The 229811-nt window shown below is 56.9% G+C and carries 219 protein-coding genes, 4 tRNA genes, 1 other RNA gene and 1 pseudogene (2 of these 225 only partly in view); 110 read left to right on the top strand and 115 right to left on the bottom strand.

Going from position 1 to position 229811, the window contains the following annotated elements:
• From frr to RUA4292_RS12665, 6 genes are all read right to left on the bottom strand, one after another.
• A protein-coding gene (gene frr, locus RUA4292_RS12690) for a ribosome recycling factor (RefSeq protein ID WP_058277890.1) crosses the window boundary here: on the bottom strand, nt 1-64 show its 5' portion. 500 nt of this gene lie to the left of the window's left edge; 64 of the gene's 564 nt are visible here — the first part of the coding sequence; the start codon lies at nt 62-64; its stop codon lies beyond the left edge, outside the window.
• A 185-nt stretch (nt 65-249) separates the two neighbouring features.
• Nucleotides 250-1245 (bottom strand): acryloyl-CoA reductase, encoded by a 996-nt coding sequence (acuI, locus tag RUA4292_RS12685; RefSeq protein ID WP_058277889.1) that lies wholly within the window; start codon nt 1243-1245, stop codon nt 250-252.
• 58 nt (nt 1246-1303) lie between these two features.
• Nucleotides 1304-2407, bottom strand: coding sequence for a dimethylsulfoniopropionate demethylase (locus tag RUA4292_RS12680; RefSeq protein ID WP_058277888.1), 1104 nt, complete (start codon nt 2405-2407; stop codon nt 1304-1306).
• Entirely contained in the window at nt 2408-2914 is a 507-nt protein-coding gene (locus RUA4292_RS12675) for a DinB family protein (RefSeq protein WP_058277887.1), read from the bottom strand. It abuts the gene before it with no gap.
• Entirely contained in the window at nt 2914-3618 is a 705-nt protein-coding gene (locus RUA4292_RS12670) for a DUF1326 domain-containing protein (RefSeq protein ID WP_058277886.1), read from the bottom strand. The genes RUA4292_RS12675 and RUA4292_RS12670 overlap by 1 nt, the downstream gene beginning before the upstream one ends.
• A 4-nt stretch (nt 3619-3622) precedes the next feature.
• Nucleotides 3623-4414, bottom strand: coding sequence for a DUF2182 domain-containing protein (locus tag RUA4292_RS12665; protein ID WP_058277885.1), 792 nt, complete (start codon nt 4412-4414; stop codon nt 3623-3625).
• Nucleotides 4415-4500: 86 nt separating this feature from the next.
• Here RUA4292_RS12665 and RUA4292_RS12660 point away from each other — a divergent pair, with 86 nt between their 5' ends.
• From RUA4292_RS12660 to RUA4292_RS12635, 7 genes are all read left to right on the top strand, one after another.
• Nucleotides 4501-5232, top strand: a complete 732-nt coding sequence (locus RUA4292_RS12660) for a FadR/GntR family transcriptional regulator (RefSeq protein WP_058277884.1) — start codon at nt 4501-4503, stop codon at nt 5230-5232.
• A gap of 10 nt (nt 5233-5242) precedes the next feature.
• The gene (locus RUA4292_RS12655) at nt 5243-5605 is read left to right on the top strand and encodes a DUF4345 family protein (protein ID WP_058277883.1); all 363 of its coding nucleotides are present in this window, start codon (nt 5243-5245) and stop codon (nt 5603-5605) included.
• A gap of 36 nt (nt 5606-5641) precedes the next feature.
• Nucleotides 5642-5987, top strand: a transfer-messenger RNA (tmRNA) gene (gene ssrA, locus RUA4292_RS24045).
• Between the two features lie 99 nt (nt 5988-6086).
• Nucleotides 6087-6518 (top strand): ester cyclase, encoded by a 432-nt coding sequence (locus RUA4292_RS12650; protein WP_058277882.1) that lies wholly within the window; start codon nt 6087-6089, stop codon nt 6516-6518.
• Between the two features lie 126 nt (nt 6519-6644).
• Nucleotides 6645-7460 carry a chromate resistance protein ChrB domain-containing protein gene (locus RUA4292_RS12645; RefSeq protein WP_058277881.1) on the top strand — a complete coding sequence of 272 codons (816 nt, stop codon included), beginning with the start codon at nt 6645-6647 and terminating at the stop codon, nt 7458-7460.
• Nucleotides 7457-8710, top strand: a complete 1254-nt coding sequence (gene chrA / locus RUA4292_RS12640) for a chromate efflux transporter (protein WP_058277880.1) — start codon at nt 7457-7459, stop codon at nt 8708-8710. The genes RUA4292_RS12645 and chrA overlap by 4 nt, the downstream gene beginning before the upstream one ends.
• A gap of 76 nt (nt 8711-8786) precedes the next feature.
• Nucleotides 8787-9248 carry an SspB family protein gene (locus tag RUA4292_RS12635; RefSeq protein ID WP_058277879.1) on the top strand — a complete coding sequence of 154 codons (462 nt, stop codon included), beginning with the start codon at nt 8787-8789 and terminating at the stop codon, nt 9246-9248.
• Between the two features lie 33 nt (nt 9249-9281).
• On the opposite strand, the gene RUA4292_RS12630 is transcribed toward RUA4292_RS12635, so the two are convergent.
• On the bottom strand, nt 9282-9869 hold the full coding sequence (locus tag RUA4292_RS12630; protein ID WP_058277878.1) for a hypothetical protein: 588 nt from the start codon (nt 9867-9869) through the stop codon (nt 9282-9284).
• 183 nt (nt 9870-10052) lie between these two features.
• Between RUA4292_RS12630 and fumC the strand changes: the two genes are divergently transcribed.
• From fumC to RUA4292_RS12605, 5 genes are all read left to right on the top strand, one after another.
• The gene (gene fumC, locus RUA4292_RS12625; RefSeq protein WP_058277877.1) at nt 10053-11444 is read left to right on the top strand and encodes a class II fumarate hydratase; all 1392 of its coding nucleotides are present in this window, start codon (nt 10053-10055) and stop codon (nt 11442-11444) included.
• Nucleotides 11441-11965 carry a gamma subclass chorismate mutase AroQ gene (aroQ, locus tag RUA4292_RS12620; protein ID WP_058277876.1) on the top strand — a complete coding sequence of 175 codons (525 nt, stop codon included), beginning with the start codon at nt 11441-11443 and terminating at the stop codon, nt 11963-11965. The genes fumC and aroQ overlap by 4 nt, the downstream gene beginning before the upstream one ends.
• Complete coding sequence (locus RUA4292_RS12615) at nt 11962-12138, top strand: DUF4169 family protein (protein ID WP_058277875.1); 177 nt, start codon at nt 11962-11964, stop codon at nt 12136-12138. Before aroQ ends, RUA4292_RS12615 begins: the two co-directional genes overlap by 4 nt.
• Nucleotides 12135-12353: a ribbon-helix-helix domain-containing protein gene (locus RUA4292_RS12610; RefSeq protein WP_058277874.1), complete on the top strand. Its 219-nt coding sequence runs from the start codon at nt 12135-12137 to the stop codon at nt 12351-12353. The genes RUA4292_RS12615 and RUA4292_RS12610 overlap by 4 nt, the downstream gene beginning before the upstream one ends.
• Nucleotides 12354-12416: 63 nt before the next feature.
• Nucleotides 12417-13019: a DNA-3-methyladenine glycosylase I gene (locus tag RUA4292_RS12605; protein ID WP_058277873.1), complete on the top strand. Its 603-nt coding sequence runs from the start codon at nt 12417-12419 to the stop codon at nt 13017-13019.
• 3 nt (nt 13020-13022) lie between these two features.
• Here the strand turns inward: RUA4292_RS12605 and RUA4292_RS12600 are convergent, their stop codons facing one another.
• The 4 genes from RUA4292_RS12600 to RUA4292_RS12585 form a co-directional block, all read right to left on the bottom strand.
• Nucleotides 13023-13904: a fructose bisphosphate aldolase gene (locus RUA4292_RS12600; RefSeq protein WP_058277872.1), complete on the bottom strand. Its 882-nt coding sequence runs from the start codon at nt 13902-13904 to the stop codon at nt 13023-13025.
• 72 nt (nt 13905-13976) lie between these two features.
• Nucleotides 13977-15326 (bottom strand): cytochrome P450, encoded by a 1350-nt coding sequence (locus RUA4292_RS12595; protein WP_058277871.1) that lies wholly within the window; start codon nt 15324-15326, stop codon nt 13977-13979.
• Complete coding sequence (locus RUA4292_RS12590) at nt 15323-16537, bottom strand: hypothetical protein (RefSeq protein ID WP_058277870.1); 1215 nt, start codon at nt 16535-16537, stop codon at nt 15323-15325. The genes RUA4292_RS12595 and RUA4292_RS12590 overlap by 4 nt, the downstream gene beginning before the upstream one ends.
• 63 nt (nt 16538-16600) lie before the next feature.
• Nucleotides 16601-17353 (bottom strand): cytochrome c biogenesis CcdA family protein, encoded by a 753-nt coding sequence (locus tag RUA4292_RS12585; protein ID WP_058277869.1) that lies wholly within the window; start codon nt 17351-17353, stop codon nt 16601-16603.
• Between the two features lie 105 nt (nt 17354-17458).
• On the opposite strand from RUA4292_RS12585, the gene RUA4292_RS12580 reads away from it, so the two are divergent.
• Complete coding sequence (locus RUA4292_RS12580) at nt 17459-17692, top strand: sulfurtransferase TusA family protein (protein ID WP_058278189.1); 234 nt, start codon at nt 17459-17461, stop codon at nt 17690-17692.
• Between the two features lie 45 nt (nt 17693-17737).
• Here the strand turns inward: RUA4292_RS12580 and RUA4292_RS12575 are convergent, their stop codons facing one another.
• The 7 genes from RUA4292_RS12575 to purC all read right to left on the bottom strand — a co-directional run bounded on the left by RUA4292_RS12575 (nt 17738) and on the right by purC (nt 26840).
• The gene (locus RUA4292_RS12575; RefSeq protein WP_058278188.1) at nt 17738-20566 is read right to left on the bottom strand and encodes an Rne/Rng family ribonuclease; all 2829 of its coding nucleotides are present in this window, start codon (nt 20564-20566) and stop codon (nt 17738-17740) included.
• 508 nt (nt 20567-21074) lie between these two features.
• The gene (locus RUA4292_RS12570) at nt 21075-22409 is read right to left on the bottom strand and encodes a sigma-54-dependent transcriptional regulator (protein WP_058277868.1); all 1335 of its coding nucleotides are present in this window, start codon (nt 22407-22409) and stop codon (nt 21075-21077) included.
• A 12-nt stretch (nt 22410-22421) separates the two neighbouring features.
• The gene (locus RUA4292_RS12565) at nt 22422-24200 is read right to left on the bottom strand and encodes a sensor histidine kinase (protein WP_058277867.1); all 1779 of its coding nucleotides are present in this window, start codon (nt 24198-24200) and stop codon (nt 22422-22424) included.
• A gap of 36 nt (nt 24201-24236) precedes the next feature.
• A complete protein-coding gene (gene purQ / locus RUA4292_RS12560; protein ID WP_058277866.1) occupies nt 24237-24905 on the bottom strand; it encodes a phosphoribosylformylglycinamidine synthase subunit PurQ in 669 nt (222 codons plus the stop codon).
• 23 nt (nt 24906-24928) lie between these two features.
• Nucleotides 24929-25159 (bottom strand): phosphoribosylformylglycinamidine synthase subunit PurS, encoded by a 231-nt coding sequence (purS, locus tag RUA4292_RS12555; RefSeq protein WP_058277865.1) that lies wholly within the window; start codon nt 25157-25159, stop codon nt 24929-24931.
• Nucleotides 25160-25277: 118 nt separating this feature from the next.
• Entirely contained in the window at nt 25278-25946 is a 669-nt protein-coding gene (locus RUA4292_RS12550) for a MarC family protein (protein ID WP_058277864.1), read from the bottom strand.
• A gap of 138 nt (nt 25947-26084) precedes the next feature.
• The gene (purC, locus tag RUA4292_RS12545; protein ID WP_058271542.1) at nt 26085-26840 is read right to left on the bottom strand and encodes a phosphoribosylaminoimidazolesuccinocarboxamide synthase; all 756 of its coding nucleotides are present in this window, start codon (nt 26838-26840) and stop codon (nt 26085-26087) included.
• A 187-nt stretch (nt 26841-27027) separates the two neighbouring features.
• Between purC and RUA4292_RS12540 the strand changes: the two genes are divergently transcribed.
• Entirely contained in the window at nt 27028-27345 is a 318-nt protein-coding gene (locus tag RUA4292_RS12540) for a DUF1476 domain-containing protein (protein ID WP_058277863.1), read from the top strand.
• Nucleotides 27346-27461: 116 nt separating this feature from the next.
• Nucleotides 27462-28478 carry a betaine--homocysteine S-methyltransferase gene (bmt, locus tag RUA4292_RS12535; RefSeq protein WP_058271540.1) on the top strand — a complete coding sequence of 339 codons (1017 nt, stop codon included), beginning with the start codon at nt 27462-27464 and terminating at the stop codon, nt 28476-28478.
• Between the two features lie 5 nt (nt 28479-28483).
• Here the strand turns inward: bmt and RUA4292_RS12530 are convergent, their stop codons facing one another.
• From RUA4292_RS12530 to RUA4292_RS12485, 10 genes are all read right to left on the bottom strand, one after another.
• Entirely contained in the window at nt 28484-29260 is a 777-nt protein-coding gene (locus RUA4292_RS12530; protein WP_058277862.1) for an enoyl-CoA hydratase-related protein, read from the bottom strand.
• A 75-nt stretch (nt 29261-29335) separates the two neighbouring features.
• Nucleotides 29336-29791: a cytochrome c-type biogenesis protein gene (locus RUA4292_RS12525; RefSeq protein ID WP_058271538.1), complete on the bottom strand. Its 456-nt coding sequence runs from the start codon at nt 29789-29791 to the stop codon at nt 29336-29338.
• The gene (locus tag RUA4292_RS12520) at nt 29788-31752 is read right to left on the bottom strand and encodes a heme lyase CcmF/NrfE family subunit (RefSeq protein ID WP_058277861.1); all 1965 of its coding nucleotides are present in this window, start codon (nt 31750-31752) and stop codon (nt 29788-29790) included. Before RUA4292_RS12520 ends, RUA4292_RS12525 begins: the two co-directional genes overlap by 4 nt.
• A 74-nt stretch (nt 31753-31826) precedes the next feature.
• Nucleotides 31827-32405, bottom strand: coding sequence for a holin family protein (locus RUA4292_RS12515; protein WP_058277860.1), 579 nt, complete (start codon nt 32403-32405; stop codon nt 31827-31829).
• Entirely contained in the window at nt 32396-33007 is a 612-nt protein-coding gene (locus RUA4292_RS12510) for a holin-associated N-acetylmuramidase (RefSeq protein WP_058277859.1), read from the bottom strand. Before RUA4292_RS12510 ends, RUA4292_RS12515 begins: the two co-directional genes overlap by 10 nt.
• A 124-nt stretch (nt 33008-33131) precedes the next feature.
• Nucleotides 33132-33578, bottom strand: coding sequence for a cytochrome c maturation protein CcmE (gene ccmE, locus RUA4292_RS12505; RefSeq protein ID WP_058277858.1), 447 nt, complete (start codon nt 33576-33578; stop codon nt 33132-33134).
• A 7-nt stretch (nt 33579-33585) separates the two neighbouring features.
• A complete protein-coding gene (argC, locus tag RUA4292_RS12500) occupies nt 33586-34614 on the bottom strand; it encodes an N-acetyl-gamma-glutamyl-phosphate reductase (protein ID WP_058277857.1) in 1029 nt (342 codons plus the stop codon).
• Nucleotides 34615-34708: 94 nt separating this feature from the next.
• Nucleotides 34709-35518 (bottom strand): glutamate racemase, encoded by an 810-nt coding sequence (locus tag RUA4292_RS12495; protein WP_058277856.1) that lies wholly within the window; start codon nt 35516-35518, stop codon nt 34709-34711.
• A gap of 8 nt (nt 35519-35526) precedes the next feature.
• Nucleotides 35527-36405 (bottom strand): lysophospholipid acyltransferase family protein, encoded by an 879-nt coding sequence (locus tag RUA4292_RS12490; protein ID WP_058277855.1) that lies wholly within the window; start codon nt 36403-36405, stop codon nt 35527-35529.
• Between the two features lie 80 nt (nt 36406-36485).
• Nucleotides 36486-39905: an indolepyruvate ferredoxin oxidoreductase family protein gene (locus RUA4292_RS12485; protein ID WP_058277854.1), complete on the bottom strand. Its 3420-nt coding sequence runs from the start codon at nt 39903-39905 to the stop codon at nt 36486-36488.
• Nucleotides 39906-40076: 171 nt separating this feature from the next.
• Between RUA4292_RS12485 and RUA4292_RS12480 the strand changes: the two genes are divergently transcribed.
• The 6 genes from RUA4292_RS12480 to grxD all read left to right on the top strand — a co-directional run bounded on the left by RUA4292_RS12480 (nt 40077) and on the right by grxD (nt 47099).
• Nucleotides 40077-40982, top strand: a complete 906-nt coding sequence (locus tag RUA4292_RS12480; RefSeq protein ID WP_058271530.1) for a LysR family transcriptional regulator — start codon at nt 40077-40079, stop codon at nt 40980-40982.
• 276 nt (nt 40983-41258) lie between these two features.
• Nucleotides 41259-43508, top strand: coding sequence for a mechanosensitive ion channel family protein (locus RUA4292_RS12475; protein WP_058277853.1), 2250 nt, complete (start codon nt 41259-41261; stop codon nt 43506-43508).
• Between the two features lie 189 nt (nt 43509-43697).
• Nucleotides 43698-45857: a phosphoribosylformylglycinamidine synthase subunit PurL gene (purL, locus tag RUA4292_RS12470; RefSeq protein ID WP_058277852.1), complete on the top strand. Its 2160-nt coding sequence runs from the start codon at nt 43698-43700 to the stop codon at nt 45855-45857.
• A gap of 136 nt (nt 45858-45993) precedes the next feature.
• Nucleotides 45994-46230 carry a BolA family protein gene (locus RUA4292_RS12465; protein WP_058277851.1) on the top strand — a complete coding sequence of 79 codons (237 nt, stop codon included), beginning with the start codon at nt 45994-45996 and terminating at the stop codon, nt 46228-46230.
• Between the two features lie 229 nt (nt 46231-46459).
• Nucleotides 46460-46750, top strand: a complete 291-nt coding sequence (locus RUA4292_RS12455) for a stage II sporulation protein M (protein ID WP_058277849.1) — start codon at nt 46460-46462, stop codon at nt 46748-46750.
• Nucleotides 46737-47099: a Grx4 family monothiol glutaredoxin gene (grxD, locus tag RUA4292_RS12450; RefSeq protein WP_058277848.1), complete on the top strand. Its 363-nt coding sequence runs from the start codon at nt 46737-46739 to the stop codon at nt 47097-47099. The genes RUA4292_RS12455 and grxD overlap by 14 nt, the downstream gene beginning before the upstream one ends.
• Here grxD and RUA4292_RS12445 read toward each other — a convergent pair whose 3' ends face one another.
• Genes RUA4292_RS12445 through RUA4292_RS12435 form a run of 3 tightly spaced genes read right to left on the bottom strand, consistent with a single transcriptional unit; the run spans nt 47100 to nt 48639 of the window.
• The gene (locus RUA4292_RS12445; protein ID WP_058277847.1) at nt 47100-47450 is read right to left on the bottom strand and encodes an MliC family protein; all 351 of its coding nucleotides are present in this window, start codon (nt 47448-47450) and stop codon (nt 47100-47102) included.
• The gene (locus RUA4292_RS12440; RefSeq protein WP_058277846.1) at nt 47447-47842 is read right to left on the bottom strand and encodes a cell division protein ZapA; all 396 of its coding nucleotides are present in this window, start codon (nt 47840-47842) and stop codon (nt 47447-47449) included. Before RUA4292_RS12440 ends, RUA4292_RS12445 begins: the two co-directional genes overlap by 4 nt.
• Entirely contained in the window at nt 47842-48639 is a 798-nt protein-coding gene (locus RUA4292_RS12435) for a coiled-coil domain-containing protein (protein ID WP_058277845.1), read from the bottom strand. The genes RUA4292_RS12440 and RUA4292_RS12435 overlap by 1 nt, the downstream gene beginning before the upstream one ends.
• Before the next feature lie 234 nt (nt 48640-48873).
• On the opposite strand from RUA4292_RS12435, the gene tkt reads away from it, so the two are divergent.
• A complete protein-coding gene (tkt, locus tag RUA4292_RS12430) occupies nt 48874-50898 on the top strand; it encodes a transketolase (protein WP_058277844.1) in 2025 nt (674 codons plus the stop codon).
• Between the two features lie 218 nt (nt 50899-51116).
• Here the strand turns inward: tkt and RUA4292_RS12425 are convergent, their stop codons facing one another.
• From RUA4292_RS12425 to RUA4292_RS12415, 3 genes are read right to left on the bottom strand one after another with little or no spacing between them, the layout of a single operon-like run.
• Nucleotides 51117-51962: a hypothetical protein gene (locus RUA4292_RS12425; protein WP_199520008.1), complete on the bottom strand. Its 846-nt coding sequence runs from the start codon at nt 51960-51962 to the stop codon at nt 51117-51119.
• A gap of 4 nt (nt 51963-51966) precedes the next feature.
• The gene (locus tag RUA4292_RS12420) at nt 51967-52689 is read right to left on the bottom strand and encodes a SpoIIAA family protein (RefSeq protein WP_058277843.1); all 723 of its coding nucleotides are present in this window, start codon (nt 52687-52689) and stop codon (nt 51967-51969) included.
• A complete protein-coding gene (locus RUA4292_RS12415) occupies nt 52686-53126 on the bottom strand; it encodes a hypothetical protein (protein ID WP_145974947.1) in 441 nt (146 codons plus the stop codon). The genes RUA4292_RS12420 and RUA4292_RS12415 overlap by 4 nt, the downstream gene beginning before the upstream one ends.
• Nucleotides 53127-53827: 701 nt before the next feature.
• On the opposite strand from RUA4292_RS12415, the gene RUA4292_RS12410 reads away from it, so the two are divergent.
• Nucleotides 53828-54028, top strand: coding sequence for a hypothetical protein (locus RUA4292_RS12410; RefSeq protein WP_058277841.1), 201 nt, complete (start codon nt 53828-53830; stop codon nt 54026-54028).
• 69 nt (nt 54029-54097) lie between these two features.
• On the opposite strand, the gene RUA4292_RS12405 is transcribed toward RUA4292_RS12410, so the two are convergent.
• Nucleotides 54098-55069 carry a DUF808 domain-containing protein gene (locus RUA4292_RS12405; RefSeq protein ID WP_058277840.1) on the bottom strand — a complete coding sequence of 324 codons (972 nt, stop codon included), beginning with the start codon at nt 55067-55069 and terminating at the stop codon, nt 54098-54100.
• Nucleotides 55070-55250: 181 nt separating this feature from the next.
• On the opposite strand from RUA4292_RS12405, the gene gap (RUA4292_RS12400) reads away from it, so the two are divergent.
• From gap (RUA4292_RS12400) to gap (RUA4292_RS12390), 3 genes are all read left to right on the top strand, one after another.
• Nucleotides 55251-56252 (top strand): type I glyceraldehyde-3-phosphate dehydrogenase, encoded by a 1002-nt coding sequence (gap, locus tag RUA4292_RS12400; protein WP_058277839.1) that lies wholly within the window; start codon nt 55251-55253, stop codon nt 56250-56252.
• A gap of 71 nt (nt 56253-56323) precedes the next feature.
• Entirely contained in the window at nt 56324-56467 is a 144-nt protein-coding gene (locus tag RUA4292_RS24970) for a hypothetical protein (protein ID WP_058277838.1), read from the top strand.
• 82 nt (nt 56468-56549) lie between these two features.
• On the top strand, nt 56550-57554 hold the full coding sequence (gene gap / locus RUA4292_RS12390) for a type I glyceraldehyde-3-phosphate dehydrogenase (protein WP_058277837.1): 1005 nt from the start codon (nt 56550-56552) through the stop codon (nt 57552-57554).
• On the opposite strand, the gene coaD is transcribed toward gap (RUA4292_RS12390), so the two are convergent.
• The 3 genes from coaD to RUA4292_RS12375 form a co-directional block, all read right to left on the bottom strand.
• Nucleotides 57546-58037: a pantetheine-phosphate adenylyltransferase gene (gene coaD, locus RUA4292_RS12385; protein ID WP_058277836.1), complete on the bottom strand. Its 492-nt coding sequence runs from the start codon at nt 58035-58037 to the stop codon at nt 57546-57548. The genes gap (RUA4292_RS12390) and coaD overlap by 9 nt on opposite strands.
• An 85-nt stretch (nt 58038-58122) precedes the next feature.
• A complete protein-coding gene (locus RUA4292_RS12380; RefSeq protein WP_058271514.1) occupies nt 58123-58560 on the bottom strand; it encodes a CBS domain-containing protein in 438 nt (145 codons plus the stop codon).
• Between the two features lie 60 nt (nt 58561-58620).
• Nucleotides 58621-59523, bottom strand: a complete 903-nt coding sequence (locus tag RUA4292_RS12375) for a LysR family transcriptional regulator (protein ID WP_058278186.1) — start codon at nt 59521-59523, stop codon at nt 58621-58623.
• A gap of 104 nt (nt 59524-59627) precedes the next feature.
• On the opposite strand from RUA4292_RS12375, the gene RUA4292_RS12370 reads away from it, so the two are divergent.
• Nucleotides 59628-61127: a CoA-acylating methylmalonate-semialdehyde dehydrogenase gene (locus tag RUA4292_RS12370; protein ID WP_058271513.1), complete on the top strand. Its 1500-nt coding sequence runs from the start codon at nt 59628-59630 to the stop codon at nt 61125-61127.
• 477 nt (nt 61128-61604) lie between these two features.
• Nucleotides 61605-62132 carry a L,D-transpeptidase gene (locus RUA4292_RS12365; protein WP_370737419.1) on the top strand — a complete coding sequence of 176 codons (528 nt, stop codon included), beginning with the start codon at nt 61605-61607 and terminating at the stop codon, nt 62130-62132.
• A gap of 52 nt (nt 62133-62184) precedes the next feature.
• Here RUA4292_RS12365 and RUA4292_RS12360 read toward each other — a convergent pair whose 3' ends face one another.
• Complete coding sequence (locus RUA4292_RS12360) at nt 62185-62661, bottom strand: fasciclin domain-containing protein (protein ID WP_058278185.1); 477 nt, start codon at nt 62659-62661, stop codon at nt 62185-62187.
• A 71-nt stretch (nt 62662-62732) separates the two neighbouring features.
• The gene (locus RUA4292_RS12355; RefSeq protein WP_058277834.1) at nt 62733-63584 is read right to left on the bottom strand and encodes a class I SAM-dependent methyltransferase; all 852 of its coding nucleotides are present in this window, start codon (nt 63582-63584) and stop codon (nt 62733-62735) included.
• 139 nt (nt 63585-63723) lie between these two features.
• On the opposite strand from RUA4292_RS12355, the gene RUA4292_RS12350 reads away from it, so the two are divergent.
• The 5 genes from RUA4292_RS12350 (at nt 63724) to RUA4292_RS12330 (ending at nt 68453) form a co-directional block, all read left to right on the top strand.
• Nucleotides 63724-64839, top strand: coding sequence for a carboxylate-amine ligase (locus RUA4292_RS12350; RefSeq protein WP_058278184.1), 1116 nt, complete (start codon nt 63724-63726; stop codon nt 64837-64839).
• 117 nt (nt 64840-64956) lie between these two features.
• Nucleotides 64957-66099 (top strand): acyl-CoA dehydrogenase family protein, encoded by a 1143-nt coding sequence (locus RUA4292_RS12345; protein WP_058277833.1) that lies wholly within the window; start codon nt 64957-64959, stop codon nt 66097-66099.
• A 7-nt stretch (nt 66100-66106) separates the two neighbouring features.
• Nucleotides 66107-67147 carry an enoyl-CoA hydratase/isomerase family protein gene (locus tag RUA4292_RS12340; protein ID WP_058277832.1) on the top strand — a complete coding sequence of 347 codons (1041 nt, stop codon included), beginning with the start codon at nt 66107-66109 and terminating at the stop codon, nt 67145-67147.
• A gap of 3 nt (nt 67148-67150) precedes the next feature.
• Complete coding sequence (gene mmsB / locus RUA4292_RS12335) at nt 67151-68023, top strand: 3-hydroxyisobutyrate dehydrogenase (RefSeq protein WP_058277831.1); 873 nt, start codon at nt 67151-67153, stop codon at nt 68021-68023.
• 160 nt (nt 68024-68183) lie between these two features.
• Nucleotides 68184-68453, top strand: coding sequence for an excinuclease ABC subunit A (locus RUA4292_RS12330; protein WP_233493428.1), 270 nt, complete (start codon nt 68184-68186; stop codon nt 68451-68453).
• Between the two features lie 9 nt (nt 68454-68462).
• Here the strand turns inward: RUA4292_RS12330 and uvrA are convergent, their stop codons facing one another.
• From uvrA to RUA4292_RS12315, 3 genes are all read right to left on the bottom strand, one after another.
• Nucleotides 68463-71321: an excinuclease ABC subunit UvrA gene (gene uvrA, locus RUA4292_RS12325; RefSeq protein WP_058277830.1), complete on the bottom strand. Its 2859-nt coding sequence runs from the start codon at nt 71319-71321 to the stop codon at nt 68463-68465.
• Nucleotides 71322-71497: 176 nt separating this feature from the next.
• Nucleotides 71498-71574: transfer RNA gene (locus tag RUA4292_RS12320), tRNA-Asp, on the bottom strand.
• A gap of 46 nt (nt 71575-71620) precedes the next feature.
• Nucleotides 71621-71697 (bottom strand) — tRNA-Asp (locus tag RUA4292_RS12315).
• Between the two features lie 211 nt (nt 71698-71908).
• On the opposite strand from RUA4292_RS12315, the gene RUA4292_RS12310 reads away from it, so the two are divergent.
• Both RUA4292_RS12310 and RUA4292_RS12305 read left to right on the top strand, forming a co-directional pair.
• Nucleotides 71909-71983 (top strand) — tRNA-Val (locus RUA4292_RS12310).
• Between the two features lie 127 nt (nt 71984-72110).
• Complete coding sequence (locus RUA4292_RS12305) at nt 72111-73697, top strand: APC family permease (protein ID WP_058277829.1); 1587 nt, start codon at nt 72111-72113, stop codon at nt 73695-73697.
• Nucleotides 73698-73749: 52 nt separating this feature from the next.
• On the opposite strand, the gene lon is transcribed toward RUA4292_RS12305, so the two are convergent.
• The 3 genes from lon to RUA4292_RS12290 form a co-directional block, all read right to left on the bottom strand.
• Nucleotides 73750-76158 (bottom strand): endopeptidase La, encoded by a 2409-nt coding sequence (gene lon / locus RUA4292_RS12300; RefSeq protein WP_058277828.1) that lies wholly within the window; start codon nt 76156-76158, stop codon nt 73750-73752.
• 211 nt (nt 76159-76369) lie between these two features.
• A complete protein-coding gene (gene tgt, locus RUA4292_RS12295; protein WP_058277827.1) occupies nt 76370-77500 on the bottom strand; it encodes a tRNA guanosine(34) transglycosylase Tgt in 1131 nt (376 codons plus the stop codon).
• A gap of 64 nt (nt 77501-77564) precedes the next feature.
• Nucleotides 77565-78476 (bottom strand): nucleoside hydrolase, encoded by a 912-nt coding sequence (locus RUA4292_RS12290; RefSeq protein ID WP_058277826.1) that lies wholly within the window; start codon nt 78474-78476, stop codon nt 77565-77567.
• A 177-nt stretch (nt 78477-78653) separates the two neighbouring features.
• On the opposite strand from RUA4292_RS12290, the gene RUA4292_RS12285 reads away from it, so the two are divergent.
• The 3 genes from RUA4292_RS12285 (at nt 78654) to RUA4292_RS12275 (ending at nt 80283) form a co-directional block, all read left to right on the top strand.
• Nucleotides 78654-79544 carry an SPFH domain-containing protein gene (locus RUA4292_RS12285; protein WP_058277825.1) on the top strand — a complete coding sequence of 297 codons (891 nt, stop codon included), beginning with the start codon at nt 78654-78656 and terminating at the stop codon, nt 79542-79544.
• Nucleotides 79544-79822: an NfeD family protein gene (locus RUA4292_RS12280; protein ID WP_058277824.1), complete on the top strand. Its 279-nt coding sequence runs from the start codon at nt 79544-79546 to the stop codon at nt 79820-79822. The genes RUA4292_RS12285 and RUA4292_RS12280 overlap by 1 nt, the downstream gene beginning before the upstream one ends.
• 98 nt (nt 79823-79920) lie before the next feature.
• Complete coding sequence (locus RUA4292_RS12275) at nt 79921-80283, top strand: SUF system Fe-S cluster assembly protein (protein ID WP_058271500.1); 363 nt, start codon at nt 79921-79923, stop codon at nt 80281-80283.
• Between the two features lie 98 nt (nt 80284-80381).
• Here RUA4292_RS12275 and RUA4292_RS12270 read toward each other — a convergent pair whose 3' ends face one another.
• Nucleotides 80382-80717 (bottom strand): hypothetical protein, encoded by a 336-nt coding sequence (locus RUA4292_RS12270; protein WP_145974946.1) that lies wholly within the window; start codon nt 80715-80717, stop codon nt 80382-80384.
• 199 nt (nt 80718-80916) lie between these two features.
• Between RUA4292_RS12270 and RUA4292_RS12265 the strand changes: the two genes are divergently transcribed.
• Complete coding sequence (locus RUA4292_RS12265) at nt 80917-81282, top strand: HesB/IscA family protein (RefSeq protein WP_058277823.1); 366 nt, start codon at nt 80917-80919, stop codon at nt 81280-81282.
• Here the strand turns inward: RUA4292_RS12265 and RUA4292_RS12260 are convergent.
• Nucleotides 81279-82190, bottom strand: a complete 912-nt coding sequence (locus tag RUA4292_RS12260) for an isopenicillin N synthase family dioxygenase (protein WP_058277822.1) — start codon at nt 82188-82190, stop codon at nt 81279-81281. The two genes, RUA4292_RS12265 and RUA4292_RS12260, sit on opposite strands and share 4 nt — an antisense overlap.
• A 121-nt stretch (nt 82191-82311) precedes the next feature.
• Between RUA4292_RS12260 and tpiA the strand changes: the two genes are divergently transcribed.
• Nucleotides 82312-83061 carry a triose-phosphate isomerase gene (gene tpiA / locus RUA4292_RS12255; RefSeq protein WP_058278181.1) on the top strand — a complete coding sequence of 250 codons (750 nt, stop codon included), beginning with the start codon at nt 82312-82314 and terminating at the stop codon, nt 83059-83061.
• 2 nt (nt 83062-83063) lie between these two features.
• Here tpiA and RUA4292_RS12250 read toward each other — a convergent pair whose 3' ends face one another.
• From RUA4292_RS12250 to RUA4292_RS12225, 6 genes are all read right to left on the bottom strand, one after another.
• A complete protein-coding gene (locus tag RUA4292_RS12250) occupies nt 83064-83375 on the bottom strand; it encodes a DMT family transporter (protein WP_058277821.1) in 312 nt (103 codons plus the stop codon).
• A 327-nt stretch (nt 83376-83702) separates the two neighbouring features.
• The gene (locus RUA4292_RS12245) at nt 83703-85079 is read right to left on the bottom strand and encodes a TRAP transporter large permease (RefSeq protein ID WP_058277820.1); all 1377 of its coding nucleotides are present in this window, start codon (nt 85077-85079) and stop codon (nt 83703-83705) included.
• On the bottom strand, nt 85079-85756 hold the full coding sequence (locus RUA4292_RS12240) for a TRAP transporter small permease (RefSeq protein ID WP_058277819.1): 678 nt from the start codon (nt 85754-85756) through the stop codon (nt 85079-85081). The genes RUA4292_RS12245 and RUA4292_RS12240 overlap by 1 nt, the downstream gene beginning before the upstream one ends.
• A 115-nt stretch (nt 85757-85871) precedes the next feature.
• Nucleotides 85872-86873, bottom strand: coding sequence for a DctP family TRAP transporter solute-binding subunit (locus RUA4292_RS12235; RefSeq protein ID WP_058277818.1), 1002 nt, complete (start codon nt 86871-86873; stop codon nt 85872-85874).
• Nucleotides 86874-87244: 371 nt separating this feature from the next.
• Nucleotides 87245-88474 carry a sigma-54-dependent transcriptional regulator gene (locus tag RUA4292_RS12230; protein WP_058277817.1) on the bottom strand — a complete coding sequence of 410 codons (1230 nt, stop codon included), beginning with the start codon at nt 88472-88474 and terminating at the stop codon, nt 87245-87247.
• Nucleotides 88471-90204, bottom strand: coding sequence for a sensor histidine kinase (locus RUA4292_RS12225; RefSeq protein ID WP_058277816.1), 1734 nt, complete (start codon nt 90202-90204; stop codon nt 88471-88473). The genes RUA4292_RS12230 and RUA4292_RS12225 overlap by 4 nt, the downstream gene beginning before the upstream one ends.
• 47 nt (nt 90205-90251) lie before the next feature.
• Here RUA4292_RS12225 and RUA4292_RS12220 point away from each other — a divergent pair, with 47 nt between their 5' ends.
• Nucleotides 90252-91433, top strand: a complete 1182-nt coding sequence (locus RUA4292_RS12220; protein ID WP_058278180.1) for a cytochrome P450 — start codon at nt 90252-90254, stop codon at nt 91431-91433.
• Here the strand turns inward: RUA4292_RS12220 and RUA4292_RS12215 are convergent.
• A complete protein-coding gene (locus tag RUA4292_RS12215) occupies nt 91430-91909 on the bottom strand; it encodes an Lrp/AsnC family transcriptional regulator (RefSeq protein WP_058271489.1) in 480 nt (159 codons plus the stop codon). The two genes, RUA4292_RS12220 and RUA4292_RS12215, sit on opposite strands and share 4 nt — an antisense overlap.
• 143 nt (nt 91910-92052) lie before the next feature.
• On the opposite strand from RUA4292_RS12215, the gene cobA reads away from it, so the two are divergent.
• The 7 genes from cobA to infC all read left to right on the top strand — a co-directional run bounded on the left by cobA (nt 92053) and on the right by infC (nt 97681).
• Complete coding sequence (cobA, locus tag RUA4292_RS12210) at nt 92053-92829, top strand: uroporphyrinogen-III C-methyltransferase (protein ID WP_058277815.1); 777 nt, start codon at nt 92053-92055, stop codon at nt 92827-92829.
• Nucleotides 92829-93143 (top strand): DUF2849 domain-containing protein, encoded by a 315-nt coding sequence (locus tag RUA4292_RS12205; RefSeq protein WP_058277814.1) that lies wholly within the window; start codon nt 92829-92831, stop codon nt 93141-93143. Before cobA ends, RUA4292_RS12205 begins: the two co-directional genes overlap by 1 nt.
• Before the next feature lie 68 nt (nt 93144-93211).
• Entirely contained in the window at nt 93212-94876 is a 1665-nt protein-coding gene (locus RUA4292_RS12200; RefSeq protein WP_058277813.1) for a nitrite/sulfite reductase, read from the top strand.
• Nucleotides 94866-95627, top strand: coding sequence for a phosphoadenylyl-sulfate reductase (locus RUA4292_RS12195; RefSeq protein ID WP_058277812.1), 762 nt, complete (start codon nt 94866-94868; stop codon nt 95625-95627). Before RUA4292_RS12200 ends, RUA4292_RS12195 begins: the two co-directional genes overlap by 11 nt.
• Nucleotides 95624-96031, top strand: coding sequence for a DUF934 domain-containing protein (locus RUA4292_RS12190; RefSeq protein WP_058277811.1), 408 nt, complete (start codon nt 95624-95626; stop codon nt 96029-96031). The genes RUA4292_RS12195 and RUA4292_RS12190 overlap by 4 nt, the downstream gene beginning before the upstream one ends.
• Before the next feature lie 107 nt (nt 96032-96138).
• A complete protein-coding gene (locus RUA4292_RS12185; RefSeq protein ID WP_058278179.1) occupies nt 96139-96972 on the top strand; it encodes a ferredoxin--NADP reductase in 834 nt (277 codons plus the stop codon).
• A gap of 127 nt (nt 96973-97099) precedes the next feature.
• Nucleotides 97100-97681: a translation initiation factor IF-3 gene (gene infC / locus RUA4292_RS12180; protein WP_199520007.1), complete on the top strand. Its 582-nt coding sequence runs from the start codon at nt 97100-97102 to the stop codon at nt 97679-97681.
• 88 nt (nt 97682-97769) lie between these two features.
• On the opposite strand, the gene RUA4292_RS12175 is transcribed toward infC, so the two are convergent.
• Together RUA4292_RS12175 and RUA4292_RS12170 are read right to left on the bottom strand one after the other, a co-directional pair.
• Nucleotides 97770-99092: an aspartate aminotransferase family protein gene (locus RUA4292_RS12175; RefSeq protein WP_058277810.1), complete on the bottom strand. Its 1323-nt coding sequence runs from the start codon at nt 99090-99092 to the stop codon at nt 97770-97772.
• Nucleotides 99089-99859 carry a beta-keto acid cleavage family enzyme gene (locus RUA4292_RS12170; protein ID WP_058277809.1) on the bottom strand — a complete coding sequence of 257 codons (771 nt, stop codon included), beginning with the start codon at nt 99857-99859 and terminating at the stop codon, nt 99089-99091. The genes RUA4292_RS12175 and RUA4292_RS12170 overlap by 4 nt, the downstream gene beginning before the upstream one ends.
• Nucleotides 99860-99948: 89 nt before the next feature.
• Between RUA4292_RS12170 and RUA4292_RS12165 the strand changes: the two genes are divergently transcribed.
• Complete coding sequence (locus RUA4292_RS12165) at nt 99949-100848, top strand: MurR/RpiR family transcriptional regulator (protein ID WP_058277808.1); 900 nt, start codon at nt 99949-99951, stop codon at nt 100846-100848.
• Nucleotides 100849-100896: 48 nt separating this feature from the next.
• Here RUA4292_RS12165 and RUA4292_RS12160 read toward each other — a convergent pair whose 3' ends face one another.
• The 5 genes from RUA4292_RS12160 to RUA4292_RS12140 form a co-directional block, all read right to left on the bottom strand.
• On the bottom strand, nt 100897-101688 hold the full coding sequence (locus RUA4292_RS12160) for an FAD binding domain-containing protein (protein ID WP_058278177.1): 792 nt from the start codon (nt 101686-101688) through the stop codon (nt 100897-100899).
• A 94-nt stretch (nt 101689-101782) separates the two neighbouring features.
• On the bottom strand, nt 101783-104143 hold the full coding sequence (locus RUA4292_RS12155; protein ID WP_058277807.1) for a xanthine dehydrogenase family protein molybdopterin-binding subunit: 2361 nt from the start codon (nt 104141-104143) through the stop codon (nt 101783-101785).
• A 79-nt stretch (nt 104144-104222) separates the two neighbouring features.
• Nucleotides 104223-104708, bottom strand: a complete 486-nt coding sequence (locus RUA4292_RS12150) for a (2Fe-2S)-binding protein (protein WP_058277806.1) — start codon at nt 104706-104708, stop codon at nt 104223-104225.
• Between the two features lie 153 nt (nt 104709-104861).
• Nucleotides 104862-105863 (bottom strand): molybdopterin-binding protein, encoded by a 1002-nt coding sequence (locus RUA4292_RS12145; RefSeq protein ID WP_058277805.1) that lies wholly within the window; start codon nt 105861-105863, stop codon nt 104862-104864.
• Nucleotides 105860-106828, bottom strand: a complete 969-nt coding sequence (locus RUA4292_RS12140) for an XdhC family protein (RefSeq protein ID WP_058277804.1) — start codon at nt 106826-106828, stop codon at nt 105860-105862. The genes RUA4292_RS12145 and RUA4292_RS12140 overlap by 4 nt, the downstream gene beginning before the upstream one ends.
• Nucleotides 106829-107070: 242 nt before the next feature.
• Between RUA4292_RS12140 and RUA4292_RS12135 the strand changes: the two genes are divergently transcribed.
• Nucleotides 107071-107571, top strand: coding sequence for a hypothetical protein (locus RUA4292_RS12135; protein WP_082637106.1), 501 nt, complete (start codon nt 107071-107073; stop codon nt 107569-107571).
• Between the two features lie 3 nt (nt 107572-107574).
• Here the strand turns inward: RUA4292_RS12135 and RUA4292_RS12130 are convergent, their stop codons facing one another.
• Together RUA4292_RS12130 and RUA4292_RS12125 are read right to left on the bottom strand one after the other, a co-directional pair.
• Nucleotides 107575-108831, bottom strand: a complete 1257-nt coding sequence (locus tag RUA4292_RS12130) for a vWA domain-containing protein (protein WP_058277802.1) — start codon at nt 108829-108831, stop codon at nt 107575-107577.
• On the bottom strand, nt 108831-109739 hold the full coding sequence (locus RUA4292_RS12125) for an AAA family ATPase (RefSeq protein ID WP_058277801.1): 909 nt from the start codon (nt 109737-109739) through the stop codon (nt 108831-108833). Before RUA4292_RS12125 ends, RUA4292_RS12130 begins: the two co-directional genes overlap by 1 nt.
• 154 nt (nt 109740-109893) lie before the next feature.
• Between RUA4292_RS12125 and pyrC the strand changes: the two genes are divergently transcribed.
• On the top strand, nt 109894-110931 hold the full coding sequence (gene pyrC, locus RUA4292_RS12120; protein ID WP_058277800.1) for a dihydroorotase: 1038 nt from the start codon (nt 109894-109896) through the stop codon (nt 110929-110931).
• Here the strand turns inward: pyrC and RUA4292_RS12115 are convergent.
• A complete protein-coding gene (locus tag RUA4292_RS12115) occupies nt 110928-112223 on the bottom strand; it encodes an MmgE/PrpD family protein (protein WP_058277799.1) in 1296 nt (431 codons plus the stop codon). The genes pyrC and RUA4292_RS12115 overlap by 4 nt on opposite strands.
• 37 nt (nt 112224-112260) lie before the next feature.
• The gene (locus tag RUA4292_RS12110) at nt 112261-112707 is read right to left on the bottom strand and encodes a type II toxin-antitoxin system RatA family toxin (RefSeq protein WP_058277798.1); all 447 of its coding nucleotides are present in this window, start codon (nt 112705-112707) and stop codon (nt 112261-112263) included.
• Nucleotides 112708-112778: 71 nt separating this feature from the next.
• Here RUA4292_RS12110 and hpt point away from each other — a divergent pair, with 71 nt between their 5' ends.
• Nucleotides 112779-113321: a hypoxanthine phosphoribosyltransferase gene (gene hpt, locus RUA4292_RS12105; RefSeq protein ID WP_058271886.1), complete on the top strand. Its 543-nt coding sequence runs from the start codon at nt 112779-112781 to the stop codon at nt 113319-113321.
• 17 nt (nt 113322-113338) lie between these two features.
• On the opposite strand, the gene RUA4292_RS12100 is transcribed toward hpt, so the two are convergent.
• Both RUA4292_RS12100 and lipA read right to left on the bottom strand, forming a co-directional pair.
• Nucleotides 113339-114493, bottom strand: a complete 1155-nt coding sequence (locus tag RUA4292_RS12100) for an amidohydrolase (protein WP_058277797.1) — start codon at nt 114491-114493, stop codon at nt 113339-113341.
• On the bottom strand, nt 114490-115440 hold the full coding sequence (gene lipA / locus RUA4292_RS12095; RefSeq protein ID WP_058277796.1) for a lipoyl synthase: 951 nt from the start codon (nt 115438-115440) through the stop codon (nt 114490-114492). The genes RUA4292_RS12100 and lipA overlap by 4 nt, the downstream gene beginning before the upstream one ends.
• A gap of 263 nt (nt 115441-115703) precedes the next feature.
• Here lipA and RUA4292_RS12090 point away from each other — a divergent pair, with 263 nt between their 5' ends.
• Nucleotides 115704-116252, top strand: a complete 549-nt coding sequence (locus RUA4292_RS12090) for a peroxiredoxin (RefSeq protein WP_058277795.1) — start codon at nt 115704-115706, stop codon at nt 116250-116252.
• A 47-nt stretch (nt 116253-116299) separates the two neighbouring features.
• On the opposite strand, the gene RUA4292_RS12085 is transcribed toward RUA4292_RS12090, so the two are convergent.
• On the bottom strand, nt 116300-117223 hold the full coding sequence (locus tag RUA4292_RS12085; RefSeq protein WP_058277794.1) for a hydrogen peroxide-inducible genes activator: 924 nt from the start codon (nt 117221-117223) through the stop codon (nt 116300-116302).
• Nucleotides 117224-117275: 52 nt separating this feature from the next.
• Nucleotides 117276-118394, bottom strand: a pseudogene (locus RUA4292_RS12080) (DUF6456 domain-containing protein).
• Nucleotides 118395-118634: 240 nt separating this feature from the next.
• Here RUA4292_RS12080 and RUA4292_RS12075 point away from each other — a divergent pair.
• On the top strand, nt 118635-118934 hold the full coding sequence (locus RUA4292_RS12075; RefSeq protein ID WP_058277793.1) for a DUF6477 family protein: 300 nt from the start codon (nt 118635-118637) through the stop codon (nt 118932-118934).
• Here the strand turns inward: RUA4292_RS12075 and RUA4292_RS12070 are convergent, their stop codons facing one another.
• Both RUA4292_RS12070 and RUA4292_RS12065 read right to left on the bottom strand, forming a co-directional pair.
• Nucleotides 118935-120479: a trimethylamine methyltransferase family protein gene (locus tag RUA4292_RS12070; RefSeq protein ID WP_058277792.1), complete on the bottom strand. Its 1545-nt coding sequence runs from the start codon at nt 120477-120479 to the stop codon at nt 118935-118937.
• Nucleotides 120480-120612: 133 nt separating this feature from the next.
• The gene (locus RUA4292_RS12065) at nt 120613-121053 is read right to left on the bottom strand and encodes a GNAT family N-acetyltransferase (RefSeq protein WP_058277791.1); all 441 of its coding nucleotides are present in this window, start codon (nt 121051-121053) and stop codon (nt 120613-120615) included.
• Nucleotides 121054-121144: 91 nt separating this feature from the next.
• Between RUA4292_RS12065 and guaA the strand changes: the two genes are divergently transcribed.
• From guaA to RUA4292_RS12010, 11 genes are all read left to right on the top strand, one after another.
• Nucleotides 121145-122704 (top strand): glutamine-hydrolyzing GMP synthase, encoded by a 1560-nt coding sequence (gene guaA, locus RUA4292_RS12060; RefSeq protein ID WP_058277790.1) that lies wholly within the window; start codon nt 121145-121147, stop codon nt 122702-122704.
• A gap of 66 nt (nt 122705-122770) precedes the next feature.
• Entirely contained in the window at nt 122771-123481 is a 711-nt protein-coding gene (locus tag RUA4292_RS12055) for a hypothetical protein (RefSeq protein ID WP_058277789.1), read from the top strand.
• A gap of 45 nt (nt 123482-123526) precedes the next feature.
• Entirely contained in the window at nt 123527-124222 is a 696-nt protein-coding gene (locus RUA4292_RS12050; RefSeq protein ID WP_158507024.1) for an FkbM family methyltransferase, read from the top strand.
• Between the two features lie 92 nt (nt 124223-124314).
• Nucleotides 124315-125220 carry a DMT family transporter gene (locus RUA4292_RS12045; protein ID WP_058277788.1) on the top strand — a complete coding sequence of 302 codons (906 nt, stop codon included), beginning with the start codon at nt 124315-124317 and terminating at the stop codon, nt 125218-125220.
• A 121-nt stretch (nt 125221-125341) separates the two neighbouring features.
• Complete coding sequence (locus RUA4292_RS12040; RefSeq protein ID WP_058277787.1) at nt 125342-126469, top strand: OmpP1/FadL family transporter; 1128 nt, start codon at nt 125342-125344, stop codon at nt 126467-126469.
• A 104-nt stretch (nt 126470-126573) separates the two neighbouring features.
• A complete protein-coding gene (locus tag RUA4292_RS12035; protein WP_058277786.1) occupies nt 126574-127470 on the top strand; it encodes a DMT family transporter in 897 nt (298 codons plus the stop codon).
• A 49-nt stretch (nt 127471-127519) separates the two neighbouring features.
• The gene (locus RUA4292_RS12030) at nt 127520-128392 is read left to right on the top strand and encodes a hypothetical protein (protein ID WP_058277785.1); all 873 of its coding nucleotides are present in this window, start codon (nt 127520-127522) and stop codon (nt 128390-128392) included.
• 39 nt (nt 128393-128431) lie between these two features.
• Nucleotides 128432-129349, top strand: a complete 918-nt coding sequence (metA, locus tag RUA4292_RS12025) for a homoserine O-acetyltransferase MetA (RefSeq protein ID WP_058271457.1) — start codon at nt 128432-128434, stop codon at nt 129347-129349.
• Nucleotides 129339-130292, top strand: a complete 954-nt coding sequence (locus RUA4292_RS12020; RefSeq protein ID WP_233493426.1) for an alpha/beta fold hydrolase — start codon at nt 129339-129341, stop codon at nt 130290-130292. The genes metA and RUA4292_RS12020 overlap by 11 nt, the downstream gene beginning before the upstream one ends.
• Before the next feature lie 49 nt (nt 130293-130341).
• Complete coding sequence (gene ppk2 / locus RUA4292_RS12015) at nt 130342-131211, top strand: polyphosphate kinase 2 (protein WP_058277783.1); 870 nt, start codon at nt 130342-130344, stop codon at nt 131209-131211.
• Between the two features lie 103 nt (nt 131212-131314).
• On the top strand, nt 131315-131929 hold the full coding sequence (locus tag RUA4292_RS12010; RefSeq protein ID WP_058271885.1) for a TetR/AcrR family transcriptional regulator: 615 nt from the start codon (nt 131315-131317) through the stop codon (nt 131927-131929).
• A gap of 8 nt (nt 131930-131937) precedes the next feature.
• Here the strand turns inward: RUA4292_RS12010 and RUA4292_RS12005 are convergent, their stop codons facing one another.
• From RUA4292_RS12005 to RUA4292_RS11995, 3 genes are all read right to left on the bottom strand, one after another.
• Nucleotides 131938-132996 (bottom strand): adenylate/guanylate cyclase domain-containing protein, encoded by a 1059-nt coding sequence (locus RUA4292_RS12005; RefSeq protein WP_058271454.1) that lies wholly within the window; start codon nt 132994-132996, stop codon nt 131938-131940.
• Complete coding sequence (locus RUA4292_RS12000) at nt 132993-133361, bottom strand: group I truncated hemoglobin (protein WP_058277782.1); 369 nt, start codon at nt 133359-133361, stop codon at nt 132993-132995. Before RUA4292_RS12000 ends, RUA4292_RS12005 begins: the two co-directional genes overlap by 4 nt.
• 126 nt (nt 133362-133487) lie before the next feature.
• Nucleotides 133488-134330, bottom strand: a complete 843-nt coding sequence (locus tag RUA4292_RS11995; protein ID WP_158507022.1) for a glycosyltransferase family 25 protein — start codon at nt 134328-134330, stop codon at nt 133488-133490.
• A gap of 150 nt (nt 134331-134480) precedes the next feature.
• Between RUA4292_RS11995 and speB the strand changes: the two genes are divergently transcribed.
• Nucleotides 134481-135455 (top strand): agmatinase, encoded by a 975-nt coding sequence (gene speB / locus RUA4292_RS11990; protein WP_058277780.1) that lies wholly within the window; start codon nt 134481-134483, stop codon nt 135453-135455.
• A 21-nt stretch (nt 135456-135476) separates the two neighbouring features.
• On the opposite strand, the gene RUA4292_RS11985 is transcribed toward speB, so the two are convergent.
• The 7 genes from RUA4292_RS11985 to RUA4292_RS11955 form a co-directional block, all read right to left on the bottom strand.
• On the bottom strand, nt 135477-136697 hold the full coding sequence (locus tag RUA4292_RS11985; RefSeq protein WP_058277779.1) for an aminopeptidase P family protein: 1221 nt from the start codon (nt 136695-136697) through the stop codon (nt 135477-135479).
• 161 nt (nt 136698-136858) lie between these two features.
• On the bottom strand, nt 136859-138070 hold the full coding sequence (locus RUA4292_RS11980; RefSeq protein ID WP_058277778.1) for an ABC transporter permease: 1212 nt from the start codon (nt 138068-138070) through the stop codon (nt 136859-136861).
• 5 nt (nt 138071-138075) lie between these two features.
• Nucleotides 138076-139347: an ABC transporter permease gene (locus RUA4292_RS11975; protein ID WP_058277777.1), complete on the bottom strand. Its 1272-nt coding sequence runs from the start codon at nt 139345-139347 to the stop codon at nt 138076-138078.
• A 66-nt stretch (nt 139348-139413) separates the two neighbouring features.
• Entirely contained in the window at nt 139414-140505 is a 1092-nt protein-coding gene (locus RUA4292_RS11970; protein WP_058277776.1) for an extracellular solute-binding protein, read from the bottom strand.
• Nucleotides 140506-140616: 111 nt separating this feature from the next.
• Nucleotides 140617-141708, bottom strand: a complete 1092-nt coding sequence (locus tag RUA4292_RS11965; protein ID WP_058277775.1) for an ABC transporter ATP-binding protein — start codon at nt 141706-141708, stop codon at nt 140617-140619.
• 149 nt (nt 141709-141857) lie between these two features.
• Nucleotides 141858-142565 (bottom strand): maleate cis-trans isomerase family protein, encoded by a 708-nt coding sequence (locus RUA4292_RS11960; RefSeq protein WP_058277774.1) that lies wholly within the window; start codon nt 142563-142565, stop codon nt 141858-141860.
• Complete coding sequence (locus RUA4292_RS11955) at nt 142562-143707, bottom strand: M24 family metallopeptidase (RefSeq protein ID WP_058277773.1); 1146 nt, start codon at nt 143705-143707, stop codon at nt 142562-142564. Before RUA4292_RS11955 ends, RUA4292_RS11960 begins: the two co-directional genes overlap by 4 nt.
• Before the next feature lie 195 nt (nt 143708-143902).
• Here RUA4292_RS11955 and RUA4292_RS11950 point away from each other — a divergent pair, with 195 nt between their 5' ends.
• Both RUA4292_RS11950 and argE read left to right on the top strand, forming a co-directional pair.
• On the top strand, nt 143903-145087 hold the full coding sequence (locus tag RUA4292_RS11950) for a M24 family metallopeptidase (protein ID WP_058277772.1): 1185 nt from the start codon (nt 143903-143905) through the stop codon (nt 145085-145087).
• The gene (argE, locus tag RUA4292_RS11945) at nt 145084-146241 is read left to right on the top strand and encodes an acetylornithine deacetylase (protein WP_058277771.1); all 1158 of its coding nucleotides are present in this window, start codon (nt 145084-145086) and stop codon (nt 146239-146241) included. Before RUA4292_RS11950 ends, argE begins: the two co-directional genes overlap by 4 nt.
• Here argE and RUA4292_RS11940 read toward each other — a convergent pair.
• From RUA4292_RS11940 to RUA4292_RS11915, 6 genes are read right to left on the bottom strand one after another with little or no spacing between them, the layout of a single operon-like run.
• Entirely contained in the window at nt 146238-147104 is an 867-nt protein-coding gene (locus RUA4292_RS11940; protein ID WP_199520006.1) for an urea carboxylase-associated family protein, read from the bottom strand. The two genes, argE and RUA4292_RS11940, sit on opposite strands and share 4 nt — an antisense overlap.
• Before the next feature lie 43 nt (nt 147105-147147).
• Nucleotides 147148-148626, bottom strand: a complete 1479-nt coding sequence (locus tag RUA4292_RS11935) for an aldehyde dehydrogenase (protein WP_058277770.1) — start codon at nt 148624-148626, stop codon at nt 147148-147150.
• An 8-nt stretch (nt 148627-148634) separates the two neighbouring features.
• Entirely contained in the window at nt 148635-149669 is a 1035-nt protein-coding gene (locus RUA4292_RS11930) for an LLM class flavin-dependent oxidoreductase (protein WP_058277769.1), read from the bottom strand.
• Nucleotides 149669-150589, bottom strand: a complete 921-nt coding sequence (locus RUA4292_RS11925; protein ID WP_058277768.1) for a flavin reductase family protein — start codon at nt 150587-150589, stop codon at nt 149669-149671. The genes RUA4292_RS11930 and RUA4292_RS11925 overlap by 1 nt, the downstream gene beginning before the upstream one ends.
• Nucleotides 150586-151365: an alpha/beta fold hydrolase gene (locus tag RUA4292_RS11920; RefSeq protein WP_058277767.1), complete on the bottom strand. Its 780-nt coding sequence runs from the start codon at nt 151363-151365 to the stop codon at nt 150586-150588. Before RUA4292_RS11920 ends, RUA4292_RS11925 begins: the two co-directional genes overlap by 4 nt.
• Nucleotides 151337-151936 carry an amino acid synthesis family protein gene (locus tag RUA4292_RS11915; RefSeq protein WP_058271883.1) on the bottom strand — a complete coding sequence of 200 codons (600 nt, stop codon included), beginning with the start codon at nt 151934-151936 and terminating at the stop codon, nt 151337-151339. Before RUA4292_RS11915 ends, RUA4292_RS11920 begins: the two co-directional genes overlap by 29 nt.
• A gap of 107 nt (nt 151937-152043) precedes the next feature.
• On the opposite strand from RUA4292_RS11915, the gene RUA4292_RS11910 reads away from it, so the two are divergent.
• The 5 genes from RUA4292_RS11910 (at nt 152044) to RUA4292_RS11890 (ending at nt 158031) form a co-directional block, all read left to right on the top strand.
• Nucleotides 152044-152907, top strand: coding sequence for a LysR family transcriptional regulator (locus RUA4292_RS11910; RefSeq protein ID WP_082637083.1), 864 nt, complete (start codon nt 152044-152046; stop codon nt 152905-152907).
• 77 nt (nt 152908-152984) lie between these two features.
• Nucleotides 152985-154235, top strand: coding sequence for a sarcosine oxidase subunit beta family protein (locus tag RUA4292_RS11905; protein WP_058277766.1), 1251 nt, complete (start codon nt 152985-152987; stop codon nt 154233-154235).
• Nucleotides 154236-154248: 13 nt separating this feature from the next.
• On the top strand, nt 154249-154536 hold the full coding sequence (locus tag RUA4292_RS11900; RefSeq protein ID WP_058277765.1) for a sarcosine oxidase subunit delta: 288 nt from the start codon (nt 154249-154251) through the stop codon (nt 154534-154536).
• Nucleotides 154533-157478, top strand: a complete 2946-nt coding sequence (locus tag RUA4292_RS11895) for a sarcosine oxidase subunit alpha family protein (protein ID WP_058277764.1) — start codon at nt 154533-154535, stop codon at nt 157476-157478. The genes RUA4292_RS11900 and RUA4292_RS11895 overlap by 4 nt, the downstream gene beginning before the upstream one ends.
• Complete coding sequence (locus tag RUA4292_RS11890) at nt 157471-158031, top strand: sarcosine oxidase subunit gamma (protein WP_058277763.1); 561 nt, start codon at nt 157471-157473, stop codon at nt 158029-158031. Before RUA4292_RS11895 ends, RUA4292_RS11890 begins: the two co-directional genes overlap by 8 nt.
• A 7-nt stretch (nt 158032-158038) precedes the next feature.
• Here RUA4292_RS11890 and RUA4292_RS11885 read toward each other — a convergent pair whose 3' ends face one another.
• From RUA4292_RS11885 to RUA4292_RS11875, 3 genes are read right to left on the bottom strand one after another with little or no spacing between them, the layout of a single operon-like run.
• Nucleotides 158039-159043 (bottom strand): GlxA family transcriptional regulator, encoded by a 1005-nt coding sequence (locus RUA4292_RS11885; RefSeq protein WP_058277762.1) that lies wholly within the window; start codon nt 159041-159043, stop codon nt 158039-158041.
• A 43-nt stretch (nt 159044-159086) separates the two neighbouring features.
• Nucleotides 159087-159341 carry a hypothetical protein gene (locus RUA4292_RS11880; protein WP_058277761.1) on the bottom strand — a complete coding sequence of 85 codons (255 nt, stop codon included), beginning with the start codon at nt 159339-159341 and terminating at the stop codon, nt 159087-159089.
• Nucleotides 159342-159344: 3 nt separating this feature from the next.
• On the bottom strand, nt 159345-159686 hold the full coding sequence (locus RUA4292_RS11875; protein ID WP_058277760.1) for a hypothetical protein: 342 nt from the start codon (nt 159684-159686) through the stop codon (nt 159345-159347).
• Nucleotides 159687-159792: 106 nt separating this feature from the next.
• On the opposite strand from RUA4292_RS11875, the gene RUA4292_RS11870 reads away from it, so the two are divergent.
• Nucleotides 159793-160671, top strand: coding sequence for a LysR family transcriptional regulator (locus RUA4292_RS11870; protein ID WP_199520010.1), 879 nt, complete (start codon nt 159793-159795; stop codon nt 160669-160671).
• Nucleotides 160672-160800: 129 nt separating this feature from the next.
• Here RUA4292_RS11870 and RUA4292_RS11865 read toward each other — a convergent pair whose 3' ends face one another.
• The gene (locus tag RUA4292_RS11865; RefSeq protein ID WP_058278174.1) at nt 160801-161478 is read right to left on the bottom strand and encodes a GntR family transcriptional regulator; all 678 of its coding nucleotides are present in this window, start codon (nt 161476-161478) and stop codon (nt 160801-160803) included.
• A gap of 110 nt (nt 161479-161588) precedes the next feature.
• Here RUA4292_RS11865 and RUA4292_RS24040 point away from each other — a divergent pair, with 110 nt between their 5' ends.
• On the top strand, nt 161589-162080 hold the full coding sequence (locus tag RUA4292_RS24040; protein WP_082637105.1) for an AbrB family transcriptional regulator: 492 nt from the start codon (nt 161589-161591) through the stop codon (nt 162078-162080).
• On the opposite strand, the gene RUA4292_RS11855 is transcribed toward RUA4292_RS24040, so the two are convergent.
• From RUA4292_RS11855 to pyrH, 10 genes are all read right to left on the bottom strand, one after another.
• Complete coding sequence (locus RUA4292_RS11855) at nt 162011-162943, bottom strand: IS5 family transposase (protein WP_058277757.1); 933 nt, start codon at nt 162941-162943, stop codon at nt 162011-162013. The two genes, RUA4292_RS24040 and RUA4292_RS11855, sit on opposite strands and share 70 nt — an antisense overlap.
• Nucleotides 162944-164025: 1082 nt before the next feature.
• Nucleotides 164026-164115 (bottom strand) — tRNA-Ser (locus tag RUA4292_RS11845).
• 90 nt (nt 164116-164205) lie between these two features.
• Complete coding sequence (locus RUA4292_RS11840; RefSeq protein ID WP_058277755.1) at nt 164206-166635, bottom strand: DUF3772 domain-containing protein; 2430 nt, start codon at nt 166633-166635, stop codon at nt 164206-164208.
• Nucleotides 166635-167669 carry a cysteine synthase A gene (locus RUA4292_RS11835; RefSeq protein WP_058277754.1) on the bottom strand — a complete coding sequence of 345 codons (1035 nt, stop codon included), beginning with the start codon at nt 167667-167669 and terminating at the stop codon, nt 166635-166637. Before RUA4292_RS11835 ends, RUA4292_RS11840 begins: the two co-directional genes overlap by 1 nt.
• Nucleotides 167670-167738: 69 nt before the next feature.
• Nucleotides 167739-168854, bottom strand: a complete 1116-nt coding sequence (locus RUA4292_RS11830; protein ID WP_058277753.1) for an NUDIX domain-containing protein — start codon at nt 168852-168854, stop codon at nt 167739-167741.
• Nucleotides 168855-168886: 32 nt separating this feature from the next.
• Nucleotides 168887-169327, bottom strand: a complete 441-nt coding sequence (locus tag RUA4292_RS11825) for a TrgA family protein (RefSeq protein WP_058273774.1) — start codon at nt 169325-169327, stop codon at nt 168887-168889.
• Between the two features lie 16 nt (nt 169328-169343).
• Nucleotides 169344-170552 (bottom strand): SAM-dependent methyltransferase, encoded by a 1209-nt coding sequence (locus tag RUA4292_RS11820; RefSeq protein WP_058277752.1) that lies wholly within the window; start codon nt 170550-170552, stop codon nt 169344-169346.
• 69 nt (nt 170553-170621) lie between these two features.
• A complete protein-coding gene (locus tag RUA4292_RS11815; RefSeq protein ID WP_058277751.1) occupies nt 170622-172046 on the bottom strand; it encodes a cryptochrome/photolyase family protein in 1425 nt (474 codons plus the stop codon).
• Between the two features lie 54 nt (nt 172047-172100).
• Nucleotides 172101-173327 (bottom strand): aminotransferase class V-fold PLP-dependent enzyme, encoded by a 1227-nt coding sequence (locus tag RUA4292_RS11810; RefSeq protein WP_058278173.1) that lies wholly within the window; start codon nt 173325-173327, stop codon nt 172101-172103.
• 251 nt (nt 173328-173578) lie between these two features.
• Nucleotides 173579-174331 (bottom strand): UMP kinase, encoded by a 753-nt coding sequence (gene pyrH, locus RUA4292_RS11805; protein WP_058277750.1) that lies wholly within the window; start codon nt 174329-174331, stop codon nt 173579-173581.
• 94 nt (nt 174332-174425) lie between these two features.
• On the opposite strand from pyrH, the gene miaA reads away from it, so the two are divergent.
• From miaA to RUA4292_RS11780, 5 genes are all read left to right on the top strand, one after another.
• The gene (gene miaA / locus RUA4292_RS11800) at nt 174426-175322 is read left to right on the top strand and encodes a tRNA (adenosine(37)-N6)-dimethylallyltransferase MiaA (RefSeq protein WP_058277749.1); all 897 of its coding nucleotides are present in this window, start codon (nt 174426-174428) and stop codon (nt 175320-175322) included.
• Nucleotides 175323-175649: 327 nt separating this feature from the next.
• Nucleotides 175650-177320: an ABC transporter substrate-binding protein gene (locus RUA4292_RS11795; RefSeq protein ID WP_058277748.1), complete on the top strand. Its 1671-nt coding sequence runs from the start codon at nt 175650-175652 to the stop codon at nt 177318-177320.
• Nucleotides 177321-177455: 135 nt separating this feature from the next.
• A complete protein-coding gene (locus RUA4292_RS11790) occupies nt 177456-178502 on the top strand; it encodes an ABC transporter permease (protein WP_058274233.1) in 1047 nt (348 codons plus the stop codon).
• A gap of 12 nt (nt 178503-178514) precedes the next feature.
• The gene (locus RUA4292_RS11785; protein ID WP_058277747.1) at nt 178515-179978 is read left to right on the top strand and encodes an ABC transporter permease; all 1464 of its coding nucleotides are present in this window, start codon (nt 178515-178517) and stop codon (nt 179976-179978) included.
• Nucleotides 179979-180069: 91 nt separating this feature from the next.
• Nucleotides 180070-182157, top strand: a complete 2088-nt coding sequence (locus tag RUA4292_RS11780; protein WP_058277746.1) for a dipeptide ABC transporter ATP-binding protein — start codon at nt 180070-180072, stop codon at nt 182155-182157.
• A gap of 62 nt (nt 182158-182219) precedes the next feature.
• On the opposite strand, the gene RUA4292_RS11775 is transcribed toward RUA4292_RS11780, so the two are convergent.
• The gene (locus tag RUA4292_RS11775; RefSeq protein WP_058277745.1) at nt 182220-182798 is read right to left on the bottom strand and encodes a lytic transglycosylase domain-containing protein; all 579 of its coding nucleotides are present in this window, start codon (nt 182796-182798) and stop codon (nt 182220-182222) included.
• 207 nt (nt 182799-183005) lie between these two features.
• Between RUA4292_RS11775 and ssb the strand changes: the two genes are divergently transcribed.
• Both ssb and RUA4292_RS11765 read left to right on the top strand, forming a co-directional pair.
• Nucleotides 183006-183518, top strand: coding sequence for a single-stranded DNA-binding protein (ssb, locus tag RUA4292_RS11770; protein WP_058277744.1), 513 nt, complete (start codon nt 183006-183008; stop codon nt 183516-183518).
• Nucleotides 183519-183536: 18 nt separating this feature from the next.
• Nucleotides 183537-184607, top strand: coding sequence for a site-2 protease family protein (locus tag RUA4292_RS11765; protein ID WP_058277743.1), 1071 nt, complete (start codon nt 183537-183539; stop codon nt 184605-184607).
• On the opposite strand, the gene aroB is transcribed toward RUA4292_RS11765, so the two are convergent.
• Both aroB and RUA4292_RS11755 read right to left on the bottom strand, forming a co-directional pair.
• Entirely contained in the window at nt 184608-185720 is a 1113-nt protein-coding gene (gene aroB / locus RUA4292_RS11760) for a 3-dehydroquinate synthase (protein ID WP_058277742.1), read from the bottom strand.
• Nucleotides 185721-186308, bottom strand: coding sequence for a shikimate kinase (locus RUA4292_RS11755; protein ID WP_058277741.1), 588 nt, complete (start codon nt 186306-186308; stop codon nt 185721-185723).
• 79 nt (nt 186309-186387) lie between these two features.
• Between RUA4292_RS11755 and RUA4292_RS24965 the strand changes: the two genes are divergently transcribed.
• The 9 genes from RUA4292_RS24965 to RUA4292_RS11715 all read left to right on the top strand — a co-directional run bounded on the left by RUA4292_RS24965 (nt 186388) and on the right by RUA4292_RS11715 (nt 198057).
• Nucleotides 186388-186537 carry a hypothetical protein gene (locus tag RUA4292_RS24965; protein ID WP_170557697.1) on the top strand — a complete coding sequence of 50 codons (150 nt, stop codon included), beginning with the start codon at nt 186388-186390 and terminating at the stop codon, nt 186535-186537.
• On the top strand, nt 186527-188050 hold the full coding sequence (locus tag RUA4292_RS11750) for a hypothetical protein (protein WP_058277740.1): 1524 nt from the start codon (nt 186527-186529) through the stop codon (nt 188048-188050). The genes RUA4292_RS24965 and RUA4292_RS11750 overlap by 11 nt, the downstream gene beginning before the upstream one ends.
• A gap of 2 nt (nt 188051-188052) precedes the next feature.
• On the top strand, nt 188053-189006 hold the full coding sequence (locus tag RUA4292_RS11745) for a site-specific tyrosine recombinase XerD (protein WP_058277739.1): 954 nt from the start codon (nt 188053-188055) through the stop codon (nt 189004-189006).
• A 63-nt stretch (nt 189007-189069) separates the two neighbouring features.
• Nucleotides 189070-190380 (top strand): HlyC/CorC family transporter, encoded by a 1311-nt coding sequence (locus RUA4292_RS11740; RefSeq protein WP_058277738.1) that lies wholly within the window; start codon nt 189070-189072, stop codon nt 190378-190380.
• Between the two features lie 203 nt (nt 190381-190583).
• Nucleotides 190584-193001: a GcvT family protein gene (locus RUA4292_RS11735; protein WP_058277737.1), complete on the top strand. Its 2418-nt coding sequence runs from the start codon at nt 190584-190586 to the stop codon at nt 192999-193001.
• 31 nt (nt 193002-193032) lie between these two features.
• Nucleotides 193033-193632 (top strand): nucleotidyltransferase family protein, encoded by a 600-nt coding sequence (locus tag RUA4292_RS11730; RefSeq protein WP_058277736.1) that lies wholly within the window; start codon nt 193033-193035, stop codon nt 193630-193632.
• A 757-nt stretch (nt 193633-194389) separates the two neighbouring features.
• Nucleotides 194390-195832, top strand: coding sequence for a Do family serine endopeptidase (locus tag RUA4292_RS11725; RefSeq protein ID WP_058277735.1), 1443 nt, complete (start codon nt 194390-194392; stop codon nt 195830-195832).
• A gap of 181 nt (nt 195833-196013) precedes the next feature.
• Nucleotides 196014-196694: a response regulator transcription factor gene (locus tag RUA4292_RS11720; RefSeq protein ID WP_058273791.1), complete on the top strand. Its 681-nt coding sequence runs from the start codon at nt 196014-196016 to the stop codon at nt 196692-196694.
• On the top strand, nt 196687-198057 hold the full coding sequence (locus RUA4292_RS11715; RefSeq protein WP_058277734.1) for a sensor histidine kinase: 1371 nt from the start codon (nt 196687-196689) through the stop codon (nt 198055-198057). Before RUA4292_RS11720 ends, RUA4292_RS11715 begins: the two co-directional genes overlap by 8 nt.
• Here RUA4292_RS11715 and RUA4292_RS11710 read toward each other — a convergent pair.
• The 3 genes from RUA4292_RS11710 to RUA4292_RS11700 are packed head-to-tail and all read right to left on the bottom strand — an operon-like array spanning nt 198054 to nt 200791.
• A complete protein-coding gene (locus RUA4292_RS11710) occupies nt 198054-198521 on the bottom strand; it encodes a CYTH domain-containing protein (protein ID WP_058277733.1) in 468 nt (155 codons plus the stop codon). The genes RUA4292_RS11715 and RUA4292_RS11710 overlap by 4 nt on opposite strands.
• Entirely contained in the window at nt 198518-199273 is a 756-nt protein-coding gene (locus RUA4292_RS11705; protein WP_058277732.1) for a ParA family protein, read from the bottom strand. The genes RUA4292_RS11710 and RUA4292_RS11705 overlap by 4 nt, the downstream gene beginning before the upstream one ends.
• Nucleotides 199274-199276: 3 nt before the next feature.
• Complete coding sequence (locus RUA4292_RS11700; RefSeq protein ID WP_058277731.1) at nt 199277-200791, bottom strand: CHAD domain-containing protein; 1515 nt, start codon at nt 200789-200791, stop codon at nt 199277-199279.
• Nucleotides 200792-200953: 162 nt separating this feature from the next.
• Between RUA4292_RS11700 and RUA4292_RS11695 the strand changes: the two genes are divergently transcribed.
• Nucleotides 200954-201301: a TfoX/Sxy family protein gene (locus tag RUA4292_RS11695; RefSeq protein WP_058277730.1), complete on the top strand. Its 348-nt coding sequence runs from the start codon at nt 200954-200956 to the stop codon at nt 201299-201301.
• A 57-nt stretch (nt 201302-201358) separates the two neighbouring features.
• Here RUA4292_RS11695 and ndk read toward each other — a convergent pair whose 3' ends face one another.
• Both ndk and RUA4292_RS11685 read right to left on the bottom strand, forming a co-directional pair.
• Nucleotides 201359-201781 (bottom strand): nucleoside-diphosphate kinase, encoded by a 423-nt coding sequence (gene ndk / locus RUA4292_RS11690; protein WP_058273797.1) that lies wholly within the window; start codon nt 201779-201781, stop codon nt 201359-201361.
• A gap of 114 nt (nt 201782-201895) precedes the next feature.
• Nucleotides 201896-203098 (bottom strand): multidrug effflux MFS transporter, encoded by a 1203-nt coding sequence (locus RUA4292_RS11685; protein WP_199520005.1) that lies wholly within the window; start codon nt 203096-203098, stop codon nt 201896-201898.
• 108 nt (nt 203099-203206) lie between these two features.
• Between RUA4292_RS11685 and RUA4292_RS11680 the strand changes: the two genes are divergently transcribed.
• The 8 genes from RUA4292_RS11680 to RUA4292_RS11645 all read left to right on the top strand — a co-directional run bounded on the left by RUA4292_RS11680 (nt 203207) and on the right by RUA4292_RS11645 (nt 210542).
• Nucleotides 203207-205057 (top strand): ABC-F family ATP-binding cassette domain-containing protein, encoded by a 1851-nt coding sequence (locus RUA4292_RS11680; RefSeq protein WP_058277728.1) that lies wholly within the window; start codon nt 203207-203209, stop codon nt 205055-205057.
• Nucleotides 205054-205446, top strand: coding sequence for an ACT domain-containing protein (locus RUA4292_RS11675; protein WP_058277727.1), 393 nt, complete (start codon nt 205054-205056; stop codon nt 205444-205446). Before RUA4292_RS11680 ends, RUA4292_RS11675 begins: the two co-directional genes overlap by 4 nt.
• Complete coding sequence (locus tag RUA4292_RS11670) at nt 205443-206066, top strand: MarC family protein (RefSeq protein WP_058273801.1); 624 nt, start codon at nt 205443-205445, stop codon at nt 206064-206066. Before RUA4292_RS11675 ends, RUA4292_RS11670 begins: the two co-directional genes overlap by 4 nt.
• A 39-nt stretch (nt 206067-206105) precedes the next feature.
• Complete coding sequence (locus RUA4292_RS11665; protein WP_058277726.1) at nt 206106-206687, top strand: retropepsin-like aspartic protease family protein; 582 nt, start codon at nt 206106-206108, stop codon at nt 206685-206687.
• Nucleotides 206688-206747: 60 nt separating this feature from the next.
• Entirely contained in the window at nt 206748-207368 is a 621-nt protein-coding gene (locus RUA4292_RS11660) for an ImuA family protein (RefSeq protein WP_058277725.1), read from the top strand.
• Between the two features lie 62 nt (nt 207369-207430).
• Nucleotides 207431-208645, top strand: coding sequence for an MFS transporter (locus RUA4292_RS11655; protein WP_058277724.1), 1215 nt, complete (start codon nt 207431-207433; stop codon nt 208643-208645).
• Nucleotides 208642-209238 (top strand): YceI family protein, encoded by a 597-nt coding sequence (locus RUA4292_RS11650; RefSeq protein WP_058277723.1) that lies wholly within the window; start codon nt 208642-208644, stop codon nt 209236-209238. Before RUA4292_RS11655 ends, RUA4292_RS11650 begins: the two co-directional genes overlap by 4 nt.
• An 80-nt stretch (nt 209239-209318) precedes the next feature.
• Complete coding sequence (locus tag RUA4292_RS11645; RefSeq protein ID WP_058277722.1) at nt 209319-210542, top strand: MFS transporter; 1224 nt, start codon at nt 209319-209321, stop codon at nt 210540-210542.
• 32 nt (nt 210543-210574) lie between these two features.
• Here RUA4292_RS11645 and RUA4292_RS11640 read toward each other — a convergent pair whose 3' ends face one another.
• Nucleotides 210575-212245, bottom strand: coding sequence for a flotillin family protein (locus RUA4292_RS11640; protein WP_058277721.1), 1671 nt, complete (start codon nt 212243-212245; stop codon nt 210575-210577).
• 34 nt (nt 212246-212279) lie between these two features.
• Nucleotides 212280-212996: an OB-fold-containig protein gene (locus RUA4292_RS11635; RefSeq protein ID WP_058278172.1), complete on the bottom strand. Its 717-nt coding sequence runs from the start codon at nt 212994-212996 to the stop codon at nt 212280-212282.
• Between the two features lie 256 nt (nt 212997-213252).
• Between RUA4292_RS11635 and metG the strand changes: the two genes are divergently transcribed.
• The 3 genes from metG (at nt 213253) to RUA4292_RS11620 (ending at nt 219582) form a co-directional block, all read left to right on the top strand.
• Nucleotides 213253-214998 carry a methionine--tRNA ligase gene (gene metG, locus RUA4292_RS11630; protein WP_058277720.1) on the top strand — a complete coding sequence of 582 codons (1746 nt, stop codon included), beginning with the start codon at nt 213253-213255 and terminating at the stop codon, nt 214996-214998.
• A 276-nt stretch (nt 214999-215274) separates the two neighbouring features.
• Nucleotides 215275-216441 (top strand): efflux RND transporter periplasmic adaptor subunit, encoded by a 1167-nt coding sequence (locus RUA4292_RS11625; RefSeq protein ID WP_058277719.1) that lies wholly within the window; start codon nt 215275-215277, stop codon nt 216439-216441.
• A 3-nt stretch (nt 216442-216444) separates the two neighbouring features.
• Nucleotides 216445-219582, top strand: a complete 3138-nt coding sequence (locus RUA4292_RS11620; protein ID WP_058277718.1) for an efflux RND transporter permease subunit — start codon at nt 216445-216447, stop codon at nt 219580-219582.
• A 48-nt stretch (nt 219583-219630) separates the two neighbouring features.
• Here RUA4292_RS11620 and glpD read toward each other — a convergent pair whose 3' ends face one another.
• The gene (gene glpD, locus RUA4292_RS11615; protein WP_058278171.1) at nt 219631-221223 is read right to left on the bottom strand and encodes a glycerol-3-phosphate dehydrogenase; all 1593 of its coding nucleotides are present in this window, start codon (nt 221221-221223) and stop codon (nt 219631-219633) included.
• A gap of 193 nt (nt 221224-221416) precedes the next feature.
• Between glpD and RUA4292_RS11610 the strand changes: the two genes are divergently transcribed.
• From RUA4292_RS11610 to RUA4292_RS11590, 6 genes are all read left to right on the top strand, one after another.
• Nucleotides 221417-222178 carry a DeoR/GlpR family DNA-binding transcription regulator gene (locus RUA4292_RS11610; protein ID WP_058277717.1) on the top strand — a complete coding sequence of 254 codons (762 nt, stop codon included), beginning with the start codon at nt 221417-221419 and terminating at the stop codon, nt 222176-222178.
• Nucleotides 222179-222293: 115 nt separating this feature from the next.
• Nucleotides 222294-222449, top strand: a complete 156-nt coding sequence (locus RUA4292_RS24960) for a DUF5993 family protein (protein WP_199520004.1) — start codon at nt 222294-222296, stop codon at nt 222447-222449.
• 6 nt (nt 222450-222455) lie between these two features.
• Complete coding sequence (locus RUA4292_RS11605) at nt 222456-223025, top strand: disulfide bond formation protein B (protein WP_058277716.1); 570 nt, start codon at nt 222456-222458, stop codon at nt 223023-223025.
• Between the two features lie 34 nt (nt 223026-223059).
• Nucleotides 223060-223422: a DUF3302 domain-containing protein gene (locus RUA4292_RS11600; protein WP_058277715.1), complete on the top strand. Its 363-nt coding sequence runs from the start codon at nt 223060-223062 to the stop codon at nt 223420-223422.
• Nucleotides 223423-223443: 21 nt separating this feature from the next.
• Nucleotides 223444-224589, top strand: coding sequence for an HlyD family secretion protein (locus RUA4292_RS11595; protein WP_058277714.1), 1146 nt, complete (start codon nt 223444-223446; stop codon nt 224587-224589).
• Between the two features lie 11 nt (nt 224590-224600).
• Nucleotides 224601-226163, top strand: a complete 1563-nt coding sequence (locus tag RUA4292_RS11590; RefSeq protein ID WP_058278170.1) for an efflux transporter outer membrane subunit — start codon at nt 224601-224603, stop codon at nt 226161-226163.
• 7 nt (nt 226164-226170) lie between these two features.
• On the opposite strand, the gene mprF is transcribed toward RUA4292_RS11590, so the two are convergent.
• A complete protein-coding gene (gene mprF / locus RUA4292_RS11585; protein WP_058277713.1) occupies nt 226171-228780 on the bottom strand; it encodes a bifunctional lysylphosphatidylglycerol flippase/synthetase MprF in 2610 nt (869 codons plus the stop codon).
• 98 nt (nt 228781-228878) lie between these two features.
• Nucleotides 228879-229307: an Lrp/AsnC family transcriptional regulator gene (locus RUA4292_RS11580; RefSeq protein ID WP_058277712.1), complete on the bottom strand. Its 429-nt coding sequence runs from the start codon at nt 229305-229307 to the stop codon at nt 228879-228881.
• An 86-nt stretch (nt 229308-229393) separates the two neighbouring features.
• Between RUA4292_RS11580 and rocF the strand changes: the two genes are divergently transcribed.
• Nucleotides 229394-229811: the start of an arginase gene (gene rocF / locus RUA4292_RS11575; RefSeq protein ID WP_058277711.1), read on the top strand. Its footprint extends 503 nt past the window's final position; the window shows 418 of its 921 coding nt (coding positions 1-418); the start codon lies at nt 229394-229396; the stop codon falls past the right edge of the window.

Here is a 229811-nt window from a genome sequence, read left to right as displayed (position 1 = left end):
TGCCCATGGCGCCATCCATACGGCGCTTCAGATCGTCGGTGTCTAGTTCAAAATCGTCAGACATGCTGCTCACTCCCCGTCTTCAGGTGATGTTTGCATGGCTCATAGTCCATCGCAATTGGGATGTATAGCAATGATGATCCGGAATTGAGCCAATGACCAGAGGTGTTTCTGGCATTTTCGGGTTCTTTCAATGGCAACTGAACCGGCCAACACCGATGTCAGCCGGTTCGACCAAGTGCATAGGAATCAGGCATTTACATCGACAACAACACGGCCTTTGACCTGACCCTTTAGGATATCCACACCCAATTGAGGCAGATCGCTCAGCGTCGCGGGATGAACCATTGCCTCCAGCTTGTCCATTGGCAGGTCGGTTGCGACGCGTTGCCATGCGCGAACCCGGTTGTCATAGGGCTGCATCACACTGTCGATGCCCAACAGGTTGACACCGCGCAACAGGAACGGAATGACGCTTGCGGGCAGCCCTGCCCCTCCGGCCAGACCAACGGCTGCGACTGAGGCACCATATTTCATCTGACCCAGCACACGGGCCAACATTTCGCCCCCCACCGCGTCAATGCACCCGGCCCAGGACTCGCTTTCCAACGGGCGTTTCACGGTTTCATTGAGATCCTCGCGTGGGACAATCGTGGTGGCGCCGAGTGATTTTAGATATTCACCCGCCTCTGGCCGGCCTGTCACGGCAGCCACCTCATAGCCCAAATTGGCCAGAATGGCGGTCGCAACCGAACCAACACCACCAGCGGCCCCGGTAACAAGCACTGGACCATGTCCCGGCTGCATGCCTTGATCCTCAAGCGCCATAACCGCCAACATCGCTGTGAAACCGGCCGTGCCCACAGCCATTGCCTGACGTGTGTCCAAACCTTCGGGCAAGGGAACCAACCAGTCAGCCAGAGCGTTGGCTTTCTGGGAATACCCGCCCCAATGCGCTTCGCCTACGCGCCAGCCAGTAAGAACGATCTTGTCGCCCGGCTTATAACGATCGTCCGAGGACGCCTCGACCGTACCGCTGTAATCAACGCCGGGCACGTGCGGATAGCTGCGCACCAGCCCGCCGCCCTTCGGCGACATACAAAGGCCGTCCTTGTAGTTCACGGTTGAATACTCAACAGCGATTGTCACTTCGCCATGGGGCAGATCCCCAACGGAAAGCTGTTTGACCGAAGCGCTTGCCAGTCCGCTGTCTTCGTCCTTATCCATTACCAACGCATTGAACATTTCAACTTTCCTTTCTTTTCAACCAGTCACCAGCCTTTGCTGAACTGATTATTCCCATTCATATCCAGAATTTGTCTCGCACGGTTGCGCCACGCATTCCGTCCGGTGTTTCAATTTCGATCCGTGTGCCGGGTTCCCAATGGCTCAGCTTGACCATACCGATTGCCACATTGGTGTCGAAATCCGGGGACCAAGCGGCCGACGTAATCTGGCCAATCCGCTTGCCTGCAGCCACTACCGGCCAAGGGCGGTCGCTTGGTGGCACGGCGTCTCCTTCGATTGCGATCGGACGGATTTGCTGAACCGGACCCTCCTTGGCCACGCGCAGCAGAGCGTCTCGGCCAATACAACCGATTGCCGTATGGGTGTTACAGAATTTGCCCAAACCGCATTCATGCGGCGTGTTGTCGTCGGTCATGTCGTTGCCGTATGACAGTAACCCACCCTCAATCCGTTCGATTAGATTGGGACAGCCCGCGCGGACGTGTAGGTCTTCACCCGCTGCGAAAAGGGCGTTCCACAAGGGCATACCGATGTCCGAACCCTCGACATAGATTTCGAAACCACCTTGTTTGGAGTAACCAGACCGTGCGATTGCGAGTTCACGTCCCTGGAACTCGAACTTGTCGAATTTAAAGAAACGAATGTCACGCACCCGGTCGCCAAAAACACGGGCCAGCAGGTCATCCGCCTTCGGCCCTTGTATCGCCAGCGGAGACACATCGGGTTCGTCGACCAGCACATCCAGACGGTATCCGTTGGCAATGCCCTTGACCCAAAGCAGCAAGTCACTGTCGGCAATCGAAATCCACCACCGATCTTCCGAAAGCTTCACCGCCACAGGATCATTCAGCATTCCGCCTGTTTCATCGACAATGGGAATGTAAAAGCACTGACCGGGCAACATCCGCCGCAGATCCCGTGGCGTCAGCATCTGCATCAGCCGCGCGGCGTCCGGCCCACGCAGTTCGACCTGCCGTTCGCAGGAAACATCCCAAACCTGCACATGGGTTTTCAGATGCCGGTAGTCCGCTTCGACGGATTCAAAAACAGTGGGCAATAACATACGGTTATAAACCGTATATCCTTTAACTCCAGCAGCTTCGACACCATCAGAAAAAGGTGTTCGGCGCAGGCGACGCGAGAGTGAGATCTGAGCCACTTAAGCCTCCTCAGGCAGAAAAACCAGATCGCTCACCGGTGCAGCAGAACCTGTTTCGGTCAGCATTTGATGCAGCTGGCCCCGGTGATGTGTTTGGTGGTTGAAGAAATGAATGACGCATTGCGCATACGGTTTCGTGACATCGGCTTCTTTGGCGGCTGAGAACCATGTGAACGGGCCGCGCAGGTCTTCGTTATTCAAGGACGCGGCCCATTGGGTTGTCCGCTGGTCAATCTGATCGCGTAGCGGCAACCATTCTGCCAGATCGATGCACAGTGACGGGCTTTCCGGGATACCGCCGCCAGGACCCTGCCCTTTGTCAAACCGCGACATCCATATCCAGTCCCCCCAAAGCAGATGATTTGCCGTGCCCAGGATCGAACCAAAAAACGCTCCGCGTTCGCGGGTCAGTTTCTCATTCGAAAGCGCGGCAAGAAACCCCTTCAACTGGCTGTTTTGCCAGTGATTATATCGGGCCATCTCCTGCGCATAGGCCGCGGTGATCATCACTTTGGCCCGTGCCAGTCGATTGGGCAGATTTCGGCGGACTTGCCGCCAAAGTCCCAAACACGACCGTAATCACGCACCTTGGATTTGGTACCGCGGGCAACGATGATATCCGGACCCATCCAATATTTTGAGTTTGACACCATGACAGGGTGGTCCGGATCTTTGCCGCCCAGCATCTCAATTTCACCCTGTATCTTGCGGCCGATCGCGATGCGGCGCTTGGTGCCGTCGCGCTCAATCTGAACCGGCGCGCGCTCGGCCCCGATAATCTCGCTGACCAGCATGGTAAACAAACCGGTGGTCCCGCCCGCTTGACCGCTGAAGATTTGCAACAGCCCGTTGTAGGCCTTGCCGCTGGCACGCTCATCGACATAAGCGGCCACTTTCCACTGTCCTTCACCCATTCGGCCCGGAATATCGACCAGCAGCCCGACATTCAGACCGGACAGGTCTTCGCCTTCATAGTGACCCTCATCAACGATAATACCCATCCACGCGTGGCAATGTCCTTCGGTCGGAGGGTGCGCGCCCAAAGAAACCACGCAGGGGCAGAATACATCGCACGAGCAGTTCAGGATCAATTCGCCTTTGATTGCCCAATCTGTCGGGCTCATCTCGCGCCGCTTGGGGTTGGGCATACGGCTATCAATGCGCTGACTGATCGGCAGCTTGTCGGCCTCGGGTTTTCTGTTCTTAGCCATAGGCTTATCCTCCGTAGCTTATTGGATAGACGAGCAGAACAAGACCGCCCGCAATCAATGCAAATCCCATCGGTCGGGTCACTGCGTGCCCAATCTGGGGTAGTTTCTCCAAAACCATGAATAGGGTCGCGAGACCCATCCACAACAGGCTCATGACACCGCCAACAAAACCAAGCGCCATGAAGCCCCAGCAGCAGCCCACACAGAATGCGCCCAGTCCCAGCCCCATGCGCAATCCGCCAGTGAACCCGGTTTTCCAGTGCCCCAGGAAATAGGTCATGGGGGCGTGGCAGACGCCGTGACAGACCTCTTTCGCGCGGGTGAACTGAAATGCGCCGACGGCGATCATCAAGCCGCCCGCGAAATATCCGGATTTGCCGATGCCCAGCATGTCTACTACCCCACCAAACAACAGCGCCAACTGAACACCGGTGATCAAAGCTGCAAAGCCAACCCAGACGACCAGATACCCGGACAGAACACCCAACCAACCTGCGCGCGAGCCATTGGCGCTGCGGATCAGATCGTCATAGCTGCGTAACGTCGGCACGAGCGTCGGCAGCATCATCGCCGCCATCATGATAGCCCACATCCAGAACAGCGGGCCAAACTCGGCCATGGGCATATACATGTCCATGCGCGGGTCCATGGCCGCCATGGCCTGACCCATTGGGCCGGGGCGACCGATCCAATCCAGATCCATGTCGCGGCTCATGGTGAACATGACCCACCACGCGGACAGGATCAGGGCATAAAACCCCAGCCAAAATGCAGTGCGTAGAACTGTGCGACTCACGCGCTCCTCCCGACTCAATCCTTGCTTTTCAAATGTCAGACTTTTAAATGTCAGACAAATAAAAATTCACCGACGGTCCCCGGAATATGAAAATCGACCCAAAAAAACCTGCTGATCTGTCTGCGCAGATCGCTCAGGCCATTCGTGACGCAATCATCTCGGGCGAATTGATCGTGGATGAACGTTTGCCCTCCGAGGCGGAATTGTCCGAGCAATTCAAGGTATCTCGCCCAACCGTGCGGGAGGCATTGAAGCGTCTTGCGGCGCAATCCCTGATCCGCACGCAACGCGGTGCAAGCGGTGGTGCATTTGTGAACCGGTTAAGTTTCGAGGGCGCGTATTCCCAACAGATCACGACCTCGACCCTGTTGCTATCGATGAATGCAGTCAGTTTCGACACTGCCTGCGAAGCGCGCTTCGCGCTCGAACGCGCCTGCGCCGCCTTGTCCGCACAGCGCCGTACAGCGGATCAGTTGGCTACCATGCGGGCCGAAGTTCACCGCCAATCCCAACCCGGCCTGACGGATGAGGCATTCTGCGCCTCGGACGTGGCGTTTCACCGGGCGCTGGTGGATGGTGCAGGCAATCCCGTACTTTCTTATCAACTGGCCGGAGCGGTCGAAGCGATGCAGCCGCTGATGAACATGATCACTTTCACGGCGCGGTCCCGGGAAGCAATTATTGCCTTCCACAATCAAATCGCCAATGCCCTGGAAGATCGCGACTCGACCAAAGTGGACACGACGCTAGTTGAGCTTGAGAGCTACACAAGGCAATTGGCACAAGACGTGGCGCAGCAGCGACGTAATCCGGCGTAAGGAAAATGAAATGACCACCGCTTTGAACGTGATTGCAGCTCTCATGACCATTGGGTTCGGCCTATTCGGGTTTCTGGCGCCCAGCTTTACCTTGGGCGCGCTGGATTTGAGCACCACCAACAGCAACATGGGGCTGAGCGAGATGCGTGCCTCGGTCGGCGGGCTTTTCGTCGTCACTGGCGTGGCTGTTTTGTTCCTCAACAACCCGATGGCCTACGCCATGCTGGGGGTTGTCTACGCGGGCGCGGCATTGGGCCGGTTTGTTTCAGTCTTTCTGGACAACCCACCGTTGGTCAAGGCGGCTACTTTTGGTGGAATCGAACTGGTTCTTGCACTTTGGCTGATACTGGCAAACATCAATAGGGCCGCCTAACCCACTGTAATTATTTCCAACGTCCGGTACGATTCCCGGTTTGCATCCGGCTGCTGGCTCACCTATATAGGTTATGTCCTTCGGGACTATGGACATAAACGCGCTCGTAATAAGCGGATCGGACCCGGGGGCGGTACCCGGCGGCTCCACCAACATCCTTCATTTGGGGATCATGGGGCCGAAATAGGATCGACGAACGTCTAAAGGGGTTAGCTTTGTCTCGGCGGGGTGCCACCGTATCGGCCCGAAAAGTACAATTGCAAATGACAATCGTGCTCCGGTTGCAGTTGCTGCGTAAGCAGTAGCAAGACCGAAACTTAAGCCCTTGCGCCTAGCCGCGTAAGGCGGGGTTCGCAGGTACCTGGCAACAGAAACCTGCACTTTCCGCTTAAAGTCTGAGTTTTTCGCTGAGCATGTTCATGTTCAGAGTTTTTTCACTATTTGGTCTCATGCTTACCCCAGCAGAATAAGGAGAGCTGGGATGTCGCACGCAGATCTACTCAGAGAGTGGTATTCCGAGGTTTGGGAAAACGGCAATACCGACACGATTGACCAATATTTCGCCCCCGAAGCCATGGCTGAAGGGCTTATTCCGGAAATGCAGGTCGGTGCGGATGATTTCCGGGATCTGGTCATGGCCTTTCGCCATATCCTTGGGGACATTCAGGTCGATATGCCCAAAATCATCGAAAACGGCGATTGGGTATCCGCCATCATTCACCTGCGCACAACGCGCGCCGATAATGGTGCCCCGCTTCAAGCCACGGGCAGCGTCATGGGGCGGATTAAAAACGGGCGCATGGTTGAAGCGTATAACCAGTTCGATTTCATCTCACTCTTCGAACAGCTCGGCCAGTTCCCGCAGGACACATTGCCTGTGTGTATGACCAGTCAAAGGCTGGATTGGGCTTGACCATATAAGCAATCTTGACCCCCTCAGCGCTTACGCGGTAGCAAGTGCCATGGGGTAAGATTGCGAACACCCCGTGAGGCGTCAGCCCAAGTTTCGCATGTATCCGACAAAACCAGGAGACATGCTGTGCCCGCACCAAACTCGATCACCCCAAAGCAATTGTTAAGACTGATCGGCACGCCGCAATCCCCCATATTGATCGACATCTGTATAGATGCGGATTTTGAGGCTGACCCCTATCTTATCCCAGGCTCTATACGCCATCCTGCGAAGGATATCGAAGGGCTGGTCAACCTGATCGGTGACCGACCTGCAGTCGTGATTTGCCAGAAGGGCAAGAAGCTCAGCCAGGCCGTCGTTTCTTTGTTGCGGGGCGAAGGTCTGCAGGCCGAGTATCTGGAGGGCGGCATGTTTGCGTGGCGAGACATGCCGGACGCACCGCGTGTGCCTGCGAAAGCGTTTTCGATGCTGCAGTCCAAGGGATCCCTTTGGGTAACTCGACACCGACCAAAGATCGATCGCATCGCCTGCCCTTGGCTGATCCGGCGGTTTGTGGACTCAAATGCCCGGTTTCTGTTTGTTGCCCCGTCGGAAGTCGACGCCACCGCTGCAATATTTGACGCGACCCCTTTTGACATCGAAGGCGCTCATTGGAGCCACCGGCAAGACAAATGCACCTTCGACACCATGCTGGACGAATTCGCGCTACACACGCCCGCGCTGGATCGGCTTGCAACGATCGTTAGGGCCGCAGACACCAATCGCCATGACCTTGCACCAGAAGCTGCCGGGTTGCTTGCGGTCTCTGTCGGGTTGTCCTGGCAATACCGTGACGATCACGAAAACCTTGCTGCAGGAATGCACTTGTACGATGCGCTGTATCGCTGGGCGCGCGACGGGTTTGAAGAACAACACGACTGGCCAATGGACCGCAAATCATGACCCCGACCCTATCGGAGCTGGTCCGTATCTTTGGTCGCATCGGGCTTTTGTCCTTTGGGGGGCCTGCGGCGCAAATCTCACTGATGCATCAGGAATTGGTGGAAAAACGTCCGTGGCTGGACGAGCAATCGTATCTGCGGGCGCTGTCTCTTTGCATGCTGTTGCCCGGCCCCGAGGCCATGCAACTTGCCACATATGCCGGCTGGCGGCTGCGGGGCGTGACCGGAGGGTTGATCGCCGGCGGCCTGTTCGTCATCCCTGGCGCACTGATCATCGCTGTATTGGTTGGGCTTTACGCAGCTTTCGGGGACCTGCCACTGGTTCAGGCCGCTTTTCTTGGGGTGAAGGCAACGGTAATCATCATTGTCCTTCAGGCGCTTAGAAACCTGTCGCGCAAAGCCCTGACCGATGTGGAGCACCGGGCAATAGCCGGATTGGGCTTTGTCGCAATCTTTGCCTTTAACCTGCCTTTTCCCTTGATCATTCTGGCTGCTGCGCTTTGGGGGTATCTGAGTATCAAGGGTGAGGCCAACAACGCCCAAACGCCCCCCGCCCCAAGTGCGACGCGCCCGCTGCGCACCGGTGCAATCTGGCTGACCCTATGGCTTGGCCCATTGGTGTTGCTGAGCGTTACTGGTCAGAAATTGCTGAGCGATCTCGGGTGGTTTTTCGCCCGCCTGGCTGTTGTTACGTTCGGCGGCGCCTATGCGGTTCTGGCGTATATGACCCAAACCGTCGTGGACAAATATCATTGGATCAGCACGGATCAGATGATTGATGCGCTGGGGCTGGCGGAGACGACACCCGGTCCTCTGATCCTGGTCACACAGTTTGTGGCCATGCTGACAGGGCAGATCTCAGGCGGGATCCCTTTAGCACTTGCCGCAGGTGCGGTGGCCCTTTGGGCCACGTTTGTTCCGTGTTTCCTGTGGATCTTCCTTGCCGCACCTTATCTGGACCAACTGGCCGCCCGTCCACGGCTGTCCGCAGCCCTGCACGGGATAACAGCGGCGGTTGTCGGCGTGATTCTCAACCTTTCCGTGTGGTTTGCTCTTAACGTTCTTTTCGGAACAATCCCGGAATTGGCATGGGGACCCCTAACTATCCCATGGCCCGAACTTGCAACACTGAACCTAAAAGCGCTGATATTAACGTTCATGGCCGGGGTGTTGATATTTAAGCTAAAATTCGGCATGGGAATGACCTTGGCCCTGATGGCCATGGCCGGAGTTGGATTTCATTTTCTTTGAACAATCCACCAACTCCCGGTCTTTCGTTTCCGAACGAATCCCCTATGCTTGAGATAACCACTTTTGAGGAAGAAACATGTCGCAGGACATTGACTATGGAACCCTGATGCACACCGCCATGCGCGGCCTCATTCAGAAGGTTCTGACCAACGTTTCTGAAAACGGTCTGCCTGGGGTGCATCATTTCTTTATCACGTTCGACACACGGCAGGACGGTGTTGAACTGGCCGACTGGCTACGCGAACGCTACCCCGAAGAAATGACAGTCGTCATGCAGCACTGGTTCGAAAACCTTGATGTCGGCGACAACGGTTTCGCGATCACGCTGAATTTCGGTGACGCACCAGAACCGCTTTATATTCCGTATAATGCGATCAAAACCTTCGTGGATCCGTCGGTTGAATTCGGACTGCGTTTCGAGAGTCCGGAAGACGAAGATGAGGTTGCGACCCATATCGTCGAAGAATCGATTGAGGTTGAGGAAACTCCGGTCCAGCAAGACGCGGATGTCGTTTCACTGGACAGCTTCAGAAAGTAGGCTCAGACTTACAAACCCCGCCTCTCGCGGGGTTTACTGTTTTTCGAGGAACGTATCGACCGAGCGGGATTTAATCCCGTTACGGAACCGCGAAAAAGACAGGTTAAGCCCACCGTCGGCCAGTGTGCGATCAAACTGCTGCAGTTCATAGCCACCGTTTTCATCAATGAACAACGAGAACACCGTCAGAGTCTCGCCCTCGATCCGGCCCCAGACGAACGGTTCACCCTGCATCGGGTCCAGGGGCACCTCGTGACCAAACACATTGCGCTTCATCGCCGCTGAATAAACGTCTGACCTGTCAGATTGCTTGAAATCGATTGAGAAGGATTGATCTTTGACCCGGCCATCCGGCTTATAGGTCGTGGTCTTCCAACTGACGTTGAACCCTTCTTTCGTTTCATGGATCGAAACGCTCATATCGCGTGGGGTTTCGGTGCCATCATCATCAATTAAATTGGCTGAACCGACGTAATCCCCGATAAAGGGCGTGATGTCCCCGGCCTGGGCCTGAAGATTGGCAAAGACAAGCCAGAATACGGCACCCACCGCGAATGCGATAAGCCGCAGCGGATTAACCCGGTTAAATTGCAGCACCTGACCCTCCAGCGTTTTGATCATGCTATTCTACCCCAGTCACAGGCGCACACAATGGTCCTAGTACCTGTGCATCAAAGAAAAATGCCCCACCCCAACGCCTATACCTTTGGTCGGCTTATGCTTATGGTGCGCGCAACTGGCCGATTGCGCGATGACGCCGTCACGGGTAAACGGCATACGATTGCATACTAGACGGAGTGACCGATGTCCCAGACCCGCACCGAATCCGACAGCTTTGGCCCGTTGGAAGTTCCCGCCGACAAATATTGGGGTGCACAGACTCAACGCTCGATCATGAATTTTCCGATCGGCTGGGAAAAGCAACCCGTTGCTATCGTACGGGCGCTGGGCGTTATAAAAAAGGCCTGCGCGATGGAGAATAAGGCCATCGGCAAGCTGGATGCTGAGATCGCCGATGCCGTCATTCAGGCCGCAAGCGAGGTGATTGAAGGCAAGTTCGATGACAACTTCCCTCTGGTCGTTTGGCAAACCGGTTCTGGCACTCAGTCGAACATGAACTCGAATGAGGTCATCGCAAACCGCGCGATTGAGATCATGGGTGGTGTGATCGGTTCAAAAGAACCGGTGCACCCCAACGACCACTGCAACATGGGGCAGTCGTCGAACGACACTTTCCCGACAGCAATGCATATTGCCACAGCGATGAGCGTACGCGACGTGCTCATGCCCGGGCTCGAAAAATTTGCGTCGGCACTGGAAGCCAAAGCGAAAGAATTCGCGGGCATCATCAAAATCGGTCGCACACACACTCAGGATGCGACCCCTTTGACGCTGGAACAGGAGTTTGGCGGCTATGCGCACCAGATCCGCCAAGGGATCGCTCGCGTCGAGGCTGCAATGCCCGGCATCTATGAACTGGCGCAAGGCGGCACCGCCGTCGGCACCGGTCTGAACACGCATGATGGCTGGGATGAGGCCGTCGCAAAGAACATGGCTGACATCACCGGCCTGCCCTTCGTTACCGCGCCCAACAAATTCGAAGCGCTTGCCGCCCATGATGCTATGGTCTTCCTGTCGGGCGCGCTGGCGACTATTGCTGGCTCTTGCTACAAAATCGCCAACGACATCCGGTTCCTGGGCTCTGGCCCGCGGTCTGGCTTGGGTGAGTTGATCCTGCCGGAGAATGAGCCAGGTTCGTCGATCATGCCCGGCAAGGTGAACCCAACACAGGCCGAAGCGCTGACTCAGGTGGCAGCGCATGTAATAGGCAACGATGCGGCGATGAAGTTCGCTGGCTCACAGGGTCATTTCCAGTTGAACGTCTACAATCCAATGATGTCGTACAATCTGCTGCAATCCATTCAGCTGCTGGGTGATGCCACCGACAGCTTTACCGAGCGTATGCTGCTGGGCATCAAGGCCAATGAACCACGCATCGATAAGCTGATGAAGGAATCCCTGATGCTGGTCACGGCGCTGGCCCCGACCATCGGTTACGACAACGCCACTACTGTCGCCAAAACGGCGCATAAGAACGGCACGACCCTCAAGGAAGAGGCCATTGCGCTGGGCTTTGTTGATGAGGAGACATTCGATGCGGTCGTGCGGCCCGAGCACATGATCGGCCCCAAGTGATCGGGTGGCGTCAGCCTGCCTGCCTGTGCCTGCTTATTGCGGGCACAGCGACCTCAGCTCAGGCTGACCTGTTCGACCTGATCGACTCTCGGCTGGAATGGATGCAGGACGTTGCTGCGTTCAAACACGCCAATGACCGCCCGGTCGAAGACCTTGAGCGTGAAAAAGTCGTGATTGACAAAACCTTGGAACAAGCAGCGCTTGCGGGCGTTGACCCGGACAGCGCTCAGCTGTTTTTTGAAGCGCAGATCGAAGCCGCGAAAGAGATTCAATCCTGTTGGATTGAACGGTGGACCGAAGACCAAACCTCTGTTCCCGAAAGCTATGCGGATCTGACGACCGAGGTGCGCCCCGCTCTGTTGGATTTGGGCGGGCAAATCCTTGACACATTGTCGGATCAACCACCGGTCTCAACTGCGTCGCAGGCTGATTTTCTGGACACCGTGAATGTCGAGTGCCTTTCAGATGACAGCCGTGCGGAATTGTTCGATAGTCTGACCAAAGTGAAACATGCGCAATGACGGAACCGGTCAATCTGAACAAATTTCGAAAAGAAAAAGCGCGGACCGAAAACAAGGCCCGCGCTGATCAAAATGCCGTTGCCTTTGGCCGCACCAAGGCCGAAAAGGATCTGGCAAAAAAGCAGCAACACAAGCTGAACCAAGACCACGAAGGCCGTAAGTTGGACAAATGAGCGGACGCCCGGTCAAACGATCCCTGACGCTGAAAGGCCATCGGACATCCGTATCGCTGGAAGATGAATTCTGGCAGGCGTTCCGAACCATTGCCAAGGAAAAAAACCTACCGATCAACGCTCTGGCGGCCGAAATTGATGTCGAGCGTGACCCGGACATCGGACTTGCATCGGCCATAAGGGTTTTCATTCTACACTGGTATCAATCCAAGTAGATCAGTCTTGCTCTGACATCCTGAAACCGCTTACAGTAAAAGGAACAAAAGGAGTACGAAACGGTGGTTGATACAGTTCTAGGTCCAGACGGAAAACCACGCTGTGCGTGGTGTCAGGCCGCGCCCGAATTCTTTGACTACCACGATCAGGAATGGGGGTATCCGGTTGGCAATGACCAGCGTCTGTTCGAAAAGCTATGCCTCGAAAGCTTTCAATCCGGTCTAAGCTGGCGCACGATTTTGTCCAAGCGCGAGAACTTTCGGAAAGCTTTCAAAGCTTTTGATATCAACGCAGTAGCCGCGTTTGATGATGCAGATACAAAGCGCTTGCTACAAGATGCAGGAATTGTGCGACATCGTGGAAAGATCGAGGCCGTGATTAACAACGCACGCCGCGCGCAAGAGTTAATCGCTGCCGAAGGGTCTCTGGCCGCATATGTGTGGCGATACGAGGCAGATACACCGCCTGCCCCGCAAACCGCTTCAACGTCGCCGGAATCTGTGGCGATGTCGAAAGACCTGAAGAAACGGGGCTGGAAGTTTGTCGGGCCGACGACCGTGTTTGCCTTTATGCAGGCAATGGGGCTGGTGAATGATCACGCCGAAGGTTGCGTCATGCGTGAAAAAGCGGCGCAGTTGCGCCACGAATTCACCAAACCCCAATAGTGTTTAGATTGACGCACGGAAAATCTTGTCGATGTTTCCGCCCAAGGCCGCGTTGAACTCGGCATCTGATTGCTTTTTTGACAATCCTTCGGTCAACGCGCGCGAGAAGGACGCGATCATCTTACCATTCTGGCCTAGCAGATCGCAGGCCTGTTCCGTCGAATAACCGCCCGACAGCGCAACCACGCGCAGAACACGCGGATGATCGGCCAATTCGTCATAGAGGTTAGCTTGGTTAGGGATCGTCAGCTTGAGCATGATGTCCTGTCCGTCAGCCAACTGATCAAGGTTTTTCAGGATTTCAGCCTTCAGGATGTCTTCGGCTTCGGCTTTGGTGGCGGAGTTGATGTTCACCTCAGGCTCAACAATCGGAACCATTCCGGAAGCCACGACTTCACGCGCAACGTCGAACTGCTGTGCAACAACCGCCGCGATGCCTTCGGCGTTTGCCTCATGAATGACCGAGCGCTCCTTGGTTCCGAAAACACCATCGGCTTTGGCCAATGTTGCGGCCAGACCTGGAATGGGTTTCATCATCTGAACGCCATTCGCTTCGTCTTCCAAACCTTTGTCAATCTTGAGGAAAGGTACAATGCCTTTCACTGACCACAAATAGTCGGCGACCTTCTGACCATCAATTTGCTCGCCCAGAGTGCGTTCGAACAGGATCGCGCCGATCACTTTGTCCTTGGTGAAATCATCCGCCAGAATGATCCGCGCGCGCATTTTCTGGATTTCACCGAACATCTCTTCGTCCGAGCTGTATTCAGATGCAGCCACGCCATAAAGCGCCAGCGCCTTGGGGGTCGAGCCACCGCTTTGATCCAATGCTGCGATGAATCCTGCGCCGTCGGACATTTGTGTGCGCTGTTCTGATGATGACATAAGACTTTCCCGTTCAATATGATTCCGCGATTTCAAACCGCATACAGCAAGGCGTGATAGGATGGTAGTTTGTTAGCGCTCAACCAAGCGCAACCAAATTCCGTCTTTCGATCGGACGGTCAAATGCGCGACCGGAACCGGCGTTTGTCCCGCGACCAACTCGAACCGGAAGTGTCGCAACAGCATGGATAACAGAAGCGGCCCCTCGATCATGGTGAACCCGGCACCGGGACATACGCGGGACCCTGTCGAGAATGGAATGTACGCGTTGCGCTGACAGGTCTTTCCATTCTCAGTTCCCCACCGGGTCGGATCAAATTCGTCGGGACGTTCCCAGAGCCTTTCCTGCCGATGCAGATGCCACGGGCTGATCACGATTTGCGACCCTTCGGAGACATCCCTGTCCCGGAAACGTTCAGGGCAAGCCGCCTCGCGTACCATCATCGGCACAGGCGGATAAAGCCGCAGCGCTTCGCGGAACACATCCCGGCTAAGCTTTAGCCGCGACATTACAGAAAACTCGGGCGTGTCGAGCGCCACAGCTTCCTCGGCCAGCCTGTCCTGCCATTCGGGATATATGGCCATCAGGTACAGCGTCCAGGCCAGAGCGGACGCGCTGGTTTCATGCCCGGCAAGAAAGAAGATCGCCACCTGATCAACCATTTCCTGCGTGTCAAACCCACGCCCGGTTTCGGGATCACGCGTGGTCATGATCTTGGTTGCCAGATCATCCGGAGCGCCACCACGAGCGATCAGTTCAGCCCGATCCGCCGTAAGTCGCTGGATTAGCGCCCTGATATCCTTGGCATTCTTCTTGGTGCGTCTTGAGTGCAATCGCGGCAACCATTTCGGCAGAGGGACAAAAGCCGCAATGTTCAGAATGGGTTGTTCACGCTGATAGCTGCGAAACTTGTCAAAAATCTGCGCGGCGATTTCGTGTTCGATGGGCACCGAAAACAAGGTGCGAAAAATGACATCCGCCGCGATATGGCTGGTGACCTCTTCAAACTCAACGACACCACCTGACTGCGGACGCAACCGATCCACCGCTGCTTGACCAGCTGCATGCATCGCCGGAAAGGTATCTTTCAATCGGCCGCCTTCGAACGCGGGGTCAATGATCCTGCGCTGACTCTTCCAGGTGTCCCCATTGGTCAGGAAGACAGAGTCCCCCAGCAACGGACGCAGCCCCTCACTTATGCGGTTAGATTTAGGAAAGTCATAAGGGCGTTTTTTCAGAACTGTGTCGATCAATTCTGGCTGATTTACCAAGTATGATCGAAAGAACGGCGTGCGAAATTCGGCCATCCAGGCGCGGTACAGCCTATGGGGTTGAGCTGACAGAATGTCCTTGCGAAACAACCTCAGATACCGCCAAAGCGATACTTTATCAGGGCGCGAAGTTGGCTTGGGCGGCGTCATGCCTTCACCGAGATGTATTTTGAGACCGGCTTATCCATCCGCGATTTCGACGGTGCCCGCCCCTCAAACCTCTGCCCTAAGGTTTGAGGCCCGGCAGTGATACGAAAATAGTCATACCGATCGGGCTTGTCGAAGGCGCAGAGATACTGGAAATGCAAACGGAAGAATTTCCATCTCATGTTCTTCCAGCGTTCGGGGGACAGGGTCTGTGTAAAGGCTGCAGACAGAACCAGAGGCCATTTCTTTTCCGCAGTGGCGACACCGCTGACGGAAACCGGATCGCACAGCGCAAAAGAACAGCCATCGCCGGGGGCCGAGACGTCGACCCAGGTCAGGCCTTCCTGCGTGGACAAGAATTGCAAATCCGCCCTCAAACCCTGCGCCTCGGGTAGAAATGACACCATGGGCACGACCTGCCCCAATGTCAGGAACGAAAACGCGGGGCCGTTATCACGTTGACTGTTGTCGCGGATAACATCGGCCAGAACGCTGACACCCAGATGGGCCCCTGAACTATGCCCGACGACCAGCACCTCGTCTGCGTCTGAATTCAGCGCCTCTTGGATCAACGCACCGAATGCACGCAGGCGATTGCGTAATTCAACAGGCGTCGCCCCTTTGAGTTTTGCGGAATAGGCGTAATCATGCATCAGGTAATAGGCAAAAAGCTGGCCGTCTTGCTGGCGAAACCAGCGCATCAGAATGTAAGCGGCCCCAACTGCAAGGATGACGCCCAGCCAGCCGATAAACAGCATCAAAACCCATGTCATGGCCCCGGCTAGCAAGATCGCCAACAGCAGTTGAGCCACCAACATTCCTACCGGGTACAGTGCGGCAACCACAGGCCCCTTGCGCAGCTGCATCAGACGCCAAAGCGTTCCGGAGGACATATAGATCCATGCGGTCTGCACCAATTGCAGATAGGTCGCCGGGATCGAATTGGACATGCTGTCACGCACCAGATCCGACCAGACCAAAACACTCACATCGGCCTGAACTTCATAATCATCCTGCCGGGAAGTGACGTGCCATCCATATGGGCCATCGTCTGACTTGGCGGACACCGAAATCTCATAACCGGATATCTCCGCCTGCAGCGAGCCTTCGGTACGATAAAGCTCACGATACCGCCACGGCGGTATCGGGTCATAGCCGGGAATATAGAATACCCGGCGTTTACGCACCCGAGGATGATTATTCTGACTGCTCATGGCCTTACCTTCTGCAGCGCAGGTTAACGCAGCCTGAGCGTCAAGGTAAGTCAGATCAACAGATCATCCGAAATTTGCCAGTGCCGGGAATGTCTCTAACAGCCACCAGCTGAACTCCGTGAACAAACCAGTAATCAGCATTATGCCCACGAACAGCAACAAGCCCCCCATCACCCTTTCGATCGTGCCCATGTATGGCTTGATCCGATTCATCACCGACATCGACCGGTTCAGGAACATCGCGGCCAGAAGGAATGGAATACCGAGGCCCGCCGCATAGACGCCCAGCAACAGTGTTCCCCTTGCGACCGAGGCCTCAGACGCGGCCAGCGACAGAATTGCCCCCAGCTGTGGCCCAATGCAGGGTGTCCAGCCAAATGCAAAGGCCAGACCAAGGATATAAGCGCCAAACACTGATCCACCGGAATCACCGGTCTCAATCCGGGCCTCGCGGTCCAGAAACGGGATGCGGAAGACGTTCAGAAAATGCAAGCCAAAGACAATGACCACAGCGCCAGAGATCTTTGCGAATAACACCTGGTTCTGCAGGACAAACACCCCGAAGGCAGAAGCGGTGAAACCCAGCAACAAAAACACCGTAGACAGGCCCAGAACAAAGAACAGAGCGGCCAAGGTTGCCTTGCGGCGTGCTTTCGCCTCATCCTGCATCTCGTTGATCGTCACACCGCTCATGTAAGCCAGATACGGCGGAACGATAGGCAGAACGCAGGGCGACAGAAAGCTGATCAACCCGCCCAGCATCGCGATGAACATGGCAGGCAGCAAGCCCGCGTCGATGATATCTATTCCGAACATGTTTCAGCACATATGGTATGGGGCGGCCAACGTCACGGGGCCATTCGGTCACATCCTCGTGGTTGCACGCTGGACACCCTGCCAAAGTGGAAATATCTGAACCTTATGTCAAATCCATCCGAAACACTCGATGCGCTGGGTCTGTTGTGCCCTTTGCCCGTCCTGAGAGCGCGCAAACGTTTGAAATCCATGCCTGTCGGGGCCGTTCTGTGCGTGCTGGCAGATGATCCTGCCGCCATAATTGATGTCCCGCATTTCTGTGTTGAGAGCGGGCACCAATTGTTGTCGCAGGAAGACGCGGACGGCCATCAGATCTATTTGATCCAGAAATCTCACTAAGATCGGCCAAAAGAAAAAGGCGGGCACATGGCCCGCCTCTTCTTGTTACTGACCCAGTGACCACCAACCACGCCGCTTGGGTTTGGCCGGCTGCTCCGGTTCTTCGGCCACGACCTCCAGAACCGGCTCAGGGGCTTCTTCAACCATTACGTCCGCTGGTTCTTGCGGGTCTTCTGCGGCCACTTCGGCCACAGGTTCGGGTTGTTCGGCCTCTGCAGGTTCAACCTTTTCTTCAACGACGCTTTCCGCCTCGGGCGTGGGCAGTTCTGCCACCGCTTCGGCCTGTTCAACCTTCTCGGCGGTTTCGACAGGAGCTTCAACAGGTGCATCTGTCACACCAGTTTCCTCGGCCGGTGCTTCAGGGCTTGCGGCCTGAGCATCCTGGCTCACAACAGCTTCAGCAGCGACTTCTTCCTTAGCTTCAACAGGTTCCGCGTCCTTCTTCTTGCGGCGCGGTGCACGGTGGCGCTTGGGCTTGGCTGCTTTTTCCTCTTCGGCAGGCTCAGATGCTTCACCCTCGGGTTTTGCGTCATCTGCCGCTTCCGTTTTGGCTTCATCCGATTCCTCGGACGCCGCCGCGTCACCCTCTTCAGCGTTCACCTCAGGAGTTTCGTCAGATCCATTGCTCTTTTTCCGACGGCGGCGACGACGCTTGCGCTTGGGCTTGGCCTCCTCTTCGGCCTGAACGGTGGTTTCCTCATCGGCCGGCTCATCCTCGCTGGCGTCGACAAGATCCATCAGGGACGCATCCACGGAAACAACGGGCGCGCTGGCTTCGGGAACGATCCGGCTTGCCGTCTTGAATTTCTCCATCGAGAAATCCGGGCTGACCAGATGGACGTCGCCTTCAACACGTACAGACAGGCCATAACGGGCCTCAATCTGTGCGATATGCTCGCGTTTCTGGTTCATCAAGAAGTTTGCGATGCTGACAGGGCAACGAACAAGCACCTCGCGCGAACGACGGCGTGTACCCTCTTCCTCGATCTGCCGCAGGATCGACAGCGCCATGTTGTCGTCCGACCGGATCAGACCTGTTCCGTGGCAAGCCGGGCATGGCTGAGTCGTGGCTTCCAACATGCCGGGACGTAGACGCTGGCGGCTCATCTCCATAAGGCCAAAGCCTGAGATTCGGCCGACCTGAATACGCGCACGGTCTGTTTTCAGCCGTTCTTTCATACGCTTTTCGACGGCGAGATTGTTCTTGCGCTCGTCCATGTCGATAAAGTCGATGACGATCAGACCGGCCAGGTCGCGCAGACGCAGCTGTCGTGCCACCTCTTCCGCAGCCTCAAGGTTGGTCTTGAGCGCGGTTTCCTCGATCGAGCCCTCTTTGGTCGCCCGGCCCGAGTTCACATCAATCGCGACGAGCGCTTCGGTCACACCGATCACGATGTAACCACCCGATTTCAGCTGAACGGTCGGGTTGAACATGCCCGCCAGATAGCTTTCGACCTGATAGCGTGCGAACAGCGGCAGCGCATCCTCGTACCGTTTCACGTTCTTCGCGTGTGACGGCATGATCATCTTCATGAAGTCTTTGGCGATGCGATAACCGCCTTCACCTTCGACCAGAACCTCATCGATTTCGCGATTATAGAGATCACGGATCGACCGTTTGATCAGATCGCCTTCTTCATAGATTTTCGCCGGCGCAATGGATTTCAGCGTCAACTCGCGGATCTGCTCCCACATGCGTTGCAGGTATTCATAATCGCGCTTGATCTCAGATTTTGTCCGCTTGGCACCGGCTGTCCGGATAATCAGACCTGCACCGGTTGGAACGTCAATTTCCGCAGCAATTTCTTTGAGCTTTTTTCGGTCCGGCGCATTGGTGATTTTGCGGCTGATCCCGCCGCCACGAGCCGTGTTCGGCATCAAAACGCAGTATCGACCTGCCAGAGACAAGTAGGTGGTCAGAGCAGCGCCTTTGTTGCCACGTTCTTCCTTGACGACTTGCACCAGCAAGACCTGGCGGACCTTGATAACCTCTTGAATCTTATAGCGACGTGGCCGCGGCTTGCGAACCGGGCGAATGTCTTCGCTATCATCCTCGTCGGCGACGGATTCAATCGAATCGTCCTTCGCGGTGGCATCGGCTCGCGCTTCTTCTTCAGACTTGCCCTCGTTTTCTTCGGTCGCGTCCTCCGAAGCTTCAGGTGCATCTTGTGCCTCTGCTTCGTTAACTGCGTCATCGGACTTGTCGGCAGCTTCTTCATCTTTGGCTTCTGTCGCCTCGATAGCAGGCGCATCAGAGCTATACGCTGCCTCGCTACCGTCTTCCGACAACACACCTTCGGCTGCACCTTCAGCGTCTGATTCAGACGCCCCCGCATCATCACCAGGCTCTTCCACCGGTGTTTCAGCAACGCGATCTGCCGGGGATGTGCCCTCAAGGTCCGGGCCATCAGCGCCGTCTTCGCTTTCGTCCAGATCAATGGTTTCCATGCCGGTGGGTTCGTTCGATACTTCAATCGACTCAACCGCATCGTCAGACTTAACGTCCGCAGCCTTCGACCGCGACCGTGACCGGCGTTTCTTCGGCTTGGCCTCTTCGGCTTCGTCACGCGCTTTCATTGCCTCAGCATAGGCGCGCTCTTCTTCCATCAGAGCTTCGCGGTCAGCAACCGGTATCTGATAGTAATCCGGATGGATTTCCGAAAACGCCAGGAACCCATGCCGGTTCCCGCCATAATCCACAAAGGCCGCCTGCAGTGACGGTTCGACCCGGGTTACTTTTGCAAGATAGATGTTGCCAGCAAGCTGGCGTTTGTTTTCGGATTCAAAATCGAATTCCTCGACCTTATTTCCGTCAACCACCACGACGCGGGTTTCCTCCGCGTGGGTGGCATCGATAAGCATTTTCTTAGCCATGTGTCCTTGGTGCACCGCGCCAAACGCGTTGTCCTTACCCGTCCGGGGGGACAGGCGCTTTTGGGGTGGTGTCTTGTCAGGGCGATTTCGGACGGCGCGCGGCAGGGTCTGGCGCTGTGGCCCCCTGCCCGTATACTCAATCGTTGCGCGCGCGTCATCGCGGTTCTTCTCCGACAGGCGCAGATCTAACCGCCGCCTGCCCATTTATTCCTTTCGCCCGCTGATGCGGGCTCAGGCGTTCATCTGCCCCTATGGGGCATAATCGGTCTGCTTTGCCTTGCGGGATTGATCACCATCAACGGCAGAGCAGCGAAACTCAAAGATTCGGGACTTTTGGGCGCAAATTAGCCCTGCCCGTCCAGATACAATAAAAGCAGTCCTGTGGAAAACACAATGGGCAAACTGCGAGAAGAACAATACAAAGCCCCGGGATCACTTCATCTGGCCAGAATTATCCCGGGGGTAATTTGAGCCGCAGGCTCAAGAGGGGGCTGGCCCCCTCTCTTTCTCACAAATAGTCCGAGCGCTGCAGCCCGTATTTCGCCATTTTCTCGTTCAAGGTCCGGCGTGGCAGGCAAAGTTCGTCCATCACAGACGCAATCGATCCCTTGTGCCGCCGCATTGTATTGTCGATCAACATCCGTTCGAACGCCTCAACATACTCCTTAAGCGGTTTGCCTTCGGTCGTCATGACCGGCTGCATTTCTTCGTGATCGGACATCAACAGCGACGCAATCGTCCCCGATCCACGTCGCGATTGCAGAACTGCCCGTTCCGCGATGTTGATCAACTGCCGCACATTTCCCGGCCATGGCGCCTGTAACAGCTGTGCCGCTTCTTGGGCACTCACCTGCGGCGCTTCGCAGCCGTATTCTTCAGAAAACTGCTCGCTCAGTCGGGTGAACAGCGTCAGGATGTCCTCGCCACGCTGACGCAATGGCGGCATCGTGATCCGCAGTGCCGCAAGGCGATAGAACAAGTCCGGGCGCAGAACGTCTTCGCTGGTCTTTCCTGCTTCCTGAAGGTTGGAAATCGCAATGATCCGCGTTTCAGCCGGGGTGCCCTGATCATTCATCACGCTCAACAGGCGGGCCTGCAGAGTATCGCTCAGTGCTTCCACGTCTTCCAGCACAAGTGTTCCGCCCCGCGCCTCTTCGATCGCGGGCAACTGCGCATCTTCCGGCATCATCGGGCCAAACAGGCGTTTCGAAAGCGTATCCTCCTCAAGCGCGGCACAGGACACCAGTACAAATTTCTTACCAGCACGGCTGCCGACCGCGTGCAGCGCATGGGCCACAAGTGTCTTGCCAGTGCCAGTCTCACCATCGATCAGTACATGGCCATCGGCCTGGCCCAGATCGAGGATATCTTCGCGCAGACGCTCCATGACCGGGCTGGCCCCGATCAGTTTGTTCATGATCTGGGTACCGCCTGAAAGCTCGCGCCGCAGGGCACGGTTGTCCAAAGTCAGTCGGCGCGCGTTGCTGGCGCGTTTGGCCAGTTCCGACATGCGATCAGGGTTAAAAGGCTTTTCAAGGAAATCAAACGCCCCTACGCGCATCGCTTCAACTGCCATTGGCACATCGCCATGACCAGTGATCATGATGACCGGCAACGTGCTGTCAGCCCCCATCAGCTTTTTCAGGAGCTGAATGCCGTCCATGCCCGGCATTTTGATATCCGAGATCACGATACCCGGATATTCCGGTCCCAACACCTTCAGTGCGTCCTCGGCACTGGCGAAGGTTTCCGTGTCATATCCCGACAGTGCCAGCCATTGGCTGATCGACTGGCGCATGTCCTGTTCGTCATCCACGATGGCGATCTTCATGGCCTGTGCCATAGTTATTCCTCGTTATTCCGCGGCCTCAAGGCCGTCGCTTCCCAGTATCGGCAACTGCATCTCGAACACGGCCCCGCCTTGCGGGCTGTTTCGTGCTGTCAGCCGTCCACCATGGTCGTTTACGATCCCGGATGAGATGGCAAGCCCCAGACCGACCCCGTCGCCGGGCTGTTTCGTAGTATAGAACGGTTCGAACAAGTTTTCGATGTTCTCGATTCCATAGCCGTTGTCGCGCACCGTCAACACCGCCGTATCGCCCGCTGCCAGTATGATTTCGACATCCGGTTCGGATACTGATTTGGTGGCGTCCAGAGCATTGCGCAAGAGGTTCACCATCACCTGCTCGATCCGCATCCGGTCCCCCATCACAGACACCGGTTCGTCGGGCAGAATCTGGGTGATCTTGACGTGGCGCTGGCGCAGTTGCGGCTCCATCATGGAGAGGGACGCTGCCAACGCTTCACTAAGATTTACTGGGGAAAACGTATCCGCACCCTTCCGCGCATAGGATTTGAGCTGAAGGGTAATCGCCCCCATCCTCTCGATCAAACCATCGATCCGACCAAAGCTTGCCAGCGCCTCTTCCGGCCGGTTCCGACGCAGCAAAAGACGTGCGCCAGCCAGGTAGGTCTTCATTGCAGCCAGAGGTTGATTTAGCTCGTGGCTCACGGCCGCCGACATCTCGCCCAAAGCGGCCAGTTTCGAGCTTTGCGCCAACGTCTGTTCAGCAACTTCCAGTGTTTTTTCAACCCGTTCCCGCTCAGCAATTTCCCGCTTTAGCCTTGAGTTCAATGCGCGAAGCTCTGCCGACTCGCGCTGGAACAACGCCATGCGGAACGTGGCACGACGGCTAAGCGCGTAGAAGGCCAAGGCCAGAAGAATCGCAAAACCCATGATCTCAAGCGCGATAACACTGTTCACTTTTTCCCGAATCGACTCGTAGGTGGTGAACGAGGTCATTTTCCAACCGCGAAACGGGATGCGCGTTTCCATCCGCATCACTGCCTCGCCCTGCAGGTAGGCGTCTGGCGGCAAGGCGGTCCAGTCGGTCGTGGCACGAATTGCACGCTGGATAGCACCTTGCGCCGGCTGGCGTAGCAATGCGGCGTTTTCTTCAAGCCCGCGCCATTGCGGTTCAGTCGACAGAATGATCGTCCCGGTGCTGTCCGTCACCATCACAGCGTCGGAAATACCTGCCCAGGCGCGCTCGAATTTCTGCAGGTCAACTTCGACCACGATAACGCCAAGAACCTCGGAATTCGCCTCCATTCGTCTTGAATAGACAAAGCTGTAGCCGCCCGAATCTTTTTCAATCACCGTGAAGATTGTCGAATTCGCCCGCACCGCATCAATGAAATAAGGGGAACTCCGGTGTGGCTCTCCCAAACGCGCGCGATCAGTGGCCGCAACAGTACGTCCATCACCGTCCAGCAACATCAGCGAGGCCGCACCGATCTCTTCAACAAACGAGATCAAACGCTGGGTGGACAGCGAATAGTCACTGGACTGCAGCGCGGAAATCAACGTTGGGTCGCGCGCTAAAAGCTGCGGAACAATTGCGTTTCGGCGCAGTTCGCTTAGCAAGTTGCCTGAATACAGCGCCAGTCGCAGTTCGGCCCGGTTTCGCGTGGATTCGGTAAAGCGGTCCGTCAGAAGCCGGTTGGTCACGTAAACCGTAGTGACCGTTGCGATCAAAAGAAAGATAACCGCCAAGCGCAGCCGCCAACCCAATGGCGCACCACGAAACGGTTTTGTCAGAAAGGACCAGCCAGAGCGAACTTCGGAACTCATCCCGGAAAGTTACGCGGGCTGGATCGTAAGCTCAAGTCACGCCGGAGCAAGAACGCCAGACAATGCGCGGAACAATGCCGTTCCGTCTGTTCCGCCATGGCCGTCGTCTGCCGCACGTTCAGGGTGTGGCATCATTCCCAGCACCCGGCGGTTTTCAGACAGGATACCGGCAATATTCCCGACCGAGCCGTTCGGATTCTCGGTATAGGTGAACGCGACCCGATCCTGATTCTGCAGTTTGGCCAGTGTGGCGTCATCCGCAAAATAGTTACCATCATGGTGCGCGATCGGAATACCGATCACATCGCCCGCATTGTAACCTTCGGTGAACGCGCTGTCGCTGGTTTCCACCTTCAGGCCAACCGTGCGGCAGATGTATTTTAGACCAGCATTTCGCAGCAAAGCACCCGGCAGGATGCCGGTTTCTGTCAGGATCTGAAACCCATTGCAGACACCAATGGCATAACCGCCACGTTTAGTATGATCGACCACGGCCTTGCAGATCGGCGACTGTGCGGCGATGGCACCGCAGCGCAGGTAGTCGCCGTAGGAAAAGCCACCAGGAACACCGACGATATCCACATCTTCGGGCAACGCGGCGTCCTTGTGCCAGACCATATCGACCTCAAAACCTGCCTGTTCGAAAGCGACGGCAAGATCCCGGTCACAGTTGGACCCTGGGAATACGATGACAGCTGCGCGCATGGTGGGGCCTCCGGGGATAAGGTTCAGACCAGTTCGACTTCGTAGCGTTCGATGACCGTGTTGGCCAACAGCTTTTCGCACATCTCGGTGATGTCCGCCTCGGTCGCGCCTTCGGCCAGCTCAAGGTCGATCACCTTGCCCTGCCGCACACCTTCGACCTGATCAAAGCCCATGGCACCCAATGCGAGACGCACCGCCTCACCCTGCGGGTCGAGGACCCCGTTCTTGAGCATCACATGCACACGTGCTTTCATTCTCGCAACTCCAGCTGAGGACCGATGTTGTCGGCCCGTTCCGTTGCGCGGGGGATAACGTGCCAGAAGGCGTTCGACAACCCTTCTTAAAGTGGGCAGATGACCGCACTTACACCCACTACCCGCCACCTCGGGAATTCAGGCCGGGATAGTGCGCGTCGATTGCATTGAACGTGCCTGTCAAAACCATCTCGATTGCGACCGCCACAAGTATGAGAGCCATGACCCGGGTGATGACATTAATCATCGTCATACCCAATAGGCGCGAGATCGGATCGGCGAACAACAAGCCAAGGCTAACGATCAAACAGGCGATCACGATTGCCGTTCCAAGGGTTACCACTTCGGCACCATCGCTAAGCGTATGAGAGTAAACGATTGTTATCGCAATAGTGCCAGGCCCGATAGTCAACGGAATAGCAAGCGGTACAACGGCGATGTTTTCTTTTTTCCTATGCCCATCCTCTACAGCTTGCTGATCCCCTTGCGGCCTGTCCGACGCGTTCAGCATCGACATACCAATTCCGAAGATGATTAGCCCCCCGGCAATACGGAACGAAGGTATGTCGATCCCGAACACAGCCAGGATCTCTTCTCCGATCACAACCGCTATCAGACCGACTATAATCACCGTCCCTGTCACGATAAACGCTACCCGCCGACGTTCGGGGGCCGAATATCCTTTTGTCATGCTAAGAAAAATCGGGATTCCGTAGAGCGGGTTGAAAATAGCCAGAAGGGCCGCAAGGAATTTTAGAAAAACCGCCTGATCAAACAATTCGGCCATGTATAGCGCCACCCTCGTTTTCGAATTTGCCCGACAATGCCGGACAACCGGTAACCCTGTCAAACCGCCAGATACAAAGAAAAAAGCACCGCTTTGGGTAAAGCGATGCTTTTAACAATATGCGGTTCGCCGGTGTGATCAGTTGATCAGCGTAGGCTTAGCGACGTTACTTTTCGGCAAAACGCCCAGCCGGCGTGCGACTTCGGAATAGGCGTCCGTCAGACTGCCCAGATCGCGGCGGAATACGTCTTTGTCCAGTTTTTGACCGGTTTCGATATCCCACAGACGGCAACTGTCGGGGCTGATTTCATCGGCCACGATCAAACGCTGGAAATCCCCGTCATAAACACGGCCAATCTCGATCTTGAAATCGACCAGACGAATGCCGACAGCCAGCATCATGCCGCTCATAAAGTCATTGACGCGCAGCGCGAGGCTCAGGATATCGTCCATGTCCTGTTGGCTGGCCCAGCCAAAGGCAGCGATGTGTTCCTCTGTAACCAGCGGATCACCCAACGCGTCGTCTTTATAGCAATATTCGACAATCGGGCGCGGTAGTTGCGTCCCTTCGGCAATGCCCAAACGTTTTGACATTGTTCCCGCGGCATAGTTGCGAACGATAATTTCAAGCGGAACAATCTCGCAATTGCGCACCAATTGCTCGCGCATGTTCAGGCGACGGATGAAATGGGTCGGAACGCCAATCTGGTTGAGGCCGGTCATGAAGAACTCGCTCAGGCGGTTGTTCAGCACGCCCTTACCGTCAATGACATCTTTCTTCTCCGCATTGAACGCGGTGGCATCATCCTTGAAATACTGCACAATGGTGCCGGGTTCCGGGCCTTCATACAGAATTTTGGCCTTACCTTCGTAAATCTTTTTGCGACGCGCCATGAGCGACCTTTCCAGTCCGGGGCGAGGGAATGAGTCCCTCCGCGTTGGCGCCCTGATAGTCCAAGCCCCCCTTTCCCGCAAGTTCAGCGGACCGAGAGGCTTTGACGCAGCGCAATTCCCTTGCACAGGCGCTCAGCTATAGTCATATCATCAAGTAAGAAGATGTAAGCTATGAGGTCCGCAACCAATGACCACTTTTGACGAACGCGAAAACGCTTTTGAAGCAAAATTCGCTCATGACGAAGAAATGCAGTTCAAAGCACAGGCGCGCTGCAACAGATTGCTGGGCCTCTGGGCCGCAGAAAAGATGGGCAAGTCCGGCGAGGACGCCGAAGCCTATGCCAAAACCGTAGTAATCGCCGATTTCGAAGAGGCCGGGCACGAAGATGTCGTGCGCAAGGTTTCCGGTGATTTGGGCGCGCTGTCGTCCGATGAGGAAATCCGCGCAAAAATGGCCGAGCTTTTACCCCAAGCCAAAGCGCAGGTCCTGAGCGAAACCGAATAAAAATCACTCGGCTCATGATCTTCATGAGTTTTATGAATTTGATTTGATGCCCCGGTCATGAGACACGGGGCGTCTATATTTTTAACGGCCCTATTCGGCTATTTGGGAATACCCCCATGACAAATGCGCTCAATAAACTTCTGGAAACAAATGATGCTTTGCTGGCCGATGGCGCCACGGGCACGAACTTGTTCAATATGGGCCTGCAATCAGGTGACGCGCCCGAGCTGTGGAATGTCGAAGCACCGGATAAAATCCGCGCTTTGTACCAAGGTTCGGTTGACGCCGGCAGCGACTTGTTTCTGACCAACACCTTCGGCGGCACATCCGCGCGCCTGAAATTGCACGACGCCCAGAACCGGGTTGGTGAGTTGAACCGGATCGGTGCCGAACTGGGCCGTGAAGTTGCGGACAAATCCGGGCGCACCGTTGTTGTCGCAGGCTCTGTTGGTCCGACCGGTGAGATCATGGAACCTATTGGCAGCCTGTCCCATGCCGGCGCTGTTGAGATGTTTCACGAGCAAGCCGAAGCGCTGAAAGAAGGTGGCGCGGACGTTCTATGGGTTGAAACCATCAGCGCACCAGAGGAATTCAAAGCAGCGGCGGAAGCTTTTGCGCTGGCCGACATGCCCTGGTGTGGCACCATGAGCTTTGATACTGCCGGACGCACCATGATGGGCGTAACCTCCGCAGATCTGGCTCAATTGGTCGAAACCCTGCCCAATCCGCCGATTGCATTCGGTGCCAACTGCGGCACGGGCGCGTCGGACATCCTGCGCACGGTTCTTGGATTTGCGGCTCAGGGAACCGAACGTCCGGTGATTTCCAAAGGCAACGCGGGTATCCCGAAATATGTCGATGGCCATATCCACTATGACGGCACGCCTGAATTGATGGGGCAGTACGCCGCGATGGCACGGGATGCGGGTGCCACGATCATCGGCGGGTGCTGTGGCACCATGCCAGATCACCTGCGCAAAATGCGCGAGGCACTGGATACAACCAGCCGCGGCACGCGCCCGACGCTGGATCAGATCACGGATGCTTTAGGCCCGTTCTCATCAGCTTCGGACGGTACCGGAGACGATGCGGCAGTGCCTGAACGGCGCAATCGCCGCCGCCGCCGCGCTTAAATCTTTCAGCGCCCCTCGAATTTCGGGGGGCGTTTTTCCATGAAGGCAACTACCCCTTCGGCAAAGTCGCGCGAACGGCCACAGTCGCCCTGCAAATGCGCCTCCATCTCCAGTTGCTGCGGCAGAGTGTTGTCGTAAGTTCCGCGGATTGCCTGTTTGATCGCGCCAAACGCGGTGGTCGGTCCGTTTGCCAGATAGGCAGCTCGCTTGCGCCAATGCGAGTCGAAATCGTCGTCAGCCACCGCTTCCCAGATCATTCCCCATTCGTCCGCCTGTCTGGCACAGACCTTGTCGGCAAACAGCGCAGCGCCCATGGCCTTGGCGAACCCCATCTGGCGTGGCAGGAACCACGTGCCGCCCGCATCCGGCATCAAGCCGATACGGGAAAACGCCTGCAGGAAGTACGCGCTTTCAGTCGCAATCACCACATCGGCGCTGAGCGCAATGTTCGCCCCGGCCCCGGCAGCTGGTCCGTTGACGGCTGCGATGGTTGGGACCGGACAGTTGTAGATGGATTCCAGCATGGGATCGTATTCGTCGCGCAGTGTGCGTTCCAGATCAATCCGGCCAGTGCTGGAAGAATCGCCCAGGTCCTGACCCGAGCAGAATGCGCCCCCTGCCCCTGTCAGCACGATTGCCCGCGCATGCCGGGCCGCATGCGTCATCGCATGGGTGACCTCGGCCCGCATCTGTGCGGTCAGCGCGTTCATCTTGTCGGGCCGGTTCAGGGTTACCACTGCCAGATTGTCAGTGATTTCCAGCAGTATAGCCTCATAGTCCATGTAGTCCTCTCCCCATGCTCACGGCATTAGGGAACCCTGACTCAATTCAAGACGAAGGGAAAGAAATACGGTGGGTCAGTCGTCAAGAATCTGGCGCAGTCGTTCTTTCTCAGCTTCGCTGAGGCCGTCCTTGACTTCAGTGCCCACCGCCTGAGATCGGTTGCGTAAAAAACTCCAGCCTATCACGGCGGCGATCAACAGCATGATCGGACCGGCCAGCCAAAGCATCAGGTTCGCCCCCGTAACCGTAGGCTTTAACAGAACGTATTCACCGTAACGATCCACGATAAAATCGACCGCTTCCTCATCCGTATCGCCCGCGACCAGCCGTTCGCGCAGCAGCAGGCGCAGGTCGCGAGCAAGTTCGGCATTGCTTTCGTCGATGCTTTCGTTGCGGCAGACAAGGCAGCGCAGGCCGGTGCTCAGGTCACGCGCGCGTTGCTCCAGGACCGGGTCCTCCAGTACCTCGTCTGGCTGCACCGCAAACAAGGGCGATGCGATCAGGGCGAAAATCAGGATCAGACGCTTCATTCTGCCGGTACTCCGCTCGAGGGTGCTTTGCGCGCACCCGCTGCCACCCGGAACCTGCGGTCAGTCAAGCTCAGAAGCCCGCCCAATGCCATCAGGATACATCCGCCCCAGATCCAGTTGGCCAGAGGTTTGATGTAAGTCCGCATGACCCAACCACCATCGGCTTGCTGGTCCCCTATCACGACATACAGGTCGCCCCAAAAGCGATAGTCGATCGCCGCCTCGGTAGTAGGCATCCGGGCAACGGGGTAATTGCGTTTCTCGGGATGCAGCGTGCCCATAGACCGACCGCTCTTTTCAACCTGAACATCCGCAGTGGTTGAAAAATAGTTCGGCCCTTGCACGTCGCGGACATTTTCAAGCGTCAGTGTGAACTGCCCAACTTCAAACGGCTGACCGGGCTGCGCAACGCGGATATCTTCAACCTCCCACGCGGTCAGACCGGCAATGGCAAAGATGGTCACGCCAAGCCCGGTATGAGCCACCGCTTTACCCCAGTCAGCGCCCGGCAAGCGGAACAGACGTTGGATACTGCCCTTGCGACCGGTGCGGCTCCACAAGTCCACAGCCGCACCTAAAGTGATCCAGGCCCCAAGAAACAGTCCGATTGGCCCAAGGGCGCTGCGCCCGGTCTGCATAACCCAGACCAACAGGGCTAACGCGACCGACAAGATGAACACATAGCGCAGGGAATAGGCCGTCTTGCCCAATTTGCCCCGTTTCCATGGCAACATGGACCCTATCGGCAAAGCAATTCCCAAGGCCACCATGAAGGGCGTGAAGGCCGCGTTGAAGAATGGCGCCCCGACCGAGAGCTTACGGTCAAACGCCATCTCGGCCACCATCGGCCACATCGTTCCGAAGAATACCACGAAACAGCTGACTGCCAGCAGGATGTTATTTAGAATCAACGCGCTTTCGCGGCTGACAACGCTGAACACACCCTTTGCCTCCATCGCTTGTGCGCGGGCCGCGAACAGGGTCAGTGCGCCACCGATGAAGAGCACCAGAATGATCAAGATAAAGACGCCGCGTTCCGGGTCATTTGCAAAGGCATGCACAGAAGTCAGCAAGCCCGACCGCACGATGAATGTCCCGATCAGCGAAAAGCCAAATGCGATGATGGCCAACAGGATGGTCCAGCTTTTCAACGCTTCGCGTTTTTCAACTACGATGGCGGAATGCAACAGGGCAGCGGCCAAAAGCCATGGCATGAACGAGGCGTTTTCCACCGGGTCCCAGAACCAGAAACCACCCCAACCCAGCTCGTAATAGGCCCACCATGATCCCAGAGCGATGCCAATGGTCAGGAATATCCACGCGGCCAAGGTCCACGGACGCACCCAGCGGCCCCATGCGGCATCAACGCGCCCTTCAATCAGGGCCGCCACAGCAAAACTGAATGCCATGCTCAGCCCCACATAACCCAGATACAGGAACGGCGGATGGAAGGCCAAGCCGGGGTCCTGCAACAACGGGTTCAGGTCTCGACCATCAAACGGGGCGACGATTAGCCGATCAAAAGGGTTCGAGGTGAACAGGATGAACGCAAAAAACGCCACCGCAATCATCGATTGAACCGACAAAACCCGCGCTTTCAATGTCGGTGGCAAGCCACCCCCAAAAAAAGCAGCCATCGCTCCGAACAATGACACGATAAGAACCCACAACAGCATCGAGCCCTCGTGGTTTCCCCATGTCCCGCTGATCTTGTACAGCATCGGCTTGGCCGAATGGCTGTTCTCGACGACCACACGCAGGGAAAAGTCCGAAGTCACGAACGCCCAGACCAAGGCTCCGAACGAGAAAGAAACCAGCAAGAACTGGACGATTGCGGCAGGTTCCGCGACCCCCATCCAGCCGACCCAGCGTTTGGCTGCGCCGATCAAAGGAACGATCGACTGCACGATTGCGACGAGGAAAGCGAGGATCAGGGCGAAATGGCCAAGTTCTGTAATCATGCCCCGGATATAATCCTGTTGCGTGACAAGCACCAATCACTTTCGCCCCCTTGCCGCGAACATAGTGTCGCGGGTCAGCCGGTCCTTTTACGCCGCCATGTCTCTAACGCTGGGTTTTCGTCGGATTTTATTGTGTCTGCTGTCAGTGCCGCGTCCGGGTCGGCATTGGCCACACCCACGCTGTCGCTACGCATCGCCGCCAGCGCCTTTATGTTCCCAAGTACCTGCGGAGTGCGCATCATTGTGGCCGAAATCTCGCGTTGCAATCCTTGCACTTTAGCCTGATGACGCGCGCCAAAATAGAAGGATACGATCACCCCCAGTAACCACCACAACGGCTCGGGTACCAAGGCGATCCCCTGCATACGCGCCGAAAACCAGATCGGATCGACCATGGCCGCCACGAAAAGACCAAGCGTTCCCAGTGCCATCGCGGGCCTCGGCAGGCGGTTAAGACCGTCGATAGCCCGATCAAACGGAGCTTTTCCAGCGCCATGGAATTCTGCCCCGAACTGACTGACGGCCTGCTGTCGAACCTGCAAACCCCTCTCGGCGTTGCTTTCGGCATTTTCCCGAAAGACTTCGACGGTTTCACGTATGATGTTGCGCTCGTTTCCAAACAGAAAACCCAAAATGCCCGAGATCAATCCCATCGTGAAACCCTCTTTTGAAACTCTGCATCCGTTAGGTGGTAGGGCGGCGAAACGAACTCTTCAGCCCGCCGGATCCAGCCCCCTTTACTGCCCACCCTGCTACGCGCGTATTTTCGGAACGCGAGCCTTCGGTCCGCGAGACGGAAGTAATAGTTGCGGCGCGCGACCCCATAGGCATCTGCGAACTTTACCGGGTCGGACTTGGCCGCGCTTTGGCTTGCCCGAGCTGTCTGTGGCCCGACAACACCGTCAACGACTACGCCGAATCCCATTTCGCGCAACAATCGCTGCAGAATCCGGACTGCCTGCGCACCGGCATTGACGTACATGTCAAAAACCGAGGGTTGGACCACCTGGGGCAACAGTCTCAGGCGCGGAAGCTCAAAATAATGCCGGACGAAAATGCCGATGGCTTGTGCTTTGCTGAGCCTTCGCACATCCGTTCGGTCCACCACTCCATCACCGGACAAATCCAGACCCAGACGCCGCATGGTATGAACGCTCACACCATAGTTTGTTGCGCCGCCCGGATCATCCGGGTCATCTACGAACCCACCCTCTCGCCCCACGATCTCAGTCGCAATTTGCCGAACCGTCTGCATCGCACCCTCCGCCTGTGATTGCGCAAAGGCTCGGGCAAATTCGTTAACACGTGGCAATTAAAAAGGGCGCTGAGTGTCATGTGCACGCAACGCCCTTGTTTTCAAACTAGAATTCGGCCCTGGATCAGCCTCCGTCGACCTCCTTATAGACCCCCTGTTCCTTCAAGGCATCTACGACCTCTTTCGGCATATAGGTTTCATCATGTTTGGCAAGAATTTCAGTGGCTTCGAAAACGCCATTTACGTAAGATCCGGTGCCGATCATTCCCTGATTTTCTGTGAACAGGTCCGGCAGAACGCCGGTAAAGGCTACGGGAACACTATCGCCGCCATCGGTCACGACGAAGCGTACCGTCTTGCCCTGCCCCCGCACGATCGAGCCTTCTTCGACCAGCCCGCCAATCCGAAATACTTCGGTCGGTTGCGGTGGTTCGGCAATCACCTGACTAGGTGAACGGAAGAAGTTAATACCATCCCGCATGGCATACCCAATCAACGCCGTCGACAGCGCCAAAGCGACAACTGCCAGCACAATAACCTGAATTCGACGACGTTTCTTGAGCGTTTTCATACCGTCCTCACGGGAATAGAGGGGCCATCATCAGACCCCGGGTTTCATCCTCACTTAACATCAGGTTAGCGTTCTGCAAGGCTTGCCCGCTGCTACCTTTTGTCAGGTTATCCAACGCGCCAATCACAATGGCCCGGCGTTCGATCCGGTCAGCCACCACTCCGATATGGCAGAAGTTCGAACCCCGCACATGATGGGTCGAGGGGGCTTCACCAAAAGGCAACATCTGGATAAAAGGTTCGTTTTCATAAGCCTTGGCCAATGTCTCATACACGCTGGCCGGATCGCCTTTTACATAGGTTGTCGCAAGAATTCCCCGGTTAGCCGGTATCAGGTGCGGGGTGAACTGAACGTGCACCGTGCGGCCTGCAAGCTCCGAGAACTCCTGATCAAACTCGCCCAGATGCCTATGCGTTCCGCCGATCGCATAAGCGTTGTAGCCTTCGCTTAGCTCGGCATGCAGCAAGTTCTCCTTGAGCGACCGCCCTGCCCCGGACACCGCGCATTTCAGATCCAAAACGATATCATCCAGATCAATGACACCTGCAGAAATCAAAGGGCGCAGCACATACTGCCCAGTCGCGGCATTGCATCCCGTTCCGGCCACAAGCCGGGCATTGCGGATCTGATCCCGGTAGAACTCGGTCAGGCCATAGATGGCCTCTTCCTGTTGCTCCAAGGCCGTATGAGGGTTCCCGTACCATTTTTCATATTCGTCCGGATCACGCAGCCGGAAATCAGCGGACAGGTCCACGATTTTCAGGGTCTTGGGCAGGTCGCGAATGACCTCCTGGCTGGTTTTATGCGGCAAGGCACAGAAACAAAGGTCGACCTGCGAAAAATCGATCTCGGAGATCTTGCACAGATCCGGTAGATCCATGTGTCTCAAATGCGGAAAGACCTGCGCCATCGACTGGCCTGCCTTACGTTCGGCGGACAGCGCAACGATATCCATATTCGGGTGCTCGGCGATCAGCCTTACCAGTTCAGCGCCGGTATAACCAGATGCGCCCAAAATTGCGATTTTATGGGTCATGTCAGACCTCTTGGTTCAGTGTGTCACAGGATGCGACCGCCGATGTGACGGTCGTTGAACTACGGGATCAAACAGGTTACGTCCTTGACCTAAGTCAGGCGGCCTGAAAGGAGATTTGTCGTCGGAGGAATTGCGTTGCCCTGTCGCTGACGAACTCGGGCTTGCCGGTGGTCAAAAATCCACCCTCGCCGTTTCCTTGCATTTTCGGATGCCGTTGCAGGTAGTCCGCAAGGCTTTCGGCCACCAGATCACCCTGACTGTACACTTGAACATCTTGGCCAAGCGCTTTCTGAAATGTATCGGCCATCAGCGGGTAATGGGTGCAGCCAAGAATCGCGGCTTGCGGTTCCGGCATCTTGCGTCTTAGCGCGTCCACATGGGACCGAACCAGCGCTTCTGCCAGGATCATGTCGCCGTCTTCAATCGCGTCTACGACACCTCCACAGGCCTGCGCTTCAACATCCACGCCGATAGCTCGAAATGCCAGTTCCCGCTGAAAGGCCCGACTGGACACTGTGGCAGGCGTTGCAAACAGGGCCACGTGCTTGACCGCAACCTCGCGCGGAGGACTGTTGTCGCCCCACTGCCGTTCCGTCAGCGCTTCGATCAGCGGAACAAACACGCCAAGCACGCGCTTTCCTTCGGGCACCCCCTCTTCCTGCATCCGGCGTAACGCCGCAGCACTAGCAGTATTGCAGGCGAGAATCACAAGATCACAGCCCCGGTTCCACAGATCGTTTACCGCCCTGCGTGTCAGGTCGTAAATGTTTTCAGCGTCCCGCACGCCGTAGGGCGCGTGTTCGCTGTCCGCGAAATACAGAAAATCCACGTCCGGCAGACGTTTCTGCGCGGCGTTCAGGACGGTCAGGCCGCCCAACCCGGAATCAAAGATGCCTACTGCCATTTGCCCCTTCAGGCGCGATGCCGTTCCTCAAATTCATAGCCATAGTCATAAGACTTCAGCGGCTTCGGGGACAGCTCATACGTGGCTTTGCGCAAGAAATCCATCATCTTGCGTTTGTCAGTGGATAACGGGTCCAAAACGTCGCGAGAAATCGGCTCTCCGATGACCACTTTAACCGGCGTATCGACGCGTTTCTTGAACTCTTTGATCAGCAATCCCATACGCAAAGTGTTGTGCAGACGGCTGGCAATCTGGAACAGACGCGAGGTGTGACCCTCAAAGAAAACGGGCACTACGGTAGCCTCAGATTTGGCCACCATTCTTGCAGTAAACCCACGCCACCCCGGATCCATCGGATGGGAGAACGGCTTTAGACCCGTGCTGACCGTTCCACCCGGAAAAATTCCTATTGCACCGCCATTACCAAGATAGTTCAGCGCGGTTTTGCGCGTTTCAATATTCTGCTTCATCGCCTCTTTCGTTTCTTCAAACGATATGGGCAAGACAATGTTGTCCAAGTCTTCAGCCTTGCGAAACACATGGTTTGCCAGAATGCGAAAATCGCCGCGCGTTTCGGACAAAATGTGACCCATCATCATTCCGTCCAAAATGCCATACGGGTGGTTGGCAATCAGGATCAGCGGCCCGGTTCGGGGGATGTTCGACAACGACCCGCCGACCACATCCAGCGAAAGCCCGTACCTCTCAACCATGACCGACCAGAAATCATGCCCGTCGGCCACCTCTTTTTCATACCCATCTGCACGCTTGATCAGGCGCATGCGGCCCGTTGTGTTCTCCATCAACTTAATGACCATACGCCCGCCTTTGGTTTCGGCGGAATAGGCATAAGAGATGTCACGAACAACATGGCGGCGCGAGGGCATTTCGAACTCCGATACTTGGCACCTGCTAGATAGTGCCAAGTAACAATTTTGCCTAGCTATCGTGACAGGCTTGTGACGGATTATTCAGCGGCGGCTTGCATTTCAGGACCGCCATTTCGAATGGTCGCCAACAGTTCTTCGCGCCTTTTTGCGGCCTTAGCCTCGTTTTCAAGTAGAACCGGGCCAAAGCCCTTAATCTCAAGCGGCAGCTTGGCCAAAGCGACAACCGCATCGTGAGTTTGTGGTGTAACCAAGGGCGTTATTTCTTTGAGATCGTGTTCATATTGCCGGATCAAGGCGCGCTCCATCCGTCGCTCGGTGCTGTAGCCAAAGATGTCCAGAGGAGTACCACGCAGGCCTTTCAACCTGGAAAGCAGCTTCAACGGACCCAACATCCACTCTCCGAATGCCCGCTTGCGTGGCCGACCCTCTGCGTCCTTGCCACCCAAAATCGGTGGCGCAAGGTGCAGGGTCATTTTGAAGTCGCCGTCAAACTCGGCCGCAGCCTGTTCGCGACTACGCAGCAGCAGACGCGCAACTTCGTATTCGTCCTTGTAGGACAACAGCTTATGATACCCTCTTGCGACGGCCTCTTTGACGGTCTCATCCTCGAAGATATCGACAAGCTTACGATAACGTTTTGCCAGACGGGCGCCTTGGTAGTCGGTCAAGTGCTGCGCACGGAAATCAATCAGCTGTTCTAAAGTTTTTGGCAGCTCAGTCACCTGAGGGCTCAAAATCGCGGTGACGTCCTGCGGATGCAGAACGGCCCAACGGCCGATATCAAAGGCGCGTTTGTTGCGATCAACAGCGGTCCCATTCAACACGATCGCCTGTAACATCGCTTCATGGCTGATCGGTAGCAAACCACGTTGCCACGCGGCACCCAGGACCATCATGTTAGAGTAAATTGAGTCGCCCATCACCGCGCGCGCCAGATCGGTGGCGTCGAACAGCGACAGGCCCTCTTTCAGCCGCGCTTGCAGCGCAAGCTCTAGTCGATCGCCGGGAATTTGGAAGTTAATGTCGCGAGTAAAGTCGCCCGTGACGGTTTCATGGCTGTTAACCACGGCACCGGTTTGCCCCGTGCGGGTCAGACCCAGGGTTTTGGCCCCAGCGGACACAACAAGGTCGCCTCCGATCAGTGCATGCGCCTCGCCTGTGGCGACGCGAATGGCGCTGATATCCTCGGGTCGGTTGGCCAGACGGCAGTGGATGTGTACCGCGCCACCCTTTTGGGCCAGACCCGCCATCTCCATCATCCCGGCGCCCTTGCCGTCGATCTGAGCCGCTTGCGCCATCACAGCGCCCAGAGTGACCACTCCGGTCCCGCCAATACCGGTAATGACCACGTTATGCGTACCGTTGATCGTCGGCAGAACGGGCATCGGCAAGTCCGGCAAATCGATCTCGGTCGTAGCTTCTTTGCGGATCTTGGCCCCCTCCACCGTCACGAAAGACGGGCAAAACCCCTTCAGGCAAGAGAAATCCTTGTTGCAGCTGGACTGGTCAATAGCGCGCTTGCGCCCCAACTCGGTCTCTTTTGGAACGATCGAGACACAGTTCGACTGAACCCCGCAATCGCCGCATCCTTCGCAAATGTCCGAGTTGATGAACACGCGCTTGTCCGGGTCCGGGAATGTACCCCGTTTGCGACGACGACGCTTTTCTGCCGCACAGGTCTGAACGTAGACGATGACCGAAACGCCTTCGATCTCGCGGAATTTCTTCTGCACGTTCATCAGTTCGGCGCGCTCAAAGGTTTCCACGCCGGACGGCATCGCCCTGAAGTTCACGTCTTCTTTTTCATCGTAAACCACGGCCACATGCTGAACGCCCATTGCCTTGACCTCGGCCACGATCCGCTCTGCGCTTAGGTCTCCTTCGTTATCCTGCCCGCCCGTCATGGCGACGGCATCATTGAACAGGATTTTGAAGGTGATGTTGGTTCCAGCCGACAGAGCCGCTCGGATCGATTGAACGCCCGAGTGGTTGTATGTTCCGTCGCCCAGGTTCTGAAACACGTGATCGGTCGTCGAGAAAGGCGCTTCGCCGATCCAGTTCGCACCCTCTCCGCCCATCTGGGTGAACCCGGTGGTTTCCCGATCCATCCACTGCACCATGTAGTGACAGCCGATCCCCGCATAGGCCCGGCTGCCGTCGGGCAGTTTGGTCGAACTGTTATGTGGGCAGCCTGAACAGAAATACGGCAAACGCGTTGCAATCTCTTCTGCATTATCCGCCCGGCGCGCCTCGGAAAGCTTGGCCATACCGGCGCGCACCCCGTCTGTATCGCGCCCTTCCTCGATCAGGATATCGCCCAGTTTTTCGGCGATCATGATCGGGTCCAGTGCGCCACGTGTCGGGAACAGCTCTTCCCGATGCAAGGTCCCGGCCCCGCCCTTGTACCAGCCGTAGACGCGACGCCCGCGGCGGTCGTCAAAGATGGCCTCTTTGACCTGAACCTCGATCAGCTTTCGTTTTTCTTCAACGATTACAATTAGGTCCAAACCCTCGGCCCAGTCATGGAAGCCTGCCATATCCAGCGGGAATGTCTGACCAATCTTGTAAGTCGTAATGCCCAAGCGCTCGGCCTCGGCCTCATCGATTTTCAGCAGTGACATGGCGTGCGTCAGGTCCAGCCAGTTCTTGCCGGCCGCAACAAACCCGATTTTCGCGCCCGGCTTGCCCCAGACACGCTTGTCCATCTTGTTCGCACGCGAGAACGTCTCGGCCGCAAACCGCTTATAGTCGATGACCCGTGCTTCCTGAAGGTGCGGTGTGTCACCCAACCGAATGTTCAAACCGCCTTCAGGCATGTCGAATTCGGGAACCACCACATTCATGCGATCCGGGCTGCCATCCACGACCGAAGTAACCTCGATCGTGTCTTTCATCGTCTTCAGGCCGACCCAGACGCCTGCAAACCGGCTGAGTGCGAACCCGTAGATACCATAGTCCAAGATTTCCTGCACACCAGCGGGGCTGACCACAGGCATGTACATGTCGACCAAAGACCATTCAGATTGATGCAACACGGTCGAGCTTTCGCCGGTATGGTCATCGCCCATCGCCATCAGAACGCCGCCATGTTTGGCGGTTCCGGCCATGTTCGCGTGACGCATCACGTCGCCGGATCGGTCCACGCCCGGCCCCTTGCCGTACCAAAGACCAAAAACGCCGTCGAACTTGCCGTCGCCGCGGAGGCCGGCCTGCTGACTGCCCCACAATGCCGTGGCCGCCAGATCTTCGTTCAGCCCGAACTGAAAGGTCACATCGCTTTCAGCCAGATGTTTCTGGGCTCGTATCATCTGTTGATCTACAGCCCCAAGGGGCGAGCCGCGGTATCCGGTCACAAGACCTGCGGTATTCAGACCCGCCTCACTGTCCCGTGCCTTCTGCATCAACATAAGACGCACCAGCGCCTGTGTGCCGTTCAAAAGAACGGGGTTTTTCTCAAGATCGAACCGGTCGTTTAGCGATATTTGTGGCTGACTCATCAGACGCCTCCCCTCGTCAGATCAGTGTGCTTCATTCATACGCATTTTAGGTCAAAAAAGCTGACCTGTATAGGACCTATCAGTCTGTTATTGTAACGTTTCAACAGTTTGAATGTAGAACTTGTTACCTATTTCATATAGGGCTTCGGAAGGATAACGAAAGTTGCGGCGATGGATTGGGACAAGTTAAGGATATTTCACGCGGTTGCGGATGCGGGCAGCCTGACTCATGCCGGGGACAAGCTGAATCTGTCCCAATCCGCGGTCAGCCGGCAGATCCGGGCACTTGAAGAGTCGCTTGATTCGACGCTTTTTCACCGCCACGCCCGCGGCCTGATTCTAACCGAACAGGGTGAGTTGCTGTTTGACGCGACATCAGCCATGTCGAAACGTCTGGACGCCGCCGCTGCCCGCATTCGTGACAGCGAAGAAGAAGTGTTCGGAGTTCTGCGCGTCACCACCACGTTTGGCTTCGGTACACTGTGGCTGGCGCCACGCCTCCCGAAGCTATACGAGCAATACCCCGATCTGAACATCGACCTGATGCTGGAGGAGCGTGTTCTCGACCTGCCGATGCGCGAGGCTGATGTAGCCATCCGCATGAAAGAGCCCAGCCAGGCCGATCTGGTGCGAAAACGCCTGATGACCGTGCAGATGCAGCTTTATGCTACGCCGGAATACCTGGAAGAACGCGGCAGCCCGGAAAGTCCCGAAGACATCTCGAAACACAGGTTGATCTGCCAGACACCCTCGGCCCCGCAGGTCGGCGCAAGCGCAATGATGGTCCGGCACCTGATGACCTACAATCCGACCTCGCTGTTGACGGTGAACAACTATTTCGGTGTTTTGCAGGGTGTTTTGCACAACCTCGGCATCGGTGTGTTGCCGGATTACGTGACCCATGACTTTCCGCATCTGCAGTCGATCCTTTCGGATATCGAAACCGCCGATGTCCCGGTTTATCTCGCCTACCCCGAGGAACTGCGCCATTCCAAACGCGTCGCGGCGTTCCGCGACTTTGTTCAGGATGAAATCATTGCGCAGCGCAAGCAGTTGAAGCAGATGGGAAAACTGTAGCTATGCACCAGTAGCATAGCGGCAATGATCTGCGATCAGTCTATAAAACCTTGATAGTACACAAACCGCCCCCTAAATGAGCAATCGAAGGCGGTGATGCTGTAACGCTCATCATCTTCACCTCCCTGTTGGACTACGGCCGAGCTTAGTGCTCGGCCTTTTTTTGCCCGCAACACTAAATTCATATCTGAAATGGGTGAAACATCTGGGAAAATCCTGCACTTAAGCATATGATCACGAAAAAATCATCAAGACTTATGGTCGAGGACAGATTCGATGTTTCACCTCACTCGCCTGTTAATGGCGTTCTTCTCCATTGCGCTATTAACTGGGCCAGCACTTGCCCAGGTCACTAGTACCTCTAGTGCACCTACTACCGTCACAATTCCCGAGGATCTGACGCCCGAACAAGTCGATGACATGGTCGCACGTATGTCCGACGACCAGGTCCGCGCGATCTTGTTGGAGCGTCTGGACGCGGTCGCGGAAAAAAACGCCGCCGAAGCGGAAGAGCGCGAAGACCCAATCACGGAAATCAATGAGATTTGGGCCGAAATGGTGGCGTCGTGGACACAGGTTATCGTCACGGTCCCGAACATCTTCAGTGCGCAAGCCGACGCTTTCAAAAACTTTTCGGCAACCTTTGGTACAACCGGCGCGTTCACCCTGTTGGGCCTGATCCTCAGCGTACTTGTCGTCGGCTTCCTCGCGGAAAAGCTGTTCGAATTCCTTACTCGGCGGTGGCACGAACATGCTGAAGTTGGGGATGAAAATGACCTTTGGGGCGCCGTCAGTTATCTGTTTCGCCGGTTTTGCCGCGAGATCGCAGGATTGGTCGTGTTCTATGTCGTCATCCGCGCGGTTGGGCGTGGGCTTCTGTCTCCGGAACAAATCACCTACGCGGCACCCTTCGTTTTCTACCTGATCTGGATTCCACGCTTGGGCGCAGCGGCCTCGCGGTTCGTACTTGCACCCAGCAAACCTCACTACCGGCTGGTGAACATCGATGATCACTGGGCGAAATATCTTCACCGCAACCTGATCGGCCTGCTTATTTTGGTCGGTTTCACGCTGTTCCTGCTTCATTTCAACAGGCTGAACGGCATTACCAGCGGCGAAACACGCATTGGTTTCTGGCTGAACGCAGCGATCCATATCTATATCGGCGTCATCGCCTGGACCGCGCGCGAAGGCCTGTCTCAGATGATGTTGGGTACCGACCCTGATTACTCCAAGTTTGATGAGGAAGTCGCCCACTACTACCCCTACTTCGCAATCGGCGTGTCGGCGGTAATCTGGCTGCTGGTCGAGTTTATCGTAGCGCAACGCAATCCTTCGTCCTTGGCGCTGCTGGTCAAGGGGGCGCATTTCACCACCATGGCTTGGCTGCTGATCGCACCTGCCTTGGATACGCTGATACGTGGGCTGGTTCGCCATCTGCAACCGCCGATGCTGGGCGGAGGGCCGGTGGCCGAGCGCGCATACAAGTCTACCAAACGCAGCTATATTCGCATCGGTAGGGTATTGGCTGGCATTCTTGTCATCCTGATGATCGCCCGGGCTTGGGATCTCGACCTCAGTGAAATCGCGGGCGGTGGAGATGAGTCTGGCAGCAAGCTAATACAGTTCTTCATCATCATTGCTGTTGGCTACATCCTGAACGAAGTCGTTTCGCTGTGGATCAATCGGCGGCTGGCCAAGGAACAAACTGCGGCTGAAGAAAGTCCCGATCAGGAAGCGGGCGAAGGCGGCGGTTCTGGTGGATCACGTTTGGCGACGGTTCTGCCCCTGCTGCGCGTGACCGCTCAGGTTGCGATTGCGGTGATCTTTGTCCTGCTCGCGCTTGGCGCGCTGGGTCTGGATATCACGCCGCTGCTTGCTGGTGCCGGTATTCTTGGCCTGGCCATCGGCTTTGGTGCGCAAAAGCTGGTTTCGGACATTGTCGGCGGAATCTTCTTCCTGATCGACGATGCGTTCCGGGTTGGTGAATATGTCGATATCGGCGGCACCATGGGAACGGTCGAAAAGATCTCGATCCGCTCCATGCAACTGCGCCACCACCGCGGCCTGGTTCACACCATCCCCTATGGTGAGATTCAGAAGATCACCAACTTCAGCCGCGACTGGGTCATCATGAAGCTGAAATTCACCGTGCCCTTCGATACAGACCCGAACAAGGTGAAGAAGATCTTCAAGAAGATCGGTGCCGAGATGATGGAGGACGAGGTTCACAAGGACGGATTCCTACAGCCTTTCAAATCTCAGGGCGTGTTCGACTTTGACGATGTCGGCATGATCATCCGCGGGAAGTTCATGGCCAAACCGGGTAAGCAGTTCACCCTGCGCAAAGAGATCTTCAACCGGGTCAAGGCTGCCTTCAAGGAAAACGGCATCGACTTTGCCCGTCGCGAAGTTCGTGTCGCCATCCCGGGACTGGACGAAGCTGAAAACCTGACCGAAGAACAAAAAGCAGCAGTTGGCGCTGCGGCTGCAGATGCGTCCAGAAAGGCGCAGAACCCAGCTTAACGATAACGGATCATCCGCTGATACGTCAGCGGGTGACACCCGCGAGGTCCAAACAACAGACGGAACCGGCCCAATCGCCGGTTCCGTTTTTTACTTTCACAATCGGCCTGCGCTGACTTGACCCTTTCCACAGACGGCACCTTGCCCTAAAAGGCCCGCAATCCCGGCCAACCTGGACAAGGACGAACGATGCAAGAGCCCGCCATCACCCCGGATCTGATTGCCGCACACGGGCTGAAGCCCGACGAATATGATATGATCCTCGGGATTATCGGGCGCGAGCCGACTTTTACCGAACTCGGCATCTTTTCGGCCATGTGGAACGAACACTGTTCGTACAAATCGTCCAAGAAATGGCTGCGTACCCTGCCAACCTCTGGGCCTCAGGTAATCTGCGGACCGGGTGAAAATGCAGGTGTGGTGGATATCGGCGACGGGCAGGCGGTGGTGTTCAAGATGGAAAGCCACAACCACCCTTCATACATCGAACCCTATCAAGGTGCAGCCACAGGTGTTGGCGGCATTCTACGCGACGTCTTCACCATGGGTGCGCGCCCCATCGCCTCGATGAACGCGCTGTCATTTGGCGAGCCCGGCCACCACAAGACCCGCCAGCTGGTCAACGGCGTGGTCGAAGGCATTGGCGGTTACGGCAACTGCTTTGGTGTCCCTTGCGTGGGCGGCGAAGTGCGGTTCCACCCTGCTTATAACGGCAACTGTCTTGTGAACGCCTTTGCTGCAGGTCTGGCCGACAGCGACAAGATTTTCTATTCGGCGGCCTCTGGCGTCGGCATGCCTGTTGTGTATTTGGGTGCAAAAACCGGACGTGACGGCGTTGGCGGCGCAACTATGGCATCGGCCGAGTTTGACGACACCATCGAAGAAAAGCGCCCCACCGTTCAGGTCGGCGACCCGTTCACCGAAAAGCGCCTTATGGAGGCGACGCTGGAGCTGATGCAGACCGGTGCTGTGATCTCGATCCAGGATATGGGTGCGGCTGGTCTGACCTGTTCCGCCGTTGAAATGGGTGACAAGGGCGGTCTGGGTGTGCGTCTGGATCTGGAGAACGTTCCCCAACGCGAAGAAGATATGACAGCCTATGAGATGATGCTGTCTGAATCGCAAGAACGCATGCTGATGGTCCTCAAACCCGAGCTTGAGGTTGAGGCCCGCGCCGTGTTCGAAAAATGGGACCTGGATTTCGCAATCGTCGGCGAAACCATCGCCGAAGACCGCTTCCTGATCCTCCACAACGGCGAAGTCAAAGCCGATCTGGTCCTGTCCAAGCTGTCCTCGACGGCGCCGGAATACGACCGCCCATGGGAACCCACGCCAGAAGCCGAAGAACTGGCTGAAGTCCCGCAAATCGACCCGATCGACGGTCTGCGCGCCTTGCTCGCTTCGCCGAACTATGCAGGCAAACAGTGGGTTTATGAGCAGTACGACACCATGGTCATGGCCGACACCGCCCGCACGCCGGGTCTGGGCGCAGGCATGGTCCGCGTGCACGGCACTGACAAGGCGCTTGCCTTCACCAGCGACGTAACCCCGCGCTATGTACGGGCAAACCCCGTTGAAGGCGGCAAGCAAGCTGTGGCAGAGGCCTACCGCAACCTGACCGCCGTTGGAGCCAATCCATTGGCGACCACCGATAACCTGAACTTCGGCAACCCCGAAAAGCCCGAGATCATGGGCCAGTTCGTCGGCGCGATCCAGGGCATCGGCGAAGCCGTAGCCGCGCTGGATATGCCGATCGTATCGGGCAACGTATCGCTCTATAATGAAACTGATGGTCAGGGGATCCTGCCGACCCCAACCATTGGCGCGGTCGGCTTGCTAAACCACACGGACGACATCATCGGCAACGAGGTTCGCGAAGGTCATGTGGCTCTGGTAATCGGCGAAACCAACGGCCACCTTGGGCAGTCCGCTCTGCTTGCTGAAGTATTCAACCGCGAAGACGGCGACGCACCGCATGTCGATCTGGATGCCGAAAAACGCAATGGCGAATTCATCCGCGCCAACCGTGAGATGATCAAGGCCTGCACCGATCTGGGTGACGGTGGTCTGGCGCTGGCAGCCTTTGAGCTGGCGGAATCCGCAGGCGTCGGCGTTCACCTCGATGAAGCCACGACCGAGTTTCTGTTCGGCGAAGATCAGGCCCGCTATCTGGTTGCGTGCAACTTTGATCAGGCCGAGGCACTGATGATCGCTGCTGGTCAGGTAGGCGTCCCTCTGGTGTCCGTTGGTCGGTTCACTGGCGACAGCATTCGGGTTGGCAACTCGGAAGCCGCGTTAGAGGATTTGGCTACCACGTTCCGCACCAGCTTTGCTGAGGCTGTCGCCTAACACCGAAGCAATCTTTGCAACAAGAAACCTGCGCCAGTCCCGGCGCAGGTTTTGTTGTTTCAGGGCCCCTATCCTCCCCTTGCACGCCCCGTCTGGGCGCTCTACATCTTGAGAAAGACCTTCAGGAGAAACCTACATGCCGATGAGCGCCCACGAAATCGAAGCCCTACTGCGCGAAACCTTTCCGGATGCGGAAATTCAGGTTGGCGGCAGTGATGGCGTGCATATGTCCGCTATGGTCGTGGATGAGAGTTTTCGCGGGAAAAACCGGGTGCAACAGCAGCGCGCAGTCTATGCGGCCCTGAAGGGCAAGATGGACGGCGCGGACGGGGAGCTGCACGCGCTTGCACTGACGACGAAAGTGCCTGAATGACGATAGCAGTCTGGATATATAGTGGTGCCGCTCTCATCATTATTGTCGGCGCGGTGCTTGCTATCCGAAGCAGTTTCTCGCGCGATAGTGCGAAATCGACGCACGGTGTGAAGCCCGGGCATGGGGATGCTGTTGTAAGCGGAGGAGAGACTGCCGGACGCGGTCATTCCACCCCTGTCCGCGTTAGCATGGATCCTCAGGAATACGCCAAAGCCCTGGCTCCCAAAAAATGAACGGCTGGCTCTTCTGGATAGGCATCATTGTAGCATTGATAGTTGCCGCGGCACTTATCGAAGCCTATGTGAAGCGCAACAGAAAGCGTAAGCTGGCCGACATGCGCCCGGACCCGGACAAGATCAGCAAGGTCGGCCGCATTGAAAGATACGGGCTGTATCCGCTGACTCTGGCACAGGCCGAGCATCGGCGACTAGAGGAAGAAGAATGGGTCCCGGACCCGCCAAAAGATGAAACGACCGCCCCAGGCGCGGGTGAAAAGGACAAGCAAGATGACCGACGTTAAGACTCAGATCGACGAAACCGTCAAAGCCAACGATGTGGTGCTCTACATGAAAGGCACCAAAGAGATGCCCCAATGTGGGTTCTCGTCCCGCGTGGCCGGCGTGCTGAACTACATGGGCGTTGAATATGCCGATGTGAATGTTCTGGCCAACGAAGACGTTCGTCAGGGCATCAAGGATTATTCTGACTGGCCGACCGTGCCACAGCTGTACGTCAAAGGTGAATTCGTCGGCGGTTGCGATATCATCACAGAGATGACCCTGTCGGGCGAATTGGACACGCTGTTTGACGAAAATGGTGTCGAATTCAACAAAGAAGCGGCTGACAAAATTCGCGAAGCAAACGCCTGATCAGCGACTGCTGCAATTCTCCAGAACAACCTGCTCACTGGTGGCCCCACTGGCCGCCAGAAAGCTGACGGTCGCATCCCACCCTTTTGACCGAAGGATATACGACCCGGTCTCTCCTTTGGATTCATAGCGAATACCAGATCCGCTGGGCACTTGCTGCAGGGCAACCAATTGGTTGTCTACCATCATCGCCGCCGCTCCGGAGCCGTCGGACGCATTGAAATACGCAACCTGCAACTCAATGCCATTCTGGCAGGTGAAGCTAACCGGCAGGATATCCATATCTGCCCAGGCCAAGCCTCCAGGCACACAAAACAAACCGGCCAACGCTACCGTTTTAAACGCATTCATTTCGCCGTATTCTCCTCAACCACCGAGGCCAGGGCCTCAGCGCGTGCCGCCAGTTCGGCCAGTGTGTCCGTGACCGAAGGCGGGACGACCGCCACTTCAATCCTTTCAGGCTCGGGCTCGGGCCGGTTGCGCAGGCTTTGCAATTCGGCTTCAACCTCGGCTAGCTTGGCCTCTGCCCGTTTGAGCTTGTCATCTGTCGCGGCGGTTTTGTCGGCCAGCATCAGCCCGGCCATCAACAGCATGCGCGCTTCGGGCATCCGACCAATCTGATCAGATAAAACCTGCGCTTCGTCATCCAGCATTTTCGCGGCAGATTGCAGGAATGGCTCTTCACCGTCCTGGCACGAAACGTCAAAACCGCGGCCACCGATATGAATGGTCAATTCGGGCATTACTCTACCTCTCCCTCAGCCAGCTTTGCCTGCGACAGTAACGGTTCCAGCCGGGCCAGTACCGCCTGAGCTTCGGCAGCGTCCGTCGCCTGTGCGGCCTTCGTTGCCTCAAGCTCGGCCACAGTCGCGCGGTTCAACAGCTCGGCATCGGCCAGGCCGTCCTTGCTGGCCGCCCGCAACTCATCCACCGAGTTGCGCAGTTGTTCGTTCGCCTTGCGCATACGTTGAAGATCATCATCCAAACGCGACATGGCCGCGCCGTGGCTGGCACGTTCCGCACGCAACATCTCAAGCTCTGCGCTTAACTCCGCGACACGCTCGCTGTCGGCCAATTCGGAGCGCAACTTTTTATTCTCATCTTCAAGCGACTGCGTTTTGCTCACAACCGCTTTAAGTTCATCGTTTTCTGTCTTGAGAACAACAAGTTCATCCTGGTTTTCCAATGCAGCTTTAGCCTCTGCCAACTCGGCCCTGGCCGCTTCGACCGCCGCCAATTTGGCAGTGGCCTCTGACAGCTGCTGACGCAACGCGCCGTTTTCAGGATCTTCGGCTGGCGTTGCTTTCAGCGCATCCATATCGGCGCGCATCGCGTCGACTTCTTTCTCGTGCCGTTCCTTGAGGGATTTCAGCCGCTCTTCCAACTGCGCATTGGCGACGCGCTCGTCTTCCAATGCCGTGTGTAGAGCGGTGTCGTCATCGCCACTTGCAGGCGTCGCGTCACGCAGGGCGTCTACCCCGGTTCCGATCCTCTCCATCGCGGCAACGATACGGCGCTGTAATTCTTCGATCTGGCTCATGCCCCTGCCACCTCTTTACCAAGGTTCACTTTTTCGCGGCCCGTCCGAATCAATACAGGCCGGGTATTGGCCTAGTCTAACCGAATGAAACGGAAAATACCCACTGTTTGCTTTCAATCACTTGGACAGCATTCTTGAACCACGAACGCGACGCAACCCCCGGTTCCACTTGCACTTTGGGGGGTGGATGGTATTGAGCGCCCCATCTGCCTGTAATCCAAAGGAACAACGCCCGTGGACCTGACTGCGCTGCGCAATGCCAATCCTGAACACTGGAACAAGGCTGCGGCCATCCGCACCCTGACCCTTGACGCCGTCGCCGCTGCTAATTCCGGCCATTCCGGTATGCCGATGGGCATGGCCGACGTTGCGACCGTGCTGTTTGAAAAGCACCTGAAATTTGACGCCTCGGCCCCGAACTGGCCCGACCGCGACCGGTTCATCCTGTCCGCGGGGCACGGCTCGATGCTGGTATACTCGTTGCTCTATCTCACAGGCCACGCTGACGTGACGCTGGACGAGATCAAGAATTTCCGCCAACTGGGCGCGAAAACTGCCGGGCACCCCGAAAACTTCCTGGTCAGTGGTATCGAAACAACCACCGGCCCGCTGGGACAAGGTATCTCGAACGCCGTAGGCTTTGCCATGGCCGAGGAAATCCAGCGCGCCAACTACGGAAAAAAGGTCGTCGATCACTATACTTATGTGATTGCGGGCGACGGTTGCCTGATGGAAGGCGTCAGCCAAGAGGCCATCACGCTCGCGGGGCGTCATGAGCTGAGCAAACTGATCGTTTTCTGGGACAACAACAACATCACCATCGACGGCACCGTGGATATTGCCGATCGCACCGATCAGGTGCGCCGCTTCAAGGCCTCGGGCTGGAACGTGATTGAAATCGATGGCCATGATCCAGTCGCGATTGATGCGGCCATTGTGCAAGCCAAATCGTCGAACAAACCGACCATGATCGCCTGCGAAAGCCACATCGCGCTGGGTCACGCCGCACAGGATACTTCCAAAGGTCACGGCGCACTGACCGATCAGGATCAGCTGAAAGCCGCCAAAGACGGCTATGGTTGGCCCCATGATGCCTTTGTGGTCCCTACTGACGTCAAATCGGCTTGGGAGGCCATCGGTGCCCGTGGCGCGGCTGAACGCGCCGAATGGGAGGAGCGTTTCGCGCAGATTTCCGAACGCAAACAGGCCGAATTCAACCGCGCCTATGCGTTTGATGCACCTAAGAAACTGGCCGGTGCCATCCGTGCGTTCAAAAAGCAGATGTCGGAAGATCTGCCGAAACTCGCCACCCGCGCGTCTTCGGAAAAGGTTCTGAACGTGGTGAACCCGATCATGACCGAGACCGTAGGCGGTTCGGCCGACCTGACCGGGTCGAACAACACCAAATCTGCGGATATGGGCGTGTTCCTGCCGGAAAACCGCAAGGGTCGCTATATCCACTACGGAATCCGCGAACACGGCATGGCCGCCGCGATGAACGGTATGGCGTTGCACGGCGGTATCCGCCCCTATGGCGGCACGTTCATGGCGTTCACCGACTATGCCCGCCCCTCGATGCGTTTGGCGGCCTTGATGAAGGTGCCTACGGTCTTCGTGATGACCCACGACTCAATCGGTCTGGGCGAAGACGGCCCGACCCACCAGCCGGTTGAGCATCTGGCCATCTCGCGGGCGACGCCGAACACTTATGTGTTCCGTCCCGCCGATGTGGTTGAAACGGCTGAGGCATGGGAACTGGCGCTGACGTTCAAGGACAGCCCTTCGGTTCTGTCGCTGACCCGTCAGGGCGTGCCGACGGTGCGCAAAGAACACAAGGCCAAGAACCTGACCGCGCAAGGCGCATACGTTCTGGCCGATGCCGAAGTCAAGCGTCAGGCCATTCTGATCGCCACCGGGTCCGAAGTGTCGCTGGCGATGGAAGCCAAAGCGATGCTCGAGGCTGAAGGCATCGGCACCCGCGTCGTCTCCATGCCCTCGATGGAGCTGTTTGCGCAGCAAGATGAGGCCTATCGCAAGCGCGTCCTGCCGGGCGGCCCCGTCCGCGTCGGTATCGAGGCCGCCGTTCGCGCCGGTGGATGGGATCGCTGGTTGCTGGGTGAACGTGGTCGCGAAGCCAAAGCCGGTTTCATCGGTATGTCCAGCTTCGGTGCGTCGGCCCCCGCCGGTGAACTGTACAAGCATTTCGGCATCACCGCCGAGGCGACAGTCGCCAAGGTCAAGGAACTGCTGAATCAGTAAACGCTCTGCTCGTCAGCCAGATACAAAAAGGGCGGCTTTGGCCAAGGCCCTATAGGTAAATATTGAAAGAGGCTGAGAGTTCAGCCTCTTTTTCTTTTTGCTCCGATTGAGACGATGGAAAATTGACACCAACTAACAGGCATTGGATTTTGGTGCAGCGAAAGAACTCACAACGCGAGAGCGGCCGACATGGAGGTAGTTGGAAAAGGGCATTACCTTCAAAATTGAGTATTGAAGCCAGCAAAGATCTGCCATTTTGCCTGCCCTGGCCCTTTGCTCGCAACTGAGTACTGCGGTTCGACAAAGACGTTGTAGGTGATGTCCTTCTTTTTGAATACTTTCCCGATACCCAAGCCGATTGGCACATTATAGCTGTCCGATTCAAAGTCGTAGGTCATTATTGGTGCTGACCTTAGGTATGTCCCTCCACCGAGTTGGTAGAACAGAAAAGGTTGAAAAGCTCCGATATTTACATCCTTTGCATCACTGTCTCCGGCAAAACTGGCTTGCCAAGTCAGAAGGTAACCGTATTGGAGTATCGGTGACGACGCGTTGAACAATACGTTCGCGATACCGGCTGACCATTTTTTAGATCCAGACCCATCCGTCGAGCCTGTTGGCGCGGTTAATTGAGGACCAACACCAAAGCTAACAGCCGGATTTCCAATATCTATAAGGTAAGCGGCAAAAACGTTTAGGTCACCAACGCCCGTCGTTTTCCCACTTTGTGCCGGGAATGAATTTAAAGGCAAAGAGGCCCTTAGAACCCAATTTGTGTTCCCCAAGCTCAAAGGTTGCGCATACCTGAGCCAAAACTGATTGCCAGTTTGGTCCGTTCCGGAAATATCGCCAACATAATAGTTCTGAACGTTGACCGCTTTGAAATTTGCCAGCGGATTATTCGCCTGAGCTGCTGCTGAGGCCGCGTCGTTCTCCTGTGCAACCACAGGATTGCCTGTTGCCGTAGATACTCCCAGAAAGACGAAAAGGCTAAAGAAGAACCTGGCAAGGAAATTCCGGGTCGAAGTTACATTTGTGCTTGAAGCCTTCAGATTGGTCTGCATTTTGCTACTCCTTGACCCACTCGACTGCGTCATCGAAATGGTCACCATCGAAAAACTGGGAATCAACGCCACCAATCCGTTTACCGAAGCGTTCCGCCATCTTTTGCCAAGAACTATTTCCGACGATTGAGACTTTTCGGAGCTTAGCAGAGTGTTCCCTGATCAAGCTTAAGTGGGCAGAAACCGACGAAAGACCTTCCCAGCCCTGAAACTCACGCAAATCCAATAACAGGTTGAAATGGTCTAAGTCTTTCAAATGAGAATTGATGTCCTCATCCTTATTTCTGTAAACTTCAGGATCAAGCTTACCCATCAAACCTATCTGCAGTACTCCGGGACTGAGTTCCTGAATGTGTATCGACCCCAACGATTCTCGCAGCCATCTGCGTGCATCTTCTTGTTCAGATGGATCGAAAGTCCTGACGGGGCATGGTGTAAATGGAGCTATCACGCTGACCGTCGCACGAACCCAGCCTAGCTGCGTTACAACCGCCACTCGGTCAAATCCGTGCCAGTGGCTCAGGCCGAGCTTCAGGTCAGACCAAGCGCCTCCAAAGTCGTAGGAGAGATCACCCTCGCATCTGACAAGCAAACGAGTGTAGTCATGCTCGCAGAGGACTTCGACAATCCCTGGCTTCAGGACGGTTTCATAATCATGAGCACTAACTTTGCCGCTCAATGTGACTTCCAGTTGATTTGAATCTTTAAACTTTTCAAGTTGTATCAAGGTAAACTCCCTTGGACGTTAGCCTGAATCAAGAACCACAATCTGAAATGACTTTTGGGGCCGGTTGTTAACGGTTTTACATCACGCATATCCACCAGCTTCATGACCATGACTGGATTGTAGTACTGCTTGTAGTACCACAGGCTTTTGCGGCCCGAGGTTGACAAGCCACGCTCAAATCCCATGACCTTAGTTCGTGCCCGAGCGTGATACATGTCCACTGGATGCGTTCCCGCCCGAACTGCGAACTGGGCCATCTGGGCAAAGTCTAATCGTGTTGGGTCAGTGCGGAAAATCACCCGCTTATGCGGCTCATTGATGAAGTGGAACGGGTAGTGAATGCCGGCCGTTTCAGACTGACCGGTATGATCCATTAGTAGCTCCCTGATGTTGGAGAGTGCCATATTGCCAAAGGAGGATTCCAAAAGGTACTCCATGGTGCCGTCCTGTGGTCTGGAGACAGCCTGATCACCGTCTCTAGGCAAGAACCCTGCCTGACGCATCAAATGCTCCAACGGTCGCAACATGATTGATACATGCAATACTCGGACAACTTTCACGTTTTGTTCTTCTATTCAGGCGGGAGAGCCTTGCGTATTCTTCCGCCAATGCCTTGTTGGATTTGAGGATGCTAGACCGTCCGCAACTTGGGCAAACATAGGTGCGCTGTTCTCCAGACCCGGAGACCTTGCCCCGCGCCAAGTTCAAACCAGGAGTAGCTGGTCGGCCGCGCCCATCTCCTGGGTCAGGTAATACGCCGTAAAGGTCACAAAGTGGATTGCGGCAAAAATTGACTGAGAAACCTCCAGGCAGGCGAGGAAGTCGAGTTCTCATTTTGTTCGCAGATTTTTGCGAAGCTTTTCTAGGTTCCTTCACGTCACAAGCCCATATTTCTAAATGAAAACGACCAGCAGGCTAGCTGCTGGTCGATAGCTCGTCAACATTTACCTATAGTGGCTTGGGCTTTGGCCGCCCTTTCCTGTTTTGGCTGCTTTGGCTCAGCCTTCGTTGCCGTATAGGCCCGTTTCGCATAGTCCAACCGCAACTTATACCGTTCTGCTGGCACAATCCCATCGGGCACGTTCTGCCCTACAGCAGACAAAACCTGCCTAACATGCGTTCCATATAGCGGAATAAATTGCTGCGGCTGGCCGCTGAGCAGGTTAAACTATCGACCCCCTACCCACTTGGCGCGTCGGGCCGCAGTGTCCGCCGTATCGATCCGGAATTGCAGTACCCGTTGAAGCCTGAGCGGTTCAAACGGCATTTGTTCCGCGCCAAGGTTCATGGCCGACAAGGCCGCCGCTTTGCGTTTGGCAGCGCGCCCATTCAATTGTAAGCGGACCCAACTCTGGACCGGTCGATAAGTCGGTAAATGGCTCAAGTCAACCACTTCAGGATTTTCAATTCAATGTGCATCAGTCTTCTTTGAAAACATCCCGATCAACGGCCCGATCACCTTTGTCGCCACCGGTATCAGAACAAAACCCCATGCCAGACCGAACACACCGTCCATCGTCGCCTTGGATACCCATTCAACAACACCGGTCCACTGCTCAGACACAGAATGACCAATGGCATAGGCCCAATCATGGATGTGGTGTCCCAGCCAACCAAAGCCCAGAACCTCCATCCCGTGAATGATGATGGAACCGCCGACCCACAACATCGCGGCGGTGCCGACTATGGACAGGATTTTCATGACAACTGGCATGGCTTTGACCAACCCGCGCCCCAGCCCTCGCCCAATCGGCGTCGGTGCGTTTTGCGCGAGGTACAATCCAACGTCGTCCATCTTCACGATAAGGGCAACTGATCCGTAGACCGCCACAGTGACACCGATCCCCACAACCGCCAAGGTCGCGGCCTGCATCCACAGGTTTGGGGCCTCGATCGCGGCCAGCGCAATCGTCATGATTTCAGCCGAAAGTATAAAATCCGTCTTGATCGCGCCTTTGACCTTTTGTTCTTCCAGATGGCCGGGATCGCGAATGGCCATGTCTTCGTCGATAAAGTGACTGCCATGAGGGAATAGGGCATGAAATATCTTCTCGGCCCCCTCGAAACACAGGTAAGAGCCGCCGATCATCAACAAAGGCGTAATCAACCACGGAGCAAAATTCGCCAGTAGCAAAGCAACCGGCAGCAGCAGGATGATCTTGTTGAATATGGAACCACGCGCGATGCGCCAAATGATGGGCAACTCGCGCGCCGGGGCGAATCCTTGAACGTATTTCGGGGTCACTGCGGCATCGTCGATGATCACACCAGCGGTCTTTGCGCCCGCCTTTCCGGCCGCCGCGACCACATCGTCCACGGACGAGGCCGCAACCTTTGCAATACCTGCTACGTCATCCAATAGGGCCAACAGACCGCTCATGGTGTTTCCTTTCACTTCACCTGCCGCAACCGGAGCCTACCCGATCCGACGGCTAGCGCAAGCGTTAGCGCAACCGGCGCAGGTTTGCGCTAACACGTTAGAAATATGTCACTTTTGGTCTTTTGAGAAAGCGCTTTGACAGCTATATGGCGTCCAACGCAAGCGCATTTGGAGACAGCACATGACCATCAAGGTCGGTATCAATGGTTTTGGCCGCATTGGCCGCTGCACGTTGTCGCATATCGCGGCATCCGCCCGCAACGACATCGAAGTGATCAAGGTCAACGCAACCGGCCCGCTGGAAACCACAGCGCACCTGCTAAAGTATGACAGTGTTCACGGACGTTTCCCCCGCGATGTCGCAATCGATGGCAAAACCATGGATCTGGGCCGCGGCCCGATGGAGATGTTCTCGACCTATGACATGAACGAACTGGACTGGGATGGCTGCGATGTCGTTCTGGAATGCACCGGTAAATTCAATGACGGTCTGAAAGCCAAAACGCACCTGGATCGCGGTGCACAAAGGGTCCTGCTGTCTGCCCCGGGCAAAAACGTCGATAAGACCATCGTCTATGGTGTAAACCACAACAGCCTTGTGGCCGATGACAAAATGGTCTCGAACGGCTCGTGCACTACGAACTGCCTTGCTCCGCTCGCCAAGGTACTGGACGAGGGTATCGGCATCGAGAACGGCATCATGACCACGATCCACGCCTATACCGGCGACCAGCCGACCCTTGACCGCCGTCATAGTGATCTTTACCGCGCCCGTGCTGCCGCGATGTCGATGATTCCGACATCGACAGGTGCCGCGAAAGCCTTGGGCGAGGTTCTGCCCAATCTGAAAGGTCGCCTGGATGGTTCGGCCATCCGTGTGCCGACCCCGAATGTTTCTGCGGTTGACCTGACATTCCGCGCTGCTCGTGATGTAACGGTAGAAGAAGTGAACGCTATCGTACGCGAAGCCTCGTTGGGTTCGATGCAGCGTGTTCTGGGCTATGAACCCGCACCGCTGGTTTCGACCGATTTCAACAACACCGAGGAAAGCTCGATCTTCGCACCCGATCAGACCCGCGTTGTCGGCGACCGCATGGTCCGTGTTCTGGCTTGGTACGACAACGAATGGGCGTTCTCGGTCCGTATGGCCGACGTGGCAGTTGCTATGGGTCGCCTGAACTAAGGTTGCTTTGAAATCTTGAACCTTTTCGCCCGCTCAGGTTAACTGGGCGGGCGTTTTCGTCCGGGGCAAGCATGACAAATCAAATCGCCATCTGGCTTGCCCTGCTCATTCTGGGCTTATTCGTTATCAGCTATGCCTTCTTTGGAACCGAACAATTCGTGTTCCTTGGCAAGAAACTCTACACCTTTCTGGACTGGCTCGCCTTCTGGCGGTGACAGAGGTTTTGCTTGACTTTTCCTCTGAACTGGCTTTGTTAGCGCTAACTTCACGTTGGCCGCATTTCGGACGGAGCAGGACATGACACTCAAGCTGGCAATCAACGGATTTGGACGGATCGGACGCGGCGTGCTGCGGGCGGTCATGGAATCCGGGCGCACGGATGTTGAAATCGTTGCGATAAACGACTTGGCGAAGCCGGAAATGAACGCGCATCTGTTCGAATTCGACAGCGTCCATGGCCGGTACGACAAACCGGTCACTTTGACCGAGGAAGGCCTGGATGTTGGAAACGGTCCAATCCGCCTGAGCAGCGAGCGTGAGCCGGAAAAACTGGATTGGTCCGATGTGGACGTCGTTCTGGAATGCACTGGCGTATTTCGCACACGCGAAGCCGCATCGCGCCATTTCGCGAACGGATCAAAGAAAGTCTTGATCTCGGCCCCAGCCCGCGGCGATGGCGCTGTGAAAACGATCGTGTTTGGCGTTAACGATCACGAGCTTACGGCCGAAGATAACGTAGTGTCTAATGCGTCTTGTACCACCAACTGCCTGTCACCGGTGGCCGCAGCGCTGGACGCAGGGCTAGGCATTGTCCACGGCAACATGACCACGGTTCACGCCTACACAGCCAGCCAACCCGTCCACGACACTGCCGGAAAAGACCCATATCTGTCACGCGCGGCAGCATTGTCGATGATCCCGACCACTACGGGCGCGGCCTCTGCCGTTGGCCTCGTCTTGCCGCAACTGGCCGGTAAGCTGACAGGTCAAGCTATTCGTGTCCCAACACCGAACGTGTCCGTGGTTGATCTGGTCGCTGAAGTCTCGCGCCCGACGACCGAGGACGAAGTCAACGCGCTGTTTACCGAAGCCGCAGCCAGAATCCCCGGAGTTTTGGCGGCAGAGAACCGCCCGCTGATCTCGGTGGATTTCAACCACGACCCACATAGCTCGACCGTTTCGCTGCCGGAAACCAAGGTGACCGACGGCACACTGGTGCGTGTGCTGGCATGGTATGATAACGAATGGGGTTTCTCGAACCGGATGCTGGACACTGCCGCAGCGATGGGTGCCCTAGCTTAAACGATCACGTAGCGCGGCATTAACGCGGGGCGTGACGAATTTCGACACGTCCCCGTCCAACCGGGCGATTTCCTTAACCAATTTGGAGGCAATGGCCTGATGCCGCGCCTCGGCCATCAGGAAGACCGTCTCGACCGTGTCGTCCAACGCCCGGTTCATCCCGACCATCTGGAATTCATATTCAAAATCCGCAACAGCCCGCAGCCCGCGGACAATGATCTGCGCCCCAACATCACGGGCGCAGTCGATCAGCAGGTTTTCAAAGGGATGCGCAACGATTTCGGTTCCCGTTTGCTCAGTCAGATGGGCGCATTCCACCTCGATCATCGCAACGCGTTCCTCAAGTGAGAACAATGGGCCCTTGTCGCGGTTGATCGCGACGCCAATGACGAGCTTGTCCACCAAAGCAGCCGCACGGCGAATGATATCGATATGACCCAAGGTGATTGGATCGAATGTTCCGGGATATAATCCAACCCTCATCGCGGCCTCCTGCGCAATAAAATTTCTGCGCAAGCAAACATAACTTCGCCGCAGGTGCAAGAGGCAGCTTTGGGGTTCAAGGGCCTCAATGCCCCATGATCATGCCTTGCAGCGCGTCTTTTTCCATAGCCAGTTCTGCCAGCTGCGCCTTTACCACGTCGCCCAGTGTGACGATCCCCACCAGCTTGCCATCTTCGACAACGGGCATGTGGCGAAAGCGCCCTTCGGTCATGCGGGTCATGATATCCTGAACCGTGTCCTGCTGAGTGGCTGTCACAAGGTTACGGGTCATATAGGCGCTGACTGGCTGCGCCAGGCAACCACTGCCGCTTGCGGCCAACTCCCTTACGATGTCCCGCTCGGAAAGGATGCCAGATGCCGTTTCGCCGCCATCTTCTGATACAACAACCGTCCCGATCCGTTTTTCGGCCAGGATTTTCGAGGCGTCAGCCACAGTGATTGTCGGGCTGACTGTCTCGACCCCTCCGGTAGCCTTGGATTTCAGAATGGCCTGAACGAGCATAAGCGTTACCTCCGAAATAATGTCCTGTTTTCCAAAGCGTTGCCGGAATGCTTAAACCTGTCAAGGTGACACTTGAGCCTCAAGCCGCTCAACCTCTTCCCGAATACCCTGCGTCAAGGCCTGCGCAAACCGGTTCAATCTTTCATTCCGCTGATCGCCCTGATGTCGCACCAGGTGAAAACTCCGGGTCAAACTCACCTGATCCGTCAGGATTTTCTGCAGGTTGGGATGAAACGGCAAGGTGAAGTCATGCGCCACGCAAACCCCCGTTCCAAGCGTGGCCTGCCGCAGCTGAACCGACACCGAATTCGATGCAAGCGCGACACGGTCAACACCGATATCCACTAGATAATCCAGCTCGCGGTCAAAGATCATATCCGGAATGTAGCCAATCATGCGATGGCCACTCAGGTCCTGGATCGCACGGATTGCCGGGTAAGAGGCCAGATAGTCGCGCATCGCAACAAGGTGCAGTTTGTAATCGGTGATTTTCTGGACCAGAAGGCTCCCAGCTGTTGGTGCACTGACGGTCACCGCCATATCCGCCTCACGCCGAGACAGGTTGATCACGCGCGGTAGGGCCAGAATCTGAATATCCAGATCGGGGTTTGCATCGCTGATTTTTGCGCAGACCTGCGGCAAAAGATAGTTAGCCGACCCGTCCGGCGCGCCAATCCGTATTTGTCCGCTGAGCGTTTTCGACGTTCCCGCCATCGCGCCAGCCGCCGCGCGCATCGCCTCTTCTGCTTTTTGCCCGTGTTCCATCAGGCGTTCGCCCGCAGCAGTCAAAAGGTAGCCTTGTTGCGATTTGGTAAACAGGGGGGCTTCCAATGAGGTTTCCAACCGAGCAATCCGTCGCCCGACGGTGGCTGGGTCGATCTTCAGCTGACGCCCGGCAGCCGAAAGGCTTTCTTCTCGCGCGACGGCCAAAAAGACCCGCATATCATCCCAGTTTGGTGTCACGGCCTGCCCTTTGCATTTTTGCAAAACATCTTTGGGACATTGCCTCTGTTCAAGCAATTTATGCAAGCCTATTGTGCGCACAAACGCATCGGAGGAGATCTGCAATGACCGAGCTGTCCCATTTCATCAACGGCGAGAATGTCGCCGGAACCTCAGGACGATTTGACGACGTCTTTAACCCCGCCACTGGCGAGGTTCAGTACAAGTGCCCGATGGCAAGTGCTGCCGAAACCACGGCGGCAATCGAAAGCGCAGCCGCTGCGCAGCTTGCCTGGGGTGCAACCAATCCACAGAAACGCGCACGTGTCATGATGGCCATGGTTCACCTGATGAACCGCGACATGGACAAGTTGGCCGAGGCGCTCAGCCGCGAGCATGGCAAAACCATCCCAGACGCCAAGGGCGACTTGCAGCGCGGTCTGGAAGTGATCGAATACTGCATCGCTGCACCGCAGATGCTGAAGGGTGAGTTCACCGACAGTGCAGGCCCGGGTATCGACATGTATTCCATGCGGCAGCCGCTGGGTGTTGTTGCATCCATTATGCCGTTCAACTTCCCAGCCATGATGCCGCTTTGGCACGTAGGCCCTGCCCTGGCCTGCGGCAACGCAGTGGTTCTGAAACCGTCCGAGCGTGATCCCTCCGTTCCCCTGATGCTAGCAGAGCTGTTTGTCGAAGCCGGCCTGCCCAAGGGCGTCTTCCAGGTCGTCAATGGCGACAAAGAGGCCGTGGACACTCTGCTGGACAGCGATACCATTCAGGGCGTGTCCTTTGTTGGCTCGACCCCGATCGCGCAATACATCTATTCCCGCGCGACTGCGAACGGTAAGCGCGCGCAGTGTTTCGGCGGCGCCAAGAACCACATGATCGTCATGCCTGACGCGGATCTGGATCAGGCTGCCGACGCTCTGGTCGGTGCCGGGTTTGGCGCGGCGGGCGAACGCTGCATGGCCATCTCGGTTGCTGTGCCCGTTGGCGAAGAAACCGCCGACGCTCTGATCGAAAAGCTGATCCCGCGTGTTGAAAAGCTGAAGGTCGGCCCTTACACCGCCGGCGATGACGTCGACATGGGCCCAGTTGTAACAGGTGCTGCCAAAGAGCGTATCCTCGGCCTCATCAATTCGGGCGTAGAACAAGGCGCGAAGCTGGTTGTTGATAACCGCGACTTCAGCTTGCAGGGCTATGAGGACGGCTTCTTTGTCGGCCCGCACCTGTTCGATAACGTGACGCCTGAGATGGACATCTACAAGCAAGAAATCTTTGGCCCGGTTCTGTCGACCGTGCGCGCAGGCTCTTATGAAGAAGCGCTGAAACTGGCGATGGATCACGAGTACGGCAACGGCACGGCAATCTTCACGCGCGATGGCGACACCGCGCGCGACTTTGCCAGCCGTGTGAATATCGGCATGGTCGGTATCAACGTTCCGATCCCAGTTCCGCTGGCCTACCACACCTTTGGCGGCTGGAAGAAATCCATGTTTGGTGACCTGAACCAGCACGGTCCGGACAGCTTCAAGTTCTACACCCGCACGAAAACCGTTACGGCCCGTTGGCCGTCGGGCATCAAAGAAGGTGGCGAGTTCAATTTCAAAGCGATGGACTGATATTTCGCTCCACAAACGCCAAAGGCCGCCACAACGGGCGGCCTTTATCGCTGATTAACAAGGGATTAGTTCTGTAAGAACTAGCTCAGATCTGCCAACTTGCTTTTCAACTCATAAGATACGCGAATTTCCAAGGTTTCCGATTTCTTGGTCATATCGTGCGGTCTCCGAACATCTGCGGGCCTGTCCTCTGGAATTGGAGCAGACATACCCGAAAAAATACCCCAAGCCGTGTCCCGCAAACAGCAAAACCTGTCCGGACACCGAGTATTCCCCCGTCCGGACAGGCAATAAACTGCGTCAAATGTGTAAATCTCACGGAAAATTTAAGCCAAGCATCTGGCCCTGAGGGAAAGCAGTTACTAAATTGCCCGAAACCATAGAGCATTCCTTCAGGAGGCATCCGTGTCCAGTTCCCGTATTAATCGTCGTACCGCCTTGCTGGGTGCTGCGTCCGTCCTAGCGACGCCGACGCTTATGCGCGCCCAAAGCTCAGATGCTTTCCCAACGACAGAAGAGGCGATCAGCACGCAACTGCCGGTGCGCCGCAATGTCTCGTCCTTCTCGCAACAGAACTGGCAGGACCATTTTGACCAGCTGGGCGCTGGGGCTTTGCTGGCCGATATCACAAGCCGCGCGGTGCACTATTGGGGGCCAAATGGCACCTACAAACTGTACCCTAGTTCGGTACCGATGAGCGAAGAGCTGACGAAGCGCGGTTATACCAAGGTTGTGCGCAAGGCTGAAAATCCCAGTTGGACACCAACCGCGTCGATGCGCGAGCGTGATCCGCTTTTGCCAGTGCGTATGGAAGGTGGTGAACCAGGCAACCCGTTGGGCACCCGTGCAATGTATCTGGGCTGGCCAGCCTATCTTGTGCACGGCACCCACGATACGCGAAAAATCGGGCGCCAAAGCTCGTCCGGGTGCATCGGCCTGTACAATCAACATGTCGAGGAATTGTTTCCTCTCGTCCAGGTCGGAACCCAGGTCAGACTGGTCTGATGATAAAGCCCCGGCCACAAGGACCGGGGCTTTTTCATGAAATCAAAGTATCTTATTCCGGCAGGATCACAGCGTCGACAACGTGGATCACGCCATTGCTCGTCTCAATATCGGCCTGAGTGACTTCGGCACCGTTCACTTTCACGCCGTTCTTTGCATTTACACTCAGGCGATCGCCTTGCACGGTCAGGACCTTGGCGCGTTTGCCAGCGATGTCACCGGACATCACCTTGGCGGGAACCACGTGATAGGTCAGGATTTCGACCAATTGGTCTTTGTTCTCCGGCAACAGCAGTGTTTCCACCGTACCTTCGGGCAATGCCGCAAAAGCTTCATCAGTCGGTGCGAACACTGTGAACGGTCCGTCACTTTTCAACGTGTCGACAAGACCCGCAGCCTGAACAGCGGCGACCAATGTGTTGAAGGACCCGGCCGACACTGCGGTATCCACGATATCTGCAGCCTGTGCTTTTACAGGCAGTGTCAGTGCAATTGCGGCGGCGGCGCCCATAAACGTACGACGAAACATGGCTGTCATCTCCTCTCCAGCTAGTTATAGAAAGGGGTACGGGCGCTTAGACGCGCCGGATCACTAACTGATCAATTTTCTTTGACCTGAACCCATATGCTTTGGGCGCGACCGGCCTTCAAAAATGGCAAGGATTCGACCGCATCGGGGCGATCCTGTTGCAGGTAGTATCCAGGCCAAAGCATTGAATATGCACTAGATTGCAGGAGTGCATGCAGCATGTACTGCTCACCCCAGCCCGGGCAATCATAGAAGAACCGTTTAGGATATTCATAAGGCAGAAAAACATCGTGCACATGAATGACCACACCGGGTTTAAGCGCCGGAATGATGCGGCAGAACAGGTGCGCGACGTCATTGCTCATGCGAACAACGTGGCTGGAATCGATGAACAGCACGTCACCGGATTCGAGATGCTCGAACAATGCCGGATCGACTTCTTCCAGACGTTTTTGTTCGAACTGGTCCACCACATGCGCGATATCTGCCCGTGGATACGGATCGATTGCGGTGACGTTGGTCTGCAATCCGCTGTCGATAATCGCCTGCCGCGTTACACGGGTCGAGTTGCCGCAACCCACCTCGATCACGCGTTTTGGTTTGAAACGGCGGATCATCAGATACAGCGCATCCGCATCCGGGCTGTCGTAGTACCCATTGTTAATTCGATAACCGGTCTTGTTGCGCGCCGGGTCTTTCAGAGCTTCCAGAGAAGTAGAGTGTTCTTGGTATTCCGACACCAATTGAGTGATATCGAACCCGTCCATCCCCGGTGACAAGGTATAGGCCGGGCGGGTCAGACCCCCTACCCGTTCAAACGCCTCAAGGCGCGCGCGCTCGTCCCGTTCGGTCACTTTTTCGATCAGTTTCACACCAAACCGATCAAGCGCGGCGTTCAGCCGGGGGAATTTCCTTGGTTTCACGGGGCGCTCCGGGTTTGGTGACAGTCTAGACGCCTCCTTACCTGTGCTCGTGGGGGCTTCGCAAGAACCCAGCTGGCAAACACTTGGCAAAAAGACAAATTCCGTATTCACTGGTTGGAACAAAGTTGCGAGGGCCGGAATGCAGCAGGAATTTACGCTGGGCATCGAAGAAGAGTATCTGCTGGTAGATCGAGACAGTCTGGAACTCGCCGAAGCGCCTGCCGCGTTAATGGAAGCCTGCCAGGCCGATTTTGAAGGACAGGTCAGCCCCGAATTCCTGCAATGCCAGATCGAGGTCGGTACGCGACCGCATGTGACCATCAGCTCTGCGCGCGAGGATCTGAAACGCTTGCGATCCTGCGTTTCGAAACGCGCCGCCGAGCACAACCTTGCCCCAATCGCTGTTTCCTGCCACCCCTTTGCCGACTGGAAAAAACAGCAACACACGCGCAAAGACCGATATGATGCGCTACAACACGCGTTGGGCGGAGTGGCGCGGCGTATGCTGATCTGTGGCATGCATGTCCATATCGGGGTGGCCGATTCAGCCTTGCGCGCCGACCTGATTCCGCAGCTGTCCTACTTTCTGCCGCATCTCTTGGCCTTGTCGACGTCATCGCCATATTGGAACGGTGAGGACACCGGCCTGTCTTCGTACAGGTTAACGGTGTTCGACAACTTGCCACGGACCGGACTCCCGCCGATCTTTTCCGGCTGGTCCGAATATGAACGTACTACGGGCGTTCTGGTCGAACTGGGCGTGATCGAAGACACCACGAAAATTTGGTGGGATTTGCGACCGTCGCACCAATATCCAACGCTGGAAACCCGGATCATGGACGTGCAGCCCCGCATGGAGCATGCACTTTCACTGGCCGCAATGGTGCAGGCGTTAACGCGCATGCTATGTCGCTTGAAAGACCGAAATCTCAGGTGGCGACAATACGATCGCTTTCTCATTGGCGAAAACCGCTGGCGTGCGCAGCGCTATGGCGTTGGCGAAGGGATGATTGACTTCGGAGATCGCTCAATCAAACCCATGCCGGAACTTATGGGCGAATTGATGGGTCTGCTGGCCGAAGACGCCGAAGCTCTGGGCACCATGACTGAGTTGGCAAAGCTGCAGCAGATTGCCCAGAACGGCACCTCGGCCACCCGCCAGCGCCGGGTATATGCCGAGGCAGCGGCAAAAGGTGATGACCCCGGCAAGGCTGTGGTTCAACACTTGATTGACGAATTCCATCAAGACCTCTGAACGTTGGCACGTTTTCCCGCACAAGAATGTGCCCGTGATTGATGGCCGTGCAAAATTTCTGTAAGGATTGGGAAATAAACACTCGTTCAATTCAACGGGCAGCGTGGGAGGCAATCCATGGATTTCGCAATAACCGAAGAGCAGAACGCAATCTTCGACATGGCCCATGATTTCGGGCAGGAAAACATCGCCCCATTTGCCCGCCAGTGGGAGGCCGAAGGCACCATCCCCAAAGATCTGTGGCCGCGCATTGGTGAGCTGGGTTTCGGCGGCCTTTATGTTTCTGAGGACAGCGGCGGTTCTGGCCTGTCTCGTCTAGACGCCACGCTTGTGTTCGAAGCTTTGTCGATGGCCTGCCCCTCGGTCGCAGCCTTTCTGTCGATCCACAACATGTGTGCCAAGATGCTGGACAGCTTCGCCAGTGACGAGCTGAAATCCCGCATCATGCCCGATGTTCTAAGCTTGAGCACCGTGCTCAGCTATTGCCTGACCGAGCCCGGCTCAGGTTCTGACGCAGCCGCTTTGAAAACCCGCGCTGAACGCACAAACGAAGGCTACACCCTGAACGGCACCAAGTCTTTCATCTCGGGCGGCGGATACTCGGATGCCTATGTCTGCATGGTGCGCACCGGCCAGGATGGGCCCAAGGGCATTTCGACGGTCTATGTCGAGGATGGCACCCCAGGCCTGAGCTTTGGCGCGCTGGAACAGAAGATGGGGTGGAAAAGCCAGCCTACTGCTCAGGTACAGTTCGACGATTGCAAGATCCCCTCCGACAACCTAGTCGGTGTCGAAGGCGACGGTTTCAAATACGCAATGATGGGGCTGGATGGCGGACGTCTGAACATCGCCTCTTGTTCATTGGGTGGCGCGCAAACCGGGTTGAACATGACACTACAGTACATGTCTGAGCGGAAGGCTTTCGGGCAGTCCATCGACCAGTTTCAGGCCCTTCAGTTCCGTCTGGCAGATATGGAGATCGAATTGCAGGCCGGCCGGACATTCCTGCGTCAGGCGGCGTGGAAGTTGGATCAGGGCGCGCCCGATGCAACAAAGTTCTGCGCTATGGCCAAGAAATTCGTGACCGAAACGGGATCGAAAGTGGTAGATCAATGCCTGCAATTGCATGGCGGCTATGGCTATCTGGCCGATTACGGTATCGAAAAGCTTGTACGCGATCTGCGCGTGCATCAGATTTTGGAAGGCACGAACGAGATCATGCGGGTCATCGTTGCCCGCCAGATGCTCTCTCAGCGCTGAGGACTTTATGTCAGACATCTATATTCGCACAGCAGGCCGTGCCGGTCGTATCACCCTGACCCGGACCAAGGCGCTGAATGCGCTCAGCTATGATATGTGCCTGGCCATCGACACCGCTTTGCGCAACTGGCGTGAGGATGACGCGGTCGATCTGGTCATTCTGGATGCCGAGGGCGACAAGGCCTTTTGCGCGGGCGGTGACATTGCCGAGCTTTATGAGACCGCCACCAAGGGCGATTTTGAATACGGCCGAAAGTTCTGGCGCGATGAGTACCGCTTGAATGCTCTGATCTTCGAATACCCAAAGCCGGTTGTCAGTTTTCTGCAGGGCTTCACTATGGGTGGAGGCGTCGGCATCGGGTGCCATGGCAGCCATCGCATCGTGGGTGAAACGTCGCAAATCGCCCTGCCCGAATGCTCGATCGGTTTGGTTCCGGATGTCGGCAGCACGCTGATGCTGGCACTCGCACCCGGACGGCTTGGTGAATACCTCGGCACAACCGGGCATCGCATGGGGCCAGCCGATGCCATTCTGGCCGGTTTCGCAGATCATCACATTACGATCCAGCAATGGCCGGATCTGATCGATATGCTTGAAGCATCCGGCGACGCCAGCATTCTTGAAAGCCATTCCGACACGCCGCCCGAAGGCTCGTTGGTCGCAATGCAAGATGCGATTGAGACGGATTTCGGGGGCGAAACTCTTGGAGACATCCAAAACAGCCTGCGCAACTCGAACAATGACGCCGCCGCTGACGCACTGAGGTTGATCGGGAGCAATTCGCCACTCTCCATGGCTTGCACGGTCGAAATGCTGCACCGTCTCCGCACTCCAAACCTGACCATGCGCAAGGCGTTGGAGTTGGAGTATCGCTTCACCTATCGCGCGATGGAACACGGGGACTTTCTGGAAGGAATCCGGGCGCAGATCATCGACAAGGATCGCAACCCGAGTTGGCGCCATCAAAACCAAAACGTACCGGCTGTCACTGTTTCAAAGATGCTACAACCTTTGGGCGCGTGCACGCTGACTTTTGAGGAGGATTAAGGAATGAAAATCGGGTTTATCGGCCTGGGCAACATGGGCAATCCGATGGCGGCCAACCTTGCCAAAGCAGGGCATGATGTCAGCGGCTTTGACATGGCGGATGTCTCTGTCCCGGGTGTCACTATGGCCAGCTCCGGTCCTGAGGCCGCGACTGGCGCCGACATCGTCGTGACCATGCTACCGAACGGACAGATCCTGCGGGCGGTGGCAAAAGAGATCATTCCCGCCATGGTGCCCGGTGCGGTCTGGATCGACTGTTCAACGGTCGATGTCGATAGCGCCCGTGCCGTCGCTGAGCAGGCAAAGGAAGCGGACGTTCTCGCAGTAGACGCCCCTGTGTCAGGTGGCATCGGCGGCGCGGCAGCGGGTACGCTAACCTTCATGGCAGGCGGTAGCGACGCGGCGTTTGAAAAGGCATCGCCGCTGTTTGACATCATGGGTCAGAAAGCTGTGCATTGCGGCGAATCCGGTGCTGGTCAAGCGGCCAAGATTTGCAACAACATGATCCTAGGCGTAACCATGATCGCCACCTGCGAGGCCTTTGCATTGGCCGACAAGCTTGGGCTAGACCGGCAAAAGATGTTTGATGTGGTCAGCACGTCCTCGGGCTATAGCTGGACGATGAACGCCTACTGCCCCGCCCCGGGCGTTGGACCTGCCAGCCCGGCGGATAACGACTATCAACCCGGATTTGCGGCCGAACTGATGCTAAAAGATCTGCGGCTCAGCCAGCAAGCCGCTGACAGTTCGGACGCAGACACGCCCATGGGACAAGTTGCAACGGCGCTTTATGAGAAATTCGTCGAATCCGAAGACGGGCTGGGCAAGGATTTTTCCGCCATGCTGCCGAGGTTTGAAAAGCGTAATAGGGGCTAGTCGCCACAGGGTGGCAGCTTACTGCCCATCGAGTTGACCGGCGGACAAACAGCAGCCATCTGTTTCCTAACTGCGCTTTAACGCGAAAGGAAACATGATGTCGCGAATTCTGTCTGTTACTTTGACCATTGTCGCGCTTTCATTGAGTCCGGCTACTGCAATGGCAGGGAACGGAAAGAGTAAGGCGGGTCATTGCCCGCCAGGCTTGGCAAAAAAAGCAGTGCCCTGTGTTCCGCCGGGTCAGGTAAAAAACCTGTACAAAAAGGGCGACTATATCACGCACGACTACAGCTGGATCAACGATCCCTACCGTTATGGTCTGAATCGCGGCGGATCCTACATTCGCTCGGGCGATTACGTTTATCGTGTCGACCCCGAAACGCAAAAGGTGCTGAACCTGATCGGCGCAGTGGCTGATATTCTTTACTAAAGAACTGCACTATTCCGCAGCAACGCGCGCACCGTCCAACATCGGTTTGAGATACCTGCCGGTATGACTGCGGTCGACCTCGGACACATTCTCGGGTGTCCCGGTTGCCACGATTTCACCACCGCCATCGCCGCCTTCAGGGCCGATATCAATGATGTGGTCGGCGGTTTTGACGACATCCAGATTGTGTTCAATCACAACGACCGTATTGCCCTGATCGGCCAATTCATGCAGCACTTCCAACAACTTGCGCACGTCTTCGAAATGTAGGCCGGTGGTTGGTTCATCCAGAATATACAAAGTCCGCCCGGTCGAGCGCTTGGACAATTCCTTTGAAAGCTTCACGCGCTGCGCCTCGCCACCCGAAAGTGTGGTCGCCTGCTGCCCAACCTTAATATAACCAAGCCCGACCCGCGCCAGTGCGTCCATTTTATCGCGGATCGACGGCACGGCCTTAAAGAACTCCTGCGCGTCTTCGACGGTCATATCAAGGACATCGGCGATAGACTTGCCTTTGAACTTGATCTCCAGCGTTTCGCGGTTGTACCGCGCGCCCTTACAGGTTTCGCAGGTGACGTAAACATCGGGCAGGAAATGCATCTCAATCTTGATGACACCGTCACCCTGACAGGCCTCGCAACGACCACCCTTGACGTTAAAGCTGAACCGTCCGGGCTTATAGCCGCGCGCCTTTGCCTCGGGCAGACCGGCAAACCAATCGCGGATCGGCGTGAAGGCCCCGGTGTAAGTCGCTGGATTTGAACGCGGAGTTCGCCCGATAGGGCGCTGGTCAATGTCGATGACCTTATCCAGATGCTCCAACCCTTTGATGGTTTCGCAGGGCGCCGGCGTTTGCCGCGCGCCGTTCAAACGCATCGAAGCGGTTTTGAACAGTGTCTCAATCGTAAGCGTCGATTTCCCGCCTCCGGAAACGCCGGTGACGCAGACAAACTTGCCGAGCGGAAACTCCGCCGTCACGTTCTTCAGATTGTTCCCGGTCGCTTTGACAACCGTCACCTTCTTTTTGTTCCCTTTGCGTCGCTCAGCCGGGACCGAGATCTCGCGGGTTCCCGACAAGTATTGCCCGGTCATCGACGCCGCATCAGCCGCGATTTGATCAGGTGTGCCTTTGCTGACAACCTGACCACCATGCACTCCAGCCCCCGGCCCGATGTCAAAAACATAATCCGCCTCGCGGATTGCTTCCTCGTCATGCTCGACGACAATCACTGTGTTACCCTGGTCACGCAGGTTCTTTAGCGTCCCAAGCAAGCGATCGTTGTCCCGCTGGTGCAGGCCAATGGACGGTTCATCCAGAACGTACAAAACTCCTGTCAAACCAGATCCGATCTGGCTGGCCAGACGAATGCGCTGGCTTTCACCACCAGACAAGGTACCACTTGAGCGGGACAGCGTAAGGTATTCCAAACCAACATTATTCAGAAATCCCAGTCGCTCGCGGATTTCCTTCAGAATGGCACGCGCGATTTCGTTCTTCTGGACACTTAGATGGTTCGGTGCATCTTCGATCCAGGCCAGGGCCTCGCGGATCGACATCTGAACAACCTGCCCGACATGCGCGCCTGCGATCTTAACCGCCAGCGCCTCGGGACGTAGGCGATAGCCTTCACAGGCACCACAGGGACGGTTGTTCTGATACCGCTCAAACTCTTCACGGATCCACGCGCTGTCAGTCTCGCGATAGCGGCGTTGCATATTCGGAATCACGCCCTCAAAGCTGCGGGTGACCTGATAGACCCGCCCGCCTTCATCATAGCGGAATTGGATTTCTTCGTCGCCGGAACCGCGCAGAAACACTTGCTGCACCTTTGGCGGCAGGTCCTTCCACGGCGTGTTCTTATCGAACTCATAGTGTCGGGCAATCGCTTCGATGGTCTGCAGAAAGTACGGCGACTTTCCCTTGCGCCAGGGCGCCAACGCCCCGTCGTACAGTTTCAGGGTCTGGTCCGGCACCACAAGGCGTTCGTCAAAGAACAGCTCGACACCCAGACCATCACAATCCGGACACGCCCCGAACGGAGCGTTGAACGAAAACAAACGCGGTTCGATTTCGGGAATGGTGAAGCCGCTGACCGGGCAAGCAAAGTTCTCGCTAAACGTGATCCGTTCCGGATCGCCCTCACGCGGCGCGGTTTCGAGAACGGCGATACCATCGGCCAAGTCCAAAGCAGTACGCAAACTGTCGGCCAGCCGGGTCTCCATCCCTTCGCGAACGACCAACCGGTCGACGACGACATCAATGTCATGGCGATATTTCTTGTCCAGCGTCGGCGGTTCATCCAGTTCGTAGAATTCTCCGTCGACCTTCACACGCTGAAATCCCTGCTTGCGCAGTTCGAGGAATTCTTTTTTGTATTCGCCTTTGCGGTCGCGCACGATAGGGGCGAGCAGGTATCCGCGTGTCCCTTCCTCCATCGTCATGATGCGGTCGACCATGTCCTGAACCTGTTGCGCCTCAATTGGCTGCCCAGTAGCGGGGCTGTACGGCGTTCCGGACCGGGCGAATAACAAGCGCATATAGTCATAGATCTCGGTGACCGTTCCGACGGTCGAACGCGGGTTCTTGGACGTCGTCTTCTGTTCAATCGAGATGGCTGGTGACAGGCCGCTGATGTGGTCCACATCAGGCTTTTCCATCATGTCCAAAAACTGGCGGGCATAGGCCGACAGGCTTTCAACGTAACGCCGCTGGCCCTCGGCATAGATCGTGTCAAAAGCCAAAGACGACTTACCAGACCCCGACAGCCCGGTGATCACCACAAGCTGATCACGTGGGATGTCCACGTCGATGCCTTTGAGGTTATGTTCGCGCGCTCCGCGCACTTCGATATTCTTCAGCTCAGCCATTTTTGGCCCCCAACACACAAGTGTCTTAGAAATAGGTGAACGACGCTGGAACTCCAACAGAAAAGTTAGAACAAAGCAAGAACTGTCATCTATTCGCCGATCCGACAAAGCAGCATCGCATTTGACACGCGGAAGCGTGGCACAATTTACGAAATTACCGCTGACTTTGTGGAAAATGGCGCGGTTGACGGGGCTCGAACCCGCGACCCCCGGCGTGACAGGCCGGTACTCTAACCAACTGAGCTACAACCGCGCATCTATTTTCGTGATCCCTTAACCCGAATCTAGGCTGACAGCAGTGGCGCGGTTGACGGGGCTCGAACCCGCGACCCCCGGCGTGACAGGCCGGTACTCTAACCATCTGAGCTACAACCGCCCGCTGTCTGTTCATCGCTGAACGTTTGGGTGTATTATGGCTACGCCCCGACATCGTCAAGCGGCGTTTTGAAGTTTTTTCACAGAACCTGATTTTTTCCGATTTGACCAACTGCCCTTAGAAACAGAAAACCAGCTTTTCAAGGGATGGGCCGAATTCACAACCGGCCATCTTGCCAACCCATCCGAGTCGCGGTAACAGCACCGCCTACGGGTGATTAGCTCAGTGGTAGAGCGCTTCGTTCACATCGAAGATGTCAGGAGTTCAAATCTCTTATCACCCACCATTCCCCTTCCTCAGAATCAACGCCTTCTAAGGCCTTGAAATTACAATGCTTGCCAGCTTGCATTTCAGCTGCGTATCGTTCCTGCATCTGCCGTGTGATCAACCGGCGCTGAAGCACGGGGTTTCGCATGGCCAAATTGAAAAGGGATATTGGCCTTGTTGGCCTGACCTTCATTTCGGTCGGTGGAATTATCGGTTCCGGCTGGTTGTTCGGCCCCCTCCTCGCAGTTCAACACGCAGGTCCTGCCGCTATCCTTTCGTGGATCATTGGCGCGGTGGCCATGTTCGTTCTTGCGATAACCTTCGCCGAGATCTCGGCCATGCTGCCCATTCCCGGAGGGATCGCCCGCGTCCCCCAGTTTTCGCACGGCAACATCGTTTCGATGGCAATGGGGTGGACGGCCTGGATTGGGTACAACACCACCGCCCCGATTGAGGTCGAGGCGATGCTGAAGTACCTCGGGCCTTATGCTCCCTGGCTGCACACAGCCGATACGGGCAGTTTGACCGGCGCAGGTATCGCCGTGGCGTTGTTTTTTATGTTGTTGTTCGTTGTCATTAATGCGTTGGGGGTAAAATTCTTCACGCAAGTCAACGCGACGCTGACATGGGCCAAAATTGCCATTCCTATCGTGCTGTCGGTTCTGCTGATCGCAAGTCGATTTGACACCGGAAATTTCACCCAACCGGGTGGTTTTGCGCCGTACGGCTTGCAGGGCATCATGGCGGCCGTTTCAACCGGAGGCGTCATCTTTTCCTTCATCGGTTTCCGCCATGTGGTCGATATGGCCGGTGAGGTTCGAAACCCCAAAGTGGCCATTCCTGCGGCGCTGGTGCTGTCCATTATTCTGTGTGCGGCCATTTACGTCGGATTACAGATCGCGTTTATCGGCGCGCTTGACCCGGAGATGCTGAAGAACGGCTGGGCAAGCCTGAATTTTAGCGGTCAGGGGCCATTGGACGGGGTCATCCTATCGGTTGGGATCGTCTGGTTCCTGAGCGTTTTGAACATAGGTTCGGTCATTGGCCCCTTTGGCAACGGTTTGGTGTCCACCGGTTCGAACGCGCGTATCGCGATGGCCTTGTCACAGAACGGGTTCCTGCCAAAGCGTTTGCAAATACTGTCCGCATTTGGGGTGCCCTTGTGGGCATTGGCGCTGAACTTTCTGATTGGAATTCTGTTCCTTCTTACGGTCCCGTTCACCACCGTTATTGCCCTGAATGGTGCGGCCATAGTCGTATCTTTTGCCGTTGGGCCAATCGCCGTTGTGTGCTTGCGACGCCTGATGCCGGACCACCCGCGGTCCATTCGCATTCCCTTTGTCAAAGTGGTGGCCATCACAGCCTTCGCTGTCGCCACGCTCATCGTCTATTGGAGCGGATGGGACACCGTTTGGCGGCTTGGCATCGCGTTGATCGTCGGGTTTGTTCTTCTTCTGGCACGGTTCCACAATCGGTTGAACGAAATGGACGTGACCGAGGCCCTGTGGCTGGTTCCCTATTTCGGAGGGATCGGCTTGATCTCGTTCCTGGGACAGTTCGGGGAAGGTGCGCTTAAGAAAATCCCCTTTGGTTGGGATATTTTGCTGTGTGTTCTGTTTTCAATCGTCATTTTTGGTCTGGCGGTCCGATCTTCCCTATCCGCCAAAAAGTTTCAAACTTACATCGCCGAGGAAGAGGTTCTGGACCCGAAGAAGCCTGTTATCGGCTTCTGAAAAGGAAAAAGGCGGGGAAGACCCCGCCTTTTCTTTGTCTATCGCCTATCGCTTAGTGCGTCGTGGCAGACGGGCTTGCGCTTTCAGTGGCCTTCGCAGCGGCTGCGGCAGCCTCTTCGGCGGCCTCATCCCACTCAATCGCTTCCGGCTCACGTACCAGTGCCAGTTTGAGAACTTCGGACACGTGCTCTACCGGAATGATCTTCAGACCTTCTTTCACGTTGTCCGGGATCTCGGCCAGGTCCTTTTCGTTCTCTTCCGGGATCAGAACAGTCTTGATGCCACCGCGCAGGGCCGCCAGCAGTTTCTCTTTCAAACCACCAATCGGCATCGCGTTGCCACGCAACGAAACCTCACCCGTCATTGCGATGTCCTTACGAACCGGAATACCGGTCAGCACGGATACGATCGAGGTCACCATGGCCAGACCAGCCGAAGGCCCGTCTTTCGGAGTCGCACCATCCGGCACGTGCACGTGGATGTCTATCTTGTCGAATTTGGGTGGCTTCACCCCAATCTGAGGCGAAATTGACCGCACATAGGACGACGCCGCATCGATGGATTCCTTCATCACATCGCCCAGCTTGCCGGTGGTCTTCATCCGACCCTTGCCCGGCAGTTTCAGCGCCTCGATATGCAACAGATCACCACCGACCGATGTCCACGCCAGACCGGTGACAACACCAACCTGATCGTCCTGTTCGGCCAGGCCATAGCGGAACTTGGGCACGCCCAGGAACTCATCCAGATTGTCTGGCGTCACCGTTACAGATTCAGCCTCTTTCTTGATGATCTTGGTCAGCGACTTCCGCGCCACCTTGGCTATTTCACGTTCTAAGTTCCGAACGCCAGCTTCCCGCGTGTAAGTGCGGATGATCGAATGCAGCGCGTCATCGGTCAGTTCGAACTCCTTGGCCTTCAGACCGTGGTTCTTCACCTGCTTGCTGATCAGATGCTGTTTGGCGATCTCACTTTTTTCGTCCTCGGTGTAACCGGCCAGCGGAATGATCTCCATCCGGTCCAGCAAAGGCCCAGGCATGTTGTAGCTGTTGGATGTGGTCAGGAACATCACGTTGGACAGGTCGTATTCGACCTCAAGGTAGTGGTCCATGAATGTGCTGTTCTGCTCCGGGTCCAACACCTCGAGCATCGCCGAAGCCGGGTCACCACGGAAGTCCTGCCCCATCTTGTCGATCTCGTCGAGCAGGATGAGCGGGTTTGTGGTCTTCGCCTTTTTCAGCGCCTGGATGATCTTACCAGGCATCGAACCGATATAGGTCCGACGGTGGCCACGGATCTCGGACTCGTCACGCACACCGCCCAGCGAGATGCGAATGAACTCACGCCCCGTCGCACGTGCAACCGACTTACCAAGCGAGGTTTTACCCACACCCGGAGGGCCAACAAGGCACATAATCGGGCCCTTCAGCTTCTTCGACCGCTGCTGAACAGCCAGATATTCGACGATCCGTTCCTTGACCTTCTCAAGGCCATAGTGGTCGGCATCCAGAATGTCCTGCGCGCGGCCCAGATCCTTTTTGACGCGGGATTTCGTGCCCCACGGCAAGGCCAGAATCCAGTCCAGATAGTTGCGTACGACGGTGGCCTCAGCCGACATCGGGCTCATGTTACGCAGCTTTTTCAGCTCGCCTTCGGCCTTTTCACGGGCCTCTTTGGACAGCTTGGTCTCTTCGATTTTAGCTTCCAGTTCGGCAACTTCATTGCTGCCGTCTTCGCCATCGCCAAGTTCCTTCTGAATGGCCTTCATCTGCTCATTCAGATAGTACTCGCGCTGCGTCTTCTCCATCTGGGTTTTGACGCGGGTCTTGATCTTTTTCTCGACCTGCAGAACCGACATTTCGCCCTGCATCAGGCCATAGACCTTCTCAAGTCGCTCGCTGACGCTTAGGGTTTCCAGCAGGTCTTGCTTTTGTTCGACTTCAATCCCCAAATGACCCGACACAAGGTCAGCCAGCTTTGCCGGTTCGGTGGATTCTCCAACTGCGGTCAACGCTTCTTCGGGGATGTTTTTGCGCACTTTCGCGTAACGCTCGAATTCATCCGCAACCGTGCGCTGCAGTGCTTCGGTTGTCGTTACGTCGCCCGGAATTTCGGTCAAATACTCGGCGCGCGCCTCAAAAAATTCTTCGTTTTCAAGGAATTCCGTGATCATCACACGGGCTTGCCCCTCGACCAGCACCTTCACGGTGCCGTCCGGCAATTTCAGCAATTGCAGTACATTGGCCAGCACACCGGACCGGTAGATGCCGTCTTCGGTTGGGTCATCGTCGCTTGGGTCGATCTGGCTGGACAACAGAATCTGCTTGTCGTCCTGCATCACTTCTTCCAGCGCCCGGACGGATTTTTCCCGACCGACGAACAGCGGCACGATCATATGCGGGAAAACCACGATATCGCGCAGCGGCAGCACTGGGTATGAGGAGTTCAGGGGCTCTTGCATGCTCTATCCTTATCATTGGCAAGACGGCTCTGGTCCCTCATCGAGGCAACGCCCGGCCGTCTCCTGTCTTGGACGATAAAGGTGGGGCAGTTAACGCCCTATTTCAACCTTACCGCCATCTCTCATGGTGAGAATGACCTGAGGTGTTCGGGACTGCAAGGCACCTGATGGACTATTCGGCGATTTTGATCGCCAAAACACCAAACGCCTATCAAACAGGCTCAATATCGCCTTGCGCACGCTGTGCGTGGAACTCGACCTGCCACGCCTCAAACGTTCCAGCGGCGATGGCGTCACGCATCCCCTGCATGATCTCTTGGAAATAATGCAGGTTGTGCCAGGTCAGCAGCATGCCAGAAATCATTTCATTCGAACGGAACACGTGGTGCAGATAGGCGCGGGAGTAGTTTGTACAGGCAGGACACGTGCAGTGTTCATCCAACGGGCGCGGGTCATCTGAATGGCGGGCATTCTTGATGTTCACCACGCCGTAGCGCGTGAATACCTGCCCTGTGCGCCCCGAACGGGACGGCAACACGCAATCCATCATGTCAATGCCACGCGCAACAGCGCCAACGATATCATCCGGTTTTCCAACGCCCATCAGATAACGTGGTTTGTCGACCGGCAGCATATCCGGCGCAAAGTCCAGCACGTCGAACATCGCTTCCTGGCCTTCACCCACGGCAAGCCCACCGACGGCGTAACCTTCGAAACCGATCTCTTTCAGCGCCTCGGCCGATTCCTCGCGGAAATCCTGCTCAAGCCCGCCCTGCTGAATGCCGAACAAAGCGTGACCGGGACGATCCCCGAAAGCGTCACGCGACCGCTCGGCCCACCGCATCGACAGGCGCATCGACTCGGCAATGCGATCCCGGTCAGCGGGCAACGCTGGGCATTCGTCGAAACACATAACGATGTCGGACCCCAACAGGCGCTGAATCTCCATCGATCGCTCAGGCGTCAATTCGTGGCGCGAGCCGTCGATATGAGATTTGAAGGTCACACCCTTTTCGGTCAGCTTGCGCAACCCGGCCAGCGACATAACCTGAAACCCACCTGAATCCGTCAGTATCGGCCGTTCCCAATTCATGAACTTGTGCAACCCGCCCAAACGGTCGATCCGCTCGGCTGTCGGGCGCAGCATCAAGTGATAGGTGTTGCCCAACAGGATGTCCGCCCCTGTGGCGCGTACGCTTTCCGGCATCATCGCTTTGACCGTTGCCGCCGTGCCAACCGGCATAAAGGCCGGCGTGCGCACCTCACCGCGTGGAGTATGGATTACCCCGGTGCGTGCTTTGCCATCCGTGGCTTTCAGGTCAAATGAGAAACGGTCTGTCATGTGAATGCCTCAGGGTCGCTGAACCGGGCAGCAATTGCCCGATCTTCGCTGATATTGCAAGCCGTCAGGGCAATGACGCAACGCGGTCAGTGAACAGGCTGACAACCCCTGCCCCATCCACATCCCGGCATACGCGCACTGTTGGTCTGTTGGCATCCGGTCGGGTTGCCCCGATTTGCGGACCATCTACCTCAACCTGAAGCCCGGTTTCGACTATCTCGAACATGGGTTCGTGGGTACAGGCAATCACAGCCGTCGAGTCGTGCAGGCCGCACCCTTCCAATCCGCCGATATCCTTGTAGAACTTCAGATAAAATTTCGAGATGTCGCGCAGGAAACCGCCCATGTCAGCGGAAAGCGCCGCCAATGCATCAAAATCCGCGGTCTCGTACAGAGTTTTCAGAGTGACATCCAAGCCGACCAGAACAGTATCTGGCGGAGACGCGAACACTGCATCCGCGGCCTGTGCATCGTGATAGATGTTGGCCTCGGCATGCTCCGTGATGTTCCCGGGGCAAAACACGGCACCGCCCATGATCACCAGTCGCTTGATGTTGCCTGCAAACTCTGGGTCCAACCGCATGGCATCGGCGACATTGGTCAACGGTCCAATGGCGCAGACGACCAGCTCACCCTTGTGTTCCCGCGCCTGCTCGACAAGGAATTCGGCCGCCGTCAGGGGGTGATTTTCCCCAATCTGCGGGATGTCAGTCAAATCACCGAATCCTTCGGGGCCGTGCACGTGCTCGGACGGGTCGTATGTGGTCGCACCAACTGGAAGCGGCGCCCCCTCAGCCACTGGCGCGTCCAGTCCCAGTTTATGGAGCAAGAACCGCGCGTTGCGGCTGGATTGGTGCACATGCGTGTTGCCGAAAACCGTGGTCAGGCCGATCAGGTCTATTTCTGGTGCAGCGGCGGCATAGGCAATGGCCATCGCATCGTCGATGCCCGGATCTGTATCAATTATCAGTTTCATCCCCGCCCGATAGCGCAATCACAACCGGATGCAAAGCAGCCACATTCAAAATATTCCACGCTACATTGTGGTTTTCAGAGATTTGCATCTATCCCCATTCCCGCCATACCAGAGTTGAAAATGGGCGAGTCAATCCCCAAGTGTATACCATAGTACACAATAATACAGAGGACAGATATGACCGAAGAACAGATCATTGGGTTGCTAACATCGAACATCATTTACCTGCTTGCGGCAGTTCTGATTGTCGTCGTTATTTTCAAAGGCATCAAAATTGTGCCTCAGTCGGAAAAATACGTGGTTGAACGCTTTGGCCGCCTGCACTCGGTGCTTGGCCCCGGAATCAACTTTATCGTTCCTTTTCTTGATGTTGCGCGTCACAAGATATCCATTCTTGAACGCCAGCTACCGAATGCGACGCAAGATGCAATCACCAAGGACAACGTTCTGGTTCAGATCGATACTTCGGTGTTTTACCGTATTCTTGAACCGGAAAAGACCGTGTACCGCATCCGTGACGTCGACGGAGCGATTGCAACAACCGTTGCAGGTATCGTCCGTGCCGAAATCGGTAAAATGGATCTGGATGAAGTGCAGTCCAACCGCGCTCAACTGATTGAACGCATTCAGGAAAGCGTCGAAACTGCCGTTGACGACTGGGGGATCGAAGTCACCCGCGCCGAGATTCTGGATGTAAACCTGGATCAGGCCACACGCGATGCGATGCTACAACAGTTGAACGCGGAACGTGCCCGCCGTGCGCAGGTGACCGAGGCTGAAGGTCAAAAACGTTCGGTCGAATTGAATGCCGACGCGGAACTTTACGCGGCCGAGCAGACCGCAAAAGCCCGCCGTATCCAGGCCGAGGCCGAAGCTTATGCAACCGGCGTGGTCGCCAAGGCCATTCAGGACAATGGTATCGAGGCTGCCCAGTATCAGGTCGCTTTGAAGCAAGTCGAATCCCTGAACGCGCTGGGTAACGGCACCGGGTCGCAGACCATCGTGGTTCCCGCCAATGCGCTTGAGGCCTTTGGCGATGCCTTCAAGATGTTGAAAGGAGGAAAGTAATGGCTGATCCCTTCTGGCTGACATGGTGGCTCTGGCTGGCCGGAGCGCTGGCTCTGGGCATACTTGAGATCGTCTTGCCAGGGTTCATCTTTCTTGGCTTTGCGATTGGAGCGGCGGTCACAGGGCTTTTGCTTATAATCCCCGGTTTTGCCCCAAGCCTGGCAGTCTTGCTTTTACTCTTTGCGGGTCTTTCACTGGTGGCTTGGCTGATCCTGCGGCGCATGTTCGCCCTGCCCCATGGCCAGGTAAAAACCTTCCGCCACGATATCAACGATTGATCCAAATCGACGCAGCGTCCAGCGGGCCACACCGCACCACTGGACGCTGCCCCAGCCTTTCCCTATATAATTTCTCAGGAAACAGCCCCGAGGCACGAATGACCCATCCAAGTGAACAGTTCGAAGGTACGCCGCTGATCGCGCCTTCGACCATCGATCATCCACTCTACGATTCCGTGGTCGAGGCTTGCAGATCCGTCTTCGATCCCGAGATTCCGGTGAATATCTACGATCTGGGTCTGATCTATACGATCGATATCACCAAGGAAAACGCGGTGAAGGTCATCATGACACTGACCGCGCCCGGATGCCCGGTCGCCGGTGAAATGCCAGGCTGGATTGTCGAGGCCATCGAACCGGTCGCTGGCGTCAAAGAGGTTGACGTCGAGCTGACATGGGAGCCCCCCTGGGGTATGGAGATGATGTCAGACGAAGCACGTCTTGAACTGGGATTCATGTAGAGTTTCGCTTAGATTTACCCAGTAAAGCATTGAAGGATAACAAAAAGGGCTGTCCATGAATCGAGGCAGCACTTTTTGCATCAAAGGGCCCGAGCGGCCTATTCCACGCCGCAGGTCGATTTTATCTCGGCCGCGCGTTGATCCAGCTCTTTGACGTAATCGCCATTCAACATGCTGAGCCTTTTTTGCTCGGTTCCCGTGACCAGTCCCAGCAATGCACCGGCAGGAGTGATCGCAATGATACTTTCTGCCTGCTGGTCTTCTGCGTGCTTCTTTTCTGCGGCGATGGCCCGAAGATCCCCCTCGGCGGTTGCGCAATTCACTGGATGTCGTGCGCCATCCGTTGTTGCATGCGCCACGCCCGCGGTCAGAATGACTGCAACTACAGCTTGCATCGTAATGATTTTTCCGCGGAAATGCCTGATCTTCACCATCTTCCATCGCCCTTTGCTCAAATATCTTGTTACAACCGTAAGGCTAAGGCGAAGACCTTGAGAGACGCAAGTTTGCTGTGGCAATTGGTCGTTTGGTAGCGTCACCGTCGGTAAAACTTAGGTCAGCAGGTCTGCTATGTCTTGAGCCTGACGCCTCTCGGCCCTAGATTGGGGATAACGTAGCGCAACGGAGACCACCATGTTTGGCATTCCCGGCAAACAGGCCGTGACAATGACGACCAAAGCGGCCGAGCAGATCGCACGCCTGATGGCGTCCGGCGGTCATGCCGGGTTGCGCATTGGCGTCAAGAAAGGCGGCTGCGCTGGCATGGAATACACCATGGACTACGTGGATGAAGCCGATACCAACGACGAAGTGGTCGAACAGGACGGTGCCCGCATCATGATCGCGCCAATGGCGCAGATGTTCTTGTTCGGAACTGAAATCGACTATGAGGTCTCGCTTCTGGAGGCCGGGTTCAAGTTCCGCAACCCGAATGTTGTGGACGCTTGCGGTTGCGGCGAATCCATCAAATTTGACGAGACGCTTTCCACACAAAACTAAGTCGCCTGCAGGTGCAGATAGGTTTCGTTGTAGCGCCGCGTAAGATGGTCACCTGCGCTGATCGTTTTGCCTGAGCTTGGCGGAGCAACGTTGGTGTCGTAGGACGGGTTAAAGAACAGTGGGACCGAAATGCGTTCTTGCGTCCCGCCTATGACGCGGTGTTCGGTGGCTTTGACTTTTCCGGCGGTCCAGAATTCCAGCATCTCTCCAAAGTTGATGATGAATGTACCAGGCGCCGCAGAGACAGGTTGCCAGCTGTTATCTGGCATGCGGACCTCTAGTCCTGAGACCCCGTCCGTGGCCAGCAATGTCAGACACCCATAGTCAGTGTGCGCCCCGATGCCAAAATCCCGATCACCTGCCCATGCCGGGCGTTCTGGATAGTAGTTCCCGCGCAATAGGGCCATTGGCGTGTCAAAGGCACGATCAAAACTGAGTTTATCCCGGCCCAAAGCGACCGCAATGGCCCGAAGAACGCGCATCGCCACATTGCAAGCGTCAATGTAGTAAGCTCTGATAATACTTTGAAATTCTACAGGACTATTCGGCCACAGGTTCGGAGCATACACACTGAGCCCTTTTCCGGCATAAGAATTTCCCGCAGGCAATTCGAAACCACAGTCGAACACTTCCTTGAAATCCGGATTGGCCTTGGGGTCGACCTGTTCTGATCGCGGCGCGCCCCACCCTCGGTTTGAACCCGTCATCGCCATATCAACGGTTTTTTTCTGGACGTCCGGCAAATGGAAGAAGTCGCGATACGCCTCGATCACGTTTCGGACTTGATCGGGGTTCAACCCGGTGTTCGATACCGTTAAAAACCCAACTTCACCAATGGCATGCTGCAGCATTGCCATCTCTGAAGCCTCGCGTTCATCCAGTTTTCTCAGATCCAGATCGTCGATCATGCCGCCCTCCACAATACCGCGGAACCTGCCGTTGTGGTCGGACCTTTGCAACCGGAATTGTCAGGCTCGGCTGGTGGTGCTATCCGATGAGCAAACAACGACTTATTTGGGGGTACGCGTTATGCGGCGCAAGCTGGCGGCTGGAAACTGGAAAATGAACGGAACTGCGGCTGCATTGCCCGAGCTTCAGTCGCTAGCCGGGTCGTTTCCTGACGCATCAGTGGATGTTCTGATTTGCCTCCCCGCGACCTTGCTGCACCGGGCGGCAGAAACGGTAAAAGACACCGGAATTTCGGTCGGTGGACAGGACTGCCACGCGGCCGAATCCGGCGCGCATACAGGCGATGTCAGCGCCCAGATGCTGATTGATGCAGGGGCAAGCGCGGTCATTCTTGGCCATTCCGAACGGCGCGAGGATCATGGTGAGCAAAACGACGATGTTCGCGCCAAAGCCCGCGCTGCGATGGACACGGGTCTGAAAGCCATCATTTGCGTCGGCGAAAGCCTGGAACAGCGCGAGGCTGCGAACACTTTGGACATCATCGGCGGTCAGATGTCCGGCTCGATCCCGGATCAGTCGACCGGTGAGAACCTGGTTGTCGCCTATGAACCGATCTGGGCCATTGGCACCGGCAAGGTCCCCACACTGGACGAGATCGGAGAAGTGCACGACTTCATCCGCGCCCGGCTTGAGCGTCGATTTGGCGAAGGTGTCGGCCGCTCGGTCCGGTTACTTTATGGCGGTTCGGTCAAACCGGGCAACGCGGCCGAAATCTTTGCAGTCTCCAACGTCGACGGGGCGCTGGTGGGCGGGGCAAGCCTGAAAGCCGAAGACTTTTCTGGCATTATCGACGCCCTGCAAAAGGCCTGAGGTCAAGCCAATTTCATCGTCACCAGCCCGGCCACAATCAGGGCCGCCGCGACTAGGCGGGGCGCAGTCAGCGCCTCACCCAGAAACATTACGCCGACCATAAAGGCCCCAACTGCACCGATTCCGGTCCAGATCGTATAGGCCGTGCCCAAAGGCAGATCGCGCATCGCAAGGGCAAGCAATCCGAACGATCCGATCATCGACACGCCCATCAGGGCCGTAGGCCATAGGCGTGTGAAACCGGCAGATTGCTTCATGGCGACGGCCCAGACAATTTCCAGCAGGCCAGCGAATAGCAATAATATCCAGGGCATTTGGACACCTCATATCTCTTCGGGTCGTCCCGAATGATCAGCCAACAAGGCGAGGTCGTCCTCGGCAGAAAGATATTCCCACTGTACCCGGGTTCAAGAGGTCGGACACTTAATTGAGCACCTAAGGACACCCGGGCGGGCAAACGATCGACGCCCGATTGACGAGATGAAACTTTTAATGCGGCAATTCAACCGGTGATACGAAACTGATGGGTTCGCGTTTAGGGTGGTATCGAATGGGTTTCCGGTTGTCTGGATCGATTCCGCACGCAAAAAAAAGGCCGGGTCTGACGAAAGACCCGGCCCTCTATTCTTTCACAGAAACCGCTAGTTCGTAATGATCTCTGGCCCCATGAAGGTATTGGGCAAGAAGGTCGAAATCCACGGTATGTAAGTCACCATGATCAGGAAGACGAAAAGCACGGCCAGGAACGGCAGCGCCGCCTTCACAACGCTCATCATCGGCATACCGGCCACGCCCGAAGTCACGAACAGGTTCAGTCCGACCGGAGGCGTAATCATCCCAATCTCCATATTCACCACCATGATAATGCCCAAATGGATCGGGTCGATGCCCAACTCGATGGCGATCGGGAACACCAGAGGTGCCACGATGACCAACAGTCCCGAAGGTTCCATGAACTGGCCACCGATCAGCAGGATTACGTTGACCACGATCAGGAAGGTGACTGGTCCCAATCCCGCCGATAGCATTGCACTTGCGATGTGCTGAGGCACCTGTTCATCGGTAAGCACGTGCTTGAGGATCAGCGCGTTGGCGATGACGAACAGCAAAGTCACCGTCAGTTTACCGGCTTCAAACAGCGTGTGCTTGGTGTCGGGGTGAAAGAACGCCGTGACCAGAGTATAGGGTTTCTTCAGAAGCGAAATGTTCTGCCCATCCCCATTGGTGCTAAGCGGACCCATGTCCTTGTAGACAAAGCTGGCAATAAAGAAGGCATAGACGGCAGCGACAGCAGCGGCTTCGGTCGGCGTGAAGATACCGCCATAGATGCCACCCAGAATGATGACGATCAGGAACAGACCCCAACCGGCTTCGCGGGCCGAGATAAAGATCTCGCCCCAACCTTTCCATTCACCCTTGGGCAGATTCTTGACTTTGGCCATAACGTAGATCGTGACCATCAGCATCAGACCCGCCATCAGGCCCGGAATGACGCCCGCAAGGAACATCCGCCCGACCGAGACCTCAACGGCGGCGGCATAAACCACCATGACAATGGACGGCGGGATCAGAATGCCCAGGGTACCCGCGTTACAGATCACACCGGCAGCGAATTCCTTGGAATAGCCAACCTGCCGCATACCGGCGATGACGATAGAACCGATGGCCACAACCGTTGCCGGAGACGACCCCGACAGCGCGGCAAACAGCATACAGGCAAAGACACCCGCAATCGCCAGACCGCCAGGCAAGTGTCCGACACAGGCGATGGAAAAGCGGATGATCCGACGCGCCACTCCACCGGTCGTCATAAAGGACGAAGCAAGAATGAAGAACGGGATCGCCAACAGGGTAAAGTGGCCTTCAAAGGCTTCGAACAGGGTTCCCGCGACCGAAGCCAACGAACTGTCGGAATAAATCAGCAGAAACAGGGTCGAGCTGAGACCCAGGGCCACCGCAATCGGCACACCGATCAGCAACAGGCCGATGACCATAGAGAATAGAAGTACGACGTCCATTAGTCATGCTCTCCTTGCTGAGCCCGAACTTCTTCGATCTCGTCCTCGACTTCGTGGCTGGCAACAAGACGGTCGGTCTCACCACGCCAGATTTGTACTGCGACCTGAATAAAGCGGATCACTAGAAGCAGCATCGACACCGGCAACACCAGATACGGCACCACCTTGGGCAATTTTTCATACCCCTCGCCGTAGTTGATCAGATCCTCGAGGAAGCGCAGCGGCGCGACCATCGGAATATCGTCCACTTCGTAAAAACTCTGGCTGCGTGCGTCGAAATTGAACCCGGTCGGGAACCAGCGGCCCGATGTTGGCGGCAGGTCCGCAAACACGGCCCAGTAGTCATACGACCCTTTCAGAAGCAGAAGCGAGAACACCAGACAGCACGCCACCGATATCAGCGCCAGAATGCGGCGCGGCGCCGGGGCCAGCATGTTCAGGATTGCATCAACACCCAGATGCGCGTGTTTCTTGACCGCATAAGAGGCCCCCAGCAACACCAGCCAGCCAAAGGTGAAAACTGTCAGCTCAAGCGCCCACAAGATGTTAGAATTAAACACAAAACGCGCGATCACGTTGGCGAAGGTTACGACCGTCATCACGCCCAACAGAGCGGCAATCATGGTCTCTTCGATATGGTCGACCAGCCCGCCTTGGCCGGGTTTCGAACCAGACATTTTTCTGTCCCCACATTATTGGTGATGAGAGTTAGGTGTGGCGGGCCAAATTACGGCCCGCCCAGCCTGCGTGTCCGCCACTCCCCAGTCTTTGGACACGCGGCCTCAACCGGAATCAGAACCCGGCGTTGATGGCCTGAGCGGCGTCGATCTTATCCTGACCTACGTCGTCGGAAAACTGGTCCCAAACGGGCTTCATCGCATCGACCCAGGCCTGACGCTGTTCGGGGTTCAGCTCGCGGATGATGCCGCCGGCATCAGTGATCGAGGCCTTGGCTGCTTCGTTCACCGAGAAGGCTTCCTTGTTCCGTGTCTCGGTCACTTCGCCCAGAATGGTCAGGAACTGGTCGCGCACCTCGGGATCAAGGCTGTCCAACCAGTCAATCGATGTCACGACCAGATAGTCGATGATGCCATGGTTGGTCTCGGTGATACCGTCCTGCACTTCGAAGAACTTTTTGCCATAGATGTTCGACCAGGTGTTTTCTTGGCCATCCACAACGCCCTGCTGCAGCGCGCCGTAAACTTCCGAGAACGCCATTTTCTGCGGGCTGCCGCCAATGGCTTCCATTTGGGCAACCAGAACGTCCGAGGATTGAACACGGAATTTCAGGCCTTCGGCATCCGACGGAGCCTCAAGCGGTTTATTGGCCGACATCTGCTTCATGCCATTGTGCCAGAACGCCAGCCCTTGCAGGCCGCGGCGCTGCATGCTGTCTTTCATCGCCTGACCGTCAGCCGAAGCTTGGAATGCATCAACTGCGTCGATGTTCTTGAACATGAACGGCAGGTCGAACAGACGGAACTGTTTGGTAAACTTCTCGAACTTCGACAACGACGGCGCGGCCAGCTGGACGTCGCCTTGAAGCATTGCTTCAAGCACCTTGTCATCATTATAGAGCGTCGAGTTCGGATAGACCTCAACGCACATCACGCCATTCATCTCGTCATTGACGCGCTGCTCCAGCAGCGACGCCGCGATGCCCTTGGGGTGTTTGTCCGTATTCGTCACATGCGCGAACTTGACGACAATCTCGCCGTCATCACACGCGGCCATACCGGCGGTTGCTGTAACACTCAACGCCAGCGCGGTCGCGGCAGTTGTCAGGAATTTCATCTGTCTTTTCCTCCCAGACTTCCATGAAACCTTCAGTCAACGCCAGATCGGCGTCTCATGTGGCGCAGTGAAGCGAATCAAGGGGCACCGCTCAACTTTTTGTTCGAAATTCGGAAAGTTCAAATATTTTTGTTTTACTTCATAGTTTTAAAAGGTACTTCCCCGCCATCAAAAGGCAGTGACACTACCCGTTGTGCGAAAATCCGCACATTTATTCCGCCGGCTGTGCGGATTTCCGCACGCACTTCGAATCAGATCGAACGACTCACCCCCTGATTCTCTGGTGACCACCCGCAGCCTGCGAATGCAGGCTGCCCGGCCCAACGCCATTTAATGCATGATAATGCAGTCAAAGGCGGCGGGTGCCACCGTTAGCGCCGATAGTCTTCTGGGCGAATCTGATAGCGCGCCAGTTTGTCGTAAAAAGTCTTGCGCGGCAGTTTCAACGCACTTGCCGCATCCGAGGCTTTGCCATTGTGCCGACCCAGCGCCGCAATCAACAACGACCGCTCTACGCGCGCCATTTGCTCGTTCAGCCCCAGATCAGCGGCACGTGCCACCTCTTCCGGCATCCCCAACACGAACCGCATCGCCGCCGACATCAGCGATCTGGCATTGCCCGGCCAATCGCTGGCCATCAACGACGCAAGTTGCTCCGAGGTAATCTCGGGTTCGGCAATGCCCGCCTGTTCTGCCGCTTGCGCGACATAATGGCGAAAGATCACTGGTATATCTTCGGGTCGTTCCGCCAGCGACGGGATGCGCACACGCATGACGTCCAGGCGATAAAAAAGGTCCGCATTGAATTGGCCCTGCTCTGACAGCACCGCCAAATCTGCGGTTGTTCCCGCGACAATCCGTGAACCGGTGCCCTGCTCTATCATTTCAAGCGCGGCGTATTGCGTGGCGTCTGGCATGGCCGAAACCTCATCCAGGAACAACGACCCACCGGCCGCATCTTCGCACACGCGTACCAACCCCTCGGGCGTCAGCCCTGAGGCCGGGCGCTTGACGAACGGCCCCTGCCCGACCGGCGACATCAGATGAACGACTTCGGCCACTTTCGATATCCCGCTGCCCGGTGGCCCGGTTACCAGAACTTCTGCCCCGGTGGGGGCGACGGATCGGACTCGTTCACGCAGGGCCTCGGCCTGTGCGGAAAGGCCGAACAAAAGCCGCGCTGCCGGATCGCCACGCTCAAGCTCTGATTTGAGGGCACGCTGTTCGATCACCTGCGCGCGCGCGTCAAAGGCTCGTTCCAACACGGGCAGCAGGTCCGCCGCCGCACATGGCTTTTCCAGAAAATCAAAAGCTCCCTGTCCCATGGCCTGCACCGCCATCGGGATGTCGCCCTCACCGGTCAACAGGACAACGGGCAAGTCTGGATCAACCTCACGCGCGTAGTTCAGCAGATGAAAACCATCCCGGCCCGGCATACGGATGTCCGAAACGATCACACCCAGAAAGTCGGCGCGAATATGGTCTTTAGCAGCCACAAAGGATCCCGCCGTAACCGGATCATAATCTGCCAGCTCAAGCGTTTGCGCCAAAGCTTCGCGGACAGCGGCATCATCATCGACCAGTAGAATTTTCCGCGTCATGCGACCTCGTGCTCCGTGAAAGGCTCAAGCTCGACCGTGAATAACGCCCCGGTGTCCAGATTTGCACCCCGGATATTACCCCCAAAGCTTTGCACCAGACCATAAGAGATCGAAAGCCCAAGCCCCATCCCCTCAGAGGATCCGACGGCTTTGGTCGTGTAAAATGGCTCGAACAATTTTTCCGAGTTTTCGATTCCCGGGCCGATATCGCGGACAGTCACGGCCAACTTGTCGCCACGGTCGATCGCAATGCGAATGAGGCGGTCGTCTTGCCCACTCATGGCGTCGGCGGCATTGTTGATCAGGTTAACGAACACCTGAACCAACCGCACCTCGCCGCCCCATGCGTAAACCGGGCTGTTGGGCGGGGCCCAATCCACTCGAACATCTTCGGTTCGCAACCGCGCCTCGGTCAACTCGACCGCCGTATCGATCACCTGAACCAGGTTAACCTTGCCCATCGGTTCACTTTCGTTGCGCGAAAAGGCACGCAGGTTCTTGATGATACGCGCCATGCGCGCCGCCATAGCAGAGATACGCGTCAGGTTCTCCGACGCTTTCTCATCCCGGCCGCGGGATAGAAAAGCCGCGCCATTATCTGCGAATTGCTGGATCGCCATCAGCGGTTGGTTCAGTTCGTGGCTGATACCCGCCGACATCTGGCCCAACGCGCTGAGTTTACCTGCCTGGATCAGCTCTTCCTGAGCGTGTTTCAGAGCCGCTTCTGCGTCTTCACGTTCACGCACTTCATGGCGTAGTGCGGTGTTTGCAGCTGTCAACGCATGCGTCCGTTGCGCGACCCGGCTTTCCAGAATCGTGTTGGCCTCGGCCAATGTGTGCCTGCGTTCGGTCGCCAGATACAACAGCGCGCCGAAGGCCAGACAGATTGCAGCAACGGTTGCCGCCTGCAACCTCGCCAAACGCTGCGCAGGGGCCACATCGACTAGAACCTCAGCTGTCATGTCGATCACCGGCAAATCCAGCATCAGGTGTAATGCGCGACTGGGCAGATACCGCCCCCAGTTCAGCTGCCAGACCTCGTGCGGACCGACCAGAACCGATGCGAAATCAACTGCCCCACCGTCTGGCGGTGTCAGGCCCAACTGTCCTTCGTCCCGGTGCCAAAACAGCAGATCCGATCGGTTTGAGATAAAGACGACACCGTCCCCGTCGATGAAGAACACCGCCTCGGTACTGCCGCGCCAGGTCTGTTCCACATCTTGGACATCGGCCACAACGATTAATACACCCTCGACCTGACCAGCATCGCCAAAGGCAGGGGCGGCGTAGGAATAGGTACGATCTCCGCTGCTTGCCACAACCCCATGCGCGCTGCCCATTGCGCCCTGCAAAGCGCGCCGAAACGCGGGGTGGTTCGACATGTTTGGCCACACAACCGGCTGCGCCGAGGCCAGCACCTGCCCGCTTCGGTCAAGATACATCATGTTGACGGCCGAGGTTTTGTCAGCGACGTCCAGCAATATCGCGCGCGCTGCCCGTTGTTGCACCGGTGTCTCTAGGGCGCGCAGGACCGGATGCGTGGCCATCAGCACGGCCAGTTCCTGATAGACCTGCATCTGAGTGCTGAGCCGGTCGGCAGCCAGTTCAAGGTCAGCCTCGGCCTTTTCGCTGAGCTGCGACAGCGCTTGACGGTAGCCATAGGACCAGACCCCTGCGGTCAACAGGCCGACAGCAAACAAAAATCCCAGAATGACCCAAACGCGTTGCATGATATAGGGTCTTGCATTCGGCGCGCCGCATGGCAAGTCTGCGCCGCATGAAGACGGTATTTCAATCTCCGGTCGATCCGGAATTCGTGCAGAACCCCTACCCGTTCTATGATCAGGCCCGCGCGATCGGTGATCTGGTCTATTGGGACGATTATGGGAAAGTTGCCGCTGTATCACATCAGGCGGTCTCGGTGCTTTTGAAAGACCGCCGCTTTGGCCGGGAAGTACCCGAAGAAATACAAAACCCAGGTCCGGCGCATCTTGCCCCTTGGCTGGCGGTCGAGGCGCATTCGTTGCTGGAGGCCGAACCGCCAAGACACACACGCTTGCGCGCATTGGTGATGCGGGCATTCACGTCGCGTGCCATTGCAGCGCTGGAACCTTCGATCCACGACCTAACCCTTTCTTTGTTAGACGCATTTCCCGACCAACCTTTCGATTTGCTCTCTACCTTTTGCACCCAAGTTCCGGTCATCACGATCTGCCGCCTTCTGGGCGTGCCCGAGGATATGTCACCCAGCCTACTCCGCTGGTCACATGATATGGTGGCAATGTATCAAGCCAGCAGAACGCCCGAGACTGAGACCGCTGCCGCAGCCTCATCCCAAGCATTCACCGACTTTCTGATCGACTACATCGAGCAACGCCGCAGCGATCCGCAGGACGATCTGATCACACGGTTGATCGTGGCTGAAGAAGATGGCGAAAAGCTCTCACGCGAGGAGCTGGTCGCCACCTGCATCCTGCTTTTGAATGCCGGGCACGAAGCGACGGTGCATTCACTTGGAAACGGCGTGAAGACCGTTTTGCAAAATAGCATCGGACCGCAACACTTTGCGCCGGACAGCATCGATCGCACAGTAGAAGAGATTCTGCGCTTTGACCCACCGCTGCACATGTTCACTCGCTATGCTTATGAAGACATCGACGCATTTGGGCACAGTTTCAAACGTGGTGATGAGGTCGCGCTACTATTGGGCGCTGCGAACCGGGATCCTGCCGTCTGGAGCGACCCGGACAGGTTTGATCCCACCCGCGCCATCGTCACGAACACCAGTTTTGGTGGCGGCCTGCACTTTTGCGTTGGCGCCCCTCTGGCACGGATGGAAATGCGCATCGCACTGTCCACGCTGTTCGACAGATATCCGAACCTGCGCCTGAGCACCGAGCCCGAGTTTTCGAACACGTACCATTTCCACGGGCTGACCAAACTGATGGTGCAGACCTAGCTTTCGATCAGCGCTTTCAGAGGCAACATGGTGGTGGACTTGATCTCTTCCATCGACAGCAAGGCAGTCACGTTGTGCACGCGCACTTCTGAAATCAGCGCCTGATAGAATTCGTCATAGGCACGCGCGTTCTTGACCCGCACCTTCAGGATATAGTCGATGTCCCCGGCCAGCCGATGCGCCTCTTGCACTTCGGGCCTGTCCCGCAGGGCTTTGAGGAATTTATGCTGCCAGTCAGCCTCATGTTCCGACGTTCGGATCAGAACAAAAAACGTAGCTTCAAATCCCAGCGCTTCGGCGTCCAGCAAAACGGTCTGCTGCCCGATCACACCGGCCCCTTTCAGCTTACGTATCCGATTCCAGACAGGGGTCTTGGAACTGCCGACACGAGCGGCTATTTCGTCCAGCGATTGACTGGCGTCCCGCTGCAGCTCGACCAGAATTTTCCGATCCGTATCATCAATCCGCACCGACATTCCAAATTTCCCTTCGTTTCGAAACCAATGTCCCGTTTTGCCGTTGACGTGGAACATTTGTCCTTATTTGTTCGCCCATATGGCGTATTCGCGGGAATATTTCCTATATTGCAACACAAGTCAAACCACACTCGGGACACGAAATGCAGCTTACGCAATCATATGATGGCACAGGACATGTCGACTTTGTCGGCGCGGGTCCGGGTGATCCGGATTTGCTGACGCTCAAGGCACTGAACGCCTTCGAGCGCGCGGACGTTGTTCTGCATGACCGTCTGATCAGTGATGAGGTCCTGGCCTTGGCCGGAAAGACCGCTGTTCTGGTCGATGTCGGCAAGGCTGGTTTCGGCCCATCTTGGAAACAAGAAGATATTGACGCCCTGCTAGTTGAACACGCCCTGAAAGGTCAGCGCGTCGTGCGCCTGAAGTCCGGCGACCCGACCGTATTTGGTCGTCTGGATGAAGAGATCGAGGCTGTCGAGGCTGCTGGCATCTCGTGGCGAATCGTACCAGGCATCACTGCCGCGTCGGCGGCGGTCGCGGGGATTGGTCAAAGCCTTACACGGCGTGGCCGCAATTCTTCGGTCCGATTTCTGACCGGCCACGACATGAAAGGGTTTGCGGATCACGACTGGACTGCCTTGGCACGCGCCGGTTCGGTGGCCGCGATTTACATGGGCAAAAAGTCCGCTCGTTTCATTCAGGGTCGCCTCATTATGCACGGTGCAGATCGCCAGACGCCGGTGACGTTGATCGAAAACGCTACGCGCCCCGATCAGCGCATTCTGGAAACAACGCTGGACCAGTTGCCCACCGATTTGAACGCCGCCGAAATGGACGGCCCTACCCTGACCTTTTTTGGCCTCGCCCCGCGCCAAGCGACCGCGGCCCTGACCGAATTTAAGAAGGAGCACGCCTGATGGCCCGCGCTTTTACCCCCAAAGTGGTGACCGCCAACGACCTGTTAGAAGGTGACGTCATCTATTTGACCGAAGACGATCGGTGGTCGCGCGAGCTGACCGAGGCCGAGCTGATCACCGATGAAGCCCACGCGCAGGTGCGCCTTCTGGATGCCTCGCGCCAGGCCAACAAGATTGTCGGGGCATATCTGGCCGACGCTATTGCCGGCGACAACGGCCCCGAGCCCACCCATTTCCGGGAAGACTTCCGCCGCACTGGTCCGTCCAACTATGCCCATGGCAAACAGGAATCCTCCCCGCAGCCCCGGGCCTGACCTCTGGCCCTTCTTTCTCCCCTTCTCAAGGCCCCAAGGTTCGGGGCTGCAACTAAGGACAGCTAATCATGTATCGCTACTCCGAGTTCGACACAGCATTTTTGGCAGAACGTAACGCGCAGTTCCGCGCGCAGGTCGAGCGCCGTATTGACGGCTCGTTGACCGAAGATGAATTCAAACCGCTGCGCCTGATGAACGGCCTGTATCTGCAGCTGCACGCCTATATGCTGCGGGTTGCCATTCCATATGGAACGCTCTCCAGCGCTCAGATGCGTCAGCTAGCCCTGCTGGCCGAGAAGTGGGACAAGGGTTATGGCCACTTCACCACCCGTCAGAACATTCAGTATAACTGGCCGAAACTGAACGACGTGCCCGATATGCTGGACGCGCTGGCTGAGTTTGGCATGCACGCCATCCAGACCTCGGGCAACACCATCCGCAACGTGACCGCCGACCATTTCGCTGGTGCCGCCGCGGATGAGGTCGCCGACCCGCGCCCCTATGCCGAACTGTTGCGCCAGTGGTCGACCGACCACCCGGAATTCCAGTTCATGCCGCGTAAGTTCAAGATCGCCATCACCGGTTCGGAAAACGACCGCGCCGTGATCAAGGCGCATGACATCGGCTTGCAACTGGTTGAGCGTGACGGCGTTCTGGGTGCCCGCGTTATCGTGGGTGGTGGCCTGGGCCGCACGCCGATGATCGGTAAAGAACTGTCCGAATTCGTCGCTTTTGACGACCTGCTGGCCTATCTTGAAGCCACCGTTTCCGTATGGAACCAGATTGGCCGCCGCGACAACAAATACAAGGCGCGCATCAAGATCACCGTACATGAGCATGGCATCGACGCTATTCGTGCCAAGGTCAACGAGCGCTTCTTGCAGGTACGCCCGCAGTTCAAGGGCGCCGATATGGCTCTGCTGGTTGAGATCAAAGGCCACTTTGCGCCTCCGGCCTTCCGTGAAGGTTCGGTTGCGTCGTTCGAAAGCGCCTATACCAACGATCCGGTCTTCCGTTCCTGGGTCGATACCAACATCGCGCCGCACAAAAACGCGGATCATGCGATCGTCACGATCTCGATCAAGAAACACGGCCAGACACCGGGTGATGCGACTGCCGAGCAGATGCGCGTGATGGCCGACCTGGCCGAAGAGTTCGCCTATGACGAGCTGCGCATCAGCCATGAGCAGAACGTGATCCTGCCGCATGTCCACAAGTCGGACCTGCCCGCGATCCACGCTCGTCTGAAAGAGCATGAGTTGGCCACCGCCAATGTCGGCCTGATCAGCGACATCATCGCCTGCCCTGGCATGGATTACTGCGCGCTGGCAACGGCGCGTTCGATCCCGGTTGCACAGGAAATCGCGACCCGTTTCGATGATCTGAAGCTTGAGCATGATATCGGTCACCTGAAGATCAAGATCTCGGGCTGCATCAACGCATGTGGTCACCACCACGTGGGTCACATCGGCATCCTGGGTCTGGATCGCGCAGGCGTCGAGAACTACCAGATCACTCTGGGTGGTGACGCGACCGAAACTGCGGCCGTTGGCGACCGCACCGGACCGGGCTTTGCCTATGATGAGATCGTGCCAGCCGTTGAGCGCATCGTAGACACTTATCTGGAACAGCGTGACAGCGCCGAAGAAACGTTCCTGGAAACCTATCGCCGCGTCGGCATGGCACCGTTTAAAGCGGCGCTTTACCCCGAGGCGCAGGCCAATGCCGCTTGACCTGATCCAGACGGAACTGGGCAAAGACCGCGCGGAGCTGACCGAACAGGTCGACGCGCTAAACGCCCGGTTCCGCCATCACAGCGCCCATGATGTCATGCACGGCGCGCTGGAAGAGATCGAAGAATTGGCCCTCGTGTCCAGTTTCGGTGCGGAGTCGGTGGTGTTGCTGCACATGGCGGCGGTAGTCGATAAGATGACGCCGGTGCTGTTCGTGGACACGCAGATGCTGTTCACCGAAACGCTGGAATATCAGCAGGACGTTTCAGATCGGCTCGGCCTGAAGAACGTCCACATCATCCGCGCAGATGATGAGGATGTTCAGCGCGAAGACCCATACGGCGCCTTGCGCCTGAGCGACACGGATGCCTGCTGCAACCTGCGCAAAACCTTCCCGCTGCAGCGTGCTTTGGCGGGCTATGACGGCTGGATCTCCGGTCGGAAGCGGTTCCAATCTGGCACACGCGCCGCGCTTGACTTCTTTGAGGTCGAGGACGGCACCGGCCGGATCAAGGTGAACCCACTGGCCCACTGGGCGCCCGAAGACGTGCGCGCCTATATGGATGAAAACAACCTGCCCCGGCATCCGCTGGTGGCCAAAGGTTACCCCTCGATCGGTTGTGCGCCCTGCACCTCGCCGGTCAAAGAAGGCGAAGACCCCCGCGCCGGACGCTGGCGCGATCAGAACAAAGAAGAATGCGGCATCCATTTTGTCGACGGCAAGATGGTGCGCGCTGGAGAGAAAACATGAACGTAATCGTAACGGATGAGGGGTTCGCCCCCGACGACTGGACAGATGGCTTTGTCACGCTTGAGGACGCGGCCAATGATGTGGTTGCGCTGGACGTGGCATCGGACACAGACTCCGATGAGCTTGTCGACCGCCTGGGCAGCGCCCGAATGGTTCGTGTGGACTTTCCGTCCTCGGCGGATGGTCGTGGCTTTACCATCGCCCGCGTGTTGCGCCTGAAAGGCTACACCGGCCGTTTGCGGGCCAGAGGCCATGTTCTGGCCGACCAGTACGCCATGGCGCGCCGCAGCGGGTTTGATGAGGTCGAAATCGACGACGCGCTTGCCAACCGCCAGCCCGAAGATCAGTGGCTGGCCCGCGCCGATTGGAAAGACCACAACTATCAGGCCCGCCTGCGCGGCTAAGATCGCCAATCGCCAGCTTGTGAATTCAAAGGGGCATTTAGCCTCTTTTCCTGACTTGGATCAAAGATTAAACGGAGATGTCGGTTTACCCAGCCGATAGTGAAACGATGACAGAGATGAAACCCGTGACCGAAGTAACCGCCGTCAAGGCCCCCGTCCTTCCGGACGCACAGACCGTAACAGACGTCAAACATTGGACCGACAGCCTGTTTTCCTTCAAGGTGTCGCGTCCCGCCTCGCTGCGGTTCCGTTCGGGCGAGTTCGTGATGATCGGCCTGCTGGGCGACAACGGCAAGCCGTTGCTACGCGCGTATTCCATCGCCTCGCCTTCTTGGGATGAAGAGCTGGAGTTCTACTCGATCAAGGTGCAGGACGGTCCGCTGACCTCGAAGCTGCAGCACATCAAACCGGGCGATCAGATCATCCTGCGCCCCAAGCCTGTTGGCACGCTGGTGCATGACGCTCTGCTGCCAGGCAAGCGCCTTTGGTTCTTCGCCACCGGAACAGGTTTCGCACCCTTCGCCTCGCTGCTGCGCGAGCCGCAGACTTATGAGGACTATGATGAAGTCATCATCACCCATACCTGCCGCGAAGTTGGCGAACTGGAATATGGACGTCAGCTGATCGAAAGCATCCGCCAGGATGAGATGCTGGCCGAGCTGATGGGCGAAGGCTTTGCCGACAAAATCCGCTATTATCCAACCACCACACGGGAAGAGAGCCCCAAGATGGGCCGCATTACCAAATTGCTGAAAGACGGCACGGTATTTGCTGATCTGAGCATCGAAGGCGGCATCAAACCGGAAACTGACCGTGCGATGGTCTGCGGGTCTTTGGCCTTCAACCTGGACATCAAAAAGATTCTGGAAGAGTTCGACCTGCGCGAAGGTGCTAATTCCGAACCCAAGGAATTTGTCATCGAAAAAGCCTTTGTTGGTTAACCCGATGCACCGGATCCGGGGCATTTGGCCCCGGACTGGCGAAAAACCTCTGACAAACCCCGATTTTTCGGGCTGGCCTGCACTTATGCCGCTTGAATCGGCGTGCAGGCCAGTCTAAATTCCGGCCTTGAATTTCTGCAATCATCAAAGGAATGAACCCATAGCCCGCAGACCTCACAACGCGCCGCCGCAAAGAGACACCGGCCCCCGCGTCAATGATAAGATCCGTGCCCCCGAAATCCGTCTGATTGGCGCTGAAGGTGAAAATGTCGGGGTGGTTCATCCCGCCAAAGCCATGCAGATGGCAGTTGATGCCGGTCTTGATCTGGTCGAAATTTCGCCCAACGCAAACCCGCCGGTCTGCAAAATTATGGACTTCGGTAAGTTCAAATACGAGACGCAGAAACGCGAAGCCGAAGCCCGCAAAAAACAGAAGATCATTGAGATCAAGGAGGTCAAATTCCGACCCAACACTGACACTCATGATTACGACGTGAAAATGCGGAATGTGTTCAAGTTTCTTGAAAATGGGGACAAGGTCAAAGTGACCCTGCGTTTCCGCGGCCGTGAAATGGCGCACCAAAATCTGGGTCGTGAACTGTTGGAACGTGTTGCGGCCGACACCAAAGAGATCGGCAAGGTTGAAAACATGCCGAAGATGGAAGGCCGTCAGATGATCATGCTGATCGGCCCGCTGCCACAGAAATAAACCCCTGTGCATATCGAATTTGAAACCCTGTCAGATCCGTTCTGACAGGGTTTTTTTGTTGGTTCTTAGGGACAGGCCAAGCGGCGCTTCAGCCGGGGATCGAGGTCGAGATCGCCCGACTAAGTTTGCCCACAAGCTCATCTATCTGCGCGTTTTCAATGATGAACGGAGGGGCCAGAAGGACATGATCCCCAAGACGCCCATCCCGTGTACCGGACATGGGATAGCAGATCAGGCCCTCGGCCAAAGCGGCTTTCTTGATTTTGCCTGCAACGCCATGAGCCGGATCAAACGGCATTTTCGTTTCGCGGTCAGCCACCAGCTCCAGCCCGCGGAAAAGGCCCCTGCCGCGGATATCGCCGACATTTGGATGCTGACCGAATTCGGTCTGCAATGCCTCTTGCAGCTTTTCGCCCATCACGCTGGCGCGCGCGGGCAACGCGCGCGCGGTCAGTTCGGTGACAACGGCCAGGGCCGCTGCTGTCGCAACCGGGTGACCAATATAGGTGTGACCATGCTGAAAGAACCCGGACCCGTCGCGGATCGCATCATAGATTTTCCTGGTGCACATCATCGCACCAATCGGTTGGTATCCAGCACCCAACCCTTTGGCGATGCACAGAATGTCCGGCGAAATCCCATCATGATCACAGGCAAACAAATGCCCGGTCCGTCCCATGCCGCACATCACCTCATCAAGGATCAACAGAACGCCATATTGGTCACAGATCTGGCGAATACGCTGAAAATACCCCTCAACGGCAGGAACCGCACCCAGCGTTGCGCCCACAACGGGTTCTGCCATGAACGCCATAACCGTTTCAGGACCCAAGCGAAGGATCTCGGCCTCCAACTCATTCGCGACGCGCTGGCCATAGTCAAAGCTGCTCTCGGCATCCGGCTTTTCAGCGTATTCGAAACAGGGCGCGATATGTGTCATCTCGATCAGCATCGGAGCAAACTGCGCGCGCCGCCATTCGTTACCTCCAGCCGACAACGCGCCCAAAGTGTTCCCGTGATAGCTCTGCCGCCGCGCGATCACCCGGCGACGCTCGGGCTGGCCAATTTCAAGAAAGTACTGCCGCGCGAGTTTCATCGCCGCCTCGGTCGCCTCGGATCCGCCTGAGACGAAATACACACGGTCCAAATCACCAGGCGCGTGTTCCACCAACAGATCAGCCAACGCCTCTGCAGGTTCGGATGTCATGAAACCGGTATGTGCAAAAGCGATCTGTTCGACTTGCCGCTGCACGGCCTCGATAACCGCCGGGTTCGAATGCCCAAGGCACGACACCGCAGCGTCACCACAATCCAGATAACGTTGCCCCTGATCGTCGATCAGGTAGCACCCGTCGCCACCAACGGCGACTGGCAAGTTCGATTTGGTATGACGAGGAAAAACGTGGCTCATTGCTGAGGTCCTTTCAAAACCGCGACCAGCGCCGAAACCGACGCTGCGTTGTTCGCCCAGGCACTTCCGTCCTGGTTGGTCAAACTGTTTTCAAATCCAACCCGCACATCCCCGCCACGGTCCGCAGCCGTTTTTAGGCAAGCATGTTCCCGCTTTCCGAATGCACAGACCATCCAACTGGAGTGGGTTTGCCGAAAGTGATCAAGGTCTTCCGGTGCGGATTCCTGCCCAGAGGTGTAACGCCCCAGAACCAACAGCCGATCAGTTTGCCCGTCGCGGACGATCCCGCGGGCCTGCCAGTCTGCCAGAAATGCAGCATCTGCATCGTCATAGAGAATATGCTGAACGCGCGTTCCCTGCTCGGCACACAGACCGTAAACATTATCCGCGAGGTCCGGCGCGCGCGCGATTTCCCGGACCGAGATCGAAGCCCAATTCGGCGTTACCTGCTGCAAACAGTGCAATTGGGCCGGGACATCAAAGATACCCGCCGCCTCGGTCGTGATCTGAATGTCCATCTCAGGCACGGCACGACGCAACTCGGACATCGTCTCAAGATAACGCCCGGCATCCAGAGAATGCTGCCCCTGATCATCGCGCACATGCAGGTGAATCCCATCTGCACCGGCCAGAAAGCAGCTTTGTGAAGTCGATACGATCTCCTGCACCGACACCGGAAGCTGAACGTGATCTGCATGCCCCCTCCGGGCACCGTTCGGCGCCACCAGAACATAGGGCGTATGCGATTGCGGCAGTGTTTTGGACATAAGAGCACCCTTTTCAACTTTTAACCCAGTTAAGGGCCTTAGGCGCGTTTTCAATTTACATCTTTCATAACATTTGTTTTCTTTCGCGGATGACCAAGTCTTTGAGCCAGCTTACCGAAGCTCTGCGACAGCAGATTGACCAGTTGCCTCCCGGATTGCAGATGGCGGCAAAATACATCCTCGACCATCCCGGAGATTTCGGGCTGGACTCAATTCGAGAAACCGCAGCAAAGATCGGCGTCAGCTCAAACGTTCTGGTCCGGTTGGCGGATCGGATGGGATATGACCGCTTCGACGACCTGCGCGCTCCGTTCCGCGATGCGTTGGTCACAGATGGTGAGGATCATCTGAGCCAAAGTTGGCTTGCCGACATGCAAGACGGTGATGCATTCAGCGCTGCCCAGGCAAAATTTGCCCAGAATGCACAGAACGTCGTCATGCGATCCCTGCGGTTAATGAACCCTGAACGCGTCAAGCGCGCCATTGAAATTATGACGTCTTCTGACAGGTGCTTTGTCACCGCCACGCGCGCCAGCTATGCCCTGTCATACTATTTTTCTTATGCCGGACGCATGGCACACCCCGGTCTGCAACTTGTTCCGCGCCACATGGGTTCCGCAGCAGATGATCTGTTGGACGCAAGCCCCAACGATTGCCTGATTGCAATCACCTTCCATCCCTATTCCGCCGACACCATCCAATCAATGCGATTGGCGCGACGCATGAATGTGCCGCTCATCCTGATTGCCGACAGCGAAGTGATTGCACCCGGGATCGAGCCGGACGTGGTTTTCCCCGTCAGCACGCGATCTCTGCACCACTTCTCGAACTATGCCGGGGCCATGGTGGTTCTGGAATGCCTACTGGGTCACCTGTTTCAATCGGGCGGAGACGTCGCGCGCGATCGCGTGGACAATTACCAAAAGTCCCGAGAAGACACAGGCGCATACTGGCAACCATCCCAGCCGCCCAGAATAAGACGGAAGTAAAAAAAAGCCCTGGCCATAAGCTCCGGGGCTTTTTTAACAGTTTTAAGCTTACATGCAGGCTTCAATGGCCCACTTAGTCATGACACTGACCAGATGCGCGCGGTACGCCTTGCTGCCGTGCAAGTCGGCAATCATGTTCGCGGGATTGATGCTCAGCCCGGTCAAGGCGTCCTGCCGAAACTCCTTGTTCAGGGCTTCTTCTGCCTCGGACCAGCGGAACACACCATCCTCACTGGCCCCTGTTACCGCAACGCGAACACCGTCGGCGAAACGTGCCAGGTACACTCCGACCAGCGCAAAGCGCGATGCGGGTTGCAGGAATTTCTGATAGCTTGCCGCTTGTGGCACCGGGAAATTGACCGTGGTGATGATCTCACCTTCCTCCAGGGCTGTACTGAACAAACCCTCGAAGAAATCATCCGCCGCGATTTGGCGCGTATTGGTGATGATCGTCGCACCTGATCCCAAAGCGCCCGCCGGATAGCAAGCGGCCGGATCATTGTTGGCCAGTGAGCCACCGATTGTTCCTCGATTGCGCACCGCTGGATCGCCGATCAGCCCAGCCAGTGCGGCCAGCGCCGGATAGCTGCCGGCGGCCTCTGACGCCACCGTTGCGTGGGTTGTTGCGCCACCAATGGCCACCGACCCGTCATCCTCGATGCAGACCCCCTGCATGTCGGGAATCCCACCCAGCGACACCAGCGTAGACGGTGCTGCCAATCGCTGTTTCAGCGTTGGGATCAGCGTCTGGCCGCCCCCCAACGCCTGTGCATCCTCGCCTCCCAGCGCCGAAACGGCGTCAGCAACGGTCGAGGGCTTTTCAAACTCGAAATTGTACATTTCGCTTTCCTTTCCGAAAGGCGCGGATCCGCCCTTCATCTGGCTAAAAATATCCCGAGGGTCTGGGGGCAGAGCCCCCAGGCCACCCGACCAATCAGCTGTTCATCGCCGCCCAGACACGTGACGGGCTCACCGGCATATCGATGTGTTCGACCGCCTTGCCGCCCGAGTTCAGCGCATCCAACACCGCATTGACCACCGCCGGCGGCGAGCCAATTGCACCGGCTTCACCGCAGCCCTTCACACCCAATGGGTTATGCGTACAGGGCGTCTGGCTGGAATGATCCACACCATAGAATGGCACGTCATCCGCTCGCGGCATCGCGTAGTCCATGAAGGACGCGCTCAGCAACTGACCGTTTTCGTCATAGGCACAATTCTCCAGCAAAGCCTGACCTATGCCCTGACCAATACCGCCATGGACCTGACCGTCGACGATCATAGGATTGACGATGTTGCCAAAGTCATCTGCGGCGTTGAAAGCCTCGACGGTCACCTGACCGGTCTCTGGATCAACCTCGACCTCGCACGCATATGCTCCGGCCGGGTAAGTGAAGTTGGCCGGGTCGTAAAACGCGGTCTCCTCCAACCCGGGTTCGACTTCCAACGGGTAGTTGTGTGGTACATAAGCCGTCAGGGTCACATCACCCCAGGCCACCGACTTGTCGGTACCCGCGACGCTAAACTGACCGTCTTTTAGTTCAATATCCGCCTCGGACGCCTCCAGCAGGTGGGCGGCGATCTTCTTGCCCTTCTCGATCACCTTCTCGGTCGCCTTGACCATGGCCGAACCACAAACGGCCAGCGAACGCGAGCCATAGGTCCCCATGCCAAACGGAATCTTTGAGGTGTCGCCATGCACGATCTCGACCATCGACTCGTCGATACCGATCATGTCGGCCACAACCTGCGGGAAGGCTGTCTCATGCCCCTGCCCGTGGCTGTGTGCGCCCACCATGACGCTTATCGAACCGGTGGCGTTCACCCGAACAGTTGCGGCATCATAAAGACCCGCGCGGGCCCCCAACATGCCGACGATGTTCGAAGGCGCGATACCGCAGGCCTCGATATAGCAATTGATGCCCAGACCACGCAGCTTGCCGTTGGCTTCGCTTTCGGCCCGACGCGCGGCGAAACCCGCCAGATCGGCAGCGACCTCAAGCTTGTCCATCGTCCCGTTGTAATCCCCGGTGTCATAGGTCAGTGCGACCGGAGTGTCATAGGGGAACTGAGTGATAAAATTCTGACGGCGCAGGGCAATCGGATCAACACCCAACTCGCGTGCAGCTTTATCCACGACACGTTCTAGCTGATAAGTTGCCTCGGGACGGCCAGCGCCACGATAGGCGTCCACCGGAACCGTGTTGGTGAACATCGCCTTCACATTCACCTGAATGACCGGTGTCTTGTAGTTACCTGCCATCAAGGTACCGTGCAGCCAGGTCGGAACCGAGCTGGAGAAGGTCGACAGATACGCACCCAGATTGGCGTATGTGTTCGTGCGCAGACCGATGAAGTTGTTGTCTGCATCCAGCGCCAGTTCGATCTTGCTGACATGGTCACGGCCATGGGCATCGGACATGAACGCCTCGGACCTGCTTGAGGTCCACTTGACCGGGCGATTGCAGGCCTTGGCGGCAAAGGTGCAGAACGCTTCTTCCGCATAGTGGAAAATCTTGGTTCCAAAACCACCACCCACATCCGGGGCCACCACGCGCACTTTATGTTCGGGCAGGCCCAGAACAAAAGCACACATCAGCAGACGGATCACATGCGGGTTTTGCGACGTGGTGAAGAGCGTGTATTCGTCCGTACCACGCTTGTACTCACCCACCGCCACGCGCGGCTCCATTGGGTTGGCGACGAGGCGGTTGTTGACCAGATCCAGCGTCGTCACGTGGGCTGCGTTGGCAAAGACCTCATCGACCTTGGTGTCGTCCGTCTCACCCAATTGCCAATCATAGCAGATGTTGTTCTTCAGATCGTCATGAACCAGCGTCGACCCATCCTGAGCAGCAGCTTTCATGTTCATGACAGCCGGCAGTTCTTCGATATCCAGATCGATCGCCTCGGCCGCATCACGGGCCTGTTCGAGGCTGTCTGCCACAACGGCCGCAATCGGGTCGCCCACATGGCGCACCTTGCCTTGTGCCAAAATGGGGTGCGGCGGCTCCTGCATCGGCGCGCCGTGCTTGTCTGTCACTTCCCAACCGCAGGGCATCCCGCCCACGCCTTCGAAATCTTTGCCGGTGAAAACCTTGACCACGCCCGGCATAGCTTCGGCGGCTGAGGTGTCGATACTCTTGATCCGTCCATGCGCGATGTCGGACCGTAGGAAATGTACATAGGCCTGGCCATGTACGTTGATGTCGTCGGTATAATTGCCCGCTCCCGTCAGAAAGCGTACGTCTTCGCGCCGCTTGGAACTGGCTCCGATGCCACTGTCTTTGGGCATTGCTTGTTCTCCTCCCATAAACGGATGCTGTGCATCCTATGTCTTCCCACGGGCGCTTCATCGGACGCCCGCAGCGGCATCATTCGGCAGCGATGCTGCTGACGTCCTGACCAGATGCGGCCATGATCGCCTTGACAATGTTGTGGTAGCCGGTGCAACGGCACAAGTTGCCTTCCAGATACTTGCGCACCTCGACTTCGGTCGGGCGCGGGTTTTCTTTCAGCAGTGCTGCAGCACTCATGACCATTCCCGGTGTGCAGAAACCGCATTGCAGGCCGTGATGGTCCTGAAATGCCTGCTGAATCACGTTCAGCGAGCCATCCTGGTTAGCCTGGCCTTCGATCGTTCCAACATCAGCCCCGTCTGCCTCAAGCGCCAGCATATTGCAGGACTTCACCGCCTCTCCGTTCACATGCACGACGCACGCGCCGCATTGCGCTGTGTCGCAACCCACATGAGTGCCGGTGAGATTGAGATTCTCGCGTAGAAAACCGGACAACAACGTCCGCCCTTCTACGTCACCGCTGACGGTCTTACCGTTCACGGTCATTGAGACCTTGGTCATAAGATCCTCCCCTATTGGCTTTTATCGCTGTCGCCAAGTTAAACACGGGAAAATTTGTTTGAGAACAAAAATATTTAGCGCCAATATCCGACGTTCGTAGGGGTCGTCTTTTCTTACATAGCCGCCTAAGAAGAAAAGCTAAAATCTGCCACATCACCTTTTGCGCGACGCGCGTGGTTGCGGACGCGTCGGGATTTCTTTCAACAGCCCGCCGACGCCCATCCCCGCAATGTCCGCGCCGGTTGTTTCGATCCCGCAAGCAACCCGCGACAGGACCCAATCCGCGCCGTTCAATGCAGGCGAACGGGCGCATCCGGGCAATCCGATTACTGGCCTTGGGCCGAGTGATCCAAGAAACAGCAGATTGCCGGGATCGACAGGCATTCCGAACCTGTCCACCTGACCGCCAGCCGCCCGCACGGCCTGGGGTGCAACATCAAAAACATCAGATGTGGCAGAGCCGGTCAGGATCATCACAATGTCACCGGCAGCCTCTGAGATAGCCCGCGACAGCGGTTCGGCTTTGTGTGGAACAATCCGTACATCGCTGAGGTCCATGCCAAGGGTTTCTACCCGGCCGCGAATGGCGGCGATCCCCTTTTCGTTGGGGGGGCCTCCGGGAATATCCGTTACGATCAGCCCTGCCGTTTTATGTACCGGTGCCATCAGACGAATCGAAGCCCTGGCCAGACCAGCGGCCTGCACGACGTCATCCTTTGGAACGGCGTAGGATATCACCTTGATCGTGGCGACCATCCCACCCGGGCCCATCTGTTGATATTGCGGCACCGTCGCTACTGTGATCATCGGGTTAACGCAGTTGAACTCCTGCAGGGCCGCAACGTCCAATTCGACAACACCCGGCCCGTCGGCCAGCAGGTTCACGCGCCCGGTAAACGGCTGCGTTACCCGTAATTCGGCGGCATCTGGATCAGGCGCAAGTGCAGCGGCCAACATTTCAGCTGCTTCATCCTCATGGCAATCGCCGGGCTCAAGTTGCGCAACCGTGACCTCATCATATCCAGCTGCACCCAGATGAGCCGCATGTTCAGCAGTCAGCAGCAATCCTTTGCGCAACTTGGCATCCTGAACCTGGACGGAGTGTGCAAGGATCGCGCCGGTGGCCTCGGCGACAGGAACGGGACCGAATTTCACGCCTTGCCCCGCAGCACGGCCGTCATCTGGGCAAGGATGGCCACCGCGATCTCGGACGGGCCCGCCGCGCCGATGTCCAATCCAATCGGTCCGTGGATCTGGGCAATCTGTTCGTCCGTAAAACCCGCCTCTTTCATGCGAGCAACCCGCTTGGCATGGGTACGCGTGGACCCCAGAGCGCCGATATAAAACACGCCCGCCTTCAAGGCAGACTCCAAAGCCGGGTCGTCCAATTTGGGGTCATGCGTCAGCAAGACAACAGCGGTTCGCGTATCCATGCCCAGCTTGGCGACCGCCTCGTCCGGCCAATCAGTCAGGATGGTTTCGCCCGGGAATCGGGCACCAGAGGCAAAGGCATCGCGCGGGTCGATGATGGCCGGATCATATCCTGCGATCCGGGCCATCGGAACCAGCGCCTGCGCAATGTGCACTGCGCCGACAATTATTAAGCGTAGCGGTGGGTTATGAACCGCAACAAATGTCTGTCCGCCTTCTTCAAAACCTGATCGGTCCATCCGCATTCGAACCGGATAAGCGTTGCGGCGCAAAGCCCGGTGACCGGTTTCGGTATTAACTTCATAGGCCACCGGTTCCCGCTGTGCGCGGGCTTTGACCAGATCTCGCAACATGGATTCTGGCAGGACCGAACCGATAGGTTCAACTAAAACGCGGATCGTTCCGCCACAGGCCAAACCCACGGCAAAAGCGTCCTCATCGCTGACGCCAAATTCCAACAGGCGCGCATCACCTTCGTCCATCGCCTCAAGCGCTTCGACGATGACCGCGCCTTCGACACAGCCGCCGGATACCGACCCTTCGATCCGCCCGTCTGCGGCGATCACCAACTGTGCGCCGACGCGGCGCGGCGCGCTGCCCCAGGTTTCAACCACCGTGGCCAGAGCGGTTGGGTTACCCTCGGAATGCCATTTAAGGGCCGTCTCTGGGCTGTTGTCGAATCTGTCCATTGCGCCCTCCCGGCGTGTTCTGAACCAACATAGGCAGGTTTGGCGCAATGAAAAGTAAGCCTTAAGGCGAATACCGGATGTTCGACCTGTCTGTTAAACTCAGAATTGCATCGGCGTATACAAGCCCAGATTACCAAGCAGCCCACAAATCATTGATTGCACCCGGCCCAGATTCTAGCCTACATGCGTAGCTGCTGCATTCCAGTATGCGCATATTAATTTTTGACAATGGAGACAGAGAGTTGAAACGCATTTTTACACTCGGAATGGCACTTGGCCTGTTCACCGCAAGCGTTGCATCCGCAGACACGTTCCTGCGTTACGGCGAGGTTGAAGGTTGGAAAGTATTTATTGACGAGGACAAGAAATCCTGCCTGATCGAAGCTGTTGATGACGCTGAAAACGTCGTTCAGATGGGCCTGACCGAAGATCGTGGCGTGGGCTATGTTGGCGTCTTCACCAAGGCCAAGACCGACATCAAGCGCGGTGAAAAAGAAGCTGTCGCGGTCCTGCTGGGCGACAACATCTATGTTGGTGAAGCAACCGGTATGAAAGGCAACATCACCAAGGGTTACTCAGGTGGTTACGTCCTGTCCGACGATCCCCAATTCGCCGATGACCTCGCCAAGCAAAAGGTCATGGTTGTGTTCCCGGAAAAGGAATTTGCCTTCACCGTTGATCTGACCGGCACTTACAAAGCCATGGAAATGGCCCGCAAGTGCAACGAAGAACAGCTAAGCTGATACTCAGTCGGAAAGCGCGGACAACAACCGCGCTTTCTCACCCACGTCATCGGGTTTCGAGATGACATTGGCCAGATCTTCGAGCGACGCAATCGAATGGCCGGCGCGGAAACTGTCAACATGGGGCAGCATGGCCGCGACGCCCTGCGCTTTGGGCGCGAACCCATCCCACCGTAGCAATGGATTCAACCAAATCAGACGACGCGCAGACAGGTGTAATCGCTCCGTCTCTTTACCCAACGCCTCGGGGTCTCCGCGATCCAGCCCGTCCGAGATCAATAGGACCACAGCACCCTGCCCCATGACCCGCCGCGACCAATCGCGGTTGAACGCGTGCAGACACTCGCCAATCCGCGTTCCCCCTTCCCAATCCTGAGCCTCAGCCCCAGCGGCGGCCAGAGCCGCATCTACATCGCGCTGCTGAAGATGACGGGTGATATTCGTCAGACGCGTCCCAAAAGTGAATGCGTGAACCTTGGCCCAGCCTGCCCCTTTGGCGTTCGACACCGCATGCAGGAAATGCAGGACGATCCGGCTGTACTGGCTCATCGACCCCGAGATATCGCAAAGCACGACAAGATTGGGCCATCGAGGTTTCGGCTTGAGCTTAGCAATATCGCGCAACTCTCCACCCTGACGCATCGCGGCGCGCAATGTCCGCGCCCGGTCGATGCGATGCCCCAGGTGGCTGGACTGACCGCGCCGGGACTCTATCGGCTTTACCGGCAGAGCAAGCCGCGACAGCATGCGCTTAGCTTGCGCGATCTCGGCGGTGCTCATCTGCTCAAAGTCCAGACTGCGCAGACGTTCCTCGGAGGACGCCGTTTGCGAGGCGTCGATTTCTAACTCGGTTTCTTCTTCCTGCTCAGCCACTTCGGGCAGATCACGTTCAACCCCGTCCAACAACGCCTCGGCCGCGCGCTTTTCGGCTGCGTCAGCCTTGCGTTCTTCCTGCACGCCGCGAATAGCCGGCAGCATCATGGACATCATGTGCTCAAGATATCGGGGGTCACGCCAATAGAGGCGAAAGACCTGCGCAAATATAGTGCGGTGTTCCGGGCGGTTCACGAAACAGGCGTGCAATGTCCAGTAGAAATCCTGTTTTTCCGTGAACCCCGCCGCCTGAACCGCGCGAATGGCATCCACCACTCGACCCGTCCCAATCGGTAACCCGGCCTTACGCAACGCCCGCGCAAAATGAGTGATGTTTTGCGCCAGCTTGGGGTTGTCCGGAATGTCGATCGGAAGCTGTTCAGCCATCAGGCTGGTTCCAGCGACGCTTTGGCTTGATCCAGTATTCGTTTCGCCTCGGAGCCCTGCAATTTCTGGATGTCGTCCTGGTATTTCAAGATTGCACCCAGGGTGTCTCCGATCACTTCGGGGCTGAGGTTGATGACGTCCAGCGCAAGCAGGCATTTGGCCCAATCTATCGTCTCAGCCACACCCGGTTTCTTGAACAGGTCTTCGGTGCGTAGATGCTGAACAAAGGCCACGACCTCACGACTAAGCGCTTCGGCAGCTTCCGGCGCGCGCGCGTGCAGGATTTCGATTTCTCGGTCGAAATCGGGGTAGTCGACCCAATGATAGAGGCAACGTCTTTTTAGTGCATCATGCACCTCACGTGTGCGGTTCGAGGTGACGATAACGATGGGCGGCTCCGGTGCTTTGACCGTGCCCAGTTCAGGAATCGTGACCTGAAAATCGCTGAGCGCTTCGAGCAGGAACGCCTCGAAGGGTTCGTCTGTGCGATCAAGCTCGTCGATCAACAGGACCGGCGCACCATGCTCATCCGGGCGCATTGCCTGCAGCAGCGGGCGTTCGATCAGGTACTCGTCCGAGAATAGTTCGGTCTGCAATCTGCCCCGATCCGCCCCGCCCGAGGCTTCGGCCGTGCGGATCGCAACCATCTGCGCCGGAAAGTTCCATTCATAAACAGCGGAAGAGGCATCCAGACCTTCGTAACATTGCAACCTGATCAAGCGCCGGTTCAGACCGGCGGCAAGGGCCTTGGCGATCTCGGTCTTGCCCACCCCGGCCTCACCTTCCAGAAACAGTGGTCGGCCCAGTTTCAGGGACAGGAACACCACCGTCGCCAGCGCGCGCCCGCAGACATAGCCCTGTGAACCCAACATGGATTGGACGGCGTCGATGGAATCTGGCTGTGTCATGTTTCGATCTCTCCCTTGCCACAACAGTTCATGGGGGATCGCGCGCGTCAAGGCCGTGTTCTTTCCGGGACTTACGACGATCGGACTGATTGACAAGGTCTGGGACCGAATTGAAGGTCTTTCACCGCCGGGTCCGCTGTGCTAGCGGAAGGCCATGACCGATACCCTCACGATCCGCCGCCCCGACGACTGGCATCTGCACCTGCGCGATGGCGCGATGTTGCAGGCCGTCCTGCCCGAAACCGCGCGTCATTTTGCCCGCGCGATCATCATGCCGAACCTTGTGCCGCCCGTCGTGCGCGGCGATCAGGCCGCCGCCTATCGCGACCGCATATTGGCCGCGCTGCCCGAAGGCATGACGTTCGACCCGTTGATGACCCTATACCTGACCGAAGATACCGACCCCGAAGATATGGCAGCAGCCCATGCCAGCGGTCTGGTCAAAGCGGTCAAACTGTACCCGGCGGGCGCGACGACCAACTCTGCCTCGGGCGTACAGGATTTCGACAAAGTGCGCCCGGTGCTGGAAAAGATGGCCGAGATCGGACTGCCCATGTGTGTGCATGGTGAGGTGACCGACGCCGAAATCGACATCTTTGACCGCGAAGCTGTGTTCATCGACCGTGTTCTGGATCCGATCCGCAAGGCCACTCCCGGACTGCGTGTGGTGATGGAGCACATCACGACCGCGAACGGTGTCGATTATGTCAAATCCAACGACAAGGATCTGGGTGCAACGATCACGGCACACCACCTGATTATCAACCGCAACCATATCCTCGTTGGTGGAATCAAGCCGCATTACTATTGCCTGCCTGTCGCCAAGCGTGAAGAACATCGACTGGCTCTGCTGGCGGCTGCAACCTCGGGCGATGCGCGGTATTTCCTGGGTACTGACAGCGCTCCCCATACCGACGCCAACAAGGAAATGGCCTGCGGGTGTGCGGGATGTTTCACGGCGACCAATACAATGTCACTTGTGGCCGAGATGTTTGACCGCGAGGGCGCTTTGGACAAGCTGGAAGGCTTTGTGTCTCTGAACGGCCCGGCCTTCTATCGCCTTCCGGTGAATGAGGAAACCATCACCCTGACCAAAGGCGAACCGGTGGAATACCCGGACAAGATCGACTGCGACGAAGGTCCGGTCACAGTGTTTGAACCGGGTTTCCCGCTACATTGGCGCGTGACTTAACCCTCCAGCAACGCAGACAAATCGCGGGCGCGGCCTCCGGTGCGCAGCATCGACCAGACCGCGTCCGCGTCATCTGTTCCGATCAGCTTGTTGGCCTTGCCGCGCACCCGGTCCTCACGATCTGACAAAGTCATCGGGGCCAACAGGTCATGCGTAGCCTCGCGCCTTGCCCCATCCCGGCGCAACAAGGTCAGCTGCGCCTGCGTTTCTGACAAGCTGTCATCCGCTTCGACAGAGACTCGGTCCCGCAAGGATACCAGTCGCGGGTCGGCGCATGTCTTGTCTGAATAGCTGCCTGGCAGGGCCGTATCATAGCCAAGCGCCTGCATCGCAATCACCGTCCGATATGAGAACTTGGCACCAAGGCCAGTTGTCGGGGATGTCTGGTTGCAGACGCTCATCCACCTTGGATGCGTCTTGATCTTGATCTCGGCGACTTCCGGTTCGGCGATATCCAGGTCGCGCGCGGCCTCAAGCGCGGCGTGCAATCCGTGGCAACAGGCATGAAACTTGTGACTGACGCTTTCAAAAAGCCATTCCGCACCCAGCCCATCCAATGAGGCTGCAATGTCAGACTGACCTTTATGCGTCGCGCCAAATCCATAGGACCCTTCCAGCGCGTCTGAATTGGGATCGAATCCCGATGCCACCAACAAAGCTGCCTCAACCCCGGCAGAGGCCGCAAGACCCGCGTTATAAGGTTTTCCCATCGTTCCGAATTGCGCCTTTAGACCGGCAGCCCTAGTCGCCGTCAGGCCCAGAACTTTTCGCATCTGTTCGACGTCGAACCCCAGTATGCGCCCTGCAGCGACAGCTGCACCAAACGCGCCAGACGTGGCGGTCTGGTGAAAGCCCGCCTGATAGTGATCGCGCCCCAGCCAGAGGCCGATCCGAATGGATGTCTCCATCCCAACCAAGGCTGCCTCAAGGAAATCGACCAGAATACGGTCGTCCCACTCGCTTAAGGCCAGCGCCGCCGGAAGGACGGCAACCGATGGATGCCCGATATGGGCGAAATGCGTGTCATCATAATCCAGGGCATGCGACACGGTTCCGTTTACCAAGGCAGCACCGCGCAGGGGTGCCCCACCTCCACCAAAAAGGCGCGCTTGTTCCGCCCCCTCTTCGCCAAACACAAGGTCGCGCACTGTCCGGGAAACAGGCTCATCAACTCCGGCACGCCCGACAGCTATCCAGTCCAAAACAGAAAGAGACGTAACGACCCGCGTCTGCAAAGTCGTCGTGATGGGCCCCGCCGCGAAGGCTGCCAGTGATGTGGTAAAATCGGTCATGGACGCAGTCTAGCGACCGCCAACTCGGGGTAAAGACCTAGCTGTACAAGTCCTTCGCGCGGGTCTCAAAGGCTTGAACGATCCGATGCATGGCCTCGTTGAAGACCACACCGATGATGCCTTGCAGGATGGCGTTCTTGAATTCGAAATCCACGTGGAAAGTGATGTTGCATCCGCCATCATCAGCGTCGGCGAACTGCCAGTTGGAATTCATGTATTTGAATGGTCCGTCCAGATATTCGGTGTCGATTCTTTTCTGATCGGCAAACAATGTCACCCGGCTGCCGAACCGTTCGCGAAACACTTTGAACGAGATCACCAGATCTGCTTCCATGACCTGCGCCTCACCCGCCGCATAGGTCCGACGAATGCGGGCGGCTGCGCACCAAGGCAGAAACTCGGGATACTTTGCCACGTCCGCGACCAGCTCGTACATCTGCTGAGCAGTGTAAGGAAGGTGACGTGTTTCCGAATGAGTAGGCATGGCGTCCGGTTTTTCAGGTGACAATGGCGCGTCATGTCGTATGTTGCGCGCCAAAGATCAAGGGGGCAGCGATGAGCGACCGCGCATATGTGATAGATACGATGATCTCGGCCAAAGCGATTGCAGCCCGAATCGAGGAATTATGCCGCGAAATCACGGCAGAATTCGGAGATACCGACAAGCTGATCGTGGTCGGCTTGCTGCGCGGCAGTTTCGTCTTCATCGCGGATCTGGTGCGCGAGCTGGACCTGCCGATCGAAGTCGATTTCCTCGAAGTATCCTCGTATGGAGACGCTATGGAAAGCAGTCGGGAAGTACGTATTCTTAAAGACTTACGCGGCGCGATTGAAGGGCGCGATGTTTTAGCGGTCGAGGATATCGTCGACACCGGCCACACGCTGAACCACGTCACAAAACTATTGCGCAGCCGCAAACCAAGCCGACTTAAGTCCATTGCCTTGCTGGACAAACCCAGCCGGCGCGAGGTCGATTTCCGTTCCGATTGGATCGGCTTTGAAATTCCGGACGAATTTGTTGTGGGTTACGGGATCGACTACGCGCAGCGCAATCGCAACTTGCCATTCATTGGCAAAGTTCGATTTGTCGAAGACTAAACCGGTTTACCCCCAGTTCAGGCTTGGGCGTCGCCTAAAACCTGCCGGATAGCCGACAGGAAAACCGCGGTTCCAACAGGTATCAACGCGTCTGGGAAATCATAGTCAGGGTTATGCAATTGCGGGTGACCCTGCCCTGCGCCCAGCCAGAACATCGCCGTTTTCGCGCCTTTCCCAAATTGCCCGAAATCTTCTGAGAACTTTTGCGGCGTCTCTGTTGAATGGAACGGTACTCCACGCTCGGCGCAGGCCGTTGCGATGATGTTCACCGCGTCGCTGTGATTGACACAGGCCTCGAAGACATCGTCATAGGTGATCTCAACCTCCAGACTGTCGGCGGATACGGCGCGGCGCGCTAGCGCCTCGGCCTCGGTCATCAGCGTTTGCATCCGAGCGTCTGAAACGGTGCGCAAGGTTACCCAGATCTCGGCCCGCCCCGGAGCGACGCCGAAAGTCGGCTCTCCCAAACGGGCATGCGTCACAGTTGTCAGCGCAAAATCGGCATCCAACGCGCCGCCTGCGCCTAAACCCGCCAGCTTCGAAACCAGTTCGGACATCGCCTCAGCCGGGGAAATCCCATCCTGAGGCGCAGCCGCATGGGATGTCTTGCCGGCCAGGATAATTTTCATCCCGCGCGAGGCGCAGTTAGCCGAACCCTGACACAACTCAACGGCGCCGAGTTCCAACCCCGGCAGGTTGTGCAGAGAGAACACGTAGTCCGGCGCGATTTGCGCGAATTGGGGGTCCGCGCGAAAGGCGATAGCGCCCTGCCCGGTTTCCTCAGCCGGTTGAAAGATCAACACCACCCGACCCTTTTGGGGACGGTGGCGCGCCAGGTCTTCGGCAACGCCAAGCACCATCGCCATGTGCCCATCATGGCCACACAGATGCCCTTTGCCCGGAACCTTCGACACGTAGGGGTGCGTGCCAAGTTCTTGAATCGGCAGCCCATCCAATTCGCACCGGATACCAACGGTTGGCCCAGCCTGCCCACTGTCAAAAACCGCGGCAACGCCATGCCCCCCCAATCCGGTAAGCACACGGTCCGCACCGAATCCCCGCAAAAGCTCTGTCATACGGGCAGCGGTCTCACGCTCGCCCCCGGAAAGTTCGGGATATTGATGCAGGTCGTGGCGCAGGCGTGTCAGCCGCGCGTGCGCTTCGGGTGTCACCCCTGTTCCAGCTTTTTCTGGCGAGCCTCACGCAACCGGGCAAAGTCATCCCCCGCGTGATAGGACGACCGGGTCAGAGGTGTCGCGGACACCATCAGGAACCCTTTGCCATAAGCAGCCTTTTCGTAGGATGCGAATTCTTCCGGCGTCACGAACCGATCCACACCATGGTGTTTGGGCGTGGGCTGCAGATACTGACCGATGGTTAGAAAGTCGATATCGGCAGCGCGCATGTCATCCATGACTTGCCGGACTTCTTGCTCGTTCTCACCCAGGCCGACCATGATTCCTGATTTAGTAAAGATCGATGGGTCCAGCTCTTTGACGCGCTGCAACAGCCGCAACGAGTGGAAATAACGCGCACCGGGACGCACTTCGAGGTACAGGCCGGGTACGGTTTCGAGATTGTGGTTGAACACGTCCGGCTTGGCCTCGACGACAGTTTCAAGAACGGAAGAGTCACATTTCAGGAAATCAGGTGTCAGGATTTCAATGGTCGTCTTCGGCGACCGGTGCCGCACCGCGCGTATCGTCTGTGCGAAATGATCGGCACCGCCGTCCTTCAGATCATCGCGGTCAACAGATGTGATCACGACGTGGTTCAAACCCAGCTTTTCAACCGCATGCGCCACGCGCCCCGGTTCAAACGCATCCAACGAGTCCGGACGTCCTGTCGCAATGTTACAGAAGGTACAGCCGCGCGTACAGATCTCGCCCATGATCATCATGGTGGCGTGGCCCTGGCTCCAGCATTCGCCGACATTTGGGCATCCGGCCTCTTCACAGACAGTGACCAGATTATTTTCACGCATGATCTTGTGCGTCTCGGCATAACCCTTTCCGCCGGGGGCCTTGACGCGTATCCACTTGGGCTTCTTAGGCTGCGCATTGTCTGGACGATGCGCTTTTTCGGGATGACGTTGTTCTGGGATCTTCAGATCACGCACGGCTGGCTTTCCTGACTTTGGGTCAATTTGCTTTGCCCTAACATAATACGCCCGCGCAGACTATGCCACCCGGGCATACCCGCCATGCATAGCAGGTTTGCAACCGAAGAAGTCGCGCCGCGCTTCAAACATAGTAGCAGGATTTATCCTATGTTTACTGTTACTTAAAGTTATATCGCAAATGCAGCATTTATAGCGTTGAAGGCGGTTTAGAACTGTTTTAAGTCACCAATAATTCTAATGTGAATCACAGGAGCCCGCAGATGAAAACCGGCGCAAAACTGCCTTCCGTTACTTTCCACACCCGTGTCCGCGACGAAGCAATCGAAGGATCCAACCCGTTCCGTTGGGAAGACAAAACAACCGCGGATTACTTCGCAGGCAAGCGTGTCATCCTGTTTTCCCTGCCCGGTGCGTTCACACCCACATGCTCGACCTTCCAACTGCCCGGTTTCGAAAACGGGTATGCCGATTTCACTGCCAAGGGCATCGATGAAATCTACTGCATGTCCGTGAATGACAGCTTTGTCATGAACAAATGGGCACAGGATCAGGGCCTGAAAAACGTCAAAGTCATCCCTGACGGTTCGGGCGAATTTACCCGCAAAATGGGCATGCTGGTCGACAAGGAAAACTTGGGCTTTGGCATGCGTTCGTGGCGCTACGCTGCCATCGTAACCGATGGTGTTGTCGCAGCTTGGTTCGAAGAGCCCGGCCTGATGGACAACTGCCCAGAAGACCCCTATGGCGTTTCGGCCCCGGAGACCCTGATGAAGCACCTGGAAGAAGCCAAAGAACCGGCACTGGCATAACAATTGTCAGGCTGACGTATCAAAGGCTCGCCTCTGGCGGGCCTTTTTTAATGGCGGGTCGCGGTTACGATATCGTCGCCAACACGCCGGATGACTTCCGCAAGACTGTCGAACCAGTCTTCATGTCCCGTCGAAAGGCGCCGGACCAACCCCACCGTCCGCGCAGGCTGCGGTGCCCCGAACCGCATGAGTTTGAGCCCCGGAACTGCTTCGGTTTCCGAGCGCGCCGCGAGTTCAGGCATGAGTGTCAGACCAAACCCTTCGGCAACCAGTCGCGACAAAGTCGCCAATGAGGACGCCCCCATATTGATCAAACCGCTGCCTCTGTCTTGACCACAGACCTCAAGCGCCTGATCTGTCAGGCAATGCCCGTCATCCAGCAACATCAACTGCGCGGTCTGCAAATCCACCGGGCGCAAGGCATCGGGGTCTGAGTGTACCGTCCCAAGGCGCCCCGCGCTTCCGGCAAGCAGAAAGCGATCCTCAAAAAGCGGCAATTCGAACAATTCGCTGCCACCGGCCGGCAAGGCCATCACACCGGCATCGATTTGCCCGGCCCGCAACATGGCCAGCAAGCGCTCGGTCCGGGCCTCGCGGATCTGCACCCGCAAGGAGACGTCGGCTGTGCGCAGCCCGGCAAGCACACCAGGCAAAAGATAAGGCGCAATCGTCGGGATGATTCCAATCGCCAAAGACCGATGCCCAACGGAATGATCCTTTGCGAACTGGTCCAGCCTGTCTGCCGCGCCTAGCACCTGACGGGCGTAGTCCAGCACGTCGCGCCCCAACGGCGTCAGCAGTATGTCGCGGGCCTGACGTTCGAACAGCGGCCCGCCCAGGGTCTCTTCTAACGCTTTGATTTGAACCGACAGCGCGGGTTGTGAGACATGGCAGAACTGCGCCGCACGACCAAAATTGCGCTGATCTGCCACCGCATTGAAATACTGAAGCTGTCTTAGGGTAAAATTCATAGGCAATTCCTATCACTGCCCCCTGAAACCTCAACTGCGAATTATGGAATTTCTACCCAATCAGGCGAGTTTTCTCTGCTTGATCTTCGTAATGGCGCTTTAGACGTTGCAGGGCGATGCGCAACACGATCTTTCCGGAACGCGCCGACCACCCCATGCGTTTTTCGGCTAATTCGAGCCCCTCAAGGTAACAGCAGCACCGCAGTGCCACGTCGCTTAACACCGGTCCCAGATCCGACAGGGCACGTTCAACCCGAGCGCGCGCGTCTGACGATCCCTGGCCTGCATACGTTCCATTTGCGAAACTTCCCCGCCCCCCCGGCCGTTAGAAAGTGATCCCAGTTTTGGGCAACCTGCAGACCGATCTGCGATAGTTCAAAGTCTTCGCGCAGCCGTTCGCCAGCGCCGACCAGAGTTTCGTCGAGAAAGGGCTTTCCGTCCTTGTCCCGCCTGCGCGCCAACGCGATCAGCGGACTTTCGGCAGCACTGTACCGAATACGTCTGGCGCCGTGCGACGACCTGTCCTTTCTTTGTTCGCCATGCGCCTGAAACGGCGATTGCGCTCCGGCCATGCCGAACTCGTTTCTGGCGCGGGCTTTGTTCTCGGCCTCGGCGATCAGTTGGCTTAAGGCCGACCGCCCAGAGGAAGAGATGCGATACCGGGAAGTACGTCCGGGATTATCGCAGGATATCCAATCATTCAGAGCCAGCGCTTGCGCAATCGTGCAATCGTGCAATCGACGACCGCAGTTCTTGCGGTCCCGCTGTCGCCGCTGTCCCGAACGACCACAGCCTTGTCCATCTCTTCCACCACAGCCAGAACCGCGCCGGTTTCGCAAGGGCGGCGCAGTATTCGAAGAGCTTCGCGGTTAAACTCATCGTCCTTGTTTGCTGCATCGTTGGCCTGAATCCCCAAAGGCTCGTTTAGGGATCCAGCACGCCCCTGTTGATCCGTGAAATGGACCTCTGCCAGCGCTTGCAGCGCAGCGTCCACCAACGGATCGTCCCGGCGCATTTCAATACGTCGGATCTGTCTGAGTATGGTTGACGCATGGCACCCCACGGATCGCGCGATGTCGCGGATCGATTGACCGGTTTCGGTGTGCGCCAGGTATCTCTGCGCCCCTTCAGGCACCCACGCCGGAATGGTGAAAGCCATGTTTTCTTGCATAGTCGCTTGCCCTCGTCGACAAAACAATCGGTTCTCAATCGCCCCCGGTGAATGTGTTAACCAATCCTAACTAGAGCCGCTTTCGTTACTCGTTCGTTAACCGGGAGAGACAACAACCAGATTTGATTCAAAATCATAAACACTCATGAAGTCAGAGTTCGGAGGGAGTCCGCACAAGGCAACACTCGCTTAGGTTGTGTGACAAATGGCTATCTTCTGTTCAACCAAAGGAACACTGAAATGCAGGACCTGATGACCATGATTACAACGCTCCGCCGCCCACGCCTGTTGGCACGGGCCGCAAAAATTGGGGCGCAGGAGTATGATCGGGACCGGCATCTTCAGCGTGTTCTGGGATACGGATCACTGCCCGGCACAGGGTCTGCGCTGGTTCGTCTGTTGGAATTGGAACGAGAGGTTAACGCCCAAAGACTGGCCGAAGACGCCGCCTATTCGCTGGTCCGCCATTTGGACCTGCTGATTGCGCTGTTGGGCGAGGCGCAACTGTTCAAAGCCAGTCGCGCAGCGCTATATCAATGATCAGGTGAAGGCATCCGGCATGGATGCTTTCTTTTCCGCCACGTATGCGTTCAATGCTTCATTGACGGCGGGGTCGAGTTGCGGTTGCTGGTAATTGGCCAGCAGATGCTCGACCCGCGACGTGGCCAATTGGCGTGTGTCGCGCCCGCCTTCGTCTTCCCAGGTCTCAAAGGGTTTGTAATCCAGGACCTCGGACTTCCAGAACGCTTCTTTAAAATTCGCCTGCGTATGGGCACAGCCCAGATAGTGACCGCCCGGGCCAACTTCGCGGATCGCATCCATCGCCTGCGCGTTTTCATCATAGGCCACGCCCTTGGCCAGACCGTGCAGAACGCCCAACTGGTCGGCATCCATGACGAACTTTTCTAAGTCTGCAACAAGACCGCCTTCAAGCCAGCCGCAGGAGTGCAGCATGAAGTTCACGCCGGCCATTAGCCCCATGTTCAACGAGTTTGCGGTCTCATAAGCCGCCTGTGCATCAGGCAATTTCGAGCCGCAGAACGACCCGGCCGAGCGGAACGGCAGGTTCAGACGTCGCGCCAGCTGGCCCGCACCGTAGGTAACCATCGAAGCCTCGGGCGTACCAAATGTCGGCGCGCCAGAGTTCATATCGATCGATGACACAAAGGCACCGAAAATCGCAGGCGCACCCGGACGGATGATCTGGCTATACGCGACACCAGCCAGAACTTCGGCCAGAACCTGCGTTAATGTCCCTGCAATCGAAACCGGCGCCATCGCACCACCCACGATAAAGGGCGAGATGATGCAGGCCTGATTGTTCTTCGCATAAACTTCCAGCGCGCCCATCATCACGTCGTCGAAGGTCATCGGCGAGTTGATGTTGGTCAGCGAGGTCATCACTGTGTTTTCCTGAACGAACTCTTTGCCGAACAGAATCTCACACATCTCAACCGAATCTTGCGCACGGCTGGGATCGGTGACCGAGCCCATGAACGGCTTGTCCGACAAGGTCATGTGCGCCATCAGCATGTCAAGGTGACGCTTGTTCACCGGAATATCTGTCGGCTCGCACACGGTCCCGCCCGAATGGTGCAACCATTTGGACATATACGCCAGTTTCACGAACTTGTTGAAATCTTCCATGTTCGCATAGCGACGGCCACCTTGGGCGTCCCGCACAAAGGGTGGGCCGTACACCGGGGCCAGAACCAGATTGCGGCCACCGATGACAACCGATTTCTCGGGGTTACGGGCATGCTGCGTGAATTCGCTGGGCGCGGTTTTGATCAGCTGACGAGCCAGACCACGCGGAATGCGGACGCGTTCACCATCGACATCGGCACCAACATCTTTCCAGCGCTGCAACGCGGCTGGGTTGTCGACAAAATTAACGCCGACTTCGGCCAGAATGGTTTCCGCATTGGTTTCGATGATTTCCAACGCTTCTTCGTTGAGAACCTCGAAGTTCGGAATATTCCGTTCGATGTATTTCGCCGTTTCGATGCGAACCGCGGTACGTTCGGCCCGGCGGGCGGCGCCACCGCCACCTCTTGCCCGACGCCGGGTGTTTGCCTCTGCCATGAGAAGATCCCGTCTATTGGTTGGTTTGATCAGTTTGTTACAGCAAGCATTTGGGGCAATGCATCTAATTTACGGCGCTATAGGGGGAAAAGCGACATCTGCATAAACCAAAACCGTCAGGCACTTGCTCTGATCAGGAAAGTTCCTTCTCCATCAGGATGGTCTTTCCGCTCACCTCTTTCTCGTGCCAGCCCAAGTAGTGATACATGGAGACTGTCGCTCGCATCAATTTATGCGTTCGCAACCTGAGCTTAGTGGCGCCCGTTCCGTTAGCATCTTGTTCAGCTATTCCGATTAACCGCCTCGCCAACCCTGCCCCTTGTGCCTTTGGCGATACGGCAAGGTTAAAGATCATCACCGCAGAATCGACCTGGTCAAAAACAATAAACCCGACGATGTCTTCATCCTGCGTGGCAACCCAGGCCTGATGCGCGACGATATCGTCGCCAACGCCGTCCGTGACATCGGGCAGATCAGGAATATCGCGAAGTGCATCCGCATAGGCCGCTGCAATACAGGTTGTGACGGCTTCGGTATCAACAGCACTTGCGCGGCGTAGTTTGATCTCGGGCATCTCGCGCTCTTTCTGTATTATCCTGAGGCACAATTGCACAAATGACGTCATAGCGCTTGCACATGCAAGGCTTGCGACCTAATAGCCAACCATGACCCAAGACACCCATGACCGCCTTCTGATCATCGACTTCGGCAGCCAGGTTACGCAGCTTATTGCGCGCCGCCTGCGCGAGCTGAATGTCTATTGCGAAATCCACCCCTATCAAAAAGTCACGATGGACTTTGTGCGGGAAATGGCCCCCAAGGCCGTGATATTCTCGGGCGGTCCTGACAGCGTGACACGTGAGGGTTCGCCCCGTGTACCGCAAGAGATCTTTGATTACGGCGTTCCAATCCTTGGCATCTGCTATGGCCAGCAGGTGATGATGCACCAGCTGGGCGGCAAAGTTGAAAGCGGACACGGCACGGCCGAGTTCGGGCGTGCGTTTGTTACCCCGCAGGCAAAGCTGGATATTTTGGAAGGCTGGTTTTCGGACGGTGACGAGCAGGTCTGGATGAGCCACGGCGACCATGTCAGCGAAATCGCGCCCGGCTTCACCGTTTACGGCACCTCGCCAAACGCGCCTTATGCGATTACAGCGGACAGCGACCGTCATTTCTATGCGGTTCAGTTCCACCCCGAAGTGCACCACACACCCAAAGGTGCAAAACTGTATGAGAATTTCGTCAAACTCGCCGGGTTCAAGGGCGATTGGACCATGGGTGCCTATCGCGAACAAATGATCGAAAAGATCCGCGAGCAGGTCGGCGACAAAAAGGTCATCTGCGGTCTGTCCGGTGGTGTCGACAGCTCGGTCGCGGCGATCCTGATCCACGAGGCAATCGGCGATCAGCTGACCTGTGTATTCGTGGACCATGGCTTGCTGCGCAAGAACGAAGCCGAAGAAGTCGTCGGCATGTTCCGCGACAATTACAACATCCAGCTGATCCACGCGAACGAAAGCGATCTGTTCCTTGGTGAACTCGAAGGTCAAAGCGACCCCGAGACCAAGCGCAAGATTATCGGCAAGCTGTTCATCGACGTGTTCCAGAAACACGCTGACACCATCGATGGTGCCGAATTCCTGGCGCAAGGCACGCTGTATCCGGACGTCATTGAATCGGTGTCCTTCTCGGGCGGCCCCTCGGTCACGATCAAATCGCACCACAACGTTGGCGGACTGCCAGAGAAAATGGGCCTGAAACTGGTCGAACCATTGCGCGAGCTGTTCAAGGACGAGGTTCGCGCCCTAGGCCGCGAACTAGGCCTGCCGCAGAGCTTTATTGGTCGTCACCCTTTCCCCGGTCCCGGTCTGGCGATTCGCTGCCCCGGTGAGATCACCCGCGAAAAGCTGGATATCCTGCGCGAAGCGGATGCGGTCTATATCGACCAGATTCGCAAGCACGGTTTGTACGATGACATCTGGCAAGCCTTTGTCGCGATTCTACCGGTTCGCACCGTTGGCGTCATGGGCGACGGGCGCACTTATGACTACGCTTGCGCCCTGCGTGCGGTGACATCGGTGGATGGTATGACGGCTGACTATTATCCATTCAGCCACGAATTCCTAGGCGAAACGGCCACGCGGATCATCAACGAAGTCAAGGGCATCAATCGCTGTACCTATGACATCACCTCGAAACCTCCGGGCACGATTGAGTGGGAATAGACGGCAATTTGTGTCAATTGTGCGCGTTGAGAACACTTAATCCACTTTCATCAGCGAGAGGCCTTCATGACGAACACCCATTTCTGGATATTGCAAAAGGTCCTGAAACGTGCGTCGAGAGCGTCACTGGAACAGGTCAAAACCTACCGGATTCTGGGTGAAACTTATGGCCAATACAATTCCATAGAAAACTGGGACTGCCACGATGGTGAGGGCCGTGAAATCCCGTGGTACACATATCCGGCCATCGAATACCTGGACAGCTTCGATCTGAACGGCGTTCGCGTTCTGGAATATGGCAGCGGGAACTCTTCGATCTACTATCTGAATGCAGGTGCAGAGGTAACGTCGGTCGAAAACGACAAAGGCTGGTTTGACAAGATTTCTGCTTCTCTCGCCGACAAACCGCATTTCACCTATTTCTTCGAGCGGGAAGAAGCGCAATATGTTGAACGCGATGAAATACGAAATGCCGATATCGTCGTCATCGATGGGCGCTATCGCAACGCCTGCGCCAGATTTGTTCGGGAACAGTTCCAGCAGAAACGGATAGATCCGACAATGATTGTGTTCGACAATTCGGACAGGCACCCGGACTGCATCGCCTTGCTGGACGAGGCCACAGGCTGGAACAGATGCGATTTCAACGGCTTCGGCCCGATAAATTCCTATACATGGACCACATCGGCCTATCTCAATCCATCGCGGCAACTGCCGAGAAAGAAACCTTTGGCCCCTATAGGTGGGCTGGGCATTCTGAGCGCCGACGACAGCTAGGACGCTGCGGATGCGATGCCGCCAACACACGATAGGATGGGCGTTGTGAAAATACTCAACAAGATCAGAAATTCGGTTTCAAAGCGTCTCAACCCACAAAATACCAGATATTATGGGCTGAACGCTCTGGATCAGAAGCTTGAGCCCTATCTGGATTTCGACAACGGTTCCTTTGTGGAACTCGGGGCCAATGACGGCGTCACGCAATCCAACACCTACTATTTCGAGAAAGAGCGGGGATGGCAGGGTGTCCTGATCGAACCGGCACCGCATAACTTCCTTAAATGTTTCTCTCTACGCGGAAGTCGGAGCAAGGTTTTTTGCAATGCCTGCGTCGAATTCGGATTTCCCGATCGTCTGATCGAGATGGTTTACGCAAACCTGATGAGCGTCAGTGTCGGACAGGAATTAGACCTTGCGGATCGAAGCGAGCATTTAAAGAATGCCCAGCTACATATGAAAGAAACCGAGGTCAGTTTCTCTTTCGGCGCGGTCGCGCGCCCGCTCAACGAAATTCTCATCGAGGCTGAAGCCCCCAGCAGAGTAAACCTGCTGTCTCTGGATGTCGAAGGGGCGGAACTGAATGTTCTGAAGGGGATTGATCATGACCGGTTTCGCTTTGATTTTATGTTGATCGAGTGCCGGGACCTGGATCGACTGCAGGGATTTCTGGGCACCGTTGGCTACAAATTGGAAACCGCCCTGAACCAGCAGGACTATCTTTTCCGCAACAACCGATAGGCTCAATCCATGCTCTTACGTCTAACGCGAAATTTGCCCGACCGGAGCCGGCGTCTGGCCATCACGCCCGGTTGTGTTCAGGTATTACCGTTTTGACGCGCTCACCGAGTCATCTAGTCAAAGCCGCACTTTGGATGACAGGGGCAATTACCTCATTTTCAGCTATGGCAATCGCTGGCCGTGAACTGAGCGTGACCCATGACACGTTCGAGATCATGTTCTACCGCAGCCTCGTCGGCATCTGCGTGGTCGCCCTGATCCTGACTCTGACGCGAAAGTGGCACCAGGTTTCGACTGAACGGATCGGCTTGCACGGCATCCGGAACGTATTGCATTTCACCGGGCAAAACCTCTGGTTCTATGCGGTCAGCGCCATTCCGTTGGCGCAGGTTTTTGCGCTGGAGTTTACCCAGCCCATATGGGTCATACTGCTGTCTCCACTTCTATTGAAAGAGCGCCTGACGACCGTGCGCATGCTATCGGCGCTGATCGGATTTGCCGGAATTCTACTGGTCGCCCGGCCGGGCTCCGTGCCTCTCAGTGCAGGTGTGATGACCGCTGCTATGTCCGCTGTTTTCTTCGCCTTAACAACGATATCGACAAAGTCCCTCACTCGTTTTGCCAGCATCGGATGCATCATGTTCTGGCTGACAGTAATGCAAGCCGTGCTGGGGCTGATCGCATCGGGTATCGACGGACAAATCACCCTGCCCTCGGCAAGCACAGCTCCGTTTTTGTTGCTGGTGGGACTGGCCGGGCTGCTGGCGCATTACTGCATCACAAATGCGCTGGCGATTGCCCCGGCAACCGTTGTGGTGCCGTTTGACTTTGCACGCCTGCCCACAATCGCGGTCATAGGTATGGTTCTGTATCACGAACCGCTGGATCACTGGACCCTATTAGGCGCTGCGGTAATTTTCGTAGGTATTTTCCTGAACGTTCACGCCGAGAATCGTAACAGTTTGGCAACACCTCTACGCGACACTCAACACAAGTAACGCACGGTCACCAGTTGACGATAAGGTAAAGCTCAAGAAAATAACGAGCACCACAATGCAGGTCAGTCCGCACCACATATCAACAGGCGCTGACCTCCAGGAGACCTAGAGGGAGGAACTAATGAAAAAAGCGCTTTTACAGGCGTGTGCGGTATGCGTTGGCGCAACCGGTGCTTACGCAGGCGGTCTTGATCGCAGCGGCCAGGGCGTCAACATTCTGTTTGAGGAAGGTTCTGTTGTTCAGTTCCGTTTGGGTTACGCAAACCCCGACGTGAGCGGTGAGCAGAACGGTGTTGATTCCGGAAACATCGCCAAAAGCTTCTGGACACCACACCTGGCATACAAGCATTCGTTTACCGATCAGTTGGACTTTGCTCTCATCTATGATGAACCGTACGGTGCCGATGTCGAGTACCCGTCGAACTATCCTTTGTCGCAGAACCCCTTGGCCGCTTTTGGTGGTCGCACCGACGTTTTGCGCGCTAAAGCGGATGTTGATGCGATTACTGCCCTGGTGCGTTACAAGTTCGATGGCGGCTTCAGCGCAATCGGCGGTATTCGCGCACAGCGAGCCAAGGCAACGGTTGCTGTCCCGGTTGTTGCCGGTTACGAATTTGAATCCGGCTCTGAGGTTGACTTCGGTTACGTCGTAGGCGTCGCATGGGAACGTCCCGAAATCGCGGCACGTGTCGCACTGACCTACAACTCAAAAATCACGCACGATTTCGACTCGACGGAGTCCATCAACCGAAGACCACCGCCCGTCCCCGCACCGCTTGTGACCGCACAGACCGAAACCGAAGTTGTGACGCCTCAATCGGTAAATCTGGACTTCCAGACCGGTGTGGCACCTAAAACGCTGCTGTTCGGCTCGATCCGCTGGGTTGACTGGCCGCAGACAGTTCTGGCACCGCCGGTTTATACTGCCGCTGCGCAACAGAACCTGGTTGACTACGCGGACGACACCTTCACCTACACACTGGGTCTTGGCTACAAGTTCACCGAAGAGTTTTCTGGCGCGATCTCTGCGGGCTATGAAACGTCCTCGGGTTCTGCTGTTTCGAACCTCGGCCCCACCGACGGTTTCTGGAGCCTTGGCGTAGGTGGTACATACTCCTTCGAGCAGGCTCAGATTTCTGGCGGCATCCGCTATACCGACATCGGAGACGCGACCACAACAACAGGTGGCGAATTCTCGGGCAACTCGGCATGGAGCGTCGGCCTTCAGCTCACTTACACGCTGAACTGATCCCGCCGACCGAACCAACTACAAAAACCCCGCCGCTTTCGGCGGGGTTTTTCTTTGCGCAAGTTTCGGGTCGAACATCGCCTTTGGGAATGCGAGAACGGGCTATGGAACCTCAAAAACACCTGTCTCCAAGGGCTTGGGCCGAACTGTTGCTTCTGGGCGTGATCTGGGGCGCATCCTTTATCTCGATCCGCGTCGCATTGGACACGATCCCCGTCATGACCTCGGTCCTGCACCGCGTTTTCTGGGCGATGCTGGCGCTGTGGATCGTTGCCTGGGTCAAAAAGCTGAGCGTTCCAATCAGTCCGCGTATCTGGGGCGCATTCCTGATGATGGGGTTGTTGAACAATGCCATCCCCTTCTCGCTTATGGCTTGGGGGCAGCTTTATATTGAAACTGGCCTGACCTCGATCCTGAACGCCGCAACCGCTGTTTTCGGCGTTTTGATCGCCGCAATGTTCTTCAAGGACGAGCGATTGACCCCAGCGCGCGGAGTGGGTGTCGGTCTGGGTTTTTTGGGTGTTGCAATTGCAATCGGCCTCAAAAATTTCGCAACTTTCAACCTTCAAAGCGTTGCCCAACTGGCAATCATCGCCGGAACAGTTTCTTACGCGTTGGCCAGCGCTTGGGCCAGAATCAAGTTGTCAGGCTTGTCTCCCATAGTTGCCGCAGCTGGCATGCTAACCGGCTCAACCATTCTGATTTTGCCTGTTTCCCTCGTGGTCGACGGGCTTCCCGTTTTGAACCTGCCGGCGATAACGTGGGCGGCCATTGCCTATTACGCCCTGATCGCAACGGCCGGAGCGTACTTGCTGTACTACCGCGTTCTTGCCATGGCCGGGGCCGGAAACCTGATGTTAGTAACGCTTGTCATACCGCCAGTCGCCATCGTTTTAGGCACACTGGTGCGCGACGAAACCTTACCGCCGCAGGCCTTTTTGGGCTTTGCCGTACTGGCGATCGGGTTGTTGATTCTGAACTGGTCCCGCTCACGTGATTGACGCCGCCCCCTGCCCGTTTTAGCTAGGTCAGAAAAAGGGACAGCGGACAATGATCTACAGCTCGGCAAAGGACTGGCGCGAAGCGGCCCGGAAAAAAGTGCTGTTCTTCGGCATGTCTGGGCTGGGTAAGACCTATGTGTCGACCGTGCTGCGCGATTCCGGGGACTGGTTCCACTACTCGATCGACTACCGCATCGGCACCCGGTACATGGGCGAATACATCATCGACAACGCCAAAGCCGAGGCGATGAAAGTTCCATTCCTGCGCGACCTGTTGCTGTCGGATTCGATCTATATCGGCTCAAATATCTCGTTCGAAAACCTGACACCGGTTGCGACCTATCTGGGCAAACCGGGCAAACCGGAACTGGGTGGCTTGGAACTGACGGAGTATCGTCGCCGGCAGGAGCAGTTCCGCCTGGCTGAGATCCACGCCTTACTGGACACCGAGTATTTCATCGACCGCGCCAAGCGTTTGTATCAATACCCGAACTTCATCTGTGATACCGGCGGGTCAATTTGCGAATGGGTCGATCCTGAGGACCCGGCCGATCATGTCTTGTCCGAGCTGTCCCGCCAAACCCTGATGATCTGGATCAAGGGCGATGAGGACCACACCGCTGAACTGATCCGCCGTTTCGATAAGGCCCCTAAGCCGATGTCCTATCAGGCAGAGTTTCTGACCCGGGTCTGGGACGAATACCTCACCGAACATGGCTACGTTCCCGAGGACGTCGACCCTGACGCCTTTATCCGCTGGACCTATGCCCGTGCCTTGGCGCACCGCCAACCGCGCTATCAGGCCATGGCGGATAATTGGGGTGTCACAGTCACCGCTGATGACATGCACAAGGTCCGCGATGCGAGTGATTTCGATGAGTTGATCGAACGCACCCTTGAGACCCGGACAAACCGGGCTTAATTACCGCCTCTACACAGTAACTCCAAAGGCTTGCACCTAATGCCGATCAAGATCCCTTCCGACCTGCCCGCTTACGACGTTCTCACCAAAGAGGGCGTCATGGTCATGGCTGCGGATCAGGCAATGCGTCAGGACATCCGCCCCTTGCGGATCGGATTGCTGAATCTGATGCCCAAGAAGATTCAGACCGAAAACCAGTTCGCGCGTCTGATTGGTGCCACGCCTCTGCAGATCGACCTGTCGCTGATCCGCATGACCGAACATCGCACCAGGAACACCGCCGCCGATCACATGGCCGAGTTCTACCAACCGTTCCAAGAGGTAAAGGATCAGAAATTCGACGGCCTGATCATCACGGGCGCGCCGATCGAGCATCTGGAGTTCGATGACGTCACCTATTGGGACGAGATGACCGAAGTATTCGAATGGACTCAGACGAACGTCCATTCCACCTTTGGCGTTTGCTGGGGTGGAATGGCGATGATCAACCATTTCCACGGCATCGACAAACAGGCGCTCGATGCCAAGGCGTTTGGTTGCTATCGGCACCAGAATCTGGCTCCTTCTTCCCCGTTTTTACGCGGTTTTTCTGATGATTGCGTGATCCCTGTCAGCCGCTGGACCACAATGAACCAATCTGAGATCAACAGCGCGCCTGGCCTGACGACATTGTTGGGCAGCGATGAGGTCGGCCCCTGTCTGGTCGAGGACCCCTCGCATCGTGCGATCTATATCTTTAACCATTTCGAATATGACAGTGATACGTTGAAGCAGGAATATGATCGCGATGTCTCGAACGGGACCCCCATCAACGTGCCGATGAACTACTATCCAGACGACGATCCATCACAACCGCCGCAAAACCGATGGCGCAGCCATGCGCATCTGCTGTACGGCAACTGGATCAATGAGATTTACCAGTCCACACCGTTCAACATGGAAGACGTTGGTCATTAAAGTTTTGATATTCCTTGGCCTCGTTCTATCGGGTCTGATCCTGCTGACCGTCTGGCGCGCAGCACAGAACGAAGCTGCGGCTGAGGCTCGTTTCCCTCCTGAGGGTGAAATGGTGATGGTCGACGGTATCGCCGTCCATGCGGTGGTCATGGGCGACGGCCCCGATGTGGTTCTGATCCACGGGTCCAGCGGTAACACCCGTGACATGACTTTTTCTCTTGCACCGATCTTGGCCGAGAACTTCCGTGTGATCGTATTCGACCGACCCGGTCTGGGCTATAGTGACAGCTTCAATTCGAACGGCGAACCCATTGAAGAACAAGCGTTAATCCTGCAAAAGGCTGCAGCCCAATTAGGAGCCGAAAAACCTATTGTTGCGGGGCAAAGCTATGGCGGGTCCGTATCGCTGGCTTGGGCGGTCACCCGGCCCGACAACATTTCTGCCCTTGTTTTGATCGCACCGGCTGCAATCCCGTGGGAGACGCCACTGGACGGTTTCAACAAGCTGGCGTCGACTGAGGCGGGCAATACGCTGGCCCTGCCCCTGATCACCGCGTTTGTCCCTGAATGGTACGTGGAACAAGCGCTGGACAAAGTCTTTGCCCCGCAGAAGGCACCCGCAGGGTATGCTCAGCATTTCGGCCCCGGCCTGACGATGCGACGCGCCTCGATGAATGCGAATGCCAAGCAACGGGCCAACCTGCTGGACGAAGTTCGCGCCCTGCAACCCCGCTATGGGGAAATTTCCGTACCGACCGAAGTTGTTCACGGAACGGCTGACACCACTGTCAAGTTTGCCTGGCATGCAGAACAACTGGTCGACCAAATCCCCGACGCGGAACTGATCGAGCTTCCGGGTATTGGTCACATGCCGCAGGTTGTGGCCGCCCCCGAGGTTGCCTCAGCAATCGACCGCGCGGCCGACCGAGCGGGTTTGCGTTAAACCGGCAGCTAATCCATAGTAGGATATGGATTTTATGGCGAGGTAGCTAATGGCCCGTTCGGAAAAAGGTTCCATTGAAAAGTATTTCCGCAAGGACGCGCCGAAAGAGGTGCGATCAGCCATTGAAAACGCAAAGAAAGACGACATCCTGAACCCGACATATCCTTACGAAGAAAGAATGAAGCGTAAGGATTACGAGAAAGAAATGGATCTGCTGCAGATCGAGCTGGTCAAAATGCAATCCTGGGTCAGGGAAACAGACAATCGCGTTGCTATCATTTTCGAAGGCCGCGATGCCGCCGGAAAAGGTGGTACGATCAAACGCTTTCGCGAGAACCTAAATCCGCGCGGCGCCCGCAACGTGGCGCTGAGCAAACCCTCCGACACCGAACGCAGCCAATGGTACTTCCAACGTTACGTTCAACATCTGCCTGCGGCAGGCGAAATCGTGTTCTTTGACCGCAGCTGGTACAATCGCGGTGTGGTCGAAAACGTCTTTGGTTTTTGCGAACCCGAAGAACGCGAACGTTTTTTCAGGCAGGTTCTGCCGCTTGAAACCGGACTGGTGAATGACGGGATCAAACTGTTCAAATTCTGGCTTAACGTCGGGCGCGCGGAGCAACTGAACCGCTTTCTGGCACGTGAGACAGATCCGCTAAAGCAATGGAAACTTAGCCCAATCGACATTGCGGGGCTTGGTAAGTGGGACGAGTACACGCAATCGATCTCGGAAACTCTGACCCGCAGTCACTCAGACCTTTGCCCTTGGACCATCATTCGCTCAGACGACAAAAAACGCGCCCGCATCGCGGCAATACGAACTGTTTTGCACGCGCTGGAATATGATGAAAAAGACAAGAAGGCTATTGGCAAGATCGATCCACTGATTTGCGGCGGACCCGAGGTGTTGGACGCGTGATGACATTTTCGCGCTCCATTGCTGCCAAGGGTTGGACGAACCGGCAGGCGTGGATTATGTCTTGGTTCCCCGGAACTTAAACAAAAAGGCTCGTGACACAGGCATGGCAAAACGCGGGTATCACCACGGCAATCTCAAGCAAGCCCTGATCGAGGCCGCTCTTTCGCTGATCGAAGAAAAAGGTCCGACAGGCTTTACCCTTTCCGAGGCCGCAAAGACCGCGGGTGTAACGCCTGCAGCTGTATACAGGCACTTTCAGGGGCGCGAGGACCTGATTGCGGAAGCCGCCCGTCAGGGCTTTGAAATGTTTGCCGACCTGATGCAGTACGCCTATGACACAGGCCAACCCTCGGCCTTGGCAGCGTTTGAGGCTACTGGTCGGGCTTATCTGGCTTTTGCCCGCAAGCACCCTGGTCACTACATCGCCATGTTCGAAAGCGGGATTTCCGTAAACCGAACGCCTGAATTGGCGCTGGCCGCCAACCGGGCCAAGAGCGTGCTGGAAAAAGCAGCCGCAGATCTTTCGCAACACATCCCGCCAGAAAAACGGCCACCTGCGTCGATGTTCAGTGCTCACATCTGGGCCATGAGCCATGGCGTTGTTGAGCTTTATGCCCGAAACACAGGTGCCAGCTCTCCATTCCCGCCAGAGGATCTGTTGGAAAGTGGCATTGGAATATATTTGCGGGGTTTAGGTCTGGTTCCGCAGGACGATTGAGGTTCGAGCTAGAACCTGGGCCTTGGTGCCGGAACACTAAGGCCCGAGGTGACGTTAATCAGATCCATCTGCCCCATGCCCTTGATATCCACCGGCCCAATATCCGAGACCTGGAACTCATCAATCAACGCATATTTCATCTCTTCCGGGGCGACAATATTCATTGGGTTTGCAAAGACTTGCAGGCGTGAAGCAATGTTCACGGCTGGACCAAACACATCGTAGACGTATTTCTGAATACCCACGACCGAGCCGACAGCCGGCCCCATTCCCAGACCGATCCGAGCCTGCCATTTATGCGGATGGCTTTCGTTGCGCCGTTCGAGGTATCGCAAGAACCGGACCGCGCAATGGGCTACGGCCGTCGCATGATCCGGTGTTGCGTCCGGCATACCCGAGACCGCCAAATAAGCGTCCCCGATAGTTTTGATCCGTTCGCAGCCATATTGTTCGACGATCCGGTCGAAGGCCGTGAAGACATCGTTCAACTCGCTGAGTGTCACAGTCGGGTCGGTCTTTGCCGCAAAGTCCGTAAAGCCCACAAAATCCAGCATCACGACCGAGACCTGATCGTAGAGCTGCGGCGTAACGACACCAAAGGTCTTGAACTCTTCGTACACAGCGCGGGGCATGAGGTTCAACAACAGCCGTTCGACCCGCTCTTTCTCGCGTTCCAATTCGCGCGTATTACGCTCGACCATGGTCGAATAACTGTCGATCATGCTCTCAAGCTCGCGAATGCGGGTGATGTTCTGAAATTCGACCACCAGCACCTGTTCGGAAAGGCCGTTGGCCAGGGACACCGCAACCGCGAATATCAGCGTCCGGCGCTTGGGCTTGACCTGCAGCTCGGCCGAGTAGCGCAAGCCGGATTGCTTGACGTCTTCAAGCTCTTTTGGATCAAGGTCGGGAAAATAATCCAACAGGGTCTGACCTTCGGCCGGTGCCCCAAACCACTCGGTAAATGGACCGTTGTGAAACACGAAACCCAAATCCGAGGCCCGCACAACAGCGACGCCGACACCAATCGCGCGGAGCAGCTGTTCGTTTATGGCCAGAATACTCATGCGGCGTCGCGTGCCACGATGATGGCTCGTTTTGACTCGATGGCATCAAGGGCAATTTTTACATGCGCGTCTTCCATTCCATGCATCGACAGGGCCTCGCTGAAAAGCGCGGCCATCTCGTCAAAATCGGCGTGAGAGATGTTCAGGTGACGATGAACCGCCTCGATCCTGTCATCGCTAAAGGATGCGGGTCCACCAACCAGGGACGAAACAAACTTGGTCTGATGATCAATCAAACGAGGCATGTCTATTTCTTCGAAATGACCGCCGATCTGATCGGACTCCAACGCCATTTCGTAAAAGGTCATCACGATCCGCGAGATCGTTTTGAAGCCACCGTATCTTTCGTAAATTGTCTGCCCCACGACACATAACCCAAACGTTATTCACCACTAACGTCACGAGGTTATATCATATTGACAGTTTTGTTAACGCTTATGACGCGGATGCACTGCGGGGCGACCATTTAGGTGGCGTGTTGAGACATGAATTCACACGCTCAGATCGTCGGCGCAGGGGATGAACCCGACGTATCCCCCCTGTTCCAGCAATCGCGTCTGCCCCCCCACGCGCCAATACAGCTTGCGCCGCGCCGCGACCAATTCCCGCCGAAGGCGGAACCAAAGCGGCCCCTTATCCAGCCCGCTGTTGGTTTTCTGGTCTTGGGATCGTTCGCTGACCTTCACCTCTTTGACCGCGTGATCTTGTTGTTTCGACCAGATCATCTGCACCCCAACAGCCGGAAAGCACTGATACATCCGCCAATCCGACCGTGGGATGGAGACGAAATCGTCCAGGTGATCCGAATACTTTTCGGACCAATTCAGCAGTTTCTGGCAGGCCCGCTGAGAAAGCACATAGGCGGCCGCACTCGGGGCCATCTCCAACATGGGCCGGACGGTGACGCCTGCGATACGCGTCTCTGGCCCAAAACGAAGAGATTTGGGGGAATAGTCCAGTTTCACCATGTCAAAGGCATCTGGGGCCGCCATCAGCGCTGAAATCACAGATCCTGCCTGAATGGACATTTCGACGTCATCTTCAAAAATGGCCACCGCTTGCAGGTTTTGATCCACGACCGCCTGCCAAACCGCGCGATGGCTTTCGAAACAGGCGATTTCGCTTTGCGTCAATCCCCAGCGACTGCCCGATCCGGCAACATAGCCGCTGGCGTCCACAACTCCGGGTTTCTGGGCATCCGTCGCGCCAAACCGGATGGCACCCACCAAGCCTGCATGATTGAACTGCGCTTCCATGAAGTCACGGCGCACTGGGACCCGATCCAGATTGATAAAAAAGGCACCCGTCTCTGGTGGCAGTTCGTGACGTCCCACGGTGTTTCCTTTCAAGCAGTTACGCCAGATACACACTGGCAAGGCGGACAATCAAGTCCGCGCTTGAGCAATATGTATCCAGTTTCGCCTATCCTGATTTAGAAGTCCCGATTAAGCTGCGCTGGGAAAACAATAAACAGGATTCTTGCAATGACGTCTCATGGATATTCCGGCGGTCGCCTGAACCTGCCGTTTGTGGGTATATCGACCTTTGGCAAAGCTCCGTATGTCGAGGATTGGGACAAAATCGAAGCCGACGTCGCCATCATGGGAGCCCCTTTTGATTTCGGCACGCAATGGCGTTCGGGCGCGCGTTTCGGCCCAAGGGCGGTGCGAGAGGCATCGACCCTGTTCAGCTTTGGACACGCCGGTGCGTATGATCACGAGGATGATGCTACTTACTTGGATGCGTCCGTCCGGATGGTCGATATCGGTGACGCGGATATCATCCACACCAAAACCGAAGAAAGCCACGCGAACATTCAGTTTGGTGTGGAAAAGATGCTGAACGCAGGCGCCCTGCCCGTCACTATCGGTGGAGATCACTCGGTCAACATCCCGTGCATCAACGCTTTCGAAAAGGATTGCGAGAAAAACGGACCCATCCACGTCGTGCAAATTGATGCGCATCTGGATTTCGTGGACGAACGGCATGGCGTGACCGCCGGACACGGCAACCCAATGCGGCGCGCAATTGAAAAATCGTATGTTTCGGGCATGACGCAACTGGGCATCCGGAACGTGTCGTCAACCGCCAAAGAAGGATATGAAGACGCCCGCGCCCGTGGGTCTGACATTCTGTCCGTGCGACAGGTGCGCAAGCTCGGTACAGATGGCGTGTTGGCGCGCATCCCGGAAGGCGCCCGGTATTATGTCACGATTGATATCGACGCATTCTGCCCGTCCATCGCCTCTGGCACTGGAACGCCCAGCCACGGCGGGTTCCAGTACTATGATGTCTTGGAGATAATTCAGGGGCTTGCGAAACGCGGAGACGTAGTCGGGATCGATCTGGTCGAAGTGGCTCCGAATTACGACCCGACCGAGAGCACGCAGATTCTCGCGGCTCAGGTTCTGCTGAACTTCATCGGATTCATCTTTCACGAACGTGGCAAGAAGGGCTGATCGCCCTTCCTGCCAGATCAATTATGCACTGATCGTGTTGTGTTCAGGGCCATAGGGGAAGCCGGTAATGTTTTCGGCACCGGTTTCCTCGACCACCAGAATGTCGTGTTCCCGGTATCCGCCTGCGCCCTTCTGACCTTCCGGAATCCAAAGCATCGGTTCAATTGAAACGACCATGCCCGGTTCCAAAACCGTATCGATATCCTCGCGCAGCTCCAGCCCCGCCTCGCGCCCGTAATAGTGGCTGAGGATACCGAAAGAGTGGCCGTACCCGAAGGACCGGTACTGCAGCAGGCCTTCGTCAGCGAAAAAGCGGTTGATCTCTTCGCAGATCCCCGAGCAGGTCGCGCCGGGTTTAATCAGGCTCAGACCCAGCTCATGCGCGGCAACGTTGGCTTTCCAGATGCGCAGGCTATCGGCGTCGGGTTCGCCTAAGAACAGAGTGCGCTCCAGCGCTGTGTAATAACCTGAAATCATCGGGAAAGTGTTCAGGGATAGGATATCGCCCTTTTCCAACGCGCGCTTGGTGACCGGGTTATGTGCGCCATCCGTGTTCAGGCCTGACTGAAACCAAACCCAAGTGTCGCGGTATTCGGCATCCGGATAGGCACGGGCAATCTCGGCCTCCATCGCGTCACGCCCGGCCATCGCGATCTCGATCTCGGTCGCGCCTTCACGGATCGCGGCGTGGATAGCCGCGCCACCAACATCCGCAGTACGCGCGCCGCCTTTGATCAATTCGATCTCTTCGGCTGATTTCACCATCCGTGCAGCCATCGTATCAGCCGCGATATCGATCAGTTCCGGCCCACCCAACATGTCCAGCGCCGTGTCGCGCATTGCCAGGGTCATGTGGTCACCCTCGATACCGACCCGGCGGGCAGAGCTGATCAGGCTGGCTACAGCGCGCCAGTAATTGTTCCGCTTCCAATCGGTGTAGATCACGTTCTCTTCGACCGACCGGCGCCAGGGCTGCCCGGCGTCGATATTGGCCGAAACCGTGGTACAGGCAACCTGCGTTACAACACAGCCATAGGGGCGACCAAACGAGCAGTACAGGAAGCCCGAGTAGTAAGCGATGTTCTGCATCGACGTCAGCAGAACTGCGGGAATGTCCCGTGCCGCCATGGTCGCGCGCAGGCTGGCAAGGCGACGGTCGTATTCAGCCCGGCTGAATGGCAACGGCGCTTTGTCACCGTTGTGGCAGGTGAAAAACTCGGGGCGGTTGTTCAGATCTTTCATCTTTGACTCTCCTCAACGCCGGACTGGCATCGCCCGGCCACAAGTCCCGGCGTTCAGGACGAGCGGCCTCGGGATCCGAGAGCCATGCACCCCGCTTTGCGTCACGACGCCATCGTGACGGGGGTACATGGTGAAATCGCTAAATCAGCTTTTGAGTCGCGTCAAGCTGGGGTGAGACCCCGCAGGCGTTCAGACCGCCGCCGCAGCAGTTCGACCGTGGTCAGCAGCGCGATCGAGATCACGACAAGGATGGTCGCAACGGCCAAAATGGTCGGGCTGATCTGTTCACGCAGGCCTGTGAACATCTGCCAAGGCAATGTCTTTTGGCTAGCTGATCCGACAAAGAGAACCACCACAACTTCGTCAAACGAAGTAATGAAGGCAAACAATCCGCCCGAGATTACACCCGGCAAAATCAGCGGCATCTGGATCTTGAAGAACGTCCGCACCGGACCTGCACCCATATTCGCAGCAGCCCGCGTCAGGGATTGGTCAAACCCGACCAGCGTTGCGGTCACCGTGATTATGACGAAGGGAATCCCCAGAACCGCGTGGGCCAGCACGACTTTCACATAGCCGACGAAGTTCTTGTTCATACCCAGCGTACCTTCCAAAAAGCGGCCGATGTCGCTGTAGAAAAAGAACATACCCGTGGCCGAGATGATCAGCGGAACGATCATCGGCGAAATCAGAATGCCCATGATGGCTCGACGCCCCGGAACATGCGACTGGCTGAGACCTATCGCCGCCAGAGTGCCCAAGGTCACCGAAATGACAGTCGCAATTGGCGCAATGATCAGCGAGTTCTTAAAGCTGCGCTGCCATTCATTGTTGGTGAAGAAGTCACGGTAGTGCTTTAGCGAGTACCCCTCGGGGTCCAGACGCAGCATTTCCGGTGTAAAGGTAAAGAAGTCCTGCGCATTGAACGACAGAGGCAGAACTACAAGGATCGGCGTGATCAGGAACACGAAGATCGCCCCACAGATCACCCGGAAAGTATAGTGCCATAACACCTGTCCTGCTGTCATGTATGGCAGTAGTTTTTGGCGATAGCGCCCTTCGTAGAGCCAGAAGATGAAAAAGGCAAAAAACCATCCCGCCAAAAGTCCAACGATCAAGCCCGTGATACCCGCAAAGAAAAACCCGATTGCAGCAAGTCCCAGGATCGTGATCCAACGTGCGACGCGTTCATTGTCCAGCACGTTGATGTACAACCACGCCAGACCTGCCATCAGTGCAGCACCGATCACAATACCCAGCAGGACATTGTCCTGCCCGGCACCGACGAACATGCCCAGGAACCCTCCGGCGATTGCGACAGTCGGCAGAACCACCGACAACGGTTTGCGGGATATTGGTGTAAGTGCAGCCATATTCTTTATCCCAGCTTGACGTTATCAATGCCCACGATCTTGTCGTAGCACCAGTAAAGTAGAAGAACGACCGCCAGCAAAATTGTCCCCAGCGCCGCTGCCAGCCCCCAGTTAAGTGACGACGAGATGTGATAGGCAATCCGATTCGAGATGAAAACACCTTTAGTGCCGCCTACGATCTCGGGCGTGATGTAGTAGCCGATCGCTAGAATGAACACGAGGATCGACCCCGCGCCGATGCCCGGAATAGATTGAGGGAAATAAATCCGCCAGAAGGTCGTCCAGTTTGTTGCGCCCATGGATTTCGCTGCGCGCGTGTAAGTCGGCGGGATCGTCTGCATGACCGAATACATTGGCAGGATCATGAACGGCAGTAGGATGTGCGTCATTGCGATGATCGTGCCGAATTGGTTGTTGATGATCACCAGCCTTGCATCATCGGCAACAAACCCCAACCAGACTAGCGTTTCGTTGATCACCCCTTGCTGTTGCAACATCACTTTCCACGCTGATGTACGCACCAGCAGCGAGGTCCAGAACGGAAGCAGCACCAAAATCATCAGCATATTCGAAACGCGCATCGGCAGATTGGCCAGCAGGTATGAGATCGGATAGGCCAGCAGAATACAAGAGCCAGTAATAATCAGCGACATGAACAAGGTCCGCCCGAACAGCTTGATAAGGATACGTTTATCTTCGGGTTGGGCCTGCGCACCTTCTGGCGTGCGCTGCATATCAACGGCGTTCAGAAAGTACCCATTGGTGATCGGCACTGCATGCGTCTTAATCACGCGCCAGATATTCACATCCCCCCAGCCGTCGTGAATCTCGATCAGCTTTTCCTTGAACGGAGCGTCAGCTTCTGGGTCCAATCGTTTGATCTTGCGTCCCGATTGCCTGAACATCGAGGACATCCCTGTCTGTTCGTAGTTCAGGCGTGAACCCAGTTTCGTATGTTCTTTTGCGTCAATTGCGGCGACCATATCTTTGGCAAAGGCCGCATAAAGCGCCTCATCCGGTAGCTCTCCGCTTTCGGCATCCCAATTCTGCAGCTCGACCACCGTAAGGGGAAGCGTTTGGGACACTATCCCGTTCTCAACCGAGCGGAACAGCATCGAAACGATCGGGATCACAAAGGACAGCAGTACAAATAGCAGCAAGGGCGCAATCAGAGCCAAAGCCCGAAGTTTTCGGCGGCGCAAGGATCGCGCCAGAGATTTCTTCAGCGGCGTGCCATCGGCAGCAAGCATCGGGCCGGATTGAGTAGCGTCAGTCATCTGCGTCCCTTGGTCTTAGGTAAGCCGGGGCCAATGGCGGCCCCGGCCGTGTATTTCAGAACCGGCTTATTTTGCCAGCCATGCCTGAAATTTCGCGTCGATATCGTCGCGGTAGTCAGCCCAGAACTCGTAGTTGTACAGGAACGTGTTCTTGGCGTTTTCCGGATCAGTCGGCATGTGTGGTGCCATGTCGATACCCAGATCGGCGTGCTGACCAACCAGCGGTGCCGAAGACGCACGTGCCGGGCCGTACGAGATGTACTTGGCCTGATCCGCCAGACGCTGCGTGTCTGTTGCGAACATTATGTAGTCCAAGGCGCGCTGCTGACGCTCTTCGCTCAGACCGGCGGGAATGATCCAGCCATCCAGATCGAATACCTGCGCGTCCCACAGCATGGCAACGGGCTGCTTCTGCTCTTCGATCACGCTGAACAGACGACCGTTATAGGTTGAGCCCATGATGACTTCGCCATCTGCCAGCAGCTGAGGCGTGTCTGCACCTGCGGACCACCAGACAACACTGTCCTTGATGGTATCCAGCTTGGCCAGAGCCTGATCCTGCCCCTCCGGGGTCGCCAGAACGTCATAAACATCGTCTTTGGCAACGCCATCACATAGCAGCGCCCATTCCATGTTATTGATCGGACGTTTTTCCAGCGAACGTTTGCCAGGGTAGTTTTCCAGATCAAACACTGCGCAGATTTCGGTCGGAGGGTTATCGCCGACCAGATCGGTACGATAGCCGAATGTGGTCGAGTACACGATCTGCGGAATAAAGCAGTCGCTGACCAGTAGATCGCCGAAGTCGTCGGAGGCAGACGTCCCATCCGGCGCCGGAGCCAGCTGGGTGTCAAAGTCGATTTCCAGCGCCAGACCTTCGTCACAAAGACGAATGGCGTCCGCCGCAACAACGTCAACAACATCCCAGGTAACGTTGCCAGCTTCGTTCATGGCCCGCAGTTTGGCAACCGCCTCGGCCGAGCTGTCATCATTCAGGATGGTGACACCGGTCTTTTCTGAATAGGGCTCGTGATAGGCCTTCAGCTGCGACTTGGAATAGGCTCCGCCCCAAGAGACGATCGTCATCTCTTCGGCTGACGCGGCGCCGGCAACAGCCACAATCGCACTCGCCATAAGAGTGGTTTTGGTAATTTTCATCGTTAACTCCCTGTTTTTCCCGTTAATCTTTGTCATTGCGGTTGGGCCACGGGGTAACCCACGCATGCCTTTCCCCGCACATATTGGTGACACGAGCGGGGTAATTCCTGATCAGGCGTCCAATGCCCGGCAGTCGCGCGCAAGCCAGCCGATCTCGACTTCCTGGCCCGGCGACAGCCTGATAGCGTCCGGTGCGTTACGCGTCTTGATGATAAAATCATCATTCCCGGCAACCGACAAACGGAAGCGGAAGACGTCGCCCATGTAAATGAACTCTTTCACCGTTGCTTTCAGAGTATGCGCATCGGCGTGCAGACGATCCTTGTTGAATTCCACCCGCTCAGGCCGGATTGACACTTTGGTCCGATCACCTGCCGCGTGGACATTGACCGGCTTGGCGTCAATTTCAGATCCGTCATCCAGCGCCACAACACATTCATCGCCGTTGATTGACTTAATAACGCCTTCCAATGTGTTGTTTTCACCAATGAACTGGGCAACAAAACTGTTTTCCGGCTCTTCGTACAGCAGATCCGGCGGCGCAAGCTGTTGAATGCGCCCATCGTCGAATACCGCAACGCGATCCGACATTGTCAGCGCTTCGGTCTGATCGTGGGTCACGTAGACGGTCGTTATCCCCAGTTCATGGGCCAGACGCGTGATTTCAAATTGCATATGTTCGCGCAGCTGTTTGTCGAGTGCACCCAGCGGTTCATCCATCAGAACCAGCTCGGGTTCGAAAACCAACGCGCGCGCAAGGGCGATCCGCTGTTGCTGCCCCCCGGACAATTGCGCAGGTCGACGGCTGCCAAAGGCCCCCATCTGGACCATATCAAGCGCTCGGCGGACCTTTTCTTCTCGCGCATCCTTGCCAATATTCCGCACTTCCAGCGGAAAGGACAGGTTTTCTGCCACTGTCATGTGCGGGAACAAAGCGTAGTTCTGGAATACCATGCCGATACCGCGTTTGTGCGGTGGGATGTTGTTGATCGGTCGACCGTCCAACATAATCTCGCCATGTGTGGCTGTTTCAAACCCGGCCAGCATCATCAGGCAAGTTGTCTTGCCGGACCCTGAGGGCCCAAGCATTGTAAGAAACTCACCCTTCGGCATCGAAAGGTTAAGGTCTTTTACAACAAGGATCTCGCCATCATAGGATTTTTGGACATGCTGAAACTCGACGAACGCTGCGTCATTAGACATTTACCGATTAGTCTCCCCTGTGCGGTCCCTGCTTGCCCGGTTCATCCGGATCTCAAAGACCTGTCGAGGCCATTTAAGGACATGCAGGGTGCGGCACGCAACCAAAATATGACACGTGGGTAACTATTAGAAAGGAAGCAGCCGAGTTTTCAGGCGGAATTCAACTTTCGCATGTGCCACGCAAGGCTTTGATTACTGGAAAGCACCGGTTTTTTTAGGCGTTCCTGTACAATCGGGATAACATCAAAAGTTCTTAAATTCGTGCAGCTTAGAAAAATAGCTTCAACCGAATCGTCCCGCCCAAGATTCATCGCAGCGTCGATCAGAGAATCTTGGGAAATTCGGGCAACCTTGGCTTCCTCGGCTTCGCCGAAGGTGCCAAAAACATCCATCGAGATGCCATTTTGCGAAAATGCATTGCGTAAGGGATCGTTCACTTCTTCGATATATGGCGACAAAAGTGCGAACTTTGCTACACCAAGTTCGTGGGCGCAGGCCGAGGCCGCGCGCAATGGGTTTGTAACAATCGCTGCCGTGCAAGTTTTTTGAACCATTTGTTCGACCTGATCCGAGCCGATGACCGAGCTGGCAGAGGTGCAGCCATAACCGACCACACGATATGGTCGGGTCTTGGGCAACAGATCGGCAGCGGCAGGTAACGCGGTTTCCATTTCCGCCAGAGTATCTGTCGTCACCTCTTTGCCGCTGGGAATTCTGGAGACGTAAATCGGACAGCTACGATCAGAAAAATACGCGTTGAATTCCGGCTCAAGGGTCTCGTCTGTCTGCAAGACGATCAGACCCATTGGGGGCATGGCGGGATCATCTGCATCAACTGTATAAGGTAAGCGCGTCATATCTCGGGCAACTCCATACCAACGCGAGGGCTAAGAAAGCGGGGCTCTTCTCCGGTTATGACGATGTTTTCTTCGTGGACAAGGATCTTTCCGCCCACGGCAATGCCCGGCTCAAGCGTCAAGACCATGCCTGATTCCAAAACTGTGTGGTCGGTTGGTATTAAGGACGGCCATTCTGTCAGAGACATACCCAATCCATGCCCCAAACGCCCTGCCCCAGTGTCAGCATCGTGGCGCGACAGCACAGAGTTCATCGCCTGAAACAAGTCAGCCGCCGTGGCGCCCGGGCGCGCAATCTCGAATGCCGCATCCGATGCTTCAATCAAAGCACTGTAGGCTGACTTAACCTGCGCGTTCGCGGACCCTATTGACCAGTTGCGGTCGTAATCACTGAAATACCCATCCCAAACCAGGCCGGTGTCCAGCATCAAGACATCGCCTTGCTGCAGCAGCGTATCAGATGCCGGGGAAATCACATCGGTGTAGCCACCCTGTTCCGCACCGCCCGCGAGGTATGGAACCCAATCGGCCCCGTCGTCCAGGCACAGCATTTGAAACCCGCGGAACACAGCATCCAGCGCCACGCCTTCTTTGGCGATTTCGGGCACCCGCTGAAAGGCACGCCCAGCGATGGCGCATGCCGTTTCAATCTTTGCAATCTCCGCTGATGATTTCACCATCCGCAGCGCGCGTACGATCCCTTCATCGCCGCAAAGGTCTCGCTGACCGACTGTCTGTTGCAGACGTCGAAGGTCTGCCAACGGCATCCTGACATGCGTTTCATGCCCATCTGGTAGTCCGATCTTTGCGTCGTCGGGCGTCACCTCGCGAAGTGTATCAGCCAAAAGGCTAATGCCATCGTCGGCCAGATCCGGCGCAGCCCAGGTTCGGATATCGTCGAGCCATGTCTCGGCCATAAGCGCGGCCCCGATCGAAGGGATCACCGCAATCGGCTTGCCACTGGCAGGTACAATCAGAAACCAGGGCCGTGTTGGGCTTTCCCAAAACCGCGTCAGGTAGCCGGTAAAATATCGGACCTCAGGTTCCGTCGTCAGCAACAGGGCCGACAGACCAGAGGCTTGCATCTTGTTTTGCGCGCGTTCCGTTCGTGCTGCGAACTCAGATGTGTCAAACCCCCTCATTCCGTGACCTCAGAGAAAAAGCGGATAACCTGCGCGTCTGCGTCAATTCTCAAGCAAGTGCCATTGATCAGCTTTTGGCCGCCGCGATGGGGGGTAGGTGAGATTCTCAATTTGGTGTCTTTCCCGTGATGCCCATTGACGTGATCGCATTCGTCAAGTTCTGTCAACAAAACTCGCCCAAGGCAGGAGCCTAAAATGCCCCATTCAGATCCGGCATTCAGCCGCGCCGAGTACGACCGCAGATTGGCAAAGGCCCGCGCCGCCATGGCAGCCGCCGGGTTGGATGCTTTGTTTGTCGAAGATCCTTCAAACATGGCATGGCTGACGGGCTATGAGGGCTGGTCGTTCTATGTGCATCAAGGGGTACTTGTGCTTCAGGATGCCGACCCGATCTGGTGGGGCCGAAATCAGGATGCCAACGGCGCGCGTAAAACTGTTTGGATGTCCAATGACCGGATCCACGGCTATGCGGACGAATACGTACAATCCACCGTGCGTCACCCCATGCAGGATCTGGCAGCGCTGATTGCGGATACTGGTATCGCGAAGGGGCGGATCGGTGTCGAGTTGGACAATTATTATTATTCAGCCAAAGCGCACCTGACTTTGCTGGCGGAGTTGCCCGACGCAGAGCTGGTCGACGCAAACACATTGGTGAACTGGCAGCGTGCCGTGAAATCCGATGAGGAAATTGCGCTAATGCGAAAAGCTGCCCGGATATCCGAGCATGTGACCGACGGCGTATTGGAGCGCATCGAACCGGGTATGCGCAAGAACGACCTCGTCGCGCAAATCTACCATGACGCAGTCACCGGAGTTGGCGAGGATTGGGGCGATTACGCAGCCATTGTGCCGCTGCTCCCGTCCGGCCCGGATGCCGCTGCACCGCACCTGACTTGGGATGGTGAACCATTCAAATCCGGAGAGTGTACATTTTTCGAACTGTCAGGCTGCTATCGCCGTTACCACGCGCCCTTCTGCCGCTCGGTCTTTTTGGGTAAGCCACCTGACTATTTGCTTCGTGCTGAAGCCGCCCTGGTAGAAGGGCTTGAGGCGGGACTAGAAGCCGCGCGTGCCGGCAATCAGGCGCGTGATATCGCGTTTGCTCTGGCTGCCCCGCTGGAACGGGCGGGTATCGAGCGCGGCGCGCGATGCGGGTATCCGATTGGCCTGAGTTATCCGCCGGACTGGGGTGAACGCACGATATCCCTGCGCCCCGAGGATGAGACAGTGCTGGAACCTGGCATGACCTTTCACTTCATGCCCGGCCTCTGGATGGATGATTGGGGGTTGGAGATCACTGAGCCGATCCTCATCACAGAATCCGGACCTGCCGAGTGTTTCTGCAACCGCCCCAGAAAGCTGTTTGTAAAGCCATGACCTTACCGAGAACCCTAGAACTATTAGCGGACCTGATCGCTTTTGAGACGGTGTCAGCAGATTCGAATCTGGAAATGATCAGCTATCTGACCGAACGGCTCGAGGCACTGGGCGCGCGATGTATCGTCACGCGGGACAAGACTGGCACCAAGGCCAATGTGTTTGCCACGATCGGCCCCGATCAACCCGGTGGTATCCTTCTGTCCGGCCATACGGATGTGGTGCCGGTGGCCGATCAGGACTGGACGACAGATCCGTTTAAGTTGGCGGAAAGTGACGGCAAACTCTACGGTCGCGGCACATGCGACATGAAGGGCTTTATCGCTGCGGCGGTGGCTTTCGGCGAAACACTGGATGTCGGGAAGCTGACCCAGCCGCTGCACTTTGCCTTTACTTACGACGAGGAAGTCGGCTGCCTTGGTGCGCAAACCCTAGTCGACGACCTGTCTGAACGTGGCATCGTTCCGGACATCGCCATCATCGGTGAGCCGACCGAGATGCGTGTGATTGAGGGTCATAAGGGCTGCTTTGAATGTACGACCCGTTTTACCGGGTTAGAGGGACACAGCTCTGCCCCCGATGACGGGGTAAATGCTGCGGAGTATGCCGCGCGATACATCAGCAAACTGCTGGAGCTGCGCCATATCCTCAAGTCCCGCGCACCCGCCGACAGCCGGTTCGAGCCGCCTTGGACGACGGTCAATATCGGCCAAATCTCTGGGGGCGTTGCCCATAACGTCATAGCTAGCAAGGCTGAGGTTTTGTGGGAGATGCGACCCGTGCAGGCAAGTGACGCCGACCTCGTCAAAAAGACCCTTGCGGACTACGTGGAGCATTCCTTGTTACCGGAGATGCAAGCGGTCCACAGCGACTCGAACATCACACAAGAGGCTATCGCCGAGGTCGAAGGCCTTGAGCCGATGGAAGAAAACGCAGCCCGTGATCTGGTGGCCGAACTGACCGGAGCCAACGGTACAGGTGTTGTCGCTTTTGCGACCGAGGCCGGGTTGTTTCAGAAGCTTGGCGTTCACGCGATCGTTTGCGGGCCAGGTTCAATCGCACAGGCCCACAAGGCGGACGAGTTCCTCGAGATTGAACAGTTGGACATGTGCTGCAGAATGCTAACCCGCTTAGGTCATCGCCTCACCCGTTAGCTGCATCCATGGGAGCGGTCATATTTTGATCGATCCGGTTGCACATGCGCCGTACGCGCTTTCTCGCCGGGGTCATAGACCTCCATCAACAGCGGATGGCAGGCAGCGGCATCCGAAGAATGTTCCGATGAACAATCCCCGCCGGGACACGCAGACAGACCAACGATCAGGTCAATCTCAGCGTAGAACTCGAGATAATCGCCGGGTCGTACTGGGCTGGCCTTCATAAAATACTGGCCGGTATCGCGGGTAAATCCAGTGCACATGAACACGTTCAGCACGTCATGCACCAGCATTTCGGCCTCATGCAGTGGCAGGTCGCAATAGCTGGCCAGCGCGCGGGTCAGGTTCGAATGACAGCAATAGTGATAGTCATCCCCCGACAGCAAACGCCCGGTATACGGATCACACCGTGTGCCAATCACGTCATGGACCGATCCGCCATAGGTATCGAACCCATACCAGTCCAGAGTATCGGCAATGATCGTCGCCATCGGTCGCATGTTGGGAAAGCTCGACCACATCCGGTCGCCGGTAGACAGATGCGTGCCATGCAGCGCACGGGTTTTGCCGGAATAGAACCGCTCAGTCAGGTCATGCTTATTCCACATGTTCAGGTCACCGACCTGAGGGCCATCGACCGAAACCACCCTGACGAAAGCGCCAGCCGGAACATCAATGCATGCCGCATCGCGTGGCGCCGCAGTGACCTCGGCCACCTTTACCGCATCCTCGCGAAGCTTGCTCAAACCGTTCAGATCAGGCTGCTTCAGCGCATCCGGCGGATAGCATATTACAGGGGCAATGGCCTTGCGCTCGGCGGTATCGGCCGGTGATGGGAAGTTTGGTTTTGTCAGTTTCATGCGCCCCTCACTTCCCTTCGGAAATCCCTGCTTTGCCGAATCCTTAACGCATTATGAAGGGGTTCGCCATCGGCTCTTGCGCGGTGCTGATCCAGGTTGTCTTGGTTCTGGTGTAATCCAGTATCGCTTCAACCCCGGCCTCGCGACCATATCCCGACTGTTTGAACCCACCGAACGGCGCAATGGGTGAGATCGCGCGATAGGTGTTCACCCAGCAGATACCGGCCCGGACCCGTTTTGACACACGGTGTGCGCGCGCAAGGTTCTGCGTGAACACGCCCGAGCCCAACCCGTAAGGGGTGCTGTTTGCCAGCGCGATAGCCTCTTCTTCGGTATCGAATGGCAGCAAGGACATCACCGGCCCGAACATTTCGATTTTCAACGTTTCGGTTTCGGGGGATGCGCATTCTACCAAAGTGGGGTTCATGTAATTCCCGGGACGGTCGGCAGCTTTTCCACCGAAATGGATCGTCGCGCCCTGCCCCTGCGCTTTGCCTAAGGTCTCTTCGATCTTGCGCACCTGCGCCGCGGTACATAACGGACCAACATGCGTTTCCGGCTGCAAGGGATCACCCAACCGGATGGCGCTGGCCTTTTCGGCGATCCGCTCGACCAGAGGCCCAAGGATTGACCGATGCACCAGTCCGCGCGTTCCCGCCACGCAACTCTGACCGGATGCGCCGAAGTTACCTGCGATCAGGCCGTTTGCTGCACCGTCCATATCGGCGTCCTCAAACACGAGGATCGGGGATTTCCCACCCAGTTCCAATGACGTTACCGCAAAGTTCTCAGCCGAGTTTCGCACCACATGGCGGGCGGTCTCTGGCCCGCCGGTAAAAGCAATTCGGTCGACATCAGGATGGCGGGTCAGTGGAATTGCACAGTTTTCGGCGTCACCGGTGATGACCGACACAACGCCGGACGGGAACCCAGCCTGTTCAATCAGCTTGGCGAATTCCAGCATGGGTGCGGGCGCGATTTCCGATGCTTTCAGCACCACGGAACACCCGGCAGCCAACGCCGGGCCCAGCTTGGTCGCGGTCAGGAACATTTGCGCATTCCACGGCACGATCGCGGCCACGACGCCAATCGGTTCTCGTGAGGTAAAGACATGCATGTCCGGCTTGTCGATGGGCAGGACCGTGCCTTCGACCTTGTCTGCCAGACCCGCATAGTAGCGGTAGTAATCGGCGACATATCCGGTTTGTGCCGAGGTTTCCGCCAACAGCTTTCCGCTGTCGGTCGTCTCCAACTCACCCAGACGCGCAGCATTCTCAGCCACCAGATCGGCAAGGCGATACAGCAGCTTGCCCCGCTGCGTCTGTGTCATATCCCGCCATCCCGGGTCATCCAAAACCCGTTTGGCGGCGGCGATGGCGCGTTCAACATCACTGGGCGAGGCGCACGCGAATGTGGCCCACCCCTGGCCTGTGGCCGGGTTCTCGGACGTCATAACCTGCGAGGCTGAACCTTCGGTCCAGGCGCCATCAATGAACAGCTGAAAATGCGGTAAGTTTCCCATGGTGGTCCTCACTGAAATGCCGGCATCACGTCGTCGATGAATCGCGCCAAAGAGGCGCGCTTACGTTCGTTGGTCATGCCGCTATCGACCCAGAACGAAAACTCGTCATAACCCAGATCTTCATAGCGCTTGATCCTGTCGATCACCTGTTGGGCAGTCCCAACGGTCAGATCACGGCCCAATTTTTCTTTGGTATACATCGGGTTCGCGTCCATCTCGGCTTCGGTAATCGGTTTGATCAAGCCCTGTTCAACTGGCCGTTTGTTCATGAACCATGCACCAAAGTAATTGTAGTACCGGCGCAGATTTTGCACGCCCTGCGCAACATCGTCGTCGTCCTTGCCGACATAGGTGTGGTGTAACAGCATGATCTTGGGGCGCGGCCCCTCGTAGCTGTCACAGGCATCGTTGAACCGCCCCATCAGGGTCTCGATCTCTTCCATACCCTGCCACAGCGGGGTGACCTGAATATTGAATCCGTTGTGAACGCCGAATTCGTGGCTGTTAGGATCCCGCGCGGCGATCCAGATTGGCGGGCCGTCCTCCTGATATGGCTTCGGTGCCGAAGTTGCGGCCGGAAACGCATAGAACTCGCCTTCATGGGCACAATCGCCCTTCCAGATCTGAGGCAACAGCGGGGTGGACTCGCGCATGCGCTGCCCCGCCTCCCAAGCGTCCATTCCTGGCATCAGACGTTCGTATTCATAGGAATACGCACCGCGCGCGACCCCCAACTCGATACGCCCTTTTGTCATTTGATCCGCTGCGGCGGCCTCACCTGCCAGTTTGATGGGATGCCAGAACGGCGCAATTACCGTTCCGGTCCCCAACCGCACATTGCGCGTGTGGTGCGCCAGATCGACCAGCGACAGAAACGGATTGGGGGCAATGGTGAACTCCATGCCGTGATGTTCACCTGTCCAAACTGCCCGCATGCCCCCGTCATCAGCCATCTTCACCAGGCTCACGAACTCATCATACAGAACATCGTGAGGCTGATTCGGGGTCAGACGTTCCACGTGGGCAAACAGTGAAAACTCCATCAAATGGCTCCTTTACCGAAACTGTGAATTTCGCCGCGTTCGGCGTCACCGAGATACAGCCCGAAAACGCCTTCGCGGGCTTCAAGCGCGTAGCGGGTCATCATGTGGTGCAAACTATTGCTGGCATAGGTCAGATCGGCCAGATCGCCGATGTCTACCCATTCAGCATTGTCCATCTGGATGGTCTGACCGCAGGACGCCAGGAAGAACGTATAGTGCAGGTTCGTTTCGGCATCGTTGAATGAAGAATAGACCTGTTCGATCTGCGCCTGAATGCCCCGATCGGAAAGGCCCTGTGCCAGCCTGTTGCGTTGCCCCCCGGGTTCTGCACCGGCGATTTGAACCGGGCGAAATGCGCCTTCGTAGCGTTCCAGAAGAATTTTGCCATTTGCCGCAACAATCGCGCCGCAGATTGTCGGAACCTGCGCGTCCATCTCACGCTCAAGTCCAAGACTGAAGTACGACCCGTTCACATAACCCAGACCGTTTCCACCGATATGGGTGAAGTCTGTGACACGGCCAATCAGAACCGTGTGGTCGCCTGCGGGCAGCGCCTGATGCGTTTCACAGCTAAACTGTGCCAGCGCCCCGTCGATCAGCGGCATGCCATTGGCTCCGTCGCGATGCGCCACCCGACCAAATCGGTCGCCCTTGAAACTTGCGAAGGTGTTTGAAACATCCTGCTGCCCATCTGCCAGAACATTCACCGCAAAATGTGTGCATCCGGCAAAGGTATCGTGGCTGGACAGAAACCTGCCGGGACACACCAACAGCAAAGGCGGGTCAAGCGACACGGACGTGAAGGAATTCGCCGTGAACCCGACCGGGTTTCCAGAGGAATCGCGGGTCATCACAACCGTTACACCGGTCATGAAGTTGCCAAATGCATCACGCAGGGCGCGAGTGTCAATCTCGGTCATGGCAGGCACCTCCGAACGAACTCAAGCAAATTGGCGTTAACGTCAGCCGGGTGCGTCATGGGCATCATGTGGGCGGCATTTGGGATTATCTTTACCCGGCCATTTGTCACTTGCTGCGCCATGCCCTGCGACATGCCGGGTGTGGAATTTGGCTCATCCCCGCCCGTCATAAACAGTGCCGGGCATTTGATTTGCCCCAGTTGTGCGTCAGTCGGGCCATCGCTTTCGGCGAAGATGGTATAGGCCGCTTTGTATGCGCCCGGGTGGACATCTTTCAGCCAACGCGAACAGGCTTCGCCTTCTTCTGAAACCTGATCGCCGAACCAACGCTGCAAAGTCACGGTGGGATCGTTTATGGCCGCAGCATCCAGTGCCGCCGCGCGGGTCGTGACAGCCGCACGCGCTTCGGAGGTTCGGCGGTAAATTGCGTTCAACGCGGCAACGCCTCTCACCTGATCATGACCCGATGCCGCAATGTCCAAAGCGATCAAAGCGCCCATGGAATGCCCAATCAGAACGGCAGGTTCGGTCAATCGGGCCGCGATCGGGTTGGCGTACCCATCCAGCCCGATAGCACCATGGAACGGGGTTTCCCCGTGCCCGGGCATCTCCGGACACAGAACACGATACCCGGCGGCAGACAGCGCATCGATTTGCGCGCCCCAGGCTTCGGCCCGCAGGCCAACGCCATGGAGCAGAACCACAAGCGGGCCTTCACCTTCGTCTATAGCGGCGAGCCCGCCGATGTCAGACCGAGGCCGGGTTGTCCACGTCATGGCCCAGATCCTTCAAGTCCTGATAACGGTCGCCAATGCGATGATGCGGACGGCCCGAGGTTGCTCCGCCCAAAACCACGACGATCTCATCCGCACGGGGGGCGTCGGGGATGGCGAATTGCAGCGTCAGATAGTGTGACCGACGGCCCGCATCATTCTTGTCCATCAGTGGCACCATGATCGGTGTGTTCGCCGGGCCTCGGGTGTTGGTGAATGAAAGATAGGACTTGGCGTCAACCGCCTGCCGGAAGATGTTTCCGAAATGCAGCGTGTGGATCAGGCCCGAGGCATGCTCGACCTCTCCGTCCAGCCCCACAACCGCAGCCTTGCCATAGGCCTCAATCGCCTCGCCGCTTCCGGCCAGCGCGATCATCCTGTCGGTCAGTTCTTGACCCAGGATTGGGCCATAGGCCAAAATTTCCGGCCGTAGATCTTCGACGAAACGTCCAGCCCAAGGGTTGGTAACAACCGCTGCCACAGCAAACATGCGCCACGGCCGTTCGGCTTTGCGATATCCTTCGATCAGAACTTCTTCGTCGAAGGTCACTATTTTACGAATTTCCGGCTGCACGTTATCCCCCAATCTTGAGTACGAGAAATATCTTTGATTGGCCGGCACTTTGACAAACGAAAGAAGTTGGGTCTTAGGTATTAACAAAGCTACTAGGTCGGTTGCACATGCCCAAAACACTGCCCCCCCTTACATGGTTCAGGTCTTTCGAGGCCGCGGCCCGAAGGTTGAGCTCAACAGCTGCGGCGGATGAAATCGGATTGACCCAATCCGCCGTAAGCCAGCAAATCAGGTCGCTGGAATCCCGGCTGGGCGTCGTCCTGTTTCATCGGCATCCGCGCGGTCTTTCCTTGACGGATGAAGGCCGAAAGCTGCTGCCGCAGGTCGAAGCCGCACTGCAATTGCTGCAATCCGCCGCCTCTCCGTATTTGGCAAAGGAACGGGCCAGACACGTTACTGTTGCGGCGTCAATCAGCATCATCGAATGGTTGATTTCCCCTGCCCTGCCCCAGTTTCGCGACCAAAACCCAGATACGTCCATTCGCTTTGTCAGCACGATCTGGCCGGATGAATACTCGGCCCTGCGCGCCGATGTTGAAATCCGGTTCGGGTCAGAAAAACAAGTCGGGCGGGATGCAAAACCGTTACTGCCGAATGACCTGATCGCAGTAAAAGCGCCTGCCTTGGTTGGCGCTTGTCAGGACTTGCCCCTGATCGAGGCCGTGGGAACGTCAGACAACTGGTCCACATGGGCGGAAGTCACCGGTCATAAAATCCATACCCCGGCCTATTATGTCGATTCTTACGGGCTCGCCTTGCAATTGGCGGCTTCCGGGAACGGCGTGGCCTTGGTGAATGCACTTATCGCCGATCACGCTCTGCAGACCGGACAGGTCGCGCGTGCCTTTGATGAGACTGCTCCAGCGGCCGAAGGGTACTTTCTGGCCGTGCAGCGCGCATCACCCGAGGTTGACGCCGTTGTATCATGGTTTTCACAATTGGTTCCCGGCTCGTCACACCAATGGGTCTGATTCAGACACACCAATGTCGCATCTGAGGATATCGCTGAGCAGGAAAATAGTGAATTCTGGCAAAAAAGGTCCGATTCATGCGATATTCAGGCTTTCGAGTCATCAAAGAGGCGCTTACCGGCCACAAAGGGTGGAAACCGGTCTGGCGTGACCCCGAACCCAAAGCCCATTACGACATTATCGTCATAGGCGGTGGTGGTCATGGGCTGGCAACTGCCCATTATCTGTCGAAGGTCTACGGTCATCGCAATGTCGCGGTTGTCGAAAAGGGCTGGATCGGCGGAGGCAATGTCGGGCGGAACACGACGATCGTTCGCTCGAACTACATGCTGGACGGGAATGAGCCGTTCTATGAATTTTCGATGAAACTGTGGGAAGGGCTTGAACAAGACCTGAACTACAACGCCATGATGAGCCAACGCGGAATACTCAACCTGTTCCACACGGATGGTCAGCGCGACGCTTATACGCGGCGCGGCAATGCGATGATCCTGCACGGTGCAGATGCCGAATTGCTGGATGCCGATCAGGTACGCAAAGAACACCCCTATCTGAATTTCGACGACGCGCGTTTCCCGATCAAAGGCGGTCTGGCCCAGCGACGGGGCGGCACCGCGCGCCATGATGCCGTGGCCTGGGGCTTTGCCCGGTCTGCGGACAGCCACGGTGTCGACATCATCCAGAATTGCGAAGTCACTGGTCTGCGTATCGAGAACGGCAAATGCCTGGGCGTCGAGACCTCAAAGGGCTTTATCGGGGCTAACAAAGTCGGCTGCGCTGTTGCCGGTAACTCGGGCCGGGTGATGAACATGGCGGGCATGCGACTGCCGATTGAAAGCCACGTGTTACAGGCGTTTGTGTCCGAGGGTCTGAAGCCGGTTCTGCCCAGCGTCATCACCTATGGGGCCGGACATTTCTATGTCAGCCAGTCCGACAAAGGCGGGTTGGTCTTTGGCGGTGATATCGACGGCTATAACACCTACGCCCAACGTGGAAATCTGCCTGTGGTCGAGGATGTCTGCGAAGGCGGCGTCTCATTGATGCCGATGATCGGGCGCGCCCGCCTGCTGCGTATGTGGGGCGGTGTTATGGACATGTCGATGGATGGCTCACCCATCATCGATCGCACTCCGGTCGAGGGTCTCTATTTCAATGGCGGATGGTGCTATGGCGGGTTCAAGGCGACCCCGGCATCCGGTTACTGTTTTGCGCATCTTCTGGCGAAGGACGAACCGCACTCTACCGCCACGGCCTATCGCTTCGACCGGTTCCGCACGGGCCGGATGATCGACGAAAAAGGCGTGGGCAATCAGCCCAACCTGCATTGAGCGGAGCACGAGAATGATTATCAACCATCCCCTTCTGGGCCCGCGCGACGCATCTGAATTCACCTATCTGGGTGACGCGTCACTGATCAACCGCCCGGACTGGCAGGCCGAAGACGCGGCGGACGCGTTCTATGAATACGGCTATCTGCGCGACAATCCCGCAGGCGAGCATCAAGAACTGTGGTATCATGAAGCTGGCGACCGGTCGTGGCTGGTCGTTACCCGCGACACCACCACACATGAGATTTCCAAGGTAGAACTGGCCCGCGATGTGGCCCGCGCGCGGGGACGTTCCAAATGACGCAATCCAACAGACTGAGCGGTGGCCAGATCGACCGCAACACAACAGTGAACTTCCGGTTCGACAACCGCAACTATACCGCCCATCCCGGCGATACGCTGGCTTCGGCTTTGCTGGCCAATGACGTGCGATTGATCGGACGCTCGTTCAAGTATCACCGCCCGCGCGGCCTGCTGACTGCCGGATCCGAGGAACCCAATGGCATTGTCGAGCTGCGCTCCGGCAACCGGCAGGAACCCAACACACGGGCCACAACGACCGAGATGTTTGACGGGCTTGAGGCGCAATCGCAGAACCGTTGGCCCAGCCTGAAATTCGATGCGCTTGGCGTAAACGACCTGTTCTCGAATTTCCTGTCCGCCGGGTTCTACTACAAGACCTTCATGTGGCCGGCCGCTTTTTGGGAAAAAATCTATGAGCCGATCATTCGCCGCGCCGCTGGCCTTGGCTCTTTGTCGATGGAGGCTGACCCCGACGAATATGACAAAGGGTTCCGCCACTGTGATCTGCTGATCATCGGCGCCGGTCCATCGGGCTTGATGGCAGCCCTGACCGCAGGGCGCGCGGGTGCCGACGTTATTCTGGCTGATGAGGATTTTCGGTTCGGCGGACGTCTGAACAGCGAGACATTCTCAGTCGGAGATCAGAGCGGCAGCGATTGGGCCGCGCAGGCTGTCGCCGAACTGTCAAGTATGCCCAACGTCCGGCTGATGGCCAGAACCACTGTCATCGGCGCCTTCGACCACGGCATCTACGGCGCTGTAGAACGCACCGGAGATCATGTGGCCACCCTGCCCGCAGGTAAACCGCGCCAGATCTTATGGCGCATTTACACCAAGAAGACATTGCTGTGTGCGGGGTCGACTGAACGGCCCATCGCGTTTGAAAACAACGACCGCCCCGGCATCATGATGGCCAGCGCCTTGCGAACTTATGCCAATCGGTTTGCGGTTACGGCCTCTCAACGCGTAGCGATCTTTACCAACAACGACGACGGTCACCGCACCGCCGCCGACTTGCATGCCAAGGGCGTTCACATTTGCGCCGTTGTCGATGTGCGTGAGGATGCTCCGGTCAACTACGATTACGAAGTCCTGAGCGGCGCACAGGTTGTGAATACCAAGGGGCGTCTTGGTCTGACCTTTGTCGAAGTTGCCCTGCCCGACGGCTCGACCCGCACGCTGGAATGCGGCGCACTGGGCGTTTCGGGGGGTTGGAACCCGAATGTGCACCTGACCTGCCATCAGCGCGGGCGTCCGGTCTGGAACGACGATCTGGCCGCCTTTGTGCCCGGTTCAAATCTGCCCGTCGGATTGACTGTCGCGGGCGCAGCGAACGGAGTGATGTCTACGCAAGGTGCATTGCAATCCGGTGCCGAGGCTGCCGCGGCAGCGCTGGAGCTGAGCGTTGCTCAGCCTGTCTTGCCCGAGGCCGAGGATACTCCGATCGCGCAGAAACCGTTCTGGTATGTCGAAGGCTGCAAACGCGCTTGGCTGGACCAGCAAAATGACGTGACCGTCAAGGACGTCAAACTCAGCTATCAGGAAGGGTTCCGGTCAGTTGAACACCTGAAACGCTATACCACCCTTGGCATGGCGACTGATCAGGGCAAGACCTCGAACATCAGCGCATTGGCGATCATGGCCGAGGTGGCCGGAAAATCGATCCCCGAAACAGGGACAACCATTTTCCGCCCGCCCTACACGCCTGTTCCGATCAGCACCTTCGCCGGTCGGATGAAGGGACAAGAATTCCACCCCACGCGCCTGACGCCCTCGCATTATTGGGCCAAGGAGAAGGGCGCTGTGTTTGTCGAAGTCGGCAACTGGCTGCGCGCGCAGTGGTTTCCCCTGCCCGGTGAGCTTCATTGGCGTGAATCAGTGGACCGTGAAGTGCGCCAGACCCGCGCGTCCGTCGGGGTGTGCGACTGTACGACACTTGGAAAAATCGACGTGCAGGGCGCGGACGCGGCTGATTTCCTGAACCGCGTCTACGCGAACGGTTTCACCAAGCTTCCCGTGGGAAAAACCCGCTATGGCCTGATGCTTCGCGAAGACGGCATGGTAATGGACGATGGCACAGCCGCGCGTCTGGCCGAGGATCATTTTGTCGTCACAACGACCACGGCCAATGCGGTAAATGTCTATCGTCACATGGAATTTGTGCGCCAATGCCTGTTCCCGGATATGGATGTGCAGCTGATCTCGACCACGGAATCCTGGGCGCAATATGCTGTCGCTGGTCCCAATTCGCGCAAGCTGTTGCAAAAGATCGTCGACCCTGAATTCGACATTTCAAACGACGCGTTCCCGTTCATGGGCTGTGGCAACATTACGGTTTGCGACGGGTTGCGGGCGCGGCTTTTCCGGATCTCATTCTCGGGAGAGTTAGCGTTCGAAATCGCCGTGCCCTCACGCTATGGCGATGCGCTGATGCGGCGTCTGATGACCGAAGGTGAAGAATTTGAGGTTGTCCCTTACGGCACCGAAGCGCTGGGCGTCATGCGGATCGAAAAGGGCCACGCGGCCGGCAACGAGTTGAATGGCACCACAACGGCATTGAATCTTGGATTGGGTAAGATGGTGTCGAAAAAGAAAGACGGCATCGGATCGACCCTGTCCGAACGAGAGGCCTTGGTAGAACCGGATGTCCTGCGGCTGGTCGGGATCAAACCGGTATCGCCCGAAGAGAAAGTCACCGCTGGTGGCCATTTGATGAACACGACCGGCCCGGTGGATGCCGCGCACGATCAGGGCTATGTCACTTCGGCTGCGTATTCGCCCATTCTGAACAGCAATATCGGGCTGGGTCTTTTGCAGGACGGTGCCAACCGAATGGGCGAGAAGATGCGCCTTGTGTCCCCATTGACCGACCTGACCGTCGAAGTCGAAATCGTATCGGCCCATTTCGTTGACCCCGAAGGAGAGCGTCTGCGTGCATGATCTAGTTGCAATAACCGCATTGGGCGGGTCCGAACCGCAGGTCGACACTGTTGGCGGGGTTACGTGCCGGGAAGTTCCGGGCGCCGCACTGGCATCCGCCGCCGCGCGGATGGGACAGGAAACCAAAGCCAGCAAAGCCCTGGCAAAACTGATCGGTGCCCCTGCACCTGGTATCGGCCAACATGCAGGTGACACTGTCACTGCCTTTTGGGCCGGTCCGGATCAGTGGATGATCGAGGCGCCTTTTGACACGCACGAAGAGCTTACTGATCAGGTGAAGTCCGCTTTGGGCGATACCGCGTCGGTGACAGAACAGACCGACGGTTGGACACGGTTCGACCTGAACGGTGATCAGATTCCGGCTGTGTTGGAACTGTTATCTATGCTGGACCTGCGCAATATCGATGCGGGCAGCGTCGCCCGTTGCTCAATTCACCACATTGGGTGCTTTGTTCTCTGTCGGTCAGATGAAGCGTTCAGCATTTATGGCCCCCGTTCATCCGCCGGATCGTTGCATCATGCCATCGTCACTGCAATGCGGTCGGCGCTGTAAAACAACGTCAGACTGACGGCAATGGCGCGTTACCTTCGACACGGAAGCGGTTGATCCTGCGACGGTCTTCGCTTGGGCTTAGCCCAAATGCTGACCGATAATGCGTCACAAGCGGCGCCACTGAACCATACCCGATCGCAGCCGCGATATCTGCGATCGGGTCTTTGGTATAGACCACCATCTGCCGTGCCGCATTCATGCGCATTGCGCGATAGTAATGGCTGGGGCTCTGGCCCGTCGCCTGTTTGAAAGCACGTTCCACCTGGCGTGGCGTGACCCCGATTTGCTGTGCGGCCTCTGCGATGGAAATCGGATCGCTCATATGACCGGCGAACAGGTCGACGCAGCTCGACACCAACGGTGGAAGGCTGTCCCCGGTTTCCGGCGCGGTCGTGGTCGGAACCTGTTGCCGCACCCCTGACCCGCGCATCATCGGATGTTGGAACCAACAGGCAACCTCGTGCGCGACTTCGCCACCCAGCCGATCTTCAATCAGATGCAGGGCCAGATCGAACCCGGCAGCGGCACCGGCTGCGGTGTAGCGTGTCGCCGTTTTCACGATCACCTCGCTACGCGAGTCGACTTCGGGAAACTCAGCCAGAAATGCGGCCTCATAGCACCAATGGACGGAAACAGGTTGGCCCCCCATCACCCCGGACCGGACCAATGGGAAAACACCACCGCTAATCCCGCCCAAAACAGTGCCATGCCGTCCAAGACTGCGCAGAGCACCGTTGCCAACGGTTGTATTATCAAAGCCGGACGTTGGGCTGCTGAGAAGGAACAAGATGTCGATATCCTTGCAGTCGGCCAGAGATTGCTCGGCCTCGAACCGGACACCTGCGCTGGATTGTACTTTCTGTTGACGCTCGGACAGCAGCGACCAGCAAAACGCCTCTTGCCCGGCGATTTCATTGGCCGCCCGCAACGGCTCGATTACCGAGGTCAGGCAGGCCATGGGAAAGCCGTCAAACAGCAAAAAGCCGATTTTGATTCTGTCTTTATTGCGCATAAGACTGTTCTAGCAAGATTTCCGCAACCGCCCTATGCGAAGTTCATGCCCACCGGATCAAGCCGATGATCGCTGAGGCCCCATAGAACCCTTGCAACAACAGGAACGTCCAGCGGCGATCTATTACGGCCCAAGCCGCAAACAGGCCCGAGGACACTAACAACAGGGTGAAACCCAGCAACTCAGCCCCCGTATTCGACGCGATCAGCAAGGCATAGGCCATTGCCAACACCGATCCGGTGATTTCGAATACGGTCGTCAGGCCGCGCCGGTCACGGGTTTTGATTTGATCCGTCATGGCTCAGCCCTTTCGCGTCAGGAGATTGATCAGCGGCGCGGGTGTCCGTTTGGGCTGATCTCTAATCTGGAAATGACTGCAGTTTTTCGGCAACTTGTGAACGACGGGAACTTGATCGGTAACCGACCCATTAAGCGCCGGATTCCAAGGTCGTTCAGACTGACCAAGACACGCCAGATCGAACAAGTGTACCCTGTTGCCCGCCGCTGCCCATACAGGCGGCACGTCGCACCGGATGTAAGATAATGTGCTGTGGATCAAAACCACCGGATCGCCTTCCCCATGGGTTCCGGGGACCATCCGCGGGGTTTTGATCACTGTGTGGTCCGGGACGAGATGCGGCATGCGAATGCTCCTGAGCTTTGGATTTCCTGACCAGTAGTTCAATACTGGCGCGTGACACAAATGAATGATATTCATGGCTCAATTAAAAAATGTCATGGTTTCACAAATGACCGACCGATTGGAAATTGACGCCCTGCGCGCCCTTCTAGCCATCGCATCCCATGGCGGCGTGACGCGCGCGGCCGAGCATCTGGCGCTGTCGCAATCGGCAGTCAGCCACAAAATCAGACGGTTAGAGCAAGCCCTGGACTGCGATCTGCTGGCGCGCCGACCCGGTGGCCCTCTGTTCACAGATACAGGTCTGCGCCTGTGCGACTATGCCCGCCGAATATGTGCCCTGCACGATGAGGCGTTGGCCAGTTTGAGCAAGAAACCTTTGGCCGGCGCACTCCGGCTGGGTATGACCGAGGACACGGCCACCAGCGACATCGCCCGCATATTGGGCCGTTTCACCCGGCTTTACCCGGACGTTCAGGTCCGAACACGCACCAGTCAAAGTCTGAACGTGCAAGAGTGGTTGAAGGCCGGAGAGTTGGATGTCGCCGTCATGCAAATCTTTCGGCACGATGCGCGGCCAGATGACCTGATCTTGTTCGAGGACACTCTGCACTGGGTAAAATCACCGGATTTCCAACTGGATACGACAGCACCTGTTCCCTTTCTGTCCTTCGACAGCCAATGTTTCTATCGCAAATGGGGCTTCGGAGATGGGCAGCTGCAAGGGCACCGCTTCGACAACGTATTAGAATGCCCAAGCGCCACTGGCCTTCAGTCGGCCGTGCGGTCCGGTTTGGGCGTCGCCCTGTTGAATGGAATGCATGTCACACCGGACATAGAGGTGGTCAAAGGCGTGTTCCCCGATCCCCCGCCGATCATTTTTGTCGCGCGTATGCATGTTAAGCGCCGAAACCCTGCCGCGATGGCGCTGGTACAAGAGATTAGCCGCGAGGTTGAAGGCGCCAACCCTTTGAAAGTGGTCAGCTGAGTGTTTGTACCGGAAGAGCCTAAACAACGACCTCCACGATAGCCGTGCTTTCCGTCGGCTTCTGCGGACGGGAGAAGTGGTTTGGCGAAGGAACCTAAGACCAATAGCTAGGACAATCAGCTCCTCAGGTCAGGCCTGATCAATTGCGCGGTCCCGTTTCTGCAACGCGCGGATACGCATTCGCTGGGCCGCATGAACATGGGCGCGCATCGCCAGCTCGGCTGCGTCGCCGTCGCGGGCCTGCAAGGCGTCCATCACACGGCGATGCTCACCCGCGGCATCGTCTGCGCGCTGACCATCCAGCATTTGGGACGGACCCAATATCAACAACGCCTTTTGCAACGATAACATCGACTTTGTGAGAAAGCGGTTTTTGGCGGCATCCAACAGCGTGGCGTGGAAAATACGGTTCAACTGAGCGGCCACCGGACCGGTGCCAGCCTCGGCAAGGCGATCATTCAGGACATTAAGTTCGTCCAGTTCCACATCCGAAGCCGCGCGTGCCGCCAACCGTGCCGCTGTTCCTTCAAGTACGGCGCGCATTTCATACAGTTCCATAACCTCCGAATAGCTCAGGCTGCGAACCGTTGCGCCCAGCCTAGGGACATGCGTCACCAACCCATCCGCTTCGAGTTGCCGTATCGCTTCGCGCACAGGTGTTCGGCTGACACCCAGTCTTTCGGACAGCTCGATCTCTCTCAGCCGTTCACCAGGTAACAAAACACCCTCGCGAATTTCATCCAGCAAGCGCTGATAAGCGGAATTCCCCTGTGGGCCGGTTTGATTAGGATCTTCTTGAGTTTTCATCATTCTCAATCTTGCATATTGCGCCTCTTTGTATACATTTGGATACATGACTTAGTCAACGAAATCGGACACTATCCTTGACCGCCTCAAGCCTTCATTTGTCGCCGCTGATGCAACGGTCAGTCACGCTGATATTGGCTATGTTGGGAACTGCAGTTTTTTGGGCGTTGAACCTGCCGCTTCCCTTTCTGTTCGGGCCGATGTCAGCGTGTTTGATTGCAGCTTTGGCACACGCACCCATGTGGGATTTCGGGCAAATCTCGGTCGGGTCCAGAACCATCCTCGGCGTCGCGGTCGGGGCGTCGATCACACCCAGCCTGTTCGCGGAACTTCCAAAGATGGCGGCGTCCCTTTTGCTGATACCAGTATTTATCCTGCTGATTGCAATGGTTGGCGTGCCGTTCTTTCGCAAATTCTGGGGCTTTGACGACAAAACTGCGTTTTTTGCGGCCATGCCGGGCGGGTTTCAGGACATGGTGGCTCTGTTGCGCAAATCCGATGATAGTCGGACTTCCCCTTTCCCCGGACGGATTTATCCCACGGCTTTCGTGACAGGTATGCCAAGGCCGGTGAACCGGTTGAGAACCGCAATGCGCACCTGAAGTTCGGCCACCTGGCGGTCGAAGTCCCTCGCCAAGAGGCGTTGGCCCAGCAGTTTCACGCAATGCATCTTCGTTTCGACACGGCTTCGACGGTGGTATCCGCTCCATCGTCGCCAGATGGCTCGTCCGAGATACTTGGTTGCGCGGAGGGACTCGTTTCGCGCCACCGCTCCTGCGGTCGTTGGCTTCCAGAAACGGGCGTTCCTACGCGGTGGGATGACAGCATTGGCCCCTCGGTCCGCGATTGCGTCGTGGCACTTGCGAGTGTCGTAGGCCCCATCGGCGGTGACGGTACCCATCTCCTGATCCTCCGGGATCTGATCAAGAAGCTCAGGCAGCATGGGAGCGTCGCCGACGTTACTGCCGGTAACTTCCGCGGCCCGCATTTCCAGCGTTTCTTCGTCAATCCCGATGTGTAACTTGCGCCAAATCCGGCGCTTGGGGCCGCCATGCTTGCGTGCGTTCCACTCCCCTTCGCCCTCGGCTTTGATGCCGGTGCTATCGATGAGAAGGTTCAGCGCCCCCTTTGTGCCACGATATGGCAGGTTCACCTGTAGGCTCTTCTGACGCCGACACAAGGTGCTGAAATCGGGCACCGCCCAATCCAATCCGACCAGTCGCAAGAGGCTCTCGACGAACCCGGTCGTTTGCCGAAGCGGTAGCCCGAACAGGACTTTCAGAGTCAGACACGTTTGGATAGCGGCATCGCTGAAGCTCCGTTGTCGACCGCGTTTACCACTTGGTGGTGGCGTCCAGATCATCTCAGGATCGAACCAGATCGCCAGCGACCCGCGCAGCCTCAGCGCATTATTGTAAGCCGACCAGTTCGTGGTCTTGTACTTCGTTGTTGCCCAACTACTCATAGCCTCTCGGCTACCACACTGGATTCATGCGGTGAATCCCCCAAGGCGATTTGTGCAACAGAGCCGTCAGCCTCTATGATCTGTGTTTTCTGGCAGGAGAGGTTTGGCGGAAGCAACATAGGCGCGCGTTCGATTGATTGCCGGCGTTTCGCCCTCAACGAAGCGCGGGCTGAGCCCTTTTTGGTGGTGCGGACGATCGTGTCTTCTACTGGTAATCGTTGTTCGGAGCCCAAGCTGCCCTCGCCGGGACGGATCTACACTGCACGCGCATTCGTTCGCTTCGCAGCCGAAACCAGACACTAGACTTGGTGGCAGGCTACGTCGCCTTGATCCGCGGTTCGAGGTTGATAGAAACTCGAGGAAAGGGACTTCCGAAAGGCGCGTTGTTGATACAATTTACTGCAATGAGTATCGGCGTATTGGTGCTAAATTGACCGGGCACAATCATTATCCTTGGTGTACATGCGGGTGGTGCGTTGGCGGCGGCAACCGAAACGGTGGAGTTGTATCCACCGCGCCAGTAGCAAAGCCACTTCGGCCGGTCGATTCCGAGTATGAAAAGCAACAAGCTTCGCTGACACTGAAAGGCTACGGCGCGACAAGTTACTCTCGCTGCTTCGTCAATCCCAATGCATCCTGCCCCGTCTGCGGTCAGCCCGTCTATTTTTATGCCAATGAACACGGTAGCCGCGTCTTCTTTGATGAACTCGGAAAGCCTTGGACGAAGCACCCATGCACGGACAACGGGCGCACCGCCTCTGGCTCTGTACGTGCTCGACCCTCCCGTCGACCAGGTGCCGAAATCAAAGAAATTCTCACTGCCGAACAAAAGATCGACCAGCGAATACTACCTTTAGGCCGTAAAGCGAGAAGAGATTCCTGGAAGCTTGCGGTGGTGGTTGAAGTCCACTTTGCCGACTTCCGGATGGAAGTTCAGGTTGAAGACCTTTCAAGCCAAAACCATCAGAAGCATCGATTTTTTATTTACTGTGATCAGCCGCTTCTAGCTGAAGGCGACCTTGTCAGTCGACGTAGAGACACTTTCTCATTTCTGCACCCGCTGTCACTTGAAGACATTGAGGTGGCGGAGAGACAGGGATTCGAACCCTGGAGACGGTCTCCCGCCTACACACTTTCCAGGCGTGCGCCTTCGACCACTCGGCCACCTCTCCGTGCCGGCGTTATTTGAACTATCGCCGAGGGATTTGCAAGGCCCCATTGAGGTGAAATTTCACCTGAAATCGAAAGCCTTGCAAAGGCGTTTAAATCTCGTCCCCGTCACCATCAGCCAAATCGCCCTCGGTCATCTCGACAGAATTTGTGGATGGCTTTGCGGACGGTATTTCGTCGGTGTTCTTGCTGGGTCGGGCTTCGCTGCCCTGCAACGCCTCGGGGTTACGCAACCAGAGATCGCGCTGTGCAAATGGGATTTCGATCCCTTCTTCGACAAAGCGCCGGTTGATCTCGTGGTTCATATCGGATTTGACTGACAACACCCAGTTCACATCGCGTAGGATGGCCCGGATTTCAAAGTCCAGCGAATCTGCACCAAACCCCTGAAACACCACACTAGGGGCTGGATTCGCCAGAACCATCGGGTGTGAATTCGCGATTTCGCCCAGAATCTTCTCTACCATTCGGGTATCAGTCCCATAGGCGACCCCGACCGGTACAATCACCCGCCCGATCGTATTGCCGCGTGTATAATTCGTGACAACGCCGCTGATCAGATCCGAGTTCGGAACGATCACATCCGTGCGGTCAAACGTTTCGATCCGCGTGGACCGGACGGAAATATCACGGACGTACCCCATCATCCCATTCACGTCGATCCAATCCCCTTTCGAGATTGGGCGTTCGACCAACAGGATTATGCCCGACACAAAGTTCGACACGATGGTTTGCAGACCAAAGCCGATCCCGACTGACAACGCACCGGCAACAATAGCCAGCGATGACAGGTTGAAACCGGCAATCGTTATCGCAACCAGCGCGGCCAGGAAAATACCGACATACCCGGTGCCCGAAACAATCGCGTTTTGCCCGCCTGGATCAATGCTGGTCTTTGGCAACAGAGAATTGCGCAGCCCGCTTTGCAGCATCCGCGTCAGGCCATAGCCGATGGCAAATATGACAAGGAACGTAAAGAAGTTGCTGGGCGAGATGGTTACCCCGCCAATGTCAAATCCCTGCAGCAGGCGCGACCAGACTTCCTGCAGGTCGGTTCGACGCGCACCCCAATACAGCGCGAGCACGGGCATAGCCAGAATGGCCATTGCAAAGCCGATGAGAACCGAAAACAGCGAGTCCTTGGCCTTATCGCCCTGCCCGCCAAGCCAGCCGTAAACAGACGTCAGGAAGCGTTGGACGATGACCAGCGCTGCAATAAGAACCAATGAACGCACGGCCGGGAAAACGATTGCCTCAGCCGCATTCGTATACCCCAGCATCGCTAAAATCGGGCTGGCAATCCCCAGGAAGAACAAAGCGCGTCGAATGAACTCGACCAGCTGGCTGAACCCGGCAGCGCGGGCCGTTTCGGACGGCTCACCTGCATCGACCGGGACATCAACACTGCGGACGCGACGGACGCGAAGAAGAATCAAAGCTGTTGCGACGATGACCGGAAAGGCGACGACGGCGCGCGTCGCATCCGAGATATTTTCGATCTGATCGAACAGGTTCACCAGTTCATGCAGGATCAGGAGCCCGGCAAGAAAATCGAGGTAGACGCGTAACTCAGTGACTTTCTGGCGGGACAGTTTTTTGAACCCCTGCGCCGCTTGCAGCACGTAAACCTGTCGGCCAATCCAGTCATAATACAGGATGATCGCCGCCCAATAGGGCACGTTTTCCATCAACAGCGTCCCGCGCAGCCCCAGAACGCCTGTCATCACAACAGCCTGAACCAGAAGCCAGACGCCGAACCAGGGGAGGATAATTCGCAGCAACGAGGTCAGGAACGTCCATACGCCACTTCCCTGCCCCCCCAGGGCTCGCAGACGCGCACCAGCGGCTTCCGACCAGCGCTTGCCGTAAAACAGCAGAACACCAGCAACGAACACCAAAGCCAGAATACCCAGCCCACGTGCACGCAAACGTTCATGTACTACGTCAGTACTCAGGTTCCGCCGCGCTTCGTTGAACAACGCTTGCGCAGCCTCATTCACATCAACCCAGGCCGGCCGCCAGTGGGTGGGGTTCAGGGTCGACGGTCCGCGCTCCAAAAGTTCTTTCGCCTGACGGTCCCGCAATAGTTTGTCTATCTCAGATATCAGACCATTGGCCCGGCTGAATGCCTCTTCTGAGATGATCTGCGGGACGCGCAAACTGTTCAACTGCTCGTCTAGATGCGTTCGTAGTGTGGCAATATCTTCCGGTTCAGTCGCGTCGCCTTCGGGCGCAGCACCAAGAGCCTTGATCTGATTTTCCAGCGTCTGGATGCGTTCGGTGTTTGCACCGCGTGCCCGATTGAAATCATCTCTATAGCCGTTGATCTCTGAGCGCAGGTTTTCGAGCGACGCGTTCGACGCGCGATTGTCCTCGATCACTATCTCGGCACGGTCCGCTGTTTTGACCCAGCCTTGGTAGTATTCGCTTTGACGATCTGTAAGCTGCGCGGCAGCGGGGCCGCAAACTATCGCAAAACATACCGCAACAAGGGTCAGGAACAGGCGAACACGCCGCAGCATCACACGTCCTCAAAAACGCCGGGGATACTGCGTGGAGCTTCAGTCATCCACTCCGGGACAGGCAATTCCTTTTCACGCAGGAAATCCGGGTTGAACAGCTTGGACTGATAGCGAGTTCCATAGTCACACAGGATGGTCACGATGGTGTGGCCCGGACCCAGATCTTTGGCCAGACGTACCGCACCAGCCATGTTAATGGCGGTTGAACCGCCCATGACCAGGCCTTCATCGCGCAGCAGATCAAAGATGTAAGGCAGCGCCTCGTAATCCGTCATCTGATACGCAAAGTCAGGTTTGAACCCCTCAAGGTTCTTGGTGATACGCACCTGACCGATGCCTTCGGCGATCGAGCCGCCCTCCATCGCGATTTCGCCGGTGGTGTAATACGAATACAGCCCAGCCCCCATCGGATCGACCAGACCGATCTTGACGCCTTTGGGTTGCAACGCATCGGCCACGCCCGCCAGCGTTCCACCCGAACCTACGGCACAGACGAAACCGTCGACCTTGCCGTCGGTCTGTTCCCAGATTTCAGGACCCGTAGTTTCCACGTGCGCCTGACGGTTTGCAACGTTGTCAAACTGGTTGGCCCAGATCGCGCCATTGGGCTCGGTCTGCGCCAGTTCTTCGGCCAAACGACGGGAATAGTGTACGAAATTGTTGGGGTTGCGATACGGTGCGGCCGGAACCTGAACCAGCTGAGCGCCAGCTAGTCGCAGCATGTCCTTTTTCTCTTCGGACTGCGTTTCCGGGATGACAATGACGGTCTGGAACCCCATCGACGCACCAACAAGCGCCAAACCGATCCCGGTGTTACCCGCCGTACCTTCGACAATGGTACCGCCCGGTTTCAGGTCACCACGCGCAATGGCATCGCGGATGATGTAGAGCGCCGCACGATCCTTGACCGACTGGCCGGGGTTCATGAATTCGGCCTTGCCGAGAATCTCGCACCCGGTCTCTTCGCTGATGCGACGCAGGCGGATCAGCGGGGTTTTTCCGACTGCGTCGGCAAGGTCTCGTGCAATGCGCATGGCGCCCTCATTTCATTTCGGATCAACGCAGATTTACCTGTGGTGCGCGACGACCACAAGCGGCGAAAATCATCCGCGCAGGCGCTCACGGTGACGTGCAAGCCAATGGGCCACCGCCAAAAGCGGCAAATCCTTAAACCCATGACTGTCGACCCTGTCCATGAAATCACTGAAAGGCAGAATCTGGGTTCGAATATCCTCACCTTCCGTTGCCAACCCACCATCTTCGATGGTCTTGGTCAGATCAGCCAGCCCGACATAAAGGTATAGATATTCAGTCGATGACCCGCTGGAGGAATACGCGCCGCCTGCATACTCCAGCCGGTTCAGCGCAATCTGGGCTTCTTCTTCGGCCTCGCGCAGGGCCGCCTGTTCCGGCGTTTCGCCTGGGTCGATCATACCGGCGACCGGCTCCCACATCCAGGGTTCAGGATCCTCAGCCAGAAAGATCGGTGCCCTGAATTGTTCAACTAACAAAACCGTGTCGCGCACGGGATCATATGGCAGGACGATCACGGCGCTGCCTTGCATCAGGCTGCTGCGGTTCAGCACTTTGCCCATCGAGCCATCGTATTGGCGATGCTGCAACGCGACTTCTTCCATCCCGAAATAATTGACATAGGCCGGTTTACGATCGTGCACGATGACGTCTTTGGCAGTGTCTCGTGCATCACCTGTCGCACGTTGACGGGCAGCCAGCTTTGCCCATGCTCGCGTCCGGATCGACGGAAAGCTTCGCGCAATTTTTTCCGCATCAACCTTGCCGTAAAAACCCATAACCTCTTGCGCGGCGAGCATCGTCATCGCGCCCCACTCATCCAACCAACCCTGCAGCGACCAGAGAACGCCGCGGTTCCAAAGCCCCGGCTCAGGGTAGAACACAAGGGCTTGCGATATCGACCCGTCGGCCAGATCAACTGTCTGCTCCCGCAGGTCGTAATCAAAGCCACCCTCGTAGAAGACCAAACGGTTCTGATCTTCCTCACTCAATCCCCGGAGCAATAACCCTTTGGCCAGACTGCCTTCCTCATGAACAATCATGGGAAAGGCCTGATCCTGCACGCTATGGACTGCATGATCTTTCAGTGTGGCTTGGGCAAATTCAAGTTTGGACGCTGGACGTCCCAAGACAAGCTCCAGCAATGGCAAGTGCCGCAGCGTGCCATAAAAGAACAGATCTGACACTGTTGAGTTCTTTCGTACTTTAAGTTGTTAGCTCACCGCCACCGGCGGGCTGCTTCCTCGGTGACCAGCCCAGTGATCAGAGCCCCAATGATCAAAGTCCACAAGATTTCGGGCACCACAAGTTGCTGACCATATTCAACACCGATTTTAAAGATGGAGATCAGCGCCTCGAACGGGCCGTCATACCGATGGCGCATCGCCAAGCGGAGCATTTCGTTTACACCCTGAACAAACAGTCCCCAGAACACCAGCGCCGCCATTCCGGTCAAGCCGTTGTTGATTGCGGCAGTCCAGCCCCGGCCAGCACGCTTGCCCATGATCCACCAACCGCAAATCACGCCCAACGCCATGTTTACGTAGGTAAACATACCGTAGTTCTTACCTTCATCACCGTTTTCGATGACCATACTCGAAACCAAGAACGCCACGATCAAAAGGCATAAGCCAGAAACAAGCTTGGGTGCAGTGGGCATTTCTGAAGTCCGTTCCTTAACTCGGTTTCGCTATAGTGATCTGTGTCACATCGCAATTACCGGTGTCAAAGGCTGCTCCGCAGGCGGTCAAATAATAATTCCACATGCGGCGAAAACGCTCATCAAAGCCCATTTCCGAGATTTCGTCCCACTTGCCGTTGAACGTGTCATACCAGCGGCGCAGGGTCAGGTCATAGCTTTTTCCGAATTCTTTCGATTTGACGACTTTCAAACCCGCCTGAGCAACTTGTTCCTTCAAAATGGAAGGCGCCGGAAGCATGCCGCCCGGGAAAATATATTTCTGAATGAAATCAATGCCGTTACGATAAACATCCCATCGATGATCCGCGACAGTGATAATTTGCAACGTCGCTTGCGCCCCGGGTTTTAATCGCTCACGCACAGTGTCGAAATACACAGGCCAGTACTTTTGACCTACCGCTTCGAACATCTCGATCGATGCGATTCCGTCGTACTGCCCACGCTCATCCCGGTAATCCTGCAATTTGAATTCAACCAAATTCGAAAGGCCAGCATTTTCAATACGCTGCCTGGCAAACTTCAACTGTTCTTGACTGATCGTCAGACCTGTGACCCGCAGGCCACGCTCTTTTGCAGCGTATTCAGCAAAGCCGCCCCAGCCACAGCCAATCTCAAGAATGTGATCTCCGGGTTTTGCACCCATTTCATCGACCATACTGGCGTATTTTGCGGTTTGCGCCTTTTCCAGACTTTCCTGCCCTGTTTCGAACAGTGCGCTGGAATAGGTCATCGTGTCATCAAGCCACAAACCATAGAAATCATTGCCCAGATCATAATGGTACGAGATGTTCTTTTTGGCCTGTGCCCGGTTATTGCGGTGCAACCAGAACCGCAGCCGCTCATACATCTGCACAAGGACTTTTCCGGTGAAATCGTCGTAGACCGTTTCATTACCCATATGCACCAGGTCCATAAAGGATCGCAGGTCCGGCGTGCTCCAGTCACCTTCCAGATATGCGTCGGAAAAACCAAGTTCACCCTCACGGACCAGGCGGGCAAAAACGTCTGGATTGTGGATATCCACACGCGCAACCGGCCCGGGTTTGGTGCCCTCGGTTCGGAAGACACGACCATCCGGCAGTCCGATGTCCAATCGGCCAGACTGCATCCGGCTAACCATTTTGAATACTTGCACAAAGTATCTGGGCAGGTCTTTCTGCCCCTCGGTGGTCATCAAAGTCATCCGCTCTCCTCTGTGCGGCCGCGCAAACAGGCTAGGCCGAGTTTGTGTTTATGGCAAGTTTTCAATTTGTTACTGGTTTTTTCGGCCCTCATAGGCCGCCAATGCACGCGCCCGGCCGGCTGCCAAAGTGACAACGGGTTGCGGGTATGGGCCCTGTGGGCTGAGGTTCCATGACTTCGGAACCGCATCAAAATACGCCAGTGCTGTTGCTGGTGGATTGCTCTGCCCCTCAGCAATCCAATGCCGAACGAAGTCCGATTGCGGATCGAACTTTTCCCGCTGGGTTTGCGGATTGAAGATGCGAAAGAATGGCGAGGCATCCGGCCCCGACCCTGCAACCCATTGCCAGCCCATCGCGTTTGCCGCCGGATCCCAGTCGACCAGACAATCCGCGAACCAATCCATGCCAATTTTCCAATGCGTCATGAGATGCTTGGTCAGGTAACTCGCCACGATCATCCGGGCCCGATTGTGCATTCGCCCGGTCACATACATCTGCCGTAACCCGGCATCGACTGCCGGCACGCCGGTTTTCGCCTGCTTCCAAGCGACCACTTCAGGCTGGTCCGGATCAGTGTTCCAGGGAAACCTATCCCACTCCGGCTTCCAATTACCGCTGAGCAAGGATGGAGTGTGATACATCAGATGATAAGCGAACTCGCGCCAGACCAATTGGCGCAAATAGGGTTCGCCCCCCTGAACTCCCGTCATCCCGGCCCGCTGAACTGCGTGCCAGACACTACGCGGGCCTATTTCACCTAAAGACAGATACTCGGACAGGTTAGATGTTCCGTCCAAGTCCATACGATCCCGGCGATCTGAATAGTCGGCGATGCGGTCCAGAAATTGATGCAACGCCTCAAAAGCTGCGGTTTCGCCCGGACGGACATGGGGTGTGACCACGGATGCTCCGCGGCGCATCTGCGCGCCCAGATGCCAATCCTCAAGGTTTTCAGAAACGGGCCACATCGCGGGCGTTTTGAGATGAGACACAGCGTTGTTTGGGGCCGGAACATCCCGGCTGCGCACTGAACGCCACATTGGAGTGAACACACGGAACGGCTGCCCTGTTTTCGTCGCCACTGTCCAAGGTTCGAACAAAAGATGGCCGGCGAAGGATTTAACCGTGACACTTTGGTCGGTCAGAGCCGTCTTGATCTTCGTATCTCTGGCAATGGCTTCCGGGTCATATGCGCGGGTCCAAAACACATCGCTTGCGCCGGTTTCGACGACAAGCTGCCGCAGAACGGTCAGCGCATCCCCATGCCGCAGGATCAGGCGGCTGCCAGCCTGTTCTAGCGCCTGGGCAAAAGCCTTTAGGCCCAATCCAAGACGCCATTTCGGCGCTGCGCCCCAAGCCTGGACCGTGTGGTCTAGAACGAAAACTGGTATGATCGGTCGCCCGCTCTCAACCGCGGCGCTCAGTGCAGGGTGATCCGACAGGCGCAAATCCCGTCGGAACCACATTATGATCGGTGACCGCTGCTGTTCCATGTCCGCCCTGCTCTTTTCTTCTTTCGTCGGTTACGAAGCAGCAGGGGAATTGGATCACAAAACGTCGTCTAGTGCATTCAAAAGCTGATCAATTTCCTGTTGAGACGTATAGTGCGTAAAACTGACCCGCAGCACGCCCTGATCAGGATCAACCCCCATCGCGGTCAACGGGCGCACGGCATAGAAATCACCTCCGCCAGCCATGATTCCATATCCAGTCAGATCGGCGGCAACCGCTTCGGCATTGCGGTTCAACGCCAAGGTCACAGTCGGCGCGCGGCGGCTGGCATCGGATGTTCCGATCAGGCGAACGGCGTTGCGGTCTTTGACCGCATCCAGAACCGGTTGCAGCAGTGCGACCTCGTGCGAGCGCATCAGATCATGGGCGAATGAACCACGCTCGGCCGCTTCGCCGGTTGGCCCGCTATGATGGTCGCACAGCAGATCAATATAATCCGCCATGCCCGCGCTGGCCGCAATCTGGGCATGGTCCGGTCCCGCCGGAGTAAACCGTTGGTACAGCACGTCGCCGTTGAAATAGTGCCCCTGGTTCGGCAGCATCTCCCCCAGCGTACGCCGGATGACCATACAACCCTGATGCGGCCCATATGTTTTGTAGGCCGAAAACAGATAGATATCCGGCCCCAGATCACCAACATTCGGAAACCCGTGTGGTGCGTATGATACGCCGTCAACGCATACAAATGCCCCCACCGCATGGGCAATCGCGGTGATCTCGGTCACCGGGTTGATCTCTCCAATCACGTTCGAGCAATGGGGAAAACACACCAGACGCACGTTTTCGTCCAACAGGTTTTCCAAGTCCATCGGATTCAACGACCCGGTGTCGGGATCAATCTGCCATTCGCGGATTTCGATCCCCTCGTCGGCCAGCCGCCGCCACGGACCTGAATTTGCCTCATGATCCTGATTGGTGACAATGATGGCCTCACCCGGTTGCATCCATTGGCGGAAAGCTTGCGCCAGGACATAGGTGTTCTGCGTAGTCGAAGGGCCAAAGCTCAGCTCATCCGTCTCGACGCCCAATATGGCTGCCATGCGTGCCCGGGCTTCGTCCATTTCCTCGCCGGCAAGACGGCTGGCCTCATAGGGTGCATAGGGTTGCACTTTGCGCTGGGTATAATAGCGCGTCAGGCGGTCGAGAACCGGCTTGCAAGTGTATGACCCACCAGCGTTTTCGAATAATGCCTGCCCTTGCAGGCTAGGCTCGGAAAAGGCCGGAAACTGTGACCGGACAAAATTGATATCCAGAGTGCTCATGGCACGTCTCTCCTTGATCATGCGCGTTCATTCAAGAGGTGTCCGAGCATGATTTCGAAACCCTCAGAAATCATGGCAGGTCTTCCAGCCCAGCCCGCGCGATAGGCGCAGACAGCTCCCGCTACCGATCCGGCACGGGAACGCGGTCAAATTGCAAGGACTGAGATGGTTCGTCAAGCATTCAGGTTTGCTAAACGCGCACAAAAAAGCCGGGCATCCAAACCCGGCATTTAAGCAAACTGTAAAGCGGTTTAGCCCTGAACTTTGGTGTAGGTCCCCTCACCGGCCAAAATGCCCCGGAACCCGCCGGGTTCGTCCAGCCCAAAGACAATCAGCGGCAGATTGTTGTCGCGCGCCAGTGCAATGGCCGACGCGTCCATGACCCGCAGGCGTTTGGCCAGAACATCATCATAGCTGACGGTGTCGTACCGCACGGCATCCGCATGTTCCTTGGGGTCCTTATCATAAACACCATCGACGCCGTTCTTACCCATGAAGATCGCCTGACATGCCATTTCGTTGGCGCGCAGGGTCGCGGCAGTGTCGGTGGTGAAATACGGGTTTCCGGTTCCGGCGGCAAAGATGCAGACCCGTTTTTTCTCAAGGTGGCGCACGGCGCGACGGCGAATATAGGGCTCGCAAACCTCATCCATGCGGATGGCCGAGATAACCCGAGTGAAAACGCCGATCTCTTCCAGCGCGGACTGCATCCCCAGCGCGTTCATAACCGTTGCCAGCATGCCCATGTAATCAGCGGTAGTCCGTTCCATCCCCTGTGCCGATCCGCTGAGACCGCGGAAGATATTACCGCCGCCAATTACCATACAGATTTCGACGCCCAGATCGTGGACCGATTTGATCTCTTGCGCGATGCGCTGAACTGTGGGCGGATGCAGGCCGAACCCCTGATCGCCCATAAGCGCCTCGCCCGAGATTTTCAGCATTACGCGATCATACCTTGCCTTTGTGATTTCGGCGGGGTCGGTGGTAGGGGAAATGGTCATGTTGCGCTCCGGGCTGGCACGGGTTTATTTTCCGGCGCAAAATGAAGCAAAACAGCCGCAGGTTCAATGCGATTGGTAAGGAATGAGGCAGTCCATGATAACCGAACCCGCAAGATCGCAGATATTGGACCGCCTGCCCCCCATTCCTGATGAGAAACCTGTGTTGATTGCAGGCCCTACCGCCTCTGGAAAGTCCGCCCTTGCCCTGTTGATCGCCGAGCAGTTCGGTGGTGTCATCGTGAATTCCGATGCCAGCCAGGTCTACGATTGTTGGCGCGTGATTTCCGCCCGCCCGTCGGCTGAGGAGGAAGCCCGCGCACCGCATCTTCTGTACGGACATATCTCATATGATCAGGACTACTCCACCGGCCATTGGCTGCGCGAGGTGAAACCACTGCTAACCGGCGGCGCACGCCCCATCATTGTAGGGGGCACCGGCCTATATATTTCTGCGCTGACCGAGGGTATGGCCGATATTCCACCTACACCGTCCGAAATCCGGGCCGAGGCAGACAGCCTAACCTTGCAGACTCTGATCGCGGGTGTGGATGCACAGACACTGGCCCGGATCGACACACAAAACCGCGCCCGTGTTCAGCGGGCTTGGGAAGTGCGGAAAGCCACTGGTCGAAACCTCAGTGACTGGCAAGACGCAACACCGCCCCCAGATTTGGACGTGAAGAACACAGTGCCCATCGTTTTTGACGTAGATAAACAATGGCTTTTGGATCGCATCACGCGCCGCTTTGACCTGATGTTGGACACTGGTGCATTGACCGAGGTTGAAAGGATGCGGGACCGCTATGATCCGTCGCTTCCGGCATTCAAGGCCATCGGAGTACCCGAGTTGATGGCCTATATCGACGGCGCCATGACGTTGGATGAAGCCCGCGAACGCGCCACGATTTCGACCCGCCAATTCGCCAAACGACAGCGCACCTGGTTTCGCGCCCGCATGAAAGGTTGGAATCGGGTTGACTTATCAAAGTGATACCTGATGCGGTTGAAGTCGCACTGATCGCGAACACACGTTCAAGGAATTCGCGGCGAATCCACTGCCGCGAAACTGAACCTGCCAAGGGATTCCCCTGGGGCTGAAAATGCTGATAGCGGTAAACTCTGCCCATCAATGTCGTTTTTGTACCTCGAATGACGATTTCGAACATTGACCTCACCCAAATTCTGGTGCCGAATGTCGGTCATGGGGATGTCCGAAATCCGAGATCAGAAGACCATTGAACCTGCCGGCCGGAGCATTCCGGCCTGAGCGGTTCGACACTTCATCCAAAAAAATACTGTCTCACAGGGAGTAACGTTAATGAATAATCAAACAATGACCGGAGCACCGATGCACTGGGCGGCAGAAATGCACGCACAGGAATATCGGGACGGCAAACTGAACCGACGCGAGTTTTTGACCCGCACCACGGGCCTTGGGGTCACCGCGGCCGCAGCCTATGGCTTGATCGGCCTGGCCGCCCCGGCGCGTGCGGCCGGAGAAGATGCCAAGAAAGAAGGCGGCACCCTGCGCGTTCAGCAGGAAGTGCGCGCCCTGAAGGACCCACGCACCTATGACTGGTCGCAGATCGCAAACGTTACCCGCGGCACGCTCGAGTATCTGGTCGAGTACAACTCGGACGGTACGTTCCGCGGCATGTTGCTGGAAGGCTGGGAAGTCAACGACGACGCAACCGTTTACACACTGAAAGTCCGCCCGGGCGTCAAATGGAACAACGGTGACGACTTCACCGCCGAGGACGTGGCCCGCAACATCGGGCGCTGGTGTGACAAGAGCTCAGAAACCAATTCGATGGCAGGTCGCTTTGCGACACTGATCGATCCGGAATCCGGTCAGGCCATTGAAGGTGCAATCGAAGTTGTCGACGCCAACACCGTCAAACTGAACCTGCCGGCCTCTGATATCTCGTTGATCGCAGGCATGGCGGACTATCCCGCAGCTATCGTACACAGCTCGTTCAGCGAAACCGATCTGCTCAACAATGTGGGCACCGGCGCATATCTGGTGCAGGAATTGGAAGTCGGCGTGAAAGCCACCCTCGTTCGCAACGAGAACCACACCTGGTGGGGCGAAGAGATCTTTGGTCGCCCGGCGCTGGACAGCATCGTCTACATTGACTACGGCACCGACCCGTCCGCTTGGCTGGCCGCGCTGGAATCCGATGAAGTCGACATGTTGTATGAATCGGTTGGTGAATTCATCGACGTGATGGATAGCCTCGGCTATGTGAAGTCCGAAGTTGTGACCATGAACACCATCGTCGTCCGCCCGAACCAGTTGGCCGAGATTGACGGCAAGAAGCCTTACGAAGACAAGCGTGTGCGTCAGGCTCTGCAAATGGCGGTTGATAACTCGATCTGTCTGGAATTGGGTTACGGCGGTCGCGGTTCGCCTGCGGAAAACCACCATGTTGGTCCAATCCACCCGGACTATTACGAACTGCCGCCGCAGAAGGTCGACCCGGAAGGCGCACGTGCGCTGATGGAAGAAGCCGGAATGATCGATTTCGAGCACGAGCTGATCTCGATCGACGACGACTGGCGCCGGAACACCACCGACGCGGTTGCAGCGCAGCTGCGTGACGCGGGTATCAAGGTCAAGCGGACCGTTCTGCCGGGCAACACGTTCTGGAACGACTGGGCGAAATACCCCTACAGCTCGACCAACTGGAACCACCGCCCACTGGGCGTGCAAATCTGGGCTCTGGCCTATCGTACCGGTGAAGCCTGGAACGAATTCGGCTGGGCAAATGCCGAGTTTGACGCGCTTTTGACCGAAGCGCTGGCCATCGCGGATGCCGACAAGCGCCGCGAAGTGGTCGCCAAGGGCGAGGCGATGATCCAGGAAGAAGGCGTGACCATTCAGCCATACTGGCGTTCGCTGTATCGCCACATGAAGGACGGGCTTGTCGGCACCGACATGCATGTCTCCTTCGAGCATCACCACTATAAGTGGGGCTGGGCGGCCTAAAACCTGCCAGACGTTAATGGGGGCGCCTGAACAGGGCGCCCCTTTCCAGCCGCAGACAGGCCGACACGGGGTCGGATGTCCGAGGCCAGACAATGGTCCAATGATCTGCGGAACACCCGAACAACAGGGGCCAACATGGGACTATTCATCCTCCGACGGTTCGGCGTCATGCTTCTGACTGCATTGTGCCTGACTTTCGTGGTCTTCTTTCTGACCAACCTCTACCCGAACCTGGAAAAGCTTGCGAAAACGCAGGGCAACCAGCGGATGTCCGACGAACAGGTTGAGACCTGGTTGGACAATCGCGGTTATCTGCAACCAACGCTGGTCAAATACGGTCAATGGCTGGGGGTTTTGCCAGGCTATACCAAGACACTTGATGACGGCACGTTCCTTGGAACGTGTACCAGACCGGGGTCGACCGAGGAAACGACCTCCAGATATTGCGGTGTTTTGCAAGGCGACTGGGGCTATTCCAGCGTGTTCAAAGACGAGGTCGGCACCATTGTTGGCAAACGCCTGGGCAACACCGGCTATCTGATGTTTTGGGTTTTGGTCCTGATGGTGCCATCCGCGCTACTGGTTGGAGTATTGGCCGGGATGCGCGAAGGATCAGCACTGGACCGGTCCCTCTCCACCTTCTCGATCATCACGACGGCGACGCCAGAATACGTATCAGGCGTGATCTTCATCGCGATCTTCACCTCGTCCACCGTGGGCCTGAAATGGTTCAAGGGCACTGCGACGCAAGCGATGGACAATCCGACCTTTGAGAACTTCTTTCTGCCGGTTCTGACCATTGCGCTTTACGGGATGGGCTATATCGCCCGGATGACCCGCGCTTCGATGACCGAGGTGATGACCGCACAATATATCCGTACCGCGCGTCTCAAGGGTGTTTCCTTTGGGAACATCGTTATGAAGCACGCGCTGCGCAACGCTCTGATCGCCCCCTTTACCGTTATCATGCTGCAGTTCCCATGGCTGCTGAATGGCGTGGTGATTGTTGAGACCCTGTTTAACTACAAGGGTTTTGGCTGGGCACTGGTGCAGGCGGCGGGCAACAACGACATTCAGCTCTTGCTGGCGATTTCGGTCGTGTCGGTCTTTGTGGTGCTGGTGACGCAGCTGATATCCGATATCGGCTATGTCTACCTCAACCCGCGCATCCGAATTTCGTAAGGGAGATAGATCATGGAACCTCTAAGCTGGACCGGCTCTATCGCCATTCTAAACCCTATCCTGATGATCGCGCTGGCTGCGTTGGTCGTATCTATCGTCGTCTGGATCATCGGCAGCATCGTCCTACCCGAAGTCCCGTTGAGCTTGAATGCGGACGGCACGCTCAGCTCAGGCACAGGACTGCGGGGATTGACCCAATCAGCCTTGAGATACAGCTTTTTCGCCTGTGTCGTCCTTGCGCTGGCGTATATCGTGCTTGGCATCCTCATGGGCACCAGTGCCGGGATCGTCGGCGCGATCTCACAGCAATTTCTGCCTGTGTGGTTGTCGCTGATCATCCTGTTTGCAATGTCGATCGCCTTCAAACGACGCCTCGGGCTGTACGGCAAACTGTTCGACAGCCCCATCGGCATGATCGGCTTCGGCCTTGTGATGTTTTGGGTCTTCACCGGTATCTTCGGTGCGCTGGATCTGATCATTACACATGACCCGCTGAGTCAGGTCTCTGGCATGAAGAACAAAGTGCCCGGAACGCCCCTGCAAAACCCTGAAGACGGCGAGTATGCCTGGTACCTTCTGGGCGGCGACAACCTTGCCCGCGACGTCTTTAGTCGCATGGTCAAAGGCGCATGGATCGTGGTGCAGATCGCACCGCTTGCGACCATGTTCGCATTTATGGTCGGGATCACTCTGGGTCTGCCGGCCGGATACTACGGAGGACGTCTGGACACGTTCCTGTCCTTCCTTGCCAACCTGATCCTGGCTTTCCCGGTCATCCTGTTGTTCTACCTGCTGGTCACACCCGAAATCGTGGCGACAGGCGTGCCTAACTATATGGCAGCCGTTTTGTTCATATTCCCGATCTTGTTCATCGGCGTTCTGCTGAACTCGCGGTATTACACCCGCCCGAATTTCCGCACTCCGCTGTTGATCGGGGTTCTGGGTATCGCGCTGTGGCTGTATCTGTCGCTGATTTCGACCGATGGCTACATCATCAACACCGATGATTACGGCATTTGGGGATTGCCGACCTATCTGGACCTGTTCGATATCCCTGGCGGTATCCTCGTGGTGTTTGTTTCGGTTGTCTTCGTGAACTCACCCACCGTGTTCCGCATCGTGCGCGGTCTCGCGCTGGACATCAAAACACGGGATTACGTGGCTGCGGCACAGACCCGTGGCGAAGGCCCGTGGTACATCATGCTGTGGGAAATCCTGCCCAATGCTCGAGGTCCGCTGATCGTCGATTTCTGTCTGCGTATCGGCTATACCACGATCCTGTTGGGAACCTTGGGTTTCTTCGGATTGGGACTGCCGCCGGAAAGCCCGGATTGGGGCTCTACGATCAACGAGGGGCGCAAGCTGTTGTCGATCTATCTGCACCCTGCCCTTCCGCCTGCCTTTGCCTTGCTGTCGCTGGTTCTTGGTTTGAACCTGCTGGCAGACGGCCTGCGCGAAGAAAGCCTGAAGGACTGATGTGAGAGCGACCGGGGGCTTTGCCCCCGGACCCCCAGGATATTTTTAGCCAGATGACGGGGAACCCCGGACTCTCGCGAGGAGATACAAGATGAACAAATTGGCGGAATATGACGGCCCAATTCTTGAGATCGACAAACTGTCGATTTCTTTCTTCACCCGCCTTCGGGAAATTCCCGCCGTGATGGATTTTTCGGTCAGCGTACAACCCGGCGAGGCTGTTGGACTGGTCGGGGAATCCGGTTGCGGCAAGTCCACTGTGGCACTTGGGGTCATGCAGGACCTTGGCAAGAACGGGCGGGTTGTTGGGGGTACAATCAAGTTTAAAGGACGCGATCTGGCTGAGATGAGTGCGGATGAATTGCGCGACATCCGCGGCAATGAGATCGCGATGATCTATCAGGAGCCGATGGCCTCGCTGAACCCGGCGATGAAGATCGGCAAGCAATTGATGGAAGTGCCGATGATCCACGAGGGAGTCGGCGCAGAAGAGGCCTATGCCCGTTCATTGGAAGTGGTGACGGACGTACGCCTGCCCGACCCCGAGCGGATGCTGAATTCGTTCCCCCATCAGCTGTCAGGGGGGCAGCAGCAGCGTATCGTGATCGCGATGGCGCTGATGTCGAAGCCGGCGCTGTTGATTCTGGATGAACCGACAACCGCACTGGATGTGACGGTCGAGGCCGCCGTAGTCGAGCTGGTCAGGGATTTGGGTAAGAAATACGGCACCTCGATGCTGTTCATCTCCCACAACCTTGGTCTGGTTCTGGAAACCTGTGACCGGCTTTGTGTGATGTATTCGGGTGAGGCAGTCGAGCGCGGCTCGATCCACGATGTGTTCGACGAGATGCAGCACCCCTATACGCAAGCGCTGTTCCGCTCGATCCCGTTGCCGGGGGCAGACAAGAACGCGCGCCCACTGGTGGCCATTCCTGGGAACTTCCCCCTGCCCCACGAACGTCCGTCAGGCTGTAACTTTGGCCCACGCTGCGACTATTTCGAAGAAGGCCGTTGCGACGCGCAGAACATTCTGATGGAGCCTGTACCCGGCAATGACCGCCACCACACACGCTGTTTGAAGTACAAAGAGATCGACTGGAATGCCCCAATCACTTTGGCGGACAAGAAAGAAAAAGGTGAAATCGGCCGTGTTGTCCTGAAAATGGACAACCTTAAAAAGTACTACGAAGTAGCCGCCAATGCATTGTTCGGGGGCGGTGAGAAAAAGGTGGTCAAAGCCAACGAAACACTGAGCTTTGAGGCACATGAGTCTGAGACGTTGGCGATTGTGGGCGAATCTGGGTGCGGTAAATCCACCTTTGCCAAGGTTTTAATGGGGCTAGAAACAGCCACCGACGGGCAGATCCTGCTGGATAACCGCAATATCGAAGACGTGCCCATTGAAGAGCGTGACGCCAAGACTGTTGGCGAAGTTCAGATGGTGTTCCAGAACCCGTTTGACACGCTGAACCCTTCGATGACCGTTGGGCGGCAGATCATCCGCGCGCTGGAAATCTTTGGCGTGGGAAATTCCGAGGCCGAGCGTAAACAGCGCATGTTGGAATTGTTGGATCTGGTGAAGCTGCCTCGTGCCTTTGCCGAGCGGATGCCACGCCAGTTGTCCGGTGGCCAGAAACAGCGCGTCGGTATCGCACGTGCCTTTGCCGGGGATGCCCGGATCGTCGTTGCGGATGAACCTGTGTCAGCTTTGGATGTGTCCGTTCAGGCGGCAGTGACCGACCTGCTCATGGAGATCCAGCGCGAGCACAAGACCACCCTGCTGTTCATCAGCCACGACCTGTCGATTGTGCGCTATCTCAGCGACCGGGTGATGGTGATGTATCTGGGCCATGTGGTCGAGCTGGGAACCACTGATCAGGTGTTCTCGCCGCCCTATCACCCCTATACCGAGGCTCTGCTGAGTGCTGTTCCCATTGCGGATACGTCGGTTGAAAAAGCGCATATCGTTCTGGACGGTGATATCCCCTCGGCCATGAACCCGCCCCCTGGGTGCCCTTTCCAGACGCGCTGTCGCTGGAAATCCGAAGTGTCGGGTGGGCTGTGCGAGAAGGATGTGCCGCCGGTGAAAACCCTGGCGGACGGACATCAGGTCAAGTGCCATCTGTCCGAAGAGGTTCTGGCCCGCATGGAGCCGGTCATCAAAATCGCGGCCGAGTAACAGCCCAAACGCAAAGAACCGGCCACAGCGCCGGTTCTTTTCTGACTTGGGATGGTTGTTGATCAGCCGCCCCAGATCACTTTCACATAGTTCTGGGTTTCTTTGTAGGGCGGCACGCCGCCGTGCTTTTCCACGGCTTTCGGACCGGCGTTATATGCCGCCAGCGCCAGACGCCAGGATTTGAACTTGCGGTACTGCCAGGACAAATAACGGGCCCCGCCTTCCAAATTCTGTTTGGGATCATGCGGGTTCACACCCAAAAGGCGCGCGGTGCCAGGCATCAGCTGTGCCAGACCCAGTGCCCCTTTGTGGGAAACCGCGTGCGGGTTCCATCCGCTTTCCTGTTGAACCAGTCGCAGGAACAGCTCTTCCGGGACACTGTGTTTCCGGGCTGCCTGCCGCGCCAGCGCCAGGTATTGGCCGCGATATTTACCATTATAGCGTTTGCTGAACTTCGGTTGGGCAGTCTTTGGCTTCAGCCGTTCAGAATCGCGGTACTGGGTGGCAGCGCGCGAATCGAGAATTTTGGATTGCTTCAGAAAAATGTCCTTACGGCTTTTGGTTGACAAAGTCTCAGCCGCAGCCGGGATCGAAACCAATGCAAGGCACAGAATAGAAAAACAACCAACCAGCAAACGCATTAATGCCAATCCCGTTCGTTCAAGAATCCGAGGGAGTATAGAAATTTCAGTAAAAAATGAAAGCTTGGTAAACAACACCTGAGAGTTTTATTGCCCAGTGTTGCACACATCAACTGTGTTTTAACCACGACGTAGGCCGTATAGGGTCGCCTAGAAACTTTGCGCCAGATTCGGGCGCGCTCGACACAGACAAGAACGGGGAAATATATGGCAGGTTCAGTCAACAAGGTCATTCTTATCGGCAATCTTGGCCGCGATCCTGAAGTTAGGAATTTCCAAAACGGGGGCAAAGTATGCAACCTGCGCATCGCCACATCCGAAAACTGGAAAGACCGCAATACTGGCGAGCGTCGCGAACGCACCGAGTGGCACTCGGTCGCGATCTTCAACGAAGGGCTTGTCCGCGTAGCGGAGCAATATCTGCGCAAAGGCTCGAAGGTCTATCTCGAAGGGCAATTGCAGACCCGTAAATGGCAGGACCAATCTGGTCAGGACCGTTATTCGACTGAGGTTGTTCTTCAGGGCTTCGGCTCGACCCTTGTGATGCTGGATGCGCGCGGCGAAGGCGGCGGCGGAGGCGGTTATGGCGGCGGACAGTCAGGCAGCTATGGCGGTGGTCAGGCGGGCGGCGGCTATGGCGACCCCTATGGCGGACAGTCCAGCGCCCCTGCCCCTGCACCTGCATCCGGCGGAATCGACGACGACGAGATTCCGTTCTAAGGCAAACGGAGACGAAACATGACATGGTCCTTCTCACTCGGCCGGGTACTGGGGTCGGAACTGAGGGTCCATGTCACCTTTTTTCTGTTACTGGGCTGGGTCGCCTTTGCGGCCTATTCCCAAGGCGGGGTGCCTGCCGCGATCGACAACCTGATCTTTGTTCTGGCGCTGTTTGCATGCGTTGTCGCGCATGAGTTCGGCCACGCGCTGATGGCGCGGCGCTACGGCATCAAAACCCCTGACATCACCTTGCTGCCTATCGGCGGGCTTGCCCGGCTCGAACGGATGCCCGAGAAGCCTATGGAAGAAGTCTGGGTCGCTCTAGCCGGGCCGGCAGTGAATATTGTAATCTGGATCGTTTTGATGGCCATGGGGGCCGGAATGACGCTGGACTCGCTGGCCCGGATCGATTCGACCAGTGCCGGACTGTTGAACCGGCTTGCCTATGTGAATTTGTTGCTGGCCGTATTCAACATGATCCCGGCCTTCCCTATGGACGGCGGCCGGGTATTCCGCGCGCTTTTATGTCTGAAGATGGACCGGGTAAAAGCCACACGTATCGCCGCTCTGGCGGGTCAGGTCGTGGCGGTGGCGTTTGGTTTTCTCGGTCTGAGCACAGGTAACCCTCTGCTGGTTTTGATCGCCGTCTTTGTGTTCGTCGCGGCCAATGCGGAAAGCCACGATGTGGCCATGCGCTCAGTCGCGCGGCGGGTGCTGGCCCGCGACGCTATGATTACCGAGTTTCACGCCCTATCGCCCAACGACACGCTTGCAACCGCCGCACAGGCCGTCATTCACACCACGCAACACGAATTCCCCGTGTTGGGTTCGAATGGAGACTTGCTTGGTTTTATTGCGCGCGGCACGCTGTTTACTGCCATGGCGCAAGAGGCTCCTCGGTCCGATCTGGCAACTTCGATCATGGAAACCGAGATTCCGCGTGTTGAATTGACCACCGGCTTGGAAACCGTGCTGGGGAAACTACACAAGGGTGCTCCCGCCGTCGCAGTTTGCACGCAGGCCGGCGCAATGATTGGCTACATCACCCGCGAAAACATCGGTGAATTGATGGTGATCCGCGGACGCTGATCAAACCGTTGCCAAGGCGTCTTCCAGCACGGACAACACAGCGTCCCTTGGGACGTCCGAAGTGACGAACGCCTGCCCAATCCCGCGCGCCAGAATAAATCGCAACTGGCCGTCGATGACCTTTTTATCCTGCGCCATCAAATCAACCAGCGCTTCGGCATCCGGCAGATCTCCGGGAATGTCCGCCAGATCGGTTTTCATTCCCATCGCGCGCAGATGCGCCCGAACCCGGCTTGGATCTTCCTGTGAGCACAACCCAAGACGAGAGGAAAGCTCAAACGCCAGTGCACAGCCGATGGCAACGCCTTCACCGTGCAGCAGACGATCCGAATACCCGGTGGCCGCTTCAAGCGCGTGACAGAACGTGTGCCCAAGGTTCAGCAGCGCACGGTCGCCCTGCTCAGTCTCATCGCGGGCTACAATATCGGCTTTCATCTGAACCGAGCGTGTCACCGCCCGCACACGCGCGGCCATATCGCCACCCGAAACGTCGGGACCGTTAGCTTCGAGCCATTCAAAGAACTCTGCATCGCCCAGCAGGCCGTATTTGACCACCTCGCCATAACCCGACAGGAAATCCCGCTGAGTCATGGTGCCCAGAACCGATGTATCCGCCAGAACCAGAGACGGCTGATGGAATGCCCCAATCAGGTTTTTGCCCTGTGGAGCGTTGATGCCGGTTTTTCCGCCAACAGAACTGTCCACCTGCGCCAGCAACGAGGTCGGTATCTGGACGAAACGGACACCGCGCCGCAAAACGGCCGCAGCAAATCCCGCAAGATCACCAATGACCCCGCCACCCAAGGCAATCACCACATCGCGGCGTTCTATCTTTTCCGACAACAGCCATTCAACCGCGCGTTCAAAATGCGGCCAGCTTTTGGTGGCTTCTCCTGCGGGCAAGGCCAGCGAGGTCATCTCGATTCCAGCTGTTGCCAGGCCATCCCGCAACGCATTCAGATGTAACCCGGCCACGTTCTCATCCGTCAGAACGGCAACCTTGGGCCGGTGCAACAAGGGTGCAATCATCGTGCCGGATTGTGCCAGCAGGTCGGGCCCGATTTCCACGTCATACGAGCGTTCGCCAAGCTCTACATGTACGGTTTGGTGCATTTACTTCCGTTCCAATACGTCGGGGCGCGTCAACATCGACTCCACCACCCGGTCCACCATATTTTCAATCGAGGTTTCGCCATCGGACTCAACTGTCAGACCTGCCTGCGCATAAACCGGGACGCGGGCTTCATACAAGGCGCGCAAGGTCGCATAAGGGTCAGCCGTGCGCAGCAAAGGCCGTGTGTCCTTATGTTTGACCCTGTTCCACAACACCTTCAAGTCAGCCCGCAGCCAGACCGAAACCCCGCGTTCAGTGATCATCTGGCGGTTCTGATCGGAAAGAAAAGCGCCCCCGCCAGTTGACAGGATGCCTTTTTCCTCGTCCAGCAGACGTCCGATGACCTGACTTTCCTTGGCGCGAAAGAACGGTTCACCATCACGCTCAAATATCTCGGGGATGGTCATATTGGCAGCCGATTCGATCTCGGCGTCGCTGTCGAGGAAGGGAACACCCAGCCTTGCGGCCAAAGCACGGCCCACAGCCGTCTTTCCGGCCCCCATCATGCCAACAAGAACGACGGTTTTGTGCAGTTCAAAGACCGCATCAGTACCTTCTGTGTGGGCGTTATGCTTAATTTCGCTCATTTCAACGTGAATGACGTGATCTTACGAAAAATGCCAGCTATAACTATGGCAAAAGACAAAATTGGGGCAGCGTTGAGCAATGGGCCGTCTGATCAAGTTCCTGATATATATTGTTTGCCTGTGTTTTGTCGGGCTGGTGGGATATGCGTATTTGGGTCCGATATTCGGGGTGGATTTCTCGGCCCCGCAAGACGAGATCCGAGAGCCGGTAATCCTGAATGTTGAATAAAGCCGCACTGGCTGCCTTATTGCTGGCTGGATCAGCGCAGGCGCAACAGGCTCCTCTTTCCGTCATCGATTGGCTGACGGACCCTCCGGAAAACCTGCCGGGGACTGTCCTGTTGGAACCACCGGTCACGGAGACGGGCATTCAGCCGGATATCCAAGTCTCTCCGCTTGAGGCGCTGTCACAGCCGTTGGGGCTTGTGTCGTCGTCTGTGACTGGCCTGCCGGTGCATCTTTGGCAGAATAGTGATGCAGACCGGCTGGCTGAGCTGATCACCGATGTGCCGGTTCGCTTTAACCCCGCCATGCAGCGGTTGTTGTTTACGCTGATCCTGTCCGAGGCCCGCGCACCTGCCAGTTCAGGCGCCGAGGAAACGCTACTATTGGCCCGCATCGACCGATTGATGCAACTTGGCGCAGCCGACCCGGCGCAATCGCTGGTCCAATTGGCCGGTCCGACCGACACACGCGAAAGGTTCCAGCGCTGGTTTGACGCCACCCTGCTCACTGGGGACGAGGATCGCAGCTGTACGTCGCTGATCGCGAAGCCACACCTGTCGCAGGACTACGCCGCGCAAATATTCTGCAAGGCGCGGCGCGGAGACTGGCCATCAGCCGCCCTCACACTGGAAGCTGCACATGCATTGCAAATATTGCCACCAGAAGAGCTGGATGTGCTGGATCGCTTTCTCAGCCCCGAGTTGTTCGAAGATGCCGAATACCTTCCGCAACCAGATGATCCCAGCCCGCTGACCTTTCGCCTGTTTGAGGCGATCGGAGAACGCCTGCCATCGGCCCCTCTGCCCCGTGCCTTTGCGAATGCCGACCTGCGGGACGTAGCCGGGTGGAAAGCGCAGATCGAAGCGGCTGAGCGGCTGACCCGCATTGGCGCGCTGACCCCCAACCAGTTGCTGGGTCTGTATACCGAGCGCTCTCCGGCCGCATCCGGCGCAGTTTGGGACAGGGTCTCGTCCGTGCAACGGTTCGAGTCTGCACTGGATTCGCGCAATCCCGACAAAATCGCCCGGGCTTTAAATACTGTGTGGACGCAAATGCGCCTGATCGGATTAGAGGTACCCTTTGCAGAATTGTTCGCAGAACGCCTGTCGCAGATAGAGCTGACGGATCCGTCGGCGGAACAGCTGCGCTGGCGTATCCTGCTGTTGTCCGAACTGTATGAAACAGCAGCCCTTTCTGTGCCCGGTCAATCCGACGAAAATCACTTTCTGGCGGCGTTAGCGCAAGGCGATCCGGGGCGCGCGCGCTCTCCTTCGCCTCTGGCGGATGCGGTTGCGCAAGGATTTGCATGGGCTGCTCCGGTCCCGCCGAATATCGAAACGATGCTAAACAACAATCAGCTAGGTGAAGCGATCTTAGAGACCATGCAGCGGTTTGCACACGGGGCACGCGGCAACCTTGTCGACCTGACAGCGGCTATCGCGACTCTGCGCCGTGTGGGTCTTGAGGACACCGCCCGCCGCGCCGCGCTGAACTTGTTGATCCTGCAGGACAGTTGACCGTGGCCGCCCCAGCGACGCAGGACTTGTGGATTTCCACCTTTTTGCAAGCTCAGGCTGCTGAATTGGGGGCCGCGACAAATACGCTGCTGGCATACGGTCGCGATCTGAAAGAATTCTCGGCCTGGCTGGAACGTCGAAAAACGGGTTTTCCCGACACACAAAGAGAACAAATCGAACAATACCTGATAGACTGCGACGCACAGGGCCTGTCCCGTTCCACGCGCGCACGTCGGTTGTCGGCGATCAAGCAACTGTTTCGGTTCGCCTTTGAAGAAGGTTGGCTTGAAGCTAACCCCGCCATTCAGATCAAAGGCCCCGGGCGACAAAAACGCCTGCCCAAAACGCTGGATGTCGCCGAAGTCGATCGTTTGCTTGAGGCCGCGCGCCGCACCGGTCGCAAGGATGCAGAACGGGTGCGCAACACCTGCCTGATGGAGGTTCTGTACGCCACGGGAATGCGGGTAACTGAATTGGTTTCGCTGCCGGTCTCCTCGGCCAGAGGTGACCCCCGGATGCTGCTTGTGCTGGGCAAAGGTGGCAAGGAACGGATGGTGCCTCTGTCCCCTCCGGCGCGCGATGCGTTGGCGGCGTGGTTGCTTATCAGGGACGAGGCTGAGGACAAGCAGGTTGCAGACGGCGCTCAGCGTTCCAAGTTCCTGTTTCCGTCTCGCGGCAAATCCGGCTATCTGACCCGGCACAGGTTTTTTCTGCTGGTCAAGGAACTGGCCGAAGAAGGTGGCGTTTCGCCCGAAAAGGTGACACCACACACCCTGCGCCATGCATTTGCCACGCATCTTCTTGCCAATGGCGCTGATCTGAGGTCGATCCAGACCCTGTTGGGCCATGCCGACGTGGCGACCACAGAAATCTACACCCATGTCCTGGACGAACGCCTGTCAGAGCTTGTGTTGCAGCATCACCCGTTGGCTAAAGACGGCGATGACGACGGCTAACCCCTTGATCCACAGCATGCGCACCCCCATAACGGATGCAGTATCACGAACAACCAAGGACCGATGGAACCCTCTTCTGCTTCTCTGATCGACGGCGCATTCTGGTTTACCATAGGCGCCATCCTGCTTTTGCTTGTCCTGTCGGGCTTTTTTTCGGGTTCTGAAACGGCATTGACCGCATCATCGCGCGGAAAACTGCGTGCGCAGGCCGACAAGGGTTCACGCGGCGCGCAAAAGGCGCTGGAAATCACGGACGACAATGAACGGCTGATCGGCTCGGTCCTGTTGGGCAACAACCTTGTCAACATCCTTGCCGCGTCGCTGGCGACCGCGCTTTTCACACGGCTGTTCGGTGAAAGCGGCGTTGCGCTGGCAACGCTGGTGATGACCCTTCTGGTCCTGATCTTTGCCGAGGTTCTTCCCAAGACCTACGCGATCACCAATTCGGAAAAAGCGGCCGCAGCAGTAGCACCGATCATCGGCGTCGTCGTGACGGTGTTTTCGCCTATCGTTGCAGCCGTGCGTCTGCTGGTACGCGGTGTTCTGCGCCTGTTCGGCGTCCAGATCGACCCGGACAGCAACATTCTGGCAGTGCGCGAGGAAATCGCCGGGGCATTGCAGCTTGGTCATTCCGAAGGCGTTGTGGAAAAGGAAGACCGTGACCGTATCCTTGGCGCGCTGGATCTGGGCGACCGCACGGTCGAAGAGATTATGTTGCACCGCTCGAATATCGAAATGATCGATGCAGACGCCTCGCCCGAGGCCATCCTTCAGCAATGTCTGAAAAGCAGCCACACCCGCCTGCCGGTGTTTCGGGATGAGCAAGAAAACATCGTGGGTGTCGTGCACGCCAAGGACCTGTTCCGCGCGATGTACGCCCATGCCGGCGGCAGTGAGAACGCTGATAACCGACTGAAAGAGTTCGACATCCTCAAGGTCGCGAACGACCCCTATTTTGTTCCGGAAACCACTACTCTGGACGATCAGATGCGCGAATTCCTTCGGATGCACAGCCACTTTGCGCTGGTGGTGGATGAATACGGTTCGCTGCGCGGGCTGATCACGCTAGAGGATATCCTCGAGGAAATCGTGGGCGAGATCGCGGACGAGTTCGACATCGACGAAGACGTATCCGTGACCCGAACCGAAGATGGGCAGTTTCTGGTCGAAGGGGCCACCACGATCCGCGACGCCAACCGCGCGATGGATTGGTCCTTGCCTGACGATGAGGCAAATACCATCGCCGGTCTGGTCATTCACGAAGCGCAGATGATCCCAACCGTCGGTCAGGTCTTTTCCTTTCACGGCTTCCGCTTTGAGGTGACAAAACGTCAAGGCAACCGGATCACCGAACTGAAAGTTCGACCTCTCTGAGAACAACCCAAAAAACTGCAAGAATCCACCGGCGCTCTGATCCGAGCGCCGGTTTTCTTTTAGACAACCACCGTATCCTTCCTGTTTGGGGTCGCCAGCAGGTGCTGAACCCGGATCGCCTTCCGCGACACTTTCTGTCGCTGAAGCTATTGCAAAGGCAGCTTTCCTATTGAGACTGACGGCATAGCCATCAGGAGACGTGCATGAAACTCACAACCCAAGTTGCAGTCATCGGCGGCGGAGTCGTTGGATGTTCCGTACTCTATCACCTGACCAAGCTGGGGTGGACGGACGTGATGCTGTTGGAACGGTCCGAACTGACCAGCGGGTCGACCTGGCACGCAGCGGGTGGGTTTCACACCCTGAACGGCGACACCAACATGGCGGCGCTGCAGGGATATACGATCCGGCTGTATAAAGAGCTGGAAGAGATTACCGGCATGTCCTGCGGTCTGCATCATGTGGGCGGAGTGACGCTGGCAGATAATCAGGATCGGTTCGACATGTTGCTGGCGGAACGCGCCAAGCATCGATTCATGGGGTTGGAAACCGAAATCGTTGGTCCGGATGAGATCAAAAAGATCGCTCCGATCACCAACACCGACGGGATCATCGGTGCGCTTTATGATCCGCTGGACGGTCATCTGGATCCGTCGGGGACCACCCATGCCTATGCCAAAGCGGCCCGTATGGGAGGCGCTACGATCGAAACGCACTGCATGGTACGCAAGACCATCCAACGCACCGATGGGACATGGGATGTGGTTACCGACAAGGGTACGATCCATGCCGAACACATCGTCAATGCCGGCGGCCTTTGGGCGCGCGAGGTTGGCGCGATGGCGGACCTCTATTTCCCCCTGCATCCGATGGAACACCAGTACCTGGTGACAGATTCGATCCCTCAGATCGAGGCGATCATTGACGCTGGCGGCGAGCATCCGCATGTGATGGATCCCGCCGGAGAAAGCTATCTGCGGCAGGAAGGGCGCGGGCTGTGTATTGGGTTCTATGAACAACCCTGCAAACCCTGGGCTGTCGATGGCACACCGTGGGAGTTCGGCCACGAACTGCTGCCCGACGATTATGACAAGATCACCGACAGCATCGAATTTGCCTACAAACGCTTCCCCGTTCTGGCCGAGGCTGGCGTCAAATCGGTGATCCATGGACCGTTTACTTTTGCGCCCGATGGCAACCCACTCGTCGGGCCGGTGCCGGGCATGCGCAACTATTGGTCCGCCTGTGGCGTGATGGCCGGGTTCAGTCAGGGCGGCGGGGTTGGCCTGACGTTGGCGCAATGGATGATCGAAGGAGAGCCTGAGCGCGATGTGTTCGCCATGGATGTCGCCCGCTTCGGCGACTGGATCGGGCCTGGCTATACGCGCCCGAAGGTGATCGAGAACTATCAGAAACGCTTTAGTGTCGCCTACCCCAACGAAGAACTGCCGGCCGCGCGTCCGAACCGGACCACCCCGATGTACGACATATTCAGCGATCTGGGCGCGGTTTGGGGTCAGCAATACGGCCTGGAGGTTGCGAACTATTTTGCGCAGGGTGATGAGCCGGGCTATGAAACGCCCTCGTTCCGGCGCTCGGATGCCTTCGAGGCGACTGGGCGCGAGGTGCGCGCTGTGCGCAATGGTGTCGGCATCAACGAGGTCCACAATTTCGGCAAGTATCGCATCACCGGCCCGGGTGCGCGCGATTGGCTGGACCGGGTCATGGCCGGGCGCATCCCAAAGCCGGGGCGGCTTTCGCTGACACCGATGCTGTCCCCCAAAGGCAAGTTGATCGGGGACTTCACCGTATCCTGTCTGGCCGAAACCGAATTCCAACTAACGGCGTCATATGGCAGCCAGGCCTTCCATATGCGGTGGTTCCTGCAGCATCAGGATGACGGCGTTACAATTGATAACATTAGCGATCGTCTGAACGGTTTTCAGATCGCAGGCCCCAAGGCGACTGAGGTTCTGGCCGCCTGTTCCCGTACGGACATCTCGGACCTCAGGTTCCTTGATGTTCGCCGCATGACCATCGGTATGACCGACTGCACCGTTCAAAGGGTCAGCTACACGGGCGATCTGGGGTACGAAATCTACTGTGATCCGATGGCCCAACGGCAATTGTGGTGGACCCTTTGGCAGGCCGGTCAGCCCCACGGTATGGTGCCCTTTGGCATGCGCGCGATGATGAGCCTGCGGTTGGACAAGTTCTTTGGCTCGTGGATGCGCGAGTTTTCCCCCGATTACACCGCAGCTGAAACCGGGCTGGATCGCTTTATCGCCTTCACGAAGAACACCGATTTTACCGGTCGCGCCGCGGCCGAGCTTGAACAGTCCGAGGGGACCGCGCGTAAGCTGGTCTCATTTGAAGTGGATGCTGACGACGCTGACGTGAATGCCTATGAGCCGATCTGGCTGGATGGTGCAGTTGTCGGATTCTGCACCTCGGGCGGGTATTCCCATTATGCCGGCGAATCCATCGCAATAGGTTTCCTGCCCTCGGACCGCATACGTGACGGTTTGGAGGTCGAGATTGAGATACTAGGCCAGAAGCGCAAGGCGCGCGTGATCTCAACCCCGCTGTTCGACGCGGACGGTGAACGTATGCGGGGATGACAAAAGACGGCTACGGCGGCTATGTGAAGGTATGACAGACATTCCCATTATCCTTCTGGCCGCCGGACAATCCCGCCGCATGGCTGGCACGGACAAGCTGATGCAAAGCGTCGATGGCATGCCCCTGCTACGGCGATCCGCACAAACAGCGTTGCAGGTAGGCCCGGTGATCGTTGCGCTTCCGCCTGCTCCGCATTCTCGCCAGGACGCCTTGAAAGGTATGGATGTTGTTGCAGTTGAAATACCCGACGCTGATGAGGGCATGAACGCCAGTTTGCGCGGTGCTCTTGGGCATGTGCCCGCCGATGCCGGGGCTGTCATGGTTTTACTGGCAGATTTGCCGGAAATCACAGTTGGTGACCTGAAGCAGGTCGCAGAGTCTATCCAAGAATATCCAAATTGCTTGATCTGGCGTGGGGCGACAGCCACAGGAAAGCCCGGCCATCCGGTTGTGTTTGCCCGTCCGCTGTTCAGAGAGCTCAGTCAACTTACCGGCGATGAGGGCGCGCAGTCCGTTGTGCAGGCGCATAAGAATGCAGTGCATCTTCAACCATTGCCCGGCCAAAACGCCTTGTTGGATCTGGACACTCCCGAGGATTGGGCACGCTGGCGGGCGGGGAAGGCCACATAACCGGCCTGCCGAAATAGAAACGGCCCGGTCGATACCGACCAGGCCGTTTGCCCAAAACAGGACTACCACTTTTCACCAATCCTGAAAACGCTGCCAAAAATGCCTATGGCACCCTGGCTATTCCGCTGCTGAACCTAAACAAGACCCCCTCGTTAACATGCCGCTCAGCGTTTCCAGTGACTGTGACAAGCCGTTGGCACCCCCTAGTGCCTTCGGCTCCCCCTTTCGCTTGGGCAAGATCATCGTCACCCAAACGGTGCGTCCAAACAATGTAAAATTGGAAAGAACGGTTAATTTTTGGCGTCTCGGATTGGTTTTTACGCAACATCCCGCCGAGTCAGGGTCTACCTATAGGCGATCAGTAAACTGCACGCCCTAGGTCACATCGGACATTGTGTGTACTCTTTATTAAGCATATATGAACCTTATCGGGATCATATGCGTTATTTTTGTTCAGGTAGCAGAAACGCGCCACAACCAAGAGGTGAGCGATTTTCAACCAGAGCCTTCCAGCGATCCTTTGTTAACAAAACTGAATCAATTCAGGACTATTCAGGATTTGACTTTCAAATTGGCAACAATGACTGATTCGCGACTAGCGATTCGCTACGCTTCCTTGCGGACCGTCGATATACAACGACCTGTTTGTGGCTAAATTAAGATATTTTAATCCTGAGCACAGGAAACTCACAGACTGATGCCTCATCTCCTCGGTTAATGCGCGCCTGCAATCGCGCGATATAAACAGGAGACTAAAATGAGCATCCGTAAATCCTCACTGCTTTTGCCACGCGCCACTGGCTTGGCTGGCGCATCCGCCCTTGGTGCAGCGCTGCTGGCCACGACTGCCCTGCCCTCACTGGCCGACGAAGCCCTGGCCGATCTGGTCGAAGGCGTGTCGCCGTCGGTGGTGACCATCATCGCGGAACAAGACATCGTACCCGTACAAGCGCCGGGACAAGGACAGAATTTTGATTTGGAAGACCACCCCTTTGGTGAGTTCTTCAAGCGCTTCGGCGCGCCTGAGGGCTTTCAGGCACCGCAGCGCGGACCATCCCAAGGTCTGGGGTCGGGTTTTGTATTGGACGAAGCCGGGTACATCATCACCAACCACCATGTTGTCGACAATGCCTCGACCGTGACCGTCCGTCTGAGCGACGATCGTAGTTTCGAGGCCGAGATTGTGGGCACCGACCCGCTGACCGATATCGCCGTTCTGAAGATCGACGCTGGCGAAGCGTTGCAGGCCGTCGAGATTGGTGACAGCGACGTTATCCGCGTAGGTGAAGATGTCGTGGCGATCGGCAACCCGTTTGGCCTGCATTCGACCGTAACCACCGGTATCGTTTCGGCCAAGGGCCGCAACATTTCGGCCGGGCCTTACGCTGAATTCATTCAGACCGATGCAGCCATCAACAAAGGCAATTCGGGCGGTCCGCTGTTCAACATGGAAGGCGAAGTGATTGGCGTGAACTCGGCCATCTATTCTCCTACCGGCGGTTCGGTTGGTCTTGGCTTTGCCGTGACCTCGAACATCGTTGAACATATCGCGGCCGATCTGCGCGATGATGGTCAGGTCAGCCGCGGCTGGCTTGGTGTTTCAATCCAGAATGTCAGCCCCGAGATCGCAGCAGCGATGGGTATCGACGCCTCAACCGGCGCGCTGGTGTCGGATGTCGTCGCAGGCAGCCCGGCCGAGGGCGTGCTTGAGCAAGGTGATGTCATCCTGACCTTCAACGACGAATCCGTCGACTCCAGCAGTGAATTGCCGATACTTGTGGGCACAACCAAAGTCGGTACCGAAAGCGTCATGACCGTTCTGCGCGATGGCAAGGAACAGCAGATTGAACTGACAATCGGTCAGCATCAAAGCGCCTCGGCTGAGATCGACAAATCCGTGGACGAAGGTATCTCGGGCACTGCATTGGGCGTGACCGTCGCACCGCTGACCGACAGCAACCGTGCTCAGATGGGCGTTGCTGAGAATGTCGACGGTGTGGTCGTCACTGATCTGAAGCCAGACAGCCCTGCCGCCAAGGCCGGCCTGCAACGCGGCGACGTGATCGTAAAGCTGGGCGGTCAGGAAACCGCCTCCCCCGACGCGCTGAAGGCCGCGCTGGACAGCGAAAAGACTGATCCTGCTCTGGTGCTGATCAACCGGGGCGGAAACCAGATCTTCGTGGCGGTGGAAATCGCCTAATCCGAAGTCCGCGTGCGCCATTTGATGGGGATTTCTGGCGTACGCCTCCTCGGCGGATTGAATTGTCCGCATTCCGCTGAGACTGCCGGGTGCGCTGCAACGCACCCGGCACGTAACTTAAGCAAATCATGTGCTTTGCCGGATTTTTGTGTTTAAATCCCGCTAGAAAGGAACGCAAAATATGAGCCGTCGCCTGCTGATCGTCGAAGATGACGAGGACACTCGTGAGTTCATCGCCAAGGGCTTTGGCGAGGAAGGTTATGTGGTCGAGCAGGCCGCAGACGGGCGCGAGGGTCTGTACCATGCCACCGATGGCGGGTTTGACGCCATTGTGCTGGACCGGATGCTTCCTGGTCTTGATGGCCTGTCGCTGATCCGATCTTTGCGGGCGGCCGGGGTCAAGACCCCTACCCTGATGCTGACCGCGATGAGCGCGGTTGACGAACGGGTCAAGGGCCTGCGCTCGGGTGCGGATGACTATCTGGTCAAACCGTTTTCGTTCCAGGAACTGCATGCGCGGATCGAAGCCCTGTTGCGACGCCCTCAGGAATCCGAGGAAACCGCGACGCTGACCTGCCGCGATCTTGAGATGGATCTGTTGACCCGCAAGGTCACCCGCGACGGGCAAGAGATTTCCCTGACCCCGCGTGAGTTCCAGATCCTTGAATTCTTTCTGCGCCGGAAGAACCGCGTTGTATCGCGCACAATGCTGCTGGAAGGTGTCTGGGATTATCATTTCGACCCGAATACCAACGTGGTCGACGTCCATATATCAAAGCTGCGCCGCCAGCTGGATGAAGGCGACAGGCCGCCATTGATTGAAACGGTTCGAGGTGCGGGTTACATGATATCCGATGGATAACTTGCGACTTTCGTTCAATAATTCTCGCACCCGCCTCGTTCTAGCCAGCATGGTTCTCAGCACGTTGCTGACCGCAATCGTGCTGGGGCTTGTATACTTCACCGCCAATCGCAGTATCGAGGGCGAGACCCGTTCAGTGGTGTCCGCCGAACTGACAGGCCTGGCAGATGAATACGAACGACGCGGTCTGTTCGGGCTGTTGCAAGCCATTGAACGCAGGATTCCAACCGCGTCCGAGCGGGATGCGCTGTATCTTTTGACGGACCGGTTCGGTGTGAAGCTGGCCGGGAACCTCAAGCACTGGCCTGCGGATGTCACGGCAGGCAGCGGTTGGGTCGATCTGGATCTTCGCCGCGCCGATAACGACCAGTTGGTGCCGATCTCGGCCGCCTCAGTTCGCCTGCCCGGTGGCGAACGCCTGTTGGTAGGTCGGGATGCCCTTGCACGGCAGCAATTCGACCGTGCACTGTTGCGCGCGGTTGGCTTGGCCCTAGCCATTGCACTGGCGCTAAGCCTTTTGACCGGCTGGCTTTTCACCCGGTTGGTGTTCACTCGCCTGTCGGAATTTGCGGGCACGGCAGAAAACATCGTATCAGGTGATCTGTCCCGCCGCATGCCCTTGCGCGGAACCGGGGATGAGCTGGATCAAGTGGCCGGAACCCTGAACAGCATGTTGGACCGGATTGAGGAACTGATCAGCAATCTGCGCACAACCTCGAATTCAATCGCCCATGACCTGCGATCCCCCCTGTCCCGCTTGCGTCAAAGGGTCGAGTCGCTGTCTGACCCGTCCAAAAGTGATCTGGACCGCGAGGTCGACGTGGCCCGCGCTACGGCCGAGATCGACCACGTGCTGCGTGTTCTGGGGCAATTGACTGAAATCTCACGCGCCGAAGCCGGTGTCGGGCGGGAACAATTCGAACCCGTGGATCTGCAGCAACTGATTGGCGACGTCGTCGAGTTGTACGAACCAGTTGCCGCCGATCAGAGCATCTCGCTTGAGGTCGTCGGCACCGCCCACACTGTTCAGGGGCACCGCCCGCTTCTGTCTCAAGCGCTGTCAAATCTTCTGGAAAATGCCATGCGTTATGCCCCGGAAAAGACGGCGATCACGATCACCCTGTCAGAAAGCGGCCCCTACACCTGCCTGAGCGTGCGTGACCGGGGCCCTGGTGTCCCTGAAGAGGATTTGCCACGCCTGCAGGTGCCGTTTGTGACGCTCGATCCCGCAAGGACCGAGCGCAACTCAGGCTTGGGTCTGGCGCTAGTGGCAGCGATTTCACACATGCATCAGGGCGCATTCGAGGCCCGCAATTGCGACCCGGGTCTCGAGGCAACAATCAAACTGGCGCGTAAGCCCTAGATTGGCACACCCTTGATCGCCATCATCTTGTTTTTATAACGTTTATCTGCCGTCACATCTGTTCCGAACCAGTCGGGCGGCGTGTATTCCTGCGCCTCGGCCTCTGTTTCGAACTCAACCTCGACCAGCCGCAGCGGCGCGAGGCTTCCCAGAAAGATGTCCAGCTCAAACACCCGACCGTCTAGCATTTTTCCGGTATAGCGTTCTTTCTCAACCCGACGTCCTTCGGTTTCCGGCCAGAAGGTTTCGAATTGCTCGGCCGTGATCTCGGCCTCGCGTTCCACCCGCACCAAGGAGCCCGCTCCTTTGAGCGTCAAAAAGTACCTGTCATTCTTTTGCCGCAGACGCAATTCCGTGGAATCGTCCGGTGCAGTCAGATAACCTTGGCGAACGACGGCCTTATCCGCGCCGCTAAGGTCGGGCAGTTCCGCCACCAGAAATTTGCGTTCAATTTCGGTGCTCATCGCTTTGAAACCACTCCGTTTTCCATCTCATTATACAGCTTTTGATATGCCAAGCTGGCGGCGCTGCGCGGGGCGAATTCACTGACCGGCGCACGGTTCTGCCCCATCCGTTCGATATCCGCCGCAAACGGGATTGAGCTGTGCAGGAACCGTTTGCGATAGAGCTTTCGCATCGCATCCATAGTCTCAAGGTGCAGGGTCTTGCGCTGTTGCACCATGGAGAAGAATGCCGTCAGCTTTTTCTTCGACAACTTGTTGGCATCAAAAAACCCAACCAACTGATCGAAAGACCGTTCAGACAGGGTCGTCGGGATGACCGGAACCACAATCTGATCGGCCGCCTTGAAGATGTTTTCCGACAGGGTCGAAAAGTTGGGCGGGCAATCCAGAATGATCACCTCATAGTCGCTGCCCGCCGAGATCAGCGCTTTTTTCAACCGCGACCGCGTGTTCCGCATCCGTGACAGGAAGACGTCAAAATCCCGAAAGGTCATGTTTGCTGGCAGCACGTCCAGCCCCTCGAAGTCACTGGCGCGAATGGACTTGGTGAACCGCGCGACATCCTCAAAGAACCTTGCATCTGTCAGCTTTTTGGACGGTTTGACGCGCAGATAGAACCCGGATGCCCCTTGCGGATCCAGATCGCACAGCAGAACTTTGTGCCCCGCTGCTGCGTAGGCACGGGCCAGATTGACCGAGGTCGCGGTTTTACCCACACCGCCCTTGTTGCTGTAACAGGCAATGATCTTCACTCCTCAGCCCTCCTTTTGATGAAACAAACTGCGGAACAGGTGCCGGATGTCCGGGCTGTCGAAATGCTTGAAACTTGCGATGACACGGTCACGTTCCGCCAATTGGCGCTGATCCAGAACAGAAATCAGCCCGCCCACGGACAAGGTCAACTGCGCATCAGCGCGGCCTTGCTTATTGGTGTGCTGTTTCACAAAATTCAGAAGCGCCTCTTGTTGGACTGAGAAATCATTGAACAGGCCCAGATTATCCTGAAGCTTTTTCAATGACTTGATGATCGTTTTGAATGCCTTTGCGTCGAACAAAGGCGCAAAGAACTCCATAAGATAACGCAGTTTTTTGCAGTCGATCCGCAGATTATGCACAGATTCGTCAGGCGTGTTTGGCGTAATGCCGCGCGCCAGTTTGCAGGCTTTGCGATATCGCTTCCAGATCAGGGCGCGCGCGTATTCATAGGCAGGCCGATCTGCATTTGGGCCAGGCTGCAGGTTTGTCGGATCAGCGAAAAGCTTGGTCAACTTTTTCATCTGATTGTCATAGCTCTGCGTCCGAAAGCGCCGAGACAGACGTCCAAGTGCCTGGCTGCGTTCCCTTTCGAATTGCACAAACATGGCCACGGCACCTTCATGAAGGTTCGGCGGTATCAGATTGAAGTAACTGTCTTTTTCCAACAGATAGACGTCCAAGTCCCGCGCTCGTCCAGTGGGTTCCATCAGACCGGAAAACTCGCGCTTTAACGCAGCGGTTTGTTCAGGCGAGAGCACCCCCTTGAACAGGCTGATCACAGATCGCACGCGGCGCAGGGAAACGCGGTAGTCATGCAGAAATTCAGTATCGATATCATGGATCACGCCCGCCTCATTCTGGCGCGCGACCGCCAGATAGGTGCGAATGATGTCTGTGGCGACCTCGATTGATGGCTCTTGTTTACAAACGCGGATTTCGGGCTTGGCCTTGTATATGGTCGCGTCGGGAAACAACCAGTCGAACAATGGCTTAGCCTTGCTTTTGCCACCCTCCAATTTCGTAAGCTTTTCACAAACAGTCTTATACGCCCGGTCATATCCGCGCATGTGTTGAACGGTTACAACTGTTACCTGCCCCTGATCCGAGGACATCAACATCATCGTGCCACGCACTTGTGTCTTTTGCAGGTCACCCAGAATGGCAAATGATCGGTGCTTGGCTCTGCCCGCTCCGACGCTCATCAACGCGCGCAACTTGGGAAAGCCCGCTAGACCCGCTTTGACGGATCCGTCAGGCAAATCCTGCACGAACTTGCCCTTAACCTTGCACCGCTGGGTTTCGGCTCTACCGCCGCGCAACAAAAACAGTGACCCATCGGTTTGGATCAAAACCTTAGCAGATGCCCTGAGGGATTGGTCATGGCAATCCAGAATATCAAAATTTCCAGCAGGTTGAGCGGCCTCGAACCGCAATGCCAGTTCTTTCAAAGATTTAGTAAAACCCGCCTCATCGAATGTGCCCGGGATAACAAAACAGTTTTTGACCCGAGCCATTAAGAGCGTCCCTTTCACCGAGGATCCAGTACGTGATCATGAATTCATATTCCTGCGATCCGTTCAACGACTAACTCCGTTGATCAACAGCAATGACCAAAACATCTGACTTTGCTCGAACAACCGAATGACTCTGTCCGAGCGTTTGGCTAAGACGGGGGGATGTCTGATCCTGTTTCATCAATCCGCAATCTCGGCCCGGCTTTTGAGCAATCCTGCGCACGCGCAGGCATTCATTCTGCGCAGGAATTGCGCGATTTGGGGGCGGATGAGGCCTATGCACGGCTATTACAGGCGGGCACCCGACCGCATTTCATCGGATACTACGTATTGGTGATGGGATTGCAGGGGCGCCCCTGGAACGACTGCAAGGGCGAGGAAAAGAAGGCACTGCGCGTAAAGTTCGACGCGATAAAATCCAGCGTCAGCACCGCCCCGGAAACCCGGATGATTTCTGATCTGGATGCGATAGGCATACGGGTCGCGCCGAAAGATCTTAAACAGGTCTGAAACGAAAAAGGCCGCACCCCCAATGGGATACGGCCCTGAACTTCGTCTGACGGCGGATTAGCCGACCAGTTCGATGCCCGAAAAGAAGTACGCGATTTCAACGGCAGCAGTTTCAGGCGCGTCCGAACCGTGGACCGAATTTTCGCCAACCGATTCAGCGAACTCCGCGCGAATGGTGCCAGGTGCTGCGTCTGCGGGGTTGGTTGCGCCCATGACTTCGCGGTTCTTTGCAATGGCGCCTTCGCCTTCCAGAACCTGAACGATAACCGGCTCGGAGGACATGAATTCGCACAGTTCGTCATAGAACGGACGCTCGGCATGCACGTCGTAGAACTTGCCAGCCTGAGCTTTGGTCATGTGAATGCGCTTTTGCGCAACGATGCGCAGGCCAGCGTCTTCGAACTTGGCGTTGATCTTGCCAGTCAGGTTGCGACGTGTTGCATCAGGCTTGATGATCGAGAATGTGCGTTCCAGTGCCATATCGGCCTCTCCTTACTATATGGCGCGAGGTACGCGCCGAAATCCATCGCGCGCCGCCTAACACGGTATTTGCCTCATGAAAAGTGGAATGATTGCGCCAGTGGGTCTTGGCCATCAGATTGTGTCCGGCAAGGGCTCTGACGCGTCGATCCGGCGAACGTAAAGCACCGCAAGCAATCCGACAAAGCTGCTGGCGAACATCATGCCCAACACCAGAAAGGGCCCATTTTCAGGGCTAACAAACGCGCCGGTCATCAAGGTCAGAACTGCGCCCAACGCCACGATTAGTGCCCCGGAAAGCCCCGCGGCGCTGCCTGCCAGGTTGGGTCTCACGGACATTACGCCGGCCGAGGCGTTCGCATTCGTCAGCCCGTTACCGAAGCCCACGCAAATGGCCGAGCCGAAGAATACCCAGACCGAGCCCAGACCTGCTGTAAACAGCATCAACCCGCAGAAAGGGCCAATAGAGGCAACAACCCGACCGATCAGAATCATCGTCGTCAGCTTCGTGTGTGCTGCGATACGCCCGGTGATGAAATTGCCCACCATGAAGCCGCCGGTAATAATTCCGATCCCCAGACCCAGCATGGCAGGGCTCAGGTCGAACCAGACCGCGGCAACCAGTGGCGCACCGGTGATAAAGCTGAAGAACCCGCCGATCGAGAATGCCGCACACAGCGCGTAACCCCAGAACCGACGCGCGCGAAACAGGTGCGGGTATTCCTTTAGCTGAGCCGAGAATGTCGCGGAACGGTTCGTAATCGTCTCACCCATATCCGCCCACAACAGCACTAGCATCCCCGCCCCCAGGACCGAGTACAATATGAATCCTGCCCGCCAGCCGAACAGCATATCCAGTGCACCGCCCAGCATCGGGCCAAGCATCGGTGCCAAAGCCATTGCCATCGCAACATAACCCAGTTTGCTGGCGGCCTCGTTCGGGGTATAGAGATCCCGGATCGAGGCGCTGGACAGCACGGGTCCGGCCACCACCGCCGCTTGAAGCAGACGGAAACCGAGGAATATCCAGATCGACTCGGCCAATACGCAGCCAACGGAGGCCACTGTGAAAACTGCCATGCAAATCAACAGGATCGGTCTGCGACCATATCGGTCGGACAACGGCCCCATGATCAATTGCAACACAGCGGATACCGCCAAATACCCGGCGACTGACAGGTTAATCAGTCCGTAGTCGACCTGAAATCCCTCGGCCATCCTCGCAAGCGACGGCAGGAACATGTTCAACGACAAAACCGACAACGCCGTGGCGAAGATCAAAGTGACCAAAGAAGGAGGCGTCTGAGCCGCGCGCATGATGAAAACCGTCGAGTAATGCCAACCGGATCAGCGCTAACACATTGCCTGGATATTGAACATATCAAGCTGCTGGCGGCGGCACCAAGGCTCTGCTAAGAGCGCGTCATGCTACGGATTCAAGACATAACCTACGCCGTTGAAGGCCGCCCCCTGTTCGATGGGGCCAGTGCGACTATTCCCGACGGCCACAAGGTTGGCCTTGTGGGGCGGAACGGCACGGGGAAGACAACCCTGTTCCGACTGATCCGGGGCGAATTGGCGCTGGAGTCAGGCAATATCAATGTCCCGAAGCGCGCCCGGATTGGCGGAGTGGCGCAAGAGGTGCCCTCCTCGGATGTGTCGCTGATCAACACGGTTCTGGCCGCCGATACCGAGCGCAGCGCGCTGATGGACGAGGCCGACACCGCGACCGATCCCACACGTATCGCCGAAATCCAGACCCGCCTGGTAGATATCGACGCGTGGTCTGCCGAAGCGCGCGCCGCCTCGATCCTCAAGGGTCTTGGGTTTGATGATGACGACCAGTTGAGGCCCTGCTCCGATTTCTCGGGCGGCTGGCGGATGCGCGTGGCGTTGGCGGCGGTGCTGTTTTCTCAGCCCGATCTGCTGTTGCTGGACGAACCGACGAACTACCTGGACCTCGAAGGTGCGCTGTGGCTGGAAAGCTATTTGGCCAAATATCCGCACACCGTCATCATCATCAGCCACGACCGCGGATTGCTAAACCGCGCGGTGGGGTCGATCCTGCATTTGGAAGACCGCAAGCTGACCTATTACGCGGTTCCTTATGACAAATTCGCCGAACGCCGCGCTGAACGGCTGGCACAGGCGGAATCCGAGAACGTGAAAGCCAAGGCCCGGATCGCCCATCTGCAGAGTTTCGTGGATCGCTTCCGCTACAAGGCATCCAAAGCAGTTCAGGCCCAGTCACGCTTGAAAATGATCGAGCGCATTCAACTGGTTTCAACCCCTCAAGAGGCCGCTCTGCGCGCATTCTCCTTCCCCGAGCCAGAAGAGCTGTCCCCGCCGATCATTCAGATTGAAGGCGGCGTGACGGGCTATGGTGAAACCGAGGTGCTGCGCCGTTTGAACCTGCGTATTGACCAGGATGACCGGATCGCGCTGCTGGGCAAGAACGGTCAGGGCAAGTCGACCCTGTCCAAGCTGCTGTCCGACCGCCTGCCCCTGATGGCGGGCAAGATGACCCGCAGCAACAAGCTGCGGATTGGTTATTTTGCGCAGCATCAGGTGGATGAGCTTTATGTGGACGAAACGCCGCTGGACCATCTGCGACGCCTGCGCCCGAACGAGGCGCCGGGCAAGTGGCGGTCGCGTCTGGCGGGGTTCGGGCTGAACGCGGATCAGGCTGAAACCAAGGTTGGTCGTCTATCGGGCGGCCAGAAGGCACGCCTTTCGCTGCTGATCGCAACCATCGACGCGCCGCATATGTTGATCCTGGACGAGCCGACCAACCACCTGGATATCGAAAGCCGTGAGGCGCTGGTCGAAGCGTTGACCGCCTATTCCGGTGCGGTGGTTCTGGTAAGCCACGATATGCACCTATTGTCGCTGGTCGCGGACCATCTGTGGCTGGTTTCGGACGGAACGGTCAAACCCTTTGAGGGAGATCTCGAGACCTATCGCACCATGCTGCTGGGACGCGACAAACCGGCCAAAGAGAAACCGCAAGTGATCAAGCCCAAGCGCCCCTCGCGCGAGGCAGTGCTGAACCTGCGGGCAGACCTTCGCAAATGCGAGGACCGGATCGAGAAGCTAACGGATATGCATGACAAACTGTCGGCCAAACTGGCAGATCCTGCGCTTTACGAGGACGATAGGAAAAACGATCTCGCAACGTGGAATCGGAAATTTTCCGAAGTGGTCGAAGCCATGCAAAAGGCCGAGGCGCTTTGGGTCGTCGCAGCCGAACGCCTGGAAAAGGCCGAAGCGACATGACGAAACCGGTAATCGAAACGACAGCCATGATCGCAGGCATGCGCCCTGAGCTTCAGGACGCAGAATTTGCCTTTGTCGTTTGGCCGCATGACAAAGCTTGGCCCGAAGGAACGCGGGCCAGTTGTATGGAGGCCGAAGGTTTGTCCCTTATCGTGCCCATCGACGCAGCACCCGCTGGCGCCATCAGTATGAAGTGCATCACCTTGCGGGTTCATTCCTCACTGGAAGGCGTTGGCTTGACTGCCGCTGTGTCCGATGCTCTTGCCCAAAGTAGAATTCCGGCAAACATGGTCGCGGGGTATCACCACGACCACGTCTATGTTCCAAGCGATCTGGCGGAAAAAGCTATGGACGTTCTGTTAGACCTCCAACAAGGTGCCGGCGAATGATCGACCTCGCCTTTTTCATCACTGCCTTCACCACCCTGTTCGTGGTGATTGACCCCTTTGGCACCGCGCCGATTTTTGTGGCTTTAACTCAGGACATGGACGCCCGCGCCCGTCGCCGGACGGCCTATCGCACCTGTGCCGTGGCCTCTGGTATACTCATTGCCTTTGCCGCCTTTGGCGAAGCGGTGCTGGGTTTTGTCGGTATCTCGATGGAGGCCTTCAAGGTCGCCGGGGGCGCGTTGTTGTTCCTTACAGCACTGGACATGCTGTTCGAACGCCGCACCAAACGCCGTGAAGACCGGGTCGAGGAAGAAGAGGAACACCACGACCCGTCCGTGTTCCCGCTGGCCATTCCACTGGTCGCCGGTCCCGGATCAATTGCGACGATTATCCTGCTGGCCGGACAGCACCCGGGCATTCTTGGCATTGTCGAGGCCTGTATCGTCATGCTGGCCGTCATGGCCGTGGTTTTGACCTTCTTCCTGTCCGGTGGCCTGATCGCGCGCCTGTTGGGCAAAACCGGCCTGAACGTATTGACGCGACTGTTGGGGATGCTGCTGGCGGCGTTGTCGGTTCAATTCATCCTGGACGGCCTCAAGGCCTTTGGTTTTGCGTCGTAAAACCCCATATATCTTTCAGTGAATATGGTGAGGAGCGCTATGGACGGCGACAACATTGGACGTTTGGTATATCTGGCCGTGCTTGGTACGGCCGTTGTGGCGTGGTTTGTCGCGCAAAACCGCCAGTCTCTGAACAAAACGCTGCAGCAGGCTTTGGCGTGGGTCTTTATCTTTATCGGTGTCATTGCCGTTGTCGGCCTGTGGGAAGACATCCGCACCACTGTTGGCCCTGCCCCGCAAATGACTGTCACCGGCCAGGCCATAGAGGTTCCGCGCGCCTCCGACGGACACTATTACCTACCCATTGATGTGAACGGAGAACCGATCACCTTTCTGGTGGACACTGGCGCAAGCCAGATTGTTTTAAGCTCGCGGGATGCCGAACGTGTTGGGATTGATCCCGATCAGTTGAATTATTTCGGCCGGGCAAACACGGCCAATGGCGTTGTGCGGACCGCGCCGGTGCGTCTGGACACGCTGGCATTGGGGCCAATCACGGACCAGAATATCTCGGCCTGGGTGAATGAAGGGGAATTGGACAAATCCTTGCTGGGTATGGATTACCTGCATCGGTTTTCAAATATCCAGTTCGCCAATGGCCGCCTGCTTTTGTCGCGTTAAGGCGTCCGTTGCCGCAATTCCGCAATTGAGAACAAAATAAGAACATGTTAATCTGACGGCATGTCTACACATCTTCTTGGCCGTAAATCCGCGCGTGACGTGCCGGGGATAGATCTTCATCCGCAGATCAGACTGCAACTGGCCCGCGTGCACGAGGCCTGCGGCCTCGCCCGGCGCAGCTTTGCCATGTGGCTGGCGGGGCAGATGCAGGGGCCGGTGCTGTGGATCGCGCCCGCATGGGAGCCCGGCCAGCTTAACCCCGATGGCATGATGGCCTTTGCCGATCCCGCCCGGTTCATCTTTGTGCGCCCGACCCGGCCCGAAGACCTGCTGTGGTGCGTAGAAGAGGCGCTGCGCAGCGCGGCCATGCCTTTGGTTGTCGGTGATCTGCCGGGCGCGCCGGGGCTGACGCCAGTGCGGCGCATGCATCTGGCCGCAGAACAGGGTGGTGCGATGGGGCGTGCCCCGCTGGGGATGCTGCTGACCCCTGGTGACGGTGGTGCACAGGGGGTAGAGACGCGCTGGCACATGGCCGCAGACCATCAGGCAGAGGCCCGACGCTGGACCCTGACCCGCCGCCGCGCCCGCGCCCTGCCCCCGGTCAGCTGGCATGCCACGCAGACCAAACCGCGCGCCGGTCTGCACCTGCAACAGATCGCCACAGAAGACACACCCGTGTGATCACGCGCCCCTCACGGGGTTTGTGACTGGCCAAAGCACAGGCCGAGCCCTAGCGTTTCGGGATGAGCCACGCGATCCACGATAGCCGATACTCCTGGCTGCGACTTGCGATCACTTTGATCATCGCAACCGTGGCAAATGTGGGAATGTGGGCCGTCATCGTTGTGATGCCCGCCATCGAAACCCAATTCAACGCCGGACGCGCCGAGGCCGCGATGCCCTACACATTGGCCATGATCGGGTTCGCCCTTGGCAATTTTTGGATGGGGCAATTGGTGGATCGGCTGGGCGTGACCAAAGCCCTGATCGGGGCCGCAATCCTCAGCGCCACCAGCTATCTGCTGGCGACACTGGCGCCAAACATTGTGATGTTGTCCGTCGCACATCTTCTGTTGGGCCTCGGGGCATCCATCGGCTTTGGACCATTGATCGCCGACATCTCGCACTGGTTCATGAAACGCCGCGGGATCGCTGTGGGTCTGGTGGCAAGCGGAAACTACCTATCCGGGGCTATCTGGCCGACATTGCTGTCTGGAATACTTGCGCGCGACGGCTGGCAGCAGGTTTACCTGACGCTGGCTGTTATAACGCTGCTGGTCGTTATCCCCCTGTCCCTACTGTTGCGTCGACAGGTCCCGGCCGAGGCGCACAGTACCGCAGCATCTGCCGCACAAATCAAGGCGCGCAGCGTTGGCATTTCCCCCCGGGCACTTCAATACATCCTCGGTCTGGCCGGTGTTTCGTGCTGTGTCGCGATGTCGATGCCTCAGGTGCATATCGTGTCCTATTGCGTCGGGCTGGGTTACGGACCCACAGTCGGCGCCGAGATGTTGTCCCTGATGCTGTTCGGAGGTGTGATCAGCCGAGTAATATCGGGCATGGTCGCCGATCAACTTGGCGGCGTTCTGACGGTTCTGATCGGCTCGGTCTTGCAATGCCTCGCACTTTTCCTGTTCTTGCCCTATGACGGGATGGTCTCACTCTACCTGATCAGCCTGCTTTTTGGCCTGTCACAAGGCGGCATCGTTCCCGGCTATGCGCTTGTGGTACGCGAATATATGCCCCCGCAAGAGGCCGGCGCGCGTGTGGGGTTTGTCATGATGATGACGATCATGGGCATGGCGCTGGGGGGATGGATGTCCGGCTGGATTTACGATGTGACCGGCAATTACCAGCTAGCCTTCGTGAACGGCATTCTATGGAACGGCCTGAACATCGGAATTCTGCTGTTTCTTCTCAGCCGCTCGCGCCCCCGCAGACAAGAGGTTTTGGCATGAGATCATTGACGCGGCGCTTTCTGATTGCGGGTCTGGCGAGTATTCCGTTGGCGCGGCCCACTCATGCTGCGTTGGTCCAATATGAATTGTCTCGAGCCGGGACGTCCGTCGGTTTTTCCTTCATGCTCTCGGGGGTTGCGCAGTCAGGCACGATGCCGATCCAATCGGCAGATATTCGGGTCGACACGGATCAGTTACAAAATAGCCGTGTCACCGTCGTGCTGAATGTAGCCGCGGCCCGCACCCGGTTGCCCTTTGCCCGCGGCCCGATGCTAAGCAAAAGCGTGCTAAACGCGCAGGAATTTCCGAGCATTACGTTCAAATCCACCCGGATACAGCTTGGCCCCACCGGCCGCATTTCCGAAGGCGCAACCATCACCGGAGACCTGACGGTGCGTGGGGTCACACGCCCAGTGACCCTGCAAGCCAATCTGTACCGCGAACCCGGAACCGAGGCTGATGACCTGAACGCATTGTCAATTCGACTGTCGGGCGCGTTGAACCGCCATAACTTCGGCGCCTCTGGCTATCCCGATCTGGTCGCCGATACCGTGTCTTTGAACATCCGGGCCGAGTTGACCCGCAAGGCCTGACACCCAAAGGACAAAAAACGACGCGCAGAGGTCGAATTATCACACGCAACGCCCGCTGATGCGGTAATGCTGGGCGCACTATGCGCACGATCATTTCTTTTGCCGCCCTGTTTCTTTCTGTCATTCTTCTGCAGCTCTCGACGGGCGGCGTTGGTCCTTTGGATGCGATCTCGGGCATCACGCTTGGGTTCACGACCGGACAAATCGGTATGTTGGGTTCGGCGCACTTTCTTGGCTTCTTCATTGGCTGCTGGTGGGCCCCGCGCCTAATGGGCAGCGTCGGTCATTCGCGGGCCTTCGCAGTCTGTACGGCCTTGGGTGCTATGGGTCTTATCGGGCATACGTTGACCGAAAACCCGTACATCTGGGCAGCCCTTCGGGTCGCTTCCGGAACCTGTGTCGCCGGGGCCTATACGGTGATCGAAGCATGGCTGAACGCTAAAGTCACAAACGAAACGCGCGGCCGCGCCATGGGGACCTATCGCATTGCGGATATGGGCGCGTCTCTGTGCGCACAGTTGATCATCGCGGTTTTGCCGCCAGCGTCATACGTGTCCTACAACTTGCTGGCGATCCTGTGCTGCGCATCCCTGCTGCCGTTGACGTTGACCCGCGCAAGCCAGCCAAAAACACCCGACGCCCCTCGGTTGAGACCCAAACTGGCCTGGCGCAGCTCACCCTTGGCCGTTGCAGGTGTGATCGTTGCCGCACTCAGCTCTGCGTCGTTTCGTATGGTTGGTCCGGTTTACGGTCAGGAAGTTGGGCTGGACGTGGACCAAATCGCATTCTTCCTGGCATCCTTTGTTTTGGGTGGTGCACTGGCGCAGTACCCGGTTGGCTGGCTGGCCGACAAATATGACAGGCGTTGGGTGCTGATCTGGCTGTCCGTTGCTGCGGTTGTCAGCAGCGGTGTCACAATGGCGGCCAGCGGAACAGGAACGGTAGGCGTCATGCTGGCCGCTGTTTTCTTTGGCCTAACAACCTTCCCGATCTTCTCGGTCTCTTCTGCTCATGCAAACGACTTTGCAACGGCAGAAGAACGGGTCGAGCTATCTGCGGCACTCATGTTCTGGTTCGCTTTGGGTGCGATAGCCTCACCCTATATCTCATCGACATTGATTCAGCAGTTCGGACCCGGAGCCCTGTTTGCATTTGTGGCGGTCGGCCATGTTTTCCTAATCATCTTTGGCCTGGCCCGAATGCGCTCACGCCCAACACCGGAAGAGCGGACCAACTATGTCTACGCGCCACGCACGTCGTTCACGATTGGTCGTTTGCTGAAACGGTCGCGTGAAAGGCAATAAAAAAGGGCCGGGAAAACCCCGCCCCCTTTCGATTAGTGTTCTGTCCGCGATCCTTCTTCGATCACGCCGCCTTCTTCGGCAGGTCCAACCGTCGATTCAAGCGCACCGTTGACGACACCCCCGACGCCGTTTTCCATCGACAGGCCCAGTTCTTCACCCAGTTTCTTGAGCGCCGGCATCTGCACGGCCATACCCATAATCGAGTCCAGAGCCTGATTGACGGCCGGCTTGTCACCGTTCGATGCGCCGCCGCCATTGGTGCCACCGATACCGCCGACTTGGTGGATCTTGATCGAGTCGATCTTCTCAGCCGGTTTGACCATCTCCGCGATGATCGACGGCATGGTTTCGATCCGCGCCAGATCAACCTTCATGCGGATCTGATCCACTGACAGCACGTTGTCTGCTTCGACGATCGCACGCTTACCTTCAGCTTCGGCCAGCATGTCGTTCTTCTTGGCCTCAGCGCGGATGTTCAGAGCGTCCGCTTCGGCCTGCGCCTCTTCACGGCGGGCTTCGGCGCGGTCAGCAGCGGCCTCTTTGTCAGCTTGCGCAGCCAGTCGGATCGCGGTTGCCTGACGCTCGGCCTCACGTGTGGCTTCGATCAGTGCGATCTGCTTGATACGCTCGGCCTCGGCCACCTTCTGAGCGGTCGCCACTGCCTCGGTCGCCTTGGTCGCTTCGGCGCGGGCAAGATCGGCAGATGCACGCGCGCGGCTTTCCTCTTCGGATTTCTGCGCGATGATGATCTGGCGTTCCCGCTCAGCCACTTCCAGTTCACGTTCTTTCGAGATTTCGGCCTCGCGGATTTTACGCTCACGCTCAATGTCTGCGGCGCGAATGGCTTCTTCACGGCCGATCCGTGCGCGTTCCGTGTCGCGTTCCGAGTCTTCGGTCCGGGCTGCAACCTCGGCCTCTTGCGCCACGCGCAGCGTTTCGATCTGCTGCGTCTGCTCGATGCGCGCCTGCTCTTCGTCCTTTTCGATCAACAGCTTCTGACGCTGAGCTTCCATCGCGGCACGGCGCACTTCGACCTCGGCATCCGCATCAATCTGCGCACGCTCTTTCTTTGAGGTCGCAATGACCTCAGCCAGCTTGCGCATACCCACAGCGTTAAACGCGTTGTTTTCGTCCAGAGCCTCAAACGGCGTCTGGTCCAACGCGGTCAACGAAACGGATTCCAAGGACAGTCCGTTTTTCAACAGATCCTCGGATACCGAATTCTGCACTTCTTGCACAAAGTCAGCGCGGTTTTCATGCAGACCGTCCATCGTCATCTGGGCCGCAACAGCGCGCAGACCGTCGATCAATTTGCCTTCGATCATTTCCCGCAGCTGTTCGACGTCGAATGTACGGTCGCCAAGGGTTTGTGCAGCACGTGCTATGCCCTCTTCTGTCGCCATGACCGAGACGTAGAACTCGACGCCCACGTCCACGCGCATCCGGTCCTTGGTGATCAGAGCGGCCTCACCGCTGCGCTGAACCTCAAGACGCAGGGTTTTCATGTTGACGGGGCTGACTTCGTGCAGCAACGGCACGACGATGACGCCACCATCCATGATGACTTTCTTACCGCCAGCACCGGTTTTCACCAGACTGATCTCTCGGGTCGCGCGGCGGTAAAGACGGCCAAGCACAAGGCCGATAAACAAAACTACTGCCAGAATGGTCACAACTATGACGGCTAGGAATGTAAGTTCCATGCAAAATCCTCCGTGATGGGGTTAGAAATTTTGGTTATTCAGACATGCCGACCAGAACGAACCGGTCGCGCCGTCGGTCGCGCAGCACAAGCACATCGGTGCCCTGCTCAAGCGTGTCTTTGTCCTGCAACGGCTCGGCGCGCAGGTAGTGGGTATTGCCAAACCGATCCATGACGCGCACCTCGGCGGGGCGTCCGCGCGAAGCGGTGCCTTGGGTGATCACGCCACGGCGATGGGCAAGCAGGCGTTCCGACATCGCCTCGGTCTCGGTCTTGGGCAGCAGACGAGCAAAGATGCCGCCAAAGCCACGTGCAAACCACAGGCCAAAGGCACCGGCGGGAATCGCAGCCATCCAAGGCGGAAGGTCAAAGCCCAGCAGGTCGCGCAGCGTCAGTTGCAGGCCCATACCGGACAAGCCGAAGCCTGCCAGCAGAACCACCAGCCAAATCATGAACGGCACTTTGCCGATCCCCAGCCACGCCAAAGGTCCCGCAGAGACCGCGCCCGGCGCGTCTGCCTCGATCTCGGCCAATTCGAAATCGCCCAGATCCATGTCGGCATCAATATCCAGACCGAAATCACCGACATCCAGATCGGGGGCATCCACAACATCCAGATCGACATCGCCCTCACCCGCCATAAGGCTTCCACCCAGGACCAATGCGATCAGTTCCAGCACAAGCAGGCCGAACAGAAGCGCAAGCGCCAAAGTGAAGGGCGCAAATGCACCCTCAAGCAGAAAGTCAAACATCAGTTGTTTGCCCTCATTATTGTATACTGTGGTATACATGATAGATGAGAAGTCATTGAGAAAATTAAAGAGTTTGTGATTCTAATTTACAACTCTGAGGTATTGAATGCGGTGAATACAATGCAATCCTAGGTTGCAGTTCAGGCCGATTTTCCCGGCGACCCGTGCCTAAAATGACGTCCGAACCAAAGCCGGGGTTTTGCTGGCCGGTTACATAATGTAGACGGGCGCGCAGACAGTTACGCGGAAACGGAACATGGCTCGGATTCTCATCACCTCAGCGATCCCTTACATCAACGGGATCAAGCACCTCGGTAACCTGATCGGCTCGCAATTGCCGGCTGATCTGTACGCACGCTACCTGCGTGGCCGGGGTAACGAGGTCATGTTCCTGTGCGCCACGGACGAACACGGCACACCTGCCGAGCTGGCCGCAGCGAAAGCGGGCAAGCCGGTGGCTGAATACTGCGCAGATATGTACGAGGTTCAGGCCGACATCGCCAAGCGTTTTGGTATGAGCTTTGATCATTTTGGCCGTTCGTCCAGTGAGCAGAACAAGACGCTGACCCAGCATTTTGCCGGGAAGCTGGACGATGCAGGGCTGATCCGCGAAGTCAGCGAAAAACAGGTCTATTCCAACGCCGATGGCCGCTTTCTTCCTGACCGCTATATCGAAGGCACCTGCCCCAATTGCGGTTATGAGCGCGCGCGAGGCGACCAGTGTGAAAACTGCACCAAGCAGTTGGATCCGACCGACCTGATCGAGCCGCGCTCAGCCATTTCCGGTTCAACTGATCTGGAGGTGCGCGAGACCAAACACCTGTACCTGCGTCAATCAGCGATGAAAGATCAGCTGGACGCGTGGATCGACAGCAAGAACGATTGGCCAATCCTGACAACCTCGATTGCTAAGAAATGGCTGCATGACGGCGACGGCTTGCAAGACCGCGGCATCACCCGCGATCTGGACTGGGGTGTGCCCGTCAAAAAGGGCGATCAGGACTGGCCGGGGATGGAAGGCAAAGTTTTTTACGTCTGGTTCGACGCGCCGATCGAATACATCGCCTGCGCAAAGGAATGGGCGGATGCCAACGGCAGGACCGACGCCGACTGGGAGCGCTGGTGGCGCACCGACAAAGGAGCGGATGATGTCCGTTATGTCCAGTTCATGGGCAAGGACAATGTGCCCTTCCACACCCTTTCCTTCCCAGCAACAATTTTGGGCACCAATACGTACAACGAAGAATCTGGGTCATCCGAACGTTGGAAGCTTGTCGATTACATCAAGTCGTTCAACTACCTGAACTACGATGGCGGTCAGTTCTCGACCAGTCAGGGCCGTGGTGTGTTCATGGATCAGGCGCTGGAAATCCTGCCAGCCGATTATTGGCGCTGGTGGCTGCTGAGCCATGCACCAGAAAGCAGCGACAGCGAATTCACATGGGAGAACTTCCAGCAGTCTGTGAACAAGGACCTCGCGGATGTTCTGGGTAACTTTGTCAGCCGCATCACCAAGTTCTGCCGCTCTAAGTTTGGTGAGGCAGTTCCTGAAGGCGGCGCTTATGGCGACCGCGAACAGGCGCTGATTGATGAGCTGACCAAACGAGTCCGCGCCTATGAAGGGCATATGGAGGCGATGGAGGTTCGCAAATCCGCGCAGGAATTGCGTGCGATCTGGGTTGCGGGCAACGAGTACCTGCAGGATGCCGCCCCGTGGTCGACCTTCAAGGAAGACCCTGAACAGGCCGCCGCTCAGGTGCGTCTGGGCCTGAACCTGATCCGCCTCTACGCCGTACTCAGCGCACCGTTCATCCCTGAAGCTTCAGCCAAGATGCTGAGTGCAATGAACACGTTGGACACCAGTTGGCCCGACGATGTTGCGGCCGCAATGGGCGCCCTGCCCTCCGGTCACACGTTCACGGTGCCGGACGTTCTGTTCGCCAAGATCACGGACGAACAGCGCGAAGAGTGGCAATCCAGGTTCGCTGGACAGCGCGACTGATACTCTGATCGCGACACCATTGTAACGGAGGCCCGACGGCCTCTGTTTTCCACTGAAACTGGGCAAAAAACGGGCTTTGTCGCAAAGACCGTTCAGTTTCCTTTGTGTAAGTCCGCATGCAACCGGGATAATTTCCAGGTACGTCAACCGGCTGACGCATTCAAGAAGCTTGAGATAAAGTTCCAAAACGGCCATCCTGCCTAGAATTCAGCACGACTCGTCGAGGCAACCGAACTGCCCCGTCGCAGTATCCTTAGATTTAACGAGGCACCCGCCATGTCCCCTGCAATCAAGAAATCCTTTTTTCGCCACAGAGGTCCGGTCCTTGCCTTCGCGGCTCTGACCAGCATGGGCGTCTCGTATGCGGCGCTGGCGCAGGACCAGGGCGACGCACCACCGCCAAAGGTATCGATTGCAGCGGCCTATACCCAGGAAATCACCGATCAGGCCGTGTTCATCGGGCGTGCCGAGGCCATCAACAAGGTGGATATAATCGCCCGCGTGAGCGGCTTTCTTGAAACCAAGGATGTAGAAGACGGCGCACTGGTCAAAAAAGACGACCTTCTGTTCACTATTGAGCCAAATCTATATGAAGCGACCCTGGAAGCTCGCAAAGCCGATCTCGAACGTGCCGAGGCCAATCTGGAACTGGCCAAGATTGATCTGGCCCGGAAGGAAGAGCTTTATCAGCGCGATGCGACACCGGAAGCTGAGCGTGACACCGCCCGCGCCAACAAACTGGTTGCGGAAGCCGAGGTGAAGGCGGCCAATGCTGCCATTCAGCAAGCTAACCTGGATCTAAGCTATACAGAGATTCACGCTCCGTTTGACGGGCGGATTGGGCGTGTAGAAACCAGCGTAGGGGACGTTGTCGGGCCCACAAACCCCCCGCTTGTCAACCTGGTAAGCGAAGCTCCGATTTATGTGAATTTCTCGTTAAACGAAAAACAATTTACCTCCGTCCTCGAACAGGTTGGAGAGAGCGCAGCATCACTGGCTGAAAGCAACAAAAGCCCGAATGTGCACCTCACCTTGCCCAACGGAACCAAGCTCGACGAAACAGGTGAAATTGTTTTTGTGGACAACCGCATTGATCCATTGACGGGCGCGATCACCATGCGCGCCGAGTTCCCCAATGCCGATCGGTATATCATCGACGGCCAATTCCTGAGTGTTCAAATCGAGGCATTGGAACCGACCCTTCAGGTGCTGGTCCCTCAGGCCGCATTGCAACGCGATCAGCGCGGTGAGTTCGTGCTGGTGGTGAATGACAAGCAGATGGTCGAACAGCGCTACATCACAACCGGCGACGTGGTTGGGACGGCGATTATTGTGACAGATGGTCTGCGCGAAGGTGAAAGCGTGATCGTTGAGGGCCTGCAGCGGGTTCGCCCGGGCGTTGCGGTGGATGCCGTCGTCGCCTCTGAACAGCCGGGAGAATAACGGATGTTCTCAGCCCTGTTCATTAGCCGGCCCAAGCTGGCCCTAGTTATTTCGCTTGTCCTTACGATCATGGGCGGCATCGGCTATTTGGTTCTGCCGGTCGCTCAGTTCCCGGACATTACGCCACCGGTGGTCAGCGTGACGACCACCTATACCGGCGCCAACGCCGAAACCGTGGAAAACACCGTCGCCGCTCCGATCGAGGCGCAGGTCAACGGTGTGGACGACATGATCTACATGACGTCGACCTCGGCAGATAACGGATCCTATTCGCTCAACGTCACATTCGAAGTGGGCACCGACCCGGACATCGCCTCAGTCAACGTGCAGAACCGCGTGGCTCAGGCCATGTCGTCCCTGCCTGCCGAAGTGACCTCATCTGGTGTGGTCACTCAAAAAGCATCCACCAACATGCTGTTGCTGGTGACGCTGACCTCGCCGAATGAGACGTATGACAGTGTCTTTCTATCAAACTATGCTTCGATCAACCTGAAAGACGCGCTGGCGCGTGTTCAGGGTGTGGGTAAAGCCGACGTTCTGACCAATCTTGAATACGCCATGCGGATCTGGATGGACCCGGATCAGATGGCTGCTTTGTCCATCACACCCGGTGACGTGATCAATGCAATTCGGGAACAAAACGTCGAAGTTTCGGCCGGTTCCATCGGCGCTCCTCCGGTCCCGGAAGGGCAGACCTTTCAATACACGATCAAAACCAAGGGCCGTCTGACCTCGGCCGCCGAATTCGGCGACATTGTCATCCGAACCGGAGATGCGGGCTCAATCGTGCGCGTCAAGGACATCGCGCGGGTCGAGTTGGGGGCCGAGTATTATGCGGCTTCGGGCTATTTCGACAGTGTGCCGGCCACGGTGATCGGCATCTATCAGGCACCCGGCGCGAATGCGCTGGCCGTGTCGGACCGAGTCGAGGCCGAACTTGAGCGGTTGTCCCGTACCTTCCCGACAGATGTGGAATACGCTGTTCCGTTCAACACTACGGACTTTGTCGAGCAATCGCTGAATGACGTGGTCTCAACCCTGATCCTGACCTTCATTCTGGTGATCTCGGTCGTGTTTGTCTTCCTTGGAAGCTGGCGCGCGACAATCATTCCGGCGGTGGCGATCCCCGTGTCGCTGATCGGGACATTTGCGTTCCTGCTGCTATTTGGCATGTCGCTGAACACGATCTCTTTGTTCGCACTGGTACTGGCCATCGGGATCGTTGTGGATGACGCGATCGTTGTGGTCGAAAACGTCGAACGGATCATCGCCGACGAGGGGCTTCCACCGGCTGAGGCAACGCGCAAGGCCATGGGGCAGATCACCGGTCCGGTGATTGCAACAACGCTGGTTCTGTTGGCGGTGTTCGTACCAGTCACCTTTATGCCCGGCATCTCGGGTCGGCTTTATTCGCAGTTCGCCGTGACGATCTCGACCGCTGTTGTGATCTCGTCGATCAACGCGTTGACGCTGTCGCCTGCGTTGTGCGGGTTGGTGTTGAAGGCGCGGTCCGGCCCACCCACAGGGTTGTTGGCCGTGTTCGAGAACTTCATCGGTGGCGTTCGCAGCGGCTATGTCGCCATCGTACGCAAATTGCTGATCCTGCCGATCATCGGTCTGGGCATCATCGTTGCGCTGGCTATGGGCACAGGCACGATCATGTCCAACACTTCGAGTGGTTTCCTTCCGCTGGAAGACAACGGATATCTGTTCGTGGATGTGCAACTGCCAGACGCCGCAACGTTGGAACGGACCGAAACGGTCACTGCACGTGTCGACACACAGATCCAACAGATCCCCGGCGTCGCAAGCACAGTTCTGATCAACGGGTTCTCGATCCTGAACGGCACAACGACAAACGGCGCCGCGATCTTTGTGAACCTCGACAACTGGGATGAACGAAAAAAAGATGATCTGAGCGCTGATGCAATCCTGCAGAAAGTTCTGGCGATTGCCTATGGTGAAACTGCCGCATCGATAATCGCGTTCAACCCACCCCCCATTCAGGGTCTGGGCAACTCGGCAGGTGTGGAGATGGAGGTGCAGCAGACCGGAGGCGGCACGCCTCAGGACTTGGCGTCTGCAGTCGGCTCTTTCGTCTATTCGGCCAACCAACGACCGGAAATCGGGCAGGCCTACACCACATTCCGGGCCAACGTTCCTCAGTTGTTCGTGGATCTGGATCGAGAAAAGGCCAAGACGCTGCAAGTCTCGGTAGCTGAAGTATTCCAGACAATGCAGGCGCAGTTGGGGTCTTATTATGTGAACGACTTCAACCTGTTCGGGCGCGTGTATCGCGTGATGATCCAGGCCGACGGTTCTTATCGCGATAATGTCGACGATATCTCGAACCTGTATGTGCGCTCGACCAAGGGTGAGATGGTGCCTCTGGGTACGCTCATTGATGTCGAAAACGTACTGGGCCCAGTCTTGCTGAAACGTCACAACCTGTTCCGTTCGGCGACCGTAACGGCGGTTCCGGCGCCTGGGTTATCCACTGGTGACGCGATCAATGTCATGACCGAGGAGTCCACGACTGCCCTGCCCCCGGGCTATGCCTTTGAATGGACCGGGACCGCGCAGCAGCAATTGGCGACCGGTGGTCTGGTTGTGATCATCCTCGGTCTGGCGATCCTGTTCGGATACCTATTCCTTGTGGGGCAATACGAGAGTTGGACCTTGCCTGTATCGATCCTGCTATCGGTGATCGTCGCCTTGTTCGGGGCGGTGGCGGCCGTGGCTATCGTGGGCAGCGACATCAACCTCTATACGCAGATCGGGATGATCATGCTTGTGGGGTTGGCCTCGAAGAACGGTATTCTGATCGTTGAATTCGCGATGGAACAACGCGCCAAGGGGTTGTCGGTCAAAGACGCCGCAGCCGAGGCCGCTTATCAGCGTTTCCGTGCGGTAATGATGACGGCCCTGTCCTTCCTGTTGGGTGTTGTGCCGCTTCTGGCGGCCAGCGGCGCGGGTGCCGCCAGCCAGAAAGCCATCGGTGTCGCCGTGTTCGGCGGGATGCTGGCAGCTACTCTGGTCGGCGTGATCCTCGTACCGGTCCTATACGCCCTGCTGCAGGGGATGCGGGAATGGATCAAGGGAACCAAAGATGATCCGGGCCCATCAGAAGAGGCCGCGTGATCCAAAACAACAGCCCCGCCAAACTGGCGGGGCTTTTTGCTTTTTTGGTCAGGCGTTCACTGCGACGGGTTTGGTTTTGCGATCCATCCAGCCTTGAATACCAGCGATCTGCTCGGCACTTAACCGCAGACCCATCTTGTTTCTGCGCCAGACAACATCTTCGGCCGTGCGCGCATATTCCTTATCCATCAGCCACGCCAGTTCCCGCGCGGTTAGCGTTGCACCGAAGTCATCGCCCAGATCCGATACGGACTTGGCGTCGCCCAAAATTGTCTTGGCCTCAGTGCCATAAGCGCGAACCAGACGTTGCGCCCAGACACGGTCCAGAAACGGGTAGTCGGCCAACAGTGCCTCGACCAAATCCGGTACGCCACCAACTGGAAAATCGCCGCCCGGAAGCGAAACGCCTGCAGTCCAGGGGCCGGGAAGATCGGGGAAATGCTCGGACACTTTGTCCATCGCACTCTCGGCGAGGCGCCGATAGGTGGTGATCTTGCCACCAAAGACATTCAGCACAGGCGCCCCACCCTGCGCGTCAACTTTCAGCGTATAATCCCGCGTCGCCGCAGTGGCGCTGCTGGCCCCGTCGTCATACAACGGACGCACACCAGAATAGGTCCACACGATGTCATCGCGCGTAACCGGTTTTAGGAAATACTTCGAGGCAAACGCGCACAGATAGTCCTGCTCGGTCTCCGTACAGATCGGGAGCTCTGCCGGGTCTGGATGATCCTGGTCCGTTGTGCCGATCAGCGTAAAATCGCGCTCATACGGAATGGAGAAAATGATGCGCCCGTCTTCACCCTGAAAGAAATAGCATTTGTCGTGATCATAAAGCTTGGGCGTCACGATATGGCTGCCGCGTACAAGGCGCACGCCTTCGCGAGAGTCAACGTGGATCTTGTTCTGGATGATGTCCCCAACCCAAGGTCCACCGGCGTTGATTAGCATTTTAGCCTGCACCGTCTGCGTGTCGCCGCTCTGCTTATCGCGGATGGTAATTTCCCAAAGATCATCGACGCGTTTGGCCGCCAGAACTTCGGTCCGTACCAGGATATTCGCCCCGCGTGCCTCGGCATCGCGGGCATTCAGCACAACCAGCCGTGAATCCTCAATCCAGCAGTCGGAATATTCGTAGGCTGTGTGAAACTTGTACTGCAGCGGCACGCCTTCCGGTGCGCTTTGCAGATCCAGTGAGCTCGTCCCCGGCAGGATTTTGCGCCCCCCAAGATGGTCATACATAAACAGGCCCAGACGGATCAACCACGCCGGGCGCCGTCCCTTCATCCAAGGCATTACTGTGCTGAGAAGTCGCGAGGTCGGCGTTTCAGAATCAAACCGCATATCCTTGTGATACGGCAATACAAACCGCATCGGCCAGCTGATATGCGGCATCGCCCGCAGCAGTGTTTCACGCTCGATCAACGCCTCGCGCACCAGACGGAATTCGAAATACTCCAGATACCGCAAGCCGCCATGAAACAGCTTGGTCGAGGCCGATGACGTCGCCGAAGCAAGATCGTTCATCTCGGCCAATGTCACGGACAATCCGCGCCCGGCTGCATCGCGCGCTATTCCGCACCCGTTAATCCCACCACCAATGATGAAAAGGTCCGTGACCTTGTCCGTGTGCCGTTCCATGTCCGGATGATTCTCTTTGTTTGAAAAACCGGGCTCATTAACCCGATGAACGCGCGTTTCGTCAATGTTTACTTTCGTTTTTTTTCGCTTTATCACCACAAATCGAAGTGTTTCAAAAGTGTGGCCAAACAGATCTCTTGGAAACCCTTCGAAATTAGAACAAAAACGAACCCACACCGTTTCGGAGCCGACCATGTCCCTTTCCTTTCGCCAGTCAGACATCCTGAACATCGCCAGACAGGATGGCCGTGTGATGGTAGATGACTTGGCCGCTCAGTTCGGGGTCACGGTTCAGACCATTCGCCGCGATCTGTCTGAGCTGGCGGATCAGGGGAAACTGGACCGGGTTCATGGCGGGGCCGTCATTCGCTCGGCCGTTTCCAATATTGGTTATGAGGACCGCCGCGCCCTGAACGATGAGGCCAAAGCGCGCATTGCCTCGGGTTGTGCCCAAGACATTCCGGACGGCGCGTCGGTTTTCATGAACATCGGCACCTCGACCGAGGCGGTTGCGCGCCAATTGGTGAACCACAAAAACCTGATGGTCGTCACAAACAACATGAATGTCGCCAATATTCTGGCCGAGAACACCGATTGCGAAATCGTCGTCGCGGGTGGTGTCCTGCGCAGATCGGATGGCGGGCTGGTCGGCAATCTGACGGTATCAACCATCCGGCACTTCAAATTCGATTATGCGGTCATCGGCTGCTCGGCACTCGATGCCGATGGCGACCTATTGGATTTTGATTTTCAAGAGGTCCAAGTGAGCCAGACGATCCTGGCCCAGACACGGCGCACCTTTCTTGTGGCCGATCATTCAAAATTCCAGCGTGCAGCGCCCGCGCGTATCACCTCGTTGGCTGAGATCGACACGTTCTACACCGATCGGCCTCTGACGGACCGCCTAAGCAAGAGGTGTCAGGCGTGGAAGACCGATCTGCGCGTGTGCCAATAACCCCCTAAGTAGTTCTCCTAAAAGGTGAACTTGGCAAGAGTCTTCTTGCCAGACCTCCCTGCGCCTGACAGTATCGCCGCATTGCGTTCGTTGCACGGAAGGGGAGAACCGGGCCATGATAGCGCTTTTATTTGCGTTACTTACAGCCACCATGGGGCTGAATTATTTTCGACAAACAACGGCAGCCAATGCGCTGTATTTCTTCACGCTGGCGTTGAGTGTGTACTGGCTGAAATTCCACGCCACCAGCCAACTGACAATCCAGTTGTAGGGGGTGATGATAACACCAGAATTGTCCCGAACCCTGAACGCCATAGGCTTGCTGGCCGTCAGTCTAGTGCTGCTGTTGGCCTTTGTTTACCAACTGACGCTTTACGAGCTGCCCTGTCCACTTTGCCTGCTGCAACGCGTTGGCTTTGTCGCCGTGGGCGTTGGGCTGGGCTTGAACCTGCTATACGGCGCGCGGCCGCAACACTATGCGTTGATGTTAATCGCAGCGCTTTATGGCGGCAGCGTATCGGTGCGTCAGATCCTTCTGCATATTGTTCCGGGCACGGGTCATTACGGCTCGCCCATGTTGGGGTTGCACTACTACACTTGGGCCGCCATTTGCTTTTTCCTGATCCTGTTGGGCACCGCAGTTATGCTGCTGTTTGATCGCCAATACGCTGACGCTTTGGATCAGCCTCGTTTCGGTGAAAGCACCTTGGCCAAAACTGCCTTCTTCATCATGCTTGGTCTGGCTGTTCTGAATGCCGGTTCGACACTGCTTGAATGTGGTCCTGGCATTTGCGCCGACCCGCCAACCAGCTACAAAGTGATTGACGAACTGGGCTCCAACAACTGAGGATGGGATAACCTTCCCGAACAGAGGCACAAACATGGGGTTACTTGGGCAGCCACTGGGCTATTACGACTACCTGACATTTGTTGCGTTGATTTTGCTACTGGCCGCCGTCATGGCGCTGTTTCTATTCGTGATGGGACTACCGGGCCGCATCGCGATCAAACGCAATCACCCCCATGCCGAAGCTATCAAGATCATGGGCTGGATGGGGTTTCTCGCCATCGTGCCTTGGGTCCATGCTTTCATTTGGGCGTTCCACGATGGAACGGTGGTCGATATCCGCCGCATGCCCGATGAAGAACGAAAGGCAGTTCGCAAAGAAATCAAGCGCTTGGGTGGTGAGTTGACGGAAGAATACCGTGACCCGCTGGATCCGGAAGAGACGCAAAAGAGCTAACGCCAAAGGAAACTACAAAACATGTTTGTCGCCCTCGGCATTACGCTTTTCTACATCATTTTTGTCTGGCTTATTTTCTTCAAGTTCCAGTGGCTGAAGTTCAACATAATGTGGGGCATCGTATCCTTCTGGGTCGGTGCGCACCTGCTGTTGATCTTCCTTGTCGCCCTTCGGTTCTTTCAGCCGTTCTCTATCGACAGCCACGTGGTCCGCTCGACCATCCAGATCGTCCCACGGCTGACCGAACCGACGATATTGACTGAGGTACTGGTCGAGCCAAATACCGAAGTCACAAAGGGCGATCCCCTGTATCGGTTCGACGACACTGTGTTCGCGCTTGAGGTTGAGGAAGCCACAGCGCAACTGGTCGCGGCCGAGCAGAATGCCAAGATCCTTGAACAGGACGTCATTGCCGCAGGGGAAGCCATTGAGCGTGCCAACGCTCAACTTGCCTACGCACAGACGCAGCAAGCCCGATACGAAAACCTCGTACCCGCAGGTGGTGCGCGGCAGGACGAGCTAGATCGCTGGAACGAACAGGTGACTGAGGATCAGGCCCAGGTCAAAGAGGCCACGGCAAATCTGGAAAAGGCTCAGCTTGCGCTAGATTCCCAGATTGACGGCGTGAACACCGGCATCCTTCAGGCGCAGGCGCAATTAGACAAGGCCCAGTATTTTCTGGACAACACAACAATCTACGCCCCCGAAGACGGGATGATCGTGTCCCAACAGGCCCGTCCGGGTCTGGTCGTCGGCGATATCCGTCTGGGCGCCATTGCCAGTTTTGTCACCAAGGACAACCCTTATATTCTTGCAACCTACCGACAGCAGAACCTGAAATTTGTCGAGGTTGGCCAACCCGTTGAAGTTGCTCTTGATCTGTATCCGGGTGAAATCCTGACCGGCAAGGTCGAGGCAATCTGGTGGGCAACCCGACAAGGTCAGTACTTGCCGTCTGGCCGCCTGCCCGGGTTTGAGCTGCCAAAACTGCCCGGACGCATTGCGGTCCAGATCTCGGTCGACATCCCCGCCGGACACACTTTCCCTGCCGGCGGTCATGCAGCCGTCGCGATCTATACCGGCCAAGGCAAAAGCTTTGAGTTCCTGCGACGCATCAACATTCGTCTCTATTCCTTCGCCAACTTCATTCGACCACTGGATATCTAAGGACACATATGATGACCCGGGCCAGACTTTACCGCCGACTGATGGGCACGGCCCTATGCGCCGCGCTGCTGGTCGGCTGCGCACCAGTTGGCCCGGATTTCGTGCGCCCCAGCTCTCCGGTCGTGAAGCAATGGATCGAGGTCAACAGCCCAAGCACTGGTCAAAGCGGTCTGACCTCGCGCAGTGCGCCTGTGGTGAAATGGTGGGAGACGTTCAACGACCCCACTCTCAACAAACTGATAGCCGAAGCCTATGCCCAGAACCTTGATCTGCAGGTTGCCGGTGCGCGCGTTCTGCAGGCACGCGCGCAGTTGGGCATTGCGTTTGGCGAGCTGTATCCGCAATCACAGGCCATCGGCGCATCCATCGAACGCCGTCAGGTCAGCGACAACCTCGGACCGATTTCCGATATCCGCCGGATCATTCCGTTGGACACCGAGTTTTCGACCTCGCAAGTCGGCTTTGATGCCCAATGGGAACTCGACGTGTGGGGCCAGCAACGTCGTGGCGTTCAGGCCGCGCGATCCAATCTGGCGCTGCAAGTGGCCAATTATGACGACGCGCTTGTCACGCTGACCGGCGATGTTGCTGCTCTGTATGTCAACATTCGTGCCTTGCAGGAGTCGCTGGCCGTGGCGCGCAACAACATCCAGTTGCAACAGGAATCCGCAGATCTGACCCAATTGCGGTTTGACAATGGCGTAACAACCGAGCTGGACGTGCAGGAATCCACGGCCCTGTTGAACAATACCAAGGCCTTGGTGCCAGAGATTGAGAGTGATCTTCAACAGGCCAAAAATGCTTTGGCCGTGCTGCTGGGAACCACCCCTTCCCGCATGACCAGCCTACTAGGCAATTCCGGGCGGATCCCCTCTGCGCGTACGAATGTGTCCGTCGGTGTCCCTGCCGAGCTTCTGCGCCGCCGCCCAGACGTTCGCGCAGCCGAGTTGGCAGCGGCCACGCAATCAGCGCAGGTCGGGATCGCTTTGGCCGACCTCTATCCGCAATTCATCCTGTCGGGTGCTATTGGCCTGCAGGCCTCGGGCGGGCAAGATCTGTTTTCAGCAGGCAGCAACACCGGGCTCGCGAATGCCGGTGTGGTCTGGAACGTGCTGAACTATGGCCGGATCAAAAACAACGTCCGCGCGCAGGATGCGGCCTATCAGGCGTTGATCGCCAATTACCAGAACACTGTCCTGACCGCTTATTCCGAGGTTGAAAGCGCGATGGTGGCCTATGCCCAATCTCGCAAGCAAGTTGGCTTTTATGAAAAAAGCGTCGCGGCTTCGCGCAAAGCGGCCGATATCGCCATCGACCAGTATCGGGACGGTATCGCCAGCTATTCGCGTATCCTGAACACCCAAACAGCGCTGCTGCGATCTCAGGCCAATTTGATTCAGGCCCGCCAGCAGGTTTCCAGTAATCTGGTTGCGGTTTACAAGGGATTGGGTGGCGGCTGGCAGATCCGGCAGAACCAAGAATTCCTACCAGAAACCGTTCTGGCCGAAATGGCATATCGCACGGATTGGGGCGATCTTCTGGAGAAAACCCCAACCCGCGCCAGTCTGAACTGAGTGTTAGTTACTTCGCCAGCCCGCGCAAACCGCCTGAAATCAGGATGTTCACCTCGTACAGAATACGTGGTGCTGCCAGACCACCGGGGCTGGCGAGGTAATTCGGGCTCCACTCCGGATCGAACTTCTGCTTGAAAGATCGCAGCCCTTCGAAGTGATAGAACTGCTCGCCGTGCTCATAAACGAACCCTCCGACGCGGTTCCAGAAAGACGCCAGTTGCCGGTTCTCAATTCCCGAAAACGGTGCCGCTCCTAGCGAGAACCAATGGAACCCCTGCTCTGCCCCCCAGGTCATCATCTCGGCAAACAAGGCGTCCATGATAAAGTTCGACCCGTCCGGCTCATACCGCATCAGGTCCAACGACAATTCGGACTTGTTCCCGCCTTGGAAGAGGTTGGCGAAGGCGACGATCTTTCCCGTATCTGTCTTCTTCAGCACCGCGAAATCGAAATAGGACAGGTATTCATCGTCAAACCCGCCCAAGGCAAAGCCCTTTTCCTCACCAGCCTTATGCTCCAGCCAATCGTCTGAAATCTTGCGCAGTTCGGGCAATACAGGGCCCACTTTGTCCTTCGGTATGATCTCGAATACGTACCCTTCGCGTTCGGCCCGGTTCTTGGCCTGACGGAACCGCTTGCGAGATTTGCCGTCCAGCGAGAAATCTTTCAACGGCACCCGCGCGACCTCTCCGATCTTCAGAATAGACAGGCCCAGATCCAGAAACGTCGGCAAGTACTTAGTCGATACGCTGTAGAAGGCGCACAACTTGCCCTCACGGTCCGCCATTTCGCGCAATTGCCAGATCAGTTGCTTTCCGGCGGTTTCATCCCCAACCGGCTCCCCCTTGGTGATCAGTGCATTGCCTGTGTCGGCATAGGCCAGAAATGCGTCATCGTCCGGTGAAATCAGGAATTGCTTGTCGCCGGTCAGTGAAATCTGCGACTCGGTGTCTTCGCTTTCCATGACCAGGCGTTCAACAACCTCGGGGATCTCTGTCCGGACCGGTTCCGGAACTTCGCGCCCGAACAAAGAATTCACGGCCACCACGCCAAGAATAACCGCCACCACAAGACTGGATCGCAAAAAGCGTGAGGCGTCACCGTTCCACGCAAACTCCCACCACAAAGCGTTCTGATATTCGACATGCGAATAGGAAAACAGCCCGACCCAAAAGACGACCAAAAGCAAGGCGACCACGCTGACCAGCCACGGGATGTTCAGGCGGAAAATCGATGCCCCGCTGACGCGGTAAAACGCCCCGCGAAACGTGGCCAGCAAGGCGATTGTGCCCAACATGCTGATCGCTTCGTGCGTATCGAGACCCTTGGTCAGCGATGCGACGAACCCGGCAACCATCAGCAGCATGGCCGCTATCCATGCGCGGTACAGCTTGCGGAACAGGCCGCGTGAAACAAGGATCAGTAGAACTCCAACAGCGCTGCCGGCAAGATGCGAGGCTTCGACGAAGGACAAAGGCAGAAAGTCCCGCAATGCGCTAAGGTTCTCGCTGCCTGCAGGCAACGCCCCAGACACCAGCAGAATGACACCCGCCACAGCTGCGACACCGGCCGCGACCATCGGCACAATCGGACGGATCACGCGGTAAACCCACGTGGCGGCTCCGCTGATGTGATGTCGGTGCGTCAGGGCCGAAGCCACCGCGATGGACAGCGTCGCAATGGCGAACGGCAGGAAGGTATAGACCAACCGGTAAAGCAACAGGGCCGCGATCACGTCAGACCGACCGGAGGCCCCTAGCCCGGCGATCAAAGTTGCCTCAAACGCGCCAATTCCGCCCGGGGCGTGGCTGAGAATTCCCACCGCGATCGCGCCAATGTAAACGGTGAAGAAGAACGGAAACCCAACCCCCAGGTCATCTGGCATCAACACATACAGCGTCATGGACGCCCCAAACAGGTCACCCACAGCCGCCAGCGTCAGCAATCCAGGCAACTTGCCGCCCGGCAAATTGAAACCCAAACCACCGGTGGCCAGTCTGCGTCCACCCTTGGAAAGCCAAATGAACAGCGTTGCGAAACCCACAAGCAGGCACAGCCCCATCACGGTTTCGACGGTGTCACTTATGGGCAGAACCTTGGACACGCCATCTGGATGAAAGGTTAGCAACCCACCCAAAAGCAGAATGAAACCTGACCAGAATGCGATCCAGGATGTGGCGATCACCCCCGCGACCCGACCCAGATCAAGACCCAGAGAGGCATAGATCCGATACCGGATCGCCGTGCCGGTGATGTAGGAAAACCCGAGGCAATTCGACACGGCGTAGCCACAGGCGCCAGCCATGCCTGCGACAGGCAAAGGGACCTCGCCATCCGCCACACTTTGCACGGCAAACACATCGTAAAGTGAGAGAGATAAAAAGCTGACAGCCGTCCAACACAGGGCGAAAAACATCAATTTCCACGATGTATTCGCGACGTCGGTTTTTACATCAGCCCATTTGACGTGCGAAGACAGCTCGTGCAGGACGGTCAGGGCAATAAGCGTGACCAGAATCGGTATCGCGATCCGGACAAGGGGCTTTTCAAGAAACCCCGAAACCCGTTCGGCCAGGCGTACAGCCCAGAGTTCTTCGACATTTTCATGAGTTGCCATGCTTTGTCCCTGCTCTCAGGCTCGATCACACTCTGCACGATCGAAACGCGCAAGCCGACTTTTGCACATTTTCGTTCAGGCTCAAAGCACTACGGGGGTCACAACCGACCTTTGCGGGTGGACAGCAGCAGGTTGGTCTCGGACTTGGTGATCCCCTCCATACGGCGAATCTGGAACAGCACCTCGTCCAACTCGGCCAGTGTTTCGGTCCAGATTTCGGCGATCAGATCCCAGCTGCCGTTTGTGGAGTGAACAGCACGCACCTGACGCATGGCGGCAATTCGGGCCATCGTGCGCTCTGTTCCGCGGCCTTCGATTTCCAGCATCATCAAGCCGCGCACCGGGCTTTGCGCCACGTCCTGACGGGTGAGTACCGTAAACCCAACAATCTCTCCGGATTGTTTGAGGCGCTGCAGGCGGCTGCGAACCGTAGTGCGCGTCACACCCAGCGTTTCGGCGAGCTCGGACAGGGACGCCCTTGCATCCCGGTGCAAGGCGCTGAGCAGCCTGCTATCCAAATCGTCCATGACTGCTTCTCATTTCGTTTATCCGAATGCCATTTTGAACATTTTGCTGTCTTTTCGCAAGCCATCACGAGGGTCTAGATAGTCATATGGATACGCAAAATGTAATATTGGTTGGCGCACCAATGGACGCAGGTAAGCGTCGTCAGGGGTGCCGCATGGGCCCGGACGCCTACCGGGTGGCCGGTCTGGAACAAGCTCTGACTGACCTCGGGCACCAAGTGTCGGATATCGGCAATGTCAGCGCCGATCCGTCAGATGTACCGGAGCATCCACACCTTGTGGCGCTGCCCGAGTGCATCGGCTGGACCAGCGCCCTGAGCCGCGCCGCACAGGAAACCGCGCCGAACGGACTGCCGATTTTTATGGGCGGCGATCACGCTTTGTCCATGGGCACAGTTGCCGGGATGGCAGCACATGCCGACAGGATCGGTCGCCCCCTGTTCGTGCTTTGGCTGGACGCGCACAGCGACTTTCATACACCAGACAGCACCGGCAGCGGCAACC

It is taken from the genome of Ruegeria atlantica, assembly GCF_001458195.1.
GTDB lineage: Bacteria > Pseudomonadota > Alphaproteobacteria > Rhodobacterales > Rhodobacteraceae > Ruegeria > Ruegeria atlantica.
The sequence above is the reverse complement of the archived record's forward strand: the minus strand, read 5'-3'. Positions and strand labels throughout refer to the sequence as shown.

Coding starts and splice junctions, on each gene's coding strand:
- RUA4292_RS11955 (WP_058277773.1), bottom strand. CDS start 143,707: ATGAGGGGGTTTGACACATCTGAGTTCGCAGCACGAACGGAACGCGCG.
- RUA4292_RS11795 (WP_058277748.1), top strand. CDS start 175,650: ATGAATAATCAAACAATGACCGGAGCACCGATGCACTGGGCGGCAGAA.
- cobA (WP_058277815.1), top strand. CDS start 92,053: ATGCAGCTTACGCAATCATATGATGGCACAGGACATGTCGACTTTGTC.
- RUA4292_RS11970 (WP_058277776.1), bottom strand. CDS start 140,505: ATGAAAATTACCAAAACCACTCTTATGGCGAGTGCGATTGTGGCTGTT.
- RUA4292_RS24970 (WP_058277838.1), top strand. CDS start 56,324: ATGACAAATCAAATCGCCATCTGGCTTGCCCTGCTCATTCTGGGCTTA.
- RUA4292_RS11855 (WP_058277757.1), bottom strand. CDS start 162,943: ATGAGTAGTTGGGCAACAACGAAGTACAAGACCACGAACTGGTCGGCT.
- RUA4292_RS11865 (WP_058278174.1), bottom strand. CDS start 161,478: ATGAAAACTCAAGAAGATCCTAATCAAACCGGCCCACAGGGGAATTCC.
- RUA4292_RS12055 (WP_058277789.1), top strand. CDS start 122,771: ATGACGAACACCCATTTCTGGATATTGCAAAAGGTCCTGAAACGTGCG.
- RUA4292_RS12435 (WP_058277845.1), bottom strand. CDS start 48,639: ATGAGCCAGATCGAAGAATTACAGCGCCGTATCGTTGCCGCGATGGAG.
- argE (WP_058277771.1), top strand. CDS start 145,084: ATGACCTTACCGAGAACCCTAGAACTATTAGCGGACCTGATCGCTTTT.
- mmsB (WP_058277831.1), top strand. CDS start 67,151: ATGAAAATCGGGTTTATCGGCCTGGGCAACATGGGCAATCCGATGGCG.
- RUA4292_RS12225 (WP_058277816.1), bottom strand. CDS start 90,204: ATGCAACGCGTTTGGGTCATTCTGGGATTTTTGTTTGCTGTCGGCCTG.
- RUA4292_RS12540 (WP_058277863.1), top strand. CDS start 27,028: ATGACCACTTTTGACGAACGCGAAAACGCTTTTGAAGCAAAATTCGCT.
- RUA4292_RS11625 (WP_058277719.1), top strand. CDS start 215,275: ATGTCCCCTGCAATCAAGAAATCCTTTTTTCGCCACAGAGGTCCGGTC.
- ssb (WP_058277744.1), top strand. CDS start 183,006: ATGGCAGGTTCAGTCAACAAGGTCATTCTTATCGGCAATCTTGGCCGC.
- RUA4292_RS12110 (WP_058277798.1), bottom strand. CDS start 112,707: ATGCCTACTCATTCGGAAACACGTCACCTTCCTTACACTGCTCAGCAG.
- RUA4292_RS12615 (WP_058277875.1), top strand. CDS start 11,962: ATGACGGAACCGGTCAATCTGAACAAATTTCGAAAAGAAAAAGCGCGG.
- RUA4292_RS11935 (WP_058277770.1), bottom strand. CDS start 148,626: ATGGGAAACTTACCGCATTTTCAGCTGTTCATTGATGGCGCCTGGACC.
- RUA4292_RS12240 (WP_058277819.1), bottom strand. CDS start 85,756: ATGTCTGGTTCGAAACCCGGCCAAGGCGGGCTGGTCGACCATATCGAA.
- tpiA (WP_058278181.1), top strand. CDS start 82,312: ATGCGGCGCAAGCTGGCGGCTGGAAACTGGAAAATGAACGGAACTGCG.
- RUA4292_RS12600 (WP_058277872.1), bottom strand. CDS start 13,904: ATGTCATCATCAGAACAGCGCACACAAATGTCCGACGGCGCAGGATTC.
- RUA4292_RS11680 (WP_058277728.1), top strand. CDS start 203,207: ATGCTACGGATTCAAGACATAACCTACGCCGTTGAAGGCCGCCCCCTG.
- ndk (WP_058273797.1), bottom strand. CDS start 201,781: ATGGCACTGGAACGCACATTCTCGATCATCAAGCCTGATGCAACACGT.
- RUA4292_RS12380 (WP_058271514.1), bottom strand. CDS start 58,560: ATGCTCGTTCAGGCCATTCTGAAATCCAAGGCTACCGGAGGGGTCGAG.
- RUA4292_RS12425 (WP_199520008.1), bottom strand. CDS start 51,962: ATGCAGACCAATCTGAAGGCTTCAAGCACAAATGTAACTTCGACCCGG.
- RUA4292_RS11600 (WP_058277715.1), top strand. CDS start 223,060: ATGGGGTTACTTGGGCAGCCACTGGGCTATTACGACTACCTGACATTT.
- RUA4292_RS12415 (WP_145974947.1), bottom strand. CDS start 53,126: ATGGAGTACCTTTTGGAATCCTCCTTTGGCAATATGGCACTCTCCAAC.
- RUA4292_RS11930 (WP_058277769.1), bottom strand. CDS start 149,669: ATGGAGTTTTCACTGTTTGCCCACGTGGAACGTCTGACCCCGAATCAG.
- gap (WP_058277837.1), top strand. CDS start 56,550: ATGACACTCAAGCTGGCAATCAACGGATTTGGACGGATCGGACGCGGC.
- RUA4292_RS11675 (WP_058277727.1), top strand. CDS start 205,054: ATGACGAAACCGGTAATCGAAACGACAGCCATGATCGCAGGCATGCGC.
- RUA4292_RS12565 (WP_058277867.1), bottom strand. CDS start 24,200: ATGAGTTCCGAAGTTCGCTCTGGCTGGTCCTTTCTGACAAAACCGTTT.
- RUA4292_RS12130 (WP_058277802.1), bottom strand. CDS start 108,831: ATGGCTGAACAGCTTCCGATCGACATTCCGGACAACCCCAAGCTGGCG.
- RUA4292_RS12115 (WP_058277799.1), bottom strand. CDS start 112,223: ATGACCGATTTTACCACATCACTGGCAGCCTTCGCGGCGGGGCCCATC.
- aroB (WP_058277742.1), bottom strand. CDS start 185,720: ATGCACCAAACCGTACATGTAGAGCTTGGCGAACGCTCGTATGACGTG.
- RUA4292_RS11820 (WP_058277752.1), bottom strand. CDS start 170,552: ATGACTTTGATGACCACCGAGGGGCAGAAAGACCTGCCCAGATACTTT.
- RUA4292_RS11670 (WP_058273801.1), top strand. CDS start 205,443: ATGATCGACCTCGCCTTTTTCATCACTGCCTTCACCACCCTGTTCGTG.
- chrA (WP_058277880.1), top strand. CDS start 7,457: ATGACCCCGACCCTATCGGAGCTGGTCCGTATCTTTGGTCGCATCGGG.
- RUA4292_RS12515 (WP_058277860.1), bottom strand. CDS start 32,405: ATGGGATTGATCTCGGGCATTTTGGGTTTTCTGTTTGGAAACGAGCGC.
- RUA4292_RS11910 (WP_082637083.1), top strand. CDS start 152,044: ATGCCCAAAACACTGCCCCCCCTTACATGGTTCAGGTCTTTCGAGGCC.
- RUA4292_RS12285 (WP_058277825.1), top strand. CDS start 78,654: ATGACCGAAGAACAGATCATTGGGTTGCTAACATCGAACATCATTTAC.
- RUA4292_RS11765 (WP_058277743.1), top strand. CDS start 183,537: ATGACATGGTCCTTCTCACTCGGCCGGGTACTGGGGTCGGAACTGAGG.
- RUA4292_RS12250 (WP_058277821.1), bottom strand. CDS start 83,375: ATGCCCTGGATATTATTGCTATTCGCTGGCCTGCTGGAAATTGTCTGG.
- RUA4292_RS12585 (WP_058277869.1), bottom strand. CDS start 17,353: ATGTTCGGAATAGATATCATCGACGCGGGCTTGCTGCCTGCCATGTTC.
- RUA4292_RS11720 (WP_058273791.1), top strand. CDS start 196,014: ATGAGCCGTCGCCTGCTGATCGTCGAAGATGACGAGGACACTCGTGAG.
- gap (WP_058277839.1), top strand. CDS start 55,251: ATGACCATCAAGGTCGGTATCAATGGTTTTGGCCGCATTGGCCGCTGC.
- RUA4292_RS12260 (WP_058277822.1), bottom strand. CDS start 82,190: ATGATCGACGATCTGGATCTGAGAAAACTGGATGAACGCGAGGCTTCA.
- RUA4292_RS12235 (WP_058277818.1), bottom strand. CDS start 86,873: ATGAAATTCCTGACAACTGCCGCGACCGCGCTGGCGTTGAGTGTTACA.
- RUA4292_RS11700 (WP_058277731.1), bottom strand. CDS start 200,791: ATGGCTCGGGTCAAAAACTGTTTTGTTATCCCGGGCACATTCGATGAG.
- RUA4292_RS24960 (WP_199520004.1), top strand. CDS start 222,294: ATGATAGCGCTTTTATTTGCGTTACTTACAGCCACCATGGGGCTGAAT.
- RUA4292_RS11965 (WP_058277775.1), bottom strand. CDS start 141,708: ATGTCTAATGACGCAGCGTTCGTCGAGTTTCAGCATGTCCAAAAATCC.
- RUA4292_RS12165 (WP_058277808.1), top strand. CDS start 99,949: ATGACCAAGTCTTTGAGCCAGCTTACCGAAGCTCTGCGACAGCAGATT.
- RUA4292_RS12005 (WP_058271454.1), bottom strand. CDS start 132,996: ATGAGTATTCTGGCCATAAACGAACAGCTGCTCCGCGCGATTGGTGTC.
- RUA4292_RS11875 (WP_058277760.1), bottom strand. CDS start 159,686: ATGCCGCATCTCGTCCCGGACCACACAGTGATCAAAACCCCGCGGATG.
- coaD (WP_058277836.1), bottom strand. CDS start 58,037: ATGAGGGTTGGATTATATCCCGGAACATTCGATCCAATCACCTTGGGT.
- guaA (WP_058277790.1), top strand. CDS start 121,145: ATGACCCAAGACACCCATGACCGCCTTCTGATCATCGACTTCGGCAGC.
- RUA4292_RS12070 (WP_058277792.1), bottom strand. CDS start 120,479: ATGGCAGAGGCAAACACCCGGCGTCGGGCAAGAGGTGGCGGTGGCGCC.
- RUA4292_RS11895 (WP_058277764.1), top strand. CDS start 154,533: ATGACGCAATCCAACAGACTGAGCGGTGGCCAGATCGACCGCAACACA.
- RUA4292_RS12345 (WP_058277833.1), top strand. CDS start 64,957: ATGGATTTCGCAATAACCGAAGAGCAGAACGCAATCTTCGACATGGCC.
- RUA4292_RS11645 (WP_058277722.1), top strand. CDS start 209,319: ATGCGCACGATCATTTCTTTTGCCGCCCTGTTTCTTTCTGTCATTCTT.
- RUA4292_RS11980 (WP_058277778.1), bottom strand. CDS start 138,070: ATGGCTGCACTTACACCAATATCCCGCAAACCGTTGTCGGTGGTTCTG.
- RUA4292_RS24040 (WP_082637105.1), top strand. CDS start 161,589: ATGCAACGGTCAGTCACGCTGATATTGGCTATGTTGGGAACTGCAGTT.
- RUA4292_RS11940 (WP_199520006.1), bottom strand. CDS start 147,104: ATGAAACTGACAAAACCAAACTTCCCATCACCGGCCGATACCGCCGAG.
- RUA4292_RS11665 (WP_058277726.1), top strand. CDS start 206,106: ATGGACGGCGACAACATTGGACGTTTGGTATATCTGGCCGTGCTTGGT.
- RUA4292_RS11815 (WP_058277751.1), bottom strand. CDS start 172,046: ATGGAACAGCAGCGGTCACCGATCATAATGTGGTTCCGACGGGATTTG.
- RUA4292_RS12175 (WP_058277810.1), bottom strand. CDS start 99,092: ATGAGCCACGTTTTTCCTCGTCATACCAAATCGAACTTGCCAGTCGCC.
- uvrA (WP_058277830.1), bottom strand. CDS start 71,321: ATGGCTGAGCTGAAGAATATCGAAGTGCGCGGAGCGCGCGAACATAAC.
- purC (WP_058271542.1), bottom strand. CDS start 26,840: ATGGCGCGTCGCAAAAAGATTTACGAAGGTAAGGCCAAAATTCTGTAT.
- RUA4292_RS12675 (WP_058277887.1), bottom strand. CDS start 2,914: ATGATCACCGCGGCCTATGCGCAGGAGATGGCCCGATATAATCACTGG.
- RUA4292_RS12200 (WP_058277813.1), top strand. CDS start 93,212: ATGTATCGCTACTCCGAGTTCGACACAGCATTTTTGGCAGAACGTAAC.
- RUA4292_RS12010 (WP_058271885.1), top strand. CDS start 131,315: ATGGCAAAACGCGGGTATCACCACGGCAATCTCAAGCAAGCCCTGATC.
- purS (WP_058277865.1), bottom strand. CDS start 25,159: ATGAAAGCACGTGTGCATGTGATGCTCAAGAACGGGGTCCTCGACCCG.
- hpt (WP_058271886.1), top strand. CDS start 112,779: ATGAGCGACCGCGCATATGTGATAGATACGATGATCTCGGCCAAAGCG.
- RUA4292_RS11905 (WP_058277766.1), top strand. CDS start 152,985: ATGCGATATTCAGGCTTTCGAGTCATCAAAGAGGCGCTTACCGGCCAC.
- speB (WP_058277780.1), top strand. CDS start 134,481: ATGACGTCTCATGGATATTCCGGCGGTCGCCTGAACCTGCCGTTTGTG.
- RUA4292_RS11595 (WP_058277714.1), top strand. CDS start 223,444: ATGTTTGTCGCCCTCGGCATTACGCTTTTCTACATCATTTTTGTCTGG.
- RUA4292_RS11605 (WP_058277716.1), top strand. CDS start 222,456: ATGATAACACCAGAATTGTCCCGAACCCTGAACGCCATAGGCTTGCTG.
- RUA4292_RS11725 (WP_058277735.1), top strand. CDS start 194,390: ATGAGCATCCGTAAATCCTCACTGCTTTTGCCACGCGCCACTGGCTTG.
- RUA4292_RS12290 (WP_058277826.1), bottom strand. CDS start 78,476: ATGAAACTGATAATTGATACAGATCCGGGCATCGACGATGCGATGGCC.
- RUA4292_RS12520 (WP_058277861.1), bottom strand. CDS start 31,752: ATGATTACAGAACTTGGCCATTTCGCCCTGATCCTCGCTTTCCTCGTC.
- RUA4292_RS12280 (WP_058277824.1), top strand. CDS start 79,544: ATGGCTGATCCCTTCTGGCTGACATGGTGGCTCTGGCTGGCCGGAGCG.
- RUA4292_RS12405 (WP_058277840.1), bottom strand. CDS start 55,069: ATGAGCGGTCTGTTGGCCCTATTGGATGACGTAGCAGGTATTGCAAAG.
- acuI (WP_058277889.1), bottom strand. CDS start 1,245: ATGTTCAATGCGTTGGTAATGGATAAGGACGAAGACAGCGGACTGGCA.
- RUA4292_RS12445 (WP_058277847.1), bottom strand. CDS start 47,450: ATGAATGCGTTTAAAACGGTAGCGTTGGCCGGTTTGTTTTGTGTGCCT.
- RUA4292_RS11610 (WP_058277717.1), top strand. CDS start 221,417: ATGTCCCTTTCCTTTCGCCAGTCAGACATCCTGAACATCGCCAGACAG.
- RUA4292_RS12140 (WP_058277804.1), bottom strand. CDS start 106,828: ATGGACAGATTCGACAACAGCCCAGAGACGGCCCTTAAATGGCATTCC.
- RUA4292_RS11650 (WP_058277723.1), top strand. CDS start 208,642: ATGAGATCATTGACGCGGCGCTTTCTGATTGCGGGTCTGGCGAGTATT.
- RUA4292_RS12490 (WP_058277855.1), bottom strand. CDS start 36,405: ATGCCCTCGCGCCGCCATGTTGTTCGTGACATCTCTTATGCCTATTCC.
- RUA4292_RS12190 (WP_058277811.1), top strand. CDS start 95,624: ATGAACGTAATCGTAACGGATGAGGGGTTCGCCCCCGACGACTGGACA.
- RUA4292_RS12370 (WP_058271513.1), top strand. CDS start 59,628: ATGACCGAGCTGTCCCATTTCATCAACGGCGAGAATGTCGCCGGAACC.
- RUA4292_RS12650 (WP_058277882.1), top strand. CDS start 6,087: ATGTCGCACGCAGATCTACTCAGAGAGTGGTATTCCGAGGTTTGGGAA.
- RUA4292_RS11750 (WP_058277740.1), top strand. CDS start 186,527: ATGTTGAATAAAGCCGCACTGGCTGCCTTATTGCTGGCTGGATCAGCG.
- RUA4292_RS12510 (WP_058277859.1), bottom strand. CDS start 33,007: ATGCAGACGGTTCGGCAAATTGCGACTGAGATCGTGGGGCGAGAGGGT.
- RUA4292_RS12550 (WP_058277864.1), bottom strand. CDS start 25,946: ATGGCCGAATTGTTTGATCAGGCGGTTTTTCTAAAATTCCTTGCGGCC.
- RUA4292_RS11640 (WP_058277721.1), bottom strand. CDS start 212,245: ATGGAACTTACATTCCTAGCCGTCATAGTTGTGACCATTCTGGCAGTA.
- RUA4292_RS12270 (WP_145974946.1), bottom strand. CDS start 80,717: ATGGTGAAGATCAGGCATTTCCGCGGAAAAATCATTACGATGCAAGCT.
- argC (WP_058277857.1), bottom strand. CDS start 34,614: ATGACCCATAAAATCGCAATTTTGGGCGCATCTGGTTATACCGGCGCT.
- RUA4292_RS12065 (WP_058277791.1), bottom strand. CDS start 121,053: ATGCCCGAGATCAAACTACGCCGCGCAAGTGCTGTTGATACCGAAGCC.
- RUA4292_RS12530 (WP_058277862.1), bottom strand. CDS start 29,260: ATGGACTATGAGGCTATACTGCTGGAAATCACTGACAATCTGGCAGTG.
- RUA4292_RS11685 (WP_199520005.1), bottom strand. CDS start 203,098: ATGCGCGCGGCTCAGACGCCTCCTTCTTTGGTCACTTTGATCTTCGCC.
- RUA4292_RS11590 (WP_058278170.1), top strand. CDS start 224,601: ATGACCCGGGCCAGACTTTACCGCCGACTGATGGGCACGGCCCTATGC.
- RUA4292_RS11900 (WP_058277765.1), top strand. CDS start 154,249: ATGATTATCAACCATCCCCTTCTGGGCCCGCGCGACGCATCTGAATTC.
- RUA4292_RS11925 (WP_058277768.1), bottom strand. CDS start 150,589: ATGACCGAGATTGACACTCGCGCCCTGCGTGATGCATTTGGCAACTTC.
- RUA4292_RS11880 (WP_058277761.1), bottom strand. CDS start 159,341: ATGACGGATCAAATCAAAACCCGTGACCGGCGCGGCCTGACGACCGTA.
- RUA4292_RS12160 (WP_058278177.1), bottom strand. CDS start 101,688: ATGTACAATTTCGAGTTTGAAAAGCCCTCGACCGTTGCTGACGCCGTT.
- RUA4292_RS11580 (WP_058277712.1), bottom strand. CDS start 229,307: ATGGACGATTTGGATAGCAGGCTGCTCAGCGCCTTGCACCGGGATGCA.
- RUA4292_RS11885 (WP_058277762.1), bottom strand. CDS start 159,043: ATGCGCAATAAAGACAGAATCAAAATCGGCTTTTTGCTGTTTGACGGC.
- mprF (WP_058277713.1), bottom strand. CDS start 228,780: ATGGCAACTCATGAAAATGTCGAAGAACTCTGGGCTGTACGCCTGGCC.
- RUA4292_RS12090 (WP_058277795.1), top strand. CDS start 115,704: ATGAAAACCGGCGCAAAACTGCCTTCCGTTACTTTCCACACCCGTGTC.
- bmt (WP_058271540.1), top strand. CDS start 27,462: ATGACAAATGCGCTCAATAAACTTCTGGAAACAAATGATGCTTTGCTG.
- RUA4292_RS12030 (WP_058277785.1), top strand. CDS start 127,520: ATGATCTACAGCTCGGCAAAGGACTGGCGCGAAGCGGCCCGGAAAAAA.
- RUA4292_RS11785 (WP_058277747.1), top strand. CDS start 178,515: ATGGAACCTCTAAGCTGGACCGGCTCTATCGCCATTCTAAACCCTATC.
- purQ (WP_058277866.1), bottom strand. CDS start 24,905: ATGCGCGCAGCTGTCATCGTATTCCCAGGGTCCAACTGTGACCGGGAT.
- RUA4292_RS11740 (WP_058277738.1), top strand. CDS start 189,070: ATGGAACCCTCTTCTGCTTCTCTGATCGACGGCGCATTCTGGTTTACC.
- pyrC (WP_058277800.1), top strand. CDS start 109,894: ATGACCGATACCCTCACGATCCGCCGCCCCGACGACTGGCATCTGCAC.
- RUA4292_RS12580 (WP_058278189.1), top strand. CDS start 17,459: ATGTCAAATCCATCCGAAACACTCGATGCGCTGGGTCTGTTGTGCCCT.
- RUA4292_RS12635 (WP_058277879.1), top strand. CDS start 8,787: ATGTCGCAGGACATTGACTATGGAACCCTGATGCACACCGCCATGCGC.
- RUA4292_RS12365 (WP_370737419.1), top strand. CDS start 61,605: ATGCGCGCCCAAAGCTCAGATGCTTTCCCAACGACAGAAGAGGCGATC.
- RUA4292_RS11950 (WP_058277772.1), top strand. CDS start 143,903: ATGCCCCATTCAGATCCGGCATTCAGCCGCGCCGAGTACGACCGCAGA.
- RUA4292_RS11985 (WP_058277779.1), bottom strand. CDS start 136,697: ATGAAAGATCTGAACAACCGCCCCGAGTTTTTCACCTGCCACAACGGT.
- RUA4292_RS11810 (WP_058278173.1), bottom strand. CDS start 173,327: ATGAGCACTCTGGATATCAATTTTGTCCGGTCACAGTTTCCGGCCTTT.
- RUA4292_RS12075 (WP_058277793.1), top strand. CDS start 118,635: ATGCAGGACCTGATGACCATGATTACAACGCTCCGCCGCCCACGCCTG.
- RUA4292_RS12525 (WP_058271538.1), bottom strand. CDS start 29,791: ATGAAGCGTCTGATCCTGATTTTCGCCCTGATCGCATCGCCCTTGTTT.
- tgt (WP_058277827.1), bottom strand. CDS start 77,500: ATGACAGACCGTTTCTCATTTGACCTGAAAGCCACGGATGGCAAAGCA.
- RUA4292_RS12265 (WP_058277823.1), top strand. CDS start 80,917: ATGTTTGGCATTCCCGGCAAACAGGCCGTGACAATGACGACCAAAGCG.
- RUA4292_RS11655 (WP_058277724.1), top strand. CDS start 207,431: ATGAGCCACGCGATCCACGATAGCCGATACTCCTGGCTGCGACTTGCG.
- RUA4292_RS11825 (WP_058273774.1), bottom strand. CDS start 169,327: ATGCCCACTGCACCCAAGCTTGTTTCTGGCTTATGCCTTTTGATCGTG.
- RUA4292_RS12475 (WP_058277853.1), top strand. CDS start 41,259: ATGTTTCACCTCACTCGCCTGTTAATGGCGTTCTTCTCCATTGCGCTA.
- RUA4292_RS12230 (WP_058277817.1), bottom strand. CDS start 88,474: ATGACGCGGAAAATTCTACTGGTCGATGATGATGCCGCTGTCCGCGAA.
- RUA4292_RS12220 (WP_058278180.1), top strand. CDS start 90,252: ATGAAGACGGTATTTCAATCTCCGGTCGATCCGGAATTCGTGCAGAAC.
- RUA4292_RS12330 (WP_233493428.1), top strand. CDS start 68,184: ATGGCAGGGAACGGAAAGAGTAAGGCGGGTCATTGCCCGCCAGGCTTG.
- RUA4292_RS12630 (WP_058277878.1), bottom strand. CDS start 9,869: ATGATCAAAACGCTGGAGGGTCAGGTGCTGCAATTTAACCGGGTTAAT.
- RUA4292_RS11835 (WP_058277754.1), bottom strand. CDS start 167,669: ATGCGCATTGCACGAGACCTTGCCGACGCAGTCGGAAAAACCCCGCTG.
- RUA4292_RS12570 (WP_058277868.1), bottom strand. CDS start 22,409: ATGGCACAGGCCATGAAGATCGCCATCGTGGATGACGAACAGGACATG.
- RUA4292_RS12040 (WP_058277787.1), top strand. CDS start 125,342: ATGAAAAAAGCGCTTTTACAGGCGTGTGCGGTATGCGTTGGCGCAACC.
- RUA4292_RS12670 (WP_058277886.1), bottom strand. CDS start 3,618: ATGGCTAAGAACAGAAAACCCGAGGCCGACAAGCTGCCGATCAGTCAG.
- RUA4292_RS12035 (WP_058277786.1), top strand. CDS start 126,574: ATGGAACCTCAAAAACACCTGTCTCCAAGGGCTTGGGCCGAACTGTTG.
- RUA4292_RS12150 (WP_058277806.1), bottom strand. CDS start 104,708: ATGACCAAGGTCTCAATGACCGTGAACGGTAAGACCGTCAGCGGTGAC.
- RUA4292_RS11620 (WP_058277718.1), top strand. CDS start 216,445: ATGTTCTCAGCCCTGTTCATTAGCCGGCCCAAGCTGGCCCTAGTTATT.
- RUA4292_RS12575 (WP_058278188.1), bottom strand. CDS start 20,566: ATGGCTAAGAAAATGCTTATCGATGCCACCCACGCGGAGGAAACCCGC.
- RUA4292_RS12590 (WP_058277870.1), bottom strand. CDS start 16,537: ATGAGCAGTCAGAATAATCATCCTCGGGTGCGTAAACGCCGGGTATTC.
- RUA4292_RS12440 (WP_058277846.1), bottom strand. CDS start 47,842: ATGCCCGAATTGACCATTCATATCGGTGGCCGCGGTTTTGACGTTTCG.
- RUA4292_RS11960 (WP_058277774.1), bottom strand. CDS start 142,565: ATGACGCGCTTACCTTATACAGTTGATGCAGATGATCCCGCCATGCCC.
- RUA4292_RS11870 (WP_199520010.1), top strand. CDS start 159,793: ATGACCGACCGATTGGAAATTGACGCCCTGCGCGCCCTTCTAGCCATC.
- RUA4292_RS12155 (WP_058277807.1), bottom strand. CDS start 104,143: ATGCCCAAAGACAGTGGCATCGGAGCCAGTTCCAAGCGGCGCGAAGAC.
- RUA4292_RS11735 (WP_058277737.1), top strand. CDS start 190,584: ATGAAACTCACAACCCAAGTTGCAGTCATCGGCGGCGGAGTCGTTGGA.
- RUA4292_RS12085 (WP_058277794.1), bottom strand. CDS start 117,223: ATGAATTTTACCCTAAGACAGCTTCAGTATTTCAATGCGGTGGCAGAT.
- RUA4292_RS12485 (WP_058277854.1), bottom strand. CDS start 39,905: ATGAGTCAGCCACAAATATCGCTAAACGACCGGTTCGATCTTGAGAAA.
- RUA4292_RS12215 (WP_058271489.1), bottom strand. CDS start 91,909: ATGTCGGTGCGGATTGATGATACGGATCGGAAAATTCTGGTCGAGCTG.
- RUA4292_RS11710 (WP_058277733.1), bottom strand. CDS start 198,521: ATGAGCACCGAAATTGAACGCAAATTTCTGGTGGCGGAACTGCCCGAC.
- RUA4292_RS11755 (WP_058277741.1), bottom strand. CDS start 186,308: ATGAGCGAAATTAAGCATAACGCCCACACAGAAGGTACTGATGCGGTC.
- grxD (WP_058277848.1), top strand. CDS start 46,737: ATGACCGACGTTAAGACTCAGATCGACGAAACCGTCAAAGCCAACGAT.
- RUA4292_RS12455 (WP_058277849.1), top strand. CDS start 46,460: ATGAACGGCTGGCTCTTCTGGATAGGCATCATTGTAGCATTGATAGTT.
- RUA4292_RS12170 (WP_058277809.1), bottom strand. CDS start 99,859: ATGTCCAAAACACTGCCGCAATCGCATACGCCCTATGTTCTGGTGGCG.
- RUA4292_RS12360 (WP_058278185.1), bottom strand. CDS start 62,661: ATGTTTCGTCGTACGTTTATGGGCGCCGCCGCCGCAATTGCACTGACA.
- RUA4292_RS11975 (WP_058277777.1), bottom strand. CDS start 139,347: ATGACTGACGCTACTCAATCCGGCCCGATGCTTGCTGCCGATGGCACG.
- RUA4292_RS12595 (WP_058277871.1), bottom strand. CDS start 15,326: ATGACGCCGCCCAAGCCAACTTCGCGCCCTGATAAAGTATCGCTTTGG.
- RUA4292_RS11660 (WP_058277725.1), top strand. CDS start 206,748: ATGTCTACACATCTTCTTGGCCGTAAATCCGCGCGTGACGTGCCGGGG.
- pyrH (WP_058277750.1), bottom strand. CDS start 174,331: ATGACCATTTCCCCTACCACCGACCCCGCCGAAATCACAAAGGCAAGG.
- RUA4292_RS11695 (WP_058277730.1), top strand. CDS start 200,954: ATGTCTGATCCTGTTTCATCAATCCGCAATCTCGGCCCGGCTTTTGAG.
- glpD (WP_058278171.1), bottom strand. CDS start 221,223: ATGGAACGGCACACGGACAAGGTCACGGACCTTTTCATCATTGGTGGT.
- RUA4292_RS12275 (WP_058271500.1), top strand. CDS start 79,921: ATGACCCATCCAAGTGAACAGTTCGAAGGTACGCCGCTGATCGCGCCT.
- RUA4292_RS11635 (WP_058278172.1), bottom strand. CDS start 212,996: ATGTTTGACTTTCTGCTTGAGGGTGCATTTGCGCCCTTCACTTTGGCG.
- RUA4292_RS12480 (WP_058271530.1), top strand. CDS start 40,077: ATGGATTGGGACAAGTTAAGGATATTTCACGCGGTTGCGGATGCGGGC.
- RUA4292_RS12350 (WP_058278184.1), top strand. CDS start 63,724: ATGCAGCAGGAATTTACGCTGGGCATCGAAGAAGAGTATCTGCTGGTA.
- RUA4292_RS11775 (WP_058277745.1), bottom strand. CDS start 182,798: ATGCGTTTGCTGGTTGGTTGTTTTTCTATTCTGTGCCTTGCATTGGTT.
- RUA4292_RS12125 (WP_058277801.1), bottom strand. CDS start 109,739: ATGACACAGCCAGATTCCATCGACGCCGTCCAATCCATGTTGGGTTCA.
- metG (WP_058277720.1), top strand. CDS start 213,253: ATGGCTCGGATTCTCATCACCTCAGCGATCCCTTACATCAACGGGATC.
- ppk2 (WP_058277783.1), top strand. CDS start 130,342: ATGGCCCGTTCGGAAAAAGGTTCCATTGAAAAGTATTTCCGCAAGGAC.
- RUA4292_RS11780 (WP_058277746.1), top strand. CDS start 180,070: ATGAACAAATTGGCGGAATATGACGGCCCAATTCTTGAGATCGACAAA.
- RUA4292_RS12660 (WP_058277884.1), top strand. CDS start 4,501: ATGAAAATCGACCCAAAAAAACCTGCTGATCTGTCTGCGCAGATCGCT.
- RUA4292_RS12305 (WP_058277829.1), top strand. CDS start 72,111: ATGGCCAAATTGAAAAGGGATATTGGCCTTGTTGGCCTGACCTTCATT.
- RUA4292_RS12185 (WP_058278179.1), top strand. CDS start 96,139: ATGACAGAGATGAAACCCGTGACCGAAGTAACCGCCGTCAAGGCCCCC.
- lon (WP_058277828.1), bottom strand. CDS start 76,158: ATGCAAGAGCCCCTGAACTCCTCATACCCAGTGCTGCCGCTGCGCGAT.
- RUA4292_RS12245 (WP_058277820.1), bottom strand. CDS start 85,079: ATGGACGTCGTACTTCTATTCTCTATGGTCATCGGCCTGTTGCTGATC.
- RUA4292_RS12465 (WP_058277851.1), top strand. CDS start 45,994: ATGCCGATGAGCGCCCACGAAATCGAAGCCCTACTGCGCGAAACCTTT.
- miaA (WP_058277749.1), top strand. CDS start 174,426: ATGATAACCGAACCCGCAAGATCGCAGATATTGGACCGCCTGCCCCCC.
- purL (WP_058277852.1), top strand. CDS start 43,698: ATGCAAGAGCCCGCCATCACCCCGGATCTGATTGCCGCACACGGGCTG.
- RUA4292_RS24965 (WP_170557697.1), top strand. CDS start 186,388: ATGGGCCGTCTGATCAAGTTCCTGATATATATTGTTTGCCTGTGTTTT.
- RUA4292_RS12205 (WP_058277814.1), top strand. CDS start 92,829: ATGGCCCGCGCTTTTACCCCCAAAGTGGTGACCGCCAACGACCTGTTA.
- RUA4292_RS11840 (WP_058277755.1), bottom strand. CDS start 166,635: ATGCTGCGGCGTGTTCGCCTGTTCCTGACCCTTGTTGCGGTATGTTTT.
- RUA4292_RS12610 (WP_058277874.1), top strand. CDS start 12,135: ATGAGCGGACGCCCGGTCAAACGATCCCTGACGCTGAAAGGCCATCGG.
- RUA4292_RS11920 (WP_058277767.1), bottom strand. CDS start 151,365: ATGACGTGGACAACCCGGCCTCGGTCTGACATCGGCGGGCTCGCCGCT.
- RUA4292_RS11790 (WP_058274233.1), top strand. CDS start 177,456: ATGGGACTATTCATCCTCCGACGGTTCGGCGTCATGCTTCTGACTGCA.
- RUA4292_RS12655 (WP_058277883.1), top strand. CDS start 5,243: ATGACCACCGCTTTGAACGTGATTGCAGCTCTCATGACCATTGGGTTC.
- RUA4292_RS11715 (WP_058277734.1), top strand. CDS start 196,687: ATGGATAACTTGCGACTTTCGTTCAATAATTCTCGCACCCGCCTCGTT.
- fumC (WP_058277877.1), top strand. CDS start 10,053: ATGTCCCAGACCCGCACCGAATCCGACAGCTTTGGCCCGTTGGAAGTT.
- RUA4292_RS12495 (WP_058277856.1), bottom strand. CDS start 35,518: ATGGCAGTAGGCATCTTTGATTCCGGGTTGGGCGGCCTGACCGTCCTG.
- RUA4292_RS11730 (WP_058277736.1), top strand. CDS start 193,033: ATGACAGACATTCCCATTATCCTTCTGGCCGCCGGACAATCCCGCCGC.
- ccmE (WP_058277858.1), bottom strand. CDS start 33,578: ATGAAAACGCTCAAGAAACGTCGTCGAATTCAGGTTATTGTGCTGGCA.
- RUA4292_RS12340 (WP_058277832.1), top strand. CDS start 66,107: ATGTCAGACATCTATATTCGCACAGCAGGCCGTGCCGGTCGTATCACC.
- metA (WP_058271457.1), top strand. CDS start 128,432: ATGCCGATCAAGATCCCTTCCGACCTGCCCGCTTACGACGTTCTCACC.
- RUA4292_RS12195 (WP_058277812.1), top strand. CDS start 94,866: ATGCCGCTTGACCTGATCCAGACGGAACTGGGCAAAGACCGCGCGGAG.